General features: G+C 73.2%; 212 protein-coding genes, 1 pseudogene and 1 riboswitch (2 of these 214 cut by a window edge). Of the genes and pseudogenes, 110 read left to right on the top strand and 103 right to left on the bottom strand.

Features of this window, described 5'->3' with window-relative positions:
• Nucleotides 1-325, bottom strand: the 5' end (the start) of a protein-coding gene (locus ACN263_RS14525; protein WP_422740334.1) for a Scr1 family TA system antitoxin-like transcriptional regulator. It extends 446 nt beyond the left edge of the window; only the first 325 of its 771 coding nucleotides appear in the window; its start codon is at nt 323-325; its stop codon lies off the left edge, out of view.
• A gap of 199 nt (nt 326-524) precedes the next feature.
• Between ACN263_RS14525 and ACN263_RS14530 the strand changes: the two genes are divergently transcribed.
• Nucleotides 525-788, top strand: coding sequence for a flavin reductase (locus ACN263_RS14530; RefSeq protein WP_422740335.1), 264 nt, complete (start codon nt 525-527; stop codon nt 786-788).
• On the opposite strand, the gene ACN263_RS14535 is transcribed toward ACN263_RS14530, so the two are convergent.
• From ACN263_RS14535 to ACN263_RS14545, 3 genes are read right to left on the bottom strand one after another with little or no spacing between them, the layout of a single operon-like run.
• Nucleotides 741-1376 carry a GNAT family N-acetyltransferase gene (locus tag ACN263_RS14535; protein ID WP_422740336.1) on the bottom strand — a complete coding sequence of 212 codons (636 nt, stop codon included), beginning with the start codon at nt 1374-1376 and terminating at the stop codon, nt 741-743. The genes ACN263_RS14530 and ACN263_RS14535 overlap by 48 nt on opposite strands.
• A gap of 23 nt (nt 1377-1399) precedes the next feature.
• Nucleotides 1400-1906: a DUF664 domain-containing protein gene (locus ACN263_RS14540; RefSeq protein WP_422740337.1), complete on the bottom strand. Its 507-nt coding sequence runs from the start codon at nt 1904-1906 to the stop codon at nt 1400-1402.
• Nucleotides 1903-2925, bottom strand: a complete 1023-nt coding sequence (locus tag ACN263_RS14545) for an aldo/keto reductase (RefSeq protein WP_422740338.1) — start codon at nt 2923-2925, stop codon at nt 1903-1905. Before ACN263_RS14545 ends, ACN263_RS14540 begins: the two co-directional genes overlap by 4 nt.
• Nucleotides 2926-3035: 110 nt before the next feature.
• Here ACN263_RS14545 and ACN263_RS14550 point away from each other — a divergent pair, with 110 nt between their 5' ends.
• Entirely contained in the window at nt 3036-4589 is a 1554-nt protein-coding gene (locus tag ACN263_RS14550; RefSeq protein WP_422740339.1) for a glycosyltransferase family 39 protein, read from the top strand.
• A 25-nt stretch (nt 4590-4614) separates the two neighbouring features.
• Here ACN263_RS14550 and ACN263_RS14555 read toward each other — a convergent pair whose 3' ends face one another.
• The gene (locus ACN263_RS14555; protein WP_422740340.1) at nt 4615-5100 is read right to left on the bottom strand and encodes an RrF2 family transcriptional regulator; all 486 of its coding nucleotides are present in this window, start codon (nt 5098-5100) and stop codon (nt 4615-4617) included.
• Nucleotides 5101-5240: 140 nt separating this feature from the next.
• Here ACN263_RS14555 and ACN263_RS14560 point away from each other — a divergent pair, with 140 nt between their 5' ends.
• Nucleotides 5241-5975 carry an SDR family oxidoreductase gene (locus tag ACN263_RS14560; RefSeq protein ID WP_422740341.1) on the top strand — a complete coding sequence of 245 codons (735 nt, stop codon included), beginning with the start codon at nt 5241-5243 and terminating at the stop codon, nt 5973-5975.
• A gap of 71 nt (nt 5976-6046) precedes the next feature.
• On the top strand, nt 6047-6643 hold the full coding sequence (locus ACN263_RS14565; RefSeq protein WP_422740342.1) for a nucleotidyltransferase family protein: 597 nt from the start codon (nt 6047-6049) through the stop codon (nt 6641-6643).
• A 65-nt stretch (nt 6644-6708) separates the two neighbouring features.
• Here ACN263_RS14565 and ACN263_RS14570 read toward each other — a convergent pair whose 3' ends face one another.
• Nucleotides 6709-7317, bottom strand: a complete 609-nt coding sequence (locus tag ACN263_RS14570; protein ID WP_422740343.1) for a TetR family transcriptional regulator — start codon at nt 7315-7317, stop codon at nt 6709-6711.
• A gap of 97 nt (nt 7318-7414) precedes the next feature.
• On the opposite strand from ACN263_RS14570, the gene ACN263_RS14575 reads away from it, so the two are divergent.
• Nucleotides 7415-8455, top strand: a complete 1041-nt coding sequence (locus ACN263_RS14575) for an NAD(P)-dependent alcohol dehydrogenase (protein ID WP_422740344.1) — start codon at nt 7415-7417, stop codon at nt 8453-8455.
• 13 nt (nt 8456-8468) lie between these two features.
• Here ACN263_RS14575 and ACN263_RS14580 read toward each other — a convergent pair whose 3' ends face one another.
• Entirely contained in the window at nt 8469-8756 is a 288-nt protein-coding gene (locus tag ACN263_RS14580) for a hypothetical protein (protein ID WP_422740345.1), read from the bottom strand.
• Nucleotides 8757-8859: 103 nt separating this feature from the next.
• Here ACN263_RS14580 and ACN263_RS14585 point away from each other — a divergent pair, with 103 nt between their 5' ends.
• The 7 genes from ACN263_RS14585 to ACN263_RS14615 all read left to right on the top strand — a co-directional run bounded on the left by ACN263_RS14585 (nt 8860) and on the right by ACN263_RS14615 (nt 13665).
• Nucleotides 8860-9321, top strand: a complete 462-nt coding sequence (locus ACN263_RS14585; protein ID WP_422740346.1) for an HNH endonuclease — start codon at nt 8860-8862, stop codon at nt 9319-9321.
• 73 nt (nt 9322-9394) lie between these two features.
• Nucleotides 9395-9889 (top strand): sigma-70 family RNA polymerase sigma factor, encoded by a 495-nt coding sequence (locus ACN263_RS14590; RefSeq protein ID WP_422740347.1) that lies wholly within the window; start codon nt 9395-9397, stop codon nt 9887-9889.
• Complete coding sequence (locus ACN263_RS14595; protein ID WP_422740348.1) at nt 9886-10569, top strand: hypothetical protein; 684 nt, start codon at nt 9886-9888, stop codon at nt 10567-10569. Before ACN263_RS14590 ends, ACN263_RS14595 begins: the two co-directional genes overlap by 4 nt.
• A gap of 268 nt (nt 10570-10837) precedes the next feature.
• The gene (locus tag ACN263_RS14600) at nt 10838-11167 is read left to right on the top strand and encodes an endonuclease VII domain-containing protein (RefSeq protein WP_422740349.1); all 330 of its coding nucleotides are present in this window, start codon (nt 10838-10840) and stop codon (nt 11165-11167) included.
• Nucleotides 11168-11423: 256 nt separating this feature from the next.
• The gene (locus ACN263_RS14605) at nt 11424-12209 is read left to right on the top strand and encodes an aminoglycoside phosphotransferase family protein (RefSeq protein WP_422740350.1); all 786 of its coding nucleotides are present in this window, start codon (nt 11424-11426) and stop codon (nt 12207-12209) included.
• Between the two features lie 26 nt (nt 12210-12235).
• Nucleotides 12236-12949 (top strand): AraC family transcriptional regulator, encoded by a 714-nt coding sequence (locus ACN263_RS14610; RefSeq protein WP_422740351.1) that lies wholly within the window; start codon nt 12236-12238, stop codon nt 12947-12949.
• Nucleotides 12950-13005: 56 nt separating this feature from the next.
• A complete protein-coding gene (locus tag ACN263_RS14615) occupies nt 13006-13665 on the top strand; it encodes a dihydrofolate reductase family protein (RefSeq protein ID WP_422740352.1) in 660 nt (219 codons plus the stop codon).
• Between the two features lie 5 nt (nt 13666-13670).
• Here ACN263_RS14615 and ACN263_RS14620 read toward each other — a convergent pair whose 3' ends face one another.
• A complete protein-coding gene (locus ACN263_RS14620) occupies nt 13671-15095 on the bottom strand; it encodes an FAD-dependent monooxygenase (protein WP_422740711.1) in 1425 nt (474 codons plus the stop codon).
• Between the two features lie 295 nt (nt 15096-15390).
• On the opposite strand from ACN263_RS14620, the gene ACN263_RS14625 reads away from it, so the two are divergent.
• A complete protein-coding gene (locus tag ACN263_RS14625; RefSeq protein WP_422740353.1) occupies nt 15391-15870 on the top strand; it encodes a hypothetical protein in 480 nt (159 codons plus the stop codon).
• An 11-nt stretch (nt 15871-15881) separates the two neighbouring features.
• Here ACN263_RS14625 and ACN263_RS14630 read toward each other — a convergent pair whose 3' ends face one another.
• Entirely contained in the window at nt 15882-16868 is a 987-nt protein-coding gene (locus ACN263_RS14630; RefSeq protein WP_422740354.1) for a helix-turn-helix domain-containing protein, read from the bottom strand.
• Between the two features lie 65 nt (nt 16869-16933).
• Between ACN263_RS14630 and ACN263_RS14635 the strand changes: the two genes are divergently transcribed.
• Nucleotides 16934-17500 (top strand): maleylpyruvate isomerase N-terminal domain-containing protein, encoded by a 567-nt coding sequence (locus ACN263_RS14635; RefSeq protein WP_422740712.1) that lies wholly within the window; start codon nt 16934-16936, stop codon nt 17498-17500.
• A 208-nt stretch (nt 17501-17708) separates the two neighbouring features.
• Here ACN263_RS14635 and ACN263_RS14640 read toward each other — a convergent pair whose 3' ends face one another.
• Nucleotides 17709-18992 carry an MFS transporter gene (locus tag ACN263_RS14640; protein WP_422740355.1) on the bottom strand — a complete coding sequence of 428 codons (1284 nt, stop codon included), beginning with the start codon at nt 18990-18992 and terminating at the stop codon, nt 17709-17711.
• A 121-nt stretch (nt 18993-19113) separates the two neighbouring features.
• Nucleotides 19114-19587 carry a DUF1992 domain-containing protein gene (locus ACN263_RS14645; protein WP_422740356.1) on the bottom strand — a complete coding sequence of 158 codons (474 nt, stop codon included), beginning with the start codon at nt 19585-19587 and terminating at the stop codon, nt 19114-19116.
• 202 nt (nt 19588-19789) lie between these two features.
• Here ACN263_RS14645 and ACN263_RS14650 point away from each other — a divergent pair, with 202 nt between their 5' ends.
• Nucleotides 19790-20440 carry a LysE family translocator gene (locus ACN263_RS14650; RefSeq protein ID WP_422740357.1) on the top strand — a complete coding sequence of 217 codons (651 nt, stop codon included), beginning with the start codon at nt 19790-19792 and terminating at the stop codon, nt 20438-20440.
• Between the two features lie 12 nt (nt 20441-20452).
• On the opposite strand, the gene ACN263_RS14655 is transcribed toward ACN263_RS14650, so the two are convergent.
• Genes ACN263_RS14655 through ACN263_RS14665 form a run of 3 tightly spaced genes read right to left on the bottom strand, consistent with a single transcriptional unit; the run spans nt 20453 to nt 23274 of the window.
• Complete coding sequence (locus ACN263_RS14655; RefSeq protein ID WP_422740358.1) at nt 20453-21271, bottom strand: SDR family NAD(P)-dependent oxidoreductase; 819 nt, start codon at nt 21269-21271, stop codon at nt 20453-20455.
• Nucleotides 21268-22569 carry a flavin-containing monooxygenase gene (locus ACN263_RS14660; RefSeq protein WP_422740359.1) on the bottom strand — a complete coding sequence of 434 codons (1302 nt, stop codon included), beginning with the start codon at nt 22567-22569 and terminating at the stop codon, nt 21268-21270. The genes ACN263_RS14655 and ACN263_RS14660 overlap by 4 nt, the downstream gene beginning before the upstream one ends.
• A 60-nt stretch (nt 22570-22629) precedes the next feature.
• Nucleotides 22630-23274 (bottom strand): TetR/AcrR family transcriptional regulator, encoded by a 645-nt coding sequence (locus tag ACN263_RS14665; protein WP_422740360.1) that lies wholly within the window; start codon nt 23272-23274, stop codon nt 22630-22632.
• A 57-nt stretch (nt 23275-23331) separates the two neighbouring features.
• Here ACN263_RS14665 and ACN263_RS14670 point away from each other — a divergent pair, with 57 nt between their 5' ends.
• The 3 genes from ACN263_RS14670 to ACN263_RS14680 all read left to right on the top strand — a co-directional run bounded on the left by ACN263_RS14670 (nt 23332) and on the right by ACN263_RS14680 (nt 26472).
• Nucleotides 23332-24681 (top strand): MFS transporter, encoded by a 1350-nt coding sequence (locus tag ACN263_RS14670; RefSeq protein WP_422740362.1) that lies wholly within the window; start codon nt 23332-23334, stop codon nt 24679-24681.
• 25 nt (nt 24682-24706) lie between these two features.
• On the top strand, nt 24707-25894 hold the full coding sequence (locus ACN263_RS14675; protein ID WP_422740363.1) for a hypothetical protein: 1188 nt from the start codon (nt 24707-24709) through the stop codon (nt 25892-25894).
• A 236-nt stretch (nt 25895-26130) separates the two neighbouring features.
• Nucleotides 26131-26472 (top strand): RNA polymerase-binding protein RbpA, encoded by a 342-nt coding sequence (locus tag ACN263_RS14680; protein ID WP_046564157.1) that lies wholly within the window; start codon nt 26131-26133, stop codon nt 26470-26472.
• 82 nt (nt 26473-26554) lie between these two features.
• On the opposite strand, the gene ACN263_RS14685 is transcribed toward ACN263_RS14680, so the two are convergent.
• The 9 genes from ACN263_RS14685 to ACN263_RS14725 all read right to left on the bottom strand — a co-directional run bounded on the left by ACN263_RS14685 (nt 26555) and on the right by ACN263_RS14725 (nt 36843).
• Nucleotides 26555-27079 carry an FxsA family protein gene (locus tag ACN263_RS14685; RefSeq protein WP_422740364.1) on the bottom strand — a complete coding sequence of 175 codons (525 nt, stop codon included), beginning with the start codon at nt 27077-27079 and terminating at the stop codon, nt 26555-26557.
• A gap of 62 nt (nt 27080-27141) precedes the next feature.
• Nucleotides 27142-27951, bottom strand: coding sequence for a polyprenol monophosphomannose synthase (locus ACN263_RS14690; RefSeq protein ID WP_422740365.1), 810 nt, complete (start codon nt 27949-27951; stop codon nt 27142-27144).
• A gap of 31 nt (nt 27952-27982) precedes the next feature.
• Entirely contained in the window at nt 27983-29602 is a 1620-nt protein-coding gene (gene lnt / locus ACN263_RS14695) for an apolipoprotein N-acyltransferase (RefSeq protein WP_422740366.1), read from the bottom strand.
• 563 nt (nt 29603-30165) lie between these two features.
• Nucleotides 30166-31503: a glutamate mutase L gene (locus ACN263_RS14700; protein WP_422740367.1), complete on the bottom strand. Its 1338-nt coding sequence runs from the start codon at nt 31501-31503 to the stop codon at nt 30166-30168.
• Nucleotides 31500-31892, bottom strand: coding sequence for a hotdog domain-containing protein (locus ACN263_RS14705; protein WP_422740368.1), 393 nt, complete (start codon nt 31890-31892; stop codon nt 31500-31502). The genes ACN263_RS14700 and ACN263_RS14705 overlap by 4 nt, the downstream gene beginning before the upstream one ends.
• Complete coding sequence (locus ACN263_RS14710) at nt 31889-32674, bottom strand: OAM dimerization domain-containing protein (RefSeq protein ID WP_422740370.1); 786 nt, start codon at nt 32672-32674, stop codon at nt 31889-31891. The genes ACN263_RS14705 and ACN263_RS14710 overlap by 4 nt, the downstream gene beginning before the upstream one ends.
• Nucleotides 32671-34227: a lysine 5,6-aminomutase subunit alpha gene (locus ACN263_RS14715; protein WP_422740371.1), complete on the bottom strand. Its 1557-nt coding sequence runs from the start codon at nt 34225-34227 to the stop codon at nt 32671-32673. Before ACN263_RS14715 ends, ACN263_RS14710 begins: the two co-directional genes overlap by 4 nt.
• Nucleotides 34224-35789 (bottom strand): amidohydrolase, encoded by a 1566-nt coding sequence (locus ACN263_RS14720; protein ID WP_422740372.1) that lies wholly within the window; start codon nt 35787-35789, stop codon nt 34224-34226. The genes ACN263_RS14715 and ACN263_RS14720 overlap by 4 nt, the downstream gene beginning before the upstream one ends.
• A gap of 4 nt (nt 35790-35793) precedes the next feature.
• Nucleotides 35794-36843 (bottom strand): zinc-binding alcohol dehydrogenase, encoded by a 1050-nt coding sequence (locus ACN263_RS14725; RefSeq protein WP_422740713.1) that lies wholly within the window; start codon nt 36841-36843, stop codon nt 35794-35796.
• A gap of 153 nt (nt 36844-36996) precedes the next feature.
• Here ACN263_RS14725 and ACN263_RS14730 point away from each other — a divergent pair, with 153 nt between their 5' ends.
• Entirely contained in the window at nt 36997-38388 is a 1392-nt protein-coding gene (locus ACN263_RS14730) for a KamA family radical SAM protein (RefSeq protein ID WP_422740373.1), read from the top strand.
• A 48-nt stretch (nt 38389-38436) separates the two neighbouring features.
• Here the strand turns inward: ACN263_RS14730 and ACN263_RS14735 are convergent, their stop codons facing one another.
• The 5 genes from ACN263_RS14735 to ACN263_RS14755 form a co-directional block, all read right to left on the bottom strand.
• The gene (locus tag ACN263_RS14735) at nt 38437-39489 is read right to left on the bottom strand and encodes a hypothetical protein (protein WP_422740374.1); all 1053 of its coding nucleotides are present in this window, start codon (nt 39487-39489) and stop codon (nt 38437-38439) included.
• Entirely contained in the window at nt 39489-40052 is a 564-nt protein-coding gene (locus ACN263_RS14740) for an RNA polymerase sigma factor (RefSeq protein WP_422740375.1), read from the bottom strand. The genes ACN263_RS14735 and ACN263_RS14740 overlap by 1 nt, the downstream gene beginning before the upstream one ends.
• 53 nt (nt 40053-40105) lie before the next feature.
• Complete coding sequence (locus tag ACN263_RS14745; RefSeq protein ID WP_422740376.1) at nt 40106-40786, bottom strand: polysaccharide deacetylase family protein; 681 nt, start codon at nt 40784-40786, stop codon at nt 40106-40108.
• A gap of 568 nt (nt 40787-41354) precedes the next feature.
• Entirely contained in the window at nt 41355-41696 is a 342-nt protein-coding gene (locus ACN263_RS14750) for a YnfA family protein (protein WP_422740377.1), read from the bottom strand.
• Nucleotides 41697-41771: 75 nt separating this feature from the next.
• On the bottom strand, nt 41772-41966 hold the full coding sequence (locus ACN263_RS14755; RefSeq protein WP_422740378.1) for a CsbD family protein: 195 nt from the start codon (nt 41964-41966) through the stop codon (nt 41772-41774).
• A gap of 158 nt (nt 41967-42124) precedes the next feature.
• Here ACN263_RS14755 and ACN263_RS14760 point away from each other — a divergent pair, with 158 nt between their 5' ends.
• Complete coding sequence (locus ACN263_RS14760) at nt 42125-42736, top strand: histidine phosphatase family protein (protein WP_422740379.1); 612 nt, start codon at nt 42125-42127, stop codon at nt 42734-42736.
• Here ACN263_RS14760 and ACN263_RS14765 read toward each other — a convergent pair.
• The 3 genes from ACN263_RS14765 to ACN263_RS14775 are packed head-to-tail and all read right to left on the bottom strand — an operon-like array spanning nt 42666 to nt 45481.
• Nucleotides 42666-43172 (bottom strand): Lrp/AsnC family transcriptional regulator, encoded by a 507-nt coding sequence (locus ACN263_RS14765; protein ID WP_422740381.1) that lies wholly within the window; start codon nt 43170-43172, stop codon nt 42666-42668. The genes ACN263_RS14760 and ACN263_RS14765 overlap by 71 nt on opposite strands.
• Before the next feature lie 60 nt (nt 43173-43232).
• On the bottom strand, nt 43233-44375 hold the full coding sequence (locus tag ACN263_RS14770) for an acyl-CoA dehydrogenase family protein (protein ID WP_422740382.1): 1143 nt from the start codon (nt 44373-44375) through the stop codon (nt 43233-43235).
• Nucleotides 44372-45481: a M24 family metallopeptidase gene (locus ACN263_RS14775; protein ID WP_422740383.1), complete on the bottom strand. Its 1110-nt coding sequence runs from the start codon at nt 45479-45481 to the stop codon at nt 44372-44374. The genes ACN263_RS14770 and ACN263_RS14775 overlap by 4 nt, the downstream gene beginning before the upstream one ends.
• 204 nt (nt 45482-45685) lie before the next feature.
• Between ACN263_RS14775 and ACN263_RS14780 the strand changes: the two genes are divergently transcribed.
• Entirely contained in the window at nt 45686-47056 is a 1371-nt protein-coding gene (locus tag ACN263_RS14780) for a glycosyl hydrolase family 18 protein (RefSeq protein WP_422740384.1), read from the top strand.
• A 41-nt stretch (nt 47057-47097) separates the two neighbouring features.
• Here ACN263_RS14780 and ACN263_RS14785 read toward each other — a convergent pair whose 3' ends face one another.
• On the bottom strand, nt 47098-47985 hold the full coding sequence (locus ACN263_RS14785) for a winged helix-turn-helix transcriptional regulator (protein WP_422740385.1): 888 nt from the start codon (nt 47983-47985) through the stop codon (nt 47098-47100).
• Nucleotides 47986-48083: 98 nt separating this feature from the next.
• On the opposite strand from ACN263_RS14785, the gene ACN263_RS14790 reads away from it, so the two are divergent.
• From ACN263_RS14790 to ACN263_RS14805, 4 genes are all read left to right on the top strand, one after another.
• Nucleotides 48084-49346 (top strand): MFS transporter, encoded by a 1263-nt coding sequence (locus ACN263_RS14790; RefSeq protein WP_422740386.1) that lies wholly within the window; start codon nt 48084-48086, stop codon nt 49344-49346.
• A gap of 119 nt (nt 49347-49465) precedes the next feature.
• On the top strand, nt 49466-49693 hold the full coding sequence (locus ACN263_RS14795) for a hypothetical protein (RefSeq protein WP_422740387.1): 228 nt from the start codon (nt 49466-49468) through the stop codon (nt 49691-49693).
• Between the two features lie 59 nt (nt 49694-49752).
• Nucleotides 49753-50682, top strand: coding sequence for a 5'-3' exonuclease (locus ACN263_RS14800; RefSeq protein ID WP_422740388.1), 930 nt, complete (start codon nt 49753-49755; stop codon nt 50680-50682).
• Nucleotides 50683-50749: 67 nt separating this feature from the next.
• Entirely contained in the window at nt 50750-51484 is a 735-nt protein-coding gene (locus ACN263_RS14805) for a DUF1963 domain-containing protein (protein WP_422740389.1), read from the top strand.
• A 57-nt stretch (nt 51485-51541) separates the two neighbouring features.
• On the opposite strand, the gene ACN263_RS14810 is transcribed toward ACN263_RS14805, so the two are convergent.
• Complete coding sequence (locus ACN263_RS14810; RefSeq protein ID WP_422740390.1) at nt 51542-52258, bottom strand: isocitrate lyase/PEP mutase family protein; 717 nt, start codon at nt 52256-52258, stop codon at nt 51542-51544.
• A gap of 191 nt (nt 52259-52449) precedes the next feature.
• On the opposite strand from ACN263_RS14810, the gene ACN263_RS14815 reads away from it, so the two are divergent.
• The 3 genes from ACN263_RS14815 to ACN263_RS14825 are packed head-to-tail and all read left to right on the top strand — an operon-like array spanning nt 52450 to nt 53700.
• Nucleotides 52450-52908 (top strand): SRPBCC domain-containing protein, encoded by a 459-nt coding sequence (locus ACN263_RS14815; RefSeq protein WP_422740391.1) that lies wholly within the window; start codon nt 52450-52452, stop codon nt 52906-52908.
• Nucleotides 52905-53255: an ArsR/SmtB family transcription factor gene (locus tag ACN263_RS14820; protein WP_422740392.1), complete on the top strand. Its 351-nt coding sequence runs from the start codon at nt 52905-52907 to the stop codon at nt 53253-53255. Before ACN263_RS14815 ends, ACN263_RS14820 begins: the two co-directional genes overlap by 4 nt.
• A 1-nt stretch (nt 53256) precedes the next feature.
• Nucleotides 53257-53700 carry an SRPBCC family protein gene (locus ACN263_RS14825; RefSeq protein WP_422740393.1) on the top strand — a complete coding sequence of 148 codons (444 nt, stop codon included), beginning with the start codon at nt 53257-53259 and terminating at the stop codon, nt 53698-53700.
• 8 nt (nt 53701-53708) lie between these two features.
• Here the strand turns inward: ACN263_RS14825 and ACN263_RS14830 are convergent, their stop codons facing one another.
• The 3 genes from ACN263_RS14830 to ACN263_RS14840 all read right to left on the bottom strand — a co-directional run bounded on the left by ACN263_RS14830 (nt 53709) and on the right by ACN263_RS14840 (nt 55717).
• Entirely contained in the window at nt 53709-53999 is a 291-nt protein-coding gene (locus tag ACN263_RS14830; RefSeq protein ID WP_422740394.1) for a GNAT family N-acetyltransferase, read from the bottom strand.
• Between the two features lie 95 nt (nt 54000-54094).
• Nucleotides 54095-54364, bottom strand: a complete 270-nt coding sequence (locus ACN263_RS14835) for a GlsB/YeaQ/YmgE family stress response membrane protein (protein WP_422740395.1) — start codon at nt 54362-54364, stop codon at nt 54095-54097.
• 180 nt (nt 54365-54544) lie between these two features.
• A complete protein-coding gene (locus ACN263_RS14840; RefSeq protein ID WP_422740396.1) occupies nt 54545-55717 on the bottom strand; it encodes a lactonase family protein in 1173 nt (390 codons plus the stop codon).
• A gap of 236 nt (nt 55718-55953) precedes the next feature.
• Between ACN263_RS14840 and ACN263_RS14845 the strand changes: the two genes are divergently transcribed.
• The 14 genes from ACN263_RS14845 to ACN263_RS14910 all read left to right on the top strand — a co-directional run bounded on the left by ACN263_RS14845 (nt 55954) and on the right by ACN263_RS14910 (nt 72288).
• Nucleotides 55954-56661 carry a DUF1223 domain-containing protein gene (locus ACN263_RS14845; protein ID WP_422740397.1) on the top strand — a complete coding sequence of 236 codons (708 nt, stop codon included), beginning with the start codon at nt 55954-55956 and terminating at the stop codon, nt 56659-56661.
• A gap of 63 nt (nt 56662-56724) precedes the next feature.
• A complete protein-coding gene (locus ACN263_RS14850) occupies nt 56725-57096 on the top strand; it encodes an MmcQ/YjbR family DNA-binding protein (protein WP_422740398.1) in 372 nt (123 codons plus the stop codon).
• Nucleotides 57097-57269: 173 nt separating this feature from the next.
• Nucleotides 57270-60185, top strand: coding sequence for a glycosyl hydrolase (locus tag ACN263_RS14855; RefSeq protein WP_422740399.1), 2916 nt, complete (start codon nt 57270-57272; stop codon nt 60183-60185).
• 374 nt (nt 60186-60559) lie between these two features.
• On the top strand, nt 60560-61843 hold the full coding sequence (locus ACN263_RS14860; protein WP_422740400.1) for a cytochrome P450: 1284 nt from the start codon (nt 60560-60562) through the stop codon (nt 61841-61843).
• Nucleotides 61844-62095: 252 nt separating this feature from the next.
• Entirely contained in the window at nt 62096-62572 is a 477-nt protein-coding gene (locus tag ACN263_RS14865) for a helix-turn-helix transcriptional regulator (protein WP_422740401.1), read from the top strand.
• A 179-nt stretch (nt 62573-62751) separates the two neighbouring features.
• Complete coding sequence (locus ACN263_RS14870; protein ID WP_422740402.1) at nt 62752-65208, top strand: nitrate- and nitrite sensing domain-containing protein; 2457 nt, start codon at nt 62752-62754, stop codon at nt 65206-65208.
• 16 nt (nt 65209-65224) lie between these two features.
• Entirely contained in the window at nt 65225-65629 is a 405-nt protein-coding gene (locus ACN263_RS14875) for a roadblock/LC7 domain-containing protein (RefSeq protein ID WP_393051501.1), read from the top strand.
• 42 nt (nt 65630-65671) lie between these two features.
• Complete coding sequence (locus ACN263_RS14880; protein WP_422740403.1) at nt 65672-66865, top strand: ABC transporter substrate-binding protein; 1194 nt, start codon at nt 65672-65674, stop codon at nt 66863-66865.
• The gene (locus ACN263_RS14885; protein ID WP_422740404.1) at nt 66862-67758 is read left to right on the top strand and encodes a branched-chain amino acid ABC transporter permease; all 897 of its coding nucleotides are present in this window, start codon (nt 66862-66864) and stop codon (nt 67756-67758) included. Before ACN263_RS14880 ends, ACN263_RS14885 begins: the two co-directional genes overlap by 4 nt.
• Nucleotides 67755-68771 carry a branched-chain amino acid ABC transporter permease gene (locus tag ACN263_RS14890; RefSeq protein WP_422740405.1) on the top strand — a complete coding sequence of 339 codons (1017 nt, stop codon included), beginning with the start codon at nt 67755-67757 and terminating at the stop codon, nt 68769-68771. Before ACN263_RS14885 ends, ACN263_RS14890 begins: the two co-directional genes overlap by 4 nt.
• Nucleotides 68768-69511, top strand: coding sequence for an ABC transporter ATP-binding protein (locus ACN263_RS14895; protein ID WP_422740406.1), 744 nt, complete (start codon nt 68768-68770; stop codon nt 69509-69511). Before ACN263_RS14890 ends, ACN263_RS14895 begins: the two co-directional genes overlap by 4 nt.
• A complete protein-coding gene (locus tag ACN263_RS14900; protein WP_422740407.1) occupies nt 69511-70281 on the top strand; it encodes an ABC transporter ATP-binding protein in 771 nt (256 codons plus the stop codon). Before ACN263_RS14895 ends, ACN263_RS14900 begins: the two co-directional genes overlap by 1 nt.
• A 53-nt stretch (nt 70282-70334) precedes the next feature.
• Nucleotides 70335-71147, top strand: a complete 813-nt coding sequence (locus ACN263_RS14905; protein WP_422740408.1) for a class I SAM-dependent methyltransferase — start codon at nt 70335-70337, stop codon at nt 71145-71147.
• A gap of 181 nt (nt 71148-71328) precedes the next feature.
• A complete protein-coding gene (locus ACN263_RS14910; RefSeq protein ID WP_422740409.1) occupies nt 71329-72288 on the top strand; it encodes a TIGR03557 family F420-dependent LLM class oxidoreductase in 960 nt (319 codons plus the stop codon).
• Between the two features lie 113 nt (nt 72289-72401).
• Here the strand turns inward: ACN263_RS14910 and ACN263_RS14915 are convergent, their stop codons facing one another.
• The 5 genes from ACN263_RS14915 to ACN263_RS14935 form a co-directional block, all read right to left on the bottom strand.
• Nucleotides 72402-73916, bottom strand: coding sequence for a hypothetical protein (locus tag ACN263_RS14915; protein ID WP_422740410.1), 1515 nt, complete (start codon nt 73914-73916; stop codon nt 72402-72404).
• A gap of 170 nt (nt 73917-74086) precedes the next feature.
• Nucleotides 74087-76183, bottom strand: coding sequence for an amino acid transporter (locus ACN263_RS14920; RefSeq protein WP_422740411.1), 2097 nt, complete (start codon nt 76181-76183; stop codon nt 74087-74089).
• Nucleotides 76184-76270: 87 nt separating this feature from the next.
• Complete coding sequence (locus tag ACN263_RS14925) at nt 76271-76672, bottom strand: hypothetical protein (RefSeq protein ID WP_422740412.1); 402 nt, start codon at nt 76670-76672, stop codon at nt 76271-76273.
• A 366-nt stretch (nt 76673-77038) separates the two neighbouring features.
• Complete coding sequence (locus tag ACN263_RS14930) at nt 77039-77809, bottom strand: DUF5995 family protein (RefSeq protein ID WP_422740413.1); 771 nt, start codon at nt 77807-77809, stop codon at nt 77039-77041.
• Between the two features lie 135 nt (nt 77810-77944).
• Nucleotides 77945-80845, bottom strand: a complete 2901-nt coding sequence (locus ACN263_RS14935; RefSeq protein ID WP_422740414.1) for a helix-turn-helix transcriptional regulator — start codon at nt 80843-80845, stop codon at nt 77945-77947.
• A gap of 193 nt (nt 80846-81038) precedes the next feature.
• Between ACN263_RS14935 and ACN263_RS14940 the strand changes: the two genes are divergently transcribed.
• Entirely contained in the window at nt 81039-83024 is a 1986-nt protein-coding gene (locus tag ACN263_RS14940) for an adenylate/guanylate cyclase domain-containing protein (RefSeq protein WP_422740415.1), read from the top strand.
• Nucleotides 83025-83111: 87 nt separating this feature from the next.
• On the opposite strand, the gene ACN263_RS14945 is transcribed toward ACN263_RS14940, so the two are convergent.
• Nucleotides 83112-83930 (bottom strand): class I SAM-dependent methyltransferase, encoded by an 819-nt coding sequence (locus tag ACN263_RS14945; RefSeq protein ID WP_422740416.1) that lies wholly within the window; start codon nt 83928-83930, stop codon nt 83112-83114.
• A gap of 104 nt (nt 83931-84034) precedes the next feature.
• On the opposite strand from ACN263_RS14945, the gene ACN263_RS14950 reads away from it, so the two are divergent.
• Both ACN263_RS14950 and ACN263_RS14955 read left to right on the top strand, forming a co-directional pair.
• On the top strand, nt 84035-87316 hold the full coding sequence (locus ACN263_RS14950; RefSeq protein ID WP_422740417.1) for a BTAD domain-containing putative transcriptional regulator: 3282 nt from the start codon (nt 84035-84037) through the stop codon (nt 87314-87316).
• A 94-nt stretch (nt 87317-87410) separates the two neighbouring features.
• Nucleotides 87411-88103: a hemerythrin domain-containing protein gene (locus tag ACN263_RS14955; RefSeq protein WP_422740418.1), complete on the top strand. Its 693-nt coding sequence runs from the start codon at nt 87411-87413 to the stop codon at nt 88101-88103.
• Between the two features lie 46 nt (nt 88104-88149).
• Here ACN263_RS14955 and ACN263_RS14960 read toward each other — a convergent pair whose 3' ends face one another.
• Genes ACN263_RS14960 through paaK form a run of 3 tightly spaced genes read right to left on the bottom strand, consistent with a single transcriptional unit; the run spans nt 88150 to nt 91242 of the window.
• Entirely contained in the window at nt 88150-88716 is a 567-nt protein-coding gene (locus ACN263_RS14960) for a dienelactone hydrolase family protein (protein ID WP_422740419.1), read from the bottom strand.
• A gap of 55 nt (nt 88717-88771) precedes the next feature.
• Nucleotides 88772-89881 carry a nucleotide disphospho-sugar-binding domain-containing protein gene (locus ACN263_RS14965; RefSeq protein WP_422740420.1) on the bottom strand — a complete coding sequence of 370 codons (1110 nt, stop codon included), beginning with the start codon at nt 89879-89881 and terminating at the stop codon, nt 88772-88774.
• Between the two features lie 53 nt (nt 89882-89934).
• Nucleotides 89935-91242 carry a phenylacetate--CoA ligase PaaK gene (gene paaK / locus ACN263_RS14970; RefSeq protein WP_422740421.1) on the bottom strand — a complete coding sequence of 436 codons (1308 nt, stop codon included), beginning with the start codon at nt 91240-91242 and terminating at the stop codon, nt 89935-89937.
• A gap of 259 nt (nt 91243-91501) precedes the next feature.
• Between paaK and ACN263_RS14975 the strand changes: the two genes are divergently transcribed.
• The 6 genes from ACN263_RS14975 (at nt 91502) to ACN263_RS15000 (ending at nt 96598) form a co-directional block, all read left to right on the top strand.
• Nucleotides 91502-92260, top strand: a complete 759-nt coding sequence (locus ACN263_RS14975; protein ID WP_422740422.1) for a class I SAM-dependent methyltransferase — start codon at nt 91502-91504, stop codon at nt 92258-92260.
• 57 nt (nt 92261-92317) lie between these two features.
• Complete coding sequence (locus tag ACN263_RS14980; RefSeq protein WP_422740423.1) at nt 92318-92794, top strand: fluoride efflux transporter FluC; 477 nt, start codon at nt 92318-92320, stop codon at nt 92792-92794.
• Nucleotides 92791-93153, top strand: a complete 363-nt coding sequence (gene crcB, locus ACN263_RS14985) for a fluoride efflux transporter CrcB (protein ID WP_422740424.1) — start codon at nt 92791-92793, stop codon at nt 93151-93153. The genes ACN263_RS14980 and crcB overlap by 4 nt, the downstream gene beginning before the upstream one ends.
• Nucleotides 93154-93243: 90 nt before the next feature.
• The gene (locus ACN263_RS14990; protein WP_422740425.1) at nt 93244-93768 is read left to right on the top strand and encodes a PadR family transcriptional regulator; all 525 of its coding nucleotides are present in this window, start codon (nt 93244-93246) and stop codon (nt 93766-93768) included.
• Complete coding sequence (locus tag ACN263_RS14995; protein ID WP_422740426.1) at nt 93765-94445, top strand: ABC transporter ATP-binding protein; 681 nt, start codon at nt 93765-93767, stop codon at nt 94443-94445. Before ACN263_RS14990 ends, ACN263_RS14995 begins: the two co-directional genes overlap by 4 nt.
• A complete protein-coding gene (locus ACN263_RS15000) occupies nt 94442-96598 on the top strand; it encodes an FtsX-like permease family protein (protein ID WP_422740427.1) in 2157 nt (718 codons plus the stop codon). The genes ACN263_RS14995 and ACN263_RS15000 overlap by 4 nt, the downstream gene beginning before the upstream one ends.
• Nucleotides 96599-96621: 23 nt before the next feature.
• Here the strand turns inward: ACN263_RS15000 and ACN263_RS15005 are convergent.
• The 13 genes and pseudogenes from ACN263_RS15005 to ACN263_RS15065 form a co-directional block, all read right to left on the bottom strand.
• A pseudogene (locus tag ACN263_RS15005) lies at nt 96622-97506 on the bottom strand (sirohydrochlorin chelatase); the annotation flags it as partial.
• Nucleotides 97503-98099, bottom strand: a complete 597-nt coding sequence (locus ACN263_RS15010; RefSeq protein WP_422740428.1) for a precorrin-8X methylmutase — start codon at nt 98097-98099, stop codon at nt 97503-97505. The pseudogene ACN263_RS15005 and the gene ACN263_RS15010, both read right to left, overlap by 4 nt.
• Complete coding sequence (locus tag ACN263_RS15015) at nt 98096-98293, bottom strand: DUF362 domain-containing protein (RefSeq protein WP_422740429.1); 198 nt, start codon at nt 98291-98293, stop codon at nt 98096-98098. The genes ACN263_RS15010 and ACN263_RS15015 overlap by 4 nt, the downstream gene beginning before the upstream one ends.
• Entirely contained in the window at nt 98281-100011 is a 1731-nt protein-coding gene (gene cobJ, locus ACN263_RS15020) for a precorrin-3B C(17)-methyltransferase (RefSeq protein ID WP_422740430.1), read from the bottom strand. The genes ACN263_RS15015 and cobJ overlap by 13 nt, the downstream gene beginning before the upstream one ends.
• Nucleotides 100008-101384 (bottom strand): precorrin-6y C5,15-methyltransferase (decarboxylating) subunit CbiE, encoded by a 1377-nt coding sequence (gene cbiE, locus ACN263_RS15025; protein ID WP_422740714.1) that lies wholly within the window; start codon nt 101382-101384, stop codon nt 100008-100010. The genes cobJ and cbiE overlap by 4 nt, the downstream gene beginning before the upstream one ends.
• A 26-nt stretch (nt 101385-101410) precedes the next feature.
• Complete coding sequence (locus ACN263_RS15030) at nt 101411-102562, bottom strand: cobalt-precorrin-5B (C(1))-methyltransferase (protein ID WP_422740431.1); 1152 nt, start codon at nt 102560-102562, stop codon at nt 101411-101413.
• The gene (gene cobM / locus ACN263_RS15035; protein WP_422740432.1) at nt 102559-103383 is read right to left on the bottom strand and encodes a precorrin-4 C(11)-methyltransferase; all 825 of its coding nucleotides are present in this window, start codon (nt 103381-103383) and stop codon (nt 102559-102561) included. The genes ACN263_RS15030 and cobM overlap by 4 nt, the downstream gene beginning before the upstream one ends.
• Nucleotides 103380-104120, bottom strand: coding sequence for a precorrin-2 C(20)-methyltransferase (gene cobI / locus ACN263_RS15040; RefSeq protein ID WP_422740433.1), 741 nt, complete (start codon nt 104118-104120; stop codon nt 103380-103382). Before cobI ends, cobM begins: the two co-directional genes overlap by 4 nt.
• The gene (locus tag ACN263_RS15045; RefSeq protein ID WP_422740434.1) at nt 104117-105472 is read right to left on the bottom strand and encodes a cobyrinate a,c-diamide synthase; all 1356 of its coding nucleotides are present in this window, start codon (nt 105470-105472) and stop codon (nt 104117-104119) included. Before ACN263_RS15045 ends, cobI begins: the two co-directional genes overlap by 4 nt.
• A complete protein-coding gene (gene cobO, locus ACN263_RS15050) occupies nt 105466-106077 on the bottom strand; it encodes a cob(I)yrinic acid a,c-diamide adenosyltransferase (RefSeq protein ID WP_422740435.1) in 612 nt (203 codons plus the stop codon). Before cobO ends, ACN263_RS15045 begins: the two co-directional genes overlap by 7 nt.
• Nucleotides 106078-106168: 91 nt before the next feature.
• Entirely contained in the window at nt 106169-108445 is a 2277-nt protein-coding gene (locus tag ACN263_RS15055; RefSeq protein ID WP_422740436.1) for a VWA domain-containing protein, read from the bottom strand.
• Complete coding sequence (gene cobN, locus ACN263_RS15060) at nt 108442-112110, bottom strand: cobaltochelatase subunit CobN (protein ID WP_422740437.1); 3669 nt, start codon at nt 112108-112110, stop codon at nt 108442-108444. Before cobN ends, ACN263_RS15055 begins: the two co-directional genes overlap by 4 nt.
• A 264-nt stretch (nt 112111-112374) precedes the next feature.
• Nucleotides 112375-112551: riboswitch (cobalamin riboswitch) on the bottom strand.
• A gap of 327 nt (nt 112552-112878) precedes the next feature.
• Nucleotides 112879-113214: a hypothetical protein gene (locus ACN263_RS15065; protein ID WP_422740438.1), complete on the bottom strand. Its 336-nt coding sequence runs from the start codon at nt 113212-113214 to the stop codon at nt 112879-112881.
• A 124-nt stretch (nt 113215-113338) separates the two neighbouring features.
• Between ACN263_RS15065 and ACN263_RS15070 the strand changes: the two genes are divergently transcribed.
• Together ACN263_RS15070 and ACN263_RS15075 are read left to right on the top strand one after the other, a co-directional pair.
• The gene (locus ACN263_RS15070) at nt 113339-113914 is read left to right on the top strand and encodes an RNA polymerase sigma factor (RefSeq protein ID WP_422740439.1); all 576 of its coding nucleotides are present in this window, start codon (nt 113339-113341) and stop codon (nt 113912-113914) included.
• Nucleotides 113907-114626, top strand: coding sequence for a hypothetical protein (locus tag ACN263_RS15075; protein WP_422740440.1), 720 nt, complete (start codon nt 113907-113909; stop codon nt 114624-114626). The genes ACN263_RS15070 and ACN263_RS15075 overlap by 8 nt, the downstream gene beginning before the upstream one ends.
• A gap of 22 nt (nt 114627-114648) precedes the next feature.
• Here the strand turns inward: ACN263_RS15075 and ACN263_RS15080 are convergent, their stop codons facing one another.
• Nucleotides 114649-116913, bottom strand: coding sequence for an ATP-binding protein (locus ACN263_RS15080; RefSeq protein ID WP_422740441.1), 2265 nt, complete (start codon nt 116911-116913; stop codon nt 114649-114651).
• Nucleotides 116914-117164: 251 nt separating this feature from the next.
• On the opposite strand from ACN263_RS15080, the gene ACN263_RS15085 reads away from it, so the two are divergent.
• From ACN263_RS15085 to ACN263_RS15095, 3 genes are all read left to right on the top strand, one after another.
• Entirely contained in the window at nt 117165-117668 is a 504-nt protein-coding gene (locus ACN263_RS15085; protein WP_422740442.1) for a hypothetical protein, read from the top strand.
• A gap of 126 nt (nt 117669-117794) precedes the next feature.
• On the top strand, nt 117795-119951 hold the full coding sequence (gene helR / locus ACN263_RS15090; protein ID WP_422740443.1) for an RNA polymerase recycling motor ATPase HelR: 2157 nt from the start codon (nt 117795-117797) through the stop codon (nt 119949-119951).
• A gap of 10 nt (nt 119952-119961) precedes the next feature.
• Nucleotides 119962-120624 carry a hypothetical protein gene (locus ACN263_RS15095; RefSeq protein WP_422740444.1) on the top strand — a complete coding sequence of 221 codons (663 nt, stop codon included), beginning with the start codon at nt 119962-119964 and terminating at the stop codon, nt 120622-120624.
• A 70-nt stretch (nt 120625-120694) separates the two neighbouring features.
• On the opposite strand, the gene ACN263_RS15100 is transcribed toward ACN263_RS15095, so the two are convergent.
• Together ACN263_RS15100 and ACN263_RS15105 are read right to left on the bottom strand one after the other, a co-directional pair.
• The gene (locus ACN263_RS15100) at nt 120695-121591 is read right to left on the bottom strand and encodes an aldo/keto reductase (RefSeq protein WP_422740445.1); all 897 of its coding nucleotides are present in this window, start codon (nt 121589-121591) and stop codon (nt 120695-120697) included.
• Nucleotides 121592-121664: 73 nt separating this feature from the next.
• A complete protein-coding gene (locus ACN263_RS15105) occupies nt 121665-122927 on the bottom strand; it encodes an MFS transporter (protein WP_422740446.1) in 1263 nt (420 codons plus the stop codon).
• Between the two features lie 161 nt (nt 122928-123088).
• Between ACN263_RS15105 and ACN263_RS15110 the strand changes: the two genes are divergently transcribed.
• Both ACN263_RS15110 and ACN263_RS15115 read left to right on the top strand, forming a co-directional pair.
• Nucleotides 123089-124078, top strand: a complete 990-nt coding sequence (locus ACN263_RS15110; RefSeq protein WP_422740447.1) for a LacI family DNA-binding transcriptional regulator — start codon at nt 123089-123091, stop codon at nt 124076-124078.
• 77 nt (nt 124079-124155) lie between these two features.
• Nucleotides 124156-124857 (top strand): alpha/beta hydrolase, encoded by a 702-nt coding sequence (locus ACN263_RS15115; protein WP_422740448.1) that lies wholly within the window; start codon nt 124156-124158, stop codon nt 124855-124857.
• Between the two features lie 7 nt (nt 124858-124864).
• On the opposite strand, the gene ACN263_RS15120 is transcribed toward ACN263_RS15115, so the two are convergent.
• The gene (locus ACN263_RS15120) at nt 124865-125989 is read right to left on the bottom strand and encodes an FUSC family protein (protein ID WP_422740449.1); all 1125 of its coding nucleotides are present in this window, start codon (nt 125987-125989) and stop codon (nt 124865-124867) included.
• 137 nt (nt 125990-126126) lie between these two features.
• A complete protein-coding gene (locus ACN263_RS15125; protein ID WP_422740450.1) occupies nt 126127-126756 on the bottom strand; it encodes a TetR/AcrR family transcriptional regulator in 630 nt (209 codons plus the stop codon).
• Nucleotides 126757-126825: 69 nt separating this feature from the next.
• Between ACN263_RS15125 and ACN263_RS15130 the strand changes: the two genes are divergently transcribed.
• The 17 genes from ACN263_RS15130 to ACN263_RS15210 all read left to right on the top strand — a co-directional run bounded on the left by ACN263_RS15130 (nt 126826) and on the right by ACN263_RS15210 (nt 142522).
• The gene (locus tag ACN263_RS15130; protein WP_422740451.1) at nt 126826-127989 is read left to right on the top strand and encodes an FAD-dependent oxidoreductase; all 1164 of its coding nucleotides are present in this window, start codon (nt 126826-126828) and stop codon (nt 127987-127989) included.
• Nucleotides 127990-128151: 162 nt separating this feature from the next.
• Entirely contained in the window at nt 128152-128961 is an 810-nt protein-coding gene (locus tag ACN263_RS15135; protein WP_422740452.1) for an LppM family (lipo)protein, read from the top strand.
• 144 nt (nt 128962-129105) lie between these two features.
• Entirely contained in the window at nt 129106-129441 is a 336-nt protein-coding gene (locus ACN263_RS15140) for a hypothetical protein (RefSeq protein WP_422740453.1), read from the top strand.
• A gap of 11 nt (nt 129442-129452) precedes the next feature.
• A complete protein-coding gene (locus ACN263_RS15145; protein WP_422740454.1) occupies nt 129453-130061 on the top strand; it encodes a glycine zipper family protein in 609 nt (202 codons plus the stop codon).
• Complete coding sequence (locus ACN263_RS15150) at nt 130058-130756, top strand: carboxypeptidase-like regulatory domain-containing protein (protein ID WP_422740455.1); 699 nt, start codon at nt 130058-130060, stop codon at nt 130754-130756. The genes ACN263_RS15145 and ACN263_RS15150 overlap by 4 nt, the downstream gene beginning before the upstream one ends.
• Nucleotides 130757-130780: 24 nt before the next feature.
• Nucleotides 130781-132013 (top strand): phage tail sheath family protein, encoded by a 1233-nt coding sequence (locus ACN263_RS15155; protein ID WP_422740456.1) that lies wholly within the window; start codon nt 130781-130783, stop codon nt 132011-132013.
• Nucleotide 132014: 1 nt separating this feature from the next.
• Nucleotides 132015-132497, top strand: coding sequence for a phage tail protein (locus tag ACN263_RS15160; protein WP_422740457.1), 483 nt, complete (start codon nt 132015-132017; stop codon nt 132495-132497).
• Entirely contained in the window at nt 132472-133827 is a 1356-nt protein-coding gene (locus ACN263_RS15165) for a hypothetical protein (RefSeq protein ID WP_422740458.1), read from the top strand. Before ACN263_RS15160 ends, ACN263_RS15165 begins: the two co-directional genes overlap by 26 nt.
• A complete protein-coding gene (locus ACN263_RS15170; RefSeq protein WP_422740459.1) occupies nt 133827-134783 on the top strand; it encodes a hypothetical protein in 957 nt (318 codons plus the stop codon). Before ACN263_RS15165 ends, ACN263_RS15170 begins: the two co-directional genes overlap by 1 nt.
• Entirely contained in the window at nt 134780-136372 is a 1593-nt protein-coding gene (locus tag ACN263_RS15175; protein WP_422740460.1) for a contractile injection system protein, VgrG/Pvc8 family, read from the top strand. Before ACN263_RS15170 ends, ACN263_RS15175 begins: the two co-directional genes overlap by 4 nt.
• Complete coding sequence (locus ACN263_RS15180) at nt 136372-136710, top strand: hypothetical protein (protein WP_422740461.1); 339 nt, start codon at nt 136372-136374, stop codon at nt 136708-136710. The genes ACN263_RS15175 and ACN263_RS15180 overlap by 1 nt, the downstream gene beginning before the upstream one ends.
• Nucleotides 136707-137138, top strand: coding sequence for a GPW/gp25 family protein (locus tag ACN263_RS15185; protein ID WP_422740462.1), 432 nt, complete (start codon nt 136707-136709; stop codon nt 137136-137138). The genes ACN263_RS15180 and ACN263_RS15185 overlap by 4 nt, the downstream gene beginning before the upstream one ends.
• Nucleotides 137135-139783, top strand: coding sequence for a putative baseplate assembly protein (locus tag ACN263_RS15190; RefSeq protein WP_422740463.1), 2649 nt, complete (start codon nt 137135-137137; stop codon nt 139781-139783). The genes ACN263_RS15185 and ACN263_RS15190 overlap by 4 nt, the downstream gene beginning before the upstream one ends.
• Nucleotides 139764-140309: a phage tail protein gene (locus ACN263_RS15195; protein WP_422740464.1), complete on the top strand. Its 546-nt coding sequence runs from the start codon at nt 139764-139766 to the stop codon at nt 140307-140309. Before ACN263_RS15190 ends, ACN263_RS15195 begins: the two co-directional genes overlap by 20 nt.
• 9 nt (nt 140310-140318) lie before the next feature.
• Nucleotides 140319-141251, top strand: coding sequence for a hypothetical protein (locus ACN263_RS15200; RefSeq protein ID WP_422740465.1), 933 nt, complete (start codon nt 140319-140321; stop codon nt 141249-141251).
• Nucleotides 141248-141706 (top strand): hypothetical protein, encoded by a 459-nt coding sequence (locus ACN263_RS15205; protein ID WP_422740466.1) that lies wholly within the window; start codon nt 141248-141250, stop codon nt 141704-141706. The genes ACN263_RS15200 and ACN263_RS15205 overlap by 4 nt, the downstream gene beginning before the upstream one ends.
• A 45-nt stretch (nt 141707-141751) precedes the next feature.
• Entirely contained in the window at nt 141752-142522 is a 771-nt protein-coding gene (locus ACN263_RS15210; RefSeq protein ID WP_422740467.1) for a hypothetical protein, read from the top strand.
• A gap of 39 nt (nt 142523-142561) precedes the next feature.
• On the opposite strand, the gene ACN263_RS15215 is transcribed toward ACN263_RS15210, so the two are convergent.
• The 6 genes from ACN263_RS15215 to ACN263_RS15240 are packed head-to-tail and all read right to left on the bottom strand — an operon-like array spanning nt 142562 to nt 148476.
• On the bottom strand, nt 142562-143431 hold the full coding sequence (locus tag ACN263_RS15215; protein WP_422740468.1) for a PmoA family protein: 870 nt from the start codon (nt 143429-143431) through the stop codon (nt 142562-142564).
• A complete protein-coding gene (locus ACN263_RS15220; protein WP_422740469.1) occupies nt 143428-144111 on the bottom strand; it encodes a hypothetical protein in 684 nt (227 codons plus the stop codon). The genes ACN263_RS15215 and ACN263_RS15220 overlap by 4 nt, the downstream gene beginning before the upstream one ends.
• Complete coding sequence (locus ACN263_RS15225) at nt 144095-144967, bottom strand: carbohydrate ABC transporter permease (protein WP_422740470.1); 873 nt, start codon at nt 144965-144967, stop codon at nt 144095-144097. The genes ACN263_RS15220 and ACN263_RS15225 overlap by 17 nt, the downstream gene beginning before the upstream one ends.
• Nucleotides 144967-145950, bottom strand: a complete 984-nt coding sequence (locus ACN263_RS15230; RefSeq protein ID WP_422740471.1) for a carbohydrate ABC transporter permease — start codon at nt 145948-145950, stop codon at nt 144967-144969. Before ACN263_RS15230 ends, ACN263_RS15225 begins: the two co-directional genes overlap by 1 nt.
• A 32-nt stretch (nt 145951-145982) precedes the next feature.
• On the bottom strand, nt 145983-147326 hold the full coding sequence (locus ACN263_RS15235; protein ID WP_422740472.1) for an ABC transporter substrate-binding protein: 1344 nt from the start codon (nt 147324-147326) through the stop codon (nt 145983-145985).
• 19 nt (nt 147327-147345) lie between these two features.
• Nucleotides 147346-148476, bottom strand: coding sequence for a LacI family DNA-binding transcriptional regulator (locus tag ACN263_RS15240; protein ID WP_422740473.1), 1131 nt, complete (start codon nt 148474-148476; stop codon nt 147346-147348).
• A 239-nt stretch (nt 148477-148715) separates the two neighbouring features.
• On the opposite strand from ACN263_RS15240, the gene ACN263_RS15245 reads away from it, so the two are divergent.
• The 9 genes from ACN263_RS15245 (at nt 148716) to ACN263_RS15285 (ending at nt 160000) form a co-directional block, all read left to right on the top strand.
• Nucleotides 148716-150044, top strand: a complete 1329-nt coding sequence (locus ACN263_RS15245) for a Gfo/Idh/MocA family protein (RefSeq protein WP_422740474.1) — start codon at nt 148716-148718, stop codon at nt 150042-150044.
• 19 nt (nt 150045-150063) lie between these two features.
• Nucleotides 150064-151497 carry a glucuronate isomerase gene (uxaC, locus tag ACN263_RS15250; protein ID WP_422740475.1) on the top strand — a complete coding sequence of 478 codons (1434 nt, stop codon included), beginning with the start codon at nt 150064-150066 and terminating at the stop codon, nt 151495-151497.
• Nucleotides 151494-152798 carry an enolase C-terminal domain-like protein gene (locus tag ACN263_RS15255; protein ID WP_422740476.1) on the top strand — a complete coding sequence of 435 codons (1305 nt, stop codon included), beginning with the start codon at nt 151494-151496 and terminating at the stop codon, nt 152796-152798. The genes uxaC and ACN263_RS15255 overlap by 4 nt, the downstream gene beginning before the upstream one ends.
• Nucleotides 152789-154282, top strand: a complete 1494-nt coding sequence (locus ACN263_RS15260) for a mannitol dehydrogenase family protein (protein ID WP_422740477.1) — start codon at nt 152789-152791, stop codon at nt 154280-154282. The genes ACN263_RS15255 and ACN263_RS15260 overlap by 10 nt, the downstream gene beginning before the upstream one ends.
• 82 nt (nt 154283-154364) lie before the next feature.
• Nucleotides 154365-155540: a Gfo/Idh/MocA family protein gene (locus ACN263_RS15265; protein ID WP_422740478.1), complete on the top strand. Its 1176-nt coding sequence runs from the start codon at nt 154365-154367 to the stop codon at nt 155538-155540.
• 213 nt (nt 155541-155753) lie between these two features.
• Nucleotides 155754-156086, top strand: coding sequence for a hypothetical protein (locus ACN263_RS15270; RefSeq protein WP_422740479.1), 333 nt, complete (start codon nt 155754-155756; stop codon nt 156084-156086).
• A 112-nt stretch (nt 156087-156198) separates the two neighbouring features.
• Nucleotides 156199-157551, top strand: a complete 1353-nt coding sequence (locus ACN263_RS15275; protein WP_422740480.1) for a pectate lyase family protein — start codon at nt 156199-156201, stop codon at nt 157549-157551.
• An 82-nt stretch (nt 157552-157633) separates the two neighbouring features.
• Entirely contained in the window at nt 157634-158359 is a 726-nt protein-coding gene (locus tag ACN263_RS15280) for an HD domain-containing protein (RefSeq protein WP_422740481.1), read from the top strand.
• Nucleotides 158360-158497: 138 nt separating this feature from the next.
• Complete coding sequence (locus ACN263_RS15285) at nt 158498-160000, top strand: FAD-binding oxidoreductase (RefSeq protein ID WP_422740482.1); 1503 nt, start codon at nt 158498-158500, stop codon at nt 159998-160000.
• A gap of 15 nt (nt 160001-160015) precedes the next feature.
• Here ACN263_RS15285 and ACN263_RS15290 read toward each other — a convergent pair whose 3' ends face one another.
• From ACN263_RS15290 to ACN263_RS15370, 17 genes are all read right to left on the bottom strand, one after another.
• A complete protein-coding gene (locus tag ACN263_RS15290) occupies nt 160016-160810 on the bottom strand; it encodes an AfsR/SARP family transcriptional regulator (RefSeq protein WP_422740483.1) in 795 nt (264 codons plus the stop codon).
• Nucleotides 160811-160947: 137 nt separating this feature from the next.
• Nucleotides 160948-162075, bottom strand: coding sequence for a hypothetical protein (locus tag ACN263_RS15295; RefSeq protein WP_422740484.1), 1128 nt, complete (start codon nt 162073-162075; stop codon nt 160948-160950).
• A gap of 13 nt (nt 162076-162088) precedes the next feature.
• The gene (locus tag ACN263_RS15300; RefSeq protein ID WP_422740485.1) at nt 162089-164434 is read right to left on the bottom strand and encodes a hypothetical protein; all 2346 of its coding nucleotides are present in this window, start codon (nt 164432-164434) and stop codon (nt 162089-162091) included.
• A 12-nt stretch (nt 164435-164446) separates the two neighbouring features.
• Entirely contained in the window at nt 164447-165883 is a 1437-nt protein-coding gene (locus tag ACN263_RS15305; RefSeq protein ID WP_422740486.1) for a baseplate J/gp47 family protein, read from the bottom strand.
• Nucleotides 165876-166379 (bottom strand): hypothetical protein, encoded by a 504-nt coding sequence (locus tag ACN263_RS15310; RefSeq protein WP_422740487.1) that lies wholly within the window; start codon nt 166377-166379, stop codon nt 165876-165878. The genes ACN263_RS15305 and ACN263_RS15310 overlap by 8 nt, the downstream gene beginning before the upstream one ends.
• A gap of 1 nt (nt 166380) precedes the next feature.
• Nucleotides 166381-166704, bottom strand: coding sequence for a hypothetical protein (locus tag ACN263_RS15315; RefSeq protein WP_422740488.1), 324 nt, complete (start codon nt 166702-166704; stop codon nt 166381-166383).
• Nucleotides 166705-166714: 10 nt separating this feature from the next.
• Nucleotides 166715-167506, bottom strand: coding sequence for a hypothetical protein (locus ACN263_RS15320; RefSeq protein ID WP_422740489.1), 792 nt, complete (start codon nt 167504-167506; stop codon nt 166715-166717).
• Nucleotides 167457-168743 (bottom strand): hypothetical protein, encoded by a 1287-nt coding sequence (locus ACN263_RS15325; RefSeq protein ID WP_422740490.1) that lies wholly within the window; start codon nt 168741-168743, stop codon nt 167457-167459. The genes ACN263_RS15320 and ACN263_RS15325 overlap by 50 nt, the downstream gene beginning before the upstream one ends.
• The gene (locus tag ACN263_RS15330) at nt 168740-169387 is read right to left on the bottom strand and encodes a hypothetical protein (RefSeq protein ID WP_422740491.1); all 648 of its coding nucleotides are present in this window, start codon (nt 169385-169387) and stop codon (nt 168740-168742) included. The genes ACN263_RS15325 and ACN263_RS15330 overlap by 4 nt, the downstream gene beginning before the upstream one ends.
• The gene (locus tag ACN263_RS15335) at nt 169387-171369 is read right to left on the bottom strand and encodes a hypothetical protein (RefSeq protein WP_422740492.1); all 1983 of its coding nucleotides are present in this window, start codon (nt 171367-171369) and stop codon (nt 169387-169389) included. The genes ACN263_RS15330 and ACN263_RS15335 overlap by 1 nt, the downstream gene beginning before the upstream one ends.
• Nucleotides 171366-174581: a hypothetical protein gene (locus ACN263_RS15340; RefSeq protein ID WP_422740493.1), complete on the bottom strand. Its 3216-nt coding sequence runs from the start codon at nt 174579-174581 to the stop codon at nt 171366-171368. The genes ACN263_RS15335 and ACN263_RS15340 overlap by 4 nt, the downstream gene beginning before the upstream one ends.
• 2 nt (nt 174582-174583) lie before the next feature.
• Nucleotides 174584-174838: a hypothetical protein gene (locus tag ACN263_RS15345; protein ID WP_422740494.1), complete on the bottom strand. Its 255-nt coding sequence runs from the start codon at nt 174836-174838 to the stop codon at nt 174584-174586.
• Nucleotides 174839-174866: 28 nt separating this feature from the next.
• A complete protein-coding gene (locus ACN263_RS15350) occupies nt 174867-175295 on the bottom strand; it encodes a hypothetical protein (RefSeq protein WP_355051244.1) in 429 nt (142 codons plus the stop codon).
• Nucleotides 175296-175311: 16 nt separating this feature from the next.
• Nucleotides 175312-176481: a hypothetical protein gene (locus tag ACN263_RS15355; RefSeq protein ID WP_422740495.1), complete on the bottom strand. Its 1170-nt coding sequence runs from the start codon at nt 176479-176481 to the stop codon at nt 175312-175314.
• A gap of 35 nt (nt 176482-176516) precedes the next feature.
• Entirely contained in the window at nt 176517-177458 is a 942-nt protein-coding gene (locus tag ACN263_RS15360; protein ID WP_422740496.1) for a hypothetical protein, read from the bottom strand.
• A gap of 295 nt (nt 177459-177753) precedes the next feature.
• Complete coding sequence (locus tag ACN263_RS15365) at nt 177754-178068, bottom strand: barstar family protein (RefSeq protein ID WP_422740497.1); 315 nt, start codon at nt 178066-178068, stop codon at nt 177754-177756.
• 36 nt (nt 178069-178104) lie between these two features.
• Complete coding sequence (locus ACN263_RS15370) at nt 178105-178554, bottom strand: ribonuclease domain-containing protein (protein ID WP_422740498.1); 450 nt, start codon at nt 178552-178554, stop codon at nt 178105-178107.
• Between the two features lie 229 nt (nt 178555-178783).
• Between ACN263_RS15370 and ACN263_RS15375 the strand changes: the two genes are divergently transcribed.
• The 5 genes from ACN263_RS15375 (at nt 178784) to ACN263_RS15395 (ending at nt 183455) form a co-directional block, all read left to right on the top strand.
• A complete protein-coding gene (locus ACN263_RS15375) occupies nt 178784-179554 on the top strand; it encodes a hypothetical protein (protein WP_422740499.1) in 771 nt (256 codons plus the stop codon).
• A 156-nt stretch (nt 179555-179710) separates the two neighbouring features.
• Nucleotides 179711-180271: a carboxymuconolactone decarboxylase family protein gene (locus tag ACN263_RS15380; RefSeq protein WP_422740500.1), complete on the top strand. Its 561-nt coding sequence runs from the start codon at nt 179711-179713 to the stop codon at nt 180269-180271.
• A gap of 91 nt (nt 180272-180362) precedes the next feature.
• Nucleotides 180363-181526 (top strand): M20/M25/M40 family metallo-hydrolase, encoded by a 1164-nt coding sequence (locus tag ACN263_RS15385; RefSeq protein ID WP_422740501.1) that lies wholly within the window; start codon nt 180363-180365, stop codon nt 181524-181526.
• Nucleotides 181527-181567: 41 nt separating this feature from the next.
• Nucleotides 181568-182725 carry a carboxylate-amine ligase gene (locus ACN263_RS15390; protein WP_422740502.1) on the top strand — a complete coding sequence of 386 codons (1158 nt, stop codon included), beginning with the start codon at nt 181568-181570 and terminating at the stop codon, nt 182723-182725.
• A 130-nt stretch (nt 182726-182855) separates the two neighbouring features.
• The gene (locus ACN263_RS15395) at nt 182856-183455 is read left to right on the top strand and encodes a nitroreductase family protein (RefSeq protein ID WP_422740715.1); all 600 of its coding nucleotides are present in this window, start codon (nt 182856-182858) and stop codon (nt 183453-183455) included.
• Here the strand turns inward: ACN263_RS15395 and ACN263_RS15400 are convergent.
• Nucleotides 183439-184983, bottom strand: a complete 1545-nt coding sequence (locus ACN263_RS15400; RefSeq protein ID WP_422740503.1) for an NAD(P)-binding domain-containing protein — start codon at nt 184981-184983, stop codon at nt 183439-183441. The two genes, ACN263_RS15395 and ACN263_RS15400, sit on opposite strands and share 17 nt — an antisense overlap.
• A gap of 148 nt (nt 184984-185131) precedes the next feature.
• Complete coding sequence (locus ACN263_RS15405) at nt 185132-185377, bottom strand: winged helix-turn-helix domain-containing protein (protein ID WP_422740504.1); 246 nt, start codon at nt 185375-185377, stop codon at nt 185132-185134.
• A 195-nt stretch (nt 185378-185572) separates the two neighbouring features.
• On the opposite strand from ACN263_RS15405, the gene ACN263_RS15410 reads away from it, so the two are divergent.
• On the top strand, nt 185573-185863 hold the full coding sequence (locus ACN263_RS15410) for a DivIVA domain-containing protein (protein ID WP_422740505.1): 291 nt from the start codon (nt 185573-185575) through the stop codon (nt 185861-185863).
• Nucleotides 185864-186172: 309 nt separating this feature from the next.
• Here the strand turns inward: ACN263_RS15410 and ACN263_RS15415 are convergent, their stop codons facing one another.
• A complete protein-coding gene (locus ACN263_RS15415) occupies nt 186173-187051 on the bottom strand; it encodes a hypothetical protein (RefSeq protein ID WP_422740506.1) in 879 nt (292 codons plus the stop codon).
• Between the two features lie 344 nt (nt 187052-187395).
• On the opposite strand from ACN263_RS15415, the gene ACN263_RS15420 reads away from it, so the two are divergent.
• The 4 genes from ACN263_RS15420 to ACN263_RS15435 are packed head-to-tail and all read left to right on the top strand — an operon-like array spanning nt 187396 to nt 190508.
• Nucleotides 187396-187824: a hypothetical protein gene (locus tag ACN263_RS15420; RefSeq protein ID WP_422740507.1), complete on the top strand. Its 429-nt coding sequence runs from the start codon at nt 187396-187398 to the stop codon at nt 187822-187824.
• A 7-nt stretch (nt 187825-187831) separates the two neighbouring features.
• Nucleotides 187832-189004, top strand: coding sequence for a hypothetical protein (locus ACN263_RS15425; protein WP_422740508.1), 1173 nt, complete (start codon nt 187832-187834; stop codon nt 189002-189004).
• Nucleotides 189001-189606, top strand: a complete 606-nt coding sequence (locus tag ACN263_RS15430) for a hypothetical protein (protein WP_422740509.1) — start codon at nt 189001-189003, stop codon at nt 189604-189606. The genes ACN263_RS15425 and ACN263_RS15430 overlap by 4 nt, the downstream gene beginning before the upstream one ends.
• Complete coding sequence (locus tag ACN263_RS15435) at nt 189603-190508, top strand: hypothetical protein (RefSeq protein ID WP_422740510.1); 906 nt, start codon at nt 189603-189605, stop codon at nt 190506-190508. The genes ACN263_RS15430 and ACN263_RS15435 overlap by 4 nt, the downstream gene beginning before the upstream one ends.
• Nucleotides 190509-190739: 231 nt before the next feature.
• Here the strand turns inward: ACN263_RS15435 and ACN263_RS15440 are convergent, their stop codons facing one another.
• The 4 genes from ACN263_RS15440 to ACN263_RS15455 all read right to left on the bottom strand — a co-directional run bounded on the left by ACN263_RS15440 (nt 190740) and on the right by ACN263_RS15455 (nt 195349).
• On the bottom strand, nt 190740-191324 hold the full coding sequence (locus ACN263_RS15440; protein WP_422740511.1) for a hypothetical protein: 585 nt from the start codon (nt 191322-191324) through the stop codon (nt 190740-190742).
• A 202-nt stretch (nt 191325-191526) separates the two neighbouring features.
• Nucleotides 191527-191865, bottom strand: coding sequence for a hypothetical protein (locus ACN263_RS15445; protein WP_422740512.1), 339 nt, complete (start codon nt 191863-191865; stop codon nt 191527-191529).
• A gap of 51 nt (nt 191866-191916) precedes the next feature.
• Entirely contained in the window at nt 191917-193434 is a 1518-nt protein-coding gene (locus ACN263_RS15450) for a hypothetical protein (protein ID WP_422740513.1), read from the bottom strand.
• 136 nt (nt 193435-193570) lie between these two features.
• Nucleotides 193571-195349: an ABC transporter ATP-binding protein gene (locus ACN263_RS15455; protein ID WP_422740716.1), complete on the bottom strand. Its 1779-nt coding sequence runs from the start codon at nt 195347-195349 to the stop codon at nt 193571-193573.
• Nucleotides 195350-195443: 94 nt separating this feature from the next.
• Here ACN263_RS15455 and ACN263_RS15460 point away from each other — a divergent pair, with 94 nt between their 5' ends.
• Together ACN263_RS15460 and ACN263_RS15465 are read left to right on the top strand one after the other, a co-directional pair.
• Entirely contained in the window at nt 195444-195872 is a 429-nt protein-coding gene (locus ACN263_RS15460; protein WP_422740514.1) for a MarR family winged helix-turn-helix transcriptional regulator, read from the top strand.
• Between the two features lie 146 nt (nt 195873-196018).
• Complete coding sequence (locus ACN263_RS15465) at nt 196019-197803, top strand: N-acetylglutaminylglutamine amidotransferase (RefSeq protein ID WP_422740515.1); 1785 nt, start codon at nt 196019-196021, stop codon at nt 197801-197803.
• A gap of 108 nt (nt 197804-197911) precedes the next feature.
• On the opposite strand, the gene ACN263_RS15470 is transcribed toward ACN263_RS15465, so the two are convergent.
• From ACN263_RS15470 to ACN263_RS15480, 3 genes are all read right to left on the bottom strand, one after another.
• The gene (locus tag ACN263_RS15470) at nt 197912-199045 is read right to left on the bottom strand and encodes a carboxylate-amine ligase (RefSeq protein ID WP_422740516.1); all 1134 of its coding nucleotides are present in this window, start codon (nt 199043-199045) and stop codon (nt 197912-197914) included.
• An 89-nt stretch (nt 199046-199134) separates the two neighbouring features.
• Nucleotides 199135-200343 carry an RNA polymerase sigma factor gene (locus ACN263_RS15475; RefSeq protein ID WP_422740517.1) on the bottom strand — a complete coding sequence of 403 codons (1209 nt, stop codon included), beginning with the start codon at nt 200341-200343 and terminating at the stop codon, nt 199135-199137.
• A gap of 2 nt (nt 200344-200345) precedes the next feature.
• Nucleotides 200346-200699, bottom strand: a complete 354-nt coding sequence (locus ACN263_RS15480; RefSeq protein ID WP_422740518.1) for a YciI family protein — start codon at nt 200697-200699, stop codon at nt 200346-200348.
• A gap of 272 nt (nt 200700-200971) precedes the next feature.
• On the opposite strand from ACN263_RS15480, the gene fxsA reads away from it, so the two are divergent.
• Genes fxsA through ACN263_RS15495 form a run of 3 tightly spaced genes read left to right on the top strand, consistent with a single transcriptional unit; the run spans nt 200972 to nt 204071 of the window.
• The gene (fxsA, locus tag ACN263_RS15485) at nt 200972-201163 is read left to right on the top strand and encodes an FxSxx-COOH cyclophane-containing RiPP peptide (RefSeq protein WP_422740519.1); all 192 of its coding nucleotides are present in this window, start codon (nt 200972-200974) and stop codon (nt 201161-201163) included.
• A 47-nt stretch (nt 201164-201210) separates the two neighbouring features.
• Entirely contained in the window at nt 201211-202377 is a 1167-nt protein-coding gene (locus tag ACN263_RS15490; RefSeq protein WP_422740520.1) for an FxsB family cyclophane-forming radical SAM/SPASM peptide maturase, read from the top strand.
• Entirely contained in the window at nt 202374-204071 is a 1698-nt protein-coding gene (locus ACN263_RS15495; protein WP_422740521.1) for an aKG-HExxH-type peptide beta-hydroxylase, read from the top strand. Before ACN263_RS15490 ends, ACN263_RS15495 begins: the two co-directional genes overlap by 4 nt.
• Nucleotides 204072-204375: 304 nt before the next feature.
• Here the strand turns inward: ACN263_RS15495 and fxsT are convergent, their stop codons facing one another.
• Complete coding sequence (gene fxsT / locus ACN263_RS15500; RefSeq protein WP_422740522.1) at nt 204376-208284, bottom strand: FxSxx-COOH system tetratricopeptide repeat protein; 3909 nt, start codon at nt 208282-208284, stop codon at nt 204376-204378.
• Between the two features lie 12 nt (nt 208285-208296).
• A complete protein-coding gene (locus ACN263_RS15505) occupies nt 208297-209538 on the bottom strand; it encodes a TIR-like protein FxsC (RefSeq protein ID WP_422740523.1) in 1242 nt (413 codons plus the stop codon).
• A gap of 133 nt (nt 209539-209671) precedes the next feature.
• On the opposite strand from ACN263_RS15505, the gene ACN263_RS15510 reads away from it, so the two are divergent.
• Nucleotides 209672-210994: a flavin monoamine oxidase family protein gene (locus ACN263_RS15510; protein WP_422740524.1), complete on the top strand. Its 1323-nt coding sequence runs from the start codon at nt 209672-209674 to the stop codon at nt 210992-210994.
• Nucleotides 210995-211107: 113 nt separating this feature from the next.
• On the opposite strand, the gene ACN263_RS15515 is transcribed toward ACN263_RS15510, so the two are convergent.
• Both ACN263_RS15515 and ACN263_RS15520 read right to left on the bottom strand, forming a co-directional pair.
• Complete coding sequence (locus tag ACN263_RS15515) at nt 211108-213747, bottom strand: discoidin domain-containing protein (protein WP_422740525.1); 2640 nt, start codon at nt 213745-213747, stop codon at nt 211108-211110.
• A 321-nt stretch (nt 213748-214068) separates the two neighbouring features.
• A complete protein-coding gene (locus tag ACN263_RS15520; RefSeq protein WP_422740526.1) occupies nt 214069-215271 on the bottom strand; it encodes an ROK family protein in 1203 nt (400 codons plus the stop codon).
• Nucleotides 215272-215508: 237 nt separating this feature from the next.
• Between ACN263_RS15520 and ACN263_RS15525 the strand changes: the two genes are divergently transcribed.
• From ACN263_RS15525 to ACN263_RS15570, 10 genes are all read left to right on the top strand, one after another.
• Nucleotides 215509-216807, top strand: coding sequence for an ABC transporter substrate-binding protein (locus ACN263_RS15525; RefSeq protein ID WP_422740527.1), 1299 nt, complete (start codon nt 215509-215511; stop codon nt 216805-216807).
• Nucleotides 216808-216877: 70 nt separating this feature from the next.
• Entirely contained in the window at nt 216878-217870 is a 993-nt protein-coding gene (locus ACN263_RS15530; RefSeq protein ID WP_422740528.1) for a carbohydrate ABC transporter permease, read from the top strand.
• Complete coding sequence (locus tag ACN263_RS15535; protein WP_422740529.1) at nt 217863-218702, top strand: carbohydrate ABC transporter permease; 840 nt, start codon at nt 217863-217865, stop codon at nt 218700-218702. The genes ACN263_RS15530 and ACN263_RS15535 overlap by 8 nt, the downstream gene beginning before the upstream one ends.
• Before the next feature lie 29 nt (nt 218703-218731).
• On the top strand, nt 218732-220099 hold the full coding sequence (locus ACN263_RS15540; protein ID WP_422740530.1) for a GH1 family beta-glucosidase: 1368 nt from the start codon (nt 218732-218734) through the stop codon (nt 220097-220099).
• A 205-nt stretch (nt 220100-220304) separates the two neighbouring features.
• Nucleotides 220305-220802, top strand: a complete 498-nt coding sequence (locus ACN263_RS15545; RefSeq protein WP_422740717.1) for a 2Fe-2S iron-sulfur cluster-binding protein — start codon at nt 220305-220307, stop codon at nt 220800-220802.
• Nucleotides 220799-221782, top strand: coding sequence for an FAD binding domain-containing protein (locus tag ACN263_RS15550; RefSeq protein ID WP_422740531.1), 984 nt, complete (start codon nt 220799-220801; stop codon nt 221780-221782). Before ACN263_RS15545 ends, ACN263_RS15550 begins: the two co-directional genes overlap by 4 nt.
• The gene (locus ACN263_RS15555; protein ID WP_422740532.1) at nt 221779-223869 is read left to right on the top strand and encodes a xanthine dehydrogenase family protein molybdopterin-binding subunit; all 2091 of its coding nucleotides are present in this window, start codon (nt 221779-221781) and stop codon (nt 223867-223869) included. The genes ACN263_RS15550 and ACN263_RS15555 overlap by 4 nt, the downstream gene beginning before the upstream one ends.
• 28 nt (nt 223870-223897) lie before the next feature.
• Nucleotides 223898-224263 (top strand): ArsR/SmtB family transcription factor, encoded by a 366-nt coding sequence (locus ACN263_RS15560; protein WP_422740533.1) that lies wholly within the window; start codon nt 223898-223900, stop codon nt 224261-224263.
• Nucleotides 224263-224901: an SRPBCC family protein gene (locus tag ACN263_RS15565; protein WP_422740534.1), complete on the top strand. Its 639-nt coding sequence runs from the start codon at nt 224263-224265 to the stop codon at nt 224899-224901. The genes ACN263_RS15560 and ACN263_RS15565 overlap by 1 nt, the downstream gene beginning before the upstream one ends.
• Nucleotides 224902-225073: 172 nt before the next feature.
• Nucleotides 225074-225589, top strand: coding sequence for an NUDIX domain-containing protein (locus ACN263_RS15570; protein ID WP_422740535.1), 516 nt, complete (start codon nt 225074-225076; stop codon nt 225587-225589).
• Between the two features lie 393 nt (nt 225590-225982).
• Here ACN263_RS15570 and ACN263_RS15575 read toward each other — a convergent pair whose 3' ends face one another.
• The 3 genes from ACN263_RS15575 to ACN263_RS15585 all read right to left on the bottom strand — a co-directional run.
• A complete protein-coding gene (locus ACN263_RS15575; RefSeq protein WP_422740718.1) occupies nt 225983-227929 on the bottom strand; it encodes an ABC transporter ATP-binding protein in 1947 nt (648 codons plus the stop codon).
• Nucleotides 227930-228021: 92 nt separating this feature from the next.
• Nucleotides 228022-229455, bottom strand: coding sequence for an ATP-binding protein (locus tag ACN263_RS15580; RefSeq protein WP_422740536.1), 1434 nt, complete (start codon nt 229453-229455; stop codon nt 228022-228024).
• Nucleotides 229452-229613, bottom strand: partial view of an FAD-dependent oxidoreductase gene (locus ACN263_RS15585; RefSeq protein ID WP_422740537.1) — the 3' portion only. Its footprint extends 1497 nt past the window's final position; only the last 162 of its 1659 coding nucleotides appear in the window; the start codon falls outside the window, past its right edge; its stop codon occupies nt 229452-229454. The genes ACN263_RS15580 and ACN263_RS15585 overlap by 4 nt, the downstream gene beginning before the upstream one ends.

Genomic DNA, 229613 nt, shown 5'->3' on the forward strand with positions numbered 1-229613 from the left:
CGGCCAGGGTCGCCCGGGCGTACGCCTCGGTCTGGAGCAGCCCGGGCACCCACGCCAACTGGAACGACCGCAGCGTCACCGCCTCGCGTTCGATGTCGACCCACGGTCGGAACCACACCGGTTCGCGGCGACGCAGGGCGTCCGGCCACAACGCCTCGGCGTCGCGGGCCAACAGCTCGGCGACGGTCGCCCGATGACGACTCTGGGGAACGTGACCCGGGTTCGCCCACCGGGCGACGGTCTTCGGGTGCACACCGAGCCGGTCGGCGAGGCTCTCGGCCGTGTGACCCGCCTCGGCGAGCGCGGCGACAAAGGCGTGGTTCATACCGTTCCTTCCGGGGAGCAAAGGGGCTGTGCAAAAGAGAACACGTAACGCTGTGTGCTTGTCCAGCGACTCCCGGGAAAGTGGGGTATCAACGGCGCGGCCGGCAGGGACCCGAACCCGGCGGACGCGTTCGTGCGGGGGCCGCGTCCGGTAGCGGACGCGGCCCCCGCCTCCACCAGTCGAGCCGGAAGGACCGCCCATGCGACACACCGAAGGATCGGCCAGGAGGTCGACGCACTCCCCGTTGCGCCCGTCGTGGCGCTGCCCGGTCTGCGGCATCCTCTGGCCGTGCTCGGCCGCGAAGCTGCGTCTGCTCGGCCGGTACCGCGAGGACCGCCCGGGCCTGTTGACCCACCTGGCGGAGGTCCAGAAGGACGCCGAGGCGGATCTCGCCGCCCTCAACCCGGATGTGGCGCTACCCGACCTGACCCCGCGCTTCGTCGGCTGGGCGCAGCCCCGCTGATCGGACCGGCCCGTCGGTGCGCAGCCGCGCGTGCTGGTGCATGTCGTGCCAGCCGTCGGCGTGCCGCATCGACTGACGCGCCACCCCCTCCACGGCGAATCCGCCCCGGGTGGCGACCCGGCACGACGCCGCATTGGCGGTCGAGTGGTTCAACTCCAACCGGTGCAGGCCCGCCCGCGTGAAGCTCCACCGCGTCAGCGCCTCCAGCGCCTCAGTGGCGATCCCGCGACCGCGCGCGTCGGGCAGCAGCCAGTACGACACCTGCGCCGACCCCTCGGTCAGCAGCATCTCCCGCAACCCCGTCTGACCGACCGGCCGGTCGTCGGCCTCAACGATCGCCCAGCTCACGGCCGTCTCGGCCCGCCAGCGGCGGGCCCACTGTGCCGTCCACGCCCTGGCCTCGGCGTCGTCGTCGAGCCGGAGCACGTGCCACCGCTGGATCGACGGGCAACCGAACGCCGCGCGTACGGCCGGGGCATCGTCGTCGCGCCACGGCCGCAGCGCCATCCCGGGGCGTACCTCAAGACGGGGTTGTTCCTGGGCGGCGAGACTCCCGGGAGGCAGGGCGGGGGTGACGAGCAGCGGCATCGGCCCATTATCGGGCCCCAGCGTCACTCGCCGGTCGGGCCGCCCGCCAGTTCGGTGACCACGTCGAGGTGGCCGAGGTGACGGGCGTACTCCTGCACCAGGTGGAACAGCACCCGTTCCAGCGACGCCGGGTCCGCGCCGTCCCAGCGCGGGCCCGGCGCACCGATCTCGGCCAGGTCGTGCGCGGACACCACGGCGCTGGTGTGCGTGCCCTGCGCCCGCAGCGCCGCGATCAGTTCGTCGCGGGTCTCGTCCGGAGCGACGTACCAGCGGTCGTCCCGACGATCGCCCCACGGCTCGGCGACGTCCCGGCCTTCGAAGCCCCACTCGATCCAGCGCAACTCGACGTGGCGCAGGTGGGTGACCAGCTCCAACGGGGTCCATCCGGACGGCAGCCGGCTGCCGCGCAGCTCCGACTCGTCCAACGCCGACACCTTGGCCACCACCGATTCGCGGAAGTAGTCCAGGTACCGCAGGAAGACCTCGGTGCGGCCGCCGGCCGGCCCGGTGGGCTCGGGGAACGTCGTCACGGCAGGTCACGCCCGCGCTGCCGGACCCCGGCCCCGCCGTACGGGTAGTCGCCCACCGGGGGCGCGCTCGCCTCGTCCAGCAGCCGCATCTGCTCGTCGCTCAGGACGAGGTCGGCGGCGGTCAGGTTGTCGTCAAGCTGCTCGGTGGTACGCGCGCCGAGGATCACCGAGGTGACCGCCGGTCGGGCCGCCAGCCAGGCCAGCGACACCGCCGACATGGACGCGCCCAGGTCCTGTGCGACCTGGCCGACCGCGTCGAGCACCCGCCAGGTGCGCTCCTGCGCGTTGCGACCGGCGTACGCCTCGACGCCACGCTGCGGATTCTCCCCGAGCCGGGTCGCGCCGGTGGGCGTGGTGTCCCGCCGGTACTTGCCGGTCAGCCAGCCCCCGCCCAGCGGTGACCACGGCAGGATGCCGATGCCCTCGTTCTCGCAGACCGGCACCAGCTCGAACTCGATCTCCCGGGCCAGCAGGTTGTACTGCGGTTGCAGCGTCACGATCGGGGTGAGGTTGAGGTGCTGGGTGAGCAGGGCGGCCTTCTGCAACTGCCAGCCGGTGAAGTTGCTGACCCCGGCGTAGCGGATCTTGCCGGCGCGCACCGCGTCGTCGAAGAAGCGCAGCGTCTCGGGCAGCGGGGTCAGCGGGTCCCACGCGTGCGCCTGGTAGAGGTCGACGGCCTCGACACCGAGCCGCCGCAGGCTCGCGTCCAGGGCGCGGGTGAGGTGTACCCGGGACAGTCCGGCGTCGTTCGCCCCCGGGCCCATCGGGAAGCGGCCCTTGGTGGCGATGACGAGACGGTCCCGCACGTCGGGCCGGGCCCGCAGCCAGCGGCCGACGATCTCCTCGGAGATGCCCCGGGAGTAGACGTCGGCGGTGTCGAGGAAGGTGCCGCCGGCCTCGACGAACCGGTCGAGCTGCGCGAAGCTGCCCTCCTCGTCGGTCTCCGCGCCGAAGGTCATGGTGCCCAGACACAGGGTCGACACCACCGTGCCGGTGGCGCCCAGAGTGCGGTATCGCATGTCGTCCTCCCGGTCGATTCGCAAAACTGATCTTCGCACCTGCTCAGAGCACGTGCACCCGGAGGTCGTGCGGGCACCCACGCGGCGGCGTTCCGGGCGATGATGAACCGGTGAGCGAGCCCGCCACCGACATCGACCGACCGCGGACGCCGGTCCGGCCGTCCGCATCGACCGAGCTGCCGCAGCCCGGTCCGCGTACCTGGGGGCCGTGGCTGGTGGCCGCCGCCACCACGGTGACGCTGCTGCTGCTCGCCGGGCGGTACGGCTACCACCGTGACGAGCTGTACTTCCTGCTCTGCGGCCGGCACCTCGACTGGGGTTACGTCGACCAGGGTCCGCTGGTCCCGGCGCTGGCCCGACTGCTCGACGAGATCGCGCCCGGCAACCTGGTGGTGCTGCGTACGCCGTCGGCGCTGCTGGCCGGCGGCGCGGTCCTGCTGGTCGCCGCCATCGCCCGGGAGTTGGGCGGCGGCCGGGGCGGGCAGAGCTTCGCGGCGGTGCTGGCCGCGATCTCCGGCATCGTGCTCGCCAGCGGCCACCTGCTCAGCACCACGACCGTCGACCTGCTGGTCTGGGTCGCCGTGGCGTGGTGCGCGGTGCGGTTGCTGCGCACCGGTGACACCAGGTGGGCGCTCGTGCTGGGGCTGGTGCTCGGCGTGGGCATGCTCAACAAGCTGTTGCCGGCGCTGTTGGCCGTGGGCCTGCTCGCCGGGGTGCTCATCGCGGGGCCGCGTCGGCTGCTGCGCGACAGGTGGGTGCTCGCCGCCGCCGGGATCGCCCTGGTGCTGGCCGTGCCGAACCTGATCTGGCAGGCGGCGCACGGTTTCCCGCAGCTCGGCGTGGCCGCGTCCATCGCCGACGGGGACAGCTCCTACAGTGGCCGGCTCGACGCGTTCGCCCTCCAGTTCCTCATCATCAGCCCGTACGCCGTACCGATCTGGATCGCCGGTCTCGTCGCGCTGCTGCGCCGGCCGGCGTGGCGGCCGTACCGTGCGGTGGGTTGGGCCTGGGTCGTGGTGTTCGGCGTGGTCCTGGTGGCCGGCGGCAAGGGTTACTACGACGCTCCCCTGCTGTTGGTGCTCGCCGCGGCCGGCGCGGTGGTGACCGCCGCCTGGGCGTCGCGTGGCGCGGCGTGGCTGCGGCGCGGGGTGCTGGCGGTCGGCGCGGTGCCGTTCCTGCTGCCCAGCCTGGTGCTGCTGCTGCCGGTGCTGCCGGCCGACCGGCTGCCCGCCTTCGTGGTCGACGTCAACTACGACGCCGGGGAGACCATCGGCTGGCCGGCGTTCGCCGACTCGCTCGCCGCCGTCCACCGTGGCCTGCCGGAGTCGGACCGCGCGCGCACGGTCATCCTCACCGCCAACTACGGCGAGGCCGGGGCGGTCGCGCGCTACGGACCGGCCCGGGAGTTGCCCCCGGCGTACTCCGGTCACAACAGCATGGTCGACTTCGGTCGGCCGCCCGCCGACGCGGACGTGGTGCTCGCGGTCGGCTGGGAGCGCCCCGACGCGCTCAACGGTTGGTTCGCGCGGTGCGAGCTGGCCGGGCGGGTGGACCAACGTGTCGAGGTGGCCAACGACGAGAACGGCGGCCCGATCTACGTGTGCCGGGGGTTGCGGCGTCCGTGGGCCGAGATCTGGGACACCGAGGTACGCCGGACCGGGTGAGCTTCGCCGCGCCGGGTGGGCACGCTCAGCCGGTGGGGTCGCCGGTGAGCCAGGCACGGACGGTGGCCAGGGCCTCGGGGCCGGAGTCGACGTCCACGTCGCGGGCGAGGTCGGCGATCGAGATGCCGGCGAGGGCGTCGCGCCACGCCGTCTCGGCGGCCCACATGGCGCGGGCGATCGGGCACGCGCCGGTGCAGTCGGCGGGCGGGGTGGCCAGCGGGCCGCGCTGACGGATCTCGGTGCACACGAAGGCCGGGCCCGGCCCGTCGACGGCGTGCACCACGTCCAGCACGCTGATCGTCTGCGGCGCGCGGGTCAGCGCGTAGCCGCCGGACTTGCCCTGCACGGAGTGGATGAGCCCGGCGCGGGCCAGCGCCTGGAGTTGCTTGGCGAGGTAGCTGCCGGAGACGTCGTGCAGCTCCGCGAGCCGGGCGGCCGGGACGGGCCTGCTGCTGGTGGTGAGCACGACGCAGCAGTGCAACGCCCACTCGACCCCGCCGGACATCTTCATCGCCTCACCCTAGCCACCCCTGATACTCGGACCCTTCTTATCCGAGTATAGTTCTCGGACATAAGAGGTCCGAGTTTGGCGGCTCTGTTGAAAGTGCCGCCACGAACGGGACGAAATCCCACAGGGAAGGTGTAACGGACATGAAGATTGCTGTGCTGGGCGGAACGGGCCTGATCGGCTCCCAGGTCGTGAAGATCCTGCGTACGGCTGGGCACGACGCGGTCGGGCACTCGCAGTCCACCGGGGTCGACCTCCTCACCGGGCAGGGTCTGGCCGAGGCGCTCAAGGACGCCGAGGTCGTCGTCAACCTGACCAACTCGCCGACCTTCGACGACGCCTCCCCCGCCTTCTTCCAGACCACCATGGACAACCTCCTGGCCGCCGCCAAGCAGGCCGGCGTCGGGCACGCGGTGGTGCTGTCGATCGTCGGCGTCGACCAGGTGCCCGACCTGGCCTACTACCGCGCGAAGGTCCTCCAGGAGGACATCCTCAAGGCCAGCGGGGTGCCGTACTCCATCGTCCGCGCCACCCAGTTCTTCGAGTTCATCGACGCCGTCATCTCCTGGACCGCCGACGAGTCCGGCGTACGCCTGCCCAGCACCCCCGTACAGCCGATGGCCGCGGCCGACGTCGCCCAGGCCGTCGCCGACGTCAGCGTGGGCGCGCCGCTTCAGGGCGTCCGCAACGTCGCCGGCCCCGACGTGTTCGGACTCGACGACCTGGGCCGGATCACCCTCGCCGCCAAGGGCGACCAGCGGACCGTCACCACCGACGACACCGCCGGCATGTTCGCGGCAGTCCCCGGTGACGTGCTCATCGGCAAGGAGGACGCCGTCCTCGCCCCCACCTCCTACCGGGAGTGGCTGGCCCGCTGACGCGGCTTTACTGGTGTGCTGACCTGCGGCTCGGCACACCGGGATGCGGGCGTCCGGACTAGGCTCTGGCCATGGTCACGGCTGGTCTGCTCCTGGCGGCCGGCGCGGGTCACCGGCTCGGCCACCCCAAGGCCCTGCTGCCGTACCGGGGTCGCCTCCTCGTGGAGCACGCCGCCGACATCCTCACCGCCGCCGGTTGCCGGCCGGTGCTGGTGGTGCTCGGCGCGCGGGCCGACGAGGTCCGCGCCCGCACCCGGCTACCCGGCGTGCTGGTCAACGACGACTGGGCGACGGGCATGGGCTCGTCGCTGCGGGCCGGGCTGGACGCCCTGACGTCCAGCCCGGCCGCCGCCGTCGTGGTCACCCTGGTCGACCAGCCCGACCTGACCCCCGAGGCGGTACGCCGCGTCGCCCGCGACGCCACCACCGGCGCCCTCACCGTGGCGACCTATGCGGACGGCCGGCGCGGACATCCGGTGCTCCTCGGGCGCGACCACTGGCCCGGCGTCGCCGAGGCGGCCACCGGCGACCGGGGCGCACGCGACTACCTACGCGCCCAGGGCCCGGCCGTACGGCTGGTCCCCTGCGACGACGTCGCCGACGACACCGACGTGGACCTGCCCGACCAGGCGTCCCACCTGCCCGGGCGGTTCTCGCCGCGCGGATAGCGACAGCCGTCCGCAGCCCGCGCCTACGACGCTTCAGCATCCACGACCCCGGGGGCGCTGGCAGCTCAGGACGGAGGCGCGGCGCTGGCGTCGGGGGTGATGGCCCGGCGGACGCAGTCGCGCAGCAGGGCGCGACGCCGATCGTGCACGTCGTCGGGCTCGGTGTGGGTCGCCGCATACACGTTGCTAACCGGCGACCAGGCCATGGACATGGCGATGACCATGGCCATGAGGTCGAACGGGTCGCCGGCCCGGATCCGCCCGGCGGCCTGCGCCTTGGCGATGGCGGTGAGCTTACGATCGTCGTAGTGCTGGTGCGTCTCGACGAGGTGCCCAGCCGGCCGGCGCTCCAGCCGCGTCCAGGTGGCCAGCCGGATCAGGTCGGGGCGCCGCAGGTACTCGTCGTAGAGGCGTACGGCCCAGTCGGCGAGGTCGTCGGCGTCGATGGGCACCACGTTGGTGATGCGTTCCAGCGAGCCGAGGAAGATGGCGTCGAAGAGTCGTTCCTTGTCGCCGAAGTAGGCGTACAGCTGCGCCTTGTTGGTGCGCGCGGCCGCGACGACGCGGTCGATGCGTGCCCCGGCGATGCCGTGCTGGGCGAATTCCTCGGTCGCGGCGTCCAGGATGCGCTGGTACGTGGCGGCACCCCGCGAGGTCTGCGGCTGTTCCGGCATGCCGCCACCCTAGCAAAACAGAACGGTTGGTTTGCCGTGCGCGCGGAGAGCGGCTACCGTTCGGCAGACCGAACAGTCTGTTTAAGGGGATGGAACCATGCGGACGACCACCGGATGGCGGGCGACCGGCCCGATGACGTTGGGGCGCACGGTGCTCCAGCGCCGCGACCTGCGCGCCGACGACCTCGCGGTACGCGTGGACTACTGCGGCGTGTGCCACACCGACCTGCACGCCCTGCGCCACCACGACCCGAAGGCGCCGGCGCCCCTCGTACCCGGCCACGAGTTCACCGGTGTCGTCACCGCGACCGGCCCCGAGGTGACCGCCTTCACCGTCGGCGACCGCGTCGCGGTGGGCAACATCGTCGATTCCTGCGGAACCTGCGCGATGTGCCGGGCCGGTCAGGAGAACTTCTGCCACACGTTCCCAACCCTCACCTACGGGGGCGCCGACCGGCACGACGGATCGACCACCCTGGGCGGCTACTCCCGCGAGTACGTCGTCCGCGACGCCTTCGCCTACCCCCTCCCCACCGGCCTCGACCCGGCGGCGGCCGCCCCCCTGATGTGCGCCGGCATTACGGTCTGGGAACCGCTGCGCTCCCTCGCCGTAGGGCCCGGCAGCCGCGTCGCCGTGGCCGGGCTCGGCGGCCTGGGTCACCTCGCGGTCAAGATGGCCATGGCGCTCGGCGCCACCACGACAGTGATCAGCCGGACCACGGACAAGCGCGACGACGCCCGCCGCCTGGGCGCGCACGACTTCCTCGACTCGACCAACACCGACCAGATGGCCGCGGCGCGCGACACCTTCGACGTCGTCCTCGACACCATCTCCGCGCCGCACGACCTCGCCCCGTACCTCAAGCTGGTGGCGATGGACGGCACCCTCAGCCTTGTCGGCTACCTCGGCGCGGTGACCATCGAAGCAATGGACCTGCTCGTCGGCCGCAAGAAGCTCAGCTCCGCCGGCAGCGGGGGCCGGCCCGCCACGGCGCGGATGCTCCAGTTTTGCGCCGAGCACGGCATCACCGCCGACGTTGAGGTGCTCCCGTCCGCCCAGGTGGACACGGCACTGGAACGCCTGGGGCGCAACGACGTCCGCTACCGCTTCGTCCTCGACCTGTCCGATCTGGATTGACCGGGGCCACAGGTCACTCGCCGCCGGTGGACCCGCCGGACTCGCTCCGGCGCCCGGCCTGCCACACGGCATGACCCTTCATCAGGTATCCCGTCCAGTAGACCGCGAACAAAATGAGGAAGCAGGTGAAGAACACCGCCGAAACGACGATCGCGATGATGAGGGCCTCCGGCCCGTCGCCCAGTCCGTGCGCGCCGAAACCGACAAGGCCGAGGACGAAGAAGATGAGCATGTAGGTGGGCAGCGTCGAGCTGTCGGCAGGGTGCGCGGTGCTCAACGGCTGCCGTTCCTTGTCGATCATGCGATCAGTATCAAGCAGACTGGTCGATGGGCGCCAGGATGGTCGTCGACGGCCACGTAGTCCGCCGCCGAAACGGTCGGATGCGGTTCGTACGCTGCGCTCCATGCTCTCCGGCGTCCACGGGCTATCCCGTCACTTCACCCCCGACAGCCTGCGGGAGTACCTGCTCGCCCGCTCCACACGCGTCGACACCGGTTGCCTCATCGTCACCGGCTACGGCTCGAAGCGTGGGGTCCACCAGAAGGTCGCCGGACGGGCGTGGGCGCACATCGCCGCGTACGCCGTACTCGTCGGGAACTACGACCCCGACCTCGAGGTGGACCACACCTGCGGCGTCCCCGACTGCATCGAACCCACCCACCTGCGTCAGGTGACGCACGCGGAGAACTGCCGCTCCCGTGAACGCCAACCGCGCTGCCGCAACGGTCACGACCGGGAGATCGACCCGGCGACCGGCACGTACCGTCGGGTCTGCCGCGCCTGCAACCGCGACGCGCAGCGCCGGTGGCGCGAGCGTCAGGCCGCCGAGGTGGCCGAGGCCCGGCAGGCGTACGGGCACAGCTAGCACCGCCGCGCGGATGCAGCGTGGGGCGGCGGCCGGTGCGTCTTCTCAGTGAGGAGCACTGACGGGAGCGGGCGTGTCGTTCGAGGATTTCGTGGCGGGGTACGGCCGGTCGCTGGTGCGCCTGGCGTTCGTCCTGAGCGGCGACCGGCAGCTGGCGGAGGATCTCGCCCAGACCGTGCTGGCCGACACGTACCGGCACTGGAAGCGGGTGCGCACGGCGGCGGACCCCGAGGCGTACGTGCGCCGCATGCTGGTGAACGCGCACCTGAGCTGGCGTCGCCGACGCTGGACGACGGAGCGGCCCGCCGACCTGCGCCAGGAGACCGGTGCCACGGTCGCCGACCCGGCCGACGGGGTCGCCGCCCGGGACCAGATGCGGGTGTTGTTGAGCAGGCTCGCCCCGCGCGCCCGCACCGTGCTCGTCCTGCGGTATTACGCCGACCTGGACGACGCGGCGATCGCCGCCGCCATGGGGGTCACCGAGAGCTCGGTGCGGGCCACCGCCTCGCGTGCCCTGGCGAGCCTGCGCGGGCCCGTGGCCGTCGACGCACAGAGGGAGACCCGATGAACCTGTCGACCGAGCGCGAGCTGCGTGAGCTGTTCGCCGCCGACGCCGCCGACGCTCCCGACGAGTTGGCCGTGGCCGCCGCGGCGGTGCGCCAGGTCCACCGCCGGCGCCGGACCCTGACCGTGGCGGCGGCCACCACCGCGGTGATCGTCGCAGCGCTCGGGTACGGCGTCCACCGGCCGGCCGCGACGCCGCACGCGGAGCCGCCGGCCACACCTGTCATGTCGGGGCCGGCGGCCGACCTGCCGGCCGGGGTCAAGCCCGGCGATCCGCTCGCCGTCGGCGCGGCGCAGTGCGTCAAGGCTTATTCACCCCGCACGCTCGCCGAGCAGGGCTTCGCGTTCGACGGCACGGTGACCGGCATCGGACCGGCACGAACCGAACGCGGCAACCAGCCGCCGGTGGACCTGCGAGCGGTGACCTTCCAGGTGCACACCTGGTTCAGGGGCGGCTCCGCGGGCACCGCCGTGGTGGACATGTGGCCGCCGACCGCAGGGACCGGAACGGGCGATGCCACCGCCGAGCACGCCCCGGCCTACCAGGTCGGCACCCGACTGCTGGTGTCCGGCACGCCCCGCTGGGGTGGCGCGCCACTCGCCGACCCGATCGCGTGGGGCTGCGGTTTCACCCGGTACTACAGCCCCTTGTTCGCAGCCGAGTGGGCCACCGCGACGAAGTGAGCGGCCCCTCGTCCACGGCGAACTGAACTACGTACGCCGCTCGTAGGCTCAGCCCGACGCGATTCAGGGCCGGGGCCGCCCCCAATAATCGGTATTCTCGGGAGTCGTGGACGAGTCCAGGAGGTGCGGGCGGTGCAGGCAACCTCGGCCGCCGGAGTCCTTCCTCGGTGCGACCGGTCGTACCTTGCTCTCTTGCCAGCAATGCCGCGAATACACCCGCCGCATCAATCAGGCCAGTAGAGACGCCCGCCCAGGCTCCAATCGCGCGATGAATCTCTGGTCCAAGTACCGGATCACCGAGGCTTACTACGACGAACTCAGGTCACGGCAGGGGTACCGCTGCGCCATCTGCGGAGTGCATGAGGATGAGATACCAGTCATTCCGGTGGGTCGGCCCCGCAACGATGGCATGCCTTCGGCGCAGGCCTTCCGCTTAGTGGTAGATCACTGCCACAGCACCAACGCCATCCGTGGCCTTCTGTGCAACGGGTGCAACGCGGCGCTTGGGCACTTCCGGGACAACGTGGAGGCGTTGCGCCGCGCTATCGACTATCTGCGTTCCGAGCCACTCACCGTGCCGCCTCGAGCTGGCTCGTGAGCCCTCGCACCGGCGTCTAGGACGGTAACGATCCGAGCACCGCCAATGCAGTACCTCACCCCCGCGGCATGAGGCGTCCTACACCAAACTGAGTACTTACGCACACGAACTGTCATTATGATGTGCGCGCATTATGTCCCGTTTGTGGGCATGGATTAACGGATTATCGTTACCGGCAATCCGTTAATCCATGCCCACAGCCGAGGTGCTGGAACGCGGTGGCACCGCCACCCCGCTCTCGTTCAGGATGACCGGCATGAGCGACCCTGACGCGAGTCCCGTCAACGGGCGGGAGGAGACGTTGCACGGGGGCAACATGGGTGGCGCGATACGTGTCGGTGCCACTGTGCGACGAGAGGCCGCCGCCTGGAGCCCCACGATCCAACGCCTGCTGGGCCATCTTCGTGACAGCGGCCTCACCTGGGCGCCGCAGCCGCTGGGAACCGACGAGCACGGGCGCGACACCGTGTCGTACCTGCCGGGAATCGTGCCTCAGTACCCGCTACCCGACTGGGTGTGGAGCCAGGAGGTTCTGACCGACGCGGCTGTGCACCTCGCGCAACTCCACCGGGTGAGCGCGAGCTTCGACACCGACCGTGAGGTGTGGCAGTCCCCGGTGCGGCAGCCGGCCGAGGTCATCTGTCACAACGACTTCGCGCCGTACAACATGGTCTTCACCGACCGACGCCTCACCGGGGTCATCGACTGGGACACCGCCTCGCCCGGTCCGCGGGCGTGGGACCTGGCGTATCTCGCCTACCGGCTGGTGCCGCTCGCGGATCCGGCCAACGGGGACGCTCTCGGCAGCCGCCTGGGCGAGCGGGCACGTCGCCTGCGCATCCTCTGCGACGCGTACGGCTCGGAGCTGCGACCCACGCACATCCTCCAGGTCGCCGTCGATCGACTGTACGACCTCGCCGCCGTCACCGAGGCTCGGGCCGATCGCGGACAGGAGAGCATCCGCGGTCACGTCGTGCTCTACCGACGCGACGCGATCTGGATCACCGCGCACGCCGATGACCTGGGCCGGGACATAGCCTGAATCAGCTACGAGGACACGGAGGCGTCATGGCGTTGCGGTTCGAGCATCGTGCGACCGATGCCGACGCGGGCATCGTCGACCGGGTGTGGCGCACCTCCAGTGACGCCGAGAAGACGATGACGTCCGTGGCGCGTACGTGTTGCCACCTGATCGTCACGCGGACGCCCGGACAACTTCTCGTCACCCTGCGCGGGCCCGAGACCCGGGCGACCACGGCGCCGGTTCCGCCGGACGCCGAGTTCCTCGGCATCCGGCTCACCCTCGGCGCGGTCCTCCGCCCGCACCCCGCGACCTCGATCGTCGACAGCGACGTGTCCTTCCCGGTGACGCGCTCGGGTCGGGTCATCATCGGCGGTGCGGACTGGGAGACGCCCACGTACGAGAACGTCGAGCAGTTCGTCCGGCGGCTGCGCGACGCGGGGCTGGTGGTGCCGTCACGCCTGGCGGGTCCGGAGCCCGACCGTCACCTGTCCACCCGCACCCGCGAACGGCACCACCGGGCCGTCACCGGGCTGACGCAGACCGCGGTGACCCAGATCGACCGCGCGAACGCCGCGGCCACCATGCTGCGCGACGGCCTCGACTGGCGCGCGGTCGTCGACACGCTGGGCTACTTCGACCAGGCGCACCTGGCGCACGCGCTGCGGCGCTTCGTCGGACACACCGCGCGAGGGCTGGGCACGGGCGACGATCCGACGATGTCGTTCCTGTACAAGACCGACCCGCGACCCGGCAGTTAACCTCCGTCGGCCGGCCGCCGGAAGCGGCCGGCCCGATCCGCCAACGGAGGAGAACCGTGCTGCTCAGCGTCAATGTCTTCGTGAGCCTCGACGGCGTCATGCAGGGACCGGGCGCCCCGGACGAGGACCGTTCGAACGGCTTCGACCGGGGCGGCTGGCTCGTTCCGCACATGTCCGCGCACACCAACGCGGTCGTCGAGGACTGGTTCCGGGCGGCCGACGCCTTCCTCTTCGGCCGCACGAGCTACGGCCTGCTCGGCGGGTACTGGCCGAAGGTCACCGCCCCCGACGACCTGATCGCCACCAAGCTGAACACCCTGCCGAAGTACGTCGTCAGCCAGACCCTGACCGACGACGACGCCGACTGGAACCCGACGACGGTGTTGCGCACCGGCGTCGTCGACGCGGTGCGCCGGCTCAAGGAACGCCCGGGCGGCGAACTTCAGGTACACGGCAGTTGGCGGCTCGTCCAGACGCTGCACGGGGCCGGACTCGTCGACCTCTACCGGCTGTTGCAGTACCCGGTCGTCGTCGGCGGCGGGAAGCGGCTGTTCCCGGACGGGTCGACGCCCGCCACGTTCGCGGCGTCCGAGGACAACGTCCGCGTGCTGCCCGGCGGCGTCGTCTCACTGGCGCTGACCCCCACGGCCCTGGGTGACCTCTCGACGGGCGCGTACACGGTGGACGAGGGTCGCTCGGTGCCGGTCCTCGACTGACGGCGTCACGCGGCGGGCCCGCCGAACCAGCGTGCCAGTTGGTCGTCAAGGCCCAGCTGGTCGTCGCCGATCCAGCCGACGTGACCGTCGGGACGCACCAGGACACCTGGAACGTCCAGGTCCGCGTCCGGATCCACGAGCTGATCGACCCGGTCCGACCAGCCACCGACGGTCAGCCGACCGGTGCGGTCCAGCAGCAGGCCCCGGCCACGGCGCAGGAGCGCGTAGAGGTTGCCGTGTCGCAGGCCGACGTCGGGCAGCCGGCGACCGAGCAGGTCCGGGCCCTCGCCCAGGTCGTAGCGGATGCCGACCCCGGTGATCTTCTCCAGGAGGTGACGGTTCACCTCGGCGAAGTCCATCAACTCGGTCAGCAGCCGACGGACGGCCCGGGCGCCCGGTTCGTCGGTGAGCAGTTCCGTCTGGGCGCGGGTGTTGTCCAGCACGTCCTCGGCGACCGGACGACGTTCGGCCTGGTAGGTGTCCAGCAGGGTCTCCGGGGCCCAGCCCCGCACCTGCCCGGCCAGTTTCCAGCCCAGGTTGACCGCGTCCTGGACGCCCAGGTTCAGGCCCTGGCCACCGATCGGCGGGTGGATGTGGGCGGCGTCGCCGGCCAGCAGGACCCGACCCACCCGGTACCGCTCGGCGAGCCGGGTGGCGTCACCGAAGCGGGACATCCAGCGCGGCGAGTGCACGCCGAAGTCGGTTCCGGCGACGACTCGGAGCTGTTGGGCGAAGTCCTCGATGGTGGGTGGTGTCGCGCGGTCGCTGACGCCGGCCGCCGGTACGACGACGCTGTAGACGCCGGGCCCGGCGGGACGGAGCCAGAATCGGTGCCGGACCCCGCCGGTCGCGGCCACGGTGGCGGCGACCTCCTCCGCGGGGACTCCCACCTCCATCTCGCCCATCAGTGTCTCGTTCCGCGTGGCCTCGCCGGGGAAGCCGACGCCGAGGAGCTTGCGGACCGTGCTGCGTCCGCCGTCGCAGCCGACGAGGTACCGCGCGCCCAGCCGTTCGCCGTCGGACAACTCGACGGTGACGCCGTGGTCGTCCTGGGTGAGGCCGGTGACCGTCCGGCCGCGCCGGATCTGCGCGCCCAGGGCGGTCGCGTGTTCCGCGAGCAGACGTTCGATGACCGGCTGCGGGATGCCCAGCAGGTAGGCGTACGGGGAGTCCAGCCCGGGCGGTGCGGGTTTGTCGATGGCCGCGAAGAAGCCGGCGGCCGGGCGTCGCCGGCCGTGCGCCAGCATGCGGTCCAGCAGTCCACGCATCGCCAGCACCTCGAGGCTGCGGATGTGCAGACCGACGATGCGGACGGACGACGGCGGCTCGGTCTCCTTCTCCAGGACGAGGACTCGCACGTCGTGCAGGCGTAGTTCGGCGGCCAGCATGGCGCCGGTCGGCCCGCAGCCGACGATGATCACGTCGAACAGGTGCGGCGGGCGATCGGCGTCGGGGCTCGGCGAGGAGAAGTGATCGAGGGAAACGGAGGACACAGGAAACGGCCTTTCGGGAGTGCCTTGGTGGAAGGCGCTCCCGGCGACGCCTGCGTCAGTCGCCCAGCCGTGACGGTAGGGGGAGCACCCACATCGAACCAGCGTTCATGGGTCTCACCTCCTCGGGCCGTGTCGCGGTCGACTGCAACCTACAAGTCCGGGCAGTGTCGCGTCCAGTTCATTGTGCCCGCGGTTTGACCCTCGACCTGATCGAGGCCGGAGCATCGGCGACATGACCGACCAGATGGCCCCCGACCCGACCCTGACCCGCATCGTCGAGGCGGTGCGACTCGGCCACACCGGCCGCGCCGCCGAGGCCCGCGAGCAGCTCACCGCGCTGTGGGAAGAGATCGGCCCGAGCGGAGACGCTCTGCACCGCTGCACCCTGGCCCACCACCTCGCCGACCTTCAGGACACCCCGGACGCGGAGCTGCGCTGGGACGAACGCGCCCTGGCGGCGGTGTCCGAGGTGACCGACGAACGCGCCCGACGGCACCTGCCCTCGCTCGAGGTCCGGGCGCTCCTGCCGTCGCTGTACCTCAACCTCGCCGACTGTCACCGGCGACTGGGCAATCCCGGACCGGCCCGGGAGCACCTCGGCCGGGCCCGGGAGCACCTGGCCCGGCTGCCGGACGACCCGTACGGCGAGATGATCCGGGCCGCCGTACGGGATTTCAACGCGGACGACCCGACCGACCACCGACGGCGGTAGCGGCCGCCGGCTCACCGCTCCGGCGGCGGGTGCGCCGCCCGGTACGCCTGCGGCGAATGCCCGTACCGGGCCCGGAAAACGCGGCTGAAGTGGGCCTTGTCCGGGAAACCCCACCGGGCGGCGATGAGGTGGACCGGCTGGTGCGCCTGCAACGGATTGGTCAGGTCCCGCCGGCACCGCTCCAGCCGCTTGGCCCGGATGAACTCGGCAGGTGTCGTCTCCTCGCCCTCGAACAGGCGGTGCAGGGTGCGCAGCGAGATGTGGTGGGCGGCGGCGACGCTACGGGGGTTGAGTTCGGCGCTGCCCAGGTGGCGGTCGATGAAGTCGACGACCCGGGCACGCAGCGCGGTGTGTCGGGCCTCCGGCGACAGCACGCCCTCGATGTCGAGGTGCTGGGCGAGCGTGGCGGCGAGCAGGTCCAGTGCCATGCCGCCCAGCATCTCGGCCTGGTTCGGCTCGTACTGCTCCGGGTGCGCGGCAATGCTGCGCAGGTGGTGGGCCAGGAGCCCGGCGACGCCGACGCGGGACGACATCGGCGTGGCCAGCAGACGGCGCAGCCGGTCCGGCGGCAACGGCAGCGCCGCGTACGGGATCTGCACGGTGATCGTCGTGGCCAGGTCGGGACCGTCCGCCCGGTGCCGGGCGATGTGTGGACGCCCGGTGTCCAACAGGGTGAAGTGGCTGGCGGCGACGAGCGTGGTTTCGGTGCGGTCCTGGACCAGGGTGCTGAGACCTGTCAGGGGCAGCGTGAGCTGGTAGATGTCCGCCTCGGCTCGGCGGACCAGGCCCGCGGGCCGGGTGGCGTGCAACGAGGGGTACCGCAGCGAGGCCAACCGGATCCGGCCGAGGTCGATCGTCTGGACGTACGCGACGAAGTCGTCCAACCGGGCGCTGGTGATGTGCACCGGCGCGGTCTCCTGGGCCACCAGGGCGTACCAGAAGTCGAATCGGTCCGCCGGCGGCAGTACGGTCGTGTCCACCACCAGGTTGGGCAACATGGTGTCCGCCTCTCCCCCGATCGCGAGGATGGATTCTTGCACGCATCGACGTACCTGTGTCCGTGGTGACCGGCGCCGACGTGCGGGCGGCGGCCGACGAGATGAGCCGGGTGCTACGCCCGCACAACGACCGCGACTGGTCGGTGCCGGCCGGCACGCTGACGTGGAGTTGCTGGACGACCGCCGCGCACGTCGCGCACGACCTGCTCGCGTACGCCGGTCAGGTCACCGGCCTGCCGCCGGACGGCTACCTGCCGTACGACCTGCGGGTCTCCCCCACGGCGAGCCCGGCGCGGGTGCTCGACGTGGTGCGTGCCTGCGCCGGGCTGCTCGCGGTCGCCGTCGAGGCCGCCGAACCGACCGCGCGGGCCTGGCACTGGGGCCCGTGCGACCCGGCCGGGTTCGCCGCGATGGGCGTGGCCGAGACGGTGCTGCACACCCACGACATCACCCTCGGCCTCGGTGTGCCGTGGCGGCCGCCGCAGCACCTGAGTGCGCTGGTGCTGGGGCGTCTCTTCCCGGACGCCCCGGCCGGCGACCCGCCCGACGTCCTGCTCTGGATGACCGGCCGGGGTGAGCTGCCGGGCCGGGCGCGGCGGACGTCCTGGCGGTGGTACGCCGCGCGGGACTGACCGCGCGCCCGGATCGGGCGGGTGGTGCGCCGGCCGAGGGACCACGACCGGCGCACCACCCGCGCCTGCTCTGCAGAACGCCGTCGGCGCCCGTAGGGATGCCGGCGGCGTTCAGGTCACGTCAGGTCCAGCTGATGCCACGCTCGCGAACGCCACGCATGCGCTTCTCCTTCCCCCCTCAGGGCGACCCCGTGCCCGCCCGATGACCTCAGCGTCGATCCCCGCCCACCTCGGCGGTAGGGCTTTCGGCGTTCGGAATCGTTCGACCTTGTACGACCCGGTCCCCGAACGGCGTCGACCGGGCGGCGCGCCGCCACAGTGGACCGAGGGCGAGCACGGCCACCGCCCCCGCCAGCCCGCTGAACCCGACCACGGTGGTGGCCGGCCACCGGTCGGCGGCCAGACCCGCCAGCACCATCGCCGCGCCCTGCAGGCCACTCAGCCCGGTGACGGCGACCCCGAACGCGCGTCCCCGGTACACCGCCGGCACCGCCCGGCCGAACAACGCGTTCAGCGGAACGGCGAAGGCGCTGGCGGCCCCGGCCAGGCCCAACAGCAGGAGCAGCACCCACAGCGGCGGCACGAGCCACGCCGCCGTCAGCACACCGGCGGAGAGCGCGGCCAGGGGCAGGATCAGCCGCGGGCGGGCCGCCGGTGGGCAGAACCGGGTGAGGGCGACCCCACCGAGCGCCATGCCCGTCGGCGCGGCGGCCAGCAACAGACCCATGGTGGCCGCGTTTCCGTCGTACTGTCGGGCCAGCGGCGCCATCAGCCCTTCGGCGGCGTAGGTGAACGCGCTTGCCGTCCAGAGGACGAGCAGGTACGCGCGCAGCCGGGGGTCGGCGACGAGCACCCGCAGGCCGACCGCGCGACCGGCGCGGACCCGGCCCAGCGGCGCCCGGGGTGTCGGGCGGGCCCGGACGCCGCGCGCGATCAGCACGGCGGAGACGAGGAACGTGCCGGCGTCCACCAGCAGCGCGCCGCGCAGCGACAGCAGCGCCACCAGGCTCCCGCCGACGGCGAAGCCGACCACCTGCACGACCTGGGCGCAGATGTTGTCCACACCGTTGGCCACCGCATACCGGTCGCCGTGGAGCACGTCGGGCAGCAACGCCGCCCGGGCGGCCACGAAGGGCGGCCGCAGCAGGTTGACCGCGAAGAGCAGCGCCACCAGGGCCGGCGCGGGGACGGCCGGCAGCGCCGCGAGGGGGACGAGGGCCGCGCGGGCGAGGTCACACACGATCAGGACGCGCCGCCGGGGATACCGGTCGGCCAGGCCGGACAGCAGCGGACCGCCGACGAGCCACGCCAGGTAGGAGCTGGCGTACGCGGCGGCCGCCAGCGCCGCCGAGCCGGTGGAGCGGTAGACGAGGTACGCCACGGTGACGGCGGTGAGCTGGTCGCCCGCCAGGGACAGCAGGTACGCGACGAACAGGTGCCGGTACTCGCGCACCGCGAACACCTCGGCGTACGTCGCGGCGCGCTCGCTCACGTCGCCCCCGTATCCCGTGCCTGCCGTCAGGTCGTCCGGTGCCGACCGTAGCGGCGCAGCCGGGCCCGGAGACGGACGCGCGTGTTCGGACCCGTACGGACCCGTTCGAGGTGGCGGGGCGTCAGCGGCGACGCCAGCGCAGCCACCAACGCCGCCGGGTCGGGGCGACGACGGTGGCCGGCTCGGCGGCGGTGGCGGTGGCGTCCGGTCGGACGCGCTCGGCCCGCCAGCGCTCGACCACCTCGTCGGCGTTCACCGGCCGGACCGCCACCCGGGGCCCGTCGGGGTTGCGCAGCCACGCCACGATCTGCGCGTTGAGTTGCCCCACGAAGGCCCGTACGGCCGGTTCGGTGGGCAGGTCGCGGACCTCGTCGGGGACCTGTTCGATGCGGCGGCGCAATTGCAGCGGGGTGGGCAGCAGCAGGTCGCTGGGCAGCTTCTCGCGCTCCAGGAAACTCCTGATCCACCAGCCTTCGTCGTACGGTGTCCCCCGCCCGGGGATCGGCTTGCCCATGCCGGGCAGGTTGTCGAACTCGCCGCGCTGCACGGCGCCCCGGATCTGCGCCTCCACGGCCGCGTCCCACGCCTCGGTCACCCTGCGGCACCTCCCCTGGACACCGTAACGCGCCGCCTCCGGCGACGGCGCGCGCTGCGACAGGTCAGCGCCGCCCGGCCGCCGCCCATTCCCGCACAACGTGCGCACCGTGGCAGGCCACCGCCTCGCAGGTGGCTCTGGGTCACCGGTCGCCGTCCGGCCTACCGTCGGGTGGGGGCGTCGGCGAACGGGGGGCAACGTCATGGTCGATGCGGGTGCGCTGCTGGGTATCGCGCTGGTGGCGTTGGGTCTCGTGCTCACGCCCGGACCGAACATGGTCTATCTGGTCTCCCGGTCGGTGGCGCAGGGCCGCCGAGCCGGTCTGATCTCGCTGCTCGGGGTGGCCGCCGGCTTCTTCGTCTACCTGGCCACGGCGGTCGCCGGCCTGGCCGCCGTGTTCGTCCTGGTCCCGACGCTGTACACGGTGGTGAAACTGGCCGGCGCGGGTTACCTGCTGTGGTTGGCGTGGCGCACGGTGCGCCCGGGAGGCGGGTCACCGTTCGCGCCCACGCCGCTGCCACCGGACCGGCCGGGGCGGCTGTTCACCATGGGCCTGGTCACCAACCTGCTCAACCCGAAGATCGCCATCCTGTACGTGTCGTTGCTCCCGCAGTTCGTCGAGCCGGCGCGGGGACAGGTGGCGGCGCAGAGCCTGCTGCTCGGCCTGACCCAGATCGCCGTCGCGCTGAGCGTCAACGCGCTGATCGTGCTCAGCGCGGGGGCGTTGGCCGGGTTCTTCGCCCGCCGGCCGGGGTGGCTGCGGGTCCAGCGGTGGGTGACCGGTACGGCCCTCGCCGCGTTGGCCGTCCGGATCGCCGCCGACCGTTCCCGCGCGGCCGTCGCCGTACCCTGATCCGGTCCGGCCTCACCGCCCACGGTGGCGGCGGACCATCCCGGCGGCCAGCGGCGCGGCGTCCAGGTCGCCAGCGGCGAGCCGCGCCGCGAGCGTACGGCGGACCAGCCGGTCGGCCAGCGCGGGCGCGTGCCGGCCGACGGCCATCTCCAGCCGACCACGTCGGGTGGTCGCCACGTCCCGGGGCGCCCGCCGGGCGGTGGCGGCGCGCAGGATCGCCGCGACGACGCCCTCGACGGGCTCGGGGCGGGACACTCCGCGCAGCGACAGTCCCGCCTCGGCGGTGCTGTCGTGGATCGGTGAGGCGACCATGCTCGGGTAGACGACGCTGACGCCTACGTGGGTGCCCACCTCGTGGCGCAGCGCGTCGGCGTACGCGACCAGGGCCCGTTTGCTGACCCCATAGGCGGCGGCCAGGGGCAGCGGCAGCACCGCCATCCGGCTGGCCACGAAGATCACCCGTCCGCGCGCGTCGAGCAGGGCCGGCAGCGCGGCGGCGGTGGTGCGCCAAGCGGCCAGCAGGTTGACCTCCAACTGCTGGCGGACCACCTCGTCCGGCGGCAACTCCGCCGGGGCGGGACCGCCCACCCCGGCGTTGTTGATCAGCAGGTCGAGCCCGCCGAGCCGGGTGACGGCCGCCCGCACCGCGGCGGGGACGGCGGCCGGGTCGGTCAGGTCGCAGCCGAGCACGAGTAGCTCGTCGTCCTCGCGGGCGCGCAGGTCCAGCCCCACCACCCGGGCCCCGCCGGCGGTCAGCGCGGCACCGAGATGCCGGCCGAAGGTGCCGGACGCGCCGGTGACGAGGACCCGCCGGCCGGTCAGCGGCGTCACCGGCGTGCTCCGGTGGTCAGCTCCCGGGTCAGCTCGGCCAGGTACGCGTCGAAGTCCACCCGCATCGCCGGGCGGCGGTGCCCCCAGCGGGCCGTCGCCGCCCGCAGCTCGGCCCGGCAGGCGGCCCGCTGCCGGTCCGGATCGGGCAGGGCGTACCGGCCGGCGAGCTGCGCGGCGATCAGCTTGGCCTGCGCCTCGACCAGCGGGAACGCCGAGCCGGTGGACTGCATCAGCCCGACGAACGTCAGGCCGGGGGCCTCAGGGTGGAACACGTGCCGGTACAGCGCGAGGGTGTCGGCCCCGCCGCCCAGCAACTCGGCCGGCAGGAACCCGATCTCCACCCGGTAGCCGGTGCACCACACGATCAGGTCGACCTGGTCGGCGCGGCCGTCGGTGAACTCGACCCGGTCGCCGTCGAGGGCGGCGACACCGGGGCGGGCCTCGACGTCGCCGTGGGTCAGCCGGGACAGCAGGCCGTCCGAGAGCGTCGGATGGTCCTGCAGGAAGCCGTGCGTCGGAGCGGGCAGCCCGTAGCGGGCGGGGTTGCCCACGGCGGTGGCGATCATCGTCTGGCTGATCCGCTGACGCAACCGCCATGGGAGCCGGCGGGCCAGCGCGCCGTTGAGGGTGTCCGAGGGGCGGCCCAGCAGGTACTTGGGCACCACCCAGACGCCCCGGCGCAGCGACAGCAGGGTCCGCTCGGCGGTGTACGAGGCGTCCACCGCGATGTCCATCGCCGAGTTGCCGCCGCCGACGACCAGGACGCGCCGGCCGGCCAACTGTTCGGGGCCACGGTAGTCGTGGCTGTGGATCTGCTCGGCGGTGCTGGTGCCGGGGTACGGCGGGTCGGGCAGCCGCGGCACCCGGTTGTGGCCGTTGGCGACGACCACGGCCTCGACGGTGACCTCGACCGGTCCGCCCGGCCCGCCGGCCGTGACCGTCCACGTGCCGTCCGGTCGGCGGGTGACCCGCTCGACGGTGTGCCGCAGGCGGATGGCGTCGCGCAGCCCGAACCGGTCGGCGTAGTCGGCCAGGTAGCCGGCGACCCGGGTGTGGTCCGGGTAGTCGGGCCAGTCGGCGGGCATCGGGTGGTCGGCGAATTCGGTGCGGCCCCGGCTGGTGTTCAGGTGCAGCGTGCGGTACGCGGGCGAGTCCGGTGCCCCGTACACCCAGAGGCCGCCGACCTGGTCGGTGGCCTCGAAGCAGACCACGGGGACGGCGGCGTCGCGCAGCGCCTTGACGGCGGCGAGTCCGGCCGCGCCGGCGCCGATCACCGCAACCCTGGGTTCTGCCCGCATCGCCGCTCCCCCCGCATTTATCCAACGTCCGATGGATAATCGTCGGGCGGCGGCGGCCCGTCAACCCGTCGGTCCGTACAGCGCGGTGAGGAAGCGGTGCACGAACGCCCGGAACTCGCGGCGTTCCCGGGCGGCCGGCGTGCCCGCGGCCAACGCCACGACGTGTCCGTGGGTGGCCCAGACCAGGCTGCGTACGGTGATGTGCGGGGTCGGCTCGGCCAGCGCGCCGGCCGCCGCGGTGGCGGTCAGCAGGTCCGCCACCAGCCGGTAGAGCGGCTCGGCGTAGCGCTGGTCCAGCTCGGCGTGCCGCTGCGGCTCCAACCAGCGGCGCAGCCACAGCGCGGTGGTCTCCGGGTGGTCCTGGAGGAAGTCGACGAACACGTCGACCAGGTCGTGCAACGCCCGCCGCGCCGCGTCCGGGCCCGCGTCGAGGGCCGTGCGGGCCCGCTCGGCGGCCTCGGTGAGGACCTGCCGTTCCACCGCGAACACCCGCGCGAAACACGCCTCGTAGAGCGCCGCCTTCGTACCCGTGTGGTGGGCGACCGTGGCGACGTCGACCCCGGCGGCGGCCGCGACCTCCCGCAGCCCGACGGCGTCGAAGCCCCGCTCGGCGAAGAGCGCGGTCGCGGCGGTGAGCACCGCCTCGCGGGTCGGTCGGGTCTCGTCGCGCCGGGGTCGACCCGGACGGCGTCGGGGCATGGTCATGGCCGCCATTCTGCCCCTAGAATCCAGCAACTGTTGGATTGTGGGAAGGGTGCGGCGATGACCGGGCTCGACCGGCGGCCCGCGGCCGCCATCGACGCGACGCTGCCTCGCGGCCCCCTGGCCGGGTTCGCGGCGGGCTCTCTCGGCATGGGCGTCTGGGTGACCGTTCCCGGCCTGCTGCTGCTCTACTTCCTCACCGACGTGCTGGCCGTCGGGCCGTGGCTGGCCGGCCTGGCGCTGCTGCTGCCGAAGGTCGCCGACGTGCTGCTGCACCCGTGGGTCGGGCACCGCGCCGACGTCGAACAGGCCCGCCGGGGCGACCGGCGACGGCTGCTGCTGCTCGGCTGCGCCCTGCCGGTCGCGTTCGCCGCGCTGTTCGCGGTGCCCGGCGGCCTGACCGGCGCGAGCGCCGCCGCCTGGGTGGCGGTGGTCTTCGTCGCCGGCAACCTGCTCTTCGCCGCCTACCAGGTCCCCTACCTGGCCACCCCCGCCGACCTGCGGATCGGCTACCACGAACGCACCCGGCTGATGGCGTTCCGGATGGTGGTGCTGACCCTCGGCATCCTGGCCTCCGGCCTGCTGGCCCCGCTGCTGACCGGCGGCGACGCCGCGACCCGGGGCGGCTACCAGCGGATGGGCGTGGTGCTGGCCGTGGCGATGCTGGCCACCATGCTCGTCGGCGTGGCCGGCATCGCCCGGCTGCGCGGCGTCGCGTCGGGCCGCGCCACGCCGGGTCACGGCGGGTGGCGGGCGCTGCGCACCGCCCTGCGCGACAAGCAGTTCCGCCCGCTGGTCGCCGCCTACCTGGCCATGTCCACCACCACCCACCTGGTCCTGGCCGGGGTGCCCTACTACGCCGAGTACGAGCTGCGCGCCCCCGCCCTGACCACGGTGCTGGTGGCCGCGTTCGTCGCCCCGGCGCTGCTGGTGACCCCGGCCTGGCTGGTCCTGGCCCGCCGGGTCGGCAAGCAGCGGGCGCTGCTCGGCGCGCAGGGCGCGTTCGCGGCCGGATCGCTGGTGCTGGCGGTGGGCCACCCGGCCGGCCTGCCCGTGCTGGTCGGCGCGGTGGCGGTGCTCGGGGTGGCGTTCGCGGGCATGCAACTGCTGCCGTTCTCGATGCTGCCGGACGTCATCCGCGCCGCCGGCGCCACCGGAGCGGGCACCTACACCGGGGTGTGGACGGCCACCGAGGCCACCGGCGCGGCCCTGGGCCCGTACGCGTACGCCCTCTGCCTGGCCGTGGGCGGCTTCGTGGCCTCGGCCGCCGGGGAGTCACCGGTCCAGCCGGACACGGCGCTCGCGGCGGTCCGCTACGGCTTCGGCCTGCTGCCGGCGGTGGCGATGCTCGCCGCGGTGCTGCTGCAACGCCGCTACACCCTCGACGCCACGGCCCGGACGGCGACCTGAGCGGCCGCACTAGACTTCGCCCTCGATGGACGCCCCGATCACCCCCGCCGAGACCCGCCCGTGTGCCCACTGTGGACGGCCGGTGCCGCAGCGGGTCGGCGCGGGCCGGCCGTTCCGCTACTGCCGCGACAACGACGGCGCCTGCCAACGCGCCTCGCGCAACAGTCGGATGCGCCACCGCAATGCCCCCGGCCTGCCCGGACAGGTGGCCCGCACCTGGGAGGCGGTGGACCGGCTCGACCAGATCGTCGAGACGTTGACCGAGGCGCTGCACGCCGAACTGTCCCCGGTGGGGGTGCAGCGGCAGCTCGCGCAGGCCCGCGCGGAGGCCGCCACCGAGGTCGCGGCCGCGCAGACCGAACGCGACGAGGCCCGCGACGACGCCGAGACCGCGTCGGCCGACGCGGCGCGCGCCCGCGAGCAGGCCCGCACCGCCCGCGTCGAGGCCGACGACGCCGTACGGCGTGCCGAGGCGGCCGTGCACCGCGCGGACGCGGCCGACGAGCGCGCGCAGCGGGCCGAGGCCGCCCGCGACCAGGCCCGCCACGACGTCAGCGCCGCCGAGGCTCTGCGCGCGCAGGCCGAACGTGACCGCGACCAGGTCCGCGCCGAGGTCCGTGACCTGCGGGCCGAGCGGGACACCGAACGGCAGCGTACGACCGACCTGACCGTCGAGCGGGACGCGGCGCGCGCCGACGCCGAGCGGGCCACCCGGGACGCCGCGGAGGCGGGCGAACGGGCCGCGCGCTGGCAGGCCGAGGCGCAGGACGTACGCCGGCAGATCGACCAGGCCCGCGCGGACGCCGCACGCACCCGCGCCGAGGCAGCGGATGCCGCCCGGGCCCGGGAGCAGGCCGAACGGGCCCGGGACCGCGCCCAGACCGTCGCCGCCGAAGCCGACGACGCCCGGCAGGAGGCCGCCGAGGTGGCCGCCCGGCTCCGCGCGGAACTGACCGCCGTGACCGGGCAGCGCGACGCGCTCACCGCCGAGCTGACCGCCGCCCGGCAGGCCACGGCCACCGCCGAGGGCCGGCTCACGGCCCTGACGGTACGGCTGGACGCCGCCGAGGCCGACCGGGACGTGGCCCAGCGGCGGGTGGCGCAGCTCGGTGACCAGGTCAGCGACCTGGCGCTGGCGCTGGCCCGCCTCGGCGCGGCGGCCCCCGCCGCCAGCGGCGCTTCCGAACCGGGTGCGACGTCGCCGCAACCTTGACCGCGTTCGGGCGGTTAGGGCGAGTGTCGAAGTCCTCGGTTCGACCTGGGCTTCGACACGTCCTAACATCCCCGGTGGCAGTCACGACACGCCACCGCCGTGGCGTCCCGGTCCCGGGCGGCTACCCTTGGTTCCGGCCCGCCCGTGGACGCCTCACGCCCTCGGGCGGGAATGGGGCGACGGGAACGCGCCGTTACACCCAGAAGACCAGCACCACGAACGAGGGGAAGTCGATCATGGGCGAGCGTATGCTGCGCGGAAGCCGGCTGGGCGCGGTCAGCTACGAATCCGACCGCAACACGGAGCTCGCGCCGCGTCAGACCCGCGAGTACCTCTGCGCCAAGGGCCACCAGTTCGAGGTGCCGTTCGCCGTCGACGCCGAGGTCCCGACGACCTGGGAATGCAAGTTCGACGGCAGCGTCGCCCGACTCGTCGACGGCAGCGAGCCGGAGCAGAAGAAGGCCAAGCCGCCGCGTACCCACTGGGACATGCTGCTGGAGCGGCGTTCGATCGCCGAGCTCGAGGACATCCTCGCCGAGCGGCTCCAGGAGGTTCGTACCCGCCGCGGCCGCGCCTGAGCCGCGTCCGCACGACAACACGGCGCCCCCGGGGTTATCCCGGGGGCGCCGTCGTGTGCGTGGGTTCAGTGGGCGGCAGCGTTCAGTGGCGGCCCGGCTCGATGATCTCACCCTCGATGGCCCGGCCACCGTCGACGACGACCGGCTGCTCCGGTTGCGGATGTGGCGTCGGCTGCGGCGCGCCCTGACGCACCCGGACCGTACGCGGCCCGAACAGGTCACCGGCAACCATCGACGACACCCGCCGCTCGGTGGCGCGTTGCACCCCGGCGCGGGCCAGGCTGCGCACCGGCGGCACCATCAACAACAGTCCCACCAGGCCGCTGACCAGGCCGGGTACCGCCAGCAACAGGGCACCGGCCAGCCCGACGAGCCCGTCGGTCACCTGCCGGCCCGGCGGCTGCCCGGCCCGCGCGGAGGTGCGGAACCCCCGCCAGGCGCGCATTCCCTCACGGCGCAGCAGCACCAGACCCAGCAGGGACGCGGCGAACACCAGCAGCACCGCCGCGCCGAACCCCACCGCCCGGCCCACGACGACGAACACCGCAAGCTCCACCACCACCGCCAGCAGCAGGGCCAGCGGCACGAACCTCAGTCCTCGGCGCATCTCACCTCATCGCCATCCCGCGGTACGACACGAACCGCACATCCAGCATGACACGGCCGCGCTCACGGCCACCGCACCTGACCGGTGGGGGTGCCGTTCAGGCTGCGGCGTACGGCCTGCCGCCGGTCCTGCACACCCCACCTGGTGATCCGCCACAGCGCCTCGGCGACGATGCGCGGGCTCATCTTGCTGTCGCCGCGTTCCCGCTCGGCGAACGTGATCGGCACCTCCACGATCCGCACCCCGGCCCGGTGCGCCAGCCGCGACAGCTCCACCTGGAACGAGTACCCCTGCGAGGTCACCGACGCCAGGTCGATGGCGTCCAGGGCGCTGGTGCGGTACACCCGGTAGCCGCCGGTGGCATCCGAGACGGGCATGCCCAGCGCGAGACGCGCGTACAGGTTGCCGCCGCGCGACAGCAGCAGCCGCCGCAGCGGCCAGTTCACCACCCGCGCGCCGCTGGTCCACCGCGACCCGATCACCACGTCGGCGTCGCGGGCGGCCGCCAGCAGCGCCGGCAGGTCCTCCGGGGCGTGCGAGCCGTCGGCGTCCATCTCCACCACCGCGTGGTAGCCGCGCTCGCGCGCCCACCCGAACCCGGCCAGGTACGCGGCGCCGAGCCCTTCCTTGCCCCTGCGGTGCAGCACCTGCACGTGCGCGTCGCCGTCGGCGAGGGCGTCGGCGATCGCGCCGGTGCCGTCGGGGCTGTTGTCGTCGGCGATGAGGATGCTCACGGTGGGGGCGGCCCGGCGTACCCGCCCCACGATCGCCGCGACGTTGTCGGCCTCGTTGTAGGTGGGGATCACCACGAGGACCCGACCCACGCCGGGCACCTCGTCCGGACGCCGGATCGTATCGGTCGCCTGGATCACCGTTCCTCCGCTCCCGCCGGCGTACCGGCTGCTATCCGGGCACGACGCGCTGGCGGCGGCGCAGCACACCCGCGCCGGCCAGGGCGGCCACCGCCAGAGCGGCCAGGGCCAGTTCCGGCCACCAACCGAGGCGGGTGGCGAGGGTACGCCCGTCGTCGAGGCGTAGCTGCCGCACCACGACCTCCCGGGTGTTGAACCCGGTGGCGTCGCTTACCCGCCCGTCGGGGGCGACGAACCCGGACACCCCGACCGTGGAGGCCATCAGCGCCGGACGGCCGTGCTCGACGGCCCGCAGCCGCACCATGGCCAACTGCTGGCGGGCCTCGGCCTCGTTGAAGGTGGCGTTGTTGGTCTGCACCACCAGCAGTTGCGCCCCGCCGGTGACGGTGTCGCGGACCACCTCGTCGTACGCGACCTCGAAGCAGATCACGTCGCCGAGCGTGGCGGGGCCGACGCGTACCACGCCCGGGGTGCTGCCGGGCACGAAGTCGTTGCGGATCAGGTCGACCTTGTCGCTGACCTGGCGTGCGATGTCCCGCAGCGGCACGTACTCGGCGAACGGCACCGGATGCCGTTTGGTGTAGAGCTGCGTCATGTCGGCGCCGGTGTCGGGCCGCCACAGGATGCCCGCGTTGCGGACCTGCCCGGGGCCGGGACCGAGCAGCACCGCGCCCACCAGGATCGGCGCGCGGACCGTGTCGGCGGCCTGCGCGATGCGGGCCCCGGCGGTCGGGTTGCGCAGCGGGTCGATGTCGCTGGAGTTCTCCGGCCACACCACCAGGTCGGGTTGGCGCTCGGCGCCCGCGGCGACCCGCGCGGCCAACTCCAGGGTGGCGTCGACGTGGTTGTTGAGCACGGCCTGGCGCTGGGCGTTGAAGTCCAACCCGAGGCGGGGCACGTTGCCCTGCACGATGGCGACGGTGACGGTCCTGCCACCGCCCGCGGCGGCGACGGGCACCAGCAGGCTCACCACGCCCACCGCCACGACGACGGCGGCCGGCACTGCCGCTGTCAGCCACCACTCGGGTCGGCCGTCGCGGCGGGCTTCCCAGCCCCGCCAGGTGGCGGCGACCAGCAGCCCACCGAGCAGGGCCACGGCGAAGGTGACCAGCGGCGCACCGCCGAGGGCGGCCAGGCGCAGCAGCGGCGAGTCGTCCTGGCTGAACGCGAGACGACCCCACGGGAAGCCGCCGAACGGGGTCCGGTCGCGCAGCGCCTCCTGCCCCACCCACAGCAGGCCGGTCAGCGCCGGCCACTGCCAGCGGCCCCGGTCGGCCAGCGGGGACACCCAGGCGGTGGCCGCGCCGAGCAGCGCCAGGTAGCCGGCCTGCAGCAGCGACAGCAGCACCCACGGCAGGTAACCGGTGTGCAGGTTCGTCCAGGCCAGCATCGGCGCGAACAGCGCCACCCCGGTGAGGAAACCCAGGCCGGCGCCGGCGCGCAACCGTCGCCGGTGGGCGGCGGCGGCCAGCAGCGCCACGCCGACGGGCGCGAGGGGCCACACCCCGTACGGCGGGAACGCCAGCAGCAGGGCCAGTCCGGCGGCCACGGCCATCGGCGCGGCGACGCGCAGCGGCAGCGTCCGACCCGCGGTGACCAGCGCACCGGCCAGCGTGGGGACGTGGCTCTCGTCCCGGTCCAGCGTCGTCACCGCAGCTTCACCTCGATCACCCGCCGAAGGCTACCCGGCCGCCCTCCGCGCCTGATCCGTGCTCCGCGATCTTGCACTTTCTGCGGCGACGAACGGAACATTCCTGGTCATATCCACAACAGAAACTGCAAGATCGGCGCGGCGATGGGGGGCCACCCGGGGGGGGTAGATGTGAAATCGGGGCGCGGCTTGCGCCGCGCCCCGATGCTCCCAGGCCCTTCCCGGCCGGTGGGGCGAGGATGGGGCACGCCGACCTTCGGACCGACCAGGCGGTTGACTGGCTGCCCCCGCCGGGCCGTTGTCTACTGGCCGTGCACCTCACCCTGCCCGTACACCGGTAATCGCGGCCGGTTCGCGCCGCCCCGCCGACCCCCGCCCGCTGGACCTGGCCGCCGCGACGATGACGCTGAAAACATGTCGCTCGGCCAGCGGACGAAGGGACGAAGCGAACAACAGCCGCTTCCCGTGGTAGGACTCAAAGACGGTACGTGCTGCACCCCGCCCCCTGTCAACCCACCCCGGCCTGTCGTGTGTTGCGCCACGGCGTGTCGGATCGGTGTGTCTCACTGCGAACACAGATGGTGGCGCAGCAGCGCCTGCGCCGCCGACCGGTGCTCCTCGGCGAGCAGCCCACCGGCGGCCAGCACGTAGTCGACGTCCACCACCGCGCGGGCGGCGCGCGGCAACGCCCACCCGCCCGCGTGGTCGGCCAGCACCGCCGCCAGCACCCGCCCGGACGCGTCGGCGGGCGCGTGCCGCAGCACCCCGCCGGAGCCCACCAGCAGCCGCACGTCCCGCAGGTCCCGCCCGGCCCGTTCGCCGGTGGCGACACCACGGGCGTGTCGGCGCAGCGCCACCGTCGCCGCCAGGGTGGCGATCCGCGCGTCCACGGCCCGCTCGACGTCGTCGCCGGCCAGGAACGCCGGGTCGACCGCCCGCCGGTCGGCGGCGTCGGCGAGCTCGTCGGCGTCGGCGGCGGTGAGCAGCCGTTCCTCGACGGCGGCGCGGACCACACCCGGGGCGCTCCACCGCATGCCGAGGTCGCCCTCGACGGTACGGGCCCGCCACAGACTGCCGGCGACCTCCCGGCCGGGCCCGGTGGCCCGCTCGTCGGGGGTGAGTACCGAGTACACGTCGGTGGTGGCCCCACCCACGTCCACGACGGCCAGGTCCCCGCCGACGGTGTCGGCCAGCACCTCCACCCCGGTCAGCACCGCGTCCGGCGTGGCCGCCCGGACCAGCCTTGCGAAACGGGTCCCCCGGGACAGTCGTTTACCACCGATGACGTGCCGCAGGAACACCGCCCGGATGGCCGAGCGCGCCGACGCCGGCGCGAGGACCCCGATGCGCGGCAGCACGTTGTCCGCGCCGCTCACCGGCACCCCGGCCTCGGCCAACAGCGCGGTCAGCTCGGCGCGCACGTCGGCGTTGCCGGCCAGCACCACGGGTGTGCGCCAGCGGGCGCGGGCCAGCCGGGTCGCGTTGTGCCGGATGGTGTCGGCGTCGCCGCCGTCGGTGCCACCCACCAGCAGCACCACGTCCGGGCGGGCCGCCCGCAGCGCGGCCAGGGCCGCCGCGTCGAGCCGCCCGGCGGCGGTGTGCACCACGTGAGCGCCGGCGGACAACCCGACCCGCCGACCCGCCTGGGCGGTGACGAGGGCCTCGTAGCCGATCACGGCGAGCCGCAGCCCACCGCCGGCGGACGAGCAGACGTACCACGGCACGTCGCGCAGCCCGAGCCCGGCGGTGGCCGCCGTGACCGCGGCGTCCAGGCCGCGCAGCACGTCGCTGCCCACCGTGGTGGGCGCGGCCGCCGCGCCGACCAGGACACCGGCGGTCAGGTCCACCACGGCCGCCTTGGTGTACGTGGAGCCGACGTCCGCGCAGACCGCGAGGGTCACGAGGACGCTGGTACGACCACGGTGCCGGTCGCGGTCACCGCGACGATCGGCGGGTCGAGGACCTCGGCGGCGGACTCGGAACGGTCCGGGCGGCCCCGGCACACCACCGCGAAGCTCAACTCCAGGGTGCGGCTGCGGCTGCCCACCCGGGACACCGTCGCCGTCACCTCGACCACGTCACCGGCGCGGATGGGCGCGGTGAACCGCACGTCGGAGTACCCGGCGAACAGACCCTCGTCGCCGTCGGTACGGATGCACACCTCGGTGGCGACGTCACCGAACAGTCCCAGGGCGTACGCCCCGTCGACGAGGTTGCCGGCGTAGTGGGCGTGCGCGTACGGCACGTACCGCCGGTGCGTCACCGTCAACCCGAGCCGAGCGTCGGTCATGCGTTCGCCTTCCGTTGCGTGATCAGGGCGTGCACCAGGTAGCTGGCCACCTCGCCCGGGGTGGTGCCCCGACCGAAGATCCGGTCGACGCCCAACTCGTCGGTCATCGTCTCGTCGAAGCGGGGACCGCCGACGATCAACAGCGGCCGCCTGCCCGCCGGCATCGCCTCCCGGAACGCGGCCGACATCTCCCGGGTGTTGTGCAGGTGCGCGTCGCGTTGGGTGACGACCTGCGACACGAGCACCGCGTCGGCCTTCTCCGCCCGGGCCGCCTCGACCAGCTCCGGGACGCTGACCTGCGCGCCCAGGTTGGTGACCTTCAGCTCCCGGTAGTACTCCAGGCCCTTCTCCCCCGCGATGCCCTTGACGTTGAGGATCGCGTCGATGCCCACGGTGTGCGCGTCGGTGCCGATGCACGCGCCGACCACCGACAGCTTGCGCCGCAACCGCTGCTTGACGACCGTGTTGACGTCCTTGGCCGACAGCAGCGGGAAGTCCCGCTCCACCACCTGCACCGCGTTCAGGTCGACCAGGTGGTTGACCCGCCCGTACACGACGAAGAACGTGAACCCGTCGCCCATCGGTTTGGCGTGCACCAGCATCGCCGGGTCGATGCCCATCTTGTTGGCCAACTGCACCGCCGCGCCCTCGGCCCGCTTGTCGTGCGGCACCGGCAGGGTGAACGACACCTGCACCATGCCGTCGCCGGTGGTGTCCCCGTACGGGCGCACGATCTGCTTGCTCACGCCCCCGCTGTGCTGGCCGGTTGGCTGCTTGCTCACGCCGCCTCCAGGATGTGCGTGGCCGGGTTGTAGTAGTCGGCCTCGTGCGCAGCGACCCCGTCGAGGCCCTTACCCCGGTCCGCGGGCCGCTTCATGATCCCGAACGTGCCCTCGGCGATCGCGGTGAGCAGCGTCTGCTCGCCGATGCGCTCCAGCAGGTCCAGGGCCTCACCGAGCACCTGGTTGGCGCGGCGACGGATGAACCCGCCGGCCGCCGGGACGAAGTCCTCGTGCAGCCCGCCGGCGGCGCCGAGGACGTACCGCACGTTCTGCAGGGCGATGTCCCGGTCGGACAGCCACGGCGTCACCACCGCCTCGGTCATCATCCCCACCAGCAGGATGCCCTGCCCGGTCAGCGTCCCGGCCAGGTTGAAGAACCCGTCGAGCAGGTTGCCCCGGAACACGTCGCCGGTCATGTGTTTGGTCGGCGGCATCCACTTCAGCGGCGCGTCCGGAAACAACTCCCGGGCCAGCAGGGCGTGCGCCAACTCCAGCCGGAACGACTCCGGCACCTCCGGGTTGATCTCGAACGCGTGCCCGAGGCCCAACTGCCAGTCCGCCAATCCGGCCTCGTGGGCGAAGAACTCGTTGAGCAACTGCGACACCGTCACCGTGTGCGCCTCGTCGACGGCGTCGGCGGTGGTCAGGTAGTTGTCCTCACCGGTGTTGATGATGATGCCCGCCCGGGCGTGGACCTGCCGGGAGAACCGCTGGTCGACGAACGTGCGCACCGGGTTGATGTCGCGGAACAGGATCCCGTACATCGAGTCGTTGAGCATCATGTCGAGGCGTTCCAGGCCGGCCAGGGTCGCCATCTCCGGCATGCACAGGCCCGACGCGTAGTTCGTCAACCGCACGTAGCGGCCCAACTCCCGCGACGACTCGTCCAACGCCCTCCGCATCAGCCGGAAGTTCTCCTGCGTGGCGTACGTGCCGGCGAACCCCTCGCGGGTGGCGCCCTCGGGCACGTAGTCCAGCAGCGACTGGCCGGTCGACCGGATCACCGCGATCACGTCCGCGCCCGCCCGGGCCGCCGCCTGCGCCTGCGGGATGTCCTCGTAGATGTCCCCGGTCGCCACGATCAGGTAGATCCACGGCCGCTGCGCCGGGTCGCCGTGCCGTTTGATCAGCCGGTCCCGTTCGGCGCGCCGCCGGTCGATCCGCCGGATGCCCGCGCCGACCGCCTTGCGGGCCGCCGACCGGGCCGCCGTGGCCGCCCGCCCCGACGGCACCGCGAAGCGCACCGACCCGGCGGCGGCCTTCTGCGCCAGCAACGTCACGTCGGTGCCGCCCTCGCGCGCCAGGGCGTCGAACACCGGCGCCGCCACCCCGTGACCCAGCCCGACGTCCGCGACGACCGCGTCGACGAGACGGTTCACCCACGGGATGCCGTCCGGGTCGGCGCCCGTCACCCCGGCCAGGCGCAGCACGGCCCGCTCCACCGACACCGTGGTGTGGCTGCGCGCCAGGTCGACCACCGGCTGCCCGGCCCGCCGCGCCAGCTCCCGCGCCCGCGCCACCAACACCGGATCAAGGTCAAGTTTCCCGGTCACGACGACCCTTCCTCGTAGATGACCTCACCGCGCAGCACCAGCCGCCGGCACACCGGCAGCGGCGTCGGATCGTCCGGGCCCCGCAGGTCCGGATCCTCGGCCAGCAGCACCGGCAGACCGCGTTCCACGCCGGCCGGCGTCGACCACACCGCGAACGTCGCCGGCGCGCCCAGCGCCAACACGCCCTCGGTGTCCAGGTGCACCGCCCTCCACCCGCCGCGGGTGTGCGCCGCGAACGCGGCCCGCACACTCATCCGCTGCGCCGGATTGTGGTGCGCCGCCGCCGCCCGCACCGACCCCCACGGGTCCAGCGGCGTCACCGGCGAATCCGACCCGAACGCCAACGCCACGCCCACCGAGTGCATCGCGCCCATCGGGTTGGACTCCAACGACCGGGCCAGGCCCAGGCGCGCCTCGTACATCCGACCCGCGCCGCCCCACAGCCGGTCGAACGCCGGCTGCATGCTCGCCACGATCCCGTACTCCACGAACCGGGCGATCATCCGCCGGCTCATGATCTCGGCGTGCTCGACGCGGTGCCGGGCCGCCCGCAGCCGCTCCACGCCCAGCGTCGTCGCCGCCGCCGCGAACCCGTCCAGGACGGTGCCGATCGCCGCGTCACCGATCGCGTGGAAGCCGCCCTGCAGACCGTGCGCCGCGCAGTCCACCAGGTGATCGCGCACCTGCTCGACCGTCAGGTACCCGTGGCCGCAGCCGTCGCCGTCGCCGTACGGCTGCGACACGTGCGCCGTGCGCGACCCCAACGCCCCGTCGGCGAACAGGTCCCCGCCGGCGCCCACCGCGCCCAACTCCCGGGCCCGCGCCGCGCCACCCAGCTCACCCCAGTACCCGTACACCTCCGGCACCCCCGCGCCCGAGATGCCCAGCAGGCCGGTGAAGTCCTCCTCGTCGGAGATCTCCGGGCCGCCGCACTCGTGCACCGCGGCGATGCCCAACGACGCCGCGTGCGCGAGCGCCACCCGCTGCGCGGCGACCCGCTGCGCCCGCGTCACCGACCCCTGCGCCGCCGCCCGCACCACGTGGTGCGCGTCGCGCCGCAACCAACCCGACGGGTCGTAGCCGGCCGCGTCCACCACCTGCGGGCACGCCGCCAGCAGCGCCGACGACACCAACGCCGAATGGATCGACGCCTGCGACAGGTACACCCGCCGGCCGCCGGCCGCCCGGTCCAACGCCGCCGCGTCCGGCAGCGTCGCGTCCGACCAACCCGACTCGTCCCAGCCGTGCCCCAGCACCACCGCGTCCGCCGGCAGGCCCGCCGCGAAGGCGGCCACCGCGTCCAGCACCTGCGCCGCCGAGCGCGCCCCGGACAACTCCAGCCCGGACAGCGCCAACCCGGTGTCCGTGGCGTGCACGTGGGCGTCCACGAACGCCGGCGTCACCAGCGCCCCGCCCAGGTCCACCACCCGGTCCGCCGACGGCGCGTCACCGTCGGTGCCCAACCAGGTGATCCGCCCACCGGACACCAGCAGCGCGGTCGCGCTCGGGTCCGCCGGACAGTGCAACACGCCGCCGCGGTACAACGTCGAGGGGTTCGTCATGACCTCAGTCTGCCGCGATCCGCGCCGCGAAAAGCCGGCGCACCCCCGGCTCGGCGCGCAGCAACCCCAACGCCATCTCCGCGTGCCCCGGCACGTACCCGTTGCCGACCAGCATCGTCACGTCCGCCGCCAGCCCCTCCGCGCCCAACGCCGCCGCCGAGAAGCTCGTCGCCATCGAGAAGAAGATCACCGTGCCGCCGTCCGCGGTCGACAGGATCGCCCCGTGCTCACACCCCGGCACGTCCACGCACACCACCGTCACGTCCGCCGGTGCGCCCAACGCCGTGGTCACCGCCGTGGACAGGCCCACCGGATCACGCGCGTCCGCCACCGCCACCACCGACGCCAGGCCGGCCGCCGTCAGCGCGTCCCGCTCCGCCGCCACCGGAACCACCCCGACGGTACGGGCGGCGCCCGAGCGCCGCGCCGCAGCGAGGGACAACGACCCGCTCTTGCCCGCACCACCGATCACCGCCACGCGCACCGGCGTCGGATCGCCGGCACGCCGCCGGTCCTCGACGTACCGCGACACCACCCGCGCGGTCAGCGCCGGCGCCCCGCACACGTCCAGCACCGCGAGGGACAGCTGCGGATCCTCGTCCTCGGGCAGCACCGCCGCGATCGACCGGGCGAACAGGATCGCCCACCCGTCACACGGCACCTGCTCGCTGCGCCCGTCCCAGCGGGCCAACCCGTCGGTGATGACCAGCGGCGTCAGCGTCAGCGACACCAGCGTGGCGACCCGCTCACCGGCCTTGAGCCCCAGCGGGGAACGCCGACCGGCCTCCTCGACCGTGCCGATCAACATCCCACCCGAGCCGGTCACCGGGTTCTGCATCTTGCCCCGGGTGGAGATGATCTCCAGCACCTCGGCGCGCACCGCGTCACCGTTCCCGCCGTGCTTCTCCGACAACTGCCGGAAGCTCGCCGCGTCCAGGTTCAACCGCTGCACCCGGATCCGCACCTCGTTGGGCGCGATCGCGGCCGACGCGTCCAGGCGCCACGCCGCCTGCGGCAGCACCCCCGCCGGTTGCACGACGCGGTGCAGACCCACCGGTGACGTCACGCCGACCTCCCCTACCCAGCCGCTCGAAGCCCCGGCCAGGGCTCGCGTAACGGGAAAACTTACGGCAGACTAATTTCTTCGCCGGATATTTTCCAGTAGCCTTCGGGCTTCGATGACCAGCAGCACCACCGAGGAGGGGCCGTGACCCAGACCATCCCCCAACCCCGTCACGCCCCGGTCGCCACCCCGACCGCCGGGCAGCCGTACGAATACCACCGTCGCCCCCTCGTCGAACCCGACTGGACCCGCTTCCCCGGCTGGCGACACGTCACCCGCGACCAATGGGAGAGCGCCCAGTGGCAACGGGTCAACTGCGTCAAGAACATCAAGCAACTGCGCGCCGTGCTCGGCGACCTCGTCGACGACAGCTTCTACGCCGACCTCGAAGCCGACCAGCAGGCCCTGGCCACCATGTCCATGCTGGTGCCACCGCAGATGATCAACACGATGGTGCCGTTCGAGGCGATGACCACCGACGCGTTCCTCGCCGACCCCATCCGCCGCTACATGATCCCCGTCGCCTCCGACCGACGCACCGACTGGCCCTCACACCCCTACGCCAGCCGCGACAGCCTCCACGAACACGACATGTGGGTCGCCGAAGGCCTCACCCACCGCTACCCCACCAAGGTCCTCGCCGAACTGCTCTCCACCTGCCCGCAGTACTGCGGGCACTGCACCCGCATGGACCTCGTCGGCAACTCCACCCCCGCCGTCGACAAACTCAAACTCACCCTCAAGCCCGTCGACCGCTACGACGCCCACATCACGTACCTCAAGGCCCACCCCGGCGTCCGCGACGTCGTCGTCTCCGGTGGCGACGTCGCCAACGTCCCCTGGCGCAACCTCGAGTCGTACCTCATGCGACTGCTGGAACTGGAGACCGTCCGCGACATCCGGCTCGCCACCAAGGCCCTCATGGGCCTGCCCCAGCACTGGCTCCAACCCGACGTCGTCGAAGGCCTCGAACGGGTCGCCCGCACCGCCGCCCGCCGCGGCGTCAACCTCGCCATCCACACCCACGTCAACCACGCCCAGTCGCTCACCCCACTGGTCGCCAAGGCCGCCCAGACCGCCCTCGACGTCGGCGTCCGCGACGTCCGCAACCAGGGCGTCCTCATGCGCGGCGTCAACGCCACCAGCGCCGACCTGCTCGACCTCTGCTTCGCCCTGCAAGGCGAAGCCGGCATCCTGCCGTACTACTTCTACATGTGCGACATGATCCCCAACGCCGAACACTGGCGGGTCCCCGTCTGGCACGCCCAGCAACTCCAGCACGACATCATGGGCTACCTACCCGGGTACGCCACCCCACGCATCGTCTGCGACGTCCCCTTCGTCGGCAAACGCTGGGTGCACATGCTCACCGACTACGACCGCGAGCGCGGCATCTCCTACTGGACCAAGAACTACCGCACCTCCATCGAGTCCGCCGACCTCGAAGCGCTCAACAAGCGCTACGCCTACTACGACCCGATCGACACCCTGCCCGCCGACGGCCAGCAGTGGTGGACCGACCACCGCGACGACTGACCCCCCGACGGCGACACCCCCGCCGGGGTGTCGCCGTCGCCGTCGCCGTCACCGGCAGCCCAGGGCCGCCACGTACCCCGCCGGCAACGTCCCGGACACCACCGCGTCGGCGACCCCCCAGAACACCTCCGGCCAGTCACCGGCCCCATCCATGTCCCGCAGCACCCGCCACCCGTGACTGCCCGCCAACGCCTCGACGGCCCGCCGCGCCGCGTCCTGGTCCCCACCCGCCCGCGCCCGCCGCCACTGCTCCACCCACCCGCAACCCACCCGGGACGTCACCGCCACCCCGAACTGGTACGAATCGCTCACCCCGACAGTGTCGAACACGGCGACGTCGAACCCCGGCGGCAGCGGAACACCGACAAGCACCTCCGCCGCCCGCTCCCGCGCCGGCCGCACCATCTCCGCCGGAAGCATCGCCAACCACGTCCGCACATCAACCCGGACCACCGCAGCCAGCACCCGCTCCACCTCCTTGCGCGACCACACGCCGGACGTCCGCATCTCCACGTACACCCCGTCGCGCGGACGCACCATCACCGTGAAATCCCCGTTGAGACCCTGGAACAACTCAGCCGGCCCGCCATCGACCCGCACCGACAGCGCCGGCCCCTCCCCGCGCCGATCCGGATACCGCAGCACGTACGCGTCGGCCGGATACCAGGTCATCTCCACCTCCTGCCCACCCCTGCGGAACGTCACACCGCCCTGCTCCTCGCCGAACCCGGACAGGGTGGTCACCCGCCACCCCGCCCGGTCGATCAACAACCGCGGATTGCGCTCCGCACCCGCCACCACCGCCGGCGAATACACCACCCCCGCGTCCGCCGTCACGATCGGCGACACCCCGCCCCCCTCGGACCGCCCCCGCACCACCATCGACACCGACAACACGCTCACCAGCACGGCAGCCGCCGTCACCACACCCGCCACACCACGCACCCCCGACCACCGCCGCGACACCCCCGCCCGCCGACCGAACGACGACTCGGCCATGATCTCCACCAGCAGGGCCCGCTTCACCTCACCGACATCCCCCAGCACCCGACCCGGATCGGCATCCCGAACCAGCTCGTCCACACGCTCCACTGCGGTCATCAGTCCTCCTCGCGGGCAGACGCGGTCAGCACATCAAGCACATGTCCAGCAGCCCTCGGCCCGTCACCGACCAACCGCCGCACCGCCGCCCGCGCCCGCGACAACCGGGTCCGCACCGCCGCCGGACGCACCCCCAGCACGGCGGCCACCTCATGCGGCCGCAACCCCTCCCACACGGTCAGCATCAACACCTCCCGGTCCAACTCCCCGAGCGACGCCAACGCCGCCCGAACAGCCAACCGCTCCGGCACCTCACTGCCCGGATCGACCACCGACACCGCGATCTGCTGACGTAACCGCTCACCGAGCCGCTGCCGGCGAACACCGCCACGGTGATGGTTCGCCAACACCCGCCGAGCCACCCCGTACAGCCACAGTCGAGCCTCACCGACCACCGGCATGTCCCGCCGCCGACGCCACGCCACCAGGAAGGTCTCCGCGACGACATCCGCCGCGTCCTCCGGCTGCGCGACCCGCCGCAATGCGTACGCCAGCAACGCCTCGAAGTCCTCGGTGTAGGCCCGCCGGAAACGGTCCTCGTCATACTCTGCCCCGGAGCTCACACCCACTCCATGTCCGGCACGACCGCCACCGTGACAGGCACACCGCCCCCGGCTCAGCCGCCGGCCAACACCTCCGACAACGGCGCCGGCGTCAACCCACGCGCCCGCAACCCGGCCAGGATGTGCGGCAACGCCTCGTCGGTCATCGCCGCGTTCGCCTCGGTCACATGCATGATCACCACCGAGCCGGGACGGACGTGATCCAACACGGCCCGCACCAGCGGCTGCCACGCCTTCGCGAACGGATCACCGCTGACCACGTCCCCATCCACCACCGTCACGCCCAACGGCGCCAACGCGTCCAACGCCGCCGCGTCGTGGCACAACCCCGGGAAGCGGAAGTACCGGGTCTGCCGACCCCCGTACGGCGCGATCACCTCGAACGTCTTCGCCACGTCGGCGGCCAACTCGTCGACCGGCAGCCGGGGCAGGTCGTAACAGTCCGCCGTGAACGCCGCGTGCCCGAAGGTGTGGTTCGCCACCTCGAACCGCGGATTGCCGGCGATCCGCCGGGTCACCTCCGGGTACCGCTGCACCCACTTGCCGGTCAGGAAGAACGTCGCCGGCACCTGCTCCCGCTCCAGCAGGTCGAGAATCCGCAGGTTCGCGTACGAGCGCACCTTGCCACTGCGCAGATTGGCCAGCATCCCGTCCGTCATGTCCGCGTCGAACGTCAACGCGACCCGGTTGCCGGTCCGCGGCCCGTGGTCGACCACCGGCGCCCTGGTCCCCACCCTCGACGCACCGGGGAGGCTCGGCACCCCCGGTGCCGGAGTACCCGTCGTCGGCGCGGCCGTCGTCGGAACCGTGGGAGGGGAAGCCGCAGCCGTCGGGACACCTGCCGGTGCGGCGGTGCTGGTCACCGGCGCGGCCGGCGACACCGAGGGCGTGCCGGAGGCGCCGACGAACACCGGCCGCTCCGGCGGCGGCACTCGGGACGCCGCGCACCCACCAACGCCAAGAAAGGCCACCACGACCAGTACGCCGAACCAGTGCACCCGGGGTCCCACCACGCGCCGCATCATCGCAGAAGCGAGTGCGTCTCACCGCCCCGCCCACCTCGCGCCGATCTTGCACTTCCGGTCGTCGAAATAAGCTAGACACCCCTTATGTCGCCACAGAAACCGCAAGATCGACGAGCTGTCCCCCCGCAGCCGTCGATCATGGACTTGTGGTGCCTGATTGACGGTCTCCCGGGCGCTTCGTCCCCACCACGACTCCATGATCGACGGCGCGGGAGGCGGCGCGGGAGGCGGGGCCGGGGGGGCTGGGGGGTGCAGAGGGCGGGGGCGGCGAGGGGGGTTACGGGGTGGGGGTGCGGGGGGCGTACATGATTACTGCTACGCCCAGGAGGCAGAGTGCTGCGCCCAGCAGGTCCCAGCGGTCCGGGCGGAAGCCGTCGACGACCATCGCCCAGCCCAGCGAACCGGCCACGAACACCCCGCCGTACGCGGCCAGGATCCGGCCGAAGTTCGCGTCCGGTTGGAACGTCGCCACAAAGCCGTAACAGCCCAGGGCGACGACACCCGCGGCGATCCACCACAGGCCGCGCTGCTCACGCCAGCCCTGCCAGACCAGCCAGGCCCCGCCGATCTCGGCCAGGGCAGCCAGCACGAACAACACCAGCGAACGCAGCACCGTCACCCGGCGACGATAGCCGCCCCGAACGAAAGGTCCCCGAGGCGACGACGCACTCGGGGACCTTTCACACCGCTCAGGTCACTTGGTGAAGGAGTCCTTCACGTTGCGACCCGCGTCCTTCATGTTCTGACCGGCCTGCTTGGCGCGCGCGTCACTCTGCTCGCTGGCGCCCTCGCCACGCATCCGCTCGTTGTTGGTCATGTCGCCGACCCGCTCCTTCGCGGCGCCGGCCATCTGCTCGACCTTGTTCTTTGCCTTCTCGGTGAAGCTCATCGCGCCTCCTCGGTCTGGCGGTTGTCGCTGCTCGCTTGCCCGGTCTCTGGGTGCTGAAACCGGTGGTGTGCCGGCTGGCACACCACCTAAGGCATCCTAGGAAGATGGGTTGAGGGAGGGCGGCCCGGGCGATGCCGCCACGGTGGTTAACTGGCCGCATGGGAGAGCTCCTGCTGATCCGGCACGGCGAGACCACCTGGAGCGCCAGCCTGCGGCACACCTCGTACACCGATCTGGAGCTGACCCCCGACGGCGAGCGACAGGCCCGCACTCTCGCCGCGTTCCTCGCCGGCCGGCGCTTCGCCACCGTCCTGGCCAGTCCCCGATCCCGCGCGCTGCGCACCGCGCAGCTCGCCGGGCTCACCGTCGACGCCGTCGACGAGGACCTCAGCGAGTGGAACTACGGCGAGTACGAGGGCCGCACCACCATCGACATCCACGACGACGACCCGCACTGGAACATCTGGACCGACGGCTGCCCCGGCGGGGAGTCACCCGCCCAGGTGGGCGAGCGGATCGACCGGGTGCTGGCCCGCGTCACCCCGCTGCTCGACCGCGGCACCGTGGCCCTGGTCGGACACGCGCACAGCCTGCGGGTGCTCGGCGCCCGCTGGATCGGGCTGCCCCCGTCCGCCGGCGGACGACTGCGCCTGGAGACCGCCACGGTCAGCGCGCTCGGTCACGAGCACGGCCGGCAGGTCATCCTGCGGTGGAACCAGCCGGCTCCTCCGGCCCCCGGGACCGCGACCGACCAGGCGCCCCGGCACTGATCTTCGGCGGGCGGTTCTCGTACGGCGTGGACAGCACCACCGTCGTCCGGGTCGTCACGTTCGCCGACGTACGGATCTCCTGCAACACCCGCTCCAGGTCCGTCGGACTGGCCACCCGCACCAACAGCAGGTAGAAGTCCTCCCCCGCCACCGAGTAGCACGAGTCGATCTCGGGCAGGTGGGCCAGCCGCTCCGGCGCGTCGTCCGGCTGCGACGGGTCGAACGGCCGGATCGCCACGAACGCGGTCAACGGCAGGTCCAGCGCCTCGAAGGACACCCGGGCCGCGTACCCCTTGACGACGCCGCGTTGCTCCAGCCGCCGCACCCGCTGGTGCACGGCGGACACCGACAGGCCCACCCGCTCGGCCAGGTCGGTGTACGACAGACGGCCGTCGGCGGTCAGCGCGGCGACGATGGCGCGGTCGATCTCCTCCACGGCGAGCAACCTACCGGGAAATCGGCGCGACGGCGACGAGGAAGCCCGCGCTGGCGCCTCTCAGCTCTTCGCGAGTGCCCGGGAGATCACCATCCGCTGGATCTGGTTGGTGCCCTCCACGATCTGCAACACCTTCGCCTCGCGCATGTACCGCTCCACCGGGTGGTCCGCCACGTACCCGGCCCCACCGAGCACCTGCACCGCGTCGGTGGTCACCCGCATCGCCGTGTCGGTGGCGAACAGCTTCGCCTTCGCCGCCTCGATCGAGTACGGCCGCCCGGCGTCGCGCAGCCGCGCCGCCGCCAGGGTCAACGCGCGGGCGGCCGAGATCTGGGTGGCCGCGTCGGCGAGCAGGAAGCCCAGGCCCTGGAAGTCGATGATGGACCGGCCGAACTGCTGGCGCTCCCGCGCGTAGCCGACCGCGTAGTCCAGCGCCCCCTGGGCCAGCCCGACCGCGCAGGCCGCGATGCCGAGCCGGCCCGAGTCCAGGGCGGACATCGCGATGGTGAAACCCGCCCCCTCGCCGCCGACCAACCGGTCCGCGGGCACCCGCGCCCCGTCGAAGACGATCTGCGCCACCGGCGAGGAGCGCAGCCCCATGGTCCGCTCCGCCGCCTGCGGCGCGATGCCGGCGGTGCCCGCGTCGGCGACCAGGCAGGAGATGCCCTTCGGGCCGGGTCCGCCGGTGCGGCAGAAGACGTTGTAGAAGTCGGCGCTGTGCGCGTGGGTGATCCACGCCTTGGTGCCGGACAGGACGTACGCGTCGCCGTCGCGGACCGCCCGGGTGCTCAGCGCCGCCGCGTCCGAGCCACCCTGCGGCTCGGAGAGGCAGTACGCGCCGAGCAGCTCGCCGCCGAGCATGTCCGGCAGCAGCTTGCGCTGCTCGTCGGTGCCGAACGCGGCCACCGGGTAGCAGCTCAGGGTGTGCACGCTGACCGCCTCGGCGACCGCGAGCCACCGGCTGGCCAGGATCTCCAGCACCTGGAGGTACACCTCGTACGGCTGCGCCGCGCCGCCGTGCTCCTCGGCGTACGGCAGACCGAGCAGGCCGGCGCGGCCGATCGTGCGCAGCACCTCGCGGGGGAACTCGGCGCGTTCCTCGAAGCCGGCGACCTTGGGCGCCAACTCGCGGTCGGCCAGCTCGCTAGCGAGGTCCAGCAGGTCGTGGGCCTCGTCGGTGGGGAGGATCCGGTCGACAGTCATAGCGCGATGAGCTCCGTGGGGGTGGTGTTGAGCCGTTGCACGCCGTCCGTCGTGCAGACGACGATGTCCTCGATGCGGGCACCGTGCCGGCCCGCCAGGTAGATGCCCGGTTCGATGGAGAACGCCATGCCCGCCTCCAGGGGCCGGTCGTTCCCGGCCACCAGGTAGGGCTCCTCGTGACCGTCCAGGCCGATGCCGTGCCCGGTGCGGTGCACAAACGCGTCGCCGTACCCGGCGGCCGTGATGGGCGCCCGGGCCGCCGCGTCGGCCGCCGCCGCGGTGATGCCCGGCCGGACCGCCGCCACCGCCGCGCGCTGGGCGGCGTGCAGCACCGCGTAGTACTCCACGAAGTCGGCCGGCGCGGGTCCGCCCGCCAGGTAGGTGCGGGTGCAGTCCGAGCGGTAGCCCGTCGGCATGGTGCCGCCGATGTCGACCACCACCGGCTCGCCGACGCCGATCGGCCGGTCCGAGGTGCCGTGGTGCGGGCTCGCCCCGTTGGGGCCGGCGGCCACGATGACGAAGTCGACGCTGACGTGCCTGGCGGCGCGGATCGCCGCCGCGATGTCGGTGGCCACCTCGGCCTCGGTGCGCCCGGGACGCAGCCACTCGCCCATCCGCAGGTGCACCTCGTCGATCGCCGCGCCGGCCTCGGCCAGCGCCGCCACCTCGGCCGGGGACTTGCGGATTCGCAGCTCCCGCAGCACCTCACCGGCGAGGTGCTGCGCGGCGCCGGGCAGCGCCGCGCGCAGGGCGAGCACCTGCTCCGCCCACATCCGGTCGGCGAGCCCGACCGCCGCCGCCGGGCCGTCGAGGGCGGCGACGACCAGGGGGTACGGATCGGCGCCGTCGGCGTGGTCGACGATGCGCAGACCGGTGCCGACCGACGCCTCCGCGGCCGGCCGTTCGAGGCGGGGCACCACCAGCGTGGGCTCACCCTCGGCGGGCAGCACCAGGCAGGTCAGCCGCTCCCCCGCGTGGGCGTCGTAGCCGGTCAGGTAGCGCAGGTCGCAGCCGGGGGTGAGCAGCAACGCGTCCAGGCCGGCAGCGGCGGTGGCGCGCTGCGCGGCGACCAGCCGGTCCGGGGGGTACAGCTCGTCGGTTCCCACCCCGTCAGCTTAACGGTCGTTTGGGGACCACCGGCAGCCGCGTGCGTCCCGCGACGGAAATCCATCGGCGTTGATTGACTCGGACAGTTAACACTCTTTAAGATTTGGCCACCTCGAGGCCCACCCGTTCCTGCGTCCCCGCACCCCCCGCCCGCGACCACCCTGCGTGGGCGGGTGTCGTCCCCCGCCCACGGGAAGGCCCCCATGTCCTCACCACTGCGCCGCGCCCTCAGCGCCGGTCTGCTCGCCCTGGCCACCGCCGCCGCCACCGTCACCCTCGTGCCCACCGCCGCGCAGGCCGTGGTGCTGCCGAACGGTTTCAAGAGCGTCGGCTACATGCCCTCGTGGGCCGGCAACGTCAACACGATCCAGTACAACAAGCTCACCCACATCAACTACGCCTTCGTGCTGCCCAACAACGACGGCAGCCTGCGCGCCGTGGAGAACCCGAGCAAACTCTCCTCGCTGGTCTCCCAGGCGCACGCCAACAACGTCAAGGTCTCCATCGCCGTGGGCGGCTGGAACGACGGCAACGACTCGGCCTTCGAAGCCCTCGCGGCCAACTCCGGCAGCCGGACGGCGTTCGTCAACAACCTGGTCAACTTCGTCAACCAGTACAACCTCGACGGCGTCGACATGGACTGGGAGTACCCCGACCCGGGTGCCTCGGCGAACAACTACACCCAGCTCATGACCCAGCTCAGCAGTGCCATGCACAGCCGCGGCAAGCTGCTCACCGCGGCCGTCGTCTCCGAGGGGTACTACCTCGACGGCGTGCCGACCGCCGTGTTCAGCCAGGTCGACTGGCTCAACATCATGGCGTACGACGGCGGCAGCCCGCACTCGAACTACGACTGGTCGATCAACAGCATCAACCTGTGGAAGTCCCGTGGACTGCCGGCCAGCAAGGCCGTCCTCGGCATCCCGTTCTACAGCCGCCCCGGCTACTACACGTACTCGGCGCTCGTCGCCCTGGACCCGGCCAACGCCAACCGGGACTGCACCACGGCCGGCGGCGCGCAGCAGTGCTACAACGGCATCCCGACCGTCAAGCGCAAGACGCAGTGGGCCCTGGCCAACGCCGGCGGCGTGATGAACTGGGAGCTGTCGCAGGACACCACCGGCTCCACCTCGCTGGTGAGCGCCATGTACGACACCATCATGGGCGGCACCACCCCGCCGCCGTCGGGTCGTACCGGCCGGATCACCGGTCTCGGCGGCAAGTGCGTCGACGTGGCGGCCGCGAGCACCGCCAACGGCGCCGCCATCCAGCTCTACACCTGCAACGGCACCACCGCGCAGACCTGGACCGTGGCCACCGACGGCACGCTGCGCGCCCTGGGCAAGTGCGCCGACATCACCAGCGGCTCCACGGCGAACGGCGCGAAGGTGCAGCTCTACGACTGCAACGGCAGCGGCGCGCAGGTGTGGCAGGCGCAGTCCAACGGCACGCTGCGCAACCCGCAGTCCAACAAGTGCCTCGACGTCACCGACAACACCTCGGCCGACGGCACCCGCCTGCAGATCTGGGAGTGCTTCGCCGGCGCCAACCAGCGCTGGACGCTCCCGGCCTGACCCGACCCGTACGCCCCGATCCCCGGTTGACGCCGCCCGCGTCAGCCGGGGATCGTCGTGCGGTCGCGGGCCAGGGCAAGCATCTCGTCGACCGACCCGGCCGGATCGGTGACCGGGAACTGCACCGCCCGCACCACCGACGCCGGGTCGACCAACATCGTCAGTCGCTTGAACCGGGTCACCCCGCCGGCCCGGAAGGTGGGCAGCAGCAGAGCGGCGGCGAGCCGGCCGTCCTGGTCGGACAGCAACGGAAACGGCATCCCGGCGTACGCGCTGAAGTCGGCGAGTTGGTCCGGTCGTTGGGTGCTGACGCCGTACACCCGCACCCCCAGGTCACGGAATCGCGGATACCGGTCGGCGTAGGTGGTCGACTCCAGGGTGCAGCCCCGCGCGCCGGGGATGTCGCCCCAGCCGGGCGGATAGGCGTTCACGCCCGGCGCGTACGCGCCCGGAAAGAGGTAGAGGACGCACCACTCGTCCGGTGTGGACACGGGGACCGGCCGTCCGTCCGGCCCGGGCAGGACGATCTCGGGCAGTCGCCGCCCGACGAGATGCTGCACCCGTCGCGCCTCGGCGGAGGCGTCGTCGGCGGTCGCGGTCAGTTCCCCGTCACCCATCAGGTGCCTCGTCCCCCAGTCCTGTAGGGCGATCAGCACCGGCAGCAGGCCCTCGCCCCTCGCGGTGAGCAGGTAGTCGTGCCGTGGTGGGTGCGCGGAGTACGGGCGGCGTTCCAGCACACCGTGCTCCACCAGCGCGGCGAGGCGTTCGGTCAACGCCCGTCGGCTGACGCCCAGTTCGCGCTGGAGCGCGTCGAAGCGGGTCGTGCCGCCGGCGACGTCGCGCACGATCAGGAACGTCCACCAGTCCCCCAGCACACCGAGCGCCTGCGCGATGCCGCAGTCCGCGTCGGCGAGATCCTCCCGTCGCACCCGCTTCCTCCCTCCGTCCCGACCTGACTATAGTCAGTTCCAGTTTGGAACGCACTTCCGGACCGAACACATCGGCGCGACGGACGGGGGCCGACGACATGCACGTCGACGAACGGGCCGGGGTGTTCTGGCGCTGGTGGACCGCCGGCACGACCAGCCTGGTCGGGTCGGCGGTCGGCGCGGTGGCCCTGCCGCTGACCGCGCTCACCGTCCTGGACGCCTCCGCCTGGCAGATGGGTCTGATCGCCGCCGCCAGCTACGTCGCCTGGATCGTGATCGGCCTACCCGCCGGTGTCATCGTGCAGCGCCTGCCGCTGCGCGGCGCCCAGGTCGGTGCGGACGTGGCCCGAGCCCTCGCCGTCGCGTCGATCCCACTGGCCTGGTGGTGGGGGCAGCTCACCGTGACCCACCTGGTGGTCACCGCGCTCGTCGTCAGCTTCGCCAACGTGCTGTTCGACGTGGCCAACTCGACCTTCCTGCCCAGCATCGTCGAGCGCGAGCAGTTGCAGTCGCGCAACAGCCTCACCTCGGCCACCCACGCCGCGACCCTGCTCAGCGGCCCGTCCCTCGGTGGGCTCGCCGTGCAGGCGCTCGGCGCGGTGCCCACCCTGCTCGTCGACTCGGCCAGCTACCTCGTCTCGGCGGCTCTCCTGCGTACGCTGCCCGCGCGCCGCGTCGACGCGCCGGAGCACTGGCCGCCGGTCGGTGCGCTGATCCGCGAGGGCTGGCGCTACGCCGCGTACCACCCGGTCATCGGCCCGTGCATGTGGGCCGCGACGGCCATGAACTTCGTCTGCGGCGCGCAGTTCGCGCTGCACCCGCTCTACCTGGTCCGTGACCTGCACGCGCCGGCGGGCCTGGTCGGCGTCCTGCTCGCCGTCGAGGGTGTCGGCGCGCTGGTCGGCGCGGCCCTCACCACCCGGATCACCACGCGGCTCGGCAGCGCCCGCGCGCTGGTCGCCGCCGGATTCACGACGGTCGTCGGAGCCTTCCTGATCCCCGGGGGCACCGGCTGGCCCGCGTACGTCGCCTTCGCCGCCGGCAGCATCGTCTTCTCCCTCGGCACCGTCGTGCTCAGCGTGACCACCCGGACGTACCGGCAGATCGCCAGCCCACCCGAGCTCCTGTCCCGGGTGATGGCGACCGTGCGGTTCGTCTCCTGGGGCGCCATCCCGGTCGGCGGGCTGGTCGCCGGCGCGCTGGCCGGCCCTCTCGGCGCACGCGCCACCCTGTTCGTCTTCGCGGTGACCCTGATCGCCGCGCCCCTGGTGCTGCTGCTCTCCCCCGTCCGGCGCCTGCACGACCTCACCGACCACGACCGCGACGAGAGCCGGCGTCCGGTCGTCACCACTGCTCGGTGAGCGGCAGTCTGCGCCCTCCCCGGGCCGGCCCGCACGGTGGTTTTCCGGGTGGGACCGGGGCGGGGGTCATAGCCTGGGATCGGGACGCCCGCAGGGGTGCCCACACCGGGAGGGCCGACGTGACCTCGAACGACGCGAACCGGGCGGCGACCCGCCGTCGTCGGCAACTGTGGGCCGGGGTCCTCGCCCTCGTCGGCCTGGTCCTGCTCGTGATCGGCCTGACCGTGGCCGACGGCGTCGCCGCCTGGGTCGAGGTGGTGGTCGCCATCCTGCTGCTGGTGACCAGCTACCTCGTACAGCACCTCGCCCGCCGGGACACCGTCTACCGGCACGACGAGCGGCGCTGACGCCGCCGCGCGGCCGGGCGTACCGCTGATCGTCGGAGGGCTGTGCCAGGCTGTCGGGCGTGGCACACCGATCCCCGATCCTGCTGATCGACGCACCCAGCCTCTACTTCCGGGCCTATTTCGGCATCCCGGAGTCCGCCGCCCGCACCGCCGACGGCACGCCCGTCAACGCGGTACGCGGCTTCCTCGACATGCTCGCCACGCTCATCCGTGGTCGGGGCGCCGACCGGATGGTGTGCGCGCTGGACTACGACTGGCGGCCGGCGTGGCGGGTCGAGCTGCTGCCGTCGTACAAGGCGCACCGGGTGGCCCCGCAGGGCGGCGAGGTCGTCCCCGACACACTCTCCCCGCAGGTGCCGATGATCCTCGAGGTCCTCGACGCGGTCGGCATCACCGCCGTGGGCGCGAAGGGCTACGAGGCCGACGACGTGCTCGGCACGCTGTCGGTGACCCAGCCGGGCCCGGTCGAGGTGGTCTCCGGCGACCGCGACCTGTTCCAGCTCGTCGACGACACCCGGGGCGTACGCCTGCTCTACGTCGGGCGCGGCGTGGCCAAGCTCGACGACTGCGACGACGCGGCGGTCCGCGCCCGCTACGGCGTGTCGGCGGACCGGTACGCCGACTTCGCCGCCCTGCGCGGCGACCCCAGCGACGGGCTGCCCGGGGTGCCGGGCGTCGGCGAGAAGACCGCCGCGCGGCTGATCGAGCGGTACGGCAGCATCGACGGCATCCTGGCCGCCCTGGACGACTCCGACTCGTCCTTCGCCCCGGGCCTGCGCACCAAGCTGGCGGGCGCCCGCGACTACCTGGCCGTCGCGCCGACGGTGGTCCGGGTGGCCCTGGACGTGTCCCTGCCGGAGCTGCCCACCGCGCTGCCGACGGCCCCGGCGGACCCGGAGCGGCTGCTCGACCTGGCCGACCGGTGGAACCTGGCCGGCTCGGCCCGCCGGCTCGTGGACGCCCTGGCCGCCCGCGTCGACGCCGCCTGAGGACCCGCGCTGAGCCGCACGGTCGCGGCCCGCTGCCTGTCGGATCTTTCCGGCACAATGCCCGCCCATGGACGTACGACAGGAGTTCCGGCGCGCAGCCCGGGAGCAGAACGTGCCGGTGAACGAGATCGAGCGCTGGGTGCGGCTGGCCCGACCACAGACGGAGCTGGTGCTCAAGGGCGACGGCCTGCCCGAGGTTGGTCGGTTCGGTGGTCTCGCGGCGTTGCCCGAGGGCCAGGAATGGCCGCCCGGGCAGTGTCTCGTGTTGACGCTCGACCTCGCGGCGATCCCCTCGCACGGGCACGACCTCGACCTGCCGACCGACGGGTTGCTGCTGTTCTTCGTCGAGCCGACCTTCACGCCCACCGCCTGCCGGGTCGTCCATGTGCCGGCCGGCACCGAAGTGACCGAGCGCCCGGACCCCGGGGTGCCGGTCTTCGGCCCGGTTCCGCTGCACGCCCGTGCCGGCTGGAGCCTTCCGGACAACGAGCGCGAGGCGCCGTTCGACCTTCGCCTGGACGACGAGGTCGAGGAGGCGATCGGGGAGGTGATGTGGTACCTCGACGGTAACGGCTACGAGTTCTCCCTCGGCGGTTACGGCGCCGCCAGCACCGGCGGCGCGGACAACCCCATCCTCGACGCCACCGAGCACACCGTGCTGGCCACCGTCTGGCTGGACGAGGGACAGGTGGGTGACGCGTTCGGGGAGACGTCGATCGTCGTCAACTTCATGATCACGCATGTGGACCTGGCCGAGCGCGCCTTCGACCGGAGCTGGCTGATGACCGACTTCAACGGCTGACCCGGCCCGGACTCCGGCGACAGGTGTGGCGGCGCGGGGTGTGGGAGCACCGCCGCGCTACGCCCGCAGGTTCGCCGCCAGGTCGCCGATCGCGCCCATCGCGTACCGCTGCAGGCCCGGCCCGAACGTGATCCGGGTGGCGCCGTGGCGGGCCAGCTCGGCCACCGAATCCCGGTTCGGCGCGGCGGCCATGTTGATCGGGCCGGTGATGCCCGCGCGCAGCACCGGAAGCACCTCGGTGGGGGCCCGCAGCGGGTACACGCAGTCGGCCCCCGCCGCCACGTAGAGCTTCGCGCGGGCGATCGCGTCGGCCGGATCGCCCGTGCCGAACAGGAACGTGTCGACGCGCGCGTTGATGACGAGTGCGTCACCGGCCGCCGCGCGCACCTCGGCCAGCCAGTCGGCGTGCCGCTGCGGGTCCTTGAGCGTGGCGTGCCCCTCGGAGTCCTCCAGGTTGCAGCCGACGGCGCCGGCTTCCAGCAGCCGCTCAACCAACTCGGCGGGGGCCAGCCCGTACCCGTCCTCGACGTCGGCGGACACCGGCACGGACACGGCCCGGACGATCCGCGCCACCGCGGCGAACATCTCGGCGGGCGGAGTCGAGCCGTCCTCGTAGCCGAGCGAGGCCGCCACGCCGGCGCTGGGCGTGGCGAGCGCGTCGAATCCGGCGTCGGCGAAGACCCGGGCGCTGCCCGCGTCCCAGGCGTTCGGCAGGACGAGCGGGTCGCCGGCGGGCCGGTCGTGGTGCAGGGCGCGAAGCGCGGAGGCAGTCATCGTTCAGGTCTCCCAGGGGACGTGGCGGGACGACGGTGCGGGCCGGACAGGCAACCCAACCTGGACCGTACCGTCATCGCCCGCCGCGTGCCCGCCGCCGAACCGCCACGCCAACATGCAACGAAAGGTTGCACGTTGCCGCCGGGCCGTTGTACCTTTACGCAACCAAAGGTTGCGAGAGGATGGTACGCATGGAGTACGGAGTGATCGAACGCGACATCGACGTCGACGCCTCACCCGAGGTGGTCTTCGAGGTCATCAGCCAGCCCGAGCACGTACGCGAGTGGTGGCCCGACGACGCCCGCTTCGAGCCGGTGCCGGGCGCTCCCGGCGAGCTGGTGTGGCGCGACGCCGAGACCGGCGCGACGACGACCGTCGACCTGGCCGTGGTCGACGTGGACCCGCCGAAGCGGTTCTCCTTCCGGTGGTGCTTCACCGAGCCGGACCGGACCGGCCAGTCACTGCTGGTCACCTTCGACCTCGTGCCGACCGCGACGGGGACCCGGGTCCGCATGACGGAGACCGGCTTCCGCGAGATGGGCTGGGAGGTCGCCGTGCTGGAGAAGCAGTACCAGGACCACGTCGGCGGATGGAACCACTACGTCCCGGCCCTCGGCGCGTACGTCACCCGGCTGGTCGCCGCGTCATGACCACCATGGTCGACGACGCCCTCTGGTCGGCGATCGGGGATCCCATCCGGCGCAGCATGATCGACCTGCTGCTCAGCGGCGGGCCCGGCACCGCCACGTCACTGAGCGAGCGGCTTCCCGTCACCCGCCAGGCCGTCTCGAAGCACCTGGCCGTCCTGGACCGGGTGGGCCTGATCTCCTCCGCGCCCGCCGGTCGGGAGCGGCACTACCGGGTCGACGAGGCGCAGCTGGCCCGCGCGGTCGCCCAGCTCACCGCCGTCGGCGCGACCTGGGACGCCCGACTCCGCCGGATCAAGCGGATCGCCGAGACGATCGAACGTCACCGCACCGACAACCAGGGAGAATGAGATGGTCGACATCCTGCACCGGGTCGGCGTGGTCGCCCCGCTCGACGACGTCTACCGCGCGGTGGCCACCCCGGAGGGACTCGCCGGCTGGTGGACGACCGACACGGTCGGCACCGGCGAGGTCGGCGGGAAGCTGACCTTCCGGTTCGGTGACGTCGGTGGCTTCGACATGCGGGTCCTCGAGCTGGACCCCCGCGGCCACGTCCGCTGGCGGGTCACCGAGGGGCCCGAGGCATGGGTCGGCACCGAGGTCGACTGGCACCTCGACCAGCGGGGCGACCACACGATCGTCCTGTTCGCCCACGAGGGCTGGCGTGAGCCGGTCGAGTTCATGCACCACTGCAGCACCAAGTGGGCGACGTTCCTGATGAGTCTGAAGGAGCTGGTGGAGACCGGGCGCGGCAGGCCCGCGCCGGACGACGTCCCGATCAGCGACTGGCACTGAGCCGGGCGTCACTTCACCTTGCGGGTGGACCGTACGACGATGTCCTCGTACTCGGGGTGCTTGACCAGCCACTCGGCGAGGAACGGGCAGATCGGCACCACGCTGCGGCCCTTGGCGCGCGCGTCGTCCATGACGGCGCGCGCCAGGGTCGAGCCGACGCCCCGGCCCTCGTACGCCGGAGCGACCTCGGTGTGGGTGTAGGCGATGATGGCGCCGGTCAGCTGGTAGGTGACGATCCCGGCGACCGCGCCCGCCTCGTCGCGCGCCTCGAACCGCTCCCGCGCGGGCACGTCTGTCACGGTGAAGTCCACCGGATCATCCAAGCACAGCGCCCGTGGCGACCGGTCGTCGCCACGGGCGCGCGGGGGCCTGCGGGCCCCGAGGGAGCGGGACGTCAGGGGCGCCGCCGGCCCAGCACGGCGGCGGTGCCGGCCACCCCGATGGCGGCGAACACGACCTGCAGGAGCAGCTCGATCCAGTCGATGCCGGCGGTGTCGTCGACGCCGAGGCCACCGGCGACGAGCGTGCCGAGGATCGCGGCGAGCACGCCGATCGCGAGGGTGAGCACGATCGAGATGTTCTGCTTGCCGGGAACCACGAGGCGACCGAGGGCGCCGATGATCAGGCCGATGATGATCGCGGTGAAGAAGCCCTGGATTTCCACGGGGGCCGTCCCTTCCGAATGTGTTGTCGTCAGCGACGTCTGGTTGCCCCATGCCCGGCCCCGCCGAAACCGGCGATCGGCCGCCGGACTGATTTGTCACACAGTTGTCATGTTCGGGGCGGGAGGAGACACGTCGCCGGTCCGGGCCGCAAGCGACCGGGACCGGCGACGTGTCGATCGTCAGGAGGCGGCGATGCCCTCCATGCCGATGCCGTCGGTGAACTTCGGCAGGCCCTCGACGGTGGTGACGAGGCGAAGAGAACCGTCGTCGTTCACCTCGTAGCCCTGCACGTTGCCGGCGGCGGCGTTCTGGACGTACAGGAAACCGTCGCTGGTGGTCATGTCGATCGCCCCTCCGCCGGTGTCGGCGGCAACGGCGTGGACGAGTTCGAGCTTGCCGTCGTCGTCGACCCGGTAGGCGCTGATCGTGGAGCTGCCGGCGTTCGCGACGTAGAAGTAGTCGCCGACCCGCTGGATCCAGCAGGGCGCCTGCTGGCCGTTCGGCACCGAGGGCCCGACCTGGTCGAGGGCGCCGTCCTCGTCGAGGTCGAACCGGCTGACCTCGTTGCTGCCCGACTCGGTGACCAGTACCGAGTCCTCGGTGTCGAAGGTGAAGCCGAACGGCGCGGAGCCGGCGTCACTGATGACCGGGTGGCGGGACAGTTCGCCGTGGCGACCGATCTCGTAGCTGAACATGACGTTGGCCGCCTTCGTCGACACCAGCACGAATTCGCGTTCCGGATCGATCTTGACCTGCGCCGGGGCGGTCATGAACGCGGGCGGGTTGCCGTTGTGCAGGCCGAGGGAGCGGTTGGCGCCGTGGATCGGCGACAGACGCCCCTTGTCCAGCTCGAAGCCCTGCACCGAGCCTTCGCCGCCGGCGTTGAGCACGTAGACGAGGTTGTCGCGAACCGTGACGCTGACCGGGAGCAGACCTCCGGACCAGATCACCTGCCGCTTGTGCAGCCGGGTGCCGTCGACGTCGAAGACGGTGACGGTGTTGCTGCCGGCGTTCACCGCGAACAGCAGCCCACGGTGGTAGATCAACGAACCCTGCGACGCCAGCGCGTCGACCGGCGGGCCGATCGTGAAGCCGCCGAGGCCGCCGGTCTCGTACTCCCCCGCCTTGCTGAGCTGGCCGTCCTCGTCGCGCTCGTACACCTTGATGGTGTTGCCCTCGGCCTTGTTGGTCTGGACGAAGACCGCGCCCTCGCTACCCCGGTGGTGCCCGTGTCCGGCGCGGTCATCGTGGCCACCCGCCGGCCCGCCATCCGCGAAGGCGGCGCCGGGAAGTGTTCCGGCGCTGGTCAGACCCACCAGGAGGGCCGCCGCTAGCGCTACGCTGCGCTTCATCACTGATCTCCTTAGCCGCAACTCATGACGAATGAGAGTTTTTCTCTCATTCGAAAGCTATCGGAGGAAGATCCCGCTTAGCGGCTGGTTACCCGTAAGTGGCACCGTCACGCGTAACGGCGGATTTGTGCTACTGAGGGCGCGCAGGGGGCTGAACGGCCTCGCTGACCAGGCGTCGTCGGCGCGGGAACGGGAACCGCAGTTAGGCCAGCGGCCCGCACGGGAGGAGACACGCCATGACGAACCTCGCACCGGGGGCGACCGGCGGCGGTGTCGCCGTCGTCGAATTGTTCACCTCCCAGGGCTGCAACAGCTGCCCGCCCGCCGAGGAGCTGCTCACCGAGATCGAACGGGACGCCCGCACGCGCGGGGAGCCCGTGTTCGCCCTCGGTTTCCACGTCGACTACTGGGACGACCTGGGCTGGCCCGACCAGTTCGCGGACGCGGCACACACCGCGCGGCAGGAGGCGTACGCCCGCGCCTTCGGCTCCGGGCGTCTCTACACCCCGCAGATGATCGTCAACGGCACCACCGAGTTCGTCGGCTCCGACCGTGGCCGGGCGGCCAGCGCCATCGCGTCCGCGCTGAGGTCGGCCGTCGCCGCGCCGCTCACGCTGTCGGTCCCGCAGGTCGGTGGCGGCGGTGCGCCGCTCGTCCTGGACTACCGGGTCGAGCGGCCGCCGCAGGACGCGGTGGTGAACGTGGCGATCGTGCAGCGCGGCCTGCACAGCGCGATCGCCCGGGGCGAGAACGCCGGCCGGACGCTGCGGCAGGACAACGTGGTACGCGCCTTCGCGTCGACACCCCTGGCCGGCGAGCGGGGCCGGGTGGAGTTGGCCGTGCCGTCGGACCTGGACCCGGACCAGGCCGCGGTGATTGGTTACGTCCAGCGCGAGACCGACCGGGTCGTCGCGGGCGCCGCGGCCGTCGACCTGTCCGGCTGAGTTGTGTCGGTCCCGGTGCGTAGTCTCTGCGCATGCGAATGGCGCGCGACGTGCGGGGGCTCGGTGGCTGACGCCGACGACGTCCGCCGCCTGGCCCTGGCCCTGCCCCACACGGTCGAGATCGACAGCGAGGGCTTCGACTTCCGGGTGGCCGACAAGGGTTTCGTCTGGTCCTATCCGGAGCGCGTCCCGGGCCGGCCACGGGTGATCCGACTCGACATCGCGGTGCTGTTCGTCGGGGACGAGGCCGAGAAGCAGGCCCTGCTGCTCGGCGAGCCCGAGCTCTTCTTCACCACGCCCGGGTACGACGGACTGCCGCTGGTGTTGCTGCGTCTGGCGGCGGTCGACGTCGACCGACTCACCGAGCTGGTGACCGACGCGTGGCGGATGCGCGCGCCGGAGGCGCTGCACGCCGAGCTGGACGGGGTCGGCTAGTCCCCGACGAGTTGGCGACATCCGCACGCAACCGGACGGACACATTGACGGGAATCTCGACGGTCGATTACCGTGCCGACTGAGAGAGCGCTCTCTCGATCGACGTTTTCCACAATTCAGACGCAAGGCGTCGGGGCGGCACCGTCCGCGCCCGGACGCGCGATGGAGGCACCATGAAACCTCCCGTCCCCCACCGCCGATGGACGCTGGCCGCCGCCACCGTCCTGGCCCTGGTCGTCGGTGGCCTCACGATCCCCGTCACCCGCGCCGCCGAAGCCGCCGGAGTCGGCGCCGGCAGCTACACCACCACCCCGGTCGGCGCGCTTCCCACCGGCTGCGGGCAGATGACCAGCAACCCCCGGCAGTTCGCCACCGCCAACGCGCCCTCGGGCGCGGTGCCCACCAACGACTGGTGGTCCTCGCTGCTGTGGAAGCGCACCGACTGCTCCTTCAGCGAGCCGCTGCACGCCCACCCCACCTCGTACGACACGTTCACCGACGGTCTCGGCTTCTCGGCCAACTCCACGCCCGCCATCAGCGGCACCGCGACCGGCGTCGGGGAGTACCACTACCCGTACGTGCAGGACATCCGCGTCGGCGTGGCCGGGCTCGCCGCGTCCCAGGTCAAGGTGGACGGCTGGTCCGACTGGACGGTCAGCCCGTACTGGAGCGACGGGGCCCGCACCCTGCGCGCCACCATCGGCCACGGCCTGCCGTTCGCCTACTTCCAGGCCAGCGGCGGCGACGCGGTGATCGGCACGTCCGGCACCCCCGACGTGTGGTCGAACAGCGGGACCACCATCGGCTTCCGGGTCAACGGCCACGACTACGCGGCGTACGCCCCGAGCGGCGCGAGCTGGACCGTCAGCGGTGGGCGCATCTCCTCCACCCTGGCCGGTCGCGGCTACTTCTCGGTGGCCCTGCTGCCCCCGACGGGCAGCGCCGGCGAACGCGCCGACCTGGCCACCACCTACGGCCGGTACGCGCACGCCCACGTCACCGGCACCCGGGTCTCCTACTCGTACGACCCGGCGACCAACGGCCTGAGCACGACGTACGCCTTCACCACCACCGCCCGCGAGGGCAGCGCCACGCAGACCGTGGTCAGCCTCTACCCGCACCAGTGGAAGTCGCTGTCCGGCTCGACCCCGATCACGCCGACCTACCCGTCGGCGCGGGGCCGGATGAAGGTCCTCACCGGGATCAGCCAGTTCCGTACCGCCATGACGTTCCAGGGTGTCCTGCCGGAGTTGCCCGCCGTCGGCGACGGCAGCGGATCGGACCTGTCCACCCTGACCGGTCACCTCGCCGCCGCCCGGGGCAACCCGATGGACCAGCGCGGCACCGACACGTACTGGACCGGCAAGGGGCTCGGCCGGGCCGCCCGGATTGCCGAGATCGCCGACCTGGTCAACGACACCGCCACCCGCGACAGCGCCCTGACCGCGATCCGCACCACGCTCACCGACTGGTTCACCGCCTCCACCGGCAAGACCAGCAAGCTGTTCTACTACGACGCCAACTGGGGCACCCTGATCGGCTACCCGGCGTCGTACGGCTCGGACCAGGAACTCAACGACCACCACTTCCACTACGGCTACTTCATCGCCGCCGCCGCGACCCTCGCCAAGTTCGACCCTTCGTGGGCCGCCGGCAGCCGCTACGGCGGGATGGTGGACCTGCTGATCCGCGACGCCAACAACTACCGCCGCGACGACACCCGCTTCCCGTACCTGCGTGACTTCGACATCTACGCGGGGCACGACTGGGCGTCCGGGCACGGCTCGTTCGGCTCCGGCAACAACCAGGAGTCCTCCTCGGAGGGGATGAACTTCGCCAACGCCCTGATCCAGTGGGGTCAGGTCACCGGCGACACCGCCGTCCGGGACGCCGGCATCTTCCTCTACACCACGCAGGCCGCCGCGATCCAGGAGTACTGGTTCGACGTCAGCGACCAGAACTTCCCCGCCGCCTTCGGGCACTCCACGGTCGGCATGGTCTGGGGCGACGGTGGGGCGTACGCCACCTGGTTCAGCGCCGACCCCGAGATGATCCAGGGCATCAACCTGCTGCCGGTCACCGGCGGCCACCTCTACCTCGGCGCCAACCCGGCGTACGTGCGCACCAACTACGCCGAGTTGGTGCGCAACAACGGCGGGCCGCCGACGGTGTGGCAGGACATCCTGTGGCAGTTCCAGGCGCTCGGCGACCCCGACGCGGCCCTGGCCAACCTGCGCGCCAACCCGGGCTACACGCCGGAGGAGGGCGAGAGCCGGGCACACACCTTCCACTGGATCCGTAACCTCGCGGCGCTGGGCACCGTCGACACGACGGTCAGCGCCAACCACCCGCTGAGCGCGGTGTTCTCCCGCAACGGCGCGCGCACCTACGTGGCGTCGAACCCGACCGCGAACCCGATCACCGTGACGTTCTCCAACGGCACGCGGCTCACGGTGGGGGCCGGAAAGACGGCCACCACCGGTGCGTACACCTGGAGCGGCGGCAACGCCTCCGGTGGCGTACCGCCGACCAGCGCGCCGCCCACGACCGCGCCACCGACGACGGCACCGCCCACGACAACGCCGCCCACGACGGCTCCGCCCACCACGCCGCCGCCCGGCTCGGGCTCGCCGACGCGGTACCTGCTCGCCGGTGGCGGGCTGGGCAACGCCGGTAGCGCGACCACCACCACGGTCGCGGCCGCCAACGGCAACCACGACGGTACGCCGACGAACGCCCAGGTCTTCACGGCGACCGGCCTGAACCTCACCTACTCCGGGGCGCAGACCGCGTTCGACCTGTTCCTGGACGCCGGCACGGCCGTCGGCAACGGCGTGCAGGTGCGGGTCTCCTACGACCTGACCGGCAACGGCAGTTGGGACCGGACGGAGACCTGGCGCTACTTCGCCACCGACCCGGTCCCCGGCTACGAGCACTACACCCAGAACGCCGGCCTGGCGTCGGCCACCGGGACGTTGGGCACGTTGAGCAACGGCACGGTCCGGGTGGAGGTCTGGTCGGCCATCGGCAACAACCCGACCACCCTGGGCATCGGCAACCAGTCGGTGCTCCGCCTCCCGTACTCCTGATCCGCGCCTCCGCGCCCGCCGCCGGCCGTGCCCCGGCCGACGGCGGGCGCGGGGCGTCACCCCGCGGCCCGCGCGATCGTTCCCGGACAGGGTGGGCGGGATCCGCGCTTTCCGGGTGGACAGCGGGTGCCGCTTGCGCGGAAACGACGGACCGGCAAACACCCGGCTGCAAGATGCAGGCGGCCAGGGCCGATTCGATTCTGCATTCCACAATTGACCGTGCCAATAAATAGATAGGCACCAATCTTGACTTGCGCATCGGAGCGGCGGACCGTGAGGAGCATGCGGCGGATGCCCACCATTGTCGGCCCGCCTTGCGCGACGGACGGAATGCGAGCGCCGCTGATGTAGTGCGGCGTGTCAGGAGGCATTCGATGCAGTTGAATCCGTACTCAGGAGCCTATCTCAGCGATCCGGCCGCCACCTGGCGACGCATTCTCGACGATCCTCGCCGGGCGCTCTACGCCGAGGATCTGGGGCTGTGGTTGATCAGTCGGCACGCGGACGTGCGGCGCGCCCTCGCCGACGCAACGACGTTCGGCAACGCCCTCACCCTCGCCCCGGTCTACCAGGTCTGCCCGCAGGCGATGAGCGTCGTCACGCAGATCGACGCGCCACCGACGACCGCCGCCGCCGACCCACCGGTGCACCCGCGCACCCGCCGCGCCCTGCGGGCGACCTTCGCCACCACGGCGGAGCGGGCCGAGGCCGAGTACGGCCGGATCGTCCGCCGCCGCGTCGACGAGCTGGTGTCCCGGCTCGTCGCCCGGCAGGGCCGGCAGGTAGATCTCGTCCGCGACTTCACCACCGAGCTTCCGCTGCTGGTCATCCTGGACATCCTCGGGGTTCCCGACGCCGACGTCGAGGAGATCCGGCGGTGGGCGGACGGCCAGGTCGCGCTCGTCTGGGGGCAACCGGACCCGGACGAGCAGGTACGCCTGGCCCGGGGCCTGCTGGAGTTCTGGCGCTACTGCCAGGACCTCGTGCGGCGGCGGCTCGACGGCGGGGCCGACGGCGACGACTTCGTCAGCCGCGCGCTGACCTACCGCGACGATGACGACGACGTGCTGACCGTGCCGGAGGTGGCGAGCCTCGCCTTCAACCTCCTGGTGGCCGGGCACGAGACCACCGCCGGACTGCTCGCCCACGCGCTCGACGCGGCCCTGTCCAGCCCGCACCGGTGGCGGGCGCTCGTCGACGATCCGCGAGCCGTACCCGGCTTCGTGACCGAGACCCTGCGGTTCGCCCCCGCCATCGACGGCTGGCTGCGGGTGACCCGCCGGGACGTCACCCTGGGCGAGGTCACCATCCCGGCGGGGGCACGCTGCCTGCTGATGATCGGAGCGGCCAACCGGGACCCGTCGGTGTTCGCCCGTCCGGACCGGTTCGATCCGCACCGCGCCGACGCGGGCGACCACCTGTCGTTCGGCCACGGGCCGCATTTCTGTATCGGCGCGGCATTGGCGCGATTGGAGGCCGACGTCGCTCTCACCCGTCTCGCCGCGACCATTCCCGGTCTTCGTCTGTCCCCCGAGCAGCACCGCTCGTTCAGCCCGAATGTTTCGTTCCGGGCGCACCACGCGCTGCTCGCGACAATCGACATCCACACGCCCGCCGACGCGCCGGAAGCAACCCCGGCCGAGGCACCGGTCGCCTGACGAGGCAGACGACGGCGGCGCAGAGCCGGCGCCCGCCGACGCCCTGCGGGTCCTATCGGTGCGACGCTGCCGACACCCGCGGACGAGTCGGGCAGGTGGATCTCTCGCGGATTGCGCGACAATTCATCGTCGCGCACGTCTTCACACCCATCGTGCCAAGGGTTAAGAATTGCCCCCTGTGAATGTCCAGCCCATCGGTCAATCTCGATCTGATGCCCGCCGTTGATTCGCGGGTGCCCCGAAGGTGAGCGCATGGAGCACACGCCCCCGCCGAGCGCCGCGCACGCCGCGGCCAGTCAACAGTTCCGGTGGGAGCTGCGCACCTGCCGGGTCCGGCGGGGCCTGACCCAGCGCGCCCTGGCGGACCTGGTGCGGTTCAGCCGGGAGACGGTCGCGGCGGTGGAGTCCGGCCGACGCTTCGGCAGCCACGAGTTCGCGGTCCGCTGCGACGACGTGCTCGACACCGGCGGTCGCCTGGCGTCCCTGTGGCCGCAGGTCGCGGCCGAACAGCTGGCGGCCGACGGACGGCGGGGCCCACGATCGGACCCGGCGCATCTCGACCCACCGGTGCCGCGTCCGCGCGGCCGGCGCGACGCGCGCGACCCGGGCGCGGTGGTGGACGCCATCGACGAGCTACGCGAGCTCATCGGCCAGGTGCTCAGCAGCCAACCCGAGGCGGACGACGCCGGGCCGCGACACGGCTCCGGGCACCTCGACGACCAGCGCTGAGCGCCTCCCGGCCCGACGACAGGCGCCGCGCCACCGGTCGCTGACTCTGGGTACAGATGCTGGTACGGCCAGTTTGTACCACCGCGAGGTCTGGCCTCCGAGCGCGGGTTCCGGCGGAATGGGACTTGCATTCGGCAAGGTGCGGATAGACCGTCATCGACGAGTCGTGGGAGTCAATCTTGGCGTCGAGCACGAGGTCCCACGCGGCCCGACCCTACCCGACCCGCCAGCGCGGCTGGAAGATCGCCGGCCGGATGCGGCTCATCGTGGCGGCGCCGCTGGTCGCCGTCATCGGATTCGCCGGCCTCGCGGTGACCGAGAGCGCCCGCCAGACGGCCCGCGCCAGCGACCTGGAGGTGCTGGCGCGCCTCGGCGCCGAGGCCGGCGACCTGGCGTACCGGCTGCAACGCGAACGGGTCGCGGCCGCCGACCTGCTCACCACCGCCGCCGCCGAACAGCAGGACGCCTTCGGCGTGGAGATGGCCGCCACCGACGCCTCCGTCGCGCGCTACCGCCGCCAACGCGACCGGGTGCCCACCGACACCAACGCCGCGCTCCTGCGCCGCGTCGACGCCGCGCTGGACGGCCTGGCCCCGCTGCGCACCCAGGTCCGTACGGCGGAACACGCCTCCGTGTCCGCGATGACGTTCAGCTACCGCATCGCGATCGCCGACCTGATCACCTTCCGGGAGAACGTCTCGCACGGCGTGGTCAACGCGCGGCTCGCCGACGGCATCCGAGCCTCGGCCGCGCTGTCCAAGACCGCCGAGGCGATCGGCCAGCAGCAGGTCGCCGTCCTGCGGGCCGTGGCGGCCGGTGAGCTGACCCCCGCCACCCAGCAGGACATCACCGCGGCCCGCACCAGCTACACCGAGTCCAGCCTCTCGTTCCTGGCGCTCGCCCCCGCCGAGTGGGGCCTCTGGTGGGAGCAGGCCGGCACCGGCAAGGAGGCGATCGCCCTGCAACGGATGCAGGACGAGGTGAACCGCGCCCAACCGGGCGCGCCGCTGCGCCTGGCGACCGCCGACTGGGTCACCACGACGCAGCAGCGTGCCGCCCGCCTGGCCGACCTGCGCTCACGCGTCGACGTGGCGGTGCTCGACGACGTGCGCGCCGCGTACGTCGACCAGCGCCGCCGGGCCGTGGCCGAGGCGGTCGGCGTACTGCTGGCGCTGGTGTTGACCGCCCTGGTCACCTGGGCGGTGGCCCGGCAGATCACCCGCCGGCTGCGGCGGCTGCGCGACGCGGCCAACGCCGTCGCGTTCGAACAGCTCCCCGCCGTGGTGGCCCGGCTGCAACGCCCCGACAGCGCCAGCGTCGACCCCGACGAGCTGGCCCGCCAACAGTCCACGACCGCCCTGGAGGCGTCCAGCGACGACGAGATCGGCGAACTCGGCCAGGCGTTCAGCGCCGTGCACCAGGCCGCCGTACGGACCGCCGCCGAGCAGGCCGTGATGCGCGCCAACACCGCCGACATCTTCATCCACCTCAGCCGACGCGAACAGCGACTCGTCGACGCCGTCCTCGCCCAGGTCGACCGGGTCGAACGGGACGAGACCGACCCGGACCGCCTGCACCAGCTCTACGCCCTGGACAACCTGGCCACCCGGATGGGCCGGATCAACGCCAGCCTCCTCGTGCTCGGCGGCGTCGGCGTCGGCCGGGTACGCCAACACGACGTCCCGCTGCAACAGGTGCTCCAGGCCGCCCAGTCCCAGATCGAGCACTACGCGCGGGTCCGGCTCGGCATGGTCGACGGCGACGTGGCGGTGGCCGCCAAGTCCGTGGACGAGGTCGTGCACCTGCTCGCCGAACTCATGGACAACGCGACGGCGTACTCACCGCCGGGCAGCGAGACCTGGGTGAGCGGCCGCAGCCTCGGCGACCGGGTCATCGTCCAGATCAGCGACGAGGGCGTGGGCCTGCCCCCGCAACGGTTGCAGCAACTCAACGAGCTGCTGGCCCGACCACCCGCCATCGACGTCGCCGCCGTCCGGGCCATGGGCCTGGTCGTCGTGGGCCAGCTCGCCGCCCGCCTCGGCGCGAGCGTCCAACTGCGCCGCGGCCCCCGACGCGGCACCCTCGCCGAGGCGACGCTGCCCGCGGCAATGATCCGGTCGCTGCCGCCGGAGGAGTACCTGCTCGCGCCCGGCCGGCTGTCCCGGCGGGCCGCCCGCACCGCCACCGCACCGCCCCCGTACCGGCCCGGCGCGGAGCCGGCCGCCGGGCGCGCCCCCGCGCCCCGGCCGCTGCCGGCGGCGCCCGTGTTCCATCCGACGTCCCGAGTGGACGCCGGCGACGCGCCGACCGAGGAGCTGCTCATCTTCGAACAGGTCAACCACTGGTTCCACACCGACGTCGCGGACGCCCCGAACGGCCGCCAGTGGTCCAGCCCCGCCGACGACGCCTGGCGGACCGCCGCCCAGGCGCAGACACCCGAGGTGGCCACGACCACGACCACCGGCCTGCCCAAACGGCAACCCCAGCGGCACCTGGTGCCCGGCGGCGTCACCCCGCCCGCTCCGCAGCAACGCTCCGAGTACCGCGACCCGGCCCAGGTCGCCACCGCGATGGCCGCGTACGCCCGCGGCGTGGCGGCCCGCCGACGCACCCCGATCAACCTCGGCAACTCGTGACCGACAGGGAGAGCACGTGACCGACCACCAGGACCTCGGCTGGCTGCTGGACAGCTTCGCCGAGCGCGCGACCGAGGTCAGCCATGCGATCGCCATCTCCAGCGACGGCCTGATGGTGGCCGCCACCCGGGACCTGCCGCCGGACCGGGCCGACCAGCTCGCCGCGACGGGCAGCGGCCTGGTCAGCCTGCTGCGCGGCGCGGCGGCCTTCTTCGACGCCGGGGCGGTGATCTCCAACGTCACCCAGCTCGAAGGCGGGTTCATGTTCTCGATGGCCTTCAACGACGGGGCGTCGCTGCTCGTGCTCGCCGCGCCCGAGTGCGACGTGGGCAAGGTGTCCTACGAGATGACGGAGCTGGCGAACCGGATCGGCGACGCGCTGACCCCCGCGGCCCGAGCGGCGCTCGCCCGCACCCGCTGACCCCACCGACCGACCCCCTCCTCCTCTTCCCCTGGAGACGACATGTCCCTCGATACCCCTGCGCGCAGCCGTGCCGTCGGCGCGACGCTGCTCGCCCTCGTGCTGGCCGTGAGCACGGCCTGCGCCGACGATGAACCGGACGCCACCGGCGGCGGATCCATCAAGATCGGCCTCCTCGCGTCGCTGTCCGGGACGTACCAGTCCGTCGGCAAGGAGATCCGCGACGGCTTCGAGCTGTACCTGGACACCCACGACGGCAAGCTCGGCGGCCGACAGGTCGACCTCGTCGTCGCCGACGAGGGCAACGGCGCCGCGACCGCCGTGCCCGCGGCGACCAAACTCCTCAAGCAGGACCGCGTCGCCGCGCTCACCGGCATCGTCGGCGGCGGCTCGGTCGCCGGCGTCTACCCGCTGCTGCAGGAGACCAAGGTTCCGCTGGTCGGCTCCAACGGCCGGCCGGAGATCAAGGACGTCACCCGGGTGTGGCACACCTCGTACCTCTCCGACGAGCCGGGCGCCGCGATCGCCCAGCACGTCAAGGACAACGTCAAGGGCTCGGTGTACGCCATCGGCCCCGACTACCAGGGCGGCTGGGACGAGCTGCGCGGCTTCACCGAGGCGTTCGCCAAGGCCGGCGGGACGCTCGCCAACCCCGACGGCAAGACCACCTTCACCCCGTTCCCGGCCACCACCAACTTCACGCCGTACTTCGCCCGGATCAAGGCGTCCGGCGCGCAGGCGGTCTACACCTTCTACGCCGGCAGCGCCGCCGTCGACTTCGTCAAGCAGTACGCGCAGTCCGAGATCAAGGACATCCCGCTGTACGCGGCCGGATTCCTCACCGAGGGCGGCGTGCTCAACGCCCAGGGCGAGGCGGCCCGGGACATCTACTCCGTGCTCAACTACTCCCCCGACCTGGACAACGCCGAGAACCGCAACTTCGTCGCGGCGTGGAAGGCCAAGCACGACGGGTCGCCGACCACGTACGCCCTGGCGTCGTACGACGCGGCGGCGGTGCTCGACCGCGCCATCGGGGCCGCCGGGAGCGACCCGACACCGGAGGCCATCAACGCGCAGATCGGCAAGCTCGGGCAGATCGCCAGCCCGCGCGGCGCGTGGCAGTTCTCCACGGTCACGCACTCGCCCGTGCAGAAGTGGTACCTGCGGCAGGTCCGCCAGGACGGCCGGGCGCTGTCCAACACCGTCGTGGGTGACCTCGCGACCGTCGGCCGGTGAGCACGGTGGCGGCCGGCCCGGACCGGATCGACCCGTACCTCATCCCGGCGCTGGACGGGGTGGCCTACGGGCTGCTCGTCTTCGTCGCCGCGGCGGGCCTGGTCTTCTGCTTCGGCGTCGCCAACATCCTCAACCTGGCGCACGGCATGCTCTACGCGATCGGCGGCTACACCGCCGCGGCGGTGCTCGACGGCGGCTGGGCGAGTCTCGCCCTGGCGCTCGGGGTCGGTGTGCTGGCCGCCGCGACGGCCGGGGTGGTGCTCGCCGGGCTGCTCACGCCGGTCGCCACCGGCAACCACCTCACCCAGGCGCTGCTGACCTTCGGGGTGGCGCTGGCCGGCGGCAGCCTCCTCGTCGCCGGGTTCGGCCCGGACGATCCGCAGGTACGGGTGCCGGCCGCCCTCGACGGGTCGGTGGCGGTCGCCGGGCACCGCTACGCCGCGTACCGGCTGGTCTTCATCGTGGTGGCGACGGCGCTGGCCGCCGGTCTCTACCTGGTCGTGCGGCGGACCCGGGCCGGGATGCTGGTCCGGGCGGCCGTGGACGACCCGGAGATGGTCGCCTGCCTGGGCGTGAGCCCGACGCGGATCCGCGTCGGGGTGCTCGCCGCCGGTGGCGCGCTGGCCGGCGCGGCCGGGGTCCTCGGCGCGCCTATCATCGGCCCCGGCGCGGACACCGCCGACACGGTGCTGCTGCTGTCGCTTGTCGTCGTCGTCCTCGGCGGTCTCGGGTCCATGACGGGCACCCTGCTCGCGGCGCTCGCGGTCGGTGAGATCCAGACCCTGGGGGTGGCGCTGCTGCCGTCCGCCGCCCCGTTCCTGCTGTTCGCCGCCATGGCCGCCGTGCTCGCCGTCCGGGCGCGGGGCCTGGCCCTGCGGTGGGCGGCGACGTGAGGGACGGGGTGCTCCGCCGGGTCCGCGCCGCCGTCGCGGCGCTCGTCCTCGCCGGCCTGGTCGTGGCCCCCTTCGTGGTCGACGACTACACCGCGGCGATCCTGGCCCGGACCCTCGCTCTGGGCCTGGTCGGGGTGAGCGTGGCGCTGCTCACCGGTGTCGCCGGCATGCCCACCCTGGGGCAGACCGCGCCGTACGCCGCCGGCGCGTACGCCAGCGCGGTGCTCGGCAGCCAGGTCTCCGACGTGGGTGTGGTGCAGCTCGCGGTGGCGGCGCTGGCCGGCGCGACGCTCGCCGCCGTGACGCTGCCGCTGGTCGTACCGGCCCGGGGCGTCATCGTCCTGATGATCACCCTGGCGATCGGCGAGCTCGTGGTGACCGTCCTGGGGCGCTGGCGGTCGGTGACCGGCGGCACCGACGGCCTGGCCGGGATCAACCCGGTCCGTCCGCTGTGGGGGATGCCGGTGCTGGCCTCCGACCGGGCCCGGTACGTCTACACCCTCATCGTCGTGGCGGCGCTCGTCGGCGCGGTCCTGCTGCTGATGCGGACCCGGTTCGGGCTGGTGCTGCGCGCCGGCCGCGACGACGAGGCGCGACTGCGGGCCAGCGGGCACCGGGTACCGCTCCACCTGTCCGGCGCGCACGTCGCCGCCGGGGCGATCGCCGGCGCGGCCGGTTCCCTGCTCGTCGTCGCCCAGCAGTACATCTCCCCCGCCGACTTCGGCTTCGACACGTCCGCGCTGCTGCTGCTCGGCGTCGTCATCGGCGGCACCGCGTCGGTCGGCGGCGCGCTGGTGGGCGCGGTCCTCGTCATCGCCGTCCGCGACTGGTTGTTCGGGGTGCTGCCCGGGCACGCGCCGCTGGTGCTGGGCGCGCTGTTCGTGGCGACGGTCTACCTGCTGCCCACCGGCGTCCGGCGGTTCCGCCGCCCGCGCGAGGGGGCGCGGCAACCGGTCCCCACGACCGACCACCCGGCCGCGCCGGCCACCCGCGCACCGGAGCTGCGGGTATGACCTGCCTGCTCAGCGCCGAGAAGATCACCGTGCGGTACGGATCGCTCGCCGCCCTCACCGACGTGGACCTGTGCGTGCACGACGGCCAGCGGCACGCCCTCATCGGCCCCAACGGGGCCGGCAAGACCACCCTGCTCGACGTGCTCGGCGCGACGACCCGCCCGCAGCACGGCACGGTGCGGTTCGCCGGCAGCGACGTGAGCCGGCTCGGCCCGGCGGCCCGCGCCCGCCGCGGCATCGACCGGACTCACCAGCGGCCCGCCGTCTTCGCGACCCTCACCGTCAGCGAGAACGTCGAGGTCGCCGCGCTGCCCCGGACGATCCGGCCGCGCCGCTGGCAGCCGGGTGGGACCCGGAACGCCGCCCGGGGACGCGCCCGCGCGCTGCTCGACCAGCTCGGACTCGCCGACCTCGCGGCGGTGCCCGCCGGCCAGCTCGCCCACGGGCAGCGCCGACAGGTGGAGATCGCGATGGCCCTCGCCGGCCGACCCCGCCTGCTGCTGCTCGACGAACCGGCGGCCGGACTGTCCGCCACCGAGGTCGGTCGGCTCGCCGAACTGCTGGCGGCCCTGCCCCGACAGGTCGCCGTCCTGCTGGTCGAGCACCACCTGGACCTGGTGTACGCCCTCTGCGACACCGTCACCGTGCTGCGCGACGGCCGGACGGTGGCCGCCGGCACACCGGACGAGATCCGTACCTCGCCGCTGGTGCGGCGGGCCTACGCCGACGGGGTGTCCTGATGCTCTACGTGGAGCGGCTCTGCGCCGGCTACGCCGGGGGTACCGTGCTGCACGACGTCGACCTGCGGGTGCCGCCGGGCACCATCCAGGCCGTGGTGGGCCGCAACGGCGCCGGCAAGAGCACCCTCGTGCACACCATCGCCGGACTGGTACGCGCCTCCAGCGGGCGCGTCGAGATCGGCGGCGTGCACGTGGCCGGACGGCAACCCCACCGCGTCGCCCAGTCCGGTGTGGGCCTCGTACCGCAGGGCCGGCGGGTCTTCTCCCGGCTGACGGTGGCCGAGCACCTCGTCCTGGCGGCGGCACCGTGGCGGGCCGCGACACCCGGCGGCGAGGGCTGGACGGTGGCCCGGATCCTCGAACTGCTGCCCCGCCTGGCGGCCCGGCTGCGCCACCGCGGCGCCGAACTCTCCGGCGGCGAGCAACAGATGCTCGCCATCGCCCGCGCGCTGCTCGGCCAACCCCGGGTGCTGCTGCTCGACGAACCCTGTGAGGGGCTCGCGCCCGACCTGGCCGCGCGGGTCCGCGACCTGGTCGGTCACCTCGCCGCGAACGGGTTGACCGTGCTGCTCGTCGAACAGCAACTCCGTCACGCGATCGAGATCGCCGACCGGGTGGCGGTGCTCGAGTACGGCCGGGTGGTCTACGACCGACCGACCGCCGAGGCACGCAGCGACCCGGGCCGCCTGGAGGCGATGGTCGGCATCACCACCACCCGCACGCCCCCGGGCGCCGGAGCCACCCCACGGCTCTGGGCCGACACCCCCTAGCCCTGCTCCGCACCGACATCCCGCAGTCACCCACTCGGAGAGGCGGAAGACGAATGGCGACCCCGACCAGCGACGGCACCTACACCTTCGACAATGGCGCACCGGACGCGGTACCGCAGATGCGGGCGCTGGAGTCCTTCCTGGACCCGATCACGATGCGCCGCCTGGCCCGCCCGGTCCTGCGCCTGGGGTCGAGCTGCTGGGAGGTCGGGGCCGGTGGCGGCTCGATGGCCCGGCGGATCGCCCGCGCGGTCGGCGGGGACGGCCGTGTCCTGGCCACCGACATCGACCCCACGCATCTGGTGGCCGACGGCAACCTGAGCGTGGGCCGGCACGACGTACGCGCCGATCCCCCGCCCGGCGATGCGTTCGACCTGATCCACGCCCGCCTGGTGCTGCTGCACCTGCCCGAGCGCCGGCGGGTCCTGCGTACCCTCGCCGGCGCGCTGGCCCCCGGCGGCTGGCTGGTCGTCGAGGAGTTCGACTGCACGACCCCGCCCCGGGTGCTGACCGCGCCCAGCGACGAGGCGGCGAAGCTGTTCGCGCAGGTGATGGACACCATGATGGGTGTGCTCCAGGACCACGGCGCCGACCTGGGATGGGCGCAGGACGTGCACACCGAGATGACCCTCGCCGGCCTGACCGATGTCGACACCATCACCCACTCGCAGAGCTGGGCCGGCGGGTCGACCGGCGCGTCGCTCTACGCGACGAACTGCCGCCAGTTGGAGCCGGACCTGCTGGCGGCGGGGCTCTCGCCGCAGCAGCTCACCGCCTTCCGTCGACTCGTCCGCGACCCGGCGTTCGCCGTCATGAGTTATCACTTCGTCTCCACCCGAGGCCGCACACCCTCTAAACCGTCCTAGGACACCATCCTCCCCCGGCTGGTCAGCCATCGTCGATCATGAAGCTGTTGCCGGCCCGCCCGGCGTGTCGGGGCAATAACTTCATGATCGACGGGCGCGGCATGCCTGTGGGGCTGGTTTGTCGGTCCTGCGGTCGGGAACCGACTGCCGTCAGGGCCGAGGACGGATCGGGGGCGCGCCAATGCAGATCGGCTACAAGCTGGCGTCGGAGGGCTTCGGGCCACAGGAGATCATCCGGCAGGCCGTCCGGGCCGAGCAGGCCGGTTTCGACTTCGTCGAGATGAGCGACCACTACCACCCCTGGCTGGAGGCGCAGGGCCACTCGTCCTTCACCTGGAGCGTGCTGGGCGCGATCGCGGCGCGTACCACCACGCTGCGCCTCGCCACCGGCGTCACCTGCCCGACGGTGCGCTACCACCCGGCGATCATCGCGCAGGCGGCGGCGACCATGGGGCTGATCTCCGACGGGCGGTTCACCCTCGGCGTCGGCGCCGGTGAACGGCTCAACGAACACGTCGTGGGGCAGGGCTTCCCCAGCGTCCGGGGACGGCACGAACGGCTCCGCGAGGCACTGGAGATCATCCGGTTGCTCTGGCAGGGCGGCTACCAGTCGTACGAGGGTCGGCACCTGCACCTGGAGGACGCCCAGGTCTTCGACCTGCCGGACACCCCACCCGTGATCGCCGTCGCGGCCAGCGGAGAGGCGTCGGCCCGGCTCGCCGCCGAACTCGGCGACGGGCTGTTCGCCACCGATCCGGACGCCACGATCGTCGAGCACTACCGCAGCGCCGGCGGCTCGGGCCCCCGCTACGCCGAGGTGCCACTGGCCTGGGCCACCGACGACCGGCAGGCGGTCGACGCGGTGTTGCAGAAGAGCCGCTGGATGGTCACCGGCTGGAAGGTGATGAGCGAACTGCCGAACCCGGTGAACTTCGACGCGGCGAGCGCGCACGTCGAGGAGAAGCACGTCCGCGGGCTGTTCGCCGTCGGCCCCGACCCCGAGACGCACGTCGCGAAGGTCCGGTCGTACGTCGACGCCGGGTTCGACCACATCGTGCTGCAGAACGCCGGCCCGGATCCCGACGGCTTCCTCGACTTCTTCGCCGCGGACCTGTCCGGGCGGCTGCGCGCGCTGCGCTGAGCGAACCCTGTGCGGCACGCCGCGCCCGCCCCCGTGCACGCGGCACGAGCCCGCCCGCCCGGACGGCTGTCCGGGCGGGCGGGAGCGCTCAGGATGGACGAGCAGGTCGGTAATCAGCGGAAGCAGTGCGCGATCGGTACGGCGCTGCCCTCGCAGTTGGTCGGCTCGTTCTCGACGACCACGCTCTCGTCGTCGATCTTGACCTGGGCGTGCTCGGCGAAGATGCCGCCCGGCTTCACCGTGGCCGCGTTGTGGGTGACCTTGCTGGTGTAGAGCGCCACCGCGCCCGCGGTGGCGTAGATGCCGCCGCCCCTGGACGTCGCGCCGACCGCCTCGTTACCGGTCACGTCGCTGCCGCGCACCAGCAGGTTGGACTTCTCGGTGTAGATGCCGGCCCCGATGCCGTGCGTGGTGTTGCCGGCCACCACGCTGTCGTCCAGGGGCAGCAGCCCCTTGACGGTCGAGATGCCGCCGCCGTTGACGGTGGAGGTGTTGCCACGAATGGTCATCTTGCGCATCACCAGCACCGCGTCGGAGTTCGCGGCACCGCCGCCGACCTGCGCGGTGTTGTTCAGCAACTCGGTGTCGTACACCTTGGTCCGGGCCGAGAAGCTGGCCAGGCCGCCGCCCTGTCCGGCGCTGTTCTGCGCGAAGCTGGTGCTCTCCACGTCGGCCGCGCCCCGATAGTTGCCGAGCCCGCCGCCGTAGCCGTTGGCGCTGTTGTGGTGGAACTCCGAACGCTTGAGCGTCAGCACACCGCCGTTGAGCAGGCCCCCGCCCTTGCCCGCGGCGCCCGAGGCGCTGTTGCCGATGAACGTGGAGTCGGTGACCACCATGTTGCCGTCGTTGAAGATCCCACCGCCGCCGCCCTCGGGCGACAGCGACGTGCTCTGGGTGACGGTGACCCGCTCCACCACGGCCGTCGCGCCGTGCACGACGTGCACGCTGCCACCCTCGATGGCCGAGCGGCCGTTGTGCAGCTCGACGTCACGCAGGGTCAGCTCGCCGCCGTCGCGGACGGTGAAGAAGCGGAACGCCTCGGCCTGGGCGTCGCGGGCGATGGTCGCGCCGGCGCCGTCGATGATGATGGGCTGGTAGATCACCGGCAGGCCGGCCGTGTCGTCGGCCGGGTTGTGCGGCGGGGCGTCGGCGTCCCCGGGGGTCTCCGCGGCGTCCGCCTGTTCCCGGGCGTCGCGGATCCCACCGTCGTACTGGTCGGTCTCGTGGAACGCCTCGGTCAGCGTGTACCGGCACCGGGGCGCGAGCCGCAGCTCACCGCCGCCCTCCGCGTTGGCGGACACCAACGCGGCCACCAGCTTCGCCGCGTCGCAGGGCACCTCGACCACGCCGCGCTTGCCGGTGCCCGGCGAGGTCGGCCGGGTCCGCTCGGCGTCCTCCCCGTCGCGTTCCGGTGTCGACCGGTCGCCGGAGCGCCGGTCGTCGTCGCGGTCGGCGGCGGTCAGCCGGCCCAGTACTCCGAGGGAGAGCTCACGGTCGGCGGCGGCGGCGACGCCGGCCACCCCGGCCGCCCCCACCACCAGGCTCCCCGCCAGGAGCCCGCCGGCTAAGAACCATCGGGACCGCCGTCGAGGTCGAGCTGGGCCGTCTCCTGGTCGGTACGTGGACATCCGGTTCCTACCTTCCTGCGTACGTGCCGTGACCGCGGCCCATTCGGGCGCGGGGGGCCGGACGTGCCGCCGACCACCAGAAGTCACGATATGACCGCAATACGGACAGAAAGGTGTGAACGTGAATAGTGCTGTCATTCATCTTTTTCGGTGCCAGACGGCCCAGGCCGTCACCCGCCGACGTGGATGCCGGGACGGCGCAGCGGGTCCGGCTCGGTACGACGGATGATCTCCCGCACCACCGGTGGGGTGTCCCCCTGCCCCAGGATCAGGTAGCGCAGCAGGTGCGTGATCGGGCTGCCCTCGGACCACTCGAAGTGCGCGTGCGGCCGTACCCCGGTCGCGTCCCGCAGCGCCAGCAGGATCGCGGCTATCGCGTTCGGCGCGGCCGCGCTGCTGGCCCGCAACACCCGGAAACCGCCCACCTCGACCCCGTGCACCCGCAGCACCTGGCTGAACCCCGACGGGTCCACCACGTCGATCTCCAGGAACAGCACGTCGGACGCGCCGGGCACCGGGTTCATGCCCCGCTGCGCCCGCTCCTTGAGCGTGTACTCCTTCTGCGACCCGCCGTGGCGCTTGTTTGCGATCAGGTGCAACTGCCCGTCATGGGCCAGCGACTCGGTCAGGAACCGGCGGGCCGCCTCGTCGAACTCGATCCGTTCGGCGCGCAACTCGGTGGTCCGGGTGACCCGCGAGACCAGCGACACCGCGATGATGCCGAGGATGAACAGCGCCGAGATGGTGATCCCGTCCGGTTTCTCGACGACGTTCTCCACCAGGGCGTACACCAGGACCAGCGTCAGCACGGTGAAGCCGATGGCGGCGCCGCGCTGGCGGCTCCGGACCGCCGAGATGGCCACCGCCACCGCGCCGGAGACCATCATCGCCAGGATCCCGGTGGCGTACGCGCCGGCCTGGGCGTTGACGTCGGCGCGGAAGGCGACCGTGATGGCGACGCTGACGACCGTGTAGACGATCACCACCGGGCGTACCGCGCGGGCCCACTCCGGGGCCATGCCGTACGAGGGCAGGTAGCGGGGCACGATGTTGATCAGCCCGGCCATCGCCGAGGCACCGGCGAACCAGAGGATGAGCACGCTGCTCAGGTCGTAGACGGTGCCGAACACCTCACCGAGGTAGGTGTGTGCCAGATAGGCCAGCGCCCGCCCGTTCGCCGCCCCACCCGGCCGGAACTCGGCGGCCGGAACGAGCGCGGTGGTCACGAACGTCGTCGAGATGAGGTACACCGACATGATGAGCGCGGCGGTGGTGAGCAACCGCCGGGTGTTCCGAATCCGGGCGGCGAGCCGGGCCTGCCGGTCCGGACCGTCGGCCGCCACCAGGGGCATCATGCTGACCCCGGTCTCGAAGCCGGACAACCCCAGCACCAGCAGCGGAAAGGCCAACACGGCGGTGAGCAGCACACCGCCCGGGCCACCGCCGTCCGCCGTCAACGCCGTCGTCCAGTCCGACACGATGCCCGGGTCGCCCACGATCCGGGCCAGCGCGACCACCACGATCACCGCGTTGAGCACGAGGAACACGGCCACCAACGGGATGGCGACCACCACCGCCTCCCGGAAGCCCAGCAGGAACACCCCACCCAGGACGAGCAGCAGCGCCACGGTGACCAGTACCGGCACCGCCGGGCCGTGCAGGGCGTCCGGCAGGTACGGGTTCTCCAGCAGGTGCACGGTGGCGTCGGCCGAGGACAGGGTGATCGTGATGATCCACGAGGTGGCCACGAAGCCGAGCAGCACCAGCACGAAGATCTTGCCCCGCCAGAACGGCAGCAGGCGTTCCAGCATCGCCACCGAACCCTGCCCGTGCGGGCTCTCCCGGGCGACCCGCCGGTACATGGGCAACATGCCGAACAGGGTCAGCGCGACGATCAGCAGGGTCGCCAGCGGGGACAGCGCGCCGGCGGCCACCGCCGCGATGCCCGGCAGGTACGACAGGGTGGAGAAGTAGTCCACGCCGGTCAGGCACATCACCTGCCACCAGGCGTGCCTGCGGTTCTGCCCCTCGCTCGTCTCCGGGCCCGGCGGCTGCACCTGATGCTCGAAGAGCCACCGCCGCAGCGGGCTGGCCGGCGGCGTCGCGCGGGCCGGGCTGTCCACCCGCTCCGGCACCACGACGCCCTGCCGACCGCCCGCGTGCGGCCGGGCCGGGTCGCGGGCCGCGCGCAGCGCCGGGTCCGGCCCGCTGGGCGTGTGGCGTCGTCCGCCCCAGCGTCGCGGTCTCGCCCGGTGCTCGTCAGCCATCACCCGTCCCACCCTCGCAGGTCCTGATCCGACCGTAGGTGCCAGCCCACGGCCCGAGCGGCCGAACCGAGCAGGTAACCGGGCTGCTCAGGGCAGGTCCGGTCGGGCGAGCAGCCGAGCCAGGGCCGCCGGGTCGGCGACGGTGACCGTGACCGCCGGGTGCCGGGGCCAGCCGCCGGGCGTCAGGGCCGGCACCGGTACGCCGAAGCGGACGCAGACCCCGGCGGCGGTGCTGCTGCCGAAACTCACGCCGCCGTCGACCAGCGACAGGTGCGGGCCGATCACCCGCCACCACCGGTACGGCCCGCCGACCTCCGCCCCGAGCACGTTGTCCCGGCCGGTGCGCAGCCGCCACGGCCCGTACCGGATCGTCAGGTCCCGGTCGTCGACGGCGACCCAGGCCGTCGCCGGCCGGACCCCCAGCAGCGCCAGTACCGGACGGAACGCCACGTCGAACCGGAACGGGAACCGCGCCGGAGCGTCGGTCATCGGGCGCCCGGCCGGTCGGCGGGCCGCGACACCGGGCCCCCGGGACGCAGCGGACCGGGCCGCGCGGGACGAGGTCGGGCGGCGGGACGACGCCGGGCCAGGACGGTCATGGCGCGGGCGTACCCGGAACGCGCCGGCCGACACCCCCGGATTCCCCGCGCCCGCCGCTCCCCCGTCGCCGGCCGACACCCCCCGGGCCGGCCGACGACGGCAGACGGTCGACACCCCCCGGGCCGACCGGCTGACTTCCCAGGCCGCCGCCGGTGGGTGCCGACGGACCGCGCGGGTAGGTGGAGCGGGCGGGGCGGATTGCGCCCCCGCGCTCCGCCGCCCCCACGGGCGGAGCGCGGGGACCCCCCGTCCCGGCTACTGCAGGAACGCCCCGAGGGGCGAGAGCAGCAACCGTCCGAGCGCAGCGGCGTTGTCGTCCAGCCGCAGACGCTCACACTCTCGGGCGTCCGGATCGTGCCGGCACCGCCAGATCTTCTGCGCGTTACGCCAGGCGACATCGCGGGTGTACTCGACCAGTTCCCCCTGGTACCAGTCGTCGATGTCGCCGTTGAGCATGTCGATGAGCAGCTGCCACCGCTCCAGGTAACCCCGGCGCAGACCGGGGATCTTGTCGGCGAAGATGTTGTTGATCTCGAGATAGTCGTGGTGCTGGTCGGTCCCGTCGACCGGCTCCGACTCGAGATGGTCGAACGTCGTCACCAACGCGAACGGCAGGTCAAAGTTGATGTGCGCGTTCACACCGGCCGCCGCCGAGGGCAGCGGACGGGCGTCCGGCCCACGCATCCGCTCGAACAGACACGACCACGCCTTCGGCGTCCCTGGGCTGGAGTCGGTCCAGAGCCGCAGGGCGTCGAAGTAGCGGGCCGCGAACTCGACGTCCAGCCGGGAGAGGAAGACCGGGTCGACGAACCGGTCGTCGTACAGGCCGTCCAGCACACTGCTGGTGATCGTCAGGTAGAGCTTGTTGAAGTCGGCGAGCGGGCAGCTCTCCTCCAACGGAGGCAACCGCACCAGCAGATCCTGAAGCTTGGTGAGATGGTCGACCACCGCCGGCACGTCCGCCGGGTGATCGGCGAGCAGGTCGACGATGTCCCGGTGCACGGGCCCCCAGACCGGTTCGGTCATCTCTCCTCCATCATGGTCGTTGCGCCCCCGCGACGCCGTCGACGGGGCACAGCCTTTCAGCCGGCAACCGCCGCCGGGATCAGTAGAACGACGTATCCCCGGCGCACACCGGCGCCGGGGATACGTAGTGGTGGGTCAGCCGCGTGCGTTGCGCAGGTGGATCGCGCTGGCCTGCACGCGGGTACGGACCTGGAGTTTGTCGAAGATGTGCGACACGTGCACGCCGATGGTCCGCTCGCTGATGAACAGCCGCTGCCCGATCTCCCGGTTGGTCAACCCCTCGGCGACGAGCGCGAGCACCTCCCGCTCCCGCGCGGTGAGGGTCGCCAACTCGTCGTCGGCCGGCTCGACCGACCCGGCGGCGCGCGTGCCGTCGGCGCTGTCCCGCTCCTCAAGGGACACCCGGGCCCGCCCGGCCAACTCGCGGATCTCCGAGGTCAGCGGCACCGCACCCAGCCCCTGCGCCACCCGGTACGCCTCCCGCAGCAACTTGCCCGCGGTGGCCACCCGGCTGCGCCGGGCCAGCAGGGCCTCGGCCTGACGCAGCCGCGAGTACGCCGCCGGGTACGGGTGGTTACGCCGGTCCCACTCGGCGACCGAGGCGGCCCACAGCTCCGGGTCGCTGCCGTCGAGACGGCTCACCTCGGCGGCGCACAGGGCCAGGAAGCCGTCCACCACCGACCGCACCGGTCGGGCCGCGGACGCGCTCTTGCGGGCGACCCGCTCGGCCACGTCCCGCAGGCGACGTACCGCCGTCGGATCCACCTCGACGCTGCGACTCGCGTGCGCCTCCGCCTCGGCGCGCAACCCGTGCCAGACCAGCGCGGACAGGATCGTCACGTCGTCCGACCGGCTCTCGGTGAGACCCCGCTGCACGGCCTGCCGCGCCACGTCGTGCCGGCCCTCCCACATCGACAGGCCGGCGCGCAGGGTGAGCAGCGGGATGACGTGGCGGGCGCCACCGCCGGCCAGCACGGTCGCCACCGCGTCGAGGTCCCGGTCGGCGGCGGCGATGTCGCCGTAGCCCACCGACAGCCGGCAGCGGGCCAGCAGCAGCTCGACGGCGTCCGCTCCGGACGGCCGGTGCCGCAGCGCGGCCGCCACCACCTTCTCCGCCTCGGCCCACTGGCCCACCCGGAACAACCCGTTGGTGGCGATGGCCAACAGCCGGGTCTCGTAGGTACGGCCCAGGCCCAGCTCGGCCACCCGCTCGGCGCCCCGGCGGGCCACCACCACACCCTCCTCGAGGATGTTCAGCGGCCCGGTCAACAACTCCGCCAGGTGCAGGTACGCGCAGGCCACGTCCTCCGGCTGGCCGGCACGCTCGGCGGTCTCCAGCGCCTGGCGCACGACGGCCAGCCCGGCGTCCGGGTCCTCCAGGTACGCGTCGCTGAAACCGAGCGCCGAGCTGGCGAGCACCACCTCGGTGGTGGACCCTTCCACCTCGGCTGCCAACGCGAGCGCCTCCCGGGCACGCCGGCCCGCGTCGGCGTACCGGCCCAGGTGCAGCAGCAACTCGGCGAGCCGCGCGGCGGCGGTGGCCCGGTCCCGTGGCGAGCAGTCCGCCGCGTCGAGGGCCCGCTCGTACTCCTTCTCGGCGAGGGCGGAACGCCCCGCGGCGGCCAGGTACCGCGCCCGGCGGATGTGCAGCGCGCAGCTCGGCCCGCCGTCCCGCACGGCGGCCAGCTCCTCCAGCAACGCCAACGCCCGGGCGTGCTCACCGCTGTGGTGGGCCGCCTCGGCCGCGTTGCCGAGCAGCTCGACCCGGTCCACCTCCGGCGCGGCGGAGTCGCCGGCGAGCTGCAACGCGGCCGTCCAGTGCCGGTGCGCCTCGGCGTAACCGTGCAGCCGCTCGGCCTCCTGCGCGGCGCCGACCGCGGCGGGCAGGGCTCGGGCCGGCTCGCCGGCCAGCCGCCAGTGATGCGCCAGCCGGGCCTGGTGCAGCTCGCCGGGCGCCGCGGTCAGCGCCTCGGCGTAGCGGCGGTGCAGCCCGGAGCGTTCGGCGGGCAGCAACTCGTGCGCCAGCACCTCGGCGACGAGCCGGTGCCGCAGCCGGTAGCCGTCGTCGGCGCTGACCAGCAACCGGTGCGCGACCGCGGCCCGGGCGGCCTCGATCAGTTCCCCGTCGGGAAGCCGCAGCACCTCGGCCAGCAGCCAGTGCTGCACAGGCTCGACACCGGCGGCCACGGCGTGCACGACGGCGTGCGCGTGCTGCGGCAGGGCGTCGACCCGGTCGAGGAAGATCTCCCGCAGCGTCTCGGACAGCCCGTCCCGCCCGTCGCGCAGGTCGCGTGCCAACTCCTCGATGACGAACGGGTTGCCGCCACTGCGTTGCCAGACCTGCTCGGCCGCCTCGACGGGAAGCGGCCGGCCCACCACCGCCGCGGCGAGCTGTTCGGTGCCGGCACGGTCCAGCGGGGACAAATCGAGCACGCGGACCGTCCGGAGCCGACGCAGCTCGGTGAGCACCCGGCGCAGCGGATGCGCGCCCTGCAACGACTCGGCGCGGACCGCCGCCAACACCGAGAGTTGCAGGTCACCCAGGCCGGCCAGCAGGTACAGCAGGAGCTGGCGGGTGCTGCGGTCGACCCACTGCAGGTCGTCGAGGATCAGCACCAGCGGTCGTCCCTCGGCGATCAGGTGCAGACCCCGGGAGACCCGCTCCAGCAGGGTGCCCGCGCCGTCCGGGCCGCCGGTCTCGTCGGCGAACACCTGCAACAGCCCACGCACGGCCGAGGAGGTGCGCGCCTGCGCGGCGGTCAGGTCGGCGTCGAAGCGCCGCAGCGCCTGGAGCAGCGGGTGCAGTGGCGAGGCGTCGCCGATGTCCAGGCAACTGCCGGTCAACACCAGCGCGCCTGTCTCGCGCAGCCGGGTGCCGACCTCGCCGAGGATCCGGGTCTTGCCCACACCGCTCTCGCCGGTCAGGAAGACGGCGGCCGTCTGTCCCTGTGCCACGTCACCGAGCAGCGCCGACCGAACCGTCTGCACCAGCTCGGTCCGGCCCACGAGCGGTGCGGTGTCCACATCGCTGGCCATGGCACGCAGCCTAATCACACGCCCCCGGACCGTTCTACGGCCATCTGCCGCTTGTGGTACTCCTCGCGTCGACATTGCGACTAAAGGTTGCGGGTGGCCGACATACGTCGTTCTGCCGATCCCCCGTCAGCCCAGGGATGCCAATCTCCGAGGGTCATCAGCCCATCACCTGGGAAGGTCGGGTGCGCCACCCATGATCACTATCGTCGCCGACCCGTCACGGACCGACCGCCCACACTGGCCGGTGCCCGAGGAACGACGCACGGTCAGCGTGCTCTTCGCCGACATCGTCGGCTCCACGGCACTTGTCGACCAGCTCGACCCGGAGGACGTCCGGGCGCTGCAACGGGCCTACTTCGAGCGGGTCGCCGGGGTGCTGCGCCGCTGGCACGGCGTGGTCGAGAAGTACGTCGGCGACGCAGTGATGGCGCTGTTCGGGGCACGGCACTCCGACGGCTTCGACGCGTACCGGGCGGTGCGGGCGGGGCTGGAGATCCAGGCCGCACTGGACCGCCGGCCGATCCTCGGCGACATCACCCTGCAGGTACGCGTCGGCATCGCCACCGGCGAGGTGGTGGTCGACCTGGCCGACGCGGTCAGCGGCGGCCACGGCGTGGCCAGCGGCGCGGTGATCACCACCGCGGCCCGCCTACAGGGGTACGCGGCACCGGGCGGCGTCGCGTTGTGCGCGGCCACCGCGCGGGCCACCGCCGGACTCATCGTCCAGCGTCAGCTCGCGCCGATGCCGGTGGCCGGCCGGTTGGCGCCGATGCCCGTGTGGCACGCCACCGGTCCCGCCCGACCCGGCGCGGACCGGCACGACGGTCCACTCATCGGGCGTCGCCGCGAACTGGCCGGCATCGGCGAGCAGGTGGGTTGGGCACTGCGGGCACGCGAACCGCGGTGGGTCTCCCTCGTCGGCCCGAGCGGCAGCGGCCGCAGCCGGTTGCTGCACGAGCTGAGCCGGACGCTGCGCACGGTGGACGGGGTGCCGGTGCGCTGGTGCGTGGTGGGTTGCCCGCCGTACCCCGATCAGGTCCTCGCTCCGGTCGCCGAGCTGGTCCGCGTCGTGGCCGGCATCCGTCCCGGCGACGGCCCGGCGGCGGTCCGCGCCCGCCTGACCGCCGCCCTGACGCCGCTGTACCCGCCGGACCGCGTCGCGGCGGCGGTGCCGGCGCTGCACACGTTGTTGGCCAATCCGGACGCCTCGGCCGAAGCGGTGGCCGCCGCCGCGCTCTGCCGCGACGTCCTGCTGCGGCTGGCCGCCGACCGGCCGCTGGTGGTGGCGGTGGACGATGTGGACCGTGCCGCTCCGGCGGTGAGCCGCTTCCTGCACGACCTGTTCGGCGCGGCCACGACGCGCGGCGTGCCGCTGGCCGTGCTCACCGTGCACCAGCCGCAGTGGGCCGACACCCGGCCCGGCCCGGCCCGGCGGGTGCCGATCCGCCCGTTGGCCGCCGTCCAGTCCGGTCGCCTGCTGCGTCACCTGCTGGCCCGCGCCGGGCAGCCGGTGGCCCTGGTCGACCGACTGTTACCGCTGGTCGGTGGCCGGCCCGGGCACGCCGCCGCGTACGTCGCCTCGATCACGTCGGGCGCGGACCCGGTGACGCTGCCCGAGCCGGTACGTCGCAGTGCCAGCGCCGAACTGGACCGGCTCGGCGGTGACGGCCGGGCGGTGCTGATGGCCGCCGGCACCCTCACCGGTCCGCTCTCCGGCTCGACCGTCGACCGGGCTCTCGGGTGGGTGCCGGGGCGGTCCGCTCCCCTGCTGCGCGCCCTCGTCGCCGCCGGCCTGCTGCGCGACGACCGCGCCCGTGGGTACGCGTTCGTGGCGCCGGCGCTGCGTCAGGTCGCCGCCGACCGCCTTCCCCACGCGATGCGCGCCGTGCTCAGAAGGCGGGCCGGCGCGAGCGCGGCGTCCGACGCCACCGGCGGCCTCGTGGAGCTGCCGGCAGCCGGTCGGCAGCGGCGCGTGCCCACGCCGGCGGTGGCGACGCCGGACCGCCCGCCGGTCCGTCGCCGACTACGCGTGGTGGCCGCGGCCGACGGGCCGCCGACCCGGCCGAGCACGCAGGTGTCCGCCGGCCAGAGCCGGGCGGCGATCCGCGCGAGCGGCGTCCGGACCGGATTCCGATTACCGGTGACGCTCCCCCCGGGCGAGCTGGCCGCCTCGGCCTGACGGCGGGTCCCGGGCGGTGACGCTCCCGCCGGCCGATCTGGCCGCCTCGGCCTGACGGCGGGTTCCGGGCGGTGGCGGGCCGCCGTGCTACGGCACCGAGGCGGACGCCAGCAGCGCGGCGGTGGGCAGGGCGAGCAGCCCGTCCGCGCCACGGTAGGCGGCGGTCAGCTCGTCGTAGGCGGCACGGATGCGGGCGAGCACGGCCGGCGGCTGGGCCTCCATCACCAGCCCCGGGCCGCTGATGCCGTTCGCCGGGCCGCTCCACCAGGCCTCGGGGTCGGTGCGGTGCACCCAGGTGATCGTCGCGCAGCGCACGTCGGCGAGGCCGGCCGCGTCGAGCAGGCCCGCCAACCCCTGCACGGTACGGGGGAAATTCCGGTCCGGGTCGACCGTCGGCACGGGCGCGGCCGGTGCCACCCCGGCGGCGGCGAACACCTCGCCCCACAGCCGCTGCGCCTGCGGCGGCGGGTGCGGCCACGTCGTCACGGCGATCCGACCCGCCGACCGCACGACCCGCCGCAGCTCGGTGATCGCGGCGGCCGGATCGCCCACATGGTTGATAACGAAGTTCGCCACCGCCGCGTCGAACCGGCCGGTGTCGAACGGGAGGCGCGGCAGCGCCGCGAGGCGTACCTGCGCGGCGTCCGGGAGCCGACGGCGCGCCAGGTCCACCATGCTGGGCTCCGCGTCGACCGCCACCACGCACGCGCCGCGCGCGCACGCCAGAGCGGCGACTGTCCCCGATCCGGTGCCGACGTCGAGCAGCCGGCTGCCGACGCCGACGCCCGCGGCGTCCAGCAACGATCGGGCGGGATGCGCGCACAGCAGCGCGAAACTGCCGTCGAACGCCGCCGCCCGCCCGGCCCACCGCCGCCGCTCGTGCTCATCGAAGGCGGTCGTCGCCACAGCCGTACCCCCATGGATCGTTACGGTGCCCCACCGTAACGGAGTCCCGGGGTTCGGTGGGGACGGCGGATCGCCCGACGCCGGTGACTAGGATTGACGCAGTCATGCTGCTACGGGTGCTCGGGCCGCTCGAGGTCGACGTCGACACCGGCGGACCGACCGACCTCGGCGGCCCCCGTCAACGCGCCGTGCTCGCGCTGCTGCTGGCCGCCCGCGGCGAGGTCGTCTCCGTCGGCCGGATGATCGAGTTGCTGTGGCGGGGGGATCCGCCGCCACGGGCGATCGCTTCCCTTCAGGCGTACGTCTCACACCTGCGGCGCGTGCTGGAGCCGACCCGCGAGCGCCGCGCGCCGGCGCGGGTGCTGGTCACCGTGCCACCCGGGTACGCCCTGCGGGTGCCGGCCGACGCCGTCGACGCCGGCCGGTTCGAATCGCTGCTGACCGAGGCCCGCACGGTCGGCAGCACCGACCCGGAGCACGCACGCCGGCTGTTGCGCACCGGGCTCGACCTGTGGCGCGGCCCGGCGTACGCCGAGTTCGCGGCCGAGCCGTGGGCGCAGCCGGAGGTCATGCGGCTTCGGGAGCTGCGCCTGGTCGCCCGGGAGCTGCTGGTCGACGTGACCGTGCGCGGCGGTGACCCCGCCGAGGCGGTGCCGGAGGCGGAGGCGCTGACCCGCCAGGCGCCGCTGCGGGAGGAGGGCTGGCGGCTGCTGGCGTTGGCGTTGTGGCGGACCGGCCGGCAGGGGGACGCCCTCGCCGCGCTGCGGCGGGCCCGGGCGACCCTGGCGGACCAGCTCGGCCTGGACCCGGGGCCGGCGCTGGCCGAGGTCGAGTCCGCGATCCTGAGCCAACGCCTGGACCTGCTCCCGCCGGCTGCCGCGACGACGCCGACCGACGCCGGACGGCCGGAGGAGACGTTCGTCGGGCGGAAGGCCGAACTGGCGGCTCTCGGGCAGGCAGCCGCCGAGGCGCGGGCGCGCGGGCCGCGCGTCGCGCTGGTCAGCGGGGAGGCCGGCGCCGGCAAGACGCGGCTGCTCAGCCGGTTCGCCGAGGACCTGACCGCCGCCGGCTGGCTGGTCGCCCTGGGCCGCTGCCCCGAGGTCGAGGGCGCCCCACCGGCCTGGGCGTGGGTCGAAGCGCTGCGCCAGCTCGCCCGCGAGACGCCGCCCGGTGCGCTCGCGCCGGCGCTGGCGCCGCTGCTGGCCGAGGGTGACGGGGACCTCGGCGGGGACGTCACCGCCGGACGGTTCCGGCTGCACCGCGCCGTCGCCGCCTGGTTGGACGCCGCGGCCGCCGGCCGACCGGTCGCCGTCGTGCTCGACGACCTGCACGCCGCGGACGCCGAGACGCTGCTGCTGTTGACCAGCGTGACCGGGACGACCGCGGGCGCGGTGCTGTTCGTGGCGGCGTTACGACCCGCCGACAACACCGAACGACTCGCCGACACCATGGCCGTTCTGGCCCGCCGGTCACCCCACCGGATCGCGCTGGGCGGTCTGACGACACCCGAGGTCGAACGGCTGCTCGGCGCGCTGGCCCGGACCACCGTCGACCCGGACACCGTGGCCGCGCTGGCCGAACGCACCGGCGGCAACCCGTTCTACGTCCGCGAGTCGGCCCGGTTGCTCGCCGCCGAGGGCACCCTCGTCGCCACCTCGGAGGTGCCCGAGGGCGTCCGCGACGTGCTACGCCGGCGACTCGCCCATCTGCCGTCCACGGCGGTGTCGGTGCTGCGCCTGACCGCGACCGTGGGGCGGGAGGCGGACGTACGGACCCTCGTCGACGCCGCCGGCAGCGACGAGAGCACCGTCCTGGGCGGGCTGGAAGCCGGGCTGAGCGCCGGACTGCTCACCGAGCCGGCGCCGGGACGGGTCCGCTTCGTCCACGGTCTGGTCTGCGACACCATCTACCGCGACCTGCCGCAGCTACGCCGCACCCGCCTGCACGCCCGGATCGCCGCCGTCACCCGCCGGCTGCACCCGGACGACTATCCGGCCCTGGCGTACCACTACTCGCGTGCCGCGTCGCCGGACACCGCGCCGCTGGCCGTCGAGTACGCCGTCCGTGCCGCCGAGCTGGCCGAACGCCGGTACGCGTACGACACCGCGATCGAACTGCTCGACAACGCCGTCGACGCCACCGCGTCGGTGCCCGGAGACCGGGACGCGCTCCGGGTCGACCTGCTGGGCCGGCTGCTGCGCGCCCAGGCCCGGGCCGGCGCGGTGGCCGCCGCCCAACAGAGCCGGACCCGGGCCGTGGACATCGCCGTGGCGGCCGGCCGCGACGAGCTGCTCGTCGCGGCCTTCACCGCGTGGACCGTGCCGAGCCCCTGGCTGCGCCACCAGTACGGCGCCGTGGACCACACCGCCGTCGAACTGCTCACGCGGTTGTTGCGCACCGACCACCTGGAACCGGTCACCCGGTGCCGGCTGCTGGACGCGCTCGCCACCGAGTTGGACGGTGAAGCGGACCCGCGCGGCGTGGCGGCCGGCCGGGAGGCCCTGGCGATCGCCCGGCGGCTGGACGACCCCGAGCTGCGCGCCGTCGGCCTGGCCGCCCGGGCCCGCACCCTGAACTACGAGTTGGCGGCGCCGCAGCGCCTGGAGTTGGCCCGGGAGCTGCGGGACCTGGCCGACACGCACGGCCTGGTGACCTGGCGTTGGGTCGCCGAGCAGCTGGTCGGGCACTGCGCCGCCGCGCTCAACGATCCGGAGCAGCTGACCGCCAGCGTCGCCCGGCAGGGCCGGTTGGCCGAGACGTACCAGCTCAAGGAGGCCCAGGTTCTCCACCTGTGCTCCCTCGCCGTGCTGGCGCACGTCGCCGGTGACTTCGGGACCGCGCGACGGCACTACGACGAGGTCGCCGAGCAGATGCGGCGGCAGGGGTCGCTGCACGCCGAGGCCTTCCACTACTTCGCCGTGGCGACCCTGCTGATGAGCCAGGGCCGGTTCGGCGAGCACGTGGAGGCGACCCGCCGGATGCGGCCGTCGCTGGGGCCGATCGTGGACGACCTGCTGGCGTTGGCATTGATCGAGAGCGGTCGGGTGGACGAGGCCCGGGCCATGCCGATCAACCGGCACACCTACCGCCCCGACTACTTCCAGTCGTCCCTGCTGAGCGTACGGGCGATGGTCATCGTGGCGCTGGGCCGACGGGACCTGGCTCAGCCGGTGATCGACGCGCTCCTCCCGTTCCGTGATCAACTGGCCGGGCTCTCCATCACGGCGGCCGTGGTGCGACCCGTGGCGCTGACCCTCGGGGAGCTGTTCCGGCTGACGGGTCGCACCGACGAGGCGGTCCGGCACCTCGAGCTGGCGGCCACCCTGGCCCGCCGGTGGGGGTCGCCGCACTGGCTGGCCCAGGCGACGGCGGCGCTGGCCGGCTGACTGCCGCCGGTTCTCCAAGTGGGTTTCAAGTGGTTGTCAAGTGGCGGCGCGAATGATCGTCCTGTTCGACCCACCGAACCCTTGAAAGGGCACCGTGAACCAGACCCACCAGGAAGCGATGGCCGACGTCCGCGACATGTACATGGTGCACATCATGTTCCGCCGCGAGCTCGGTCTGCTCCCTCAGCTCGTCCGGGGCGTACGGCCGGGGGACGCGAAGCGCGCGGACCTCGTCGGCGCCCACGCCGCGCTCCTGTGCCGGCAGTTGCACCTGCACCACGAGGGCGAGGACCTGTTCCTCTGGCCGCTGCTCGCCGAGCGCGGTGGCGCGGAGGCGGCCGCCGTGGTTCCCGCGATGCAGGCCCAGCACCACGCGATCGAGCAGGCGTACGAGGCGGTCGTCGCCCTGCTCCCCGCATGGCGTCACACCGGACAGGACGGCGCGGCGGTGGCCGACGCCGTGGAGCAGCTGCGTGCTGCGGCCGTCGAGCACATGGCCCTGGAGGAGACCGAGATCCTGCCGCTGGCGCAGCGGTACGTCACCGCGGCCGAATGGGCCAAGCTCGGCGAACACGGGCTGAACGACACCCCCAAGAAGGACCTGCCGCTGATCTTCGGGATGGGGATGTACGAGGGCGACCCTGCGGTGATCAAGGCGGTGCTCTCGCACGCCCCGCTGCCGGCACGGCTGCTCATGCCGATCATCGCACCACGCCTCTACCGCACGTACGCCAAGCGTGTCCACGGCACGGCCACACCTCCGCGCATCGGCGCGAACGGGAGGTGAACGGTCGGCTGGTGCGAGCGACCGTGCCGACAAGGGGGTGGCGCGGTCAGGCGTCGGCCAGGAAGGCCAGCACCCGGGGCCAGGCCGCGGCGGCGGCCTCCGGGGCGTACTCGCTCAGATCCGGGTCGGTGAACAGGTGGCCCACGCCGGGGTAGCGGAACACCGTCAGGTCGGCGCCGGCGGCGGTCATCGTCCGCTGCCACTCGTCCACCTCCTCCGGCGCGTCGTACGGGTCCGGGTCGGCGACGTGCAACTGCACGGGCAGGCCGGGCCGGACCGCGTCCGGCGCGCCGCCGGTGCCGTGCAGCAGGAGCAGGCCGGCGGCGTCGGGGCGTTCGGCGAGCAGCGCCCCGGCCACCCCGGCGCCCATCGAGAAGCCGGCGAGGACCGCCTGCGGCGGCGGGGCGGCCAGCGCGGCGCGCGCCCGGTCGAGCACCACCTCGTGGCCGATCTTGTCGAGCAGGGCGAAGCCCTCCTCGACGGTGTCGGCGGCGGGGACGCCGTACAGGTCGGGGGTGGTGACCTGGTGCCCGGCGGCGCGCAACCGGTCGGCGGCGGCGCGGACGGCGGGCCGCAGCCCGTACACGGAGTGGAACAGCACGACGTGTCGCATCCGGTCATCCTGCCGCCGCCGGGCCGCCGACCGGCGGGGACACGCGGGGGTGGGCTCAGACCAGGGCCGCCAGCCGGGCGACCAGGGCCGACGGCGGCGGCATCGCGGCGATCTCCTGGCTGACCTGTACGGCGGCGGTCCGCAGCGTCTCGTCGGTGAGCAGCCGGGTCAGGGTGCGCGCGGTGATGTCGGCGGGGCGCGACGCGATACCGGCGCCCCGGCGGGCCACGAGATCGGCGTTGTGCCGCCGGTCCCCCGGCCCGGTGGCGGCCAGTTGCGGCAGGCCGGCGGCGAGGGCGCCGAGCGCACTGCCCGCGCCGCCGTGGTGGACCAACGCCGCGCTCGCCGGCAACGCCTCGTCGAGCGGGATCCAGTCGACCACCCGAACGTTGGCCGGCAACGGTCGGGCCGTCGTACGCCGGTCGGGTCGGACCAGCACGATCTCCGCGTCCACGTCGGGCGCGGCCGCGACCACGGCGGGCATCGGACCCCGGTCCCCGGGACCGGTCAGGGTGCTGCGGGTGACCAGGATGCGCGGTCGCGGACCGGGCTCGCGCAGCCAGGCCGGCAGCGCGCCGCCGCCGACGTAGGAGCTGTGGCGCATCGGCCAACCGTGCTGGGTCGCGACGCTGGGCGGCGCGACGGCGAGGGCGGCGGCCGGGGCGGGCAGCCCGGTCAGGCCGTGCCGGCGCAGCGCGGCGTCGAGCCGGGCGATGGTGGCCCGGACCAGCTCGCGGCCGTCGAAGAGGCTGTTCTCCTGCCGTACGGCCGGCACGTCCAGCCGGGCGGCGGCCACCGCCCCGGCGACCGCGAACGGCTCGTGCAGCACCAGGTCCGGTCGCCATCGCTCGGCCAGGGCGACAACCGGGTCGCTGAGCTGGTCGTTGAGCGCGCCGAAGAGCAGACCCGCGCCCCGGGTGCCCGCGGTGCCGGCCAGCTCGGCGCGGGCGATCAGCGGGTGGCGGGGGAAGACCCGCAGCGCGATCCGGCCGAAGTCGAAGCCCGGCGCGATGTCGTGTACGGCCAGCCCGGCGTCGGCGGCGGCCAGCGCGCCGCCACCGGTGGCCAGCAGCACGTCGTGGCCGGCGTCGCGCAGCGCGACCGCCAGCGGCACCAGCGGGAAGGCGTGGCCGACCAGCGGGGCGGAGACCACCAACACACGCATGGCCGCGATCCTATGTCGACACCGGTCGAACCGATGTCCCGGTGACCGGCGGGTCAGCCGGCGCTGCGCTGGTCGACGATGCGGCGCATCTTGCCCATCGACCGCTCCACCGCGTCCGGGGCGAGCACGTCCACGGCCACGCTCACCCCGATCGTGTTCTTCACCAGCTCCACCAGCGCGACGCCGGCCCGCTCGGCGGCGTCGGCGGGCACGTCGGCGCGCCGCTCGACCCGTACCGTGAGGGTGTCCAGCCGGCCCCGGCGGTCGAGGACGCACTGGAAGTGCGGCGAGAGCTGGGGCGTCCGCAGGATCAGCTCCTCGATCTGGGTGGGGAAGACGTTCACCCCCCGCACGATCATCATGTCGTCCGTCCGGCCGGTGATCTTCTCGATCCGCCGCATGGGACGGGCGGTGCCGGGCAGCAGCCGGGTGAGGTCGCGGGTGCGGTAGCGCACCACCGGCATCGCCTGCTTGGTCAGCGAGGTGAGCACCAGCTCGCCCTGCTCGCCGTCGGGGAGCACCGCGCCGGTGACCGGGTCGATGATCTCCGGATAGAAGTGGTCCTCCCAGAGGTGCAGCCCGTCCTTGGTCTCGACGCACTCGGTCGCCACGCCCGGGCCCATCACCTCGGAGAGGCCGTAGATGTCCAGCGCGTGGATGTCGAGGTGGTGCTCCATCTCGCGGCGCATGTCCTCGGTCCACGGCTCCGCGCCGAAGATCCCCACCCGTAGCGAGGTGGCGCGCGGGTCGACGCCCTGGCGCCGCATCTCGTCGACGATGGCGAGCATGTAGCTGGGCGTCACCATGATGATCTCGGGCTCGAAGTCGCGGATCAGCATGACCTGCCGCTCGGTCATGCCGCCGGAGACCGGAATGACCGTGCACCCCAGCTCCTCGGCCCCGTAGTGGGCGCCGAGCCCGCCGGTGAAGAGTCCGTAGCCGTACGCGACGTGCACCCGGTCACCGGGCCGTCCGCCGGAGGCGCGGATGGACCGGGCCATCAACCGGGCCCAGGTACGCAGGTCGTCCCGGGTGTAGCCGACCACGGTGGGCCGGCCGGTGGTGCCGGACGAGGCGTGCAGGCGGGCCACCTGTTCCCGGGGCACGGCGAACATGCCGAACGGGTAGTTCTCGCGCAGCTCGGCCTTGCCGGTGAACGGGAAACGGGCCAGGTCGGCGAGGTCACGGCAGTCGTCGGGGTGCGCGCCGACGGCGTCGAAGGCCCGGCGGTAGTGCGGCACGTTGTCGTACGCGTGCCGCAACGACCAGCGCAGCCGCTCGCGTTGCAGGGCGCGCAGCTCGTCCACGCCGGCGCGCTCGATGGGCTCCAGCTCCTCCGGTGACGGGGTGCGGTCCTGCATCGCGTGCCTCCTTGGTGCGGCGGTCCCGGTGGGGCTGCCGGTACCGTACGCCGGTCGCCGCCCGGCTGACCGGGCGGTCAGCGGACGGCCGACGCGGCGCTGGCGGGGGGACGCCCCGACCGCCGACACGACGACGCCGGGTCAGGCGTCGGCCCGACCCGGCGTCGCTTCGATCATCGCTCTGCCATCCTCTCGCAATTGCAAAATATGTGCAACAAGGTCTGGACACCGCTCCGGCGCGGTAACTAGCCTCCTCGTTATGAGTCCTTACATCACCGATCCGTGGGCGTGGCAGGAGAGCTGGGACCGTCAGCAGGAGGCGTACCTGCCGGACCGCGAACACCGGTTCACCGCCATGCTGGACGCCGTCGACGCGGTCGTCGACGGCCGGTCGCCGCGCGTGCTCGACCTGGCCGGCGGCACCGGAACCATCTCGCTGCGCACGCTGGCCCGCTTCCCCGCCGCCGAGGTGACGGTGGTGGACCTCGACCCGGCGCTGCTCGCCATCGCCCGCGCCACCCTGGGCGGTCGCGCCACCATCGTCACCAGCGACCTCGGCGCGCCCGACTGGCATACCGCGCTCCCCCACCGGGAGTACGACGCCGTCCTGACCGCCACCGCCCTGCACTGGCTGCCGGCCGACCGGCTCGGGCAGCTCTACGCCGAGCTGCGCGACGTGCTGCGCCCGGGTGGCGTCCTCGTCAACGCCGACCACATGCCCGACGACGCGCTCCCGGAGCTGACCAAGCGGCTGCTGGACCGGGCGCGCGAGCGGCGCGACGCCCGCTACGCCGCCGGCTCGGTGCTGTCCTGGTCGGACTGGTGGGCCCGGGCCGGCGCCGACCCCGCGCTCGCCCCGCTGGTCGCCCAACGGCAGAGCATCTACCCGACCGGGCACAGCCCCGAGTGGAACCCCCCGGCCTCCTGGCACCTGGCCGCCCTCACGGCGGCCGGCTTCGCCGAGGTCGGCACCCTCTGGCGAGGCGGCGTGGACGCGGCCGTCGTGGCGGTGCGCTGAAGCAGGGAGCGGCGGCAGTGCGCTGAGGCCCGACCGGCGGCAGTACGCTGAGCACCCGTGGCAGAACCACTGGACCCGCGCACCGACCCCGACGTCGACCTGCGGGTTCCCGCCGACCGGGGTGAGCTGACCGCGCACCCCGCGACCGTCCTCGCCACGATCGCGGCGGGCGGTGTGCTCGGCGCGCTGGGCCGGGCCGGCCTGCAACACCTCGCCCCGCACCCGCCGACCGGCTTCCCGTGGGCCACCTTCGGCGTCAACACGACCGGCTGCCTGCTGATCGGCGTGCTGATGGCGGTGCTCGGGCACCTCGGCGGCGGCCACCCGCTCGCGCGCCCGTTCCTCGGGGTCGGGATCCTCGGCGGCTTCACCACCTTCTCCACCTACGCGGTCGACATCCAGCAGGCGCTGGTCGCGGGCGCTCCGGGCACCGCGCTGGCCTACCTGGCCGCCACGCTGCTCGGGGCGCTCGTCGCGGTCGCGCTGGGCGACGTCGTCACCGGTCGACTCCTGCGCGGCGGGGCGGCCCGGTGACCGTTCTGCTCATCGCCCTGGGCGCGGCCGTCGGCGCGCCCCTGCGGTACCTCACCGACCGGGCCGTGCAGTCCCGGCACACCTCGGCGTTCCCGTGGGGCACGCTGACCGTCAACGTGGTCGGCTCGCTGCTGCTCGGCGCTCTCGTCGGCGTACCGGCGGGCCCGGCGGTCAGCGCGCTCCTCGGCACCGGATTCTGCGGAGCGCTGACCACCTACTCCACGTTCAGCTACGAGACGTTGCGGCTGGCCAGGGGCGATCATCGGCTGCTCGCCCTGGTCAACGTGGCGGGCAGCGTCGCCGCGGGGCTCGTCGCGGCCAGCGCCGGCTACGTCCTGACCCACGCCCTGACGGCCTGACCCCTCTTCCAACGGGCCCCGACCAGGGGGCGATGACGAACACCCTGAGGGTATATACGCGAGGTATACCCTCGGTGTAGTCTCCTCGGCATGAGCGTGCCACTGACCCTGCTCGGCCTCCTCGAACGAGAGCCCAGCCACGGCTATGACCTGAAGCGCGACTACGACGCCTTTTTCGGCCGGGGCAAGCCGCTGCCGTTCGGCCAGGTCTACTCCACCCTCAGCCGACTGGCCCGGGACGGGAAGGTGGTGATCAGCGACGTCGCACCCGGCGCCGGCCCGGACCGCAAGCGCTACGTCATCACCGACCGGGGCGCGACCGAGGTCGAGCAGTGGCTGACCCAGCCCGTCGACCCGGAGCCGCACCTCCAGACGGTGCTCTTCGCCAAGGTCGTGCTCGCGCTGATGACCGACCGTCCCGCCGACGAGTACCTCGACACCCAGCGCCGCGCGCACCTGCGTCGGATGCGCGAGCTGACCGAGATCAAGCGCGCCGGCAACCTGGTCGACGCGCTGCTCGCCGACCACGGCCTGTACCACCTGGAGGCCGACCTCCGATGGATCGAGATGACCGGCGCCCGCCTGGACGCCCTACGCAAGGAGGTACGGCCGTGAGCGCCGTCATCGAGGCCCGCGACGTGACGTTCGCGTTCGGACAGACACCCGCCCTGCGCGGTGCCAGCGTCGCCGTGGACGCCGGTGAGATCGTCGCCGTCATGGGCCCCAGCGGCTCGGGCAAGTCCACCCTGCTGCACTGCCTGGCCGGCATCCTGGTGCCCGACGCCGGCGAGATCCTCTTCGACGGGGCGCGGGTCGACACCATGGCCGAGACCGCCCGCAGCAGCCTGCGCCGCGACCGCTTCGGCTTCGTGTTCCAGTTCGGCCAGCTCGTCCCCGAGCTGACCGCGGTCGAGAACGTGGCCCTGCCGCTGCTGCTCGGTGGTGTGCGCCGGACACCGGCGCTGGCCAGGGCGCGAGCCTGGTTCGCGCGCCTCGGCCTGGACGGCCTCGAGGAGCGACGCTCGGGTGAGCTGTCCGGGGGGCAGGCGCAGCGGGTGGCCCTGGCCCGCGGGCTGGTCGCCGAGCCGCGGGTGCTCTTCGCCGACGAGCCGACCGGCGCGCTCGACTCCCTCACCGGTGAGCAGGTCATGGACCTGCTCGTCGACGCGGCCCGGCAGCAGGGCACCACTGTCGTCCTGGTGACCCACGAACCCCGGATCGCCGCGTACGCCGACCGCGAGGTCATGGTCCGCGACGGGCGCGTGACCGCGCCGGAGCGGATCGCGTCGTGATCGCCTTCGCGCTGCGCCTCGCCGTGGCGGGCGGCCGGGAGGCGCTCACCCGCCTGCTCGTCATCGCCGCCGCCGTCGCGGTCGGCAGCGGGCTGCTGCTGGCCACCCTGGCCGGGGTCAACGCCACCAACTCCCAGCTCACCCGGTACGCGTCGATCTACCCGAGCGACGTGGGCGGCGGCGCCGCCGACCCGCTCTGGTGGTCGACCCGGGACGACTACTTCCAGGGCCGACAGATCATCCGGATCGACGTGGCCGCCAGCGGGCCGAGCGCGCCCGTGCCGGTCGGCGTCCCGGGCACTCCCGGGCCGGGCGAGTTCTACGCCTCCCCCGCGCTGCGCGACCTGCTGGCCGCCCACCCCGCCGCCGAACTGGCCGACCGTTACCCGGGACGTGACGTCGGCGTGGTCGGCCCGGCCGGGCTGACCTCACCGGACACCCTCCTGGCCATCGTGGGCGGCACGCCCGAGCAGGTTTCCGCGCTGCCCAGCGCGCGGCAGGTCCGCAGCGTCGGCGAGACGCCCGCGCTCCCCGAGACCACGGTGAACCTCATCCTGGGGGTGGCCGCCGGCGGGCTGCTCTTCCCGGTGCTGATCTTCATCGGCACCGCCACCCGGCTCAGCGCCGCCCGCCGGGAGCAACGCTTCGCCGCCATGCGCCTGGTCGGCGCGACGCCCCGGCAGATCGCCACGGTCGCCGCCGTGGAGTCGGCCGTCGCGGCCGTCGCCGGCACCGCCGTCGGCTTCGGCCTGTTCCTCGCCTTCCGGGGCTCACTCGCGGCCATCCCGTTCACCGGCATGCCGTTCTTCCCCGGCGACCTGTCGCTCGGGGTGTGGGACATCCTGGCCGTGGCGCTGGGCGTACCGGCCGGTGCGGCGGTGGCGGCCCGGATCTCGCTGCGCCGCGTACGGATCTCGCCGCTGGGCGTCACCCGGCGGGTCACCCCACGGGCGCCGCGCGCGTACCGGCTGATCCCGGCACTCGCCGGAGTGGCCGTGCTGGTGGCCGCCCTCGGCTATCGGCCCGCGACCGCCGACGGGCAGACGGCGATGTTCCTACCCGGTCTGCTGCTCATCATGGCCGGCCTGGTCGTCGCCGGACCGTGGCTGACGATGGTCGGCGCGCGGATCCTGGCCCGGCGTGCCGATCGCCCGGCCACGCTCATCGCCGCCCGGCGGCTCGCGGACAACCCGAAGGCCGGCTTCCGGGCGATCAGCGGGATCATGCTCGCGCTGTTCGTCACGAGCGTCGCCATCGGTGTGATCACCACGATCATCGACGAACGCGGACCGGCCCCGGTCGGCTCCATCGACGCCAGCACGGTGACCACCGTCTTCGACGAGAAGACGGCCACGGTGCCGGACACCCTCTTCGCCGACCTGAGGGCGATCGACGGCGTGCGATCCGCGACCGCCATCCGGGAGAACCCGCAGGTGACGGCCTCCGGCGAGGTCGGCGTCATCGCCTGCGCCGACCTGCCGAGCGCGTACGGCCGGTGCGCCGACGGCGCGAACGTCATCGAGGTGCCGTACGGCCTGAGCCGCTGGCGGGAGTCGGCGTCGTCCGCGACGGTCTGGCCGGCCGCGTCGATCACCGTCGCCGACCTCCAACGGCTACCGGTGGGGGCGATGGTCGTCGGCACGGACGGCTCGGCCGCCGCCATCGAGCAGGTCCGCACCGTGTTGGAGGTTGCCTTCCCGACCTTCTGGGTGGGGCCGAACGTGCCCGGCGACTACGAGACGAACTTCTCCAACACCCTGCGCGGCTGGGAGCAGCTGGCGAACGTCGTCATCATCGCCAGCCTGGCGCTCGGCGGGTGCAGCCTCGCGGTCAGCGTGATCGGCGGCCTGACCGAACGGCGGCGGCCGTTCAGCCTGCTGCGTCTCAGCGGCGCACCGGTACGGGTGCTACGCCGGGTCGTCGCGCTGGAGAGCGCCGTACCGATGCTCGCCGTCACCGCCGTGGCCATCGGGATGGGCCTGCTCGCCGCGCACCTCTTCCTGCGGGCACAGATGGGCTACACGCTTGTCGCGCCGCCGCCGCGCTTCGCCGTGATCGTCGTGATCGGCCTGGTCGCCTGCCTGGGCGTGATCGCCTCGACCATGCCGCTGCTGGAACGCGTCACCGGCCCGGAGACGGCCCGCAGCGAGTGAACCTACGGCCCGGTGGCCACCGCGATCACCCCGTGCGCATGGTGGTGATGGTGGTGGCCGACCGGGTCGTCGGGGTGGTCGTGCGGTTGCTGCGGGCGGCCCACCTTGTCGGCGAAGCCGGGCATCAGCACCCGGTAGGCGCAGGTGTCGCAATTCATCCGGATGTCGCCGCCCAGCGCCTCGGCGTAGCGTTCGCGCACCAGGTCGGCGAGGGCGTCGCAGTCGCCGATCACCTCGGCGACCCGGACGTCCAGGTCGGGGTGCGTGGCGGCGAACTCGGCCGACTGGGCGACGATCCGGTCCGGCAGCACCCCGGCGAACAGGAAGTACGGCGCGACGACGATCCGCCGCGCGCCGAGGCGACGCAGCCGGTCCAGCACCGCCGGCACCGACGGCTCGGCGAGGGAGATGAACCCCGGCTCGACGCCCGCGTACCCGCGCCCCTCCCAGAGCAGCCGGGCGACCTTGGCGACCTCGGCGTTGGCGTCCGGATCGGTGGACCCCCGTCCGATCAGCGCCACCCAGGTACCGGCCCGGTCGCCGCCCGTTAGCGCGGTGTCGATGCGCTCCTCGAGGGCCGTGTGCAGCAACGGGTGAGGGCCGAGCGGACGCCCGTAGCGGTAGGTCAGCCCGGGGTGCCGCTGCTGCTCGCGCGCCATGGCGGCGGGGATGTCGCCCTTGCCGTGCCCGGCGCCGGTGAGCACCAGCGGCAGCGCGACGAGGGCCCGGTGTCCACGCGCGACGAGAGCGCCGACGGCGTCGGTCAGCGGCGGGCGGGACAGCTCGATGAAGCCGCCCTCGACGTCGCCGATGTCCGCACGCCGGCGGACCCGTTGCACGAGCGCGGCGAACTGGTCGACCCCGGCCGCGCTGCGCGTGCCGTGCCCGACGATGACCAGACCGGTCATGACTTCTCCTCGGTGTAGAGCAGGGCGTTGAGGGCGGCGGCGGCGACCGCCGAACCACCCTTCTCGCCCACGTTGGACACCCCGGGCAGGCCGCTGGCCCGCAGCGCCGCCTTAGACTCGGCGGCGCCCACGAAGCCGACCGGCAGGCCGACGACGAGCGCCGGCGCGGCGTCCAGGGTGAGTAGTTCGACCAGGGCGGTCGGCGCGCAGCCGACCACCCAGACCGCGCCGGGACCGACCCGGTCCAGGGCGATCCGCACGGCCGCCGCCGAGCGGGTGATGCCGGCCGTGCGGCCCAGCTCGGCGGCGGCCGGCTCGGCGACCGGGCAGACCAGCTCCAGACCGGCCCGGGTGATGCCGGCGGCGACCATCGCCACGTCGGTCACCACGGGTACGCCCGCGCGCAGCGCGGCCAACCCCGATTCGAGGGCCGCCTCGTCGCAGACCAGGTCGTCGACGTACGCCAGGTCAGCGCTGGCGTGCACCACCCGCTCGGTGACCGCCCGGGTCAACGGCGGCAGGTGCGACAGGTCGACCCGCTCCCGCAGGATGCGGTACGACTCGACCTCGATCGGGTGCACGGCCCGGCTCATCGGGTCCCTCCACTGTGCTCGGGTGCGGTCACACGGATCGCGTCGACCGGGCAGATCTCCAGGCACTCCAGGCAGCCGGTACACCGGTCGGTGCGTACCGTGAGGCCGCCGGCGACCGGCCGGATCGCGTGGGTGGGGCAGGTGCGCAGGCACGCGCCGCAGCCCTGGCAGGCGTCGATCGTCACGAGCGCCACCGGTACCCCCTGGGGGTGACCATCCGCCCGGCGACCAGCCGGGTGTCGCTGTTGCCGACCACGACCACGCTGTACATGTCGACGATGGCCGGGTCGAGCGTGGCCAGCGTCGCCAGGTGCACGCGCTCGCCGGGGCGGCTGGCGTTGCGTACCACCCCGACCGGGGTGTCCGGCTGCCGGTGCGCGGCGAGGATCCCCAGCGCCTTGCCGAGCTGCCAGTCCCGAGCCCGGCTGCGCGGGTTGTAGAAGACGGTCACGAAGTCGCCCTCGGCGGCGGCGGTCACCCGCCGCTCGACGACCTCCCACGGCGTGTGCAGGTCGGACAGGCTGACGTAGGCGTGGTCGTGGCCGAGCGGCGCGCCGAGCAGCGCACCGGCGGCCAGGGCGGCGGTCACCCCGGGCACACCCACCACGTCGATGCGCTCGTCGGCGTACTCCAGGGCGGGGCTGGCCATCGCGTACACCCCGGCGTCGCCGGACCCGATCAGCGCGACCGCCCGGCCGGCGGCGGCCTCGGCCACGGCGGCGCGGGCCCGCGCCTCCTCCGCGCCGAGTCCGCTGGCGAGCACCCGGGTACCCGGCCGCAGCACGTCACGGACCTGGTCGACGTACTGGTCCAGGCCCACCACCACCGACGCGCGGCGCAGCTCGGCCGCCGCGCGCGGGGCGCGCAGGTCGGCCGCGCCCGGCCCGAGGCCGACGACGGCGAGCCGGCCGCGCGGCGCGTGCCGCGCCACCGCCACGGTCGCCATCGCCGTCGCGGTCTTGCCCACCAGGAGCGTCGCGTCGTCGGTCCGGCCGTCCGCGCCGAGCAGCGCCGCGGCCTCCGCCACGCTCGGCGTGCCGACCGCGGCCCGGACCACCTCGCTGGGGTGCGGCACGTCGACCGCCGCGAGGCGCGCCGCAGGCCAGGTCACCAGGGGTACGCCGAGCGTGTCGGCGGTGCTGCGGATGCCCGCCTCGTCGGCCTTGATGTCGGCGCTGGCCAGGCAGCGCAGGCTCGCCGGGTCGAGGCCGGCCTGGGCCAGCACCCGGTGCAGCAGCTCGGCCACCTCGGCGGCCGGTACACCCCGACTCGCCCCGACGCCGGCGACCAGCGACGGCGGTCGCAGCACGGCGGTCCGCGCGTCGGTCGGCACCACCCGATCGGTGACCAGCAGCCGGTAGCGGCCCTCGGCCGTGGCGTCGGGGTGGGCGGTGCTGCGCACGTTCGGGGGCAGGGCGGGCAGCGGCCAGGCGGCGTCGGCGACCAGCTCGACCGGTTCGCCGTCCAGGATGGCCCGGGACACCGCGGCGACCGCGCCCTGCACGGGCCAGCCGAGGGTGTCCAGTCCGGGAAGCCCGACCGCGTCGGTGGCCGTGGTGACCACCGGTCGGGCGTCCAGCAGCGCGCCGACCCGCTCGGCGAGGTCGTTGCCGCCGCCGGCGTGACCGCCCAGCAGCGCCACCGCGTGCCGGGCCGCCTCGTCGACGACCACCACGGCCGGGTCGGTGCGCTTGTCGCCGAGCAGCGGCGCGAGGACGCGGACCACCGCGCCGGTGGCCAGGAACGCGACCACCGCGTCACAGTCCGCCCAGGCGGCGCGTAGCGCGTCGGCGACGCTGTCGGCCTCGACCGGCCGGGCGTGCGGCCAGGCGGCGGCGAGGATGTCGGCGTGCCGGCGGCCGGCGGCGGTGGCTGCCACCAGGCCGATCCGGGCGGGGGTGGTGTCGTTCACGGGCGCTCCCCGGTGAGGACGACCACCGGGTTGGTGGCCGCGAGTCGGATCGAGCCGCCGGGCAGGTCGGCGAGGCGGGCGGCGGCGAGCTGGCTGCCCTCGACCGAGTAGCCGGCGGCGCGCAGCAGGTGCACCGCCGGCGCGACGCGGTCCAGCGCGGCCAGGGTGAGCACGACCCGTGCGGGCCGACGTGTCAGCACGGCGGCGAGGACGTCGACGCCCCCGCCGCCCACGAAGACCGCGTCCGGCTCGGGCAACCCGTCCAGCGCCGCCGGGGCGCGCCCGACGACGACCCGCACGTCGACGGCGTGTGTGGCGGCGTTGTCCCGGATCGTCGCTGCGGACGCCGGGTCCTGCTCGACGGCGAGCACGGCCGCGCCGAGCAGCGCGCACTCGATGCCGACCGAGCCGCTGCCCGCGCCGACGTCCCAGACGAGCCGGCCCAGTCGGGGACGCAGCCGCGCGACGACCAGGGCCCGCACCTCCGACTTGGTGATCATGGAGTCGCGGTGGGCGTACCGGTTCTCCGGCAGCGCCCAACCGCCGGCCGGCGCGGCGGCCGGCTGGTTGTCGACGCGCATCCCACCGACCGCGAACGGGTCGGGCGCCGGCGCGGCGGGCACGACGGTCACCGGCGTGGCGGCGGACACGGACGTGGCGGCGGACGCGAGCGGGACGGGCAGCGGCTCCGCGGTCGGCACGATGGATGCGGGCGGGGCAGGCGGCGGCTCGGCGATGCTGAGCAGGACGTGTGGGTCGGGCCAGGTGTCGGTGGCGGCCTGCGCGGGGGTCACCGCGTGGACCCGTTCGGCGTCGGTGCCGAGGTGTTCGGCGACCAGCAGGCGGCGGGGCCAGCCGACCAGACCCGCGCCCAGCTCGGCGGCCCCGGCGCCCGGTGCGGTGAGGACCGCGACCAGCGGCAACGCCCGGCAGGCGTTCAGCGCCGGTCGGAGATCACGGCCGTGCGCGGTGACCACGGCGGCGCCGTCCCAGGACAGTCCGGCGCGGGCGAACGCGGCGGCCACACTGGACACCGCCGGCACCACCCGCAGCGGCAGCCCGGCCGCGCGCAGCCGCCGGACGATCCCGAACAGGCCGGGGTCCCCGCTGGCCAGCACGACGGCCGGCACCCCGGTGGCGATGGCGTCAACCAGCCGGCGCAGGGCCGGGGCGAGCGGCCCGAGGACGACGGTCTGCGCGCTCGCCGGTACGGGCACCGCGGCCAGGTGCCGGGCCGCCCCGACCACCAGGCCCGCGCCGGTCAGTGCGGGGGCGAGAGCGGGGTGCGGCGGACCCCCGGCGGCGTCCAGCCCGACCACTGTCACCAGCGTGTCCGGGGATGCCGTCGTCGCCGTCGCGTCGTCCGGTGTCATCGCGCCCACCAGCGCGTCCGGGGCGCTCATCGCGGCCACCGGCCGGACGAGGCGACGACGCGTGCTCCGGCGAAGTCGACCATCGCCACGTCCACGGTGACCGTCGGCCCGGCGAAACGCCGCAGCACCGCCTTGACCCGCTGGCAGAGCAGATCCCCGGCCGTGCCGAGCAGACCGGCGGCCTCCCACAGCTCGTACGCGTGTCGCCCGGTGTTCGCCTCGGTCACTGCGGCGACGAGCGCCGGGTCGCCGCCGACGTCGGCGGTGATCGCGCCGAGCAGGGACAGGTCCACCGTGGAGCGGGTGTAGTGGGTCATCAGGATGCCGGCGGCGAGTTTGGCGAGCTTGCCGGCCATGCCGACGAAGACCACCCCGGTCATCGCGTCCTCGACGGCGGCGGTGACCGCCGCGCCGGTGAAGTCACCCACCTCGACGAAGCACACCTCGGGCAGGTCGGGCAGCAGCGCCCGGGCGGCCCGCTCGGTACGCCCACCCGTGCACAGCACCACGGTCCGCTCGCCCTGGGCGGCCATGACGTGCACGGCCTGCACGACGCTGGCCCGCCAGGAGGCGGTGGAGAAGGGCCGGACGATCCCGGTGGTGCCGAGGATCGAGATGCCGCCGAGGATGCCGAGCCGCCGGTTGGTGGTCTTGCGGGCCATGATCTCGCCCCGGGGCACGCTGATCACCACGCGTACGCCGACCTCGGTGAGGTCGACGACCTCGGCCACCGCCTCGCCGATCATCCGCCGGGGCGTGTCGTTGATGGCCGGGCCACCGACGGCGAGCCCGAGGCCCGGTTTGGTGACGGTGCCGACGCCCGCGCCGCCGGCCAACCGCAGCCCGGGGACGTCGGTGAAATCCACGGTGGCGGTCAACTCGGCGCCGTGGGTGACGTCCGGGTCGTCACCGGCGTCCTTCACCACCACCGCCTCCGCGCGCACCGGTGGGGTGCCGGTCACCTCGCAGCGCTCCACCGGGAAACGCACCCGTCGCCCGGCCGGCAGGCCGATCTCCACCTCCGGCTGGACCTCGCCGGTGACCAGGGCGGTCACGGCGGCCTTGGCCGCGGCGGTGGCGCACGCGCCGGTGGTCCAGCCGGTCCGCAGCGCGGTGGGCCGGACCTTCGCCGTACGCGGCAGGTCCGGTTCGCGCAGCGGCGGCTCGGCGTACGTCACGGGGTTCCGGTTTCTCCGGCGCGGGCGCGGCGCAGCTCGGCGCGGGCGGCCGGTTCGGCGCGACGGAAGGTGTGGAAGTGCCCCGGGTGGTAGAGGTGGGAGCGGGTGCCGGTCGCGGCGAGGGCCGGACCGACCAGGAACAGGGTGTGCTTCCACAGCTTGTGCTGCTTGACGGTGGCCTCCAGGGTGCCGACCGTGCAGCGTACGACCAGCTCGTCGGGCCAGGTGGCCTGGTACGCCACGACCGCCGGGGTGTCCGCCGGGTAGCCGCCGGCCAACAGTTCGGCCTGCACCTGCCCGGAGCGGGCGGCGGACAGGAACAGCGCCATGGTGGTGCCGTGCCGGGCGAAGTCCCGGACCCGCTCACCGGGCGGCATCGGCGTCTTGCCGCCTTCGAGGCGGGTGAGGATCACCGACTGGGCCACCTCCGGCACGGTCAGCTCCCGCCCGACCAGTGCCGCGACGGCGGTGAACGACGACACCCCGGGAACGACCTCGACGGCCAGGCCGAGCGCCCGGCACAGGTCCAGTTGCTCCTGCACCGCGCCCCACAGCGCCGGGTCGCCGGAGTGGATACGGGCCACGGTCAGCCCCTGCGCGGCAGCACGCTCGTAGAGCGGCAGCACCCCCTCGATGGGTAGCTGCGACGAGTCAATGATCTCCGCGTCGGGCCGGGCGTGGTCGAGCACGTCGCCGTGCACCAGGCTGGCCGCCCAGATCACGATGTCCGCCGCGGCGATCACCCGGGCGGCCCGCAGGGTCAGCAGGTCCGCCGCGCCCGGTCCGGCACCGACGAACCACACCTTGCCGTCGCTGGTCACAGCTTTCCTCCTCGGTGGGTGCGGCGGGCCGGGACCAGCAGCGTGGACAGGTACGGCAGGTCGGGCCCGGCGTCGTCGACCGGACCGATCCGCTCACCGGGCAGGCCGAGGGCGCGCCCGAGCACCGCGTCGGGCAGCCGACCCTGCCGGCGCAGCTCGGCCAGCAGCTCCGGGTGCCGCCGCCAGCCCTTGTAGACGACCACGGTGCCCGGGCCGGCCAGGGCGTCGGCGAACAGCGCCGGGTCGGCGGTGGCGGGCAGCAGGGTGAGCGGTTCGCGCCCCTCGACCAACGGGACGCCGCTGCGCGCGGCCAGCTCCTGCATGGCGGTCACGCCGGGCACCGTCGCCACCCGCACGGCCGGGCGCAGCGCGCGGACGCTCTGCGCCAGGTAGCCGAAGGTGGAGTAGACGTTCGGGTCGCCGATGGTGGCGAAGGCCAGCGACTCCGCGCCCGCGTCGATCGCCGCGACGACCGTCCGGGCGGCCTCGTCCCAGGCCGCCGCGCGGCGGGCGGTCACCCCACCCCGGTCGTCGAGGGCGAACGGCAGCCGCCGCAGCCGGTCCGCCGGGACGTGTTCCCGCACGGTCGTCTCGGCCCGCCCGGCGTCCGCACCGGGCCGGTCCGCCATCACGGGTACGAACACCGCGTCGGCCGCACGCAGGACGCGCACCGCCCGGACGGTGAGCAGTTCCGGGTCACCCGGGCCGACGCCCACCCCGGTCAACGTGGCGGTCACCGGCACGCCTCCACGAGGCGACGGGCCGCCCCGGGGTACCCGGCCCAGTGGGTGTGCAGGTAGGAGGCGTGTACCCGGCCGCTGACGAAGCCGTGCGGGGTGTCGTTCCAGCGCCACGCCGGCACCTCGCCGTGCCCAGGGTCGGTGGTGGTGCGGTGGAACTCGTGCCCGCGTACCGGCTCGCCGGCGGCGGCCACCGGGGAGTCGGTGACGGCCACCGCCTCGCGGTAGCCGAGGGTGAGCCGGCCGGTCATCCGGGCGGTCAGGTCCAGCCGGCCGCACATGGGTACGCCGTTCAGGGACCGCCCGAGGTAGAGCAGCCCGGCGCACTCGGCCACGATCGGCCCGTCGAAGTCGGCCAGTTCGGCGCGGAGCGTGCCGTTGCCGGCCAGCGCCTCCGCGTACGCCTCGGGGAAGCCGCCCCCGACGACGACCGCGCGGGTGCCGGCGGGCAGCGACCGGTCGCGCAGCGGGTCGACGGTGACGACGTCCGCGCCGGCGGCGGTGAGCAGTTCGGCGGTCTCGGCGTACGAGAAGGTGAAGGCCGGACCACCGGCGAGCGCGACCCGTGGCCGCCCGATGCCCGCCGGCCCGCCGACGGCCTGGACCGGGTCCCACGCGGGGACGGTCAGCGGCCCGGCGGTGCGGGCCAGGTCGAGGACGGCGTCGAGGTCCACGGTGGCCTCGACCAGTTCGGCGAGCGCGGTGACGATGGCGAGCGATTCGGGGGCCCGTTCGGCGACCGGCACCAGCCCGAGGTGCCGGGCCGGCGCGGCGACCTCGGCGGCGCGGGTGACCGCCCCGAGCACCGGTACGCCCACCTCGGCGAGCGCGTCGCGCAGCAGGGTTTCGTGCCGGGGCGAGCCGACCCGGTTGAGGATCACGCCGCCGATCCGCACGGCCGGATCGAACGCGGCCATGCCGAGGGTCAGCGCGGCGGCCGAGCGACCCTGCGCGGTGGTGTCCAGCACCAGCAGCACGGGCGCGTCGACGAGCCGGGCGACGTGCGCGGTGGAGGCGAAGTCGCGGCGGCCCACCGCGCCGTCGTGCAGACCCATGACGCCCTCGACCACGGCGATGTCGGCGGGCGTGGGGACGCTCGCGCCGTGCCGCAGCAGGGCGGCGATCCGCTCGGCGCCGACCAGGAACGGGTCCAGGTTGCGGCCGGGCCGGCCGGCGGCGAGAGCGTGGTATCCCGGGTCGATGTAGTCCGGGCCGACCTTGTGCGGGCTGACGGTCAGGCCGCGCCGGCGCAGCGCGGCCAGGAGGCCGGTGGCGACCGTCGTCTTGCCGTGGCCGCTGGCCGGCGCGGCCACCACCACCCGGGGCAGCGCCCACGGTTCGGTCACCACTCGATGCCTTTCTGGCCCTTCTGGCCGGCGTCCATCGGGTGCTTGACCTTGGTCAGCTCGGCCACCAGGTCGGCGGCGGCGACCAGGCGCGGGTCGGCGTCCCGACCGGTGATGACGACGTGCTGGAAGCCGGGCCGGTCGGCGAGGGTGGCGACCACCTCGTCCACGTCCACCCAGCCCCACTTCATCGGGTAGGTGAACTCGTCCAGCACGTACAGGCCGTAGCGCTCGGCGGCCAGGTCGCGCTGGATCTGCCGCCACCCCTCCAGAGCGTCGGCGGCGTGGTCGGCCTCGCCGCCGCGCTGGATCCAGGACCAGCCCTCGCCCATCTTGTGCCAAGTGACCGGGGCGCCCTGGCCGGTACGCTCGTGCACCTCGCCGAGCGCCCGGAAGGCGGTCTCCTCCCCCACCCGCCACTTGGCGCTCTTGACGAACTGGAACACCCCGACCGGCAGGCCGGCCGTCCAGGCCCGCAGCGCCAACCCGAACGCCGCCGTCGACTTCCCCTTCATCTGCCCGGTGTGGACGATCAGCAACGGCCGATTCCGCCGCTGCCGCGTCGTCAACCCGTCAGCGGGAACGTGGCTCGGCTGCCCCTGCGGCATCAGCGCGCCTCCCGTCCCACGTCCGTGCGTCCCGTCGCCGTGCTTCCCGCGATCTTGCAGTTTCTGTTGGTCATTTGTGTCCTTGAGTCCTTTATGCCGCGACAGAAACTGCAAGATCGCGGGGGTGGGTGAGGGTGTCCAGGGGGTGTCGGGGGGCGTTGAGCTGGGTTGCCAGGCGGGCGGCCAGGTTGAGGCGGATTGGGCCGGACTCGCAGTCGATGACCACGCAGGGGGTGCCTGTTGCTGCCAGGATCCTTGCCGCTGCTGCGGTGCGGTCCAGGGGGCGCGGGCCGGCGGTGGCTCGGCCATCGGTGACCACCAGGACCAGGGGGCGGCGCTTCGGATCGCGTAGGCGTTCCAGCCGCAGCAGGTCGGCGGCGGCGAGCAGGCCCTCGGCCAAGGGCGTCCGCCCGCCCGTGGGCAGTTCGGTCAGCCGGGTCGACGCGGCCAGCACCGAAGAGGTGGCCGGCAGCAGCGTCCGCGCTCCGGCGCCCCGGAAGGCGATCACGGCAACCTTGTCCCGTCGCTGGTACGCGTCGGTGAGCAGCGCCAACACGGCGTCCTTCACGGCGCCCATCCGCTGCCGGGCGCCCATCGACCCGCTGGCGTCCACCACGAACAGCACCAGGTTGCCCTCGCGCCCCTCCCGGACCGCCTCGCGCACGTCGTCCGAGCGCAGCAGCAGCGGACCCGCCAGCCTTCCCCGGGCCGCCTGGTGCGGCACGGCGGCACGCACGGTGGCCGGCAGGTGCAGCGCGCCGACCCGGCCCGCCGGCAGCCGCGCCCCGGTCGTCCGGCCACGCCCGGTCCGGGCGCGCGACCGCCGGCCGGGCACCCCGTCACCGACGCCGGGCGCGGTGAGCAGCCGGGCCCGCAGGCCACCCCGGGGTACGGCCACGCTCCCGCCCTCCCAGTCTCGATCGTCGCCGGCGTCGCTCGACCCCGCGCCTGCGGCCCGTCGACGCCGCCTGCCCCGGCTGTCGGCCGGCGACCGATCGGAGGACCCGTCCACGCTGGCGTCGGCGGCGTATGGCTCGGGACCGTCGCCGCGCTCGCCCGCGCTGCCGTCGCGCTCGTCTGCGCTGGCGTCGCGCTCGTCCCCGCCGGCGGAGCCGTGTCGTTCCGGACCACCCAGGGCGGTCGAGTCGCGGGCGGCGCCACCGGCGTCACGGCCATGAGCGTCCGGTCCGTCCCCATCGGAACGGTGCCCACCGCCCGGGCCACCCGCACCGCCCGAACCGCCCGGGCCGCCGGGGCCACCCGCACCGCCCGAACCGCCGCCGTCCGGGCCGTCGGGGCGCGGACCGGACGGGCCGCCGTCGTGCGGGCCGTCGTCGTCCGGGTCGTCGGGGTGGACGTCCTGGGCCCGTTGCAGGGCCTCGTCGAGGCGCTTCTCGTCCAGCCCCGGTGTGTCGAACGGGTCGCGGCGGCGACGGTGCGGCAGGGCGAGCCGGGCGGCCACCCGGACGTCGTCGCTGGTGACCCGGTCCCGGCCGTGCCAGGCGGCATGGGCGAGGGCGGTACGGGCGGTGACGATGTCGGCGCGCATCCCGTCCACGTCGAACGCCGCGCACACCTCGGCGATCTGTCGCAGGGCGGCGTTCGGCAGGCGTACCCCGGAAAGCCGGCGGCGGGCGGCGGCGACCTGGGCGGCGATCTCGGCGTCGGCGGCGGCCCAGCGGGCGGCGAACCCGGCCGGGTCGGCGTCGGCGGCCAGCCGGCGGCGCACCACCTCGACCCGGATCTCCGGGTCCCGGCTGGCGTTCACCTCGACGGTCAGCCCGAACCGGTCGAGCAGCTGCGGACGCAGCTCCCCCTCCTCCGGGTTCATGGTGCCGACCAGCAGGAACCGGGCGGCGTGGCTGACCGAGACGCCCTCACGCTCGACGTGGCTGCGGCCCATCGCGGCCGCGTCGAGCAGCAGGTCGACCAGGTGGTCGTGCAGCAGGTTGACCTCGTCCACGTAGAGCACACCCCGGTGCGCGGCGGCGAGCAGTCCCGGCTCGAAGGCGCGGACACCTTCGCCCAGCGCCTTCTCCAGGTCCAGCGACCCGACCACCCGGTCCTCGGCGGCCCCGACCGGCAGCTCGACGAGGCGCGCCGGCCCGGTCTCGGCCGCCGCTGCGGCGGGATGCGGGCCGTCCGGGCAGGCCGGGTCGGGTTCGGCGGGGTCACAGCCGAAGCGGCAGCCGGCGACCCGGCGCACCGGCGGCAGCAGCGCGGCGAGGGCCCGGACGGCGGTGGACTTGGCGGTGCCCTTCTCGCCCCGGACCAGGACCCCGCCGATCGCCGGGGACACCGCGTTGAGCAGCAGCGCCAGCCGCATGTCGGCCATGCCGAGCACGGCGCTGAACGGGTAGGTGGTCATGCCCGGTCCTCCAGGTCGCCCTCGCTGGCCAGGTACTCGTCGCGGAGCCGGTCGAGGGTGGCGGGCTCGGGCTTGGCCCACAGCCCCCGGTCGGCGGCCTCCAGCAGGCGCTCGGTGATCCCCCGCAGCGCCCACGGGTTGGACTGCTTGAGGAACTCCCGGGTGGTGTCGTCGAAGAGGTACGCGGCGGCCAGGTGCTCGTACATCCAGTCGTCCACCACACCGGCGGTGGCGTCGTAGCCGAACAGGTAGTCCACGGTGGCCGCCAGCTCGAACGCGCCCTTGTAGCCGTGCCGGCGCATCGCGGCGATCCACTTCGGGTTCACCACCCGGGCGCGGAACACCCGCCGGGTCTCCTCGCCCAGGGTGCGGGTGCGCACGTCGTGCGGCATGGCCGAGTCGCCCACGTACGCCGCCGGTGCCGTGCCGGTGAGGTGGCGGACCATCGCCACCATCCCGCCGTGGTACTGGAAGTAGTCGTCCGAGTCCACGATGTCGTGCTCGCGGGTGTCCTGGTTCTTCACCGCGACGGCGATCCGGGCGAAGGAGCGTTCCATGTCGGCACGCGCCTCCCGACCGTCCAGACCCCGGCCGTACGCGTAGCCGCCCCAGACCGCGTACACCTCGGCCAGGTCGGCGTCGTCACGCCAGGTCCGCGCGTCGATCAGCGGCAGCAGCCCGGCGCCGTACGCCCCGGGCTTGGAGCCGAAGATCCGGGCGGTGGCCCGCCGCTCGTCGCCGTGCTCGGCCACGTCGGCGGCGACGTGCGCCCGCAGGTAGTTCTCCTCGTCCGGCTCGTCCAGCGCGGCGACCCGCCGCACGGCGTCGTCGAGCAGCGCGACGACGTGCGGGAACGCGTCCCGGAAGAACCCGGAGATGCGGACGGTGACGTCGACGCGGGGCCGGCCCAGCTCGGCGGTCGGCACCACCTCGACGCCGGTGACCCGCCGGGACCGCTCGTCCCAGACCGGCCGGCAGCCCAGCAGCGCGAGCACCTCGGCGATGTCGTCGCCCTGGGTGCGCATCGCGCTGGTGCCCCACACGGTCAACCCCACCGAACGGGGGTACGACCCGGTGTCGGCGAGGTGCCGGGCCAGTAGCGAGTCCGCCAGGGCCATGCCGACGTCCCAGGCGTTGCGGCTGGGGATGGCCTTCGGGTCGACGGAGTAGAAGTTCCGGCCGGTGGGCAGCACGTTGACCAGACCCCGGGTGGGTGAGCCGGACGGGCCGGGTGGCACGAACCGGCCGTCCAGCGCCCCGAGGGTGTTCCGCAGCTCGTCGGTGGTGCGGTCGAGTCGGGGCACCAGTTCGGTGGCGGCGAAGCGCAGCACCGCCGCCGCGTCCGGGATCGGCTGGCCGGTCACCTCGGCGACCACCGCCTCGGCCGCGTCGGCGGCCCAGCCGAGGGTCTCCATGCCGACGACGAGCCGCCGGGCGAGTCCTTCGATGAGGTCGATGGCGTCGGCGGCCGTACCGGCAGGGCCGTCCACCGCGTCGGTCAGCGCGGCCGGCAGGGCGACCCGCTGCCCGGGCGTCGCGAGCAGTTCCTGCTCGTCGAGGGCGTACCCGGCGGCGAGGGCCTGCCGCAGGCCGGGCAGGGCGTACGCGCCGCCCCAGACCTGCGGGGCGCGCAGCACCGCGAGGACCAGGTTGATCCGGGGCTCACCGGTGGGCGCGTCGGCGAGGATGTGCAGGCCGTCGCGGATCTGCACGTCCTTGACCTCGCACAGGTAACCGTCGAGGTGCAGCACGAAGTCGTCGAAGTCGTCCGGGTCGGGCATCGCCTCGGCGTGCAGGTCGTGGTGCAGCTCGGCCGCGCGGACCAGGTCCCAGATCTGCGCCCGCACGGTGGGCACCTTGGCCGGGTCGAGCGCCTGCACGGTGGCGTACTCGTCCAGCAGCTGCTCCAGTTTGGCCAGGTCGCCGTAGGTCTCGGCGCGGGCCATCGGCGGCACCAGGTGGTCGACTACCACGGCGTGCGCCCGCCGCTTGGCCTGGGTGCCCTCACCGGGGTCGTTGACGATGAACGGGTAGACCAGCGGCAGGTCCGCGAGGACGGCGTCGGGCGCGCAGTCGGCGGCCAGGCCGAGACCCTTGCCGGGCAGCCATTCGAGGGTGCCGTGCTTGCCCAGGTGCACCACGGCGTCCGCGCCGAAGCCGCCGTCCGCGACCGGCGCGGCGAGCCAGCGGTACGCGGCCAGGTAGTGGTGGCTCGGTGGCAGGTCCGGGTCGTGGTAGATGGCGATCGGGTTCTCCCCGAAGCCGCGCGGCGGCTGGATCAGCAGCGCCACGTTGCCGAAGCGCAGGCCGGCGAGCACGATGTCGCCGCCGTCGGTGTACAGCTCGCCGGGCGGCTCACCCCAGTGCTCCCGCATCCGCTCGCGCAACTCCGCCGGTACCTGGTCGAACCACCGCCGGTACGTCGCCCCGGGAATCCGGGCCTCGGCGGCGGCCAACTGCTCCGGCGTGAGCCACTCCACGTCGTGCCCGCCGGCGGCGATCAGCGCGTGAATGAGCGCGTCACCGTCGGTGGGCGGCGGTGCGTGGCCCAGGTCGTAGCCGGCCTCGGCGAGCGCGGCGAAGAGCCGGACCGCCGAGGCGGGGGTGTCCAGCCCGACGGCGTTGCCGACCCGGGAGTGCTTGGTGGGGTACGAGCTGAGCACCACGGCGATCCGCTTGTCGGGGTTCGGCACGTACCGCAGGCGGGCGTGGCGGACCGCGATGCCGGCGACGCGGGCGGCCCGCTCCGGGTCGGCGGCGTACACCGAGAGGCCGTCGGCGTCGACCTGCTTGAACGAGAACGGCACGGTGACGATCCGGCCGTCGAACTCGGGGATGGCCACCTGCATCGCCGCGTCCAACGGGGACAGCCCGGCGTCGCTGCCCGCCCACTGCTCGCGGGTGCTGGTCAGGCAGAGCGCCTGGATGACCGGCACGTCCAGGGCGGCGAGCGCGCCGACGTCCCAGGCGTCCTCGTCGCCGCCTCCGGAGGCGTCCGCCGCGACCGCGCCACCGGCCGCGAGGACGGTGACCAGCAGCGCGTCGCAGCGGGCGAAGAGCCCGAGCGGGCCGGCGCCGGTGGTCAGCCCGCGCAGCGAGCCGCAGAAGATCGGCAGGGGGTTGCCGCCGGCCGCGCGGACCGCCTCGGCCAACACGTCGACGAAGGCGGTGTTGCCGGCCAGGGCGTGCGCCCGGTAGAAGACGATCCCGATGGTGGGCCGATCCGGTTCGCCGGGGTGCTCGCCGTGCACGCCGTACGCCGGGGTCGGCGTGGGCGCGGCGAACCCCTCGCCGGTGAGCAGGACCGTGTCGGAGAGGAACCGGGCCAGCTCCCCCAGGTTGTCCGGCCCGCCCTCGACCAGGTACGCGAGGGCCTGGGCGACGACGCCGGACGGCACCGTGGAGACCGCCATCAGCTCCGCGTCGGGCACCGCCTCGCCGCCGAGCACGACCGTGGGTACGCCGCTGGCGAGCACCGCGGCGAGGCCGTCCGGCCACGCCTGCCGACCGCCGAGCAGGCGTACGACGGCGAGATCGACCCCGTCGAGCAGGGCGGGTACCGCGTCGGCCGCCACCCGGGCGGGGTTGGCGAGCCGGTAGTCGGCGTCGCTGGCGCGGGCAGCCAGCAGGTCGGTGTCGGCGGTGGAGAGCAGCAGAATGCGCACGGCAGGCTCCGGACGGTAACATCGGCGCGCTCGCGGCAGCGATTCGGCGACGACGTGCGGGTAGGCGCGGGGTTCAGCAGGCACCGCGACCCGGACCGCTCACCGGCATGGGGCCGGCGGCGACGGGTGGCGTGGTGCGGACCTCAGCGGCGAACGGAGACGATGCCGATCGCGGCGGCAGCACGGTCGCGATACGTGAGACGGCAGCGGCCGTCGATGATGGAGACGCCATGCGTCATCGGGTCCTCCTCGGGTGTCCACGCCCTGGGGTACGTCCCGACGGCCGAAGTATCCTGGCTTCCGGATCGGCGCTCTCCCCCGGCCTTCCAACCGCAGACACACGGCCGTGACTCACGAGGGGGGATCACTCCCCGGTGACAGTGGCGGGACCGCGTCGGATTCGCACCGACTTCCTTCACTGCCGTCAGGCCGCGAATGCTGCCACACCGCCGCGCTGCCGGTCAACGCCGCCCCGGCCCGCCGCACGGGCGTGACCCACCGACACCTGGGCGGGCGACGCGACCGCGGAGCAGCACGCCGCGACGCCCCGGATCCCTGCTCGGCGTCCTTTGCTCTGCTTACCCATAGGCGACAGTGACGGCGTCTAACCGTTGCCTATAGGTAAGCAGAGCAAAGGAGGCCACACACGCCCTGGGCTGCGCGATCGCCGGCGCGGCGGCACGGAGCAACCGCGCAGGCCGGGCACCGTCGGCGCTCGGCGGCTCCGCCGGGAGCAAGGGTGGTGCGGTGGACCGTGCGGGGCGGGTCTCAGCGGGCGTGGCGCTCCGGGTGTGCCCGATTCCACACCCGCATCCGCTCCGGGTAACCGGTGCGGGCCGCCTCGTACAGCGGCACCGCGTGCTTACGGGCGATGTCGCCCGCCGCGCGGGGCGTGCCGGTACGGCGCCGGATCCACTCCCCGTCGTGGGCGATCGCGACCACGGTGGTGTCGGTGGCGGTCGTCTCCGGTTCCAGGTAGAACTCCACACCCCGCCGGCTGGCGACGAACGCCTCCAGCGCGGCGAGGTCGTCCCGGGTGGCCTCTCGGTCCAGCTTCGTCGGGGTCCCCTCGCCGCCGCGAGACCGCCGGTTGAACCAGCCCATGCCCTGCCCCTCTCCTCGACGCCACTCCCAGTTCAGCACCGATTCCTGGCAATACGCTGCACGCCGGGTGCGAGAAATCTGACTCCTGCGGGGCGGAACCCGACGCGCGCGGGTGGTGTCATCAGTGCGAGTCCGACCGGAGGTTCCCCTGGACGACGACGTGCTCGTCACCCGCGCCCGAGCCGGCGACCTGGAGGCGTACGACCTCCTGGTCGCCCGGCACACCGCGTCCGCGTACCGGACGGCGGTGCTGCTCGGCGCGGGATCGGACTCCGAGGACGTCGTCCAGGAGGCGTTCGTGAAGGGCTATCGCAAGCTGTCCCGCTACCGGGGCGAGTCGTCCTTCCGCTCCTGGTTGCTCGCGATCGTCGCCAACGAGACCCGGAACCTGCACCGGTCCCGCACGCGCCGCGACGGCCTGGTCCTGCGCGCGGCGGCGAACCCCCCACCCGAGATCGCCGAGGATGACGCCGTCGGCGCGGTCCTGGCCGGCGAACGTCGGGCCGCGTTGGTGGCGGCCCTGCGGCAACTGCCGGTACGTGACCGCGAGGTGATCGTCTGTCGGTTCTTCCTCGATCTCGGCGAGCAGGAGACGGGCGTCATGCTGGGCTGGCCCCGGGGCACGGTGAAGTCGCGTACCTCACGGGCACTGGCGAAGCTGCGGGCCCTGCTCGCCGACGAGGCGGTGCACCATGGATGACCTCGAGGCGGAGCTGCGGGAGTTGGGCGGGTGGTTGGAGACGCCCGCCGCGCCGGACGTCACCGCACGGGTGCACGACCGGCTCGTCGGGCGCGTACCCGGATGGCGACGGTGGCGCTCCCTGGCCGCGGCGGCGCTGGCGGCCCTGCTGGTCGCGGCGCTGCCGCCGACGCGTGCCGCCGTCGCCGACGCGGTCGGCGAGGTGCTGCGCTTCGCCGGCGTCGGCATCGTCACGTCGTCCACGCCGTCGTCGCCGCAGGACGAGCCGTCACCCCTGCCGTCGCTGCGAATGGTGGGGCTCGACGAGGCGCGCCGGGCGGTACGTTTCCCGGTCCGGGTGCCGGCCGCGCTCGGCCCACCGGAGCGGGTGTCGGTCGCCGACCCCGACGGCACCGGCGCCTACCGGGTCGCGACGCTGCTCTACCAGGGTCGCGGCGTCCGCCTCGACGCGTTCGACGGTCGCCTCGACCTGGCCTTTCACAAGCGGACCAGCCGGCCGGGAGTGGAGTGGACGCAGGTCGAGGGCGACTTCGCCGTCTGGGTGGACGGTCCGCACGTGCTGTCCTACGTCGACCGGTCGGGCCAGATCCGCCGGGAGACCGCCCGACTCGCCGCGTCGACCCTGATCTGGGAGCAGGCCGGCGTGACCTACCGGCTGGAGGGTGCCCGCGACATGGCCGAGGCGCTCGAGATCGCCCGGTCGCTTCCCTGACCACCGTGGCCCTTCCGGGCTCTCAGTGCGGCAGCAGGCCGATCCGCTGCTCGACCTGGACGGCTTCGGCCTCGCGCCCCTGCACGCGCAGCAGGACGACCAGGCGCTGCCAGGCGTCGTGGGCGTCGCCGTGCTGCCCGAGGCTCTCGTGCAGTTCCCCCAGGCTCTCCAGGCAGTCCGCCTCGCCCCGGGTGTTGCCGACGTCGTGGTAGACCGCGAGCGCCTGCCGGTAGTAGGCCAACGCCGAGTGCTGCTGGCCGGTGTTGCCGGCGAGCAGACCGAGGCTGTGCAGGGTGTCCGCTTCGCCGTCGGGGTGCCCGTGCTCCCGGAACAGCGTCAGGGCCTGCGAACAACTGTCCTGGGCCTCCTCGTAGCGTCCCAACTGGGCGCACTCCCAGCCGATCGCGTTGAGGACCCGCGCCACCTCGACCATGTCGGCGAGATCCTGGAACTCGGTCAACGCCTCACGGGCGTGGACCAGCGCCTGCCGGGGGTCTCCGGCGCGGTCCGCGCTGACGCTCAGCGCGTAGTGGCCCCGGGCCAGTTCGGCGGCGTCGCCGGCCTCGCGCGCGCGGTCCACGGCCAGGCGCAGGTGACGTACGCCCTCGTCGTACTGGCCGTTCTGGCTGTGGGCCTGGCCCAGATATCGGTGTGCCATGGCACTCGCCGAGATGTTGTCGCTCTGCTCGGTGGCGGTCAGGCCCATGCGCCACACCGCGAGTTGGTCGGTGACCTGTCGACGGCGGGCGTGGAAGGTCACCAACGTCCGGGCCAGTTGCCACACCTGTGCAAACCACTGCCGTTCCATGGCCAGGCGCTGACTCTCGCGCACGCGTTCGTGTTCGGCGTCGAACCAGGACATGGCCGCGCTCGCGTCCGTCAGCGCCACCGGCGTGCAGCCGGGCGACGGTGGGCCGAGGACGAGTGGATGGCGGCGCGGATCGAGGAGCCGGTCGGCGGCGCAGGCGGTGTGCAGGTAGAAGTCGACCAGCCGGCGTACCGCCTCCTGGTCCTCGCCACCGGGTCGGGCCCGGCCCCGCTGTGCGCTGTAGAGGTGGACCAGGTCGTGCATCCGGAAGCGGCCGGGCGCGTGCTGCCGGAGCAGCGCCGTGTCCTCCAACTCCCGCGCCAGCTCCTGTGCCCGCTGGGTGGAGGTGGCGGCCAGGCTCGCCAGGGCGGGCAGGCTGATGTCGACCGCCGGAACCAGACCGAGGAGGTCGAACAACGCGCCGGCCGGCGGGCTCAGTGCCCGGTACGACCAGGAGAAGACCGCGCGGAGGTCGGCCCGCAGCTCTCCGGTGGTCAGGGCGTCGAGGCGGACGCTGCTGTCGTGCAGGTCACGGACCACACCGTCGAGCGGGTGGTCGGGATAGGTGGCGGCCCGGGACGCCACGATCGCCAGCGCCAACGGCAGGCCGCCGCAGTGCCGCACCAGCGCGTCGAGGGCCTGGCGGTGCTGGTCCACCCGGCCTGGGCCGAGGTGGGCGCCGAGCAGGTCCCGCGCCTCGGTCTCGGACAGCTTGTCCAGGGTGAGTGTCCTCGCGCCGTGGGTGACGGCCAGGCCGCGGAGCTGGTGCCGGCTGGTGATGAGGACCGTGCAGGTCGGGCTGCCGGGCAACAGCGGGATGACGTGATCGGTGTCGCGGACGTTGTCGAGCAGGACGAGCATGCGGCGTTTCGCGACCAGACTGCGGAACAACGCCGCCTGTGCGTCCACCGGGTCCGGTACGGAGCCGGGCGGCACGCCCAGGGCCTGGAGGAAGCCCCGCAGCGTCACGGTGGCCGGCACCGGTGTGGGGTCCGGCCCGAACCCGCGAAGGTCGGCGTACAGCTGCCCGTCCGGGAACTGGTCGGCGTTGGTGTGGGCCCACTGCAACACCAGCGACGTCTTGCCGATCCCGCCCGCACCGCCGACGGCGGAGATCAGGACCGTCCGGCTCGACGGGTGCGGTTGGCCGATGGTGGCGTCGAGGAAGCGCAACTCGTCGGTTCGGCCGGTGAACAGTGCGGGCGGGGCGGGCAACTGTCGCGGCACCGGCGCCCGCACACTGCCGCTGTCCAGGTCGGCGGTCGCGGCGGACGCCATGGCCAGCCGGTTGCGGGCCGCCAGCCAGGCACGGACGTCCTGGCCCGGCGCGCAGGCACGGACGAAGGCGATCAACGTGTCCGGCCGGGGCAGTGCGTCGCGGCGCAGGGTGTCGGCGATGGTGCTGCGGGCCAGCACCACTCCGCGCCGGGCCGCTCGCTGCTCCAACTGCCGGTAGGTGCAGCCCGAGTCTTCCTTCAACCGACGGAGCAGACCTACGAACTCCGCCGCGTCGCGGGCTCCGTCAGGCCCCCCGCCAACCATTCTTTTCATGGTCCGGGTCGCGGAATTCGTGCGCAACCCCGGTCGGTCGCTGTCCAACCGGTGGGCGGAACAGTTCGGGACACGGCCGGAATCGGCCCCGACAGAGCCGCGGTGCGCGGGGCGAGGAACCCGTTCGACCGAGGTGGTGTCTTCCTGGTGTGGGGCACACGTCGTCGAGAGGTAACGCCATGGTCACCTGGGGCAGGCTTCTGCTGGGGACGGTCCTGCTGCTGGCGGGTTGCACGGTCGCGGGGCCGGCCGCTCCTGCGGCGGACCGGGATTCCACCACACCGACCGGCTGCGCGGGGCACGTCGAGACGGGGTCGCTGCCCGACTGGGCGGACGAGGGGTTCCACGGGGACACCCGCATGCCGCACGTCTTCGGCGCAGGGGGCGAGATCGTGGCGGTGCTGTTCGGCCATCCGCTGGCGCAGGTCCGGCCGGACGGGTCGAGCAACAAGATCCTCTGGGTGGCCCGACCCGCGACGGCCTCGCCGGCCGCGGACGCGTCGACCACGTTGAAGATCACCGCCACGCTGGACGGCACCGACACGAGAGTGACCCACGAGGTCGCCGGAGGGCCGGGGCCGTCGATCATCGACATGCCCCGAGCGGGCTGCTGGCATCTCGACCTGAGCTGGGCCGGGCGCACCGACACGATGGATCTTGTCTACGCCGAACGGAAGCCCTGACGACGGGGAACAGCACCTCCCGCCATATCCAACATATACCGCATGGGGGGACTTGCGGCAAGGCCCCCGCCGTGCCGCAGAATGGCCCGTCCACGGCCATGACCTGCGGAAACGGGAGCCCTGAGTATGAACGTGTCGTCGGCGGCGGCCAGCGTGTTCGACCTTCCCGAGAACCTGGCCGCCAAGGCCGACCCGGCGCTCATCGCCCGGGACGAGCAGCACTTCGCCGCGATCGCGGCGAGCCTTGAGCGGTCGATCGTCGACCTGTCCGACCGCCTCGACGCCGAGCGCCGGGCACCCGCCGGCAAGGGTCGGCAGGCGGTCGTCCGGGACGAGGAGGTCCGGCGGCTGACCGCCCGCCTGCGTGCGCTGCGGCGATTCGGTCTGGACCTGTGCCTCGGCCGCATCGTGCCCGCGGACGACCCCGAGCCCGTCTACATCGGACGGTTCGGCCTCAGCGACGGTGAGGGCCGGCGGCTGCTGCTCGACTGGCGCTCACCGGCCGCCGCGCCGTTCTTCGGGGCGACCCACGCCGACCCGATGGGCCTGGCGAGCCGACGCCGGTACCGCTGGACCCTCGGCCGGATCAGCGACTACTGGGACGAGGTGTTCACCCCCGACGGGTTCGAGGGGCACGCCGCGCTGGACGACCAGTCGGCGTTCATCGCCAGCCTCGGCGGCAACCGGTCGGCCCGGATGCGTGACGTGCTCGGCACCATCCAGGCCGACCAGGACGCCATCATCCGGGCCGGATCACGCGGCGCGCTCGTCGTCGACGGTGGTCCCGGCACCGGCAAGACCGTCGTCGCCCTGCACCGCACCGCGTACCTGCTCTACTCCGACCCGCGCCTGCGGCAGGGGCGCGGCGGCGTGCTGTTCGTCGGGCCGCACCAGCCCTACCTGGCGTACGTCGCCGATGTCCTGCCCAGCCTCGGCGAGGAGGACGTGCAGACCTGCACCCTGCGGGACCTGGTACCCGAGGGCGCCACGGCGACCGTCGAGACCGACCCGGAGGTGGACCGCCTCAAGTCCTCGGCCGAGCTGGTACGGGCGGTCGACGCGGCCGTGCGCTTCTACGAGGAACCGCCGACGACGGCGCTGACCGTACCGGCCGGCGACACCGACCTGCGGCTGAGCGCCGACGACTGGGCCCAGGCGTTCGAGGCGCCCGGACCGGGAACCCCGCACAACGAGGCCCGCGACGAGATCTGGGACGAACTGCTGACCATCCTGCTCGGCAGGTACGACGGCGACGAGCCCGAGGACCTGGTGCGCGCGGCGCTGCGGCGCGACCCGGAACTCCGTACCACGGTCAACCGGGCCTGGCCGCTGCTCGACGCGGCCGACATCGTGGCGGACCTGTGGTCGGTGCCCGCCTATCTGCGCCGGTGCGCCCCCTGGCTCGGCCCCGACGACGTCCGCCGGCTCCAGCGCGCCGACGCCCGCGCGTGGACGGTGTCCGACCTGCCGCTGCTGGACGCGGCACGACAGCGGCTCGGCGACGCGGAGGCGTCCGGTCGTACCCGCCGTCGCGCGGCCACCCTCGCGGCCGAGCGCGCGCGCATGGCGACGGTCGTCGACGAGCTGATCGAGGCGCACACCTACGACGACGGCGAGGGCGTGCTGTCGAGCCTGCGTCAACTGGACCTGCAGGACGCGCTTGTCGACGAGGCCGTCCTGCCCGGCGTCGCCGCGGATCTGCTGGCCGGTCCGTTCGCGCACATCGTGGTGGACGAGGCGCAGGAGCTGACCGACGCGCAGTGGCAGATGCTGCTGTCGCGGTGCCCGTCGCGCAGCTTCACCATCGTCGGAGACCGGGCCCAGGCCCGGCACGGGTTCACCGGGTCGTGGGCGGAACGCCTCGCCCGCGTCGGCCTCGACGGGGTGACCCTGACCTCGCTGACCATCAACTACCGGACGCCCCGGGAGGTCATGGCGCAGGCCGAACCGGTCATCCGGGCCGTACTCCCGGACGCGAACGTGCCGACCTCGATCCGCGGCAACGGGATCCCCGTCATCCACGCGTCGGTGGCCGACCGGGACGCCATCGTGGACGGTTGGCTCGCCGAGCACGCCGAGGGGATCGCCTGCGTCATCGGCGACCCGACGTTCACGTCCACGGACCGGGTCCGGTCGTCGACCCCGGAGCTGGCCAAGGGGCTCGAATTCGACCTGGTCGTCCTCGTCAACCCGCACTCGTTCGGCGCGGGCGTCCAGGGGGCCGTCGACAGGTACGTGGCGATGACCCGCGCCACCCGGCAACTCGTCATCCTCACGGATTAGGCTGCCGGACGTGCCGGACGACGTGCGGAAGGCGGCGGCCCGCGACAACGCGCGCTGGTGCGCCGCCATGTGCGCCAGCCACGGACTCACCGGCCGGATCGACGCCGACGCGTGGTCGGTGCCCCGCCGCTCCCCACAGTGGTATCCGGACGCGGTCACCCTGCGCCCCGACGTCGACCCGGCAGCGCTGCTGGCGCGGATCGACGCCGGGGCGGGCGCGTCGGTGAAGGACAGCTTCGCCGACCTCGACCTGACGCCGTACGGGTTCCGGGTGCTCTTCGACGCGCAGTGGATCCACCGCCCACCGGCCGATCCGCCGCCCGGCCCGCCGCTCACCCGCGTCACCACCGGGTACGAGCTGGCGGCCTGGGCGAGCGCGCACGGCGGTGGGAGCCTGTTCCGACCAGCGCTGCTGACCGATCCACGCGTCGCGGTGCTGGCCCGCCACGACCCGGACGGCACGGTCGTCGGCGGTGCGGTGCTCAGCGGCGACGATCCGTGCGGCGTCTCCAACGTGTTCGCGCACACCGCCGACCTGGACGAGATCTGGCGGGCGGTCGTCGCCACCCGCCCCGGCGTGCCCCTGGTCGGCTACGAGTCCGCGCCGGACCTCCCCCCGCCCCTGCGGGCCGGCTTCGTCCCGGCGGGCCCGCTCCGCGTCTGGCTCCGGTGATCATGAAGTTATGGACACGACACGCCGGCATCGACGGCAATAACTTCATGATCACCGGAGCCAAGGTCGGTCAGCCCAGGCGGGTCAGGTCGTCGGGTGTCAGGTGGAGGGCGGCGGCGGCGATGTTCTCCTCGAGGTGTGCCGGGTCGCCGGTGCCGGGGATGGCGAGGACGTGGGGGCCCTGGTGCAGGGTCCAGGCCAGGCGTACCTGCTGGGGCGTGACGCCGTGCTCGCGGGCGACCGCCTCGACGGCCGCGCCCGGCGCGGCGGTCGCGCCCTTCTCCCGGCCCGTTCCGGCCAGCGCGAAGAACGGCACGTAGGCGATCCCCCGCTCACCGCAGGCCCGGACGAAGGCGTCCTGCTCCCGGTAGGCGTCCACCCCGTAGTTGTTCTGCACGCAGACCACGGGCGCGATGCCGGCCACCTCGTCCAGTTGCTCGGGCCGCGCGTTGGACAGCCCGAGGTGCCGGATCAGGCCGGCGTCGCGCAGCTCGGCCAGGGCGCCGAACCGTTCGGCCAGCGGCGCCGGACCCGGCCCTCGGCCGAGCCGCAGGTTCACCACGTCGAGCTGCTCGCGGCCGAGACGACGCAGGTTCTCCTCGACCTGCGCGCGGAGCTGCGCGGGAGTGACCGCCTCGCCGAACCCGGCCACCGGGTCGTAGCCGAAGCCGACCTTGGTGGCGATCACCAGATCCTCGGGGTACGGGGCGAGGGCCGCCCGGATCAGCTCGGTGGCGTACCGGGCGGGACCGGTGCCCACCCGCAGGGTTCCGCCGGGCGAGACGTAGAACGCGGCGGTGTCGATGTGGTTGACGCCCAGCTCCACCGCGCGGCGCAGCAGGGCCACCGCGCGCTCGCTGTCAGGGTTCGCGGTGATCCGCATCGAGCCGAAGCCCATCCGGCGCACCGGGCGGTCGCCCAGGGTCCAGCTGCCCGCCGCGGCGGCGGTGATCTCGTCGGTTGGCATCGGGCGACCGTAGCCAGCTCGGGCGCGCGGCGCACTCGGCCGCGCGCCCGATACCGGTACGCCCCGATCCGGGTTAGTTTTGTGGTGTTGCCGGAGCCTGCTCGGCGGCGCGCGGCGGGCGCAGCGCCGGCACCAGGGCCAGCGTCGGCAGGAGCAGCAGCGGCACCACCAGCAGCGCCCGCAGGACGCCGACGTGGTCGCCGAGCAGCCCCAGCAACGGCGGGCCACCCAGGAACGCCGTGTAGCCGATCACCGCGACGACGCTGACCCGTACCGCCGCGTGCGCCTCCTCGTCGGCCGCCGCGCTCATGCCGACGGGGAAGCCGAGTGACGCGCCGATCCCCCACAGCGCGACGCCGACGATGGCCACCGGTCCCGAGCCGGCCAGCACGGCCAGCGTCGCGCCGGCGGCGGCGAGCAGGATGGTGCCGCTGAGCACCGGCACCCTCCCCCAACGGTCCAACGCGACCGTGCCGGCGGTCCGGCCGAGCGTCATGCCGACGACGAACACGCCGAAGACCGCCGCCCCGGCCGCCTCGCTCAGGTCCCGGCCGTCCACGAACGCGACCGCCAGCCAGTCGTTGGCGCTGCCCTCGGCGAAGGCCGCCACCAGCACGAACAGCCCGATCAGCAGGGTGCGGGGCTCGCGCCAGGCGGCGAGCTGAGCCCGTCGACGGGCGGCCGGGCTGGTGTCCGTCGGCCCGTCGGCCGCGTCCCCGACCGGCTGCGGCAGGTACGCCCGGGACGCGAGGAAGGTGCCGACCAGGACCACCACGGCCACCACGGCGAGGTGCGCGCCGACCGGCACGTCCAGGCGGGCCGCCCCGGCGCCGACGCCCGCGCCGGCCACCGACCCGAGACTCCAGGCCGCGTGGAACCGGGGCATGACGGTACGCCCCAACCGACGCTCCACCGCCGCGCCCTCGACGTTCATCGCCACGTCACAGGCCCCGGAGCCGTAGCCGAAGGCGACCATCCCCAACGCGACGACGACGACCGACCCGGCGACCGTCGCGCCCAACCCGGCCACGACCAGGCCCACCGCCACCAGCACGGTGGCGAGGGTCACCGTGCGGGCCGAGCCGAGACGCTGGGCGAGCAGCCCGGACGTCGGCATGGCGAGCAACGCGCCGACGCTCAGCGCCAGCAACAGCAGCCCGAGGCGGCCGGCGGACAGGTCCAGCGCCTCCCGGACAGCCGGCACCCGGGAGAACCAGCTACCGACGGCGAGGCCGTTCAGGGTGAAGGTGAGGGCGACGCCGTTGCGGGCGAGCCGGACGGCCCGCGCCGACACGGTGGTGTCCGGGGCGACGGCGGGACTGGTGGGGGCACTCAAGGGGGGTTCCTCTTCCTAGGGGTGATCTCCTGGCACGATCGCACACCTGAGAGCGCTACCACCACAAGCGGGCCGGTGCCCCTTACCGGGAGCGCGCAGGTCGGGGGATGATTCCTGGCAGGCGTACGCCCGCGGCGGGCGTACGCCGTCGGGGAGGAACGATGACGGCAGCGGCGCAGCGCCCGGCAACTCTGGAGGACGTCGCCCGGGCCGCCGGAGTGTCCCGGTCCACCGCCTCACGGGTGATCGCCGGCACGGGGTTCGCCTCGCCGGACGCCCGGGCCCGGGTGGCGACGGCCGCCGACCAGCTCGGTTACGTGCCGAACCCGGCCGCCCGGGCGCTGGTCCGCGGTGGTGGGGTGCGGCTGGTGGTGGCCGCCCTGTCGTCCAGCGCCGCCGTGCTGGACGACCCCTACGTCCACCGGGTGGTCGGCTCGGCCGCCCGGGTGTGCGCGCCGGCCGGCGTCGGGGTGGCGTTGCACTGGTTGCCGCTGGACGAGCCGCACGGGCTCGACCAGCTCGCCGCCGACCGCAGCGTCTGCGGCGTCGTGCTGGTCAACACCACCGAGGACCTGCTGGCGGCGGTCCCCCGGGCACTGCACGGCCGGGTCGCCTCGATCGGCATCGGCTCGGCCACGGTGCCGTCGTTCGACGTCGACAACGCCGCCGGCACCGACGCGGTGCTGCGCCACCTGTACGCGACGGGTCGCCGCCGGATCGCCCTGGTGACCGGTCCGCGCTGGCTGCCGTGCGCGCAGCGGCCGGTCGGGGCGTACCGCGACCTGATGCACCAGGCCGGCCTGCCGGAGCGGGTGGTGCCGGGGGACTTCACGGCGGCGCGGGGCCGCGAGGCGGCCGGCGAGGCGCTGCGCCGCTGGCCGGACCTCGACGCGATCTACGCGATCAGCGACGAGTCGGCCCTCGGGGTGATCGCGGCGCTGCGCGAGGACGGCGTGCGGGTGCCCGGCGACGTCGCGGTGGCCGGCTTCGACGACATCCCGCTGGCCGGCATGACCGCTCCGGCGCTCACCACCGCGAGTCACCCGGTGGGCCGGATCGCCGCCGCGGCGGCCACCGCCGTGCTGGCCGGTCGCCCGGGAGCGCCGGTGACGCTCTTCCCGTCCGACCTGGTGGCCCGCGACAGCGCCTGAGCGCGCCCGCCGGTTAACGGGCCCCAGGCCGGGTAACCGCCTCGCACCTCTCGTCGACCACGAGGAGCTGGTGGCCCGTGTCCGACCCCGCGCCGCCGAGCCGGGCGCCCGCGCAGGGTTCCCGGGACGGCCGGCTGACCACCCGCCCGCATCCGCCGGTGCTGACCGGGCCCACCGGTCTGGTGCCGCTGCCCGGTGGCGACGGCGGCCGTCCCGCGATGGCGTACGTGCCGGAACCGGCCGCCGACGGTGCGGCGTACCGGCTGGTGGTGCTGCTGCACGGGGCGGGTGGGTCCGCCCGGCACGGGCTGGACCTGCTGCTGCCGGTCGCGGACACGCACCGGCTGCTGCTGATCGCCCCGCAGTCATCGGCGACCAGTTGGGACCTGATCGCCGGTGGCCTCGGGGTGGACGTCGGGCACATCGACGCGTTGCTGGCCAGCGCGTTCGACGGCTACCCGGTGGGCGGGGTGACGCTCGGCGGGTTCTCCGACGGCGCGTCGTACGCGCTCTCGCTGGGCCTGGCCAACGGCGACCTGGTCGACGCGGTGCTGGCGTTCTCCCCCGGCTTCGCCGCGCCGCCGGTCATCCGCGGCCGGCCACGGATCTTCGTCTCGCACGGGGTGGACGACCGGGTCCTGCCCATCGACGTGTGCAGCCGCCGCTTCGTGCCGCACCTGCGCGGGATCGGCTACGACGTCACCTACGAGGAGTTCCCGGGCGGCCACGACCTCCCCGCCCCGGTCCGCGCGAAGGCCACCGGGTGGCTCACCGGGTGATCGCCGCTCAGACGGCGGGGAGGCCGAGGGCCGCGTCCACCCGGGCCAGGACGGCGACGTCGTCGTCGGGGTGCACGCCCCGCAGCAGGTCGATGGCCGTCGCCCGGACCTGACCGATGATCATGGCCAGTGGGAGGGTCTGCGTCGAGCCGAAGAGTCGTCCGGCGGTACGGACGGCGTCCAGCGCGGCCTCGTCCGCCCGCAGGGCGTGCCGGTCGGCGACCTCCTCCTGCCCGTCCAGGTCGGCGGCGAGGGCCGCGCCGGCCTCCCGAACCGCCGCCACCAGGCAGCGCAGCGCGTCGCCCAACTCGGACGGGGTGGAGGCACCGAGTCGACTGAGCGTCACGCCCGCGCGGGCCAGCACCCGGACGTTGCGGACCACGTAGTCGATCTGCCGGACCGACTCGTCCACCGACCGCAGCCGGCCGATGTGCCGCCGTCGGCGCACGTTGAGCCGCAGCGCCTCGCCGGCGGCGAGCACCCCGTCGCGCAGTCCGTCGACCCGCGCGTCCATGCCCCTGGCCCGCGTCAGCGCGGCCACCGCCGCCGGCTCGTCGCGACCGTCCAGCGCGTCGGCGATCTCGCCCAGCAGACCGGCCAGCTCGTCGAACGTACGCCGCACCTCGGCGGCGAGCGGCGCGAGCGGGTGCCGGGCGTCGACGAGCAGGCTGACGGCGAGCGCCACCGCGCCGCCGACCAGCGCGTCGACGAAGCGGAACGGCACCAGCGACCCGTCCGGCGGGGCGACCACCACCAGGTAGAGCGCGGAGACGGCGGCCTGCACGAGGGTGACGCCGGTGGCGCCGAAGGCCACCGCGAGCAGGACGGTGAGCAGGATGACGGTGCAGACCGTCCAGGTGCTGCCGGGGCCCAGCGCCTGCACGACCAGGTCCGCGACGAGCACTCCGGCGGCCACGCCGAGCACGACCTCGACGGCCCGCCGGATGCGCTGCCCCCGGGCCTGACCGAGGACGATCAGCGCGGCGGCCGGCGCGAAGAACGGCTGCGGGTGCCCGAGCAGGCGGGTGGCGAGCAGCCAGGCCACGGTCGCCGCGACGGTCGCCTCCAGCACCGGCCGCCACCCCTGCCGCAACCGGTGACCGGCGACCCGCGGGCCGTCGAACCACGCCATCGCCACCTCCCACCGGTTGACCGACGCCCTGTCGGGCCGTCAGCGACAACCGGCGTCCGCCGGCTCGCCCTTCCCGCGATCGTCCACCATCGCGCGGCGGACCCGCCGACCGGGCCGCCCGCCGCACGATCCCCCGCTCAGCTCCCGGTCAGGGCGCGCAGCAGCGTACGGACCGCGTCCGCGAGGTCGGCACGGCTGGCCGGGGTGCCGGGGGGCGGTGCGGTGAGCGCGCCCGCGCCGACCAGACGGTCGAAGAGCAGCCCGTCGACGTACGCGACGAACCGGTCGCCCTGCCGGTCGGGGTCGCTGGCGCCGGCGCGGCTGAGCAGGTCGCGGGACTGCGCCCGGATGCCGGTGCCGTGTTGCAGGATGCCGCGCAGTTCGGGGCGGTGGACCGCCTCCAGCAGGCACGCGTAGCGGGCCAGCGTGCGGCTGCGTCCGACGCTCAGCCAGCGGTCGAGCACCTCGGCCACCCCGGCGGCGAGCTGGTCGAGGTCGTCGCTGCCGAGGCGGGGGCCGGGCTGCGGGGCGGGCGGCTCGGTCGGCAGGTCGTACGCGGCCAGGTCGACCCGGTCCCGCTCGACGAGGCGCTGCACCACCGCCTCGATCAGCGCCTGGCGGGTGCGCAGGTACGCCGAGGTGGTGCCGGGCGGCAGCTCGGCGCGGGCGTCCACGGCCCGGTGGGTCAACGCCCGCATGCCGCCGTCGGCGATCAGCTCGATGGCCGCGTCGGTCAAGCGCGCGATCCGGTGGGCGCGGGCCGTCACAGGGGTCTCCTCCCTTCCCGAGGTGCGGATGTAGTATCGCTCTTCTACAGGTGTAGAAGGGCGGACGACATGAGCGACCCGCACGCGGTGGTGGTCGGCGGCGGCATCGGTGGGCTGAGCGCGGCGCTCGCCCTGCACCGGCGCGGCTGGCGGGTCACCGTGCTGGAACGCGCCGCCGAACTGCGCGAGGTCGGGGCCGGGCTGACCCTGATGGCCAACTCGCTGCGCGCCCTGGACGCCCTCGGCCTGGGAGCGACCCTGCGGTCCGGCGCCCACGGCGAGGCCCCCGGCGGGATCCGGAACCCGCGCGGACAATGGCTGTCCCGGGTGGACCCGGCCGAGATGGTCCGGCAGCTCGGCACCACCGCGCTCGGCGTGCACCGGGCCACCCTGCACCGCGTCCTGCGCGAGGCGCTGCCCGCGTCGTCGCTCCGGACGGGGGCGACGGTCGAGCATGTCGAGTCCGACACCGATCACGCCACGGTCCACTACCACGGCGCCGACGGCCCGCAGAGCCTCGACGCCGACCTGGTGGTCGGCGCCGACGGCCTGCGCAGCCGACTGCGCGCCCAACTCTGGCCGGACATCCCCGCGCCGGTGTACGCCGGCTCGACCACCTGGCGGGCCGCCGTCGCGTTCCCCGACCCGCTCCCCACGGCGATCACCTGGGGGCCGGGTGCCGAGTTCGGCATGGTGCCGATCGGCGCGGACCACGTCTACTGGTACGCGGCCCGCAACGCACCGCCCGGCGGCCGCGCGCCGGACGAGTTGGCGGCCGTACGGGAGCACTTCGGCGGCTGGCACGACCCCATCCCCGCCCTGCTGGCGGCGACCCCGCCCGGGGTGGTGCTGCGCAACGACATCCACCACCTGGCCACGCCGCTGCCCTCGTACGTGCGGGGACGGGTGGCGCTGCTCGGCGACGCCGCCCACGCGATGACGCCGAACCTCGGGCAGGGCGCCTGCCAGGCCATCGAGGACGCGGTGGTGCTCGGCGTGGTCTGCGCCGACGGCGCGGCCGGACTGCCCGCCGCCCTGACCGCGTACGACGAGCAACGTCGCGGGCGCACCCAGGCCGTCGCCCGCGCCTCCCTGCGCGCCGGCCGGTACGGCCAGCAACTGCGCAACCCCCTCGCCCTGGCGGCGCGCACGGCCGCGCTGCGCCTCACGCCGGGCAGCGCCGCGCTGCGGAGCATGACGTGGTGCACCGACTGGCGACCGCCGCAGGGCTGAGAAACGGCGGCGCTCCGGCCGGTGCGGGCGCAAAGCTCCAGTCTATTCTTCGGGACCGCTGTCGACCTCGGCCAGAAACGACAGAGTGCCGGTACAATCGGCGACTACCTTGTGACCAATCGCTGACTGCTGATGGTGAATTGGATCACACACACTGAGCGCATGAACAGGAGCGTCAACCGCGGCAGGGCACTCCGCATCGCGGTGTGTCTCCTTCTTCTCGCCGTGTTGAGCGGCTGCATGCAACTCAACATCGGGCTCACCGTGAACGCGGACGACACGGTCGACGGGCAGTTGCTGCTTACCGCCCAGAAGTCCCTGCTGAGCTCCCGGAACAAGAACATCCCGGCCGCGTTCGCCGAGCTGCGGCAGAACATTCCGGCGTTGCCTCCGGGCGAGGAGACCAGCTACGAGGACGGCAAGCTCTTCGGCACCCAGATCAATTACCGCAAGGCGTCGCTGGCGAGCTTCGACAGCGAGAGCCTCAAGCTGGTCCGCGACGGCGACTTCTACCGTTTCACATTACCGCTGGACCCGAACAAATACGGCGGGAAAATCGCCCAGCAGAATCCGCAACAGCAGCAGGCATTCCTCAAGCTGATGTCGTTCGAGATCTCGGTGACCTTTCCCGGACGGGTGATCGACACCAATGGCACCGTCAACGGCCGATCGGTCACCTGGAAGGTCGACGCCAACCAGGACAAGCCCCTCGAGCTGCGCGCCGTCGCCGAGGCGCCGGCCCGCCCCTCGACCACACCGGCCGCCGCCGGCACCGACTCGGGCGGTCTCGGCTGGCCGCTGGTCGTCGGCGGCGTACTCCTGCTGCTGGTGCTCGCCGCGGTGGTCGTACTCCTGCTGCTGCGTCGCCGTCGCCCGACGGCGCCGGCGGCAACCGGTCCGGCCGCGCCCGACCCGACCCCGCCCGGACCGACCCCGCCGGGGCCGCCCGCCGGCGCGCCCGGGCCCGGCTGATCCATCCGGTGGCCGGCGCACGCCGGCCACGTCCCGGCCCCGGCCGCCCCGCGACGGCGACCGGCGTCGGTGCTCCCGAGCGGAGCGCCGGCCGCACCACCACCACATCCCCGGTCGCACCATCGCAGAAAAGGGGGGGTCGCCATGAACGATCTCTTCACCTGGGCAGCACTGGGCAGCCTCGCCGGCGCGAGCGCCGCCACCCTGCTGGCCACCAACGTCATCGGCGGCCTGATCGGCCCGAGCGGCGACAAGCTCCGCAAGTGGATCGCCATCGCCATCGCGCTGCTGCTGTCCTACGTGTCAGCGGCGTTCGCCGACGACGTCGGCGCCGAGAAGTGGATCATCGCGTTCTTCAACGCGCTGGTGATCTTCTCGGCCGCGCTCGGCGTCAACCAGTTCCCGCCCGGCAACCGGCAGGCGACACCCACCCAGCTCGCGAGCGGTCGTGAGCCCCGCGTCTTCCGCTCCTGGGTCTGAGGGGTGCCGTCATGATCTTCGGAATCCTCAGCGCGGTGATCCAGATGGCCGTCGGCGCGGTCCTCGGCCTCCTGGCCGGCGGCCCGATCGGTCTGCTCGTCGGGGCCGTCGTGGGCCTGCTGGTCGGCGCGGTGTTCGGCTGGGCGGTCACCTCCGCCGGGGTGTACGCCCCGGACGCCCGCGGCATCGTCCTCTTCGTCGTCGACCACACCTGGAGTCTGCTCAACACGGTGGTTGGGGCCGTCTACCTGGCCGTGCACCTCGTCTTCGGGCACTCACTGGACCGGCCCACGTCGGCCGCCAGCGGCCGGGTCTGCGTGGTGGAGGGGGTCTCCCCGCGCTACGCCACCACCATCGGCACCGTCTGCGCCGGCGCCACCTCCGGCATCCAACGCCACGAGGACGTGCACATCTTCCAGGCGCGGCTGCTCGGGCCGCTCTACATCCCGCTGGTGCTGGCGAACTACGTGCTCTTCACCGTCGCGCCGATCTGGCTGCTCTACCACGACCACACCAACGCGCCGATCAACCGGTTCACCCGCTACTTCGAGATCGGCGTCTACCCGCACGTCTGGAACGAGGCCATCGCGTACCGCATCCAGGGGACGCCGCCGCGATGACCGTCGACGGGCGCGGACCGATCGAGACGGCCACCGCGGAGCTGGTCGAATGGCTGACCGGCGCGGCGGGGGAACCCGTCCCGATCGGTCCACCCCGGACGGACGCCGACGCCGCCGGGCTGACCCTGTGGCCCCTCGAACTGCGCCCCGCCCAGCAGACCCGCTCCAGCGGCGCGGTCCGCGAGCCGTACCGGTTCGCGGTCCGCTACCTGCTCTGCGTGGCCGGCCCGGCCGGGCTCGCCCCGCTGGACCGGGTGCTCGCCGCCACGACCCGGGACGGCCGCTACCCGGTGGTGCTGGACGCCGGCGCGGCGACGCTGTGGAGCGCGCTGGACGCCGCGCCCCGCCCGGCGCTGCTGATCGACGTACCGGCTCAGGTGGACCACCCGACACCGGCCGCGCCGCCGGTGCTGCGACCGCTGCGGCTGCGCCAGGTCGCGGTCCGCGCCCTCGCCGGCCGGGTCGTCGGCCCGCAGGACCAGCCGCTCGCCGCCATGCGCGTCGAGGTGCCGGGCACGGCGTCCGCGACCCGCACCGGGCCGGACGGCCGCTTCCTGATCGCCGGGGTGCCGCACGACCCCGAACACCCCGGTCCGGTACGGCTGCGGCTCAGCGGTCGCGGACTCGTGCTCACCGCCGACGTGGACGCGGACGACGACGACATCGTCATCGTCTGCGCGCCACCGACCCACTGACGCCCACCCCGCACAGGAGGACCGATGCCCAGCTACTTCTCCCCCGGCATCTACGTCGAGGAGGTCCCCAGCGGCGCCCGACCGATCGGACCGGTGAGCACCAGCATCGCCGCGTTCGTCGGCGTCGCCCCGAACCGCGGCGCCCACCTGGGCAAGGCCGTACCGGTCAACAACTGGACCGAGTTCCTGCGACTCTTCGCCGAGGGCGACCAGGTCGAGAGCACCCCCCTCGCGCGGGCGGTCTTCGGCTTCCTGGACAACGGGGGCGCGCGTTGCTGGGTGGTCAACGTCGGCGAGGGCGGCGCGATCACCGGCACCGGCAAGCAACGCGGCGGCCTGCAACTGCTGGAGGCCGTCGACGAGATCTCCATCATCGCCGCCCCGGGCTTTCACGACCCGGTGTCCCACGAGGCGCTGATCAGCATGGCCGAGCGGACCCGGACCATGGTGGCGATCTGCGACCCGGCCCCGGACATCGACGACATCTCCGCGCTGACCCGGGTCGCCACCCCGTCGTCCGGGAAACCCCCGAAACCCGCCGAGGGTGGCGGCCCGGCGCAGCCCGGCGGGTCCGGCGGTGGCGACGGGCCGGCGTACCGACCCCGGCAGTCCGAGTTCGCCGCGTTCTACTACCCCTGGGTGCAGGTCCGCGACCCGATCAGCGGCGAGTTGGAGCTCACCCCGCCCAGCGGGCACCTGGCCGGCATCTGGGCCCGCACCGACGCCCTGCGCGGCGTGCACAAGGCGCCGGCCAACGAACCGGTCCGGGGCGCCGTCGACCTCGGCTACCGCGTCACCCGACCCGAGCACGACGTGCTCAACCCCAAGGGCGTCAACGTGATCCGCTACTTCGCGGGCGAGGGCATCCGTGTCTGGGGCGCCCGTACGCTCGCCGCCGAGGCCAGCGAGTGGCGCTACCTGAACGTCCGGCGACTCAGCATCGCCATCGAACAGGCCATCGCCAACGGCACCCGGTGGATGGTCTTCGAGCCGAACGACTTCACCCTCTGGCGCTCGATCCGACGCGACATCGGGGCGTTCCTCACCCGCGTGTGGCGCGACGGCGCGCTGCTCGGGCGCAGCCCCGAGGAGGCGTTCTTCGTCAAGTGCGACGAGGAGACCAACCCGCCGGACGTCCGGGACGCCGGCATGGTGATCGCCCACATCGGCATCGCCGTCGTCAAGCCCGCCGAATTCGTGGTGTTCAAGCTCAGCCAGTGGGCCGGCGGCACCGAGACCGAGACGATCGGAGGCTGACATGGCCACCCCCGCCACCCCGCAGCCCGGCGCGCCCGTCGACCCGTACCGGGCGTACAACTTCCGGCTGCTCATCAACGGCGTCACCAACGGCCACTTCACCGAGATGAGCGGGCTGGAGGTGAACATCCCCGGACAGCCGTACCGGGAGCACGGCCCCGGACCGACGCGGATCGTCCCCGGCCAGGCCGAGTACGAGCCGGTGACCCTGCACTTCGGCCTCACCGCGTCCCGCGAGCTGTGGGACTGGGTGAACGCCACCGCCAAGGGCACCCTCAACCGCCGCAACGTCTCGGTGGTGCTGCTGGACGCGGCGGGCACCGCCGAGGTGCTGCGCTGGAACCTGATCGACGCGTGGCCCACCCGGTGGCGCGGGGCGCACCTCAACACGGTGAGCCACGAGATCGCCATCGCGTCGCTGACGCTGCGCTACGAGGGCCTCGAACTGGAGGCCGGCGGTGCCGCCGCGCCGACGCCCGCGTAGCTGGCTGGCCGGTCGCCTCCGCGCGGCGGCCGGCGCGGTGCAGCGCCTCGCCGGACGCGTCGACAACCCGGCCGCCGAGCCGGCACCTCCGGCGGACGTGCCGCGTCGTCTCGGCGAGCCGCCGCAGCACTGGGTGAACCTGGTCGCCGCGCACGCCCCCGGTCTGCTCCGCGAGCTGGACCTCGACCAGGCCGCGCCGGCCCGGGACGAGACTCCGCCGGGCGCAGCCCCGGAACGGCGGCCGGACCGCTCCGGCGGTCCGGGCGGCTCAGTCGACCCGGGCGGCTCAGTCGACCCGCTCGGCCCGGTCGGCCCGGCGTCCCGCGCCGGTCGGACCGACCGGCTGGCTGCCGCCGCTCACCGCCGGTCCGGCGACCCGCACCCGCACGCCCGGTCGGGCGGCGCCGGTGCGCAGGCCGAGCCCGATCCCCGGACCGGCGGTCCCGGACGCCCGGACGGCGGGTCCGAACGACGGCTTCCGGTCCTTCGACCAGCGGCCCCGGTCGGCTCGGAGCCGTCCAGCGGGACGACTCGCTCCTCCGACTCCGTGCCGGCGAGCGGTCGGGACAGCTCGGCGAACGGTGGCCGGCCGTTCCGAATGCCGGGTGTCGCCCACCCCGGGGCGGGGACGTCCATCCCGGCCGCCCGGGGCCGAGATGACCAGAGCGCGGCAGACCTGCCCCCCACACCCGGCGAGACCGTGCCGGGTCCCCGCCGCGAGAGCGGCCGTCCGGCTCGATCCACTCTGGACGCGCCGGCGACGCGGCCCGGGCGCGGCGACGGGAGGATGGGCGGATCGTCCTGGCCCGCCCTACCGGGCGAGCCGGCCAGGCAGGGCCGGCCCGGCGAGGAGCCCGTCCGGTCGCACCCAGGCCAGCATCCCGAGCAGCACGGCCGGCAGCGCCCCGAACAGCAGGCCGACCGGGAGCGAGTCGCCGACCAGCACCTCCGCGACCACTCCGGCCAGTTGCCGGAGCAGCACGCCCGCCGGCTCCCTGACCAGCAGCGGACGGACCGGTATCGAGGGCCGGCGGAGGCCCCGCCGCACCACGCCCGGCCAGACCGGGACCGGCACGCCGATGTGCGGTTCGGGCAGGGCGGCGGTGAGGTCGGGCGGTGGGACGGTCCACCGGCGTACGGGACGGGCGTGGCCGAGGTCGACGACGGCGGGCGGTGGCCGGTGGACGCGGCGTTCCCGTCGGCCCCCGGCCGGCCCGGCGTGGACCCGTGGCCAGCGCTCCCGGATGAGGGACCGCTGTGGACGGTGCCCGGCGCGGCGCTGGACGCGGACCACGAGCGCCGGCTCGACCGGGAGCAGGCGGGCGGCTGATGGAACGCGTCGCCTTCCTCGTCGACTCCACCGGGGAGCGGGTGGACTGCCTGCTCAACCCGGAGACCGTGCAGGTGACCCGGCTCGCCGGCGTACGCCACCGGGGTGCGGGCGGCGCGCAGCTCACCGGCTCCGGACTGGCCGACGACCCGCTGGTCTTCACCGGCGGCGGCCGTACCGAACTGGTGCTGGACCTGCTCTTCGACGTCGACTTCGTCCAGGCCCAGGCCCGCCCCACCGACGTACGCATGCTGACCCGGCCGCTGTGGATGCTGGCGGAGAACTCCGCCGCCGAGCACGGCTGGCTGCGTCCGCCGCTGGTCCGGCTGGTCTGGGGCAAGACGTGGAACGTGCCGGGCGTGATCGTGGCGGTGGCCGAGCGGTTCGACGCGTTCACCGGCGCCGGTTCGCCACGGCGCTCCTGGCTGCGGCTGAAGCTCGTGCGGGCCGCCGAGACCGCCGACCAGGCGCAGGCCGGTTTCGCCGAGGAGCTGGCCGCGGCGAGCACACCGGCCGCCGCGCCGGGCAGCGCCGTGGTCGCGGCCGGCGACGGCGCCACCGAGCCGGGCCACGCCGGGGTGCGTTTCGACCTGCTGGCCAACGACGCGCTCGGGTCGCCGCTGCGGTGGCGGCTGCTGGCCGAACACAACCGGATCACCGACCCGCTCGCGGTTCCGGCAGGTACGACCCTCGCGGTTCCCCCGGTCGACGCGGGCGGCCCGGAGTCCACCCTCGGCACCACGGCGCGGGCCGGCGGGTCGTTCGTGGACGCCACCGTCGCCACCGCCGCGAGCTGGGCCGCCTCGATAGCCGCCGCGACCTGGCCCGGCCCGGCCGCGAGCGGGTCCGGCCCAGCCGGAACGGCCGCCGCGACCTGGCCCGGCCCGACCGGAACGGCCGCCGCGAGCAGGACCGCGTCGAGCGGTGGCGCAGCCGGCCCGGGGAGCACGCCGTGACCAGCGTCGCGCCCCGGGCGCTGACCGTCCTGCTGGACGGCGTCGAGCTGACCGCCGTGGCCCGCCAGCGGATCCGCTCGCTGCGGGTGGCCGCCCGGCTCGACCAGCCGACCCAGGCCGAACTGGTGCTCGCCACCGGTGCCGGCGTCGCCGCCCTCGACCCCGCCGTACGCCCCGGCACGACCCTCGACGTGCGGCTCGCCGACCACGCCGACGCGCTGTTCGGCGGGGAGGTGACAGGTGTGGAGGTCGAGTACGCCGCCGACGGCGCGGCCGTGCTGCGGCTGCGGGCGTACGACGCGGTGCACCGGCTGCGCAAACGGCAGGCGCTGCGGGTCTTCACCTCGGTGACGGCCGCCGAGCTGGCCCGGGAGTTGTGCGGCGCGGTGGGGCTGAGCGTGACGGCCGAGGACGACGGCCCTCGGCTGGAACGGTTGGTGCAGCACCGGCACAGCGACCTGGAGCTGCTCTGCGAGGTCGCCGGGCGGGCCGGTCTGCACCTGGTCGCCGACGGCGAGGGCGTACGACTGGTCACCCTCGCCGGCTACGGCGAGCCGGTCCCGCTGATCCTCGGCGCGGGGGTGCACACCCTGCGGCTGGCCACGAACGCGGACCGGGCCGCCGGCGCGAGCGCCGCGTTGGGGTGGCACCCGCAGCGGGCCGAGCCGATCAGCCAGCGGGCCGACGAGGCACGGTGCGGCCGGCCGGCCGGTGACCGTCCGGACCCGGCGGACGTGGGGGCTGACGGGGTACGCACCGCCGTCGACCAGCCGGGGCGCAGCGACGACGAGGTGGCCGCGCTGGCCCAGGCGCGGCTCGACCTGCGCGCCGCCGCGTTGTGCACCGCCGAGGGGGTCACCGAGGGCGATCCGGCGCTGCGCCCGGGCCGGCGGATCGACCTGGCCGGGGTGCCCGAACCCCTCAGGGGGGCGTACGTGCTGACCGAGGTGGTGCACACCGTGGACGGCGACGGGCACCTCACCCGGTTCTCGACCGTCCCACCGGCCGTGCCGCCCGCGACGGCCGGCGGCGCGGTCGTCACCCTCGGCACCGTGACCGACGTGGCCGACCCGGACGGGTTGGGCCGGGTCCGGCTGACCCTGCCCGCGTACGGGGACCTGGACGCCGGTTGGCTCGGCGTGCTCTGCCCCGGCGCGGGGCGCGGCAAGGGCCTGGTGGCGCTCCCCGACCCGGACGACACCGTGCTGGTGGTGCTGCCCGGCGGCGAACCGGTCGCGGGCATCGTGCTGGGTTCCCTGTTCGGCGCGGTCGAGCCGTACGACGCCGGCATCGACGACGGCCGGGCCCGGCGCTGGACGCTGCGTACGGCCGGCGGGCAGTCGATCGTCGTGGACGACGTCCGGCGCAGCCTGCGGCTCGGTACCGAGGGCGGCAGTTGGCTGGAACTCACCCCCGACCTGGCCACCCTGCACGCGGCGACCGACCTGGTGATCTCCGCGCCGGGGCGGGCCATGGTGGTCCGCGCCCGCAGCGTCGACTTCCTGCACGCCGAGGCGACCGAGGATCCGACCACCGCGGCGCAGCAGGCCCGTTCGCTCGCCCGCGCCCACCACGAAGGAGGCGGCTGATGCGCTGGATCCACCGCGACTCGGTGATCGTCTGTGACCACGACGGCCGGGTCGAGAACCGACCGTCGCAGCGCTGGGTGACCGTCACCGCCGTGCCGGTGCTTGTCGACGACGACCCGGAGGGACGGACGATCGTCGCCTGCCCGAACTACGGCCCGACCATCAAGCCCTGCGCGAAGACGCTGACCGTCCGCGTCGGCTACAGCGACTGGCTCCGCGTCGACGGGCACCGGGTGGTGCTGTCGCACCTCAAGGGGTTCACCGACGGCACCCCGCCCAACGCCGTGTACCACACCGTCCGCGACCCCCGGCAGCGCTTCCTGGGGGCGGACCGGTGAGGGCGTTCCGCTTCGTCGGGGCGGGCTTCGACGCCGGCCGGGGCGGTGGGTTGGCGGTCACCGCCGCCGGTGGCCTGGCCATGACCGAGGGCGACGAGAGCGTACGCCAGGCGCTGTTCCTGCTGTTGTCGACGACACCGGGCGAGCGGCTGATGCGACCCGGGTACGGCTCCCGGCTGCACCGGCTGATCTTCGCGCCCAACGACGACACCACGGCCGGGCTGGCGATCCACTACGTCCGGCAGGCCATCGCCCGCTGGGAACCCCGGGTCGAGGTCGTCGACGTCGACGCCGGACCGGACCCGGACGACCCGTGGCGACTGGTGATCCGGCTCGACTACCGGGTGCGGGCCAGCCTGACGCCCGGCCAGTTGGTGTTCTCCGTGGACCTGCTCCCCGCCGACGACGAACCGGGAGAATCGTCATGACGCTGCCCGTGCCGCACCTGGACGACCGCGGGTTCCTCGACCTGGTCACCGAGGCCCGCGAGCGCATCCGCCAGTCCTGCCCCGCGTGGACCGACCTGTCCGCGCACGACCCCGGTATGGCGCTGGTCGAGGCGTTCGCGCACCTGACCGAGGTGATGATCTACCGGCTGAACCAGTTGCCGGAGAAGGCGTACGTGCAGTTCCTGAACCTGCTCGGGGTGGCACGGCACGCGCCCACCGCGGCCTGGGCGGACGTGGTGTTCACCCGCACCGGCACGGACACCTCGGAGGTGCGGATCCCGGCCGGGCTGCGGGTCGCGGCGGCGCGTGGCGCCGACCCCAAGCCCGTCGTGTTCGTCACCACCGAGCCGGCGGCGCTGCCGGCCGGGGAGTCCTCGGTGACCGTGCGCATGCACCACTGCGAGCCGGTGGACGCGGAGCTGCTGGGCGTCGGCACCGGCCAGCCGGGTCAGGTGCTGCGCGCGGCCCGCGCCCCCCTGGCCCACACCGGCGAGCCGCTGGACCTGCTGCTCGGGGTGGAGGTGCCGACCGGCTCGGTGGAGCTGGGGGCGGCGGCCCGCGAGCACGACGGCCGCACGTTCGAGATCTGGCAGCCGGTGGACAGCTTCGCCGGGCTCGGCCCGCAGGCCAAGGCGTACCTGGTGGACCGCTGCTCGGGCACCGTCACCTTCGCCCCGGCGCTGGACCTGCGACCGCCCACCGGCGGCTCCGCCGGGCCGACGCCGGTGGCGGCCGTGCCGCCGGCCGGGCGGCAGGTCCGCCTCTGGTACCGGGCCGGCGGCGGTCCGGCCGGCAACGTCGCCGCCGGCACGCTGACCACCCTGCGCGATCCACTGCCGGGGGTACGCGTCGACAACCCCGCCCCGGCGGCCGGCGGCCGGGAGATGGAGACCCTGGAGTCGGTGCTGCTCCGCGGCCCGTACGAGTTCTTCGCCCAGCAGCGCGCGGTCACCGCCCGCGACTTCGAGGTGCTCGCCACCGGTTCCGGCGCGGTGGCGCGGGCCCGCGCGTTCACCCGCTCGGCGGTCTACAGCTTCGCCCGCCCGGGTGAGGTCGAGGTGGTGCTGGTGCCGTACGTGCCGCCCGCGGCGCGCCCGGGCGGCCGGCTGCCGGTTTCGGTGCTGCGCGAGCACGAGGTGCCCGAGGCCCGGCACCGCGTCGAGGCGGACCTGGAACAGCGCCGGATGGTCGGTATCCGCTCGCGGGCCAGCTGGGCGCGGTTCAAGGCGGTGTCGGTGCGGGCCCGGGTGGTGGTGCGGCGGGAGGAGGACGTGGACGCGGTCCGGCGGCGCATCCACGACCGGCTGCACCAGACGCTCAGCCCGCTGCCCACCGCGCTGAACCCGGGCGGATGGCCGTTCGGTGAGCCGCTGCGGGCGTCGAACGTGTACCGGTTGTTGGAGCAGGCCGAGCCGGGCGTGCGGTACGTCGAGTCGGTGCGGTTCGTGGTCGACGAGGCGCCCGACGCCGACGTGCGCGCCCTCGCCGTCGACGCGTACCAGCCGCGCACCTGGTACGCCGGGCGCGGCCCGGTGCTGTTCCGGTCCAGCAACGCCGGCTCGGGTTGGGAGCCGGCCGGCCGGTTCGACGAGGAGACGGTGCTGCGGGTGGCGCCCGCCCCCGCGCCGGTGCGGCCGGGCATCGTGGCCCGTCCCGGCTCGGTGGCCGTGGTGACGCTGCGCGCCTCCGGCGGCTCCCGGGTGCACCTGAGCACCGACCTGGGTGAGACCTGGTCGCTGCTGGCCGACCTGGACTCGCGGATCTCCGACGTGGCGTGGCTGGACCGCGACGGCGCGGGAGCGCTGCTGGTGGCGACCGACACCGGGCTGTACGAGGTGTCGCTGCTGCCCGGCGCGGTGCCGTTGCAGATCCTGGTCGAGGAGTCCGACGCCGACCGGGGCTTCTACGCCGTCCGCGCCTTCGTCTCCGAGCGTGGCGCGCCCGGTGTGGCGGTCGCGGCGCAGGCGAGTTTCGGGGTGTACCTGTCGACGGCCGGCGGCCGGCCCGGCAGCTTCGCGCACGTCGGGCTCGCCAACGTGGACAACCGGGTCCTCGCCGTGCAGTACGACGGGCCGGCCACGCTGCTGTGGAGTGGCGCGGGCGAGCCGGACCCGAAGAAACCCGGGCAGGGCTGCCACCGCACCCGACTGTTCGAGTCCGACGTCAAGTGGCAGTCGGTGCAGGCCGGCTGGCTCGGTGGCACCTGCCGGGATCTCGCGTTCGCCGGGCAGCAGGCGGTGGCCGCCACACAAAGCGGCGGGGTGCTGCGGCTGGACACCCTGGCCGCCCAGCCGCAGTGGCAACCGGTCTCGGTCAACTGCGGGCTGCCGCTACGCGACCGCACCCGGTTCGTGCCGGTGGACGCCGTCGCCGTGAGCGGCCCTGGCGCGGCGGGCGTCGGCGCGGGCGGCCCGGCGGCCTCCGGCGCGGGCGGTCCGGCGGCGGACCGGCTGGTGCTGGCCGGCGGCGAGCGCGGCGTCTACCGCAGCGCCGACGCGGTCACCTGGACCGCCAGCGCCAACCAGGCCACCGCCGACGTGGTGACCGTCCCGGACACGTGGCTGCTCTGCTCCGGCGAGCACGACATCGAGGTGGTGCGCCAGGATGCGACGCTCGGCGATTGAGCGGCTGCTGCCCGCCGCGTACCAGCGGGCGTGCGTGCCGGGCAGCGTGCTCTGGGCGCTGCTGGACGTGATGGAGGGGCTGCACGCCCCGGACGAGGCGATCCTCGCCGAGGTGGACGCCCTGTTCGACCCGTACCGGGCACCCGACGACATGGTCGTACGGCTGACCCGCTGGGTGGCCATGGACCACGTCGTGGCGTCGCACCGACCGGACGCGCCGCTGCCCCTGCCGGTCGGGCGGCTGCGGGACCTGGTGGCCCACGGCGCGCTGCTGGCCCGCTGGCGCGGCACCCCGTACGGGATGCGCCGCGCCCTGGAGGTGGCCACCGGGGTGAGCGGCTTCGCCATCGACGAGCCCGACGAGAAGCCCTTCCACATCGTGGTGCGGGTGCCGGCGGCCGCCGCCGACCACCTCGCCGTGATCACCCGCATCGTCGAGGCGGAGAAACCCGCGGCGACCACCGCCGAGGTCGTCCTCGCCGCCTCGCCACCACCTGATCAGCCGACCGCGGCACCGTCCGCTTAAGGAGCCGTCATGACCACCGAATGGGCCGTCGCCGCCGCCGCGTCGCAGTTCACCCTGGACGCCGCCAACCACGGCGAGCTGACCTTCACCGTCTCCAACCCCGGCGTCGCGCCGGACACCGTCGTCTTCGACGTGGCGCCCGGCGAGGGCAGCCAGCGGGCCTGGTTCACGGTCACCGACCCGCAGCGGGTGGTGCCCGGGCCGGGGTCGGTCTCGTTCCTGGTCCGCCTCGCCGTGCCGGCCGGCACCGCGCCGCGCCGCTACGACATGACCGGGTTCGCGTACTCGGCGAACACCGCGCCGGAGGAGAGTTCGCGCTCCAGCGGCCGGGTGACGTACGAGGTCCGGGCGGTCGCCGCGCCGAAGCGGACGCCCTGGCCGTGGATCGCCGCCGCGGCGGCGCTGGTGCTGGTGGTCGCCGGGGTGGTCGGCTACCTGCTCACCCGCTCCGACGGCCCACCGACGCCGGGCGCGCCACGGGTGGTGACCGTGGAGGCGGAGAGCCTGGTCGACGGCGCTCGGGTGGAGTCCCCGGCGAAGACCGCCGCGGCGGTGGGGGCACAGCCGAACTGCTGCGACGTGACCTGGTCGGGCGACGCGCAACTGTTCTTCACCGGCCTGGCGCCCGGCGACCGGGTGAGCCTCACCGTCGACCTGCCCGCCGACGCCGTGTGGCGGCTCTCCACCACGCGTACCACGAGCTTCGACTACGCCAACACCATCTGGCAGGTCGACGGCGTGCAGCTCGGCAGCACCTTCTTCGGCTTCACCCCGACGGTCGTCCTGCAGGACTTCACCGACGTGGGCACCGTCCGGCTGGGCGCGGGCCGGCACACGCTCACCCTCGTCGCCGTCGGCAAGACGCAGGGCTTCGACAGGTACTTCGCGGGGGTGGACCAGATCCGCTTCACCGAGGTGACCGGGGCGGTCGCACAGCGATGAGCGGTCGGCAGAAGGTCGTCCTGGTGACCCTGGCGGTGCTGCTGGTGGCGTTCTTCGCGCTCGCCGTCGGCATCGGCGGCGGCGACCAGGGCCGCGCGGGCGATCGGCCGGGGTTCGTGCAGCGGTTGGGCCGGCTGGCCGGCGGGAGCGGCACGATCGACCCGGCGACCGTACAGGCGGACTGCGACCGTACCGGCGACGTGCTCGCCTTCGTCGGCGGTTGCGCGGTGCGGGTCGCCGACCCCGGTGAACTCCGGACGTTGGTGCTGCGCAGCGCGCGCCCGTTCGTGGTGACCGCGCCGGCGCCCGGCGACGCCGACCTCACCGTGCGCTCGAAGGTCGAGCCGGACGACGGCGGCGAGGCGGTCGCTCGGATCGCCGTCGACGACGCGGCCACGGTGCTGCTGGGCTGCCCGGGAGGTGTCGGATGCACGGTCACCGTCGCCGCCGAGTGACAGCCGGCCCCGGCAGCGCGCTTTTCGACCGTACGGAGGCCCGCCATGGGTGACCTGCGCAAGCCCTTCCTGCTGCTCGCGCTGGTCGCGGTCACGCTGGTGCTCCTCGTCGAGGTGGGATCGTCGCTGCTCACCGGCGGTGGCGACGCGACCGGCGCGCTGCTGGTCGGCGCGGCGGACCTCGGCGTGCAGGTGGACGCGGCCGGGGTCAGCGAACCGTCCGGCCGGGGCACCAGTTATCTCGCGCTGATCGACGCGGTGGCGGTGTGGACCACCGGCCTGTTCTGCCTGAGCCTGGTGGTGCCCGAGCGGGTGCAGGGTCGGATCCAGGGCGTCGCGACGCTGATCTTCTCGATCCTGCTCATCCTGGGCTCGCTCGTCCTGCTGATCATCGCGTTCGTGGAACTAATGATCATGGTGTCGCTGTTCCTGGCGGCGCCGTTCGGCACCCTGGCGTACCTGGCGCTGTGGGGCTTCTTCCCGGTCGGCGACGCGGCGGTGCTGCTCGGGCTGGCGCTGCTGCTCAAGCTCGTGTGGGCAGGGATGTTGGTGCTGGCCCAGCCCCGGTTCCTGCAGAACAAGGGCCTCGTCCTGCTGATCATCACCACCCTGCTGTGCACCGTCGTGCTGGAATTCCTGCACAACCTGGTGCCGGTGATCTTGGTGAGCATCGTCGACGACGTGGCGGCGCTGGTCTTCGCGATCATCGCCATCATCTGGGGCCTGGTGCTGCTGATCGGCTCGATCCCGGCGATCGTCAAGGCCATCCGTGTCACCGCCGCCGCCGTGCCCGCCGCCCTACCCGGTCGATCATGAAGTTATTGTCACCGCGCCCGGCGTGTCGGGACAACAACTTCATGATCGACGGTCGCTGGCGAGGGTCGCGCAGCGGTCGGGGGGCAGGATGCCGTCGGCGATCCATACCTGGTAGCGGCCGTGGCGGGTGGTTCCGGCGGGGATCTCCGCAGGGGTGTCGAAGGCGAAGGCTGCGCACACGCCGGGGTACATCGCGGTCCGCACGAACCACCGGTCGCCGGGGCCGAGCCCCGCGAAGACCAGGGTGTACGCCCCACCGCCCGGCGCGGTGCCGGCCAGCGCCAGCCACGGGGCCGCGCTGCCGTTGACCGCCTCCTCCCCCGCCGCGTCGGCGGTGTACACCGTCGGCTCACCGTCGGCGGCGGCCCGCCAGAAGAACCCGCCGTAGCCGGCCCCGCCGGGGCGACCGTTGGTGGCCGGGCTACCCAGGCGCACGGATCTGTCGGGCGGCGCGGTGAGCGCGGAGTCCAGGTCGAGCCGCCAGACGTCCGACGTCACCGCCGTCGCGGCGAGCTGACGCCGCTCGGTGAGCAGCACCCGTCCGTGCGGGTCACGCCACTGGGCCTGGTGGGCCAGCAGGTCGGCCGAGCGCCGGGACCAGCCGGTGTGGACGATCCTTCCGTGGTCCGCCCGCCAGGTGTAGCCGACGTCGCGCACGTAGGTGCGCCCGCCCCACAGGTTGACGCCGTCGACGTCCTGCACGGCGAGTGAGGCCCCGAGGTGCCAGACGTGGTCGGCGGGGAGCGCGTCGGTGACGACGGTGCCGCCGAGGGTGCGGACCGGGTGCAGGTACGGCCGGGGCCCGTGCCGCGCGTCCAGCGCCGGGTCGACGACGTACCGGGCCACCTCGGTCGCGCCGACCAGCAGCCGCGCGGGCTCCTCGGTGACGGCGGTGGGATCGGTGCTCACGGCAGCTCCGGCCGGGCGGCGGCCGGCTCGGGGCCGTTGCCGTCAGCGGCGAAGGCGCGACCGACGTCCGTGGGGACCGGCAACCGGTTGGCGACGGCGTGCAGGGCGGCCAGGGTGTAGCCGGCGAGGATCGGCACTGCCACCGGCGTGACCAGGACGGCGAGCAGCCCGGCCAGCGCCGTCACGCCCGTGAGGGCGGCCCACCGGGCGGGCGCGTCGAGGCAGGCGCGGGCGCTGGACCGGGCCGCGACCCGCCACCGCCCGCCCCCGTTGCGGCCCGCCTCGACGACGACCAGCCCGGCGTACCCGGCCAGTACGGCGCTGACCAGCCCGGTCACCGCCAGCACCGGCGGACCGCCGGGTACCCGTCCGGCGGCCAGCGCCGCCAGGTCGGCGGCGAGCAGCCCGAGCACGGCGAGCGCGAGGAGGCTGACCGGCACCCCGGGCAGCGCCGAGCGGCCGAACCGGCGCAGGGTCGTACGCGCCGACGGCCAGCTACCGGTACGCGTCCAGTCGTGCACCGCCGCGCTGGCGGTGCCGGCCGCCGCGGCGGCGGTGAGCAGCGGTGCCGCCGCGAGGGTCAGCAGGATGCCGAGCAGCGCCAGGTCGGCGGCGTCGCGGGCGACGTCCCGCCAGTCCCGGCGACCGCCGACGTCGACGGGTTCAGCCCTTGATGCCACTGGTGTTGATCCCCTCGACGAGCATCCGTTGGAAGGCGACGAAGAACAGGAAGACCGGCAGCAGCGACAGCACCGACATGGCGAACATCGGTCCGACCGCGCTCTGGCTGGTCGAGTCGATGAACAGGGTCAGCGCCACCGGCACCGTGTAGTCCTCCAGTTGGGACAGGAAGACCAGTTGGCGGAAGAAGTCGTTCCAGGTCCAGATGAACGAGAAGATCGCGGTGGTGACCAGCGCGGGGCGGCTCAGCGGCAGGATGATGTGCCGGAAGATGCCGTACGGGCCGGCGCCGTCGATCCGGGCCGCCTCGTCCAGCTCGCGCGGGACGCCCCGCATGAACTGCACCATGAGGAAGACGAAGAACGCCTCGGTGGCCAGGAACTGCGGGATGAGCAGCGGCAGGTACGGCCACTCGCCGCCGACCAGGCCGAGGGTGCGGAACAGGATGTACTGCGGCACGATCAGCACGTGCTGGGGCAGCAGCAGCGTACCGATCATGACGGCGAACCAGAGGCCGCGCAGCCGGAACCGCAGCCGGGCGAAGGCGTACGCGGCCAGCAGGCAGGAGAGCCCGTTGCCGACGACGGTGAGCAGGCTGACCAGCGCGCTGTTGAGGAAGAACCGGCCGAAGCCGACGTCGAAGTTGGACCATCCGGCGGTGTAGTTGCCCGGGGTGAACCGCTCGGGCAGCAGCCCGACGTTGTTGACGATCTCCTCCTGGGACTTCACGGAGGTGCCGACCATCCAGATCAGCGGGTAGAGCACCACGGCCACGATCGCCACCAGGATCAGCAGCCGCAGCACGGTCCGGCCACCGGCCCGGCGCCGGGTGGTCGGCACGTCGATCGTCGCCATCACCGGTCCTCGCCGTCGGAGTAGTGCACCCAGAACCGCCCGGTGCTGAAGAAGATCGCGGTGATGGCCGCGATGGCGAGCAGGAACACCCAGGCCATCGCCGAGGCGTAGCCCATCTCCAGGTCGGTGAAGCCGGTGATGTAGAGGTTCAACGTGTACATGAGGGTGGAGTCGACCGGGCCGCCGGTGCCGTTGCTGAGCACGAACGCGGCGGTGAAGCCCTGGAAGCCGTTGATGGTCTCCAACACCAGGTTGAAGAAGATGACCGGGGACAGCATCGGCAGGGTGACGTTGCGGAACTGGCGGAACCGACCGGCCCCGTCCACCGAGGCGGCCTCGTACAGCTCGGTGGGCACCTGCTTGAGCCCGGCCAGGAAGATCACCATCGGGGCGCCGAACTGCCAGATGGCCAGCACCATCAACGTCTCGAGGGCCCAGTCCGGGTCGTTGACCCAGGGCCGGCCCTCGATGCCGACGAGGCTCAGCAACGAGTTGAACGCCCCGTCGCGGTTGAACATGTTGACCCAGACGATGGCCAGCGCCACGCTGCCGCCGAGCAGCGACGGCAGGTAGAACAGGCCGCGGAACAACCCGACGCCGCGCCACGCGCGGTTGAGCAGCAGCGCCACGCCGAGCGCGGCCGCCAGCTTGAGGGGTACGGCGACCAGCGCGAAGGTCAGGGTGACCCGGACCGCGTGCCAGTACGACGGGTCGGCCGTGAACATCCGCTCGTAGTTGGCCAGCCCCACCCACTGGACCTCCGAGAACGGGGTGAGGATGTCGTAGTTGGTGAAGCTCAGGTAGAGCGACAGCAGCATGGGAACCGCCGTGACACCCATCAGGCCGATGAGCCACGGCGACAGGAAGACGTACCCCGCCAGACCCTCGCGGTGCCGGACGCTGCCGGACCCACGCCGGGTGGTGTGGGTCCGGGCGGATCCGGGGCCGCGTCGGGTCGGGTCGGGCGCCGTGGTCAACGCCACGAACGGCTCCTCTCCTCGCCTCCTGGGGCGGGTCAGGCGATGGCGGCCTTGCACGCCTCGACGAACTGGGCGGCGGCCTGTGCGGGGGTTGTCCGGCCGTACTGGGCGTTCTCGGCAGCCTTGATCAGCTCGGACTTGACCTTGCTGTGGCCCTTGATCGGCACCTGTGGCGACGCGCCGAACTTCTGGGTCAGTTCCGCCTCGACGGCGATCGACTGCTTCATCGCGGGGTCGGTGGTGTCGTCGCTGACCACCCGGCGCAGGTCCAGGTTGGAGGGCAGGCCACGGTCGGTGCCGAGCAGCTTGACCGCCTCCTGGTCGTTGTTCAGGAAGTTGATCACGTCGACCGCGACGTCCCGGTTCTTGCTGCCCTTGAAGACCGACCAGTACATCGAGGCCCGGGCCCACTGCGCGCTCGGGTCACCGGGGTACGCGATCACCCCCAGCTCGTCCTTGGTGTTCTTCTTCAGGTCCGGCATTTGGTTGGCCCAGACCCAGGAGGTGGCCGACTTGCCGGTGACCACCAACTGCTTGGTGACGTCGCTGGAGTTGCCCTCGTGGATGACGTCGGCGGTCGGCGTGGCCTTGCGGTCCCGCGCGCCCTTCCACAGGTCGAACCAGGCGGTCACGTCGTCGGCGGTGAAGCCCAACTCGTTGCCCTTGTAGAGGTCCTTGCCCTGTTGGCGCAGCCAGACCCAGAACGCCTTGTAGTCGGCGCTCGGGTCCTGGGTGCCGGGCACACCCGTCTTCTTCGACACCTCCTCGGCCCAGGCGATGTGCTGCTCCCAGCTCATCCCCGTGGTCGGCTCGGGCAGGTTGTGCTTCGCCAGCAGCGTCTTGTTGTAGACCAGGCCCTGGGTGTTCTCCCCGGCGGCCACCCCGGCGAGCTTGCCGTTGACCACCCCGTACTCCAGCAGGCTCTTGGGGAACTTGGACACGTCGAGCTTGCCGGAGTCCTGGTAGGTCTTCAGGTCGAGCGTGGTGTTGCGGGCGGCGTACTCGGCGAGGTAGTTGTCGTCGATCTGGAACAGGTCCGGCGGGTTGCCACCGGCGGTGAGCGTGGCGAGCTTGTCGAAGTAGCCCTGGTTGGCCTGCCAGGTCTTCTCGAAGGTCACGTTGGGGTGCTTCCTGGTGTAGAGGGCGAGGGCGTCCTCGGTCAGCTTGGCCCGGGCGTCGCCGCCCCACCAGAAGACGGAGAGCTTGACCGGGGCGTCCGGGTCGGCGGCGCCGTCGTCGCCGCAGGCGGCGGCGCCGAACAGCAGCGGCGCGGCGACGGTCGCGGCGAGCAGGCCGCGCAGCAACCGTCGCCGGGGCAGCGGGGTACCGTGAGGACGCCCGACGGGCGTGCCAGTGGTGGGGGACGTTGCGGGGTGCATGTGCGCTCACTCCTCGGCTTTAGGAGGCGACGGCATCACCGGTGGCCGCAGTCGGGACGCCCGGGCCCGCAGGGCAGTGCGGGTCCGGGCCATGGGACGCGGCCAGGGGACGGGCCGGTCGGGCGTGCGGGCCCGGACCGGTCGAGTCGCGGATGACCAGGTCGGTCTGGAGCATTACCTGTGCGGTGGTACGACGGACGCCGACCGCCGTGCCGGTACCGGGCCCCCGCGCGCCGCGCGGTGACTCGATGTCCTGTTGCAGCAGCATGTCGACGGCCGTCCGGCCGGCGGCCCCGGTGGGTGTGGCCACCGTCGTCAGTTTGGGTCGGGTGAGCCGGCTCAGGGCGATGTCGTCGACCCCGACGACGCTCACCTCCTGCGGTACCCGAACCCCGAGCGCGTCCAGCCCTTCGATGAGGCCGATCGCCATCAGGTCGTTGTAGGCGAGCACGGCGGTGACGCCGCTGCGCCGCACCTGCTCGGCCACGGCCGAGCCGCCGGTCTCGGTGGGCGCGTTGGGGCCGAGCACGGTCAACTCCCCGCCACCGGCCCGGACGGCCGTGGTGGCGGCGCGCCGCATCTCCCGGTTGGTCCACGAGCTGCGCGGCCCGCCGAGCAGGGCGATGTCCCGGTGACCGAGACCGATCAGGTGCTCGACGGCCGCCCGGGCGCCCTGCCCGACGTCCATCAGCACGCAGGGCAGGCCGGACACCTGCCGGTTCACCACGACCAGCGGCACCTCGCGGCTGAGCTGCTCGATCAGGCTGTTGCTCATCCGAGGGCTGCACAGCAGCACCCCGTCGACCTGCTTTGCGAGGGCGTGGACCAACTCCTCCTCGGCGGTCGGGTCCTCGTTGGTGTCGGCCACGAAGACGTGGTAGTCGCGGTGCCGCGCCTGACCCTCCGCCGCCTTGATCAGCGGCGGGAAGAACGGGTTCGCGATGTCGGCGATGATCAGCCCGATGTTGTGCGTACGCCCGGTGATGAGGGCGCGGGCGGCGCGGTTCGGCCGGTAGCCCAAGTCCTCCGCACAGGCCAGCACCCGAACCCGGGTCTCGGGATTGACCAGGTGCGGGGCGGAGAAGGTGCGGGACACGGTGGAGATGTGCACCCCGGAGGCGCGAGCGACGTCCCGGATGGTGACTGGCACGGCGGCCCCTTCGTCCGAGTGGGCGGTGGTCACGCGGGTGCCGCCAATTAATGCAAACGGTTGCTCCACTGTCAACGGTGAATGTTTGCAGCTCTGTTGCGTCGACGCACCCATTGGTGACCTTCAACCCCGCAAAAACCCATAATTGCCACCGATTGTGCCGGTGTCGTTGACGCCATGAGATCGATCGTGGTTACTTCACTGCAAACCTTTGCAGGGGTCATCCGGAGGGCGATCGCATGTCACCGACATCCGGCGGACGAGTCCGGTACGCCGTCGTGGGCACCGGTGCGCGGGCGGAGATGTTCGTCCGGGCCCTGGTGCTCGACCACGCCGACTCCGCCGAGCTGGTCGCCTTCGCCGACGTCAACCAGGCCCGGATGGACGCGCACAACCGCTGGCTGGGCGAGTTGGGACACCCCCCGGTGCCCACGTACCCGGCCGGCGAGTTCGCCTCGATGCTGGCGGCCGAGCACGTCGACACCGTCCTGGTGACCAGCGTGGACGTCACCCACGACGAGTACGTGGTGGCCGCGCTGCGTGCCGGCCGGGACGTCGTCACCGAGAAGCCGATGACCGTCGACGCCACCCGCTGCCGACGCATCCTGGACGCGGTGACCGAGACCGACAAACGGGTCACGGTCGCCTTCAACTACCGCTACAACCCGCTGCACGAGCAGGTCCGCCGGCTGCTCGCCGAGGGCGCGGTCGGCGAGATCGGCTCGGTGCACTTCGAGTGGCTGCTCGACGTACGCCACGGCGCCGACTACTTCCGCCGCTGGCACCGCGACAAGGCCACCTCCGGCGGCCTGCTGGTGCACAAGGCCAGCCACCACTTCGACCTGGTCAACTGGTGGCTGGCCGCCACCCCGGTCGAGGTGTACGCGGCGGGCCGGCTCTTCTTCTACGGCGAGGACGGCCGCCGGCACGGCTACGCCCGCGACTACGACCGGGCGTACGGCGCCCCGGCGGCCGTCGACGACCCGTTCGCGCTGCGGCTCGACGCGCATCCCCGGCTGCGCGAGCTGTACCTCGACGCCGAGGCCGAGGACGGCTACCAGCGCGACCGCAACGTGTTCGCCCCCGGGGTGAGCATCGAGGACGACATGGCGGTGCTCGCCCGCTACTCCACCGGCGCGACCATGACGTACCACCTCACCGCCTACGCCCCCTGGGAGGGCTACCGGGTGATGGTGAACGGCAGCCGGGGACGCCTCGAACTGGAGGTCACCGAGAACGACTACGTCGACCGGGGCACGGCCGGCGCGGTCAAGGGGGCGGCCCTGCACGGCGTCGAGGCGCCCGCCGAAGGGGGCGGCACGACACTCACCGTGCGCCCGTTCTGGGCACCGCCCCGGCGGATCCCCGTCGAGGGTCGTACCCGGCACGGGCACGGCGGCGCGGACGCCCGGATGACCGCGGTGCTCTTCGGCGGCCGACCCGATCCGCTGGGCCGCGCCGCGACGGCCGAGGACGGCGCGGCGGCCCTGCTCACCGGCCTGGCCGCCAACCGGTCCCTGGAGACCGGCCGACCCGTGCGCGTCGCCGACCTGCTCACCCCCCGCTGACCAGCAGACGAGGAGCCCCGTGCCGACGTCCGATTTCACCGACCTGCTCCTGCCGGCCGAGCCCGGCCAGCGCGCGCTGGCCCGGGAGCTGTACGCCCTCGCGGCGCGGCAACCGATCATCTCGCCGCACGGGCACGTCGACCCGGCCCTGCTCGCCGAAGACCGACCGTTCCCCGACCCGGCGCGGCTGCTCATCGTGCCCGACCACTACCTGACCAGAATGCTGCTCAGTCAGGGCGTACCCCCGGCCGACCTGGGGGTGCCCACCCGCGACGGCGACCCGGTGGAGGCCGACGGGCGGGTGATCTGGCGGCGCTTCGCGGCGCACTGGCACCTGTTCCGGGGCACCCCGTCGCGGCTGTGGTTGGAGCAGACCTTCCGCACCGTCTTCGGGGTGCACACCCCGCTACGTCCCGAGACCGCCGACGCCGTCTACGACGAGATCGCCGCGCGGCTCGCCGAGCCGGAGTTCCGGCCCCGGGCGCTGTTCGCGCGCTTCGGCATCGAGGTCCTCGCCACCACCGAGTCGCCACTGGACGACCTCGCGGCGCACGCCAAGCTCGCCGCCGACGGGTGGGGTGGTCCCGGCGGCCGGGTGGTCACCACGTTCCGGCCGGACGACGTGGTGGACATGGAGTTCGACGGCTGGTCGACGAACGTGGCCCGGCTCGGCGCGCTGGCCGGGGAGGACACCGGCACGTACCCCGGTTATCTGGCCGCGCTGCGGGCCCGCCGGGCGGCGTTCGTCGCGGCCGGCGCGACCTCGTCGGACCACGGGCATCCCACCGCGCGCACCCTGGACCTGACCCCGGCGGAGGCCGCCCGACTGTACGACCGTGGGCTGCGCGGCACGGCGGACGCCGCCGACGCCGAGGCGTTCCGGGCGCACATGCTGATGGAGTTCGCCCGCATGTCCCTCGACGACGGCCTGGTGATGCAGCTGCACCCCGGCGCGGTGCGCAACCACAACCGCTGGCTGTACCAGCGGCACGGCCGGGACGTGGGCGGCGACGTGCCGCAGGCCACCGAGTACGTGCACGCGCTCGCCCCGCTGCTGGACCGGTACGGCAACGACCCGCGGCTGACCGTGGTGCTCTACACCCTCGACGAGGACACCTTCACCCGCGAACTGGCCCCCCTCGCGGGCGGGTACGCCGCGCTGCTGCTCGGGGCGCCCTGGTGGTTCCTGGACTCCCCCGAGGCGCTGCGACGGTTCCGGGAGACGGTCACCGAGAGCGCCGGCTTCTACAACACCACCGGGTTCGTCGACGACACCCGGGCGTTCTGCTCCATCCCGGTCCGCCACGACGTGGCCCGCCGGGTCGACGCCGGCTTCCTGGCCCGGCTGGTCGCCGAGCACCGGCTGGGCCTGGACGAGGCCGCCGAGACGATCGTCGACCTGGCGTACCGGCTGCCCAAGCGGGTCTTCCACTTCGAGGGAGCACACCAGTGACCGTCACCATCACCTCCGTCGACGTGCACGACGTACGGTTCCCGACCGCCGCCCGGGGCGACGGGTCGGACGCGATCAACCGGGGCGACTACTCGGCGACGTACGTGGAGTTGGGCACCGACGCCGGGCCGGTGGGCGCCGGGTTCACCTTCACCAACGGGCGGGGCAACGAGATCACCTGCGCGGCGGTACGGGCGCTGGCCCACCATGTCGAGGGCCGGACGCTCGAGGAGATCGCCGCCGAGCCGGTGGCGTTCTGGCGCTCGCTCAGCGCCGACGTGCAGTTGCGCTGGCTGGGCCCCGAGAAGGGCGTCATCCACATGGCGACCGGCGCGCTCGTCAACGCGGTGTGGGACCTGCGGGCCAGGATCGCCGGCAAGCCGATGTGGCGGTTCCTGGCCGAGCTGCCCACCGACGACCTGGTCGCCAGCGTCGACTTCCACCACATCACCGACGCGCTGACGCCCGACGAGGCGGCGGCCATCCTCGACAAGGGACGCGACGGCCTGGCCGACCGGTTGGCGACGCTGGAACGGGACGGTTTCCCTTCGTACACCACGTCGGTCGGGTGGCTCGGCTACCCGGACGAGAAGGTACGGGCGTTGAGCCGGCAGGCGTACCACGACGGTTGGCGGGCGATGAAGATGAAGGTCGGCGGCCCACTCGCCGACGACCTGCGCCGGGCCCGGATCATCCGCGCCGAGATCGGCCCGGACGCGCTGCTGATGATGGACGCCAACCAGGTCTGGGACGTCGACGAGGCGATCACCGCGATGACCGCCCTCGCCGAGGTCGACCCGTACTGGATCGAGGAGCCGACGCACGCCGACGACATCCTCGGTCACGCCCGGATCGCCAGCGCGGTGACCGAGCTGACCGACGGCCGGTGCCGGGTCGCCACCGGCGAGGTGGCCGCCAACCGCGTCATCTTCAAGCAGCTCCTCCAGGCCGAGGCGATCGGCGTGATGCAGGTCGACGCGTGCCGGGTCGGTGGCGTCGACGAGGTCCTCGCGGAGCTGCTGCTCGCGGCGAAGTTCGGGGTGCCGGTCTGCCCGCACGCCGGGGGCGTCGGGCTCTGCGAGTACGTCCAGCACCTGGCGATCTTCGACTACCTGCGGGTGGGCACGAGCCTCGACGGCCGGATGATCGAGTACGTCGACCACCTGCACGAACACTTCGTCGACCCGGTGCGCACCCGTGGCGGCCGCTACCTGCTGCCGGACCGCCCCGGCTACAGCGCCACCATGAGACCGGCGTCGATCGCCGAGTTCCGGTTCCCGGACGGTCCGGCATGGCGGTGACCGTCGGCGCGTCCCGCCTCGGCCTGGGTGTGCTGCGCCAGTTGCCCGTCGAGTCCCGTCCGCTCGTGCGCCCGGGCACCGTGCCGACCGGCGTCGTACACCTGGGGTTGGGCGCCTTCCACCGCGCGCACCAGGCGGTCTACACCGAGGCGGCGGTCGGCGCGGCCGGCGGCGACTGGGGCATCGTGGCCGTCGCCCCGCGCAGCGCCGCCGTGGTCGACGCGCTCGCCGCCCAGGACAACCTGTTCAGCGTGAGCGCCCTCTCCGCCGCCGACACCAGCACCCGGGTGGTGGGCGCGCTGAGCGGGGTCCGGCACGCGCCGAGCGACCCGGACGCCGTGGTGGCGTTGCTCGCCGACCCGGCGGTCCGCGTCGTGACGCTCACCGTCACCGAGAAGGCGTACCAGCTCGACCCGGTGACCGGCCGGTTGTCGCCGGACTCCGCGCTCGCCGCCGACCTCGCCGGTCATCGACCCCCGACGACCGTGCCGGGTCTGCTGCTGCGCGGACTGGCCGCCCGCGCCGCCGCGGACGCCGGGCCGATCGCCCTGGTGAGCTGCGACAACCTGCCGGCCAACGGCCGACGGCTGCGGGGCCTGGTCGACCAGGGGATCGAGCGGGCCGCCGGGGTGCCGACCGGGCTCGTCGACTGGGTGGCCGCCAACGTGACCTGCCCGGGCACCATGGTGGACCGCATCGTGCCGGCCAGCACGCCCGAGACCATCGACACGGCCCGCCGGGCGCTCGGCGTCACCGACCTGGCCGCGGTGGCCGCCGAGCCGTACGCGCAGTGGGTGATCGAGGACGACTTCCCCGGCGGGCGGCCGGGTTGGGAACACGCCGGGGCAGTGCTGACCGACGACGCCGGGCCGTGGGAGCGGTTGAAGCTGCGGGCCCTCAACGGCGTGCACTCGGCCGTGGCGTACCTCGGCGCGCTGGCCGGGCGGGAGACCATCGCGGACGCGCTGGCGATCCCGCACCTGACCGACGTGCTGCGCCGGCTGATCGCCGAGGACGTCGCGGCCAGCTTCACCCCGCCGGACGGGGTCCGGGTCGTCGACTACGGCGAGCAGGTCCTGGCCCGGTTCGGCAACCCGGCAATCCGGCACCGCACCCTCCAGGTCGCCATCGACGGCTCGCAGAAGCTGCCGCAACGCATCCTGCAGACCATCGCCGACCTGCGCGCGTCCGGACGGTCCGCGCGCTGGGGCGCGCTGGTCGTGGCGTCCTGGTTGCGCTTCGCGCTGGGGTACGCCGACGACGGCCGCCCGCTGCCGTTGCAGGATCCCCTCGCCGGGTCCATCCGGGCCGCCCTGGACGCCGGCGCGCAGAGCCCGGCCGGCGCGGTGGACGCCGTCTTCGCGCTGCGCGAGGTCATCCCGGCCGAGGTCGCCGACGACGACGACGTACGCGCCGAGGTGATCGCCTGGCTCACCGCGCTCGGCCGGCACGGCGTCGAGGCGACCCTGGCCGGCGTCCGGTGAGCCGGGCGGCGGTGGCCGGCACGACGGTGGCCGGCACGACGGTGGCTTCGGTCGGCGCGGCGGTGGCAGCGGATGTGGTCGCGTGAACGGGTTGGTGCCGCCGGCGACGGTGGCGGTGATCGGGGCGAACGGGCACGGCCACTGGCACCGGCGGGTGATCGCGCCGCTGCACGCCGACGGCCGGCTGCGGCTCGTCGCCCTGGTCGACGTCGGGCCGGTACGCGACGAGCGGGAGGCGCCCGTGCCGCCCGGCGTCGGGGTGTTCACCGACCACCGGGCGATGCTCGCCGCCACCCGCCCGGAGGTGGTGGTGATCTGCACCCCGCCGCACACCCACCTGCCGATCGCCCTCGACGCCCTGGCGGCCGGCGCGGACCTGCTGCTGGAGAAACCACCGGTGCTGTCGATGGCCGAGCACCGCGAGCTGAGCGACGCGCTCGCGGCGTCCGGACGGGTGGCCCAGGTCGGCTTCCAGGCGCTCGGTTCGGCGGCGCTGACCGCGCTGACCGACGCGCTGGCCGCCGGCCGCCTCGGCACGGTCACCGGCATCGCCACGGTCGCCGCGTGGCAGCGGCCGGACGCCTACTACGCCCGCGCCCCGTGGGCCGGCCGCCGCAGCGTGGACGGCCGACCCGTGCTGGACGGCGCGCTGGCGAACCCGCTCGCGCACGCGGTGATGCAGTGCCTGGCCGTCGCCGAGTCGCTGGGCGGGGCGCCGCCGTCGCCGGTCGCGATCGAGGCGGAGCGGTACCGGGTACGACCGATCGAGGTGGAGGACACGGCCGTGCTGCGCGTCCGGTTCCGCGCCGGCCCACCCGTACTGGCGGCGGTCACACTGGCCTCGGCGCGATTCGTGGCGGGCGAGGTGACGGTGACCGGTACGACCGGGCAGGCCGTACTGGAATATCCGACCGACCGGTTGCGCCTGCCCGGGGACGCGACACCCCGCCACGTCCCCGGTCGGCAGGGCCTGCTGGAGAACCTGCTCGCCCACCGGATCGACCCGCCCGGGACGCCGCTGATCGCGCCGCTGGCCCGTACCGCGCCGTTCACCGCGCTGCTGGACGCGCTGTGGGCCGCCCCCGAGCCCCGACTGCTCGACGGCGACCTGGTCGACGTGGTGGGCGACGGGCACGAACGGGCTCGCCACCTGCGCGGCGTGGTCGAGGTACTGCGTCGGGCGGCCGAGCAGGGCGCGCTGCCCAGCGAGCAGGACGTGCCGTGGGCCGTGCCGGCGTACCGCGCGCACCTGGGGTAGTGGTGGCGCCGTGCGGTGGCGAGGGTGCTGCGGTTGTCCTTTGCTCTGCTTCAACCGAGGCAATACTTTTGCCCCGCAGGTGTCGCCTGGGTTGAAGCAGAGCAAAGGAGGCGGTGGGTAGACGCCCGCCCCTCCTCCGACACTTTGGGCAGGCGCCCGACGTCAGCGGAGGCGACCTTCAGAGCGAGCATCCGTGCAATAAACTGCGTCCACATGGGAACAGTTGACCTGGCCTTGGCCGTCGCGGTCGCCGTGGCCAACCTGGCCGTCGCCGCCGTGCTGCTCGCCAGGAGCCGTAGCGGCATGGCGGCGCCCCGGATTTTCGGCCGCTTGCAGCCGCTCCCCCGACTGCGGGCTGCGATGCACGCCTGCCTGGGGCTTGGGTTGGGGGTCGGCTGGCTCGTCAAGGACATCTTCCCGCCGCACTCCCCGGGTGACGCGGTGCTGTCCACCACGGTGCGAATCCTGCTGGTGACTGGTCTGGTCGCCGCTCTGCTGGTCGCTTTCCGGCAGGTGCGACCCGCGCGGCACGAGGCCGCACGTTAGCCGCAGGCACGACTGCAACATTTCTGCAAACAATTTATATTGACCGACATAAAAGCATGAACCTACCGTTCCTGGTGGATGCCGAACCACCACCAGCGAACGGAAACAATCAATGCGTACACCCCTCGTGGGCGCGATGGCGCTTGCCCTCCTGCTGGTCGGCGCACCGGCCGCCGCTTCCCACTCCGACTCGACAGCCCCCGACCGGCTGCCCTGGTCGGCCCGTCACCTCGGTGGGCAGGCCCTGCCGGAGCGGGATGGCTGGGCGGCCGAGGGCGTCGGCACCACAGGCGGTTCGGCGGCGGCACACGACCGGACGCGGGTGGTCCGCAGCAGGGCCGAACTTGTCGACGCCCTGGGCGGCGACAACGCAACGAACGCCACCGACGCCACCCCGAAACTGATCTACGTGGACGGTGCCGTCGACGGCTTCGAAGGGGCCGACGGCACCCCGCTGACCTGCGCCGAGCTGGCCGACCCGGGGTACCGGCTCGCGGACTACCTGGCCGCGTACGACCCGGCGGTGTGGGGTCGGGTCGCGCCGGCCGGACCGCTGGAGGAGGCCCGGGTGCGGTCGGTGGCGAACCAGACCCGGCAGACCCAGATCAACGTGGGGCCCAACACCACCATCGTCGGGCTGCGCGGCGCGCGGCTGACCGGCCTCACCCTCATGGTCGACCGGGCGTCGAACGTCATCGTCCGGAACCTGACCTTCGCCGACGCCCGGGACTGCTTCCCCGCCTGGTCACCCACCGACGGTGACGCGGGCAACTGGAACAGCCAGTTCGACCAGATCTCGGTCCGCCGCAGCGAGAACGTGTGGATCGACCACAACACCTTCACCGACGGCGACAACCCGGACAGCGGCCAGCCGACCTACTTCGGACGGCCGTACCAGGTGCACGACGGGTCGCTGGACGTCACGCACACCGCCAGCCTGGTCACCGCGTCGTGGAACCGCTTCACCGGGCGGGACAAGGTGCTGCTGATCGGCTCGTCCAACACGGTCGGCCCGGACGTGGGTCGGCTGAAGGTGACCCTGCACCACAACCTCTTCGACGGTGTGCTGCAACGGCTCCCCCGGGTGCGTTTCGGCCAGGTCGACGTCTACAACAACCAGTACCGGCTCGGCGGGGACGACTTCGAGTACGCGCTCGGCGTCGGCGTGCAGTCGGCGCTGTACGCCGAGAACAACTTCTTCGCCCTGGACCCGGCGGTCAACCCGGCCGACCTGCTCCACGACTGGGGCGGCACGGCGTTGACCGAGCGGGGCTCGTGGATTCGCCAGGGCGACGGGCCGGCACGACCGGCCGACCTGCTGGCGGCGTACAACGAGGCACACGACCCCGACCTGGGCGGCGACGCGGGCTGGACCCCCACCCTGCGCCACGGCCCGGTCCTACCCGCTCCCCTGGTGCCGCTCGTCGTGGGCCCGCTCGCCGGTGCCGACCGGCTGCCGGTCTGACGGATCGGCGCGCGGAGAACTCGCGGTCGGGTGGGCGACCTACCGGCCCATCGACGTGGAGAAGATCGGCTATAAGTGACCCATGGACTTCCCGCCGCACCTGAGCAGCATGCCGATGCACGCGATCACCGAGATCCACGGCGAACCGGGCCTGCTGGAGCGCTTCCGCCTGGAGGTCCAACAGTTCGAGGACGCCGACCGGGCGCGGTTGACCGCCGCGCTCGACCTCGCCGCCGAACTGCACCGCGACGACCGGCGTGTGCGTGAGCCGTACCTGAACCACCTGTTACGCGTGGCCATCCGGTTGATGCACCACTACCAGGTGCGGGACGTGGACGTGATCGTCGCCGGTCTGCTGCACGACGCGGTCGAGGACCACCCGTTCGAGCTGGCCGGCGGCGACTCCGGGCCGGACCCGACGCCGGCCGCGCTGCGGGCACTCTCCGCGCGGTTCGGGCCGCGCGTCGCCACGCTCGTCGCGGCCGTCACCAACCCGGTGTACGACCCGCGCCGCGACCGCAACGAGCAGTACCGCGAGCACCTCGCGGTCAGCCTGGAACGGGAACCGTGGGCACGGGTGATCAAGGTGTCGGACTTCACCGACAACGGCGTGGGGGTCATCCACACGATCGGCCCGAAGGTCGTCTCGTCGGCCCGCAAGTACCGGCCGCTGGTACCGCTCTTCCGCGACCTGATCAGCCGGCCGGACACGCCGCTGTCCCCCGCGGTGAAGCGGCACATCTTCGACCAGCTCGACCTCGCCGAGGAGCGCTTCAGCGCGATCCTCGACCAACCGGCCCCGAACTGACGGCCGCCCCGTCACCCGACCGGGTTCCGCGACAGATTCTCAGAGTTGCGCTCACGTCCTCGACCGTACGGTTGGTTCGCACCGGATGAGGCATTCGTCTTGTTTGTCCGGGCATCCCCGATCGAGAGGACTCGGACCATGCGTGACCTTTCCCGGCGCGACCTGCTCAAGGCGACGGCCGCCGGCGCCGGAGCGGTCGCGCTCCCCGCCGTGGTCGCCGGCAGCTCCGCGATCGCGTCGGACGGCCGGTCCTCCGCCGACCGGCCGTCCGACGACAGGTTCCCGCCGGCCGAACTGACCGGCCGGATCGTGCGTCCGCAGAGCCCGGACTACGCGACCGCGAGCCTCGGGTGGGACGAGCTGTTCGTGCACTATCCGCTGGTCATCGTGTTCGCGCAGGAGACCCGGGACGTGGTCAACGCCCTCACCTGGGCGCGGCAGCACAACGTCGCGCTGCGGGTCCGCAGCGGACGGCACAGCCTCGAGGGCTGGTCGAACGTCGACAACGGCATCGTGATCGACGTCAGCGAACTCAAGGACACCCACATCGACCCGGCAGCTCGCACCGCGACGGTCGGCGCGGGGTTGAACCAGTTGGAGGCGGTGACGACGCTCGGGGAGTACGACCTCGCGGCGACGACCGGCACGGAGGGATCCGTCGGGTTGTCCGGCGCGACCCTCGGAGGCGGCTTCGGGTTCCTCACCCGCTACCTGGGGATGGCCTGCGACAACCTGATCGGAGCGGACATCGTCGTCCCGGCGGGGGCCGACGGCGCGCGGGTCCTCAAGGTCGACCCGTGGAACCACGCCGACCTGCTCTGGGCGCTGCGCGGCGCTGGGAACGGCAACTTCGGGATCGTCACCTCGCTGACCTACAAGGTCGCCCCGCTCCGCAGCGTCGCCTACCTCCAGGCGACCTGGTCCGGCCTCGACGACCTGCACGGCGTCTTCGACACCTGGCAACGCACCGCGCCGTTCAGCGACCCGCGCCTCGGCACCCAACTGGAGATCCACCGGAACGAGATCCTGCTGTTCGGAGTGCTCGCCGAAGGGTCGGAGGCCGAGGCCAGGAAGCTGTTGGGGCCGATACTGTCCATCGGCGACCCCACGGTCACCGTACAGATCGGCGGCTGGGGGGACGTGTACGCCGGTTTCCAGATCCCGACCGAGGACGAGCCGGCGAACTGGAAGTTTTTCTCCCAGTTCACCAGGGAACCGTTCCCGGACAGGGCGATCGACGTGATCCGCGAGTTCATGCGGAAGGCTCCGACCGACGACAGCAACTTCTTCACACAGGCCTTCGGCACCGGCGCGCAACGGCAGGAGCCGTTCGGTGGCACGGCCTTCCCGCACCGCGACGCGCTGTTCTACTCCGAGCCCGGTGCGGGCTGGGGCACCCGCGGCGAGCCCGACAGCGGGGACGCCCTCACCCCGGTCGCCCAGGCCTGGATCGCCGAGTTCAGCCAGGCGTTGCGGCCGTACGTGGACGGGGCGTACGTCAACGTGCCGAACGTCGGGATGGCCGAGTGGGAGACGGCCTACTGGGGACGCAACTTCGACCGGCTGCGCCGGATCAAGGCGACGTACGACCCGCACAACGTCTTCCAGTACGAGCAGAGCATCCCGCCCGCCACGCACTGACCAAGGCGACCGGCGTCAACGGTGCCGGCGGACCGCCTCCGGGACGGTCACGCCGGTCAGGCCGGCGCGGACGAGCTGTTCCAGCCACCGGGTCGGGGCGATGCCCAACTCCCGGCCCAGGTCGGCGCGGAACAGCTCGAACCGCCGGACCGCCTCGTTGAGGTTGCGCTCGGCCAGGTGCACACCGATGAGCACCCGGGTGGCGCTCTCCCGCAGCGGCTCCAGGTGCACGGCGGTCAGCGCCACCTGCACCGCCTCGCTGAGGCGTCCCTGCGCGGTGAGCCGTTCGGCCAGGGCCTCCAACGCGTGCAGTTGGGTCTGGCGCAGCCGCTCCCGCTCCGTCAGCACCCAGTCGTCGTACCAGCCGGGCAGCAGTTCGCCGGTCGCCAGCGCGGGCACCCCGACACCGACGCCGGCCGGCACACCGCCGGCCAGCAGCGCCGCGGCGGCCGCACCGAGGGTGGCCACGTCGCTGGTCACGCCGGCGGCCAGGGCCAGCCGGTCGTCCTCCTCGACCAGGGGCTCGGAGGTGGCCCGGTGCAGTCGCCAGAGCATGGTGCGCAGGTTCGCCCGGGCCCGTTCCTCGTGCGAGCCCGGCCAGAGGGTGCCGGCGGCTTCCCAGCGGGCGCACCGCTGGCGTACGCCGAGGTACGCGAGCAGTCGGCGGGCGCCCTGCGGCACCGCGACGGACCGACCGTCGCGTTCCAGGGCGAACCCGCCGAGCAGCCGCAGCGCGTAGCGCGGTGGTCGCGCCACTTCGGTCTCCTGCGCCCCGGAGCGGAGGTCCTGTGCCACCTCGTGAACTGCCATCCGCGTGCCCTTCGTACCCGATCGCTCCGTGGGAGTCCCACGCTCGGGTGTGGAGGGTCGGTACGCCAGCGCAGTGTCGTCACACCGACCCGGCGAACGGCGCGGATCAACCGTTCGCCGGAGTCGTCGCCGGCCGTTCAGCGCAGCTTGCTCAGCGTCTGGGCGTACCCGGTCCACTCGGCGGCGTCGCCGGCCTCGGCGCGTACCCCGGCCTCCTTCATGATGCCCAGCACCCGTTCGGCCGGCGCCTCGGCGAGCTTGCCGAGCGTGCTGATCCCGGCGCGGGCCAGCGCGGCGCGGGCCTTGGTCGGCACCCCGGCGAGCATCGCGATGTCGGCGTCCGCGACGTTCTCCAGCCCGGCGTCGACGCCGAGGGCGGCGGAGACCGCCGACTGGGCCCCGACGGTGGTCCGGACGATGACGGCCTCGCGCTCGCTGACCTCGGCGATCATCGCGTCCAGGCTCGGGTAGCTGCTGTCGGCCGGCAGCACCTTGAGCACGTCGCGGATCGTCCGGCCGTCGGCCACCTCGTCCTCGCCGAAGAAGCGGATGAACTCGCCCAGCTTCACCTCGCGCGGGAAGCGCTGCCGCACGTCGCCGTGCTCGACGGCGTAACGGGCGACCTGGGCGGCGCCGCGCACCTTCGGGCCGACCACCACGTCCACGCCGAGGGTCTCCACGGCGGGCAGCACGATCGTGCCGGCCTTGGTCTGCCAGATGCTGACCTTCTTGTCCATGAACATGGTGGTGCCCATGTACTTGCCGAAGTCCAGCGCGCCGATGTAGTTGGGGATCTGCTCGAAGGTGTACGGGCTGGGCACGATCTTGTTCTCGTGCACCGTCGAGTGCAGCCGGTTGATCTCGGCGCGGATCTCGTCGAGCAGCCGACGCAGGCTCACCCGCATCGCGGCCATGCAGGTGAACGCCTTGGCCAGGTCGGTGCCGAGGTGGTCCAGGTCGTGCTCGATACGGTGGAACCGCTCGTTGAAGCCCTGCTCCCCCGGTGTCTGGCCGGCCTGTACGACGTCCTCGCCGTCCACCCAGTCGGTGTGCGCGAACGTGCGGGCGAACGGCGGTGGCGCGCAACCCGGCTCGACGGCTGGGAACGGTTCGGCGTAGCTGAACACCCGCTTCGCGGTGCCGACGTTCTCGTAGATCCAGGAGGAGACCAGCACGCTGGCGTCCGAGGCAGGAATGCCGCCACGGGTGAACGCCTCGTACAGCTCGGTGACGGTCACCCCGTCGTAGTTGATCTCGTTCGCCATCGTGGTGTCCCTCTCAAAGCTGGTCGTACACGCCGCGGTGCCGGCGCTGCTGGAAGGTGCGGAAGGTCCGGGCCACGGCCGGGCGCAGCGGCTCGGCGGTGCCGTCGCCGTCGACGTCGACGTGGTCCCGGCGGATGCCGAAGGTGTTGATCTCCACGCCGAGCGGGCAGACCCTGGTCAGGGCGTTCATCAGCCGCTCGTACTGCTCCAGGGTCAACGTCACCCCGTCGGGCAGCTCGACCCGGAACTCGTACGGATCGGTCCGGCCGGTCCGCACGTAGGAGAGCGCCACCACGGCGACCAGCCCGGCGTGGGTGGGGCGCAGCGCGGTCCGCGCCCCGACCGCCTTGATCTCCGCCGTGCCGCCGCCGAGTCCCACGGTGTACCAGCGGAACCCGGTGGCCCGGCGCTCGCTCAGGTTCACTCCGGCCTGCGGCAGCCCGATGACGCTGCACACCAGCAGCACCCGGTTGCCGGTCTCGACCAGCGGCAGCGCGGCGGCGAGGTGCGCATCGCGCAGCAGGCCGACCAGCCGGGCCAGCCGGTCGGCGGCGGCCGGCTGCCCGGCGACCAGCGCGGACGCCAGCGCCGCCGGCAGTTCGATGGTCTCCACCAGCTCGTCGGGGAGGCGGTTCAGCGCGGCCACCACGGGCGCCGGATCGCGCACCGCGGGCAGGCCGGCGGCGGCGAGCACCGCGTCGACGGGCTGCCCGGCCGGTCGGGTCGGCACGGCCGCCCACCGGGTCCGGGCCACCGCGTCGGTCAACGGGTTCCACGCCGGCTCCCCGGCGGCCGTCCAGGCTGTCCGGGCCGCCGACAGCCCGGCCAGCAGCAGGGCGTTGCCACCCGGATCACCCGGGGCGTGGAACTGCGCCTGCACCGCCGCGTCGACGCCCACCGGGGCGGTCAGCGGCGCGGTCACCGCCAGCCCCCGGGTGGGCAGGTGCGACAGGTACATCACGGTGGTGCTGAGCCGGTGCGTGGTCGGCAGCCCGCACACCCGCCACAGCCAGGACAGCTCGCCGTCGGCCGAGACGGCGGGCACACCGGCGGCACGGGCGGCGACGATGAGCGCCTCGGCGGTCCGGTCGGCGGTCACCGCCCGGCCGGTGTCCAACACCCGGTTGCGCAGGTCGGTGGCCTGCGCGGGGGTCGGCCAGCTCACGTCGACGCCGAGACCCAACTCGTAGCGGCTGCCACCGGCGTCGTCCTGGGCCCGGCTGACCTGCCACACGATCGTCGAGCCGAGCGCCCGGCAGACCCGCCCCGCACGGTCCAGGGCGGCGGCCAGCGGGGGCGCGACGGCGTGCGAGCTGTCGAAGGCGTACGACTGGCGCAGGCTCGCGCGCAGCGCCGTGACCTCGGCCAGCCGGCTCGCCGGCAGGGCCCGACCGGCGTGCACGGTGTTGTTCGGCGGGGTGTTGGCGGGCAGCACCAGGCGGTCGCGGCGCAGCTGGGCGAGGAAGTTGGTGCGGTGCTGCGGGTCGCCGACGGCCACCAGCCGGACCGCCACCGCGAACTGGTCGTCGTCCTCGCGCAGGGTGAAGCGCGCGCCCCCGGGCAGGTCGGCGAAGAGGCCGGTGTTCGGGTCGGTGTCCGCGCCGGGACCGTTGAGCAGGCGGCGGACCGCGCCCGGGGTGGGCAGCAGGAACCGCCGGTACAGCCCGAGCCGGTGGGCGTACGCCGCGTCCGGCTCGCGGGCCGGCGGGGCCAGCCGGCGGGCGTACACCTCGTCGTTGGTCGGCTCGTGGACCAGCTCGTCGACGAAGCGGGCCACCCCGACGTCCGCGCCGATCCGGTCCAGGGCGTCGCGCCGGGCGTGCGCCAGGGTGCGGTACGCGTGCACCTCCCGGGCCGCGCGGCGCAGCCGGTGCTTCTCGTACGACACCAGGTAGAGCAGCCGTCCCAGGTTGCCCTCGACCACGGCCAGCTCGACCAGCGCCGTGCGCGCCGCACCGGTGACCGTCGTGGCGGCGGCCCCCTCGGCGGCCCGCTCGACCGCCACGGCGACGGCGAACGGCGCGACCAGCGGCTCGTCGGCGGTGTCCGGCACGTACGCGGGCACCGACGCGCCCTCGGCGGACCAGGGCGCGAAGACCGCCGGTGGCAGCACCCGCTGCCCCGCGCCGCCCGGGTCGACGGTGACCGTCACCCGGACGGTCTCCTCGGCCAGGTCGCGGCGCAGCACGACGGTGAGCAGCGGGTGTCGACTCGTCCAGTCCACGGCGGCGGCGCCGGACTCGGCCAGCGGCACCACGACCCGCCGGACGGTCCCCGGGTACGGGCCCTCCAACTGGTCGACGAGGTTGCGTTCGACGGACGGGTCGGCGCCGTCCACGGGTACCCGGATGTCGGTCATCGCGGCCCCCGCTCAGACGATCCGGAACGGCCGGGGGTCGTCCCGGTCGACGTAGACGGGCACCTGGTTGGCGGCGAGCACCGCGTTGTCGCCGACCGGCAGCCGCTGCACCCCGTCACCGGTGGGCGCGCTGGAGGTCACCACCACCGCCGAGTCGGCCGGGAAGCGCACCAGCCGCAGGTTGCGCACGTCGGCGACGCCCGGCTCGTTCATGATCGTCCAGACCACCTCGGCGACGCGGACCGGCTCGCCGAAGGGCAGCTCGTCGACGTACCGGCGCAGCCGGGCGTGCAGCCGGGCGCGCAGCTCGGTGGCGGCCGTGGAGGCGTTCACCGTCTCCGTCGAGCCGGTGGGCAGCGGCAGACCCCGGATCACCAGGTCGGCCTCGACGCCGATGCCGACCTCGTCGGCGCGGTCCACCGAGGCGAAGATGCCCACCGGGCGCAGGTCCTCGATGACCGACTCGACGGCGGCGTGCAGCCCGTCCGGCCCCTCCCAGATGGCGGCGGCGGTCGGCGCGACGAGCACGGTGACGTAGTACGGGTTGCCCAGGTCGCGTTCGGTGCTGAAGACCCGCTCGATGAAGTTGAAGTTGCCGAAGATGGACTGGTTGAGGTCCAGCCCGCCCCTGCCGTCGAAGACCTGCACCTGTCGTACTCCTGGAACGGTGGCCACGGCGAGGCCGATCGCCTCGGCCGTCCAGATGGAGCGGGGCGCGGCCAGCAGCAGTTGCCGGTAGCGGGCGTCGGAGACCTGCTGCTCGCCGCCGGTGAGCGCGACGGTGTGGGTGATCTCGACCAGCTCCTTGCCGGCGGCCTGCTCGGCGTCGTCCAGGTCGGCCAGCAGGGTGTCGGCGCGGTTCCACCGGTCGATCTTCTGGCTGGCCTGGGTGGGGTCGAGGTTGTGCGCCGGGCCGGGATAGAAGGCGGCCACGGCCGGTTCGCGCTCGCCGACGGCGGCGGAGAGCACCACCGTCTCGTCCAGGGCCACGTGGTGTCCGCCCGGGGTGGACAGCCGCGCGCCCCGGGGCAGCGTGAGCTGGCTGTGGCCGGTCGGCAGGGCGGCCTTGAGCTTCAGCTTCACCGTCCCCCGGGCCTGCAGGTACGGCCGGGCGATGCCGAGTTCCTCGCCGAGGCGGGTCAGCGCGTCGGCGGTCGCGGACACCACGAAGGAGTTGTCGTACACCGCGCCGAGCGCCGCCCACATCCGGGCGTCCTCCAGGGCGGTGAGTTCGAGGACCTTGCGCAGCACCGCGCCGCTGGTCAGGTCGACGTCCTCGCCGAAGAGCAGGCGGGCGGTGGCCAGCTTCTCGGCGAGCAGCCGGGCGAAGGACTTGGGCACGAAGCCGGTGTCGACGATGCCGAAGCCCGTCGAGCCGGTGGTCCGCAGCGCGGCGGCGTCGACGGCGAGGACGTCGGCCAGCTCGGCCGGGAGGGTCGGGTCAGACACTGGGCAGCTCCCCGAGGCGCACCGAGAGCCGGTCGTCGGTGATGGTTTCGAACTGGACCTGGACCTGGAGGGTGCGCGAGGCGCGCAGCGCGGCGGCCGACGCGTCGTCGGCGCGGCCGGCGCCGAGCCGGCCGTCGTCGAGGTTCACGTCGACGATCTTGCGGACCCGCGGATCGCGGTCGAGCAGGGTGATGATGCCGATGCGGACCTGCTCGCGGATGAGGTTCGGCTCGATCTGCTCGGCGAGGGCGTCGAGACCGTCGAAGCCGAACGTGGCGTCGAAGACGTTCGAGCCGCGCAGCGTGGTCAGCGCCACCGCGAGGCTCTGCGCCACGTTGCCGGTGCCTTCGACCAGGGCCAGCGTCCGGCCGTTCGGGCCGTCGTCGAAGACGATGTCCCGGGCCAGGTCGACGCCGGGCATGGTGGGTTCGAAGGCGAGGCCCCAGCCGAGGTAGCGGCGTTGGGCGGCCTGTCGTTCGCGCTCGGTACGGTCCACCTCAGGCCGCCTTCAGCTTGCTCTGGCCGGCGCTGGCGGCCAGTCCGGGGCTGGAGCCGTCGGTGGCGCCGCTGAGCGAGTCCAACGCCACCGCGACGCTGCCGACCGTGAGCTTGCCGGCCGCCCCGGTCGCGGACGTCACGGTGCTGCACTGCTTGGTGGAGTTGCTGGTGGTGATGGTGCAGCCGGACACCGACCTGCCGTTGATGCCGTCGAGGCGGACCACCGGCTTGTGGTCGACGGTCAGCTTGCCCTGCCCGGTCGGAGAGACCTTCCCCTGGTTGGGGCAGTGCACGTCGCTCGACGTGGTGAGCACGAAGGCCATGTCCCTCTCCTCAGTGGACGTTCATCGCGTTGCTGACCTGGACGTCGACGTCGTCGGCGGCGATGTTGACCGTGCCGCCGCTGATGTTCACCGCGCCGTTGCCGGCGTCCAGGTCGATCTGGGTGGCGGTGATGGTGATCGAGCCGTCCTGCTTCATGACGATCGAGGACCCGCCGGCGGCGTGCTCGATGGTGATGCTGTCGGCCTCGTCGGCGCGGGCCGGACGCTGGCCGCGACCGTTGAGCTGTGCCCGGCCCACCCGCACGGTCAGCTCGCCCAGCTCGATGACCCGGTTGCCGTCGCCGTCGGTGAGGTCGTGCGTCACCTTGCCGTCGTGGTCGGCGGGGGTCACGGTGTCGGCGATGGACGAGCGGCTGCTGCTGGCCACCCCGACCGGCAGGGACAGCCACCAGTCCCCCGGCTCGGAGACCGGGGCGTGCCCGGTGGGCCAGAGCGCGCCGACCTCCACCGGGTCGTCCGGCGCACCGTTGCGGTAGGCCAGGGCCACGCGGGTGCCCGGGTAGCGGGGCAGGATCAGCCCGCAACCGCCCCAGGCGAACGGGGTCAGGTAGGTCACCCCGGGCAGCGGCGCGGGCTGCTGCCGGCGTACCGGTAGGCGGCGGGCCGCGTTGGGCCGGCCGTCCGGGCGGACGAGGCCCTCCCACACCGTCTCGGTCTGCGCGGGCGGCTCGACCGCACCGCTGGCGTTGGTCGCGACCGCGCGCACCTCGCCGATCTCCAGGCCACGCGTCTCACCCCGGGCGGCGCGGGCGGCCCGGCGCACCGCCTCGGCAGCGGCCACCCCCGGCGACGACGCGGGACCGGCCGGCTCGGCGGTCCCCACCCCGGACGCGTCGCTCCAGGTGTCCCACGCGCTCGCGGCGGAGGCGACCTCCGACACCCTGCACCACGGTGACGAACCCGGCGGTACGCGACAGGGTGTGCCGGGCGGCGCTGAGGTAGAGCAGCTTCGCGCCCGCGCCCAGCTCGCCGGTCGATGGGGCGAACGGGGCGGCGAACGAGCCGAGCAGCGCCGCGCCGGCGCTGCCCAGCGTGGTGGCCTCGTCGGTGGCCGGCGGGTCGAAGCGCACCAGGTCGCCGGGCTTCAGGTCGGGGCGGCCCTTGAGGGTCAACGTCCACGCCCGACGGCGCGGCGCGGCGGTCCCGCCGGTCTCGGTGGCCGCGTACGGGTCGGTGTCCTGGGTGCCGTTCTCGGTGCAGGCCAGCAGGCCGGTGGCGAGGGTCAGCGGCTTCGGCTCGCCCTCCGGGTACGGGATGGGCCGCTTGCCGACGTGCACGGTGCCGTCGCGGATCAGCAGCATCCCCCGCCCGTACGCGTTCAGCGACTGCTGCAAGGCGCCGCCGAGGCGTTCCAGGGCGGCCCGGTAGAGCAGCCCGGCCCCGAAGGCGACCCGTTCATCGCCGGCCGCCTCGCTCGCGCCGGCGGTCATCGTGCCGTCCGGGTTCGCGCCCCAGCCCGTCACGTCGACCCGGGTCCGCTCCCCGATGGCGCGGATCGCGGCGGTGAAGGTGGTCGCCTCGAAGCGTTCGGCGACCCGCTGCCCGAGCCGGGCGTACGCCTGCTCGACGAGGGTCAGCTCGGTGTCGTACGTCCGCTCGCCGGTGAGCCGGCGCACCTTCGTCACGCGCAGGACGGCGACCAGCGCCTGGGTCAGCTCGGCCGGGGTCGGGCCGGCGTTCACCCCGACCAGGTTGGTGAAGAACGCGCCGACCGAGGTGTTGGCGTCACGCCAGTACAGGTGCAGCTTCGCCACCAGCGGCGGCTGTCCCTCGGCGGTGCGCAGCGCGGCGAAGTGCTCGTCGACGAGCCCCTGCACGGTCACCGTGTACGCGCCGGGACCCAGCCCGTCGGGCAGCGCGGCGTCGATGGCCGCGTAGTAGTCGGCGCTGGACAGGGTGAGCGTGGCATCCGGGCTGATGCCGGTCGGGGTCTCCCGGTGGAAGGTGATGGTCCAGCCGGCGTCGTTGCCGACGGCGCCCTGGCGTACCTGGCCGGTCTGGAACGGCGTGAGCGTCATCGCAGCACCCTCCGCATCTTCTTGTCGAGCAGGTAGCGGTAGCGCAGCCGCGCGGGGCCGAGGTCGGACTCGACGCGCTGCGCGGGCGGACGGCGACGCCAGACGAACTCGTTGATCGGTGGCGGTCCGAACTGGTCCACCGCGCGGTCGGTCCGCCGCCACGCCACGGTCAGGTGCGAGCCGTAGTCGCCGGAGCCGCGCACCGTTCCGGCGTGCAGCAGCCAGGCCAGCACCAGCACCTCGACGGCGACCGGGGTGACGCCGACGGCGGTGGGTGTGCCCGCGTCGGGGCAGACCCGGCGCAGGCCGGTGGCGAGCGGCACGGAGCCGAGGATGCGGGTGCCCTGGCGGACGACGAGACGCAGCGGCACCCGGCCGACCAGCGCCGGCGGTCGGGGCGTGGCCGGCGGCGCGGGGCGGGGCGCGAGGTCGTCGGCGGAGCTGCTGACCACGGCGAGTGGGTCGGTGGCCAGCCACTGCCGGGCCAGGCCGGTGGGCAGGATCAGCACCGCGTGCACGCCCGCGCCCAGTTCGACGCGGTGCGGCAGGCCGGCGGTGAGACTCTGCCGGACCTCGGTGAACCCGGCGGGCACCTCGATCGGTGTCTCCGGCAGCAGGTAGCGGTCGATCGGGAACGGTGGCATCAGTTGCCCAACCCGTCGGCGAGCGCGCCGACTCCGATGCTGGCCACGTCGAGCAGCTTGCCGAGCAGGCTGGGACGGGGCACGTGGACGAGGGTGATGGTGGTGTCCAGGACGTCGCGGCGGGCGGCGGAGGCGTTGAAGGTCAGCGACTGCACCTGCATGTCGGTGCGAATGGTCATGGAGGTGACCAGGATCAGTCCGCCGAACTTCCCCCCGGAGTACGCGGCGAGGGCCGTGCCGCGTTTGCTCGCCTCGGCCATCGTCTCCAGGGCGAACTTCCAGGCGTAGCGCTCCGCGCCGACGAGCACCCCGGTCAACGTGATGGTGTCGTCGTGGGTGGCCACGATGGCCTTGTGCGCGGTGGAGCCGATCGGCGGCAGGTGGTACGTCTGCGCCAGGGAGATCGCGGTGACCGCCCACAGCGGGATCGGCAGCACGCCGTCGCTGATGATCGCCGACGGCACCGTGCCGTACCGCATGAAGCTGCTGGTGATGGCCATGCTCAGCGCCCTCCGGTGGGTGGCAGCGGCACCGGCGTACCGGTGGGTTCGACGGCCAGGCCCAGGTCGCGCAGGGCCTGGGTGATCTCGCGGACCTCGCCCGCGGCGCTGGTGACGCGCAGCCGCAGCCGGCGCTCCGCCAGGGGCCGCGCTGATCCGGGCGGGCCGGGTGGACGCGGATCCGCGCCGGTTGATCCGATCGATCTCGGCGGCGGCGTCCTCCATCCGGGAGATCGCGTCGAGGACCCGCGGGTCGGGGCTGAAGCCGGGGTCGTCGCGCTGGAGGCGGGCGATGGCGTCCCGGAAGTCGGCGGCGTCACGGCGCAGGTTGGCCACCAGGTTGTCGGTGAGCGCGCTGACCCCGGAGACGCTGGTGGCCCGGTGGGACTTGTCGTCGACCAACCACACCCAACCGTCGTGCCCGATGCCGACGAGGTCGGTGCCGGCGACCTTGACGTTGGCGTCCGGTCCCTTGAGGAACAGCTCGATGCTGCTCAACGAGAACGCCGCGCTGTACTCGCCGAGGACGCCCCGGCCGTAGGTGACCATGTCGTGCCGCAGGTAGGCGCGGAAGCCGGGGCCGTCGTCGGCGCGTCCACCGCCGTCGCGGAAGCGCCGCCAGAGGGTGGCCAGCGCTTCCGGGTTGTGCACGGCGAGCTGCTGGGTGAGCCAGACGTCGCCGCCGGCCACCACCGCCCGCAGGTCCGGATCGCCGATCCGGGCGAGGGCGTCGGCGAGCCGGGCGTCGCTCATCTGCAGACCGCGCGAGCGCGCCCGACCCAGGTCGTCGACGGCGGTGCGCAGCCGGGCCAGCTCGTCGGGGGTGAGCCGGCCACCCAGGCGGGTTTCCAGGTCGGCGACGGCGGTCCGTTTGCCGGCCTCGCCCTCGGCGGCGACCGCGCGCCACAGCGCGGCCGGTTCCAGCTCGGCGGCCCGGCGCAGCGCCGCCTGCCGGTCCGCCGGCATGGCCCGGAACGCGTCTCCGACGATCGCGGCCGGCTCGACGTGCCGGCCGGCCGCGCCGCCGCCGGCCTCGAACTCGCGCAGCAGCGAGTCGGCGTACGCGCCGGCGTCGTCGGCCAGCCGCAGCGGCGCGTCGCCGACGATGCCCTCGCGGGGTCGGCTCAGCTCGCGCATCTCGGTGCTGAGCTGGTCGAAGTACTCGCCGAGGGTGGCCACCCGCACCCCCTCGGGCAGGGTGCCGCCCTCCAACACGTGGTCGAGGATCGCGGCGATGTTGTCCCGCAGCACGGCGATGCGTTCCAGCCGGTTGAGCGCGTTGCCCAGGTGCAGGTCGCCGACGTCGTCGACGATGCGGCGGATGAGGTGTTCCAGCAGCCGCCGGGAGCGCACCTCGCCGGCCTCGCTGTGCTCGGCGATCGTGCGCATGAAGCGCCGCAGCCGGGGGTTCGCGTCGGCGGCGGCGTGCACGGCGGCGGCGTCGAGGAACCGGCCGGCGCGGAACCGGCGGGGCCCGGTCACGGCCGCACCACCGGCACCCGCGGCCCGGCGGCGGCGCCACCGGGCGGGGAGTCGAGCACCATGAGGATGAACCGAGCGCCCTCCGGGCCGCCGACGGCGCCGCTGAGCATCGCCTCCCGCTCCACGTACGCGAGGATCGGCTCCATCAGCTTCTGCACGACGCGTTCGAGGACCTCGTTGAGCAGGATCTCGGTGAGGAACCCCTGGAGCAGGTCGCGGGACGCGGCCTCGACGATCTGCCGGGTGACCCGGCGTACCACGTACCCCCGGGCGGCCCGCAGCCCCGCGCGGACGCCGAAGCGCAACGCGACCCGGCCGCCGCGCACGGCCGCGCCGCCGATGGTGCCGGCCTCCGGGATGAGCGACATCGCCAGCCCGAGGTACGCGGCGAACAGCTCGACCTCGACCTCGGTACGGGTGAGCACCAGCTCCGGGTCCAGCATGGAGCCGTAGAGGCGCTCACGCTGGTGGGCGTGCACCACGTCGACGGCGGCGACGGCGACCCCGACCACGAAGCCCAGCGGCGGGCAGAGCAGCGACAGCGCGATGATCCCCACCATGATCCCGAACGCGCTCAGCGCCTCCCGTCCCAGCTCGGTGCTGAACAGGCTGTCGACGCCGGTGGCGTAGTAGAGGTTCCCGCCGAAGAACTCGCCGAGCTGCTGGTGGGTGACCAGGTGGATGCCCTGCAACGCGAAGCGTCCACCCGGAATCGTGGCCGACGGGATGTGTTCGCTGATCCGGCTGGACCGGAAGGCGAAGCGCGCGTCGGTGCGGGCGCGGCCCAGCATCTCGGTGTTGTGGCGGCGCATGTCCTGCAACACCCGCCACAGCTCGTCGCGGATCGCCGACCGGTTCCCGGCGAAGCGGGCCAGCACGTCGGGCAGGTCGGTGATCTGCTTGACCAACGGATCGATGCCCTCGGCCTCGCCGCGCTGGATGACCAGCGCCTGTTCGATCTCGGCGAGGGTCCAGAGCACCGCGTGCGAGTCGCGGATGCGGGCGACGCCGTCCCGTTCGACGATCTCGCCGGCCGCGCCGGGGCTGGTCAGGGCCGCCTCGGTGGCGAGGAACGCGTCGGAGATGGCGCGGGCGGCCCCGTACCAGGCGGTGGACGGGTTCAGCATGCTCAGGGTGGCGAGGGTGCCGCCGCCCAGGTCGGTGTGCGCCTGCGTCCACCGGGCGGCCTCGTGGCGGCGCAGCCGCTCGCGCAGCCCCTGCAACTCGGCGTAGTCGGTGAGCTGGGAGACGATCAACCGCTCGAAGATCGGCGCGTACGCCTCGAAGCGGGCGATCCGCGCCTCGATGCCGGTCCGCGAGGTGAGCAGGAGCTGCACCAGCATGGCCTGGCTGCCGACGACGAACAGCTCACCCACCGCGGCCTTCACGGCCGGGCTGAGCGCCTGCACGAAGTGCAGGTTCCAGGAGGCGGACGTGTCGATCCAGCCGCCCTGGATCCGGGCGAAGTGCTCGGGTTGGCGGTAGCGGCGCATGACGAGTTGGGCCAGGTGGTCCAGGCGGGGTACGACGCCGGCCAGGTGGCGCAGGAACTGCACGGCCGGCGAGGCGACCGGCCGGAAGTCCAGCGGGCCGAGCCGTCCGGTGCCCTCCGGCACGGGCCGGTTGAACGCCTCCCGCTCCGCCGAGCCGATGAGCAGGCTGATCGCGGCGGCCCGGCCGCGCAGCACGGCGGCGGCCTGGAGGCAGAAGTTCGCGGGATAGCGGCACGGCTCGCCCATCTGCAACCGGAACGCGATGTCGTCCATGAGCCGCCGCAGCTCGTCCCCGTCCGGGCCGAGCGCGGCCAGCTCCGGTTCGCCGTTGAACGATGTGCAGGCGGGCATCGTGGAGTGCCCGGCGCCTACGGCGGGGAACCGGCGGCCCTCGGTGCCGGGCGGCGCGCTGGGGCTGCTCGGGTCGAAGACGAACCCGCCCCGCCGCGCGGCGGTGCCACCGTCACCGGTGCCGCCGGCCCCGCCGCCAGGGCCGGTGCCCGTGCCGAGGCCGCCCGCGCCGGTGCCGCCGCCACCCGGCCCGGTGCCACCCGGGCCGCTGCCGGCTCCGCTCCCGGTGCCGGCCCCCGCGCCCGTGCCGACGCCTCCGCCGGACGGGGCGTTCGGATCGGGCGCGGTCGCCGGGCGCTGCTCGACGCTGATCGGCAACAGGTTGGCCGTGCCGGTGAAGTGCAGCGTGGCGTCGGTCTCCTCGGTGCCGACCAGCAGCAGGGAGACCCCGCCGATGTCGACCACCACCAGGCTGGTCGGGGTGGCCCCGCCCACCGAGGCGAGGATCGCGTCGACCCGCCGCCGCACCTCGGCGTCGACGGCCCGCTCGATCTGCGTCTGGTACTCCTCGACGCTTGTGGTCTCGCCACGCGGTGAGGCGATCCGCAGCCGCCGCCGGATGTCGCCGCTCAACTCCTCGTCCACCATGGCGACCAGGGCGTTGCGGTCGGCGACCGGCCGCCGCTGCACCGTGCCCGGCTGCGGGCTGGGTACCCGCGCCTCGACCTCGAAGTGTGGTTGCGGGGTGGCCCGGAACACCGTCTCGCCGAACTGCTCGAAGGTGAGCACCGACAGTGGAGTGGTGGTCACCATGATCGCCCACACCTGGCGACCGTCGGGACCGATGACGCGGGCGATGATCCCCTGCGGGGCGCCCGACGGAAGGCCGCCGTGCTGGCGTACCGCCTCGCGGGCCAGCTCGGCGAAGTGACCGGCCAGGTAGGTGGCCGGGCGCAGCAGCCACTGGTAGGTCACCTGTGGCGGCTCGGGACCGTCCACCGGCACCTCGGCGGCGTCGCCACCGTCGTCGTAGGACGGCACCCGGTACACGGCGAGGAGGTGCCGCATCCGCTGCGGATCGAACAGCTCGGTGGCCGGTTCGCTCAGCGGCAGGGGAACCCCGGGCGGCAGGCCCGGGTCGAGTCGGGCGGCGTCGACCACCTCCCCGACGCGGCGGCGCAGCCGTGCCTCGAAGGCCCGTCGCTCGTCGGGGGACACCCGTTCCCGGGCCGCGCCGGTCCAGCGGATCTCCGGCGCGTCGGTGCGTACCTCGAGGTAGCCGCCGTGCGGCGCGACCACTTCCTGGCGGGAGCGTTCCAGGGCGCGGGCCAGGGCGGCGGCGAGCGCGTCGGTCACGGCCTCCGGCCGCTCGGTCACCGACCGGGCGTCCAGCCGGATCCGCACCGGCACGTGCACCGAGATGGCCACCGTCAGAACCGCCCGTCCAGGTGTTCGGCGAGCCGGGCCAGCGCGAGGTCCGCGACCGCGTCGGCGTCGAACGCGCCGCCGGCCGCGACCACCTCGATCTCCACCGGGAAGTGGTACGCGATGACGGCGCGATCGTCCTCGGCCACCTGCTCCGCCTCGGCCTCGCTGCCGGCCGCCGGCAACACCAGCTCACCCGCGTGCACCAGGGCCAGCCCGGTACGGGTGACCCGGGCGGCGCGGCCAGCTCCGGTCGCCATCTGATACCTCCGGTTGATCCTGGTGGGGTTACGGCAGGACGGACGGGTCGCCGGTCTTCGGGTCGACCGAGGCGGCCAGGCTGAAGCCGCTGAAGGTGGCCGCCGGTGCGCCGGAGATCGTGGCGGTGGTCGGTGTGGCGCTGGTGATCAGGCAGTCCTGCAACACGAAGGACGAGAACGCCCAGTCGTCGCCGGTGTGCTCCAGCAGCGCGATGTCGAACAGCTCGCCGTCCAGGGCCAGCTTCGTGAGCCGGCCGGCGACGTCGCCGATCGCCTTGACGGTCATCGTGAAGTTCATCGACACGGGCGCGTGGATGGCGCCCATGTGGGTCACCTCGCACGAGTGCAGCGCCTCGACGTTGAGCGAGAACGACGGGCTGAACGAGTCGATCGGGCTGATCAACACCGTCTCGGTGCCCTTGGTGTACTGCACCGCGAGGCGGGTCTTCCACTCCATGGTCTGGTTCCTCCGGTCAGAACTTGGCCACGAGCGTGACCAGCAGGCGGCTCACGGCCGGGCCGTACGTGACGGTGACGACGAGGTCGACGGTGCGGTCGGCCCGGGCGGCGGTGACGATCGACGTGTCGGTGGCGGTACGGGCGGCCTCGGGAATGGTGAGGATGTCCAGCACCGGGATCTCGATGCGGTAGTCGTCGATCACGGCCTGTCGCTTGAGCGGGCCGAGGATGCCGTCCACCTGGGTCTTGAGCAGGGTCATGCCCGGCTTGGTGATGCGGGCGTCGCCGACCAGGCCGATGAGCCCGGCGCGGAGCATGAACTCGATCGCATCGAGAGTGCGGACCAGGTCGACGTGCAGCAGGCTCGCGTCGCTGGTGAACAGCCGCCCGTCGGCGAAGTGCAGACTCTCGCCGGTGATCAGCGTGGGGTCGATGATCGGCGTGAGGTTGGCCTCGGAGAGGCCCTTGATCTCGGCCGGGCTGTACTGCTTGGCCACCGGGATGGCGACCCCGCGGATCTTCTTCAGCACGATGCTGTGGTGCACCGGCAGCCCGGCCACCGCGGCCATCGCGGCGGTGGCCGCGTCGCCGTCCGCGCCCCGGGCGGCGATCATCACCATTCGGCTGGTGCTGCTCTTGAGCGGGTTCGCGGCGGTGGTGATGTCCCCGACGTAGCTGGGGCTCTTCTCGGTCGCCGGGTTGACCATGGCGAAGCCGATGCGGCGTTGGCCGGCGGCGGACATCGTCTCGACGTGCGCCTTGAGCGCGTGCAGCCCGGTGGGCGCGCCGGCCCCGGCGGGGTTGCCGACGGTCGACTCGTTGGCCAGCGACACCATCGTCACGTCGTCGGCGGCCTCCAGACCACCGAGCGCGGCGGCGTAGTCGTCGCCCGCGACCTTGACGCCGTACACCTTGGCCGGGCGCGGATCCTGGAGGAACGCCAGTTCGAGGGAGTTGTAGAGGGCGTTGCGCACGACGCTGCCGGCCTGCCGGCGGGCGAAGTTGGTGACCGCGTCGTCCAGGGTCTCGATCCGGACCGGCGTGTTCGCCGCGGCGGAGCCACCGTCGGCCGTGGACGGTGCCTTGCCGACCACGGCGATGACGCCGGGCGAGCGCTGGGCCAGCGGCGCCGGTGGCGGCACGATCCGGACCTCGATGAACGGGAATGCTGCTGTCGGTGCCACGGGTCCTCCCGGACGAAGTTGCTGCTGGTCTGATCTCAGGTCGGGACGGCGGCGAGCCCGATGCCGCTGCGGGCGAGCCACTGGCCGGCGCGGGCGAACCGGGCGGCCCGCTTCTGCGCGGCGGTGCCGGTGTCGCCGCCGGGCCAACCGTCGTCGTCGAACGTCTCGACGGGAACCACCCACACGGCGACCACCCGGTGCCGCCGCCGGACGTCCTCGGGCGCGGGCGCGTCCAGCCCCAACTCCTCGGCCCGGGCGCGGACCAGCCGCGTCTCGACGAGCAGGTCGGCCAGGGAGAAGCCCTTGTCGCGGATCAGCACGGCGGCGGCGAACGGCAGCGGGCGGGGTGTGGGCGGGGTGGCCGGCGGCGCGGCGTAGCGCAGCCGCACGGTCGCGCCCGCGACCTGCCCGCGCATCCGGTCCACCAGGTCACCGGCGCTCGCCGCGCCCACCCCGGCGAGCAGCCGGTCCAGGTGCGCGTCGGTGAAGGCGGCCGGCTGGTGCAGGCCCGCCCGCAGCCGGGCCACCAGTCGGGTACGGCGCTCGGTCTCCAGCAGCGCCGGATCGGCCGGCAACGCGCCCAGGTCGGCGATGATCTGCGGGTCGACGTCGAACGCCGGCACCGCCACGTCAAGGTCCTCGACCCGGTCCCGGGCGGTGCTCGTACGCACCACGAGACTCCCCCGCCAGAGCGCGTCGATCCGCAGCGCCGGCCCGCCGAGGCCGTGCAGACGTACCCGCAGCTCGGTACGGGCGGTACCGCCGGCGCCCAGCCACTCCCCCTCGGCGAGGGTCACCGGCGCGGCGGCGAAGCCGAGGGTCAGCTCGTCGAAGACGGCCGCGTACGGCGGCGCGACGGGCATCGCCTCGGTGTCGTACGCGGCCTCGACCAGGTGGGCCAGCGACGCGTCGTCGAAGAGCGCGGCGCGGGTGCCCGGATCGGCCAACCGCACCAGCACACCGTCGACGAAGTCCACGCTGCGGCCTCCCCGCTGCCCACGCCGGGGCCACGCCGCCCGGCTCGGCACGAGGATCGCGGAGAGGCCGTCACCCGAGCGTCACCGCCACCGTCACCGCGCCCGCATGCCGCCCCGACTGTCCGGAACTGAGCACGCGGACAGGCGCGGTCCGACGCGGCGCGGGCGGGCGTACTCAAGAGCTAGATGCCGCAGGGTCATCTTGATGACTCTGCGGCATCTAAGTCTTCGGACCACGCGCCCCGGGCTCCGTCACTCGCAGTGCGAGGTCGTCAAACCTGCGGCTGACACCAGCTCACGGACGGGCCTCGCGAAGGACGACGTGCAGCGGATGCGGGGCGGTGGTGGCGAGGTCGTCGAGCATGGTGCGCAGCAGGGCGTGCTGGTCGGGCGGCTCGTCGGCGAGGAGTTGGCCGGCGTCGGTGACCAGCAACGTCAGCGGGCCGGTGTCCAGCCGGTCCCGGAGCACGTCGGCGAGGGCGTCCCAGGTGTCGCCGAGGTACGCCGGCAGGGCCAGCGCCTCGGTCAACGCGGCGAAGAGCGCGGGCCGGGTGCGGGCCACCGCCCCGGACAGCACCACCGTGCCGGCCTGCTGAGCGTCGTCGTCCATGGTCGTGCCTCCTGGACCGGCTGGTCACCGGGTCGGTCAGAGCCGGTAGAAGTCGGTGTAGTGGTTGGGCGAGAACCAGGTGGCCCCGGTGCTGCGGTTCACCACGATCCGGTACGCGTCGCGGGCGGCGCCCTGGGTGCGCGGGTACACGTCGTACTCGTAGTAGGTGGCGTTCGTGGGCAGTTGACCCTCGTAGTTGTAGAACCGGCCGCCGGCGAAGTTGGACAGCCCGCCGCTCCACGAGTACCAGCCGCGGCTGGTCGGGAAGCCCTTGGCGGACCAGCCGGATCGGGCGGTGCGCGCGTCCGCGCAGCGGCTGATGGTGCAGGAGCTGTAGACCGCCGCCGACGCGGAGTCGGTCAGCCGCGGGGTGACCACGGACGGGCCGACCAGCGCGGCGGCGACCATGGCGAGGAGCAGGGCGAGGGTGGTGGTACGCCGGCGGATCGCGCCGAGCGTGGCCAGGGGGGACACGAGGGTGGACACAGGCTGCCTCCAGACCATCCGATCCATCGACCCGCGTGATTGGCGGGTCCGGCCCAGTCTGGCCGCTGAGCGTGGTCGGCGACAGCCCCACCAGCCCAACTGCTCCACAATGCCCGGTGAACCCCGGCAACCGACATTGTGTCGCACTTCGGCGCGGCGACGGGCATTTCGGTCAGCCGTTGTTAGCGTGAGCTGCGGGCGCGCGGACCCGTGACCGTGAAGGGGTGCCATGACCGAGGCTCCCGAACAGAAACCCGAGCCCGCGGATCGGTGGCGGCAGCGGACGGTCCGCGCGCTGCGGATCACCCGGGACGGCAGCGTGCGCGGCTGGCGGTGGTGGGCGCGCACCTGGGATCGACTGGTGGCCGCGCTCCAGGACGAGGCACCGGTGGGCGCCGGGGCCGGCCCGTCCCCGCCCGGCCCGCTCGTCGAGCAGCGCGACGCGCCCCGGCTGATCGCGGTGCCCGCCCAGGGGTACGTCTACTCGTTCTACGTCCGCGCCACCTTCGCCTGGTCGTCACCGGCGAGCCTGCGGGCCGAGGTGCTGAGCTGGTACGTGGGGTACTTCCAACCGCACGCCGTCCAGCGACTGACCCGACTCGCCGCCGACGCAGCCCGGGACCTGCCGCCGCACCGGGCCGCCGACCTGGAGGTGGCGTTGCAGCGGGCGCTCGCCGAGGACCCGGAGTGGTCCTACCGGCGCGGGGACGTGCTCGTCACCTGCCGCCCCGACGCCGCCGTACGCCTCGACGAACGGATCATGCCGGCGCTGCGACCGCACGTCGACGCGATGGTGCGGATGGAGTACCAGTTCGACGAGCAGCTGCGCCGGGCGACGTACGCCGAGGAGTTGAGCCGGCGGTGGGCGACGATCCTCGACGACCACCTCGACGTGCACCCGGACCAGGAGCTGGCGGACGCCCGCGAGCACCTGCTCGCCGCCCAGCGGGAAGCCGGACGCTGGATCGCCGAACTTCTGCACCACCGCGCCACGCCCTGAGCACAGCGACAGAGCATGAACGGAGAAAGGTGTTCGTCCGCGCGGGTGAGATCGTGGCTGCGCGGCGTCCGGCACGCCGCCCCGCTCGGGCAGCCACCGTGGGCAGACGCGGCCGTCCCGGTCGGGCCACGGTTCACGGCTGGAGGGCAGGACACCATGGCGTACATCGATCTCGGGGTGGACGAGAAGCAGTTCCCCGGCGTCACCGGGCCGATGCGGTACCGGCCGGAGACGGCGAAGCCGCTCAACGAGCTGGCCGAGGTGCTGCTGCGCGCCCCGCACTCGCTGCCGGCCGGCGAGCGGGAACTGATCGCCGCGTACGTCTCCGGACGCAACGACTGCACGTTCTGCTGCGCGTCGCACTCGGCGTTCGCCGCCGCGCAGATCGACGAGGGCATGAGCCTCGTCGACCGGGTACGCGCGGACCTCGACACCGCCCCGATCTCGGCCAAGCTGCGGGCATTGCTGCGTATCGCCGGCGCGGTGCAGGTCAGCGGGCGCAGCGTCACCCCCGAGCTGATCGCCGACGCCCGCGCCGAGGGCGCCACCGACCTGGAGATCCACGACACGGTCCTGATCGCCGCCGCGTTCTGCATGTTCAACAGGTACGTCGACGGGCTGGGGACCTTCGCGCCCGAGGGCCAGGAGGTGTACGCCGCGATGGCGCACCGGATAGTCGAGGTCGGCTACGGATCGTCGGTCCCGGCGGCGGGCTGAGCACGGACACGGGTGACCGCGTCCCGATCCCCCTGCGATGGTCGGTGGGCACGACCGATGAGGCCCGTCGACCGTGCGGTTGGAGGGATCGATGGACCACCCACATGCTCTGCTCGACGGCGCGACGCGGCTCCACACCGACATGGTCGACCGGCTGAGCACCCTCGTCGCCCACGAGTCGGCGCCGGGCTCGCTGCCCCACCTCGCGTCCTGCGCCGATCTTCTCGCCGGTTGGGGCGAGGAGGTGCTCGGCCGACCCGCCCAGCGCGTGCTGATCGACGGGCTGCCGCACCTGCTGTGGCCGGCCGTCGATCAGCGCGTGCTGCTGCTCGGCCACTTCGACACCGTCTTCCCGATCGGCACCATCCGGTCCCGGCCGTTCACCGTCCACGGGGACGTCGCGACGGGCCCCGGCGTGTGCGACATGAAGGCGGGCATCGTGCAGATGTTCACGGCGCTGCGCCTGGTGGCCGACACCTCGCCGGTCGGGGTGCTGCTGACCTGCGACGAGGAGAGCGGGTCCGGCACCTCGCGGGCGCTGATCGAGCGCGAGGCGCGGCGCTCGGGCGCGGTGCTGGTCTGCGAGGCGGCCACCCCGGACGGGGACCTGAAGGTGGCCCGCAAGGGCGGCTCGGTCTACCGCCTCACCGTCTCGGGTCGGGCGGCCCATGCCGGTGTGGAGCCGCAGCGCGGGGTCAACGCCACGGTCGAGGTCGCCCACCAGGTTCTCTCGCTGGGCACGATCGGCGCGGCGGACAGCGGCGGCACCTCCGTCACGCCGACGCTGCTCTCCGCCGGCACCACGACGAACACGGTGCCCGAGCGGGCCAGCCTGGCGGTCGACGTGCGGGCCTGGACCCGGGACGAGTTGGAACGCGTCGACCACGCCATCCGAGGGCTCGTCCCGTACCTGCCCGAGGCGACACTCGCCGTGCAGGGCGGCATCAACCGCTACCCGATGCCGGCGGAGCTGGCACTTCCCCTGTTGGACCTGGCGCAGTCGATCGCCCGCCGGCTGCGCCTACCGCGGCTGGGCGGGGCGTACGCGGCCGGCGCGTCCGACGGGAACTTCACCGCCGCGCTGGGCGTACCGACGTTGGACGGTCTGGGCGCGGTCGGCGGCGGGGCACACGCCGCCGACGAGTACGTCTGCCTGGACCGGATGCCCGAACGCACGGCCCTGCTGGCCGGGCTCATCGAAAGACTGTCCACGATGGACAGAGTAGGACCGTATCTCGTCGGCGACATCCCGTAACGTTCTCATCGCCGGCGGGTGACCGGCAGTGAGAGGTCGGCATGCCTGTGACGACGCGACAGCGCTCGGGATCAGCCCTCACCCCGGTCGGCGTCGAGGAGGAGTTCCTCGTCGTGGACGCCGACCGGGGTGAGGTCGTACCGGAGGCGTCCACCGTGGTGGACGGCGCCCGCCCGGCGCTCGGCGCGCGGGTCGGCGGCGAGATCACCAAGTTGCAGATCGAGACCCGCACCGACCCGTGCCGGCACGTCGACGATCTCGCCGCGCAACTCGCCGAGGGCCGCGCCGCCGTGCAGAGCGCGGCCCGCTCGGCGGGTCTGCGGGTGATCGCCAGCGGCTCGCCGGTGCTGGGCCACGCCGTCCCGCCGCCGATGACCGAGGGCCCCCGACAGGACCGGGGCAACGCCACCTTCCGGGGGCTGCACGACGAGCTGGCGATCTGCGCCGTACACGTGCACGTCGAGCAGCCCGACCGGGACCGGGCCGTCCTGATCGGCAACCACCTGCGCGAACACCTGCCGGTGTTCATCGCCCTGACCGCCAACTCGCCCTACTGGGCGCAGCGTGACACCGGCTACGCGAGTTGGCGCAGCGTGACCTGGGGGCGCTGGCCGGTGGCCGGGCCGCCGCCGTACCTCACGTCGGCCCGGGAGTACGACGACCACGTCGACACGCTGCTGGAGGCGGGCGCGATCGTCGACTCCGGCACCATCTTCTGGGATCTGCGGCTGTCCACGAACCATCCGACGATCGAGGTACGGGTGGCCGACGTACCCCTGGCCGCTGCCGAGTCCGCGGCCCTCGCGGCCCTGGTGCGGGCCCTGGTGGTGGTAGCCGGGGAGGCCGTCGACCGGGGTGACGAAGGGCCGGAGCTGGTGCCCGAGCTGATGCGGCTCGCGTACTGGCGGGCCGCCCGCGACGGGATGGGCGGGCACGGCGTGGACGTCACCACCGGCCGGCTGCTCCCTGCGGCGACCCTCGCCGAGCGCCTGGTCGACCGCGCCGGACCGGCGCTCGACGAGGCGGGTGACCGCGAGCGGGTGCGGGCCTGGTTGGCGTGGCTCGCCACCGACGGCGACGGCGCGACCCGTCAGCGGGCCGCCCGGGCGGTGCGGGGGCGACTCTCCGACGTGGTCGACGAGATCGCCGGCCGGACCGCGCCCGAGGTGCTCGCGGGCCAAGAGGGCACGTCTGCGTAACGACAGGTCACCCCCGCCTCCGCGATGCTGGACGCACCGGCGACCGGCACAGCGTGGGAGGCCACAGGTGAACGACACAGACCTGGTATCCAGGGTCCCCGTCCCGCACCACCGTCGGCCACCGGCGGAGATGGTGCGGGAGGCGGAGGCGTTCGCGCAGCGGATGGCGCAGCGCCGATCGGTGCGGGACTTCGCCAGTGACCCCCTGCCCGACGGGGTGATCGAAGCCGCGATCCGGGCGGCGTCGACCGCGCCCAGCGGCGCGAACGTGCAGCCCTGGCGGTTCGTCGTACTGACCGATCCGGCCCGCAAGCGCCGGCTGCGCGAGGCGGCCGAGGCCGAGGAGCGGGCCTTCTACGACCGCCGCGCCTCGGCCGAGTGGCTGGACGCGATCGCCGGCCTCGGCACCGACTGGCAGAAGCCGTTCCTGGAGACCGCGCCCGCCGTCATCGTCGTGTTCGAGGTGCACCAGGGGCCACACAGTCCGAAGCCGTACTACGTCAAGGAGTCCGTCGGCATCGCGGTCGGGCTGCTGATCACCGCGCTGCACCACGCCGGCCTGGTCACCCTGACGCACACGCCCAGCCCGATGCGCTTTCTCAACGAGGTGTGCGAGCGCCCGCCGGAGGAACGCCCGTACCTGGTCATGCCCGTCGGCTACCCCACCCCGGACGCCCACGTCCCCGACCTGACCCGCAAGCCCCTCGACGAGATCATGGTGCGCTGGTGAGGTCCCCGGTCAGGAACTCGACCAGCGGCTCGACGTGCCGGTCCGGGCGTCGCCAGTCGGCCAGCAGGTCCTCCAGCAGGTGCTGCTCGGCCACGAGTTCCGTGCCCCGGTAGCGCCGGATCACCGGGTGGATGAAGGCGCTCTCCCGGGCCCGGTCGGGGGTCGGATGCCGGTCGATGGCGAAGACGTCACCGTAGTCGTCGCGTCCCCACCGCAGGGCGAGCGTGTACCACTGCGACGACCCGGCGAACCGCTCCACGGCGTAGTCCTCCGGCAGGTCCTCGTAGTGGCGCAGGTCGCCGGTGGCGTCGTCGCGGACGAAGGCGTCGCACAGGTACTCGAACTGCGTCCACAACGCCGACGACCAGTTGACCCGGTCCAGCATCAGCTTGGTCAGCGACACCGGGTCGGCCGGCGTCGTCGTGTACGACAGCGGCACGCCGTCGTACCGCTCGCGCAGCAGCCGGGTGAAGGTACGCAGGTTGTACCGAAAGCCGTCGATGAACGGCGACGACGCGTGCTTGACGTCCCGGGCCTGGGCGATGGTGCCGGCGAAGTACAGGTCGTCCACATTGCTGGACTGCCAGTCCGGGCGCAACCCGGGCATCCGGCCGTCACGCACCAGGTCCGGTCGGGCCGACTCGTCGAACACGCTGGTGTCCATCCGGAAACCGGTGCAGCGCAGCACCCGGTGGTAGTCCAGCTCGGCGGTCTCCCCCTCGGCGTGCGTGTACGTGATCGACACCCGGAACCGGCCGTCGACCGGCCGGATCTCGTCGATCGTGCAGTCCAGCACCGAGTGCAGGGTCTTGAACTGGTAACTGTCGAGGATCGCGCCGTACTGGCCGCGCACGTCCCCGGGATGCTTGGTGTTCCAGGCGAGGCGCAGCGGCTGCCGGCTGGCGAGGTGCACCATCGACGCCTGACCGAGGATCGCCGACGCCGTCTCGAACGCGGAGTTGCCCTTACCGATGATCAGGACGCGCTGGCCGGCGTACTCCGTGGGGTCGACGACCATGTCCTCGTACCCGATGGCATGCTCGATGCCCTTGATCGCCGGCACGAAGGGCCGGCCCCAGCCGGTCGCGACCACCAGGCAGCGCGCGCGGACCTCGCCCTGGTCGGTCTCGACGGTGAAGCCGTCGCCGGTCCGCGTGATCCGCTCGACGGTCGTGCCGAACCGGATGTTGAGCTGGTGCACCCGCTGGAACTCGGCGAGGTAGCGCACCAGGTCGTCGGCCGCCGGCAGGTACTCCTGACTGAAGCGGGGAAACAGCAGGTCCGGCGAGTCGTTGAGCAGCGAGTTCCAGTCCCACCGCAGACGGATCTCCGGATCGGTGCTGTCGGTGTGCACCTTGTTCAGCGAGATGAGCCGCCGGTGGCGCGGAAACCGCCGGAAGAAGCCGCCGGGCTCGTCACCCTTCTCCAGGGTCAGGTAGTCGGCGCCCTGCTGGTGCAGGTAGTAGCTCAGTTGCAGGCCGGCGGGCCCCGCCCCGACGATGACGTACCGGTGTTCGCTGCTGAGCATCCTGTGGCCCTTCGACGGAGGGATAGATCCATCGACCATGGGATGCCCAGCGACGCGTGTCAATGCCGGGTCCGCGCCTCATGGGCAATGATCGTTGGCTGCTCAGCAGCAAACCCCTCGGCGTGCCATGTCGCCCAGCGACCAACGATCAAGGGGACGGCTCGCGCATCCAGGTCTTCGGGTCGGTCACGAAGATGCCCTTGCCCTGGTGCCGCCGGATCACGCGCAGCGCTTCCAGACGGACGTAGACCATCTGGATGGTGGACGAGCTGACGTCGAAGCGGTCGGACATGTCAGCTATTGAGGGCAACTTGTCCCCCGGCTTGACCTTCCCGCTGCGCAGGTCCCCAATGATCTCTTCCGAGATCCGGATGTAGTCCGGTGTCTGTGGCATGGCACTCCTCGCGTGGCACGCCAATTTGATCACGACACGCACTGGCCAGACAACTAAGCGTTGCGATGGCTCACTTAGGCATATATGTTTAAGCGCGAGCCGGTCCTCGCGTGGCAACGAGTGCGGCTCATTCCCCTCGGTCGGGGCGGGTGCGTGCGCCCGCCCCGACCCCACCTGCCCACAGAGAGGAGCGCCGTGTCTCAGGTGTATCGAGGAAGCCAACCCCAGCCGGCCGGCTACCCCGCCCGGCTGACGCCGTACGAGGTGCGGACCCGCGAGTTCGCCGCCCGTCGGTGCGGCGTCGACCCCGATGAGGTACGCGAGTTCCAGGCCCGCGTGGCCGACGAGCTGAGCACGCTGAACGAGACGGTACGGCTGCTCAGTCAGGAGAACGGCCGGCTCGGACGGGCGCTGCGGGACTGGCAGACCATGCATGCCCGGGAGTGCCGACCGCCGCATGATCAACCCAACTCCGGCCACTGGTGACCGCGCGCCCCTCCCCCGGCGACCTGCTCGCGATCGACGGCCGAGCGTCGGTGCAGTTCGCCGGGGATCGCGCGCTGACTCTCCGCGTTGTCTCGGTGTCCGACGAGCCGACCTACCAGGGCTGGGTCTGGCTGACTGGCTACATCATCAGCAACCGAGGCGAAGCGACCGACAAAAGAGAAGTCTTCGTCCGGCTCACCGGCCTTCGCCCTGCTGCCACGCCCGTTGCACCGGCCCGGAGAGGGTCGGGGCGCCGGCAGCGGTACGCTCGTTGAGCGGTGCCACCGATGTGCTCCTCGGTATCGCGTGTCATTGGGCGGTCGCTGGGCCCTTTCGTCGCCACCAGGCGGTGAACAGGGCGGCAACCTGAGCTTTGACCTCCTCCGCGACGAGCCCTTTGGCGTCGCCCATGAGCGGCACGAGTGCGTGCTGGTAGACGCGCCGATGCTGTTCGACCGACGGGCAGGCGAACACGGCCAGCATCCGGAGGGCGCGCACGGGGTCCGCGCCCAGGAGGGGGAAGTGGGCGTCCAGCAGCCGCCTCAGTCCCGACCACACCTTGTCGACGACGAGGTCGACGACCGCATCCTTCAGCTGCTTGGCGATGCCGGAGTCAAAGCGCTTCGACAGCGCCTGCTTGGCAACGTCGGCGACCAGCCCGATGGCTTCGTTGACCTTCTCGATCACTTGGATCAGCGCCACCAGCATGCTGCACCAGCCGTGCCAGGCCAGACCCTTCTTGATCTCTCTGGCGGTCTGCTTGTTGCCGACGAGGGCGTCGATGCCGCCCTCGATCTCGTTCCATGGCGTGGTCATGACCTCGTCGGCGAGGATGTTCATCCGCGCGTTGTCGAAGTCCAGCGACGGCGACTCGTTGACTTTGAAATCACGCGGGCGACTGCCATCGGGCGTGGGGCGCGGGTCGGTGTCCCACAGGTGGCCGGCAAGATCGAGACGTGCAAGGTCGACCGACTGCTGCCGGTTGTTCGCGTTGAACCCCAGCGTCCCCGCCGAGGTCCTTCTCAGCTTTCCCCTCAGCACTTGTCGCCGCTCCTCGCGCGCGGCCGGGGGCTTGACGGCGAGATCGGCCCAACCACCCCAACCGTGCAGCGAGCCACCGCAGCCGGAGCACTCGCAACCTGGGTTCTTGGCATTCTCGCAGTTCGCTCGATGCGTGTTCACAACCATCCGCAGTCCGCCAATCGGCTCGCCGTCGCCGGGGGTGAAGCACGGATAACACTAAGTACCGGGTTGGCTGCCGCCAATGACGGCTCATCGCTGAAGTTCCGGCATTTCGCCACTGCAACAAGGTCCCGTGGCTGCCAGGCATGCAGGCGCACCACCTGCGGCTATTGATCCTGTCGGGTTCTTGCTGGACGAGATCGAGAGCATCGCCTATTTTGATCGGCGCCTCCGTCGGGACTGCATCTGTCGCGGATACCGCGAACGGTCCTTGACAGGCATTTCGGCGTTGGCATACTTGGCGATGCCCGGCTCCCCCCAATGTGCCACCACAACAGATGCGGTGATCCATGGACGACCTGTCGGCAGCGGGCCTGGTCGCGACAGCCAGCGCGGCTTTGATCCAGGCCATGGCATCGGACGCCTGGCTCACCGTCAAGGACCAGGTGACACGCATTCTCGGCCGTGGCGAGACTGAGTCCGTAGCCAACCTGGACCGGGTTCTGGAAGAGACACGTGACCGGGTGTTGGCCGCCCCGCCAGACCGCAGGGACGCGGCGCTGGCCCTGGAAGCGGCCCGGTGGGAGGGACGCCTGCAGTCCCGGCTTGAGCAGGACCCGGACCCCGCCGCCGTCTTGAAGGACCTGATCAGCGCGGTGCGAGCTGTTGGCGACGGGGTCGATCAATCGACAACGGTTCACCAGAATGTGATCGCCGGACGGGATTCCTACACCGCGGGTCGTGATCTCACCGTGGGCCGGCCCGAACGATCTCCGTGAGTGACACGTGAACGTCCCGCAGCAGGATGTCAGCGCACGACGTGACGGCTACGTCGCTGGCCGGGACCTGCACCTACACGTCGTGGGGCAGCAGCTCAGCCTGTATTCAGAGGAACGCTTTGCCACACCGCTGACATATGATCGGGCACGGCCGATCTTCGTGCAGTACCTGAACCCGGAGATCAGGTCCTGTTATGGCCGCACGGATGCGGCCGGCCTCAGCGAGACGGATCTGGCTCAGGCGCTGCACGCGACCCGTTTAGCCCTACTCGCTACCGACGAGGAACTGATTTTCCCCGCCTCGTACCTGTTCGAGGTGCCAAGCCTATCGATCTTCCTCGGCCAGATCAGGCCACTGGTGGTCAGCGGTGTTATCCACTATTCCTCACACATCGCCAGCCTCGACTCGTATGTGGAGCACAAGGCCCTCGAATACCGAAGTGACACCCGCAATCCGTACGAGCTGACTCCATACCGGAGCCTCACCGAGGACCTCGTCTGGCGACCTCGCTACGCGCAGAACACTGCTGCCGACATCGGCCAGAGCTGGGGCGCTGCCCTACTGCCGCAGGGCGAACTCGCCACGACGCTCGCAGGTATCGCCCGTCGCTGGCCCGGCAAAGCTGGTGACGTCGAGACGCGCCTGCACGAGGTGCCCGAACGGCTCGACGGGCAGGCGTTCATCGGCCGATTCGTCCGCGCGACGGTGCCGGTGCCCCTGGGGGCCGAGGAACAGGCCAGGATCGACATGTTCCTGTCCCGCGAGTACCTGGTCAGCTACCTCCGTGACCTCGACGCCGCCATCGTCGCCGACTTCGACTTCGGCGACTTCTCCTGTGGCATCCGTCAGATGAGGGCATCGCTCGCCGACCGTGTGTTGTCTGCCCGCTCGTTCGACCTCGGCCTGCGCTGGCTCGGCATCTACGACTTCGTCCACCGCAGCGCCTACTGGCCCGAGTTGCTTCGCCTGCGCTCGACACCGGAATTCGGCATCGTCGCCACCGCCACCCAGCATCCGGTGCTTCGCGCCCGACTTCGCGAAGCGGTGATCCGGGGCCGAAGACGAGCCCGCTTCGAGACTGCGGCAACCATCCAACAGGCTCTCACCACGGTGGCCGTCGTCGCCAACAAGCTCGATGTCACGTTGAACCCGACAGACTCCGATCGAAGGGCACGATGATGCTGGTATCCGTCTACTGTTCAGGATCGATCATCAAGGGTGGGGGCGACCAACATCGTCTCTGCTGGACTGATGTGGAGCGCAAGGAGGTTGCCAGTGGCGCGGCCGCGTGTGAGGTCGTCTTCCTCAATCCGGACGATCCGATACCCGACGCGGGCAACACGTTGGGCCAGTTCGGCCGGGACATGTACCAGGTGATGGTGGCGACCGCAGTCATCGTCGACGCGCGGGTACGCCGTGGCATCGGCATCGGTGTAGAGATGGCGGCAGCGGTCACGTTGGGAACGCCGGTGGTCGTCGTCGCTCCCCGTAACTCGCAGTACCGCAGCGACGTCCTGGAATACCGAGGTGTGCGGGTGACCGACTACGTGCACCCGCACGTGGCGGCACTGGCCACTCACGTGGTTGACGACTTCGCTGCCGCCGGCCGGGCTCTCGTCGCACTGGCCCGTCGACCCAAGGCCACTCAACCTCGCCCCGCGTGGCTATCAGCTGCGTTGGAGGAGTACGAGAAGAACGTGCTCGACATCGACACACCAATGCTCGTCGCACTCGAGAGGATCAACGCTGCAGTGCCGCATATGCCCACGACGACGGCATGATCGAGGACACCGGGTCCAGTGCCGTCGAGTCGATTGGCAGCAGAACGGGGGTGACGGGTCTCCACCTGGTGCACAACCAGCACCTGGAGTCGCTCCTGTTCGACCGCAACCTGACGGACCTCCCGTTCCGGCGGGCCTGCCTCGCCAGCAGCCGAGAGTTCGTCCGGCACATCCGGGACGAACTCGACGGCACCGACCTCACTGAGCTGATCATCCTGAGCAAGGGTCTGGTATACCAACTGGCGGAGGCGGTGGCCCTCGATGCGGGCCGGAACCTGCCAGCGAATCTCGTCTCCACGAGCAGGGTTGCCGTCGCCTCCGACGACGCGACCGTCGAGGTGTCGTACGCGCGGTTTGACGCTGGCGGTTCGACGCTGCTGATCGGCGACACAGTTGCCTCCGGTGCCACGATCATCGCGGCGCTGCGGGAGTATCAGCGGTTCCACCCGGTCCGCCGGCTCTACCTGCTGTCATATGCCGGAGCCCTGCACGGAGCGTCCCGCATCGCCGACTACTGCGCCAGGAACGGCATCGAGTGCACCATGCTCTTCGGCCTTGCCGCGTTCGGGCTCGCCGAGAACGGATTCGACCTGTCGTTCCTGCACCCCGCGACAGTCACCAGGGACGCTTATCGTGAGCGGGCGCGCCGACAGTTTGCCGGCAAACCCGTGTCGGCCGTCGGCTGGGATTTCGGCTCACAGGCCCTGGCCCCGGAGAAATACCGCCAGCTCTGCTGGGTTGAGGCCGGCCTGTGGGAACTGCACGGCTCACCGGCCCTCGCCGTCGCCCGCGAGCCCGAGAACATGGAAGCCCTCGCACACGAGGCAGCCGCGTACGCGGGCAAGACGTTCCAGTCGTCCGGCAACGATGGTGCCCGCATTGCCACAGACGCTGGTCCGTAAGCAATCACTGCGCTTAGCAGGCAACGACGACTCATGCGTCGGCTAACGTGATTGAGTCGTCATCGCGAACCTGCGCCGCTCGGCCCCAGACAACTTGGGCCGAGTCGCCGGCGTTTCGGAAGCGATCAGCACCATCCGTATACACGACGAGGGCGGTCAGCGGAGGGGTCACCCCGTCGCCGCCGAGCGGGCCAGGTCAACCGGCGCGGATCAATCCGCTGTTTCGATTCGTCACACGTCGTCGGCGCGTACGGTGCTCTCAGCCGGTTCGGGCGTCCGGCTCGCGAGTGCCTGACGTAGCGCGGCGGACTGCTCCACCGAACCACCCCGGACGCCGAGGCTCCGCCGGGCCGCCCGGTAGTAGCCGTCCCGGGCCTCGTTGACGGCGTCCAGTTGCGCCACGATGTCGTCCGGAACGTCGACGATCCCCCGGGCCAGCCGCTCCAGCCGCCAGATCGCGTCGCGCCAGTTCGCGGCGGCCAGCACCGTCGGCTCGTCGCCGAGAAGCAGCAGGTTCTCCCAGACGATGGTGCGCCGCGCGTCCGAGTCGGCGAGCCGGGCCAGGCCCTCCTCCCGGTCGATGGGGTGGCTGTGCGAGCCGGGCCGCAGGTGGGCCGTCATCCGCAACGCCACCGCGTGACTCTCCTTGAGGGCGTGCGCGAACTCGACGTACGCGTCGAGGCGGCGCTCGTCCCAGCGCACGCTCTGGCTGCGCCGCCAGCGCTGACGATCGGCGAGTGAGGTGGCGAGGATCGTGCCCAGGGTGCCGACCAGCACACCGAGGAGCGCCGGAAGTTGCGTCAGGAAGGTGCCCACGCTGCCGAGGCTGCCGTACCGGTGCGGGCCGTGCCAACCCGCCGCGGGCGGACGGTACGGGACGTCGGTTCCGGCCGACCTGCTGGAGCGGATCGACCTCGAGGTGTTGTCCCTGTACGGCAACGAGATCGACACGCTGCCGCCCGAGATCGGCGCGCTCGGGCGGCTGGAGTTGCGGGCGCCCGGTCAACGCGCACGTGCATCACAGACTGTTGACGGCTTGGGAGACGCGCAGAACGGCATCGGCGACGGCGGTCACCGTTCCGGCACCGGCCAGCAGAGCCGGTAGCAGGCTGCGGATGCCCTCCACGTTGGGTCGCGGCTCGGCGGCGTAGACCGCTGCCGCGCCCGCCAACTCTGTCAGCCGATCGGCCTCGCGGACTTCCGTCCGGTGCTTCGCGATCTCCTCGATCAGGGCGGCGACGAGCCCGGCGAGGTCCGATCCTCGGCTGAAGTCGTTGCTCCGGTTATGCACCTGCGCGTGGTCGCCGAATACGTTCGCCTCGCCGCTGATGTCACCGCTGAAGTTGAACTGGCTCACCTACTCATCCTTCCAGCCGGATCCGCAGAACAGAAGCAGAGCAACAAGCGATCAGTCCGACTGGTCAACGCGGTCGACATTCGACACCCGTCCGTGGTTCCCGAAGATGTTCCCCCGGCCGGACACCTCCCCGATGTTGGTGATGTTGTTGATGATCCGCTGTCGTCCGGCGACCAGCTCGGACGTGTCGATTCCCTTGTCCCGCAGGAAACCGACCAAACAATCGATCACGCCTCGTTGCATCCGCAACAGACAGTCACGCACATCCGCGACCTCGAAATAGTTCTCGATGCTCGTGGTCGCCGCCAGCTCCCGAGGGCTGAACGCCGCCCCGTAGTCGTAGCGTCGACCCTCCTGGAGTGCCTCGTAGTGATGCCGGGTCCGATCCTCGTGCGCCTCGTCCAGATCGATGCCCCGGTGTGAGCGCAGGAACAGCTCGGCAACGTAGGTGCGCCACGCCGCGACCGCGAGGGCCCAGGTGGTGGAGCGCCCGTGCAACGGGGTCAGATCATCGTCGAACAGCCCGTAGAACCCGGTGGCGGGCGCTGAGCCGCGGAGGATGGGCGGCAGGACGAACGCGGCGAACTCGCAGGACAGAATGCCCTGTTCGAGGGTGTAGCGGACGAAGAGGGTGACGACGATTTCGCCACCGACGAGGCTCTTGGCCAGGCACACGTACGTCCTGGCCTGCTCCCCGGGCGCGTCGCTGCCCAGGTCGACCCAGGTCTGGTCCAGCCGGGAGGGCGGGCGTACCTCGTCGGGATGGAACAGACCCTCACAATCCGGCAGCACGTCCCCCCGCACATAGATCCGCTTGGTCACCTCGATGCCGCTCAGGCCGAGCCGTGACGGAGCGAGCCTCAACAGATCGTCGTGCAGCTCTCGGATGGAGAAGGTCGCCGGTGGTTTCGTGTCGTCCTCGTCCCGGCTACGGCTGACGTCGACGGGTGGCAGGGCCCATCGGCCGATCTCGGTGCCGCTGCCGACGAACGGGCTGCCCGCGGCCCCCTCGAAGACGATCATGTTGGCGTCCTGCAGGGCGGCAAGCTCCTCTTCCAGGTCGGATTCGACCTCTGGCACCTGGGCGGCCAGAGCCTTTCCCTCCACCATGGTGCCGATCGCCGACGCGCGGGTCTCCTGGAGACTGAGGAACGTCGTGCGCCACCCGACTCCGCACACGACAGCTATCAGAGGCAGCGAGAGCATCGCCGTCACCGGGCCGTCGCGCCACAGGAGGAAGAGGCCGATCGCGAGCAGACCGAGCAACGAATAACGCGTCATCGCGACCGCGTCGTAAAGCTTGCGCCAATGAGTATCGGCCGCCTGCGCGTGCCGCACCACCGCAACCGCGTCCACCCCGAAAGAAGGGCACCACGCCTTGGGGTTGTCGATGCTGTAATGCAGCAACACGTGCGCAGCCAGCGGCGGACGCAGGTGCATGGCGCAGCACAGCTCTCGGCTGGCCAGGTCTTTCGGCACCGAGGGCAGCGCCGACCCCTCGCTGGCACGGTCGCTCCCCGTGTCGGCACCGTCTTTCGGACTGAGACTTCTGGAGATTGACGATGCCATGCCGGGACCGTAGTTCCCGCAAGGTCAATTCGCTGTCCGTAATCTTGCAGCCCCGGCCGTCGGCCTCCATTCGCGAATAGGACCGGCCTCGCGGGGGAAGGCGTCCACCGGGAAGCTGCGTCAGGTGCGCCTCAGCTCAGGCCGCCAGCGTCGCGTAGCGGCCGTTGCTGCCCAGCAGGGTGTCGTGGGTGCCGGATTCCACGATGCGGCCGTGGTCGAGCACCGCGATCTGGTCGGCGTCGCGGATCGTGGAGAGGCGGTGCGCGATGGTGATCGTGGTACGGCCCTGGGCGAGCACGTCGAAGGCCCGCTGCACGGCGCGTTCGGTCTCGGTGTCCAGCGCGCTGGTGGCCTCGTCGAGGACCAGGATGCGCGGGTCGCGCAGCAGCGTACGGGCGATGGCGAGCCGTTGTTTCTCGCCGCCGGAGAACCGGTGTCCACGGGAGCCGACCATCGTGTCGTACCCGTCGGGGAGCGCGGCGATGAGGTCGTGGATCTGGGCGGCACGGGCGGCGGCCTCGATCTCGGCGTCGATGGCGTCCGGCCGGGCGTAGCGCAGGTTCTCCCGGATGGTGGTGTGCAGCAGGTACGTCTCCTGGCTGACCACGCCGACGATCGCGGCCAGGTCGGCCAAGCGCAGGTCGCGCAGGTCGACGCCGTCGATGGTGACCCGGCCGGCGGTCGGGTCGTGCAGGCGGCTGACCAGACCGGCCAGGGTGCTCTTGCCCGAGCCGGTCTCGCCGACGAGGGCGAGGCTGGTGCCGGCCGGCACGTCGAGGGTGATGCCGGCGAGGGCGGCGGTGTCACTGCCCGGGTAGCCGAAGGTGACGTCCTCGAGGCGCAGGTGACCCCGGACCCGGGTCGGGTCGAGGCGGACCGGTTCGGCCGGGTCGGCCACGTCGACCGGCAGGTCGAGGTACTCGAAGATCCGGGCGAACAGGGCCAGCGACGCGGTCAACGACACGCCCACGTTGAGCAGGCCCATCAGCGGCCGGAACAGGCCGCCCTGCAGGGCGGTGAAGGCGACCAGGGTGCCGATGCTCAGCGTGCCGGCGGTGCCGGGCAGGCCGGCGGCGAGGTAGATGACGGCCGGTACGGCGGCGAAGATGATGCTCATCGAGGCCATCCGCCAGCGGCCGGCCAGCTCGCTGCGCAGTTCCAGGTCGACCAGGCGCGCGGAGGAGGCGGTGAACCGCTCGATGAGGGCGGGGCCGGTGCCCAGGGTCTTGGCGAGTTGGACGCCGCTTATCGACAGCCCTTCCTCCACGGTGACGTTGAGGTCGGCGAGTTCGCGTTGGCGGTGGGCGGTGATCTCGCGGCGCATCCGGGCGACCCGGCGGGTCAGCCAGACGGCCGGGGGAAGGACCACGAGCGAGACCAGAGAGAGCTGCCAGGAGAGCGCGACCATCGCGACGGCGGTGGCGACCACGGTGGTGAGGTTGGCCGCGACGGCGGTGGCGGTGGACGTGACCACCGACTGCATGCCGCCGATGTCGTTGGTGATGCGCGACTGCACTTCGCCGGTACGGGTGCGGGTGAAGAAGCCCAGCGACTGCCGCTGGAGGTGGCCGAACACGTCGGTGCGGAGCCGGTGCATGACCTGCTGCCCGACCTGGGTGGAGATCCAGGTCTGGACGACGCCGAGCGCGGCGGTCACGGCGGCGACGGCGACCATGCCGAGCACCAGCCAGACCAGCAGGGTCACGTCACGCTGCGGGAGCGCCCGGTCGATCACGGTTCGCAGCAGGAACGGGCTGGCCATCGAGACGATCGAGGAGAGCACGATGATCGCGGTGACGACGACCAGCGCGGGTCGGTGGGGGGTGAAGAGGCGGCCGATGCGTCCCAGGGACACCTGGCGGGCCTGTTCCTTCTCCTCGGCGCTGACCGTGCGGTGGCCGCGGTCGCGGCCCATGGGGGTGGGTTCCAAGAGGGTTTCCTTTCGAAGGGGATATGCTGAGGTTACCTCAACATGAGGGAACAACAGCATCGGCTGCTACCGTATTCCGGTGACCGAGGACACCGCCGAGAGCGGCGACGAGAGCCTGGCCGAGACGTTCTGGGCGGTCGCGTCCCGTCTGCGCCGGCAGGCCCGCGAGGCGCTGGCCCCGTGGGACGTCACCCCCAGCCAGGCCCGGGCACTCGGCGTGCTCGGCCGCCACGGCGAGGTACGCCCCGGCACCCTCGCCGAACACCTGCGCATCGCACCCCGCTCGGCCACCGAGGTCGTCGACGACCTCCAGGCTCGAGGGCTCGTCGAGCGGCGGCCCGACCCGGCCGACCGGCGAGCCACGCTGGTCGCGCTGACCGCCGAGGGCAGCCGGATCAGCGCCGCCATCCGGGCCGCCCGCCGTGCCGAGGCGGACCGCTTCTTCGGGCACCTTCCGGACACCGACCGGGCCGAGCTGACCCGCATCCTGCGCACCCTGCGCGGCTGAATCGGACGCCGGGTTCACCCGCGGGTTTGCCGGTCCGCTGCGCGGGTAGCCAGCGCCCCCGTTTTCACCGAGGGCCCCGCCACCACCAGTCGGGGAGACCTGACAGGAGGGGCCATGTCCGCCCTGAACCAGCACCGCCCCGCCTGATGTGCGGGATCAGCGGAGAGGCGCGTTTCGACGGCCGGCCGCCCGACGCGGCGGCGGTCACCCGGATGACCGAGGCGATGCGCTCCCGTGGACCGGACGCCGAGGGCCTGCTCTCCGACGACTGGGTGACCCTCGGGCACCGCCGGTTGACCATCATCGACTTGTCCGACGCCGGCGGCCAGCCGATGGTGCGCGACGATCTGGGCCTGGCGCTGGTCTTCAACGGCTGCGTCTACAACTATCCGGAGTTGCGCGAGGAGCTACGGAACGCCGGCTACGCCTTCCGATCCACGAGCGACACCGAGGTGATCCTGGTGGCGTACGCGCACTGGGGTGAACGCTTCGTCGACCACCTGGTCGGCATGTTCGCGATCGGCCTGGTCGACCGGGTCCGACGGCGGCTCGTCCTGGCCCGGGACCGGCTCGGCATCAAACCGCTCTACCTCGCCGAGACACCTGGACGGCTCCGGTTCGCGTCCACCCTACCCGCCCTGCTGCGCGCCGGGGACGTCGACACCGGCATCGACCCGGTGGCGCTGCACCACTACCTGTCGTGGCACTCCATCGTGCCCGCGCCGCGGACCGTGCTGCGCGGCGTCCGCAAGCTGCCACCGGCCACCCTGCGGGTCGTCGAGGCCGACGGGCGCAGCCGGGAGCAGGTGTACTGGCAACCCGACTACGTCCGGGAGCCCGCCGACGCCGGCATGGACGCCGCCGACTGGCGGGCCGCCGTCGGGGATGCGCTGCGCACGGCCGTACGCCGCCGGCTCGTCGCCGACGTCCCGGTCGGTGTGCTGCTCTCCGGTGGGCTGGACTCCAGCCTCATCGTGGCGCTGCTGGCGGAGGCCGGCCAGGAGCACCTGCGCACGTTCAGCATCGGCTTCGACAGTCGGGGCGACGAGTCCGGCGACGAGTTCCACTACTCCGACCTGGTGGCCCGCGCGTACGACACCGACCACCAGCGGATCCGGCTCGCCGACGACGACCTGGCGCCGGCCGTACAGCGGGCCGTGCAGGCCATGACCGAGCCGATGGGCAGTCACGACGTCGTCGCCTTCCACCTGCTCTGCGAACAGGTGGCGCGGCACGTGAAGGTGGCCCAGTCCGGGCAGGGCGCGGACGAGGTCTTCGCCGGCTACGGCTACCACCAGCCGCTTGTCGACGCGCCCCGGCACGGCGCCGCCGAGACGTTCGCGGCGGCGTTCTTCGACCGCGACCACGACGAACTGCGCGCGATCGTCGGCCCGGCGTACGCGCTGGACCACGACGCCAGCCGGGACCTGCTCGCCGGGCATCTCGGCGCGCCCGGGGCGCAGACCGCGCTGGACGCGGTGCTGCGCCTGGACACCCACCTGATGCTGCCCGACGACCCGGTCAAGCGGGTGGACAGCATGAGCATGGCCTGGGGGTTGGAGGTGCGCACCCCGTTCCTCGACCAGGACCTGGTCACCCTCGCCGCGCACTGCCCGCCGGAGCACAAGGTGGCCCAGGGCGGCAAGGGCGTCCTCAAGGAGGTGGCCCGGGAGGTGCTGCCCAGCGAGGTGATCGACCGGCCCAAGGGGTACTTCCCGGTGCCGGCGCTGCGCAACGTGGACGGTCCGGTGCGTGCACTGGTCGCCGAGTCGTTGCAGGCCCCTGTGGCGCGTGAGCGGGGCCTGTTCCGACCCGAGTACGTCGCACGGCTGCTCGCCGAGCCGGACCGGGCCGAGGCCGCCGCCGGCAGCAACAAGCTGTGGCAGCTCGGTCTGCTGGAGCTGTGGCTACAGACCCACGACATCAGTTGAGCCACCGCCGCCGGCAGAAGACCGAGCCACGCCGCCGGCAGAAGACCGAGCCACGCCGCCGGCAGAAGACCGAGCCACCGCCGCCGGCAGGAGGACGAGGCAGGCCGGTCAGCCGGCGGCGGTCTGGGTGGCGAGGTCGTCGATGACGGCTCGCAGGTCACCGGTTTCGTCGAGTACCCGGCGCTGCCGCGTCGCGCCGGTGCCGTCGCGGCGCAGCCGGGCCAGTTGGGCCAGCACGTACCCGAGGTCGCCGTGGCGCAGCAGCGCCGGGGCGATCGTCGCCATCAGGTCGTCGACCAGGTCCCAGGCCGGGCGGGCACCACCGGCCCGCAGGTCGATCAGCTCGCCGTCGAGGCCGTCGTGGGCCGCCCGCCAGTGCGCGGCGGCGACGAGACAGTCGCGCAACCCCGGGGCGGGCACACCGGCGCGGACGTCGTCGGCGAGCGTCGCGACCAGGCTGCGGACCAGGGCGGCGACCAGCACCGTGTCGTCCACGGTCGGGCACACGTCGCCGACGCGCACCTCGACCGTCGGGTACGCCGACGACGGCCGGGCGTACCAGTAGACCATCGCGGCGTCCAGCATGATGCCGGCGGCGATCAGCTCGTCGACCGTACGGTCGTAGTCGGCGACGGAGTCGAAGTACGGGGTGGGGCCGATGCTGGGCCAGCGTTCCAACTGCATCGACCGCCAACTGGCGTGACCCGTGTCGTACCCGTCGTGCAGTGGCGAGTTGGTGGTGAGGGCCTGCACCACGGGCAGCCACACCCGCAGGTGGTTGCAGACCTGCACGGCCAGTTCCCGGTCCGGCAGCCCGACGTGCACGTGACAGCCGCAGACCGCCGGATCGTGTGCCACCGGCCCGTATCGACGGGACATGGCGTGGTAGCGCGGCTCGTCGGGCACCGTCCGGTGCGGTTCGGCCAGCGGCGTCGCACCGACCGCGACGAGCCGGGCACCGGCCGCGGCGGCCGCCGCGACGGCCGATCGCCGCAGCGCCGCCAGCTGGGTCCGCAGCTCGCCGATGTCGGCGCAGACCGGGGTGACCATCTCGACCATGCTGTGCCGGAACTCCTGGCGGCTCTGGTCGCGGGCCGGGCCGCGCAGCGCGGCCCGCACCTCGTCGGCGACCGGCAGGTTGCCGCCGCTGTCCGGATCGAGCAGCAGGAACTCCTCCTCGACGCCGAGGGTGAGGGTGCCGAGGTCGGTAACGGCGTCGACGGTCGCCGGTCGGTACGCCATGGCCGCCTCCATCCGCTGCTGCGGCCACGGGCGGACACCGGGCCGACGGGCGGCTCGGTTTCCCGACCGGGCCACCGGCAAACGCACGGTCAGCCCGGGGCCAGCGCCGCCGCCCGGGCGGTGAGGAAGGCCCGTTCGGCCGCGTTGTCCGTCAACGTCACGGCCATCCGGTACGCCTCGACGGCCTCCGCCTCGCGGCCGAGCCGGGCCAACAGGTCGGCGCGGACAACGTGCCGCACGTGATACCCGGGCAGGTCGACCCGGTCCACCTCGGCCAACGCCACCACCGCGCCGGCCACCTCGGCGAGCGCGACGGCCCGGTTCAGCGCCACCACCGGGCCCGGGGCGACGACCGTCAGGTGGTCGTACAGGATGAGGATCTGCGCCCAGTCGGTGTCGGCGGCGCTGCTCGCGGCACTGTGCACGGCGGCGATCGCGGCCTGGATCTGGTACGGCCCCGGCCGGTCGCGGCGCAGGCAGCGGCGGACCAGTGCCTGCCCCTCGGCGATCAGGCGGGCGTCCCACCGGTCCCGGTCCTGCTCGGGCAGCGGCACCAGGGCGCCGTCGGCGGTGGTGCGGGCCGCCCGGCGGGATTCGGTGAGCAGCATCAGCGCGAGCAGGCCCAGCGCCTCCGGCTCGTCCGGCATCAGCTCGACGAGCAGCCGGGCCAGCCGGATCGCCTCCACGCACAGGTCGGCGCGGACCAGGTGCGGGCCGCCGCTCGCCGTGTACCCCTCGTTGAAGATCAGGTACAGCACCGCGAGGACGGCGTGCAGCCGCTCGGGCAGGTCCGCGTCGCTCGGCACCCGGTACGGGATGCGCGCGTCCCGGATCTTCGACTTGGCCCGGACCAGCCGCTGCGCCATCGTCGCCTCCGGCACCAGGAACGCGCGGGCGATCTCGGCGGTGCGCAGGCCACCGAGCAGCCGCAGGGTGAGCGCGACCCGGGTGGCCGGCGCGAGTGCCGGATGGCAGCAGGTGAAGATCAGACGTAGCTGGTCGTCGCGCACGGGCCCCTCCTGTCTGGGTGGGTCGGGGGCGTACAGCAGGGCCGCCTGGGCGTGCCGGTCGGCCCGGGTCGCCTCCCGACGCAGCCGGTCGATGGCCTGGTTGCGGGCGGTGGTGATGATCCAACCGGCCGGGCTGGGTGGTGGGCCGCTGGTCGGCCACCGCCGCAGCGCGATCGTGAAGGCGTCCTGCACGGCCTCCTCGGCGAGGTCGATGTCGCCGAGGAGGCGCACCAGCACGGCGACGGCGCGGCCGTACTCGGCGCGGAACACCGCCGCCACGTCGGGCACGGTCAGCCTTCGACGCCGGGCCGGAAGGGGCGCACCTCGATCGGCAGGGTGGTGGCCAACGCGTAGCGGCGACCCCAGCGCAGGGCGGCGTCCAGGTCCGGAACGTCGATGATGGTGACGCCGCCCAGGTGCTCCTTGCCCTCCACGAACGGCCCGTCGGTGACCAGGACGTCGCCGTCGTGGGGGCGCAGCACGGTGGCGGTCTCCGGCCCGTGCAGGCCCTGACCGAACACCCACGAGCCGTTCGCGACCAGTTCGTCCCGCAGTTCGCCGACCTCGCGCATCACCCGGGCCAGGAACTCCGGTTCCGGTGTCCCGCCGTCGGGCTGGTGCATGCTGAGCAGGTAGCGCGTCATCGTTCCTCCTCGCGGTGGCGGTCGGTCCGACGCCGACCCCTCATCCTCCATACGAACGACGACCGCCCACATCGACAGGCCGGCCGGACCCGCATCGGCCCGCCGACGCCGGGCCGCCGGACGGTCGCGGTGGTACGCCAGGTAACGGCACGGTGGCCAGCGCGTACGGGGTACGGTGTCGCGCCGTCGCGGGTCGGGTGCGATGGTGTAGAAAGGCGGAGTGAGCGCAGCGGTGACTCAGGTGACGGCCTTCGACCGAAGGACGGTCCACGGTGGCTGACCACGACCAGCCGCCCATCGGACACACTGTCGGCACCGCTCTGGTGCAGCTCGGCGACGTACCTTTGGCGGACCTGCTGGCCGGTGCCGGTGACGGCGTCCTGGCGCACGTACTGGGCACATTGACCGCCGAGGGTGAGCCGGGCCGGCCCGGCGACGTGTCGGCCTTCGAGTCGAGCTTCTGACCGTGCCGGCCGACGCCCCGCCGTCGGCCACCCGACACCGCCCTGCCGTGACCGCGCCCCACGTCCGCCAGGTGGTGCTGAAGGTCCACTCGCGGTGCAACCTGGCCTGCGACTACTGCTACGTCTACCGGCACGCCGACCAGGACTGGCGTTCCCGGCCCCGGATCATGGCCCCCGGCACGGTGAGCCGGGTCGCCGACCGGCTCGCCGCCCACATGGCCCGGCACGGCACCGACCGGGTCCGGGTGGTGCTGCACGGCGGTGAGCCGCTGCTCGCCGGCCTCGCCGCGCTCGACCGGACGGTCCGCACGCTGCGCGCCGCGCTGCCCACCGGCGCCACCCTCGACGTGTCGATGCAGACCAACGGGCTGCTGCTCGACGAGGCGGCGCTCGAGCTGTGCCACACGCACCGCATCGACGTCGGCGTCAGCGTGGACGGTGACCGGACGGCCAACGACCGGCACCGCCGGCACGCCGACGGGCGTGGCAGCTACGCCGAGGTGGCCACCGCGCTGCGCCTGCTGGCGCGGCCCGAGCACCGCGCCCGTTACGCCGGTCTGCTCTGCACCGTGGACCTGGCCAACAACCCGATCGCCGTCTACGAGGGCCTGCGGGAGTTCGACCCGCCCCGGCTGGACCTGTTGCTGCCGCACGGCAACTGGAGCGCTCCCCCGCCCGGACGGCACCCCGACGACCCCGCCACCCCGTACGCGGACTGGCTGATCGCGGTCTTCGACCGCTGGTACGCCGAGCGACCCCGGCGGACCGGCATCCGGCTGTTCGAGTCGCTGATCGCGCTGCTGTTGGGCGGTCGCAGCGGCACGCAGGCGCTCGGTGTGGCCGACCCGGACGTGATGACGATCGAGACCGACGGCACCATCGAGGGCACCGACACGCTCAAGACCACCACCGCGGCGGCGATGCGGACCGGCTACGACGTGTTCCGGCACAGTTTCGACGAGGCGCTGCGGCACCCGTCGCTGGCCGGGCGTCCCACCGGGATGGCGGCGCTCGCGGCGGCCTGCCGCGCCTGCCCGGTGGTGGACGTCTGCGGCGGCGGCCTGTACGCGCACCGCTTCCGCGACGGCGTCGGTTTCGCCCAGCCGTCGGTCTACTGCGCCGACCTGTTCCGGCTGATCCGGCACGTCCGGGAGCGGGTGAGCGCCGACGTGGCGGCGCTGCGCCGGCAGAGCGTGCCGGCGGCGCACCGGTGACCGGCCCGCTGACGGCCCGGCAGCTCGCCGGGCTGGCCGCCGGCCAGGGCGACGCCGACACCATCGCGGTGTTGCGGGGCGGGCAGCTCGGACGACGCCGGCTGCTGACCGTCGCCGCGGCCCGCGCCTGCTATGACGAGCCGCTGGTACGGCAGAGTCTGGACCTGCTCACCCGGGCCGAGCAGGCCGACCCGGCGACGGTCGGCGCGGTGCTGGCCCACCCACCGGTGACCGGTTGGGCCCGGGCCGCGCTCGACGGCGCCGCCGGGCCCAGTTACCTGGCCACGCTCGCCGCGGCGGCGGCCATCCGCGCCGGCCTGACCTTCACGCTGACGCTGCCCCGCCCGGCCGACGGGGTGCTGCCGCTGCCCACCGTCGGCGCGGCGTCCGGCCTGCCCGCCGACGGCCCGGTCCGGCTGCACGGCGCGGCCGGCGAGCTGCGGATCGACGACGGCGCGGACGACCACGGGGTACGCGTCGACACCCGCGCCGGTCGGCTGCGCGACGCGGGCGACGGCGGAATCGACTGGCAGCCGGCCCGCCGGACCGTGCCGTTCGACCCGGCCGGGGTGCTGGTCGACGACCAGGACCCGTGGCGCGACTGCTACCACCGGCCGTCCGCGCCCCGGCTGGACGACGCGGGCGCCGCCCGGCTGGACCGTCTCGCCGCCGAGGCCGGGCAGTGGCTGCGCGACCACCTGCCGGCGCACGTCGACGCGTTGGCCGGTCTGCTGCGCTCGCTCGTACCGTTGCGACCGCCGCCCTCGGGCAATCCGGTGAGCGCCACCAGCAGGGACGCGCTGGGGGCCATCGCGCTCTCCGTGCCGGCCGACCCGCAGACCCTCGCGCTGCTGCTCGTGCACGAGGTGCAGCACACCAAACTCGGCGCGCTGCTCGACCTCGTCCCGCTGCACGACGCGGGTGGGCCGGCACGCTACCGGGCGCCGTGGCGGCTGGACCCGCGTCCGGTCGGCGCGCTGCTCCAGGGCGCGTACGCCCACCTGGGAGTGGCCGAGGTGTGGCGGCAGCGCCGGCACGAGGGCGCCGCGGCCGCGTTCGAGTACGCGTACTGGCGGGAGCAGACCATCCGCGCGGTCCGGCAGCTCGCCGGGGCGAGCGAGCTGACCGACGCCGGCCGGTCGTTCGTGGCCGGCATGGCGGGCACGTTGCACGGCTGGCGTGAGCCGGTCGACGGCCTGGTCGAGGCCGCCGTGCGGGACGTGGCGGACGCCGGCGCGGTGCGCTGGGGCCTGGCCAACCTGCGGCCCGACCCGGACGGGGTGGCCCGGCTGGCGCGCGCGTGGCGGCACGGGGCGCCGCCGACTCTCGACCGCTCACCGTCGACGGTCGTCCCGGCGCCGGCCCGGCCCGCTCTCACCGTGGCCAGCGGCCCCGAGGCGGCCGTCCGGCACCGGCTCCTGGGCGGCGGGGGGCCGCACCAGTCGAGCCCGAGCGACCAGGCGTACGCGGCGGGCAACTCCGAGGACGCGTTGGCCGGGTACCGGCGGCGTCTCACCGCCGACTCCGGCGACGTCGACGCCTGGGTGGGGCTCGCCCTGACCGCCCACCGCACCGGACAAGCGGCGGCGGCGCGGGTGCTCACCCGCCGACCCGAACTGGTACGAGCGCTGAGCCACGTGCTCCCCGACGCCGACCCGCTCACGCTCGCGGCCTGGCTGGCACAGCCCGCCTGACCGGTCGGCTGGCGAACCGTGACGCCGACGCCCCTGGATGCGACGCCAGGGCCAGCCGTGCGCGAATGCGCCAGGGGCCCAGCCGCCGCCGGATGCGACGCCAGGTACCCACTTGTGTCCTTTGCTCTGCTTCAACTGGCGCAACACTCGCGGCCCAGAAGTGTTGCGTGGAGTGAAGCAGTGCAAAGGACACACGGGAGGTGGCCGAGGTGGGGCCCGCTATGCCACCGGGCCGGCGGTGCGGCGGGGTGGGGCGGGATGGGGCTGGGTGAAGCTGGGTGGTGCGGGATGGTGGGCGGTGCGGTCAGAGCAGCGCCGGCTCGATGTAGGCGTTGGAACGTTCCCGCTGGCGGGCCTGCACCACCCGGGGATTGTCGCCGCCGAAGAGCTGCACGAGCTGCCCGAACGCCTCGTCGTAGAGCGCCCGACCGGCGTCCGCCTCGCTCTCGGTCACCTGGCGGCTCAACGCGAGGTTGACCGACGCCGAGAGGGTGTCCGGGTGCTCGGCGCCCAACGCTCGGGTCAGCTCCACGTACGCGGTGGTGTCCAGCAGCAACGCGTTGTCCGGGTCGCCGAGGGCGAACAGGTCGTTGGCGAGGTTGAGGGTGGCCAGCAGGGTGTGCGGATGCCGCTCGCCGAGGCTGGTCAGCAACTGGTCGCGGACCCGCTGGGACAACTCCCGGGCCTGCGTGTGGTCGCCCTGCTTGCGCAGCAGCACACCGAGGTTGTTGAGGCAGGCCAGGCTGATGGCGTGCGACTCGCCGAGCACCGCGTCGTAGCTGGCGCGCAGGCGGCGCGCCAAGCGCAGGGCGGTCTGGTTGTCGCCCACCGCCGACCAGGTGGTGGCCAGGGCCATCTCGGCGGAGAGGGTGTCGGCGTGCTCGGCGCCGAGCGTGCGCTGGTAGCGGACCACGGTCCGCTCGATCAGCCGGTGCGCGTCGGTGAAGCGACCGAGCTGACGCAGCGTGAGTGCCAACTCCTTCGCCGTGCGCAGGGTCTCCGGATGGTCCGGGCCGTTCACCTTCTGCTGGCTGGTGTACGTGCGTTGCAGGACGCTGTGCGACCGCCACAGCTCGCCGGTGTCGCGCAGGCCGCGCCCGTAGTTGCTGGCCGACGCCAGGGTGGACGGGTCCTCCTCGCCGAACCGGTCCCGCCGCCGCTCGTGGATGTGCTGGTCGAGCGCGGCCGCGCCACGGAAGTCACCGACCAGGCGCAGGGACACGGCGAGGTTGTTCTCGGCGGTCAGCGTACGGCCGCTGTCGTCGCCGAAGCTGCGGACGCTCAACTCCAGCGTGCGCCGGTCCTGCGCCTCGGCCTCGTGGTAAAGGCCCTGGGCGCGCAGGTCGGCACCGAGGCTGCGGGCCGTCATCAGGGTGTAGAGGTGCTCCTCGCCGAAGATCCGCCGCTGCCGGTCGTAGACGTCCCGGTCGATCTCGTACGCGCGGTCGAAGTGGCTCTGCGCGCGCAGCACGTTCGCCAGGTGGAAGCGCATGCGCAGCCGGGTGGGGTCGTCCTCGTCGGTGTCGCGCCACCCGGTCAGCGCGTCCTCGGCGAGGGTACGGCTGGTGTCGTAGTCGCCCCGCCGGTAGAGGTAGCGCACGATGTCCACGACGAGCTGCCGCGCCTCATCCAAGGTGGACAGATGCAGGCCGCTGGGGCGTACGTGCGGCCACAGCTCGGCGTACTCGGGCCAGTTGACCGGCTTGTCGGGGTCGCGGGGATTGGCGGCGGCGAGCAGCAGTTGGGCTTCCCGGCGGGCCTCGTCGGGATCGCTGAGCTGGTCCTGGATAACCAACTGGACCAGCCGGTGGATCCGTACCGTGTTGTTCTCGGCGTCGACCTGGGCCAGGCCGTAGCGGCCCAGCTCGGCGGTGACCAGGCCCTGCAGGATCGGGTCGGTGAGCGTCGGGTCGATCGGCGCCATGAAGCTGGCGAAGCGGTCACCGGTGAGCATGGCGACCGGGATCGGCTCCGGCGCGTAGAACGAACACAGCTCCAGCAGCCGGGCCGCGGCCGGCTTCTCCTCGCGCAACTGGCCGAGGGTGAACAGCCAGGTGGCGGCGAGCGCCTTGGAGTAGCCGGCGGACTGCCGGCCGTCGAGGATGCGCAGCAGACCGGGGGTGTCCAGCGAATTCAGGTACTTCTCCACCTGCATGGCGCTGGCCCGCAGGTACGCCGCGCCCTGCTCGACCGCGAGCGGCAGGTCGCCGAGTTTCTCGGCCACCTGGGCGGCCTCGGTCTCGGTGAGCCCGCGGACCCGGTCCCGCAGCAGTTGGACGCTCTCGGCGCGGTCGAAGACGGTCAGCTCGGTCGCGGTGGCGTACTCGCTCCAGCTCTGGTCGCGGGTCGTGAGCAGCACGTGGCCGGGCCCCTGCGGCAGCAGCGCGCGAGTGGCGTGGGTGGGCTTGTCGGCGTTGTCCAGGATGATCAGCCAGCGCTCGTCGGGCCCGGCGCGGCGCAGCGTGTCGAGCACCCGGCGGGCCGCCTCGGCGCCACCGCCGGTGCCCAGCCCCATCGCCTGCCCGAGGTCGGCGAGGCCACCGCGGATGCGGTCCTCGCTGTCCGCCGGGATCCACCAGACCAGGTCGTAGTCGCGGCCGAAGCGCAGCGCGTACTCGGCGGCGAGCTGGGTCTTGCCGACGCCACCGAGGCCGTGCACGACCTGGATGGCCGAGTCCGGCGCGGTGGTGAGCCGGTCGCGCAGCGCTTCGAGTTGGGCGGCCCGTCCGACGAACGGGGTGCCGTGCTGACGGACGTTGGAGATCGTCGGGAACGGGCCGGGGAACCGGCCGACCGCACGGCCGCCGGCCAGGACCGTCGCTCCGGCGGCCTCCAGCAGCCGGCTCCGGGCGGTGGACGGGTCGACGTCGGTGAGGTCCACCGGGCTGTGGTCGCTGTACGGCATGGTGAGCCGGGATTCGTCGACCCGCAGCGGAACCAGCACGCCCGCGCCGCCGAGCTGGTCCCGACCGGTGGCGTTCTTCCACACCTCGGCACCGAGGGGGGTGCTGGCGTAGTGCCGGGTGAGCACGGTCAACACCCGGCTCGCGCCGCTGACGGCCCGGTCGAACTCGGCCCGCCCGGCGGCGGCCACCGGCACGTCCAGCGCGCGGCGGTCCACCCGAAGCCCGGCGTCCTCCAACTGATCGGTGATCCACTCGGCCCAGAGCCGGTCGGCGGAGGCGTAGCTGAGCAGGACGGCCTGCTCGGCGCTGAGCCGGCTTCGTTCGAACTCGGCCAGCAAGCGGCGACGGTCCGTCTCGCCGATCGGGTGCAGCTGGGTGACCCGCTCGTCGGTGATCACCGAGGCGAGCTGCTCGTACGCGGTCAGCAGGGTGCCGACCTGCTCGGGCCGGTCACCGAAGGCGGCGAGGATCTCCTCGTAGGCGTAGAACGTGCGGTACGGCACCTCGATGGTGTTCCAGTAGCGGGCGGCCGCCGCGTCGGAGAGGTGGTCCAGGAACGGGGCGAACTCGGCGCGTACCAGGTCCCGGCCGGTCTCCAGTTTGCGCAGCTCGGCGTCCTCCACGCGCATCGGCACCGGCAGCAGCAGCGGCGGGTCGTCCGGACGTTGGCTGCGGATCGAGCGGGCCACCGCCGCCGCGCCCCGGATGCTCTGGGTGGACATGGTGAAGCAGTTGACCACCAGGTCGGGCAGTTGGACGGTGCAGATGCCGGCCACGTCGCTGAGGCCGGTACGGCTGTCGATCAGCACCACGTCGTACTCGGCGCGCATCTGCGCCCGGACCGCGTCGATGAACGACGCGCCGCCCTGGCGCTCGTAGAAGTTGGCCCAGTCGAAGGTGCTCACGAGCCGGGAGTACGCGGAGTCCTGCTGCCCGGCGGCCACGAAGTCGATCACCCCGCCGTGGCTGAAGTCCCAGTTCAGCGAGACCGCCCGGCGTTGGATCTTGGCGTGGCCGGTGAGGAGTTCCTGGGAGTCCTCGTCCCGGTTGCGCTGCATCGTGGCGATCGAGTAATCCCAGATCATCTCGATGACGCCGGGGGTGGCCCGCAGTTCCTTGTCCCGCAGGAACGGGTGGAAGTAGCGGTGCAGGCCCGGAGACTCCAGGTCCCAGTCGACGACCAGCACCTGTAGGCCCTGGCTGGCCAGGATCCAGGCCACATTGGCCAGCGCCATCGTGCGGCCGGTGCCGCCCTTGTACGAGTAGAAGGTCACGATCTGGCCGCGTGCCGTCTCGTTCACCGCCATGGCGTGCCTCCCCTAGGGACCTTCGAGGATCGGGCGAGGACCGGAGCCGTCGGAGGTCGGCTCCTGGTAGACCGTGCCCGTGCGGTAGATCCGGCCCTGCTCGACCACCAGCACGTCCTCCAGTTCCTCCTGGAAGCGCGCGGAGGTCGCGATCTCGGTGCGCCACACGTCGCGGTTGTTGTGCACCACGTGATGCGGAAGCACCCGGGCCAGGGTGTCCCACATCTTGCGGTTGCCGCCGGTGGCCGCGTCGTCGGCGGCCGTCCACGGCACCAGTACCGGCGACCGTGGCGAGTCCACGTCGCGGTCGTAGGTGATCAGACTGACCTCGTAGCGCGGCAGGTCGGCGGACCAGACGTCGACCACCAGCACGACGATCTGGTTGTGCGCCCGTGCCCACTCCCGGATCGCCGCCAGCTCTCCGGCGTCCTCGACGGTCCAGCCGTAGCTCTTGGTGGTGGCGATGGCCCCGGCCCAGCTGCCGATCGGCACCTCCAGCTCGGGCCGGTACGGCCGCCAGTCCCGCGAGACCGCGCCGTAGCGGTCCTCGGCACCGGGCCGGCTGCCGGCCAGTTCGGCGGAGCTGCCGGCGACCAGCACGATGTGCACGTGTCGGGCACTGGTGGCGCGCTGCACCGCCGGCGACACGCTCTGGCCGTGGCGCGCCTGCGGCCGCGACGGCCCTCCGAAGGCACTTGTCACCTTGGACAGCACCGGGCGCTGCGCCGGACGGTGCAGGGCGTGGTCGCGGGCGGTCTGCACGATGTGCCGGGCGAGGGCGTCGACGAAGTCCCTGTAGTCGTCCTCGTGCCGCTTGCGCTGCTTGAGGGTGAGCAGGCCGTCCTGGGCGTAGGCGGTGCCGGTGTGGAAGTTGCGGTACTGGAAACCGGCGACCGCCTTGGGCAGCCGGTCACACGGGAGCCACTGCACCGGCACGATCGCGGGCGGTCGGATGCGGAACTGCCGCTCGTGCTCCTCGATCCGGTCGACGAAGACCTGGAACTCCCGCCCGCAGTAGTCGCTGACGACGTACCGCGGCGAGGTGAGCGCGACGAGGCAGGCGCTGGTGGACAACGCGTCGGAGAGCGTGTCCGGCCAGGTGCTGCCGAGCGGGATGTGCCCGTCGATGAACCCCGCCTCGGTCCAGTGCAGGGCGGCCAGTCCGGCCACCGCCTCGCTGAGATCGACGAAGAACTCCTGGATCTGGCTGTTGCGGTTGTCCTCTTGGGCGTAACTCAGGAAAAAGAGTGGCACGCCCGCCTCCGCTCACGGGTTCCACGACCGGTAGGCACAGTATAGGACCGTCGATGCCAGCTCATCCTGGCCGCGATCATCAGCGCGGGCACGCGAAGAGTCATATGCCCGACGGTTCGGGGTAGACCCTGCGGTGTCCGAGGGCGTCCGGGTGGTCGTGGTCGGCGCCGGCATGTCCGGTCTCGCCGCCGCGACAGCGCTGTGCCGGGCCGGCGCGCGGGTGCGGGTGCTGGAGGCCCGGGACCGCGTCGGCGGACGGACGCTGACCCGGTGGCTGCCCGACGGCACCCAGCTCGACCTGGGCGCCCAGTGGATCGGCCCGACCCAGGACCGGATGTACGCGCTGGTCGCCGAGCACGGGCTGGTCACCTTCGCCTCGGCGGCGGTCGGCGCGTCCACCCTGCTCTGGGGCGGCACACCGCGGCCCGACCCGCCGGCGCGGGTCGCGCGGGTGCTCGGCCTGCTCGACGAGTACGCCGCGACCGTGGACCCGGCCACGCCGTGGGAGGCGCCGGAGGCGGCGCGGTGGGACGCGACGACCGTCGGCTGCTGGCTGCGCGCCATGGCCGGCGACACCGACACCGCCGGCTACCTGGGGCGGCTGCTCGCCGGTGGGCTGCTGGCCACCGGCGCGGACGAGGTGTCCCTGCTGCATCTGCTCTTCTACCTGCGCGGCGCGGGCGGTACCGGGCCGCTGCTGGGCATGGCCGGGGGCGCGCAGCAGGACCGGATCGTGGGCGGTCCGCCGGCGCTGGCCGAGCGGATGGCGGCGCGGCTGCCGGCGGGGACGCTGCGGCTGGGCACCGCCGTACACACCATCGCGCAGGACGCCCACGGCGTGACGGTGTGCACCGACACCGGGCGTGTCGAGGGCGACGCGGTGGTGGTCGCGCTCGCGCCGACGCTGGCCGGTCGGATCCGGTACGACCCACCGCTGCCGCCGCTGCGCGACGGCCTGACGCAGCGGATGCCGATGGGCTCGGCGTGGAAGGTGCACGCCGTCTACCCCGAGCCGTTCTGGCGGGCCGACGGGCGCTCGGGCGTCTCCACCAGCAACACCGGCCCGCTCACCGAAACCGTGGACAACTCGACGCCGACCTCGCCGCGCGGCGTGCTGACCGGTTTCAGCTACGGCGCGGACGCCGCCGCGCTGCGGGAGCTGTCGCCCGACGGGCGACGCCGGTGCGTGCTGGACGCGTTCGCTGCCGTGGTCGGACCACGGGCGGCCGATCCGATCGCGGTGGTGGAGTACGACTGGTCGGCCGACGAGTGGACGCGGGGTTGTTTCGGCGGGGTGCTCACGCCCGGCGCCTGGCACGGGTACGGGCCGTCGCTGCGCACGCCGGTCGGTCGGGTGCACTGGGCGGGCACCGAGACGGCGACCCGCTGGCCCGGCTACCTGGAGGGCGCGGTGCGCGCCGGTGAACGCGCGGCGGCCGAGGTGCTGGCGTCCTGAGGGTACGACCGTGGCCGGCCCGGTCTTCGGCGGGACCGGGCCGGCCTCGGCCCTGGGTACGATCCGCGCCGGCCCGGTCCGATGAGTCAACCGGATCGGCGCGGACGCCCCGGTCAGGGGTAGTTCGTCAGGTACACCGTCTGGTTGGCCGCGTTCGCGGTGCCACCGGCGTTGTTGATCACCCGGTTGATGGTGCCGACGCCACCGAGCGAGACGGTGACCATGTTGGTGAAGCGCACGTTCGGGTTGACCGGCACCTCGAAGCTGTGCTCCTCGACCACCGCGGGGTTGACGTTGAAGTAGCTGTAGCTACCGAGGCCGAACGCCTGGTGGCTGGTCACCGAGTCGGCCACCTTGTACGCGGCGTAGCCCCGGGTCGACCCGTTCATCCAGGCCGCCTGGTTCGGCGGGTCGTACGGCAGTTCGTTCTGGTAGAAGTACGTCCGCCCACCGTTGCCGTTCCAGATGGTCTGGTACTTCTGGTAGTGCTCGACGAAGAGGCCGTACATGGTGACGTCGTCGCCGTTGACGGTGAGCCCGGTGTCGGCGGTGTTCAGCGTCCACCCGGTGGGCACGCCCTGTGCGGCGTGGTCGGCCCGCCACAGCCACATGTGGTCGCCGATGACGTTGTCGCTGTTGACGGTCAGCGTGTTGGTGGCCTTGCCGACGTGCGGGCCGCCGATGCGGAAGAACACGTCGTGCAGCGAGGTCGGGTTCGCGGCGTGGCTCGCGGACGAGCCGGACGGCCCGACCTCCATCAGCACCGGCGAGTTGGTGGTGCCGGCCTCGAACATGATGCCGGCGACCTTGACGCCGTCCACGTCGGCGACCCGCATGCCGACGCTGCCGTTGTCGGCCTGGATGGTGGCCAACCCGAGGCCGAGGATCACCGTGTCGGCGCGGTTGACCTGGATCGGCTCGGTGACGTGGTGCACGCCCGGGGTGAAGAGCAGGTGCCTGCCCTGGGCGAGGGCGGCGTTGATCGTGGCGGCGCTGGTGCCGGGCTGGACCACGAAGAACTGCGACAGCGAGATCGACGAGCCGGCCGGGGTCTTGTTGTACCAGCTCGTGCCGGTGGAGTTGGTGCGCAGGGCGGGTACGAAGACCCGGTACTCGCCGCCGCTCGTCACGTACAGGAACGGCTTCTCGCGGACCTGCGGGGTCTGCGCGATGACCGTGTGCGACGGGTTGGGGAAGCTCGGCGGCGGGGCGCCGTTGACGCCCTGGAAGACCATGTTCCACACCGAGCCGGTCCAGCCGTTGCCGAACTCGCTGTTGCGTGAGTACCACTGCTGCTGGGAGCCGGAGACGACCAGGCCGTCGATGCGGGTGTCGGCCAGCAGACCGCCGCTGGACCAGCCGTCGCCGCCGTTCCAGAGCTGGATCTGGTTCTGCGCGCCGCGCAGGTGCATCCGCCGGTACGGCGCGGCCTGCGACACCGCCCAGCGCTCCACACTGACGCCGGAGGGCAGCGTCACCGAGAGGTTCTCCGCGGCCCGCCAGAAGTTCTGCGTGGCGTTGCCGCCGAACCAGGTCGCCTCGGCCCGGACGTGGCCGTTGAGGTTGACGTCGTCGGGGCTCATGCCGAGGCCGGCGACCTGGGTGAAGAAGCCCAGGTTGACGTCGGCGGTGTAGGTGCCCGGCTTGAACAGCACGGCGTAGCGCTGCGCGCCGAACTGGTTGGTCTCCTGCTGGGTGAAGATGGTGTTCAGTCGACTCTGGATGGTCGACGTCGGGGTGCTCGGGTCGAAGACGTACGTGTTCGCGCCGAGGTTGGGGTTGTACGGGTCGGTCGTGCCGACCGGAGGCTCGCTGGTGCCGCCGCCGGTGGTGTTGACCGCCACCTCCCAGAGCGAGTAGCCGTAGGCGGTGCCCCGCGCGGTGCCGTACACCCGCAGGTAGCGTCCGGTGCCGGTGACGGTGAGGCTCTGCGTGCCACCGGTGGCCGTGGTGGTGGAGTAGATGGTGGTCCAGGTGGAACCGTCGGCCGAGGTCTGGAGCGCAAAGGCCCGGGCGTACGCGGCCTCCCAGGTCAACGTGACGCGGCAGATCGTACGGCTGCTGCCCAGGTCGACGCGCAGCCACTGCGGGTCGCTGGCGGCGCTGGCCCAGCGGGTGCCGGTGTTGCCGTCGACGGCGGCGGACGCGGGGGTGCCGGCGTTCTCGGTCGACGAGGCGGTCACCGGGCTGCCCTGCGCCACGTTGGCGCTGCCGCAGGTGGACGTGTCGCCGCCGGTCTCGCCGTAGACCTGGAACTCCCAGAGCGAGTAGCCGTAGGCGGTGCCCCGGGCGGTGCCGTACATCCGCACGTACCGGCCGGCGCCGGTGACGGTGAGGTTCTGCGTGCCGCCCGCGCCGGTGGTGGTCGAGTAGATCGTCGTCCAGGTGGCGGCGTCGTCGGAGGTCTGGATCTGGAAGGCGCGGCCGTAGGCGCCCTCCCAGAGCAGGTTGACCTGGCTGATGGTGGCCCGCGCGCCGAGGTCGACCTGGAGCCACTGCGGATCGCTGAAGGCGCTGGCCCAGCGGGTGCCGGTGTTGCCGTCGACCGCGGCCGAGGCGGGGGTGCCGGCGTTCTCGGTCGACGAGGCCGTGGCCGGGCGACCCTGCGAGAGCAGGGTGGGGGCGGCCTGCGCGGGTGCCGTGGCCACCGCCGGGGTCAGGGCCGCCACCAGGGCCACCGCGACTCCGGTGAGGAGGTGCCGAACGGTCCGCCGCCGGGGACGCGGGCGTACGGATGTAGCACGAGATGTCATGACATCGCCTGTCGATAGGGCGTTACGGACGCCGTGCGGGTGGAGGTCGGATTTCGCCCGTGGTGCCGTGGGTGGTGCCGCCGATGCGACGCCGCGGGGGAGGAGAGCGCTCTCGTAGGAGTGTTGCGGCGAGATTGCGGCGGCGTCAAGACATCGATCTATAACTTCGTTATTTATCCCGAGGATCAGATTTTGTGTAATTCCGCCCCCTCCCCCACCGTCCCGCCGGCCAGGCTGACCCCCGGTGATCAAGAGGTTGGCGTCAGGAACCGCGTCCGAGATGACGCGAACCTCTTGATCACCGCACCACAGGGGGTGGGGTCAGGAGGGGCGGACGCCGCCGGCCGTGAGGAAGCGGGCTATCGGGAGGGTGGCCGCGCCGAGGGCCACCGCGTCGACGCCCAGGCGGCAGAGTTCGATCGACGCCTGCTCGTACGGTTGGCGCAGCGCCTGCCGGCCGGCGGCCTCGCGTACGGCCGGCAGCAGGTCGCCCAGCGCCATCGCCGCCCACCCGCCGAGGACCACCCGCTCCGGGTTGAACAGGTTGATCAGGTTGGCCACCCCGGCGCCCAGGTAGCCGGCGGTGTCGTCCAGTACCCGCCGGGCGGTGGCCGACGTGTCGGCGGCGGCGACCAGCGCGGCGAGCTGGGACTCCTCGTCCTCGCCGGGAACGGCGCGACCCCGACGGGCCTCCCGGTACCGGTCGATGATCGCCTCCGCGCCCACGTACGCCTCGAGGCAGCCGCGCGCGCCGCACCGGCAGGTCCGCCCGCCGTACACCAGGGTGGTGTGGCCCCACTCCCCCGCGCTGCTGGACGCGCCCCGGTAGGTGGCGCCGTTGGTCACCACGGCCGCGCCCACACCCGAGCCGACCAGCGCGAAGACCGCGTGCCGGGCACCCCGCCCGGCGCCGAACCACATCTCGGCCTGGCCGAGGGTCTTCGCGCCGTTGTCGATGTGCAGCGGCAGGTCGGTGCCGGCGCCGATGAGGCGTTCCAGCGGCACCCGGTCCCAACCGAGCGCCTGGGCGTGCACGACGGCCTCGTCGCCCTGCTCGACCACGCCGGAGACGCCGATGCCGACGCCGAGCACGTCGGCGGTGGCCACGCCGGCCCGGCCGGTGACCCCCTCGATGCCGGACAGCACGTGCCCGGCCACCACGTCCGGCTCGGTACGCGCCGGGTCGAGCGGGTACTCGACGCTGGCGAGCAGCGTCATCGCGAAGTCGAACAGCTCGACCCGGACCCGGGTCTCGCCGACGTCCACGCCGATCACGAACGCGTACCGGGGGGCGACCCGCAGCAGCATGCTGGGTCGTCCGCCGTCGGACTCGGCGGCCCCGGCCTCGACGACGATGCCCTCGTCGATCAGGTCGGTCACCACGTTGCTCACCGCCGGCTGGCTCAGCCCGGTGCTGCGCACCAGGTCCTGCCGGGTGAGCGGGGCATCGAGGAAGAGCTTCGTCAGCAGGGCGGACCGGTTGCGCAGCCGGACGCTCCGGTTGGTGGCACGCGCCAGCTCCACTCGTCACCTCGTTCCCGTCGGCCGTAGGTGGCGACTGTAACCGCACCGTGCTTGACGACCCACCGGCCAACCACTTTAATGACGACATTCATTAAGCCGTGATGTAACTCCCGGGAAACGCCGAAGGACTTCCGACGGCGCGTCCGGAGAAACCCCGTCCGCAGCCGACCGACGTCGCCTCACCCCTATCGACGACGACGGTCGGCGGACCCCCACCACGCACCGGAAGGGCTGATCGTGTCGAGACGACACCTCGGGATATTCGCTGCCGCCGTACTGGCCGCCGCATCGCTCACCGCCTGCGGCGGCTCCGGCGACGACTCCGGCTCGTCGCCGAAGACCCTCACCTACTGGGCCAGCAACCAGGGCCCCAGCCTGGAGGCCGACAAGACCACCCTCCAGCCCGAGCTGGACAAGTTCGAGAAGCAGACCGGCATCAAGGTCAACGTCGAGGTGGTCCCCTGGTCGGACCTGCTCAACCGGCTGCTCGCCGCCGCCACCTCGGGCAAGGGCCCGGACGTGGTGAACATCGGCAACACCTGGTCGGCGTCGCTGCAGGCCACCGGCGCGCTGGTCGAGTTCGACGACGCCACCCTGCAGGCCGTCGGCGGCAAGGACCGGATCGTGCCCGCCGCGCTCGCCGCCGCCGGCGCGCCCGGCAAGCCGCCGGCCGCCGTGCCGCTCTACTCCATGGCGTACAGCCTCTACTACAACAAGAAGATGTTCGCCGACGCGGGCATCACCGCGCCGCCGACGACCTGGGAGCAGGTCGCCGAGTACGGCAAGAAGCTCAGCACCGGCGGCAAGTGGGGCCTGGCCATCGAGGGGGCGAACCCGTCGGAGAACGCCCACCACGCCTTCACCTTCAGCCAGCAGTACGGCGGTGAGTGGTTCGACTCGGCCGGCAAGCCGACCTTCGACACCCCGCAGAACGTCTCGGCCATCAAGCGCTACATCGACTTCATGGCCGCCGACAAGATCACCAACCCGAGCAACGCCGAGTACGCGCAGAACCAGTCGGTCTCGGACTTCGCCAACGGCAAGGCCGCCATGCTGCTCTGGCAGTCCGCCGGCTCGAACCTCAAGTCGCAGAACATGCCGGCCGACGCGTACGGCGTGGCCCCGGTGCCGTTCCTGGCGAACCCGCCGGCCGGCGGCAAGAAGGTCAACAGCATGGTGGCCGGCATCAACATGGCGGTCTTCAAGCACACCAAGAACAAGGACGGCGCGCTGAGCTTCGTCAAGTTCATGACCAGCGACGAGGAGCAGACGATCCTCAACAAGACGTACGGCTCGCTGCCGGCGGTCAAGACCGCCGCCACCGACCCGGCGTTCAGCGCCCCGGAGCAGAAGAGCATCCAGGAGACGCTGGTCACCACCGCCGCCCCGCTGCCGCAGGTGCCCGACGAGAGCACCTTCGAGACCCTGGTCGGCACCGCGATGAAGGAGTTGTTCGCCGACGCGGCGAGCGGCAAGCCGGTCACCGAGGAGTCGGTGAAGGCGAAGCTGACCGACGCGCAGCAGAAGATGCGCTGACCCACGCAGCGCCGGTGGCCGTGGTCGGGTGCTGAGCCCGGCCACGGCCACCGCCTCCGAGAGGACCCCGATGGCAACCAGCACCACCGCGCCGGACGCCGACCGGCGCGTACCCCGGGCCGGGTCACCCGCCCCGGGAGCCGCCCGCCGACCACGCGGCCCCCGCCGATCCCTCCTGCCGTACCTGCTGCTCGCCCCGGCCATCGTCCTGGAACTCGCCGTCCACGTGATCCCGATGGTGGTCGGGGTCTGGATGAGCCTGCTGGAGCTGACCCAGTTCCACATCCGCGACTGGTCCACCGCGCCCTTCGTCGGCCTGGAGAACTACCGGGCCACGCTCGACCTGAACAGCGCCGCCGGCAAGGAGCTGCTGCACTCGTTCTGGGTGACGCTGGTCTACAGCGTGCTCTCGGTCGGGTTCGCCTGGCTGCTCGGCATCGCGGCGGCGGTCGTGCTGCAGAAGCCGTTCCGCGGGCGGGCCCTGCTGCGGGCGCTGTTCCTCACCCCGTACGCGCTGCCGGTCTACACCGCCGTGATCACCTGGAGCTTCCTGCTCCAGCGCGACACCGGCCTGGTCAACCACGTGCTCGTCGACCAACTCGGGCTGCTGAACGAGCGGCCGTTCTGGCTGATCGGCGACAACAGCTTCTGGTCGCTGCTGGTGGTGTCGGTCTGGCGCAACTGGCCGTTCGCGTTCCTCTGCCTGATGGCCGGCCTGCAGAACGTGCCCGGCGAGCTGTACGAGGCCGCCGCGATCGACGGCGCAGGGTTCTGGCGTCGGCTGCGCTCGGTCACCCTGCCCATGCTGCGGCCGGTGAACCTGGTGCTGCTGCTGGTGCTGTTCCTGTGGACGTTCAACGACTTCAACACGCCGTTCGTGCTCTTCGGCGGCTCCGCGCCCGAGCAGGCCGACCTGATCTCCATCCACATCTACCGCAGCTCCTTCAAGACCTGGGACTTCGGTTCGGGCTCGGCGATGTCGGTGGCGCTGCTGCTGTTCCTGCTGGTCGTCTCGGCCGCGTACCTGCTGATCACCAACCGCCGGAGGGACGACCATGCGTGAGACCGCCGGTGAGCGCTGGGGCCGACGCATCGTGCTGACCCTGCTCACCCTCTTCGTCGTCATCCCGCTCTACGTGATGGTCACCTCGGCGGCGAAGCCGCTGCGGGACGTGCAGAACGGCTTCACCTGGTGGCCCAGCCGGCCCACCCTGCAACCGTTCGTCGACATGTGGAGCACCGTGCCGCTGGCCCGCTACCTGGTGAACAGCCTCGTGGTGTCGAGCGTCGCGGCGGTCTGCTCGGTCGCGATCGCCATCTTCGCCGCGTTCGCGGTCAGCCGGTACCGGTTCCGGGGCCGGGGCGTCTTCACGGTGACGGTGCTGTCCACGCAGATGTTCCCCGGCATCCTGTTCCTGCTGCCGCTGTTCCTCATCTACGTCAACCTGGGCAACGCCACCGGCATCGAGCTGTACGCCAGCCGGACCGGCCTGATCATCACGTACCTGACCTTCTCGTTGCCGTTCTCGATCTGGATGCTGGTCGGCTACTTCGACTCGATCCCCCGAGGGCTGGACGAGGCGGCGCAGGTCGACGGCGCTGGGGCGCTGCGCACCCTGTTCCAGGTCATCCTGCCGGCCGCCGTGCCCGGCGTCGTCGCGGTGACCGTGTACGCGTTCATGACCGCCTGGGGCGAGGTGCTGTTCGCCTCGGTGATGACCGACGAGGGCAGCCGCACCCTGGCGGTCGGTCTCCAGGGCTACTCGACCCAGTTCAACGTCTACTGGAACCAGATCATGGCCGCGTCGCTGGTGGTCAGCATCCCGGTCGTCGCCGGGTTCCTGGCCCTGCAGCGGTACTTCGTCGCCGGCCTCACCGCTGGCGCCGTCAAGTGAGACACCCCAACCCAGAGGAGAGCCTTCCCGTGCCGGACCTGTCCAAGCTGCCACCCGACTTCCTCTGGGGCGTTGCCACGGCGGCGTACCAGATCGAGGGGGCCGTCGACGTCGACGGCCGGGCGCCGTCCATCTGGGACACCTTCTCGGCGACCCCGGGCAAGGTCGACAACGGCGACACCGGGGCGGTGGCCTGCGACCACTACCACCGGTGGCCGGAGGATCTGGCGCTGCTGCGCCGGCTCGGCGTGGACGCGTACCGGTTCTCGGTGGCCTGGCCCCGGGTGATGCCCGAGGGCGTCGGCCGGGTCAACGCCGCCGGGCTGGACTTCTACGACCGGCTCGTCGACACGCTGCTCGCCGACGGGGTCCGGCCGTTCGTCACGCTCTACCACTGGGACCTGCCGCAGGCCCTGCAGGACGCCGGCGGCTGGCCGGAGCGCGCCACCGCCGAGGCGTTCGCCGACTACGCGGCGGTCGTCGCCGGTCGCCTCGGTGACCGGGTGGCCGACTGGAACACCGTCAACGAGCCGCTCTGCGTGTGCTGGATCGGGCACCTGGAGGGCACGATGGCCCCCGGCGAGCGGGACCTCACCCGCGCGGTGCACGCCTCGCACCACGTGCTGCTCGGGCACGGGCTGGCCACCCAGGCGATCCGGGCGAACGCCGCCCGGCCCGCCTCGGTGGGCCTGGTCGTCAACCTCAGCCCGATCGAGCCGGCGACGGACCGGCCCGAGGACGTCGCGGCGGCGCGACGGGCGGACGGCCACGTCAACCGCTGGTGGCTGGACCCGATCCACGGGCGCGGCTACCCGGCCGACATGGTCGAGACGTACGGCGTCGAGCCGCCGGTACGCGGTGACGACCTGGCGGTGATCGCCACGCCCACCGACTTCCTCGGGGTGAACTACTACTTCCGGCAGTTGGTGGTCGACGACCCGACCGGTCCGGCGCCGTACGCGAAGCAGGTGCCGGTGCCCGGCTCGGTGCAGACCGCGATGGGCTGGGAGATGTACGCGCCGGGCCTGGAGCGGCTGCTCGTCGACGTGCACGAGCAGTACCGGCCGGCCCGGATCATCGTCACCGAGAGCGGCTCGGCGTGGCACGACGAGGTCACCGCCGAGGGCACGGTGGAGGACAAGGAGCGCACCGACCACCTGGAGCAGCACCTGGCGGCGTGCGCGTCGGCGGTGGCCCGGGGTGTGCCGCTGGAGGGCTACTTCGTGTGGTCGCTGCTGGACAACTTCGAGTGGGCGTACGGCTACGACAAGCGCTTCGGGCTGGTGCACGTCGACTACGCCACCCAGCGGCGGACGGTGAAGGCGAGCGGCCTGCGCTACGCGGAGCTGATCCGCGCCCACCGGCACCTCGCCCGCGCCGGCACGCCGGTGGCCTGACACGGGGGGGGGGGGGGGGGGGGCGGACGGCCGTCCGGGTACCGCTGCGGCGGGTACCCGGGCGGCCGTCGCCGTTTCCGTGCGGCTCGTCCGCAGAGGGGTCTTCGTGTTATTTACCCGGATTTGTTCCGCGCACGGCTAACCTGGGTCGGTGTCCGCAGGAGCAGAGAGTCAGACAGCGGTCGACGCCCAGCACGCGTCGCGGGTGGCGTTCGACGTCAACGGCGTCCCGCGCGAGGTGACGCTGGACAACCGCACCACCCTGCTCGACACGCTGCGCGAGCACCTCGGCCTCACCGGTGCCAAGAAGGGCTGCGACCACGGCCAGTGCGGCTCCTGCACGGTGCTGCTCGACGGTCGCCGGGTGAAGAGTTGCCTGCTCCTCGCGGTCACCCTGGACGGCCGCTCGGTGGTCACCGTGGAGGGGTTGGCCGACGGAGAGGAGCTGTCGCCGTTGCAGGCCGCGTTCATCGCGCACGACGCCTTCCAGTGCGGCTACTGCACCCCCGGGCAGCTCTGTTCGGCGCGCGGGATGCTCGACGAGGTCGAGCGGGGCTGGCCCAGCGCGGTCACCGAGGATCTCACCGCCGCGCCCGACCTCACCGACGCCGAGATCCGCGAGCGGATGGCCGGCAACCTGTGCCGCTGCGCCGCGTACCCGCACATCGTGGCGGCGGTCCGCGAGACGGCGGCGGCGCGATGAGGCCGTTCCGCTACCACCGGCCGACCGACGTGGCCGACGCCGTTGCCGTGCTGGCCGCCGAGCCGCAGGCGGCGTACCTCGCCGGTGGGACCAACCTGGTGGACCTGATGAAACTCGGCGTGCAGCGCCCCGACGTGCTGGTGGACGTGAACCGGCTGCCCCTGGACGCCGTCGAGGAGTTGCCCGACGGTGGGCTGCGGATCGGCGCGACGGTACGCAACAGCGACCTCGCCGTACACCCGACGGTCCGCCGCGACTACCCGGTGCTGACCCGCGCCCTGCTCGCCGCCGCCTCCGGGCAACTGCGCAACATGGCCACCACGGGCGGCAACCTGTTGCAACGCACCCGGTGCCCGTACTTCCAGGACACCGGCAAGGCATGCAACAAGCGCGACCCGGGCAGCGGGTGCGCCGCCCTGCACGGCGAGAACCGGGACCTGGCGGTGCTGGACTGGTCCGAGCAGTGCGTGGCCACCCACCCGTCGGACCTGGCCGTCGCCCTCGCCGCGCTGGACGCCGTGGTGGAGGTGCACGACACCGACGGCGCACGGGACGTCCCGATGGTCGACCTGCACCGCTCGCCCGGCGCGCACCCGGAACGGGAGACCACCCTCGCCCGGGGGGCGCTGATCACGGCCGTACGGTTGCCGGCGCTGCCCGCCGCGCGCCGCTCGACGTACCTCAAGGCGCGGGACCGGGCGTCGTTCGCGTTCGCGGCCGGCTCGGTGGCCGCGGTGCTGGACCTCGACGGCGACGTCATCCGCGACGTGCGGCTGGCCTACGGGGCGCTGGCCCACCGGCCGTGGCGCGCGTACCGGGCCGAGCAGGAGTTGCGCGGCCAGCCGTTCAGCCCCGAGTTGGCGGCGCGGGCCGCCGACGCGGAGCTGGCCGAGGCCCGGCCGCTGAGCGACAACGGCTTCAAGCTGCCGCTGACCCGGTCCATCACGGTACGGGTGCTCAGCGAACTGGCGGCGTCGTGAGCACCGGGGCGCTCGGTCGGGCGCACCCCCGGCTGGAGGGCCGGGAGAAGGTCACCGGCGCGGCCCGGTACGCGGTGGAGTATCCGGTCGACGGCGTCACCTACGGCTGGGTGGTGCCCGCGGCCGTGGTGCGCGGTCGGATCACCCGGATCGACACGACCGAGGCGCTGGCCTCGCCCGGCGTACTGGCCGTCGTGCACCACGGCAACGCGCCCCGACTGGCGACCTGCGTGGAGCCGGACCTGTGGCTGCTTCAGGACCCGGTGGTGCACTACCGGGGGCAGTACGTCGCGGTGGTGGTGGCCACCAGCCTGGAGGCGGCCCGCGAGGGCGCCCGGCTGGTACGCGTCGACTACGACGCGGGCCCGCACAGCACGGTGCTCACCGACGACCACCCCGGCCTGTACAAGCCGGACGAGGTCAACCCCCACTACCCGACGGACACCGCGGAGGGCGACTTCGACGCCGGGTACGCCGCCGCCCCGGTCCGGGTGGACGCCACCTACCGCACCCCGGCCTATCACAACAACCCCATGGAGCCGCACGCCACCACGGCCCAGTGGACCGACGGGCGGCTGCTCGTACACGACTCCAACCAGGGCGCGTCATCGGTGCAGGCCACCCTGGCCGAGCTGTTCGACCTGCCCCGGGAGTCGGTTCGGGTGGTCGCCGAGCACGTCGGTGGTGGCTTCGGCAGCAAGGGGTACGCCAAGGCCGCCGTGGTGCTGACCGTCCTGGCCGCCCGGCACGTGGACCGACCGGTGAAACTGGCGCTGACCCGCCAACAGATCTTCGGGCCGATCGGCTACCGCACGCCCACCATCCAGCGGGTCCGGCTCGCCGCCGACACCGACGGGCGACTCACCGCGATCAGCCACGACGCGATCAGCCAGACCTCCATGATCCGCGAGTTCGCCGAGCAGACCGCCGTCTACACCCGCAGCATGTATGCCGCGCCGCACCGCCGCACCACGCACCGGCTGACCCGCCTCGACGTGCCCACTCCGTTCTGGATGCGGGCGCCGGGCGAGTGCCCCGGCGCGTACGCCCTGGAGTCGGCGATGGACGAGTTGGCCGTGGCCGTCGGCATCGACCCGGTGGAGCTGCGGATCCGCAACGACCCCCAGGTCGACCCCGATCTGGGCGCGCCGTTCACCAGCCGCAACCTGGTGGCCTGCCTGCGTGAGGGCGCGCGGCGGTTCGGCTGGGCCGCCCGGAACCCGACGCCCCGGTCCCGACGCGAGGGACGCTTCCTGGTCGGCTCCGGCGTGGCCGGCTCCGCCTATCCGACCCGGTCCCGCCCCTCCTCGGCGCGGGCCACCGCCCGCCCGGACGGCGGTTTCCTCGTCGAGATCAACGCCACCGACATCGGCACCGGCGCGCGGACGGCCCTCTGGCTGGTCGCCGCCGACGCCCTGGGCGTCCCGCTGGAACGGATCGAGATCAGGATCGGGGACAGCGACCTGCCCGTCGCTTCGCTGGCCGGTGGCTCGATGGGCACCTCCAGTTGGAGCTGGGCGGTGATCCGGGCCTGCACGGCGCTGCGCGCCAAGCTGCGCGATGGCACACCGCCGGACGCCGAGGTGAGCGCCGAGGCGGACACCTCCGACGAGGTGGCCGCCCAGGCCGCGCTTCCCCGGTACGCGTACGGGGCGCAGTTCGTCGAGGTCCGGGTTGACACCACCACCGGCGAGATCCGGCTCAACCGGATGCTCGGCGTGTTCGCGGCCGGCCGCATCGTCAATCCCACGACGGCGCGCAGCCAGCTCATCGGCGGCATGACGATGGGCCTGTCGATGGCGCTGCACGAGGGCGGCCTGCTCGACGAGCGGTACGGCGACTGGGTCAACCACGACCTGGCCACCTACCACATCACGGCCTGCCCGGACGTGGAGTCCATCGAGGCGTACTGGGTGGACGAGCACGACGACGAGCTGAACCTCGCCGGGGTGAAGGGCATCGGCGAGATCGGGATCGTGGGCGCGGCGGCGGCGGTCGCCAACGCCGTGTACCACGCCACCGGCGTACGGATTCGTGACCTGCCGATCCAGCTCGACAAGCTGATCGGGGTATCAGAGTTGGCTTAAATAAGCCATCAGTGATACAACTGTCGCCGTGCACGCCTTCGACGTGCTGGGCGATCCGGTCCGGCGCCGCATCCTGGAACTGCTCGCCGTCGGCGAGCAGAGCGCCGGCGCGGTCAGCGCGGTCATCCGCGCCGAGTTCGGCATCTCCCAGCCCGCCGTGTCCCAACACCTCAAGGTGTTGCGGGACAACGGCTTCGCCACCGTGCGTCCGGACGGCGCCCGGCGGCTGTACGCGGTCGACCCGCGCCCGCTGCGCGAGGTCGACGGCTGGTTGGAGCACTTCCGCCGGTTCTGGGCGCCACCCCTGGCGGCGCTCGCCACCGAACTGGCCCGGGGCCGACGCGAACGTCGCCTGCGCGGGCCCGCTGACCCATCCGACGAGAGGAACACCTGATGTTCGACGCGACCGAGCAGATCAACGCCGTGCAGCGGCAGGTCGGCAGCCGCACCCTGGCCGCCGGCGAGGCCCGGGTGGCCACGCTCAGCCAGACCTACCAGGCGACGGCCGAGGACCTGTGGGACGCCTGCACCAACGCCGAGCGCATCCCCCGCTGGTTCCTGCCGATCAGCGGCGACCTGCGACTGCACGGCACGTACCAGCTCGAGGGCAACGCGGGCGGCACCATCGAGACCTGCGAACCCCCGCACCGCTTCACCGCGACCTGGGAGATGGGCGGCGAGGTGAGCTGGATCGAGGTGCGGGTCACGCCGGTGGGCGACGATCGGGCCCGCCTCGACCTGGACCACATCGCGCACGTCGACCAGGACCGGTGGGCCCAGTTCGGACCGGGGGCCGTCGGTGTCGGCTGGGACCTGGGCCTGCTCGGTCTCGCCACGTACCTCTCCGGCGGCGTCGGCGTCCGCCCGGAGGACAGCGCCGCGTGGGTCGTCTCCGCCGAGGGGCGACGGGCCATGGAGCTGAGCAGCCAACTGTGGAGCGAGGCGAGCATCGCCGCCGGCACCGACCCCGACGAGGCCAAGGCCGCCGCCGAGCGCACCACCGCCTTCTACACCGGCACGCCGGCCGCCTGAGGCGTGCGTCAAAGCCCTCGGTCGAGCCGAGGCGGTCCGGCACGGCGACGATGGGTCGGATACCGGTGTTGTCTCCGACCCATCTTCGCCGGCCGTCGTCTGGGCCCGCCGCAGGCCGGCCTGGGGCTTCGACACACGCCCTCAGCGTCGCCGGCGGGTAACGTGCTGCGGCATGACCGGTACGCCGTACTCGCACTGCTCCTACTGCGGCGCCGCCTACCCGCCGGCGGCCGGCTGGCCGCGGGTCTGCGCGGTCTGCGGCGAGACCGTCTGGCGCAACCCGCTGCCCGTCGCGGTGGCGGTGCTTCCGGTCCGCACGGCCGTGGGCCTGGGCGTGGTGGTGGTCCGCCGGGCCATCGAGCCGGCCCGCGGGCTACTCGCGCTGCCCGGCGGTTTCATCGAGTACGGCGAGGAGTGGTCCGACGCGCTGGTGCGTGAGCTGTGGGAGGAGACCGGGTTGGTGGCGGACGCCCGCGACGCCCGGCTCCTCGCGGTGCGGGGCGCACCGCAGGGCGGCACCATGATGATCTTCGGGGCGCTGCCGGAGCGGGCCGCCGAGGACCTGCCGCCGTCGCGGCCCACCGAGGAGGCGACCGAGTGGTTGGTCCTGACCGACCCGGTCCAGCTGGCGTTCTCCACCCACACCCGCGTCCTGGCCGACTTCCTCACCGCACCCCACCACGCCTGACCACGACCCCCGGGGCCCGGCCCGCCGCCTGATCGACTCCAGATCGGCGAGCTGGGGGTATCCCACCGCCGCGATGCCCCCGCATCGGCGACCTGGAGTGGAACACCGCACCCAAGCGCGATGATCCACTCGGGTTCGGTGATATCGGGTCGTCCTCGGCGGCGAGACACCCCGGATTTCCAAAACCCGAGTGGATCACGCCCCCAGCCCCGCCCCGCTGGCCGGCCCGGCGCGGCCCGGACGGGCGGGCTGGCGGGCGGGCGGACGGCGGACGGGCGGCGATCTTGCACTTTCTGTGGCGACATAAGGGCCGATAACGCCGAATTCGACAACCGAAACTGCAAGATCGCGGGGACGGGGACGGGGACGGGGACGGGGACAGGGGCGGGAGGATCAGCGGCGGGGGGCGGTTTCGTCGGTGTGGGCTCGGTAGCCGCTGGCCTGTAGCTCGAACAGCTCGCGGTAGAGGCCGCCGGCCGCCATCAGCTCGTCGTGGTTGCCCTGCTGGACGAGGCGGCCCTGATCCATCACGAAGATCCGGTCGGCGTGCCGGACGTTCGCCAACCGGTGGGTGATCAGGACGACCGCGCGGTCGGGGCGCCGACGCAGGTGTTGGAACAGGGCGTGTTCGGCGCGGGCATCCAGCGCCGCCGACGGCTCGTCGCAGATCAGCAGGGCGGCGTCACGGTAGAGACCACGCGCGGCGACCAGCCGTTGCCACTGCCCGCCGGACAGCTCGTGGCCGTTCTTGAACTCCCGGTCGAGCAGGGTGTCGTAGCCGTGCGGCAGACCCACGATCATGTCGTGGGCGGCGGCCGCGTCGGCCGCCTCCTGCACGCTGGGGCCGGGCCGGTCGGGGGTACGGTCGTGCCGGCCCACCCGGATGTTCTGCCCGGCGGTGAACGGGAACTTCCAGTACTCCTGGGTCATCACGGCGACCAGCGCGCCGAGCGCCCGCGGATCCAGCTCGGCGGCGTCGACGCCGTCCCAGCGGATCGTCCCGCCGGTCGGCTGGTAGAGCCCGGCGATCAGCTTGGCGAGAGTGGTCTTGCCGGAGCCGTTCTCACCGACCAGGGCCACCACCTCGCCACGCCGGATCGTCAGGCTGACCCGGTCCACCGCGGGCGTGTCGGTGTCCGGGTAGCGCAGACTCACCTCGTGCAGCTCGATCGCCTCGACGCCGTCGGCCGTCCGGCTGCCACCGACGGGCACCCGGCCCTGCGCCCGGGTGAGGAAGTCCCGGTAGTCCTGGTAGTAGAGGGCGTCCTCGTACAGCGAGTTGGTGGCGACGACCGCGACGCCCAGGCTGGTCCGGGCGGACTGGAGGGCGAGCAGGGCGGTGGCCGCGGCGGCGAGGGCGACCATACCGGCGAGCAGCAGGCCGCCGAGCACCGCGTACACGCCGAAGGTGGCCAGGCCCGCCACGGTGGCGCCGGCCACCCGGGTACCGGTCTGCGAGCGGACCAGCCGTAGTTGGGCGCGGGTCTCGACGGCCATCACGCCCCGGTACTCGGCGAGCAGGAACTCGCGCATCTGGTAGGCGCGGACCTCGGCGGCGGTGTGCCGGTTGGCCATCAGGTGGGCGAGCATCCACATCCGCCGCCGGCGGGTGATCCGGGCCAGCATCGCCAGGTACTCCCGGCGGGCCATCCGGACGGCGGTGACCGCCTGGGGCACCGCGGCGAGCAGCAGGCACGGCAGCAGCAGCGGCTGGATGACGGTCACCGCGACGGCGGTCGCGAGCATGCCGACCACACCGGTCACCAGGTTGACGGTGTGGTCGACGATCCACGCCGCCTCGCCCATCCCGCGGTCGCGCACACGGTCCATCTCCTCGGCGAACCCGGCGTCGTCGAACGCGGCCAGGTCGACCGCCGTGGTGGCCTCGAAGAGCCGCAGCTCCACCTGGTAGTTGATCTGCGGGGTGAGCCGGGCCTGGGCCCAGCCGGCGGCGATCGTCAGGCCGCCGCGCGCCGAGACCGCCGCCGCGGCCACGATCAGCGCCGGCAGGGCGGAGCGCACCCGGTCCGGGGTGGGACCGGCGGCGAAGAGCTCCCGCAACACGCTGGTCGTGGCGAGCAGGCCGAAGGTGGTCATCACCCCGGCGGCGACATTCAGGCCGATGGAGGCGACCGTGTCCATCCGGTTGGTGGCCCACGCCAGGGCCACCGCCTCACGGACCAGCCGCGGCAGGCGGCGGGCCACCGCCCAGAAGCTGGTGTGCGCGAAGGTGTGCGCGTGGTGCATCCAGACCGCGTCCTCCAGCTCCGGCAGCACCGAGCCGTCGTCGGGCGGGTCGTTCGGCTGGTCGTCGTGGTTCGCGGTACGCGGGCGGGCCATCGAGTCCACGGACGCTCCTCGGGGGCGGGAAGCACGGACGCCGCCCGACACTACTGCCCGCAACCACCCGATGTCTCTAGGTAGTCGGCGTGTCAGGGCAACGCGGCCGCTTCCTCGGTGATCGGCAGCAGCACCCGGAACGTGGTCCGCCCGGGCTCGGTCTCCACCCGGATGTCGCCGTGGTGTTTGTTGACCACGATCCGGTACGAGATGTCCAGCCCCAGCCCGGTGCCCGCGCCGACCGGCTTGGTGGTGAAGAACGGCTCGAAGATGCGCGGGCGCACCTCCGGCGGGATACCGGGACCGGTGTCGGTGATCTCCACGGCCAGCAGGTCGCCGGCACGTCCGGTGCGGACGGTCAGCACGCCCTTCTCCCCCATCGCGCCCAGGGCGTTGTCCACGAGGTTGGTCCACACCTGGTTCAGCTCCGCCGCGTACGCCGGGATGGGCGGCAGGCTCCGGTCGTACTCGCGGACCAGCTTGACCTCGGCGGGGATCTTGCCCTTGAACATGACCAACGTGGCGTCGAGCAGATCGTGCACGTCCACCACCCGGTGCGGCGCGCGGTCGATCTGGGAGTACTGCTTGGCCGCGCCCACCAGGCCCGAGATCCGGGTCACCGCGTCGCCGATCTCGCGCATCAACAGTTCGGTGTCGACCGTGTACGACAGCCACCGCACCGCGGCCTCCAGGTCCGCCGGGCCGACGGCCGCCTTCACCTGAGCGAGCCACGCCGCGTCCAGACCCCCGGCGACCAGGATGGGCGCCAGGTCCCACGCGCCGCCCACACCGTGGTCCTCCAGCCAGTCGGTGAGGGTGTCCTCGGCGTCGGCGGTGGCGACCGGGCTGAGCTTCGGCGCGGTCGCCACCCGGCCCACCGCCTCCTCCTGCAACGCGACCAGCCCGTGCAGCGCCCGCCCGTCGAGCCGCCCGTCGGCGATCATCGCGAGCTTGTGCCGCATCCCCGCGACCCGGTCCCGCAGCACCGACGTGGCCCGCACCGCCGCGGCGGCCGGGTTGTTCAGCTCGTGGGTCAGACCCGCCGAGAGCGAGCCGAGCGCCAGCAGCCGTTCCCGCTCGCCCACGATGGTCTGGCTGTCCCGCATGCCGAAGAACAGCCCCTCCAACAGGTGCATCGGCATCGGGAACCAGGACCGCAGGGCGTGCGCGAAGTCCTCCGCCGGCAGCACGAAGAACTCGGCGTCGACCAGCGCGCGCAGGCTGTTGCGGTACGTCTGCTCGACCTGGTCGCCGAGGTACGCCTGGGTGGCCCCGCCGTACACGCCGCGCTGGTCGGTGCGGCTGACCTCGACGTCGTCGCCCCGCACCTGACGGCTCAACGCCACCGCGCCGCCCAGCAGCACGAAGAAGCAGGTGGCCGGCTCGCCCTCGCCGTACACCAGGGTGCCGCCGGCGCGCTGCTCCACCCGACCGTGCTCGGCCAGCCAGTCGAGCTGCGCCCCGTCGAGGGCCTCGAACAGGAACAGGGTCCGGAGTTGCGCGGGCGTCAGCCGGTCGCTGGTCATTGGGCCTCCAGGTAGCGGTGCACGAGCGACACGGCCATCGCGCCCTCGCCGACGGCCGAGGCGACCCGCTTGACCGACTCGGCACGCACGTCACCGGCGGCGAACACCCCCGGCACGCTGGTCTCCAGGTGGTACGGATCGCGGGACAACGACCAGCC

This window comes from Micromonospora sp. WMMD729 (genome assembly GCF_049315225.1).
Lineage (GTDB): Bacteria > Actinomycetota > Actinomycetes > Mycobacteriales > Micromonosporaceae > Micromonospora.

Excerpts from the sequence above, each read along its gene's own strand:
- ACN263_RS14530 (WP_422740335.1), top strand. The coding sequence starts at position 525 with ATGCGACACACCGAAGGATCGGCCAGGAGGTCGACGCACTCCCCGTTG.
- ACN263_RS14535 (WP_422740336.1), bottom strand. The coding sequence starts at position 1,376 with ATGCCGCTGCTCGTCACCCCCGCCCTGCCTCCCGGGAGTCTCGCCGCC.
- ACN263_RS14545 (WP_422740338.1), bottom strand. The coding sequence starts at position 2,925 with ATGCGATACCGCACTCTGGGCGCCACCGGCACGGTGGTGTCGACCCTG.
- ACN263_RS14555 (WP_422740340.1), bottom strand. The coding sequence starts at position 5,100 with ATGAAGATGTCCGGCGGGGTCGAGTGGGCGTTGCACTGCTGCGTCGTG.
- ACN263_RS14560 (WP_422740341.1), top strand. The coding sequence starts at position 5,241 with ATGAAGATTGCTGTGCTGGGCGGAACGGGCCTGATCGGCTCCCAGGTC.
- ACN263_RS14565 (WP_422740342.1), top strand. The coding sequence starts at position 6,047 with ATGGTCACGGCTGGTCTGCTCCTGGCGGCCGGCGCGGGTCACCGGCTC.
- ACN263_RS14570 (WP_422740343.1), bottom strand. The coding sequence starts at position 7,317 with ATGCCGGAACAGCCGCAGACCTCGCGGGGTGCCGCCACGTACCAGCGC.
- ACN263_RS14575 (WP_422740344.1), top strand. The coding sequence starts at position 7,415 with ATGCGGACGACCACCGGATGGCGGGCGACCGGCCCGATGACGTTGGGG.
- ACN263_RS14580 (WP_422740345.1), bottom strand. The coding sequence starts at position 8,756 with ATGATCGACAAGGAACGGCAGCCGTTGAGCACCGCGCACCCTGCCGAC.
- ACN263_RS14585 (WP_422740346.1), top strand. The coding sequence starts at position 8,860 with ATGCTCTCCGGCGTCCACGGGCTATCCCGTCACTTCACCCCCGACAGC.
- ACN263_RS14595 (WP_422740348.1), top strand. The coding sequence starts at position 9,886 with ATGAACCTGTCGACCGAGCGCGAGCTGCGTGAGCTGTTCGCCGCCGAC.
- ACN263_RS14600 (WP_422740349.1), top strand. The coding sequence starts at position 10,838 with ATGAATCTCTGGTCCAAGTACCGGATCACCGAGGCTTACTACGACGAA.
- ACN263_RS14605 (WP_422740350.1), top strand. The coding sequence starts at position 11,424 with ATGAGCGACCCTGACGCGAGTCCCGTCAACGGGCGGGAGGAGACGTTG.
- ACN263_RS14610 (WP_422740351.1), top strand. The coding sequence starts at position 12,236 with ATGGCGTTGCGGTTCGAGCATCGTGCGACCGATGCCGACGCGGGCATC.
- ACN263_RS14625 (WP_422740353.1), top strand. The coding sequence starts at position 15,391 with ATGACCGACCAGATGGCCCCCGACCCGACCCTGACCCGCATCGTCGAG.
- ACN263_RS14630 (WP_422740354.1), bottom strand. The coding sequence starts at position 16,868 with ATGTTGCCCAACCTGGTGGTGGACACGACCGTACTGCCGCCGGCGGAC.
- ACN263_RS14650 (WP_422740357.1), top strand. The coding sequence starts at position 19,790 with ATGGTCGATGCGGGTGCGCTGCTGGGTATCGCGCTGGTGGCGTTGGGT.
- ACN263_RS14660 (WP_422740359.1), bottom strand. The coding sequence starts at position 22,569 with ATGCGGGCAGAACCCAGGGTTGCGGTGATCGGCGCCGGCGCGGCCGGA.
- ACN263_RS14665 (WP_422740360.1), bottom strand. The coding sequence starts at position 23,274 with ATGACCATGCCCCGACGCCGTCCGGGTCGACCCCGGCGCGACGAGACC.
- ACN263_RS14670 (WP_422740362.1), top strand. The coding sequence starts at position 23,332 with ATGACCGGGCTCGACCGGCGGCCCGCGGCCGCCATCGACGCGACGCTG.
- ACN263_RS14675 (WP_422740363.1), top strand. The coding sequence starts at position 24,707 with ATGGACGCCCCGATCACCCCCGCCGAGACCCGCCCGTGTGCCCACTGT.
- ACN263_RS14680 (WP_046564157.1), top strand. The coding sequence starts at position 26,131 with ATGGGCGAGCGTATGCTGCGCGGAAGCCGGCTGGGCGCGGTCAGCTAC.
- ACN263_RS14685 (WP_422740364.1), bottom strand. The coding sequence starts at position 27,079 with ATGCGCCGAGGACTGAGGTTCGTGCCGCTGGCCCTGCTGCTGGCGGTG.
- ACN263_RS14705 (WP_422740368.1), bottom strand. The coding sequence starts at position 31,892 with ATGACCGACGCTCGGCTCGGGTTGACGGTGACGCACCGGCGGTACGTG.
- ACN263_RS14720 (WP_422740372.1), bottom strand. The coding sequence starts at position 35,789 with ATGACGAACCCCTCGACGTTGTACCGCGGCGGCGTGTTGCACTGTCCG.
- ACN263_RS14735 (WP_422740374.1), bottom strand. The coding sequence starts at position 39,489 with ATGACCGCAGTGGAGCGTGTGGACGAGCTGGTTCGGGATGCCGATCCG.
- ACN263_RS14755 (WP_422740378.1), bottom strand. The coding sequence starts at position 41,966 with ATGAGCTTCACCGAGAAGGCAAAGAACAAGGTCGAGCAGATGGCCGGC.
- ACN263_RS14760 (WP_422740379.1), top strand. The coding sequence starts at position 42,125 with ATGGGAGAGCTCCTGCTGATCCGGCACGGCGAGACCACCTGGAGCGCC.
- ACN263_RS14770 (WP_422740382.1), bottom strand. The coding sequence starts at position 44,375 with ATGACTGTCGACCGGATCCTCCCCACCGACGAGGCCCACGACCTGCTG.
- ACN263_RS14780 (WP_422740384.1), top strand. The coding sequence starts at position 45,686 with ATGTCCTCACCACTGCGCCGCGCCCTCAGCGCCGGTCTGCTCGCCCTG.
- ACN263_RS14790 (WP_422740386.1), top strand. The coding sequence starts at position 48,084 with ATGCACGTCGACGAACGGGCCGGGGTGTTCTGGCGCTGGTGGACCGCC.
- ACN263_RS14805 (WP_422740389.1), top strand. The coding sequence starts at position 50,750 with ATGGACGTACGACAGGAGTTCCGGCGCGCAGCCCGGGAGCAGAACGTG.
- ACN263_RS14810 (WP_422740390.1), bottom strand. The coding sequence starts at position 52,258 with ATGACTGCCTCCGCGCTTCGCGCCCTGCACCACGACCGGCCCGCCGGC.
- ACN263_RS14815 (WP_422740391.1), top strand. The coding sequence starts at position 52,450 with ATGGAGTACGGAGTGATCGAACGCGACATCGACGTCGACGCCTCACCC.
- ACN263_RS14820 (WP_422740392.1), top strand. The coding sequence starts at position 52,905 with ATGACCACCATGGTCGACGACGCCCTCTGGTCGGCGATCGGGGATCCC.
- ACN263_RS14825 (WP_422740393.1), top strand. The coding sequence starts at position 53,257 with ATGGTCGACATCCTGCACCGGGTCGGCGTGGTCGCCCCGCTCGACGAC.
- ACN263_RS14840 (WP_422740396.1), bottom strand. The coding sequence starts at position 55,717 with ATGAAGCGCAGCGTAGCGCTAGCGGCGGCCCTCCTGGTGGGTCTGACC.
- ACN263_RS14845 (WP_422740397.1), top strand. The coding sequence starts at position 55,954 with ATGACGAACCTCGCACCGGGGGCGACCGGCGGCGGTGTCGCCGTCGTC.
- ACN263_RS14855 (WP_422740399.1), top strand. The coding sequence starts at position 57,270 with ATGAAACCTCCCGTCCCCCACCGCCGATGGACGCTGGCCGCCGCCACC.
- ACN263_RS14860 (WP_422740400.1), top strand. The coding sequence starts at position 60,560 with ATGCAGTTGAATCCGTACTCAGGAGCCTATCTCAGCGATCCGGCCGCC.
- ACN263_RS14865 (WP_422740401.1), top strand. The coding sequence starts at position 62,096 with ATGGAGCACACGCCCCCGCCGAGCGCCGCGCACGCCGCGGCCAGTCAA.
- ACN263_RS14880 (WP_422740403.1), top strand. The coding sequence starts at position 65,672 with ATGTCCCTCGATACCCCTGCGCGCAGCCGTGCCGTCGGCGCGACGCTG.
- ACN263_RS14895 (WP_422740406.1), top strand. The coding sequence starts at position 68,768 with ATGACCTGCCTGCTCAGCGCCGAGAAGATCACCGTGCGGTACGGATCG.
- ACN263_RS14900 (WP_422740407.1), top strand. The coding sequence starts at position 69,511 with ATGCTCTACGTGGAGCGGCTCTGCGCCGGCTACGCCGGGGGTACCGTG.
- ACN263_RS14905 (WP_422740408.1), top strand. The coding sequence starts at position 70,335 with ATGGCGACCCCGACCAGCGACGGCACCTACACCTTCGACAATGGCGCA.
- ACN263_RS14910 (WP_422740409.1), top strand. The coding sequence starts at position 71,329 with ATGCAGATCGGCTACAAGCTGGCGTCGGAGGGCTTCGGGCCACAGGAG.
- ACN263_RS14915 (WP_422740410.1), bottom strand. The coding sequence starts at position 73,916 with ATGTCCACGTACCGACCAGGAGACGGCCCAGCTCGACCTCGACGGCGG.
- ACN263_RS14920 (WP_422740411.1), bottom strand. The coding sequence starts at position 76,183 with ATGGCTGACGAGCACCGGGCGAGACCGCGACGCTGGGGCGGACGACGC.
- ACN263_RS14925 (WP_422740412.1), bottom strand. The coding sequence starts at position 76,672 with ATGACCGACGCTCCGGCGCGGTTCCCGTTCCGGTTCGACGTGGCGTTC.
- ACN263_RS14930 (WP_422740413.1), bottom strand. The coding sequence starts at position 77,809 with ATGACCGAACCGGTCTGGGGGCCCGTGCACCGGGACATCGTCGACCTG.
- ACN263_RS14935 (WP_422740414.1), bottom strand. The coding sequence starts at position 80,845 with ATGGCCAGCGATGTGGACACCGCACCGCTCGTGGGCCGGACCGAGCTG.
- ACN263_RS14940 (WP_422740415.1), top strand. The coding sequence starts at position 81,039 with ATGATCACTATCGTCGCCGACCCGTCACGGACCGACCGCCCACACTGG.
- ACN263_RS14950 (WP_422740417.1), top strand. The coding sequence starts at position 84,035 with ATGCTGCTACGGGTGCTCGGGCCGCTCGAGGTCGACGTCGACACCGGC.
- ACN263_RS14960 (WP_422740419.1), bottom strand. The coding sequence starts at position 88,716 with ATGCGACACGTCGTGCTGTTCCACTCCGTGTACGGGCTGCGGCCCGCC.
- ACN263_RS14965 (WP_422740420.1), bottom strand. The coding sequence starts at position 89,881 with ATGCGTGTGTTGGTGGTCTCCGCCCCGCTGGTCGGCCACGCCTTCCCG.
- paaK (WP_422740421.1), bottom strand. The coding sequence starts at position 91,242 with ATGCAGGACCGCACCCCGTCACCGGAGGAGCTGGAGCCCATCGAGCGC.
- ACN263_RS14975 (WP_422740422.1), top strand. The coding sequence starts at position 91,502 with ATGAGTCCTTACATCACCGATCCGTGGGCGTGGCAGGAGAGCTGGGAC.
- ACN263_RS14990 (WP_422740425.1), top strand. The coding sequence starts at position 93,244 with ATGAGCGTGCCACTGACCCTGCTCGGCCTCCTCGAACGAGAGCCCAGC.
- ACN263_RS15010 (WP_422740428.1), bottom strand. The coding sequence starts at position 98,099 with ATGAGCCGGGCCGTGCACCCGATCGAGGTCGAGTCGTACCGCATCCTG.
- cbiE (WP_422740714.1), bottom strand. The coding sequence starts at position 101,384 with ATGACACCGGACGACGCGACGGCGACGACGGCATCCCCGGACACGCTG.
- cobO (WP_422740435.1), bottom strand. The coding sequence starts at position 106,077 with ATGCCGCAGGGGCAGCCGAGCCACGTTCCCGCTGACGGGTTGACGACG.
- ACN263_RS15055 (WP_422740436.1), bottom strand. The coding sequence starts at position 108,445 with ATGACCACCTACCCGTTCAGCGCCGTGCTCGGCATGGCCGACATGCGG.
- ACN263_RS15065 (WP_422740438.1), bottom strand. The coding sequence starts at position 113,214 with ATGGGCTGGTTCAACCGGCGGTCTCGCGGCGGCGAGGGGACCCCGACG.
- ACN263_RS15075 (WP_422740440.1), top strand. The coding sequence starts at position 113,907 with ATGGATGACCTCGAGGCGGAGCTGCGGGAGTTGGGCGGGTGGTTGGAG.
- ACN263_RS15085 (WP_422740442.1), top strand. The coding sequence starts at position 117,165 with ATGGTCACCTGGGGCAGGCTTCTGCTGGGGACGGTCCTGCTGCTGGCG.
- helR (WP_422740443.1), top strand. The coding sequence starts at position 117,795 with ATGAACGTGTCGTCGGCGGCGGCCAGCGTGTTCGACCTTCCCGAGAAC.
- ACN263_RS15100 (WP_422740445.1), bottom strand. The coding sequence starts at position 121,591 with ATGCCAACCGACGAGATCACCGCCGCCGCGGCGGGCAGCTGGACCCTG.
- ACN263_RS15110 (WP_422740447.1), top strand. The coding sequence starts at position 123,089 with ATGACGGCAGCGGCGCAGCGCCCGGCAACTCTGGAGGACGTCGCCCGG.
- ACN263_RS15120 (WP_422740449.1), bottom strand. The coding sequence starts at position 125,989 with ATGGCGTGGTTCGACGGCCCGCGGGTCGCCGGTCACCGGTTGCGGCAG.
- ACN263_RS15130 (WP_422740451.1), top strand. The coding sequence starts at position 126,826 with ATGAGCGACCCGCACGCGGTGGTGGTCGGCGGCGGCATCGGTGGGCTG.
- ACN263_RS15135 (WP_422740452.1), top strand. The coding sequence starts at position 128,152 with ATGAACAGGAGCGTCAACCGCGGCAGGGCACTCCGCATCGCGGTGTGT.
- ACN263_RS15140 (WP_422740453.1), top strand. The coding sequence starts at position 129,106 with ATGAACGATCTCTTCACCTGGGCAGCACTGGGCAGCCTCGCCGGCGCG.
- ACN263_RS15145 (WP_422740454.1), top strand. The coding sequence starts at position 129,453 with ATGATCTTCGGAATCCTCAGCGCGGTGATCCAGATGGCCGTCGGCGCG.
- ACN263_RS15150 (WP_422740455.1), top strand. The coding sequence starts at position 130,058 with ATGACCGTCGACGGGCGCGGACCGATCGAGACGGCCACCGCGGAGCTG.
- ACN263_RS15155 (WP_422740456.1), top strand. The coding sequence starts at position 130,781 with ATGCCCAGCTACTTCTCCCCCGGCATCTACGTCGAGGAGGTCCCCAGC.
- ACN263_RS15160 (WP_422740457.1), top strand. The coding sequence starts at position 132,015 with ATGGCCACCCCCGCCACCCCGCAGCCCGGCGCGCCCGTCGACCCGTAC.
- ACN263_RS15170 (WP_422740459.1), top strand. The coding sequence starts at position 133,827 with ATGGAACGCGTCGCCTTCCTCGTCGACTCCACCGGGGAGCGGGTGGAC.
- ACN263_RS15180 (WP_422740461.1), top strand. The coding sequence starts at position 136,372 with ATGCGCTGGATCCACCGCGACTCGGTGATCGTCTGTGACCACGACGGC.
- ACN263_RS15190 (WP_422740463.1), top strand. The coding sequence starts at position 137,135 with ATGACGCTGCCCGTGCCGCACCTGGACGACCGCGGGTTCCTCGACCTG.
- ACN263_RS15195 (WP_422740464.1), top strand. The coding sequence starts at position 139,764 with ATGCGACGCTCGGCGATTGAGCGGCTGCTGCCCGCCGCGTACCAGCGG.
- ACN263_RS15200 (WP_422740465.1), top strand. The coding sequence starts at position 140,319 with ATGACCACCGAATGGGCCGTCGCCGCCGCCGCGTCGCAGTTCACCCTG.
- ACN263_RS15205 (WP_422740466.1), top strand. The coding sequence starts at position 141,248 with ATGAGCGGTCGGCAGAAGGTCGTCCTGGTGACCCTGGCGGTGCTGCTG.
- ACN263_RS15210 (WP_422740467.1), top strand. The coding sequence starts at position 141,752 with ATGGGTGACCTGCGCAAGCCCTTCCTGCTGCTCGCGCTGGTCGCGGTC.
- ACN263_RS15225 (WP_422740470.1), bottom strand. The coding sequence starts at position 144,967 with ATGGCGACGATCGACGTGCCGACCACCCGGCGCCGGGCCGGTGGCCGG.
- ACN263_RS15235 (WP_422740472.1), bottom strand. The coding sequence starts at position 147,326 with ATGCACCCCGCAACGTCCCCCACCACTGGCACGCCCGTCGGGCGTCCT.
- ACN263_RS15245 (WP_422740474.1), top strand. The coding sequence starts at position 148,716 with ATGTCACCGACATCCGGCGGACGAGTCCGGTACGCCGTCGTGGGCACC.
- ACN263_RS15260 (WP_422740477.1), top strand. The coding sequence starts at position 152,789 with ATGGCGGTGACCGTCGGCGCGTCCCGCCTCGGCCTGGGTGTGCTGCGC.
- ACN263_RS15270 (WP_422740479.1), top strand. The coding sequence starts at position 155,754 with ATGGGAACAGTTGACCTGGCCTTGGCCGTCGCGGTCGCCGTGGCCAAC.
- ACN263_RS15275 (WP_422740480.1), top strand. The coding sequence starts at position 156,199 with ATGCGTACACCCCTCGTGGGCGCGATGGCGCTTGCCCTCCTGCTGGTC.
- ACN263_RS15280 (WP_422740481.1), top strand. The coding sequence starts at position 157,634 with ATGGACTTCCCGCCGCACCTGAGCAGCATGCCGATGCACGCGATCACC.
- ACN263_RS15285 (WP_422740482.1), top strand. The coding sequence starts at position 158,498 with ATGCGTGACCTTTCCCGGCGCGACCTGCTCAAGGCGACGGCCGCCGGC.
- ACN263_RS15290 (WP_422740483.1), bottom strand. The coding sequence starts at position 160,810 with ATGGCAGTTCACGAGGTGGCACAGGACCTCCGCTCCGGGGCGCAGGAG.
- ACN263_RS15295 (WP_422740484.1), bottom strand. The coding sequence starts at position 162,075 with ATGGCGAACGAGATCAACTACGACGGGGTGACCGTCACCGAGCTGTAC.
- ACN263_RS15300 (WP_422740485.1), bottom strand. The coding sequence starts at position 164,434 with ATGACCGACATCCGGGTACCCGTGGACGGCGCCGACCCGTCCGTCGAA.
- ACN263_RS15315 (WP_422740488.1), bottom strand. The coding sequence starts at position 166,704 with ATGGCCTTCGTGCTCACCACGTCGAGCGACGTGCACTGCCCCAACCAG.
- ACN263_RS15325 (WP_422740490.1), bottom strand. The coding sequence starts at position 168,743 with ATGACGCTCACGCCGTTCCAGACCGGCCAGGTACGCCAGGGCGCCGTC.
- ACN263_RS15330 (WP_422740491.1), bottom strand. The coding sequence starts at position 169,387 with ATGCCACCGTTCCCGATCGACCGCTACCTGCTGCCGGAGACACCGATC.
- ACN263_RS15345 (WP_422740494.1), bottom strand. The coding sequence starts at position 174,838 with ATGGCGACCGGAGCTGGCCGCGCCGCCCGGGTCACCCGTACCGGGCTG.
- ACN263_RS15350 (WP_355051244.1), bottom strand. The coding sequence starts at position 175,295 with ATGGAGTGGAAGACCCGCCTCGCGGTGCAGTACACCAAGGGCACCGAG.
- ACN263_RS15365 (WP_422740497.1), bottom strand. The coding sequence starts at position 178,068 with ATGGACGACGACGCTCAGCAGGCCGGCACGGTGGTGCTGTCCGGGGCG.
- ACN263_RS15375 (WP_422740499.1), top strand. The coding sequence starts at position 178,784 with ATGACCGAGGCTCCCGAACAGAAACCCGAGCCCGCGGATCGGTGGCGG.
- ACN263_RS15380 (WP_422740500.1), top strand. The coding sequence starts at position 179,711 with ATGGCGTACATCGATCTCGGGGTGGACGAGAAGCAGTTCCCCGGCGTC.
- ACN263_RS15385 (WP_422740501.1), top strand. The coding sequence starts at position 180,363 with ATGGACCACCCACATGCTCTGCTCGACGGCGCGACGCGGCTCCACACC.
- ACN263_RS15390 (WP_422740502.1), top strand. The coding sequence starts at position 181,568 with ATGCCTGTGACGACGCGACAGCGCTCGGGATCAGCCCTCACCCCGGTC.
- ACN263_RS15395 (WP_422740715.1), top strand. The coding sequence starts at position 182,856 with ATGGTGCGGGAGGCGGAGGCGTTCGCGCAGCGGATGGCGCAGCGCCGA.
- ACN263_RS15400 (WP_422740503.1), bottom strand. The coding sequence starts at position 184,983 with ATGCTCAGCAGCGAACACCGGTACGTCATCGTCGGGGCGGGGCCCGCC.
- ACN263_RS15405 (WP_422740504.1), bottom strand. The coding sequence starts at position 185,377 with ATGCCACAGACACCGGACTACATCCGGATCTCGGAAGAGATCATTGGG.
- ACN263_RS15415 (WP_422740506.1), bottom strand. The coding sequence starts at position 187,051 with ATGGTTGTGAACACGCATCGAGCGAACTGCGAGAATGCCAAGAACCCA.
- ACN263_RS15420 (WP_422740507.1), top strand. The coding sequence starts at position 187,396 with ATGGACGACCTGTCGGCAGCGGGCCTGGTCGCGACAGCCAGCGCGGCT.
- ACN263_RS15430 (WP_422740509.1), top strand. The coding sequence starts at position 189,001 with ATGATGCTGGTATCCGTCTACTGTTCAGGATCGATCATCAAGGGTGGG.
- ACN263_RS15435 (WP_422740510.1), top strand. The coding sequence starts at position 189,603 with ATGATCGAGGACACCGGGTCCAGTGCCGTCGAGTCGATTGGCAGCAGA.
- ACN263_RS15450 (WP_422740513.1), bottom strand. The coding sequence starts at position 193,434 with ATGGCATCGTCAATCTCCAGAAGTCTCAGTCCGAAAGACGGTGCCGAC.
- ACN263_RS15455 (WP_422740716.1), bottom strand. The coding sequence starts at position 195,349 with ATGGGCCGCGACCGCGGCCACCGCACGGTCAGCGCCGAGGAGAAGGAA.
- ACN263_RS15465 (WP_422740515.1), top strand. The coding sequence starts at position 196,019 with ATGTGCGGGATCAGCGGAGAGGCGCGTTTCGACGGCCGGCCGCCCGAC.
- ACN263_RS15470 (WP_422740516.1), bottom strand. The coding sequence starts at position 199,045 with ATGGCGTACCGACCGGCGACCGTCGACGCCGTTACCGACCTCGGCACC.
- ACN263_RS15480 (WP_422740518.1), bottom strand. The coding sequence starts at position 200,699 with ATGACGCGCTACCTGCTCAGCATGCACCAGCCCGACGGCGGGACACCG.
- fxsT (WP_422740522.1), bottom strand. The coding sequence starts at position 208,284 with ATGGCGGTGAACGAGACGGCACGCGGCCAGATCGTGACCTTCTACTCG.
- ACN263_RS15515 (WP_422740525.1), bottom strand. The coding sequence starts at position 213,747 with ATGACATCTCGTGCTACATCCGTACGCCCGCGTCCCCGGCGGCGGACC.
- ACN263_RS15530 (WP_422740528.1), top strand. The coding sequence starts at position 216,878 with ATGGCAACCAGCACCACCGCGCCGGACGCCGACCGGCGCGTACCCCGG.
- ACN263_RS15535 (WP_422740529.1), top strand. The coding sequence starts at position 217,863 with ATGCGTGAGACCGCCGGTGAGCGCTGGGGCCGACGCATCGTGCTGACC.
- ACN263_RS15550 (WP_422740531.1), top strand. The coding sequence starts at position 220,799 with ATGAGGCCGTTCCGCTACCACCGGCCGACCGACGTGGCCGACGCCGTT.
- ACN263_RS15565 (WP_422740534.1), top strand. The coding sequence starts at position 224,263 with ATGTTCGACGCGACCGAGCAGATCAACGCCGTGCAGCGGCAGGTCGGC.
- ACN263_RS15570 (WP_422740535.1), top strand. The coding sequence starts at position 225,074 with ATGACCGGTACGCCGTACTCGCACTGCTCCTACTGCGGCGCCGCCTAC.
- ACN263_RS15575 (WP_422740718.1), bottom strand. The coding sequence starts at position 227,929 with ATGGCCCGCCCGCGTACCGCGAACCACGACGACCAGCCGAACGACCCG.
- ACN263_RS15580 (WP_422740536.1), bottom strand. The coding sequence starts at position 229,455 with ATGACCAGCGACCGGCTGACGCCCGCGCAACTCCGGACCCTGTTCCTG.